This window comes from Burkholderia sp. 10_S31 (assembly GCF_056930375.1).
The window spans coordinates 1,915,005-2,145,690 of the sequence record NZ_JBXOWK010000003.1; the positions used below are offsets into that span (position 1 = coordinate 1,915,005).

The 230,686-nt window shown below is 61.1% G+C and carries 194 protein-coding genes, 1 tRNA gene and 12 pseudogenes (1 of these 207 running past the window's edge); 82 read left to right on the forward strand and 125 right to left on the reverse strand.

The window, feature by feature from the left end:
• The first annotated feature begins 324 nt into the window (after positions 1–324).
• The 9 genes from AC1Z3W_RS29080 (at position 325) to dmpG (ending at position 7,749) form a co-directional block, all read left to right on the forward strand.
• Positions 325–642: a hypothetical protein gene (locus AC1Z3W_RS29080; RefSeq protein ID WP_057925352.1), complete on the forward strand. Its 318-nt coding sequence runs from the start codon at positions 325–327 to the stop codon at positions 640–642.
• 33 nt (positions 643–675) lie between these two features.
• Entirely contained in the window at positions 676–1,008 is a 333-nt protein-coding gene (locus tag AC1Z3W_RS29085; protein ID WP_057925436.1) for a hypothetical protein, read from the forward strand.
• A gap of 60 nt (positions 1,009–1,068) precedes the next feature.
• Complete coding sequence (locus tag AC1Z3W_RS29090) at positions 1,069–2,106, forward strand: TRAP transporter substrate-binding protein (RefSeq protein WP_057925353.1); 1,038 nt, start codon at positions 1,069–1,071, stop codon at positions 2,104–2,106.
• A gap of 88 nt (positions 2,107–2,194) precedes the next feature.
• The gene (locus tag AC1Z3W_RS29095) at positions 2,195–2,716 is read left to right on the forward strand and encodes a PPC domain-containing DNA-binding protein (protein WP_483509021.1); all 522 of its coding nucleotides are present in this window, start codon (positions 2,195–2,197) and stop codon (positions 2,714–2,716) included.
• 12 nt (positions 2,717–2,728) lie between these two features.
• Positions 2,729–4,633, forward strand: a complete 1,905-nt coding sequence (locus AC1Z3W_RS29100) for a TRAP transporter large permease (protein WP_483509022.1) — start codon at positions 2,729–2,731, stop codon at positions 4,631–4,633.
• Positions 4,634–4,640: 7 nt separating this feature from the next.
• Complete coding sequence (locus AC1Z3W_RS29105; protein ID WP_124833151.1) at positions 4,641–4,934, forward strand: YciI family protein; 294 nt, start codon at positions 4,641–4,643, stop codon at positions 4,932–4,934.
• 7 nt (positions 4,935–4,941) lie between these two features.
• Positions 4,942–5,736 (forward strand): fumarylacetoacetate hydrolase family protein, encoded by a 795-nt coding sequence (locus tag AC1Z3W_RS29110; protein WP_124833150.1) that lies wholly within the window; start codon positions 4,942–4,944, stop codon positions 5,734–5,736.
• Positions 5,737–5,749: 13 nt separating this feature from the next.
• Entirely contained in the window at positions 5,750–6,697 is a 948-nt protein-coding gene (locus AC1Z3W_RS29115; protein WP_057925358.1) for an acetaldehyde dehydrogenase (acetylating), read from the forward strand.
• 11 nt (positions 6,698–6,708) lie between these two features.
• Positions 6,709–7,749, forward strand: a complete 1,041-nt coding sequence (dmpG, locus tag AC1Z3W_RS29120) for a 4-hydroxy-2-oxovalerate aldolase (protein ID WP_483509024.1) — start codon at positions 6,709–6,711, stop codon at positions 7,747–7,749.
• A 63-nt stretch (positions 7,750–7,812) separates the two neighbouring features.
• Here the strand turns inward: dmpG and AC1Z3W_RS29125 are convergent, their stop codons facing one another.
• The 3 genes from AC1Z3W_RS29125 to AC1Z3W_RS29135 all read right to left on the reverse strand — a co-directional run bounded on the left by AC1Z3W_RS29125 (position 7,813) and on the right by AC1Z3W_RS29135 (position 10,631).
• Positions 7,813–8,706 (reverse strand): LysR family transcriptional regulator, encoded by an 894-nt coding sequence (locus AC1Z3W_RS29125; protein ID WP_057925359.1) that lies wholly within the window; start codon positions 8,704–8,706, stop codon positions 7,813–7,815.
• A gap of 462 nt (positions 8,707–9,168) precedes the next feature.
• The gene (locus AC1Z3W_RS29130; RefSeq protein WP_483509025.1) at positions 9,169–10,371 is read right to left on the reverse strand and encodes a tyrosine-type recombinase/integrase; all 1,203 of its coding nucleotides are present in this window, start codon (positions 10,369–10,371) and stop codon (positions 9,169–9,171) included.
• A gap of 173 nt (positions 10,372–10,544) precedes the next feature.
• Positions 10,545–10,631, reverse strand: a tRNA-Leu gene (locus tag AC1Z3W_RS29135).
• A gap of 246 nt (positions 10,632–10,877) precedes the next feature.
• On the opposite strand from AC1Z3W_RS29135, the gene hpnD reads away from it, so the two are divergent.
• Positions 10,878–11,711: a presqualene diphosphate synthase HpnD gene (gene hpnD, locus AC1Z3W_RS29140; protein ID WP_057925361.1), complete on the forward strand. Its 834-nt coding sequence runs from the start codon at positions 10,878–10,880 to the stop codon at positions 11,709–11,711.
• 25 nt (positions 11,712–11,736) lie between these two features.
• Here hpnD and AC1Z3W_RS29145 read toward each other — a convergent pair whose 3' ends face one another.
• The 3 genes from AC1Z3W_RS29145 to AC1Z3W_RS29155 form a co-directional block, all read right to left on the reverse strand.
• Entirely contained in the window at positions 11,737–12,957 is a 1,221-nt protein-coding gene (locus tag AC1Z3W_RS29145) for a DUF1501 domain-containing protein (protein WP_483509026.1), read from the reverse strand.
• 67 nt (positions 12,958–13,024) lie between these two features.
• On the reverse strand, positions 13,025–14,542 hold the full coding sequence (locus tag AC1Z3W_RS29150) for a DUF1800 domain-containing protein (protein WP_483509027.1): 1,518 nt from the start codon (positions 14,540–14,542) through the stop codon (positions 13,025–13,027).
• Between the two features lie 120 nt (positions 14,543–14,662).
• Positions 14,663–14,941 carry a hypothetical protein gene (locus AC1Z3W_RS29155; RefSeq protein ID WP_057925364.1) on the reverse strand — a complete coding sequence of 93 codons (279 nt, stop codon included), beginning with the start codon at positions 14,939–14,941 and terminating at the stop codon, positions 14,663–14,665.
• Between the two features lie 258 nt (positions 14,942–15,199).
• Between AC1Z3W_RS29155 and ompR the strand changes: the two genes are divergently transcribed.
• The 4 genes from ompR (at position 15,200) to AC1Z3W_RS29175 (ending at position 18,678) form a co-directional block, all read left to right on the forward strand.
• Positions 15,200–15,934, forward strand: coding sequence for an osmolarity response regulator transcription factor OmpR (gene ompR, locus AC1Z3W_RS29160; RefSeq protein ID WP_004192636.1), 735 nt, complete (start codon positions 15,200–15,202; stop codon positions 15,932–15,934).
• A gap of 40 nt (positions 15,935–15,974) precedes the next feature.
• A complete protein-coding gene (locus AC1Z3W_RS29165) occupies positions 15,975–17,336 on the forward strand; it encodes an ATP-binding protein (protein WP_057925365.1) in 1,362 nt (453 codons plus the stop codon).
• 189 nt (positions 17,337–17,525) lie between these two features.
• On the forward strand, positions 17,526–18,074 hold the full coding sequence (locus tag AC1Z3W_RS29170) for a peroxiredoxin (protein ID WP_031399305.1): 549 nt from the start codon (positions 17,526–17,528) through the stop codon (positions 18,072–18,074).
• Between the two features lie 76 nt (positions 18,075–18,150).
• Positions 18,151–18,678, forward strand: a complete 528-nt coding sequence (locus AC1Z3W_RS29175; RefSeq protein ID WP_057925366.1) for a carboxymuconolactone decarboxylase family protein — start codon at positions 18,151–18,153, stop codon at positions 18,676–18,678.
• Positions 18,679–18,882: 204 nt separating this feature from the next.
• Here AC1Z3W_RS29175 and ispF read toward each other — a convergent pair whose 3' ends face one another.
• Both ispF and ispD read right to left on the reverse strand, forming a co-directional pair.
• Positions 18,883–19,368, reverse strand: coding sequence for a 2-C-methyl-D-erythritol 2,4-cyclodiphosphate synthase (ispF, locus tag AC1Z3W_RS29180; RefSeq protein WP_483509029.1), 486 nt, complete (start codon positions 19,366–19,368; stop codon positions 18,883–18,885).
• A gap of 30 nt (positions 19,369–19,398) precedes the next feature.
• A complete protein-coding gene (gene ispD, locus AC1Z3W_RS29185; RefSeq protein ID WP_057925368.1) occupies positions 19,399–20,109 on the reverse strand; it encodes a 2-C-methyl-D-erythritol 4-phosphate cytidylyltransferase in 711 nt (236 codons plus the stop codon).
• 108 nt (positions 20,110–20,217) lie between these two features.
• On the opposite strand from ispD, the gene mfd reads away from it, so the two are divergent.
• From mfd to AC1Z3W_RS29205, 4 genes are all read left to right on the forward strand, one after another.
• Positions 20,218–23,691: a transcription-repair coupling factor gene (gene mfd, locus AC1Z3W_RS29190; protein ID WP_124833144.1), complete on the forward strand. Its 3,474-nt coding sequence runs from the start codon at positions 20,218–20,220 to the stop codon at positions 23,689–23,691.
• Between the two features lie 96 nt (positions 23,692–23,787).
• Positions 23,788–25,008, forward strand: a complete 1,221-nt coding sequence (argE, locus tag AC1Z3W_RS29195) for an acetylornithine deacetylase (protein ID WP_483509030.1) — start codon at positions 23,788–23,790, stop codon at positions 25,006–25,008.
• A 60-nt stretch (positions 25,009–25,068) separates the two neighbouring features.
• Positions 25,069–26,088, forward strand: coding sequence for a threonine/serine dehydratase family protein (locus AC1Z3W_RS29200; protein WP_483509031.1), 1,020 nt, complete (start codon positions 25,069–25,071; stop codon positions 26,086–26,088).
• Between the two features lie 175 nt (positions 26,089–26,263).
• Positions 26,264–26,692, forward strand: a complete 429-nt coding sequence (locus AC1Z3W_RS29205) for a DUF3574 domain-containing protein (RefSeq protein WP_124833217.1) — start codon at positions 26,264–26,266, stop codon at positions 26,690–26,692.
• Between the two features lie 84 nt (positions 26,693–26,776).
• Here the strand turns inward: AC1Z3W_RS29205 and AC1Z3W_RS29210 are convergent, their stop codons facing one another.
• On the reverse strand, positions 26,777–29,290 hold the full coding sequence (locus AC1Z3W_RS29210) for a penicillin-binding protein 1A (protein ID WP_175824940.1): 2,514 nt from the start codon (positions 29,288–29,290) through the stop codon (positions 26,777–26,779).
• A gap of 439 nt (positions 29,291–29,729) precedes the next feature.
• On the opposite strand from AC1Z3W_RS29210, the gene AC1Z3W_RS29215 reads away from it, so the two are divergent.
• The 4 genes from AC1Z3W_RS29215 (at position 29,730) to AC1Z3W_RS29230 (ending at position 33,133) form a co-directional block, all read left to right on the forward strand.
• Positions 29,730–30,410, forward strand: coding sequence for a PspA/IM30 family protein (locus AC1Z3W_RS29215; RefSeq protein WP_044843730.1), 681 nt, complete (start codon positions 29,730–29,732; stop codon positions 30,408–30,410).
• A gap of 78 nt (positions 30,411–30,488) precedes the next feature.
• Positions 30,489–31,679 (forward strand): tetratricopeptide repeat protein, encoded by a 1,191-nt coding sequence (locus AC1Z3W_RS29220; RefSeq protein WP_483509033.1) that lies wholly within the window; start codon positions 30,489–30,491, stop codon positions 31,677–31,679.
• A 234-nt stretch (positions 31,680–31,913) separates the two neighbouring features.
• Positions 31,914–32,345 (forward strand): large conductance mechanosensitive channel protein MscL, encoded by a 432-nt coding sequence (gene mscL, locus AC1Z3W_RS29225; protein ID WP_057925374.1) that lies wholly within the window; start codon positions 31,914–31,916, stop codon positions 32,343–32,345.
• Between the two features lie 341 nt (positions 32,346–32,686).
• Complete coding sequence (locus tag AC1Z3W_RS29230; protein WP_027784713.1) at positions 32,687–33,133, forward strand: hypothetical protein; 447 nt, start codon at positions 32,687–32,689, stop codon at positions 33,131–33,133.
• 77 nt (positions 33,134–33,210) lie between these two features.
• Here AC1Z3W_RS29230 and AC1Z3W_RS29235 read toward each other — a convergent pair whose 3' ends face one another.
• On the reverse strand, positions 33,211–34,104 hold the full coding sequence (locus AC1Z3W_RS29235) for an NAD(P)-dependent oxidoreductase (protein ID WP_483509034.1): 894 nt from the start codon (positions 34,102–34,104) through the stop codon (positions 33,211–33,213).
• A 135-nt stretch (positions 34,105–34,239) separates the two neighbouring features.
• Here AC1Z3W_RS29235 and AC1Z3W_RS29240 point away from each other — a divergent pair, with 135 nt between their 5' ends.
• Positions 34,240–34,449, forward strand: a complete 210-nt coding sequence (locus AC1Z3W_RS29240; protein ID WP_006755984.1) for a dodecin — start codon at positions 34,240–34,242, stop codon at positions 34,447–34,449.
• Positions 34,450–34,685: 236 nt separating this feature from the next.
• On the forward strand, positions 34,686–35,615 hold the full coding sequence (locus AC1Z3W_RS29245; RefSeq protein ID WP_057925376.1) for a LysR substrate-binding domain-containing protein: 930 nt from the start codon (positions 34,686–34,688) through the stop codon (positions 35,613–35,615).
• Between the two features lie 126 nt (positions 35,616–35,741).
• On the opposite strand, the gene AC1Z3W_RS29250 is transcribed toward AC1Z3W_RS29245, so the two are convergent.
• Positions 35,742–37,154 (reverse strand): 8-oxoguanine deaminase, encoded by a 1,413-nt coding sequence (locus tag AC1Z3W_RS29250; RefSeq protein WP_124833139.1) that lies wholly within the window; start codon positions 37,152–37,154, stop codon positions 35,742–35,744.
• 126 nt (positions 37,155–37,280) lie between these two features.
• On the opposite strand from AC1Z3W_RS29250, the gene AC1Z3W_RS29255 reads away from it, so the two are divergent.
• The 3 genes from AC1Z3W_RS29255 (at position 37,281) to AC1Z3W_RS29265 (ending at position 39,267) form a co-directional block, all read left to right on the forward strand.
• Positions 37,281–37,589, forward strand: coding sequence for a hypothetical protein (locus AC1Z3W_RS29255; protein WP_160327440.1), 309 nt, complete (start codon positions 37,281–37,283; stop codon positions 37,587–37,589).
• Between the two features lie 77 nt (positions 37,590–37,666).
• The gene (gene uraH / locus AC1Z3W_RS29260) at positions 37,667–38,020 is read left to right on the forward strand and encodes a hydroxyisourate hydrolase (RefSeq protein ID WP_057925378.1); all 354 of its coding nucleotides are present in this window, start codon (positions 37,667–37,669) and stop codon (positions 38,018–38,020) included.
• 53 nt (positions 38,021–38,073) lie between these two features.
• The gene (locus AC1Z3W_RS29265; RefSeq protein WP_057925379.1) at positions 38,074–39,267 is read left to right on the forward strand and encodes a urate hydroxylase PuuD; all 1,194 of its coding nucleotides are present in this window, start codon (positions 38,074–38,076) and stop codon (positions 39,265–39,267) included.
• A 97-nt stretch (positions 39,268–39,364) separates the two neighbouring features.
• On the opposite strand, the gene AC1Z3W_RS29270 is transcribed toward AC1Z3W_RS29265, so the two are convergent.
• The 14 genes from AC1Z3W_RS29270 to AC1Z3W_RS29335 form a co-directional block, all read right to left on the reverse strand.
• Entirely contained in the window at positions 39,365–39,775 is a 411-nt protein-coding gene (locus AC1Z3W_RS29270; protein WP_057925380.1) for an ACT domain-containing protein, read from the reverse strand.
• Between the two features lie 588 nt (positions 39,776–40,363).
• Complete coding sequence (locus AC1Z3W_RS29275; protein ID WP_483509011.1) at positions 40,364–41,401, reverse strand: IS110 family RNA-guided transposase; 1,038 nt, start codon at positions 41,399–41,401, stop codon at positions 40,364–40,366.
• A 129-nt stretch (positions 41,402–41,530) separates the two neighbouring features.
• Complete coding sequence (gene ltrA, locus AC1Z3W_RS29280) at positions 41,531–42,922, reverse strand: group II intron reverse transcriptase/maturase (RefSeq protein WP_483509012.1); 1,392 nt, start codon at positions 42,920–42,922, stop codon at positions 41,531–41,533.
• 465 nt (positions 42,923–43,387) lie between these two features.
• Positions 43,388–43,900 (reverse strand): ureidoglycolate lyase, encoded by a 513-nt coding sequence (locus AC1Z3W_RS29285; protein WP_057925381.1) that lies wholly within the window; start codon positions 43,898–43,900, stop codon positions 43,388–43,390.
• Entirely contained in the window at positions 43,897–44,910 is a 1,014-nt protein-coding gene (alc, locus tag AC1Z3W_RS29290; RefSeq protein WP_057925382.1) for an allantoicase, read from the reverse strand. The genes AC1Z3W_RS29285 and alc overlap by 4 nt, the downstream gene beginning before the upstream one ends.
• Positions 44,911–44,972: 62 nt before the next feature.
• Positions 44,973–45,494, reverse strand: coding sequence for a 2-oxo-4-hydroxy-4-carboxy-5-ureidoimidazoline decarboxylase (gene uraD, locus AC1Z3W_RS29295; protein WP_483509036.1), 522 nt, complete (start codon positions 45,492–45,494; stop codon positions 44,973–44,975).
• Positions 45,491–46,444, reverse strand: a complete 954-nt coding sequence (puuE, locus tag AC1Z3W_RS29300; protein WP_057925384.1) for an allantoinase PuuE — start codon at positions 46,442–46,444, stop codon at positions 45,491–45,493. The genes uraD and puuE overlap by 4 nt, the downstream gene beginning before the upstream one ends.
• A gap of 150 nt (positions 46,445–46,594) precedes the next feature.
• The gene (locus tag AC1Z3W_RS29305; RefSeq protein ID WP_124833134.1) at positions 46,595–47,431 is read right to left on the reverse strand and encodes an aspartate/glutamate racemase family protein; all 837 of its coding nucleotides are present in this window, start codon (positions 47,429–47,431) and stop codon (positions 46,595–46,597) included.
• Between the two features lie 10 nt (positions 47,432–47,441).
• Positions 47,442–48,926: an NCS1 family nucleobase:cation symporter-1 gene (locus AC1Z3W_RS29310; RefSeq protein WP_057925386.1), complete on the reverse strand. Its 1,485-nt coding sequence runs from the start codon at positions 48,924–48,926 to the stop codon at positions 47,442–47,444.
• Positions 48,927–49,075: 149 nt separating this feature from the next.
• Entirely contained in the window at positions 49,076–49,780 is a 705-nt protein-coding gene (locus tag AC1Z3W_RS29315; protein ID WP_057925387.1) for a GntR family transcriptional regulator, read from the reverse strand.
• A gap of 307 nt (positions 49,781–50,087) precedes the next feature.
• On the reverse strand, positions 50,088–51,026 hold the full coding sequence (gene ldcA / locus AC1Z3W_RS29320; RefSeq protein ID WP_057925388.1) for a muramoyltetrapeptide carboxypeptidase: 939 nt from the start codon (positions 51,024–51,026) through the stop codon (positions 50,088–50,090).
• A 108-nt stretch (positions 51,027–51,134) separates the two neighbouring features.
• Positions 51,135–51,716: a tRNA adenosine(34) deaminase TadA gene (gene tadA / locus AC1Z3W_RS29325; RefSeq protein WP_124833133.1), complete on the reverse strand. Its 582-nt coding sequence runs from the start codon at positions 51,714–51,716 to the stop codon at positions 51,135–51,137.
• The gene (locus AC1Z3W_RS29330; protein WP_014896765.1) at positions 51,713–52,114 is read right to left on the reverse strand and encodes a DnaJ family domain-containing protein; all 402 of its coding nucleotides are present in this window, start codon (positions 52,112–52,114) and stop codon (positions 51,713–51,715) included. The genes tadA and AC1Z3W_RS29330 overlap by 4 nt, the downstream gene beginning before the upstream one ends.
• A 272-nt stretch (positions 52,115–52,386) precedes the next feature.
• Complete coding sequence (locus AC1Z3W_RS29335; protein ID WP_483509037.1) at positions 52,387–53,598, reverse strand: MFS transporter; 1,212 nt, start codon at positions 53,596–53,598, stop codon at positions 52,387–52,389.
• A gap of 345 nt (positions 53,599–53,943) precedes the next feature.
• Here AC1Z3W_RS29335 and AC1Z3W_RS29340 point away from each other — a divergent pair, with 345 nt between their 5' ends.
• The 8 genes from AC1Z3W_RS29340 to AC1Z3W_RS29375 are packed head-to-tail and all read left to right on the forward strand — an operon-like array spanning position 53,944 to position 61,249.
• Positions 53,944–54,711, forward strand: coding sequence for a GntR family transcriptional regulator (locus tag AC1Z3W_RS29340; protein ID WP_057925392.1), 768 nt, complete (start codon positions 53,944–53,946; stop codon positions 54,709–54,711).
• The gene (locus AC1Z3W_RS29345) at positions 54,711–56,450 is read left to right on the forward strand and encodes a fumarate reductase/succinate dehydrogenase flavoprotein subunit (protein ID WP_057925439.1); all 1,740 of its coding nucleotides are present in this window, start codon (positions 54,711–54,713) and stop codon (positions 56,448–56,450) included. Before AC1Z3W_RS29340 ends, AC1Z3W_RS29345 begins: the two co-directional genes overlap by 1 nt.
• Before the next feature lie 17 nt (positions 56,451–56,467).
• Positions 56,468–56,713 (forward strand): 4Fe-4S dicluster domain-containing protein, encoded by a 246-nt coding sequence (locus tag AC1Z3W_RS29350; protein ID WP_006755644.1) that lies wholly within the window; start codon positions 56,468–56,470, stop codon positions 56,711–56,713.
• Positions 56,714–56,751: 38 nt separating this feature from the next.
• Positions 56,752–58,176: an ABC transporter substrate-binding protein gene (locus tag AC1Z3W_RS29355; protein WP_124833130.1), complete on the forward strand. Its 1,425-nt coding sequence runs from the start codon at positions 56,752–56,754 to the stop codon at positions 58,174–58,176.
• Positions 58,177–58,214: 38 nt separating this feature from the next.
• Positions 58,215–59,090, forward strand: coding sequence for an ABC transporter permease (locus tag AC1Z3W_RS29360; RefSeq protein WP_057925394.1), 876 nt, complete (start codon positions 58,215–58,217; stop codon positions 59,088–59,090).
• Entirely contained in the window at positions 59,087–59,878 is a 792-nt protein-coding gene (locus AC1Z3W_RS29365; RefSeq protein WP_057925395.1) for an ABC transporter ATP-binding protein, read from the forward strand. Before AC1Z3W_RS29360 ends, AC1Z3W_RS29365 begins: the two co-directional genes overlap by 4 nt.
• Positions 59,879–59,912: 34 nt before the next feature.
• Positions 59,913–60,908, forward strand: a complete 996-nt coding sequence (locus AC1Z3W_RS29370) for a HEAT repeat domain-containing protein (RefSeq protein WP_057925440.1) — start codon at positions 59,913–59,915, stop codon at positions 60,906–60,908.
• Positions 60,905–61,249, forward strand: a complete 345-nt coding sequence (locus AC1Z3W_RS29375; RefSeq protein ID WP_124833129.1) for a gamma-butyrobetaine hydroxylase-like domain-containing protein — start codon at positions 60,905–60,907, stop codon at positions 61,247–61,249. The genes AC1Z3W_RS29370 and AC1Z3W_RS29375 overlap by 4 nt, the downstream gene beginning before the upstream one ends.
• Positions 61,250–61,369: 120 nt before the next feature.
• Here the strand turns inward: AC1Z3W_RS29375 and AC1Z3W_RS29380 are convergent, their stop codons facing one another.
• The 11 genes and pseudogenes from AC1Z3W_RS29380 to AC1Z3W_RS29430 form a co-directional block, all read right to left on the reverse strand.
• Entirely contained in the window at positions 61,370–61,978 is a 609-nt protein-coding gene (locus tag AC1Z3W_RS29380) for a 2'-5' RNA ligase family protein (RefSeq protein ID WP_057925397.1), read from the reverse strand.
• A 562-nt stretch (positions 61,979–62,540) separates the two neighbouring features.
• The gene (locus tag AC1Z3W_RS29385) at positions 62,541–63,773 is read right to left on the reverse strand and encodes a Wadjet anti-phage system protein JetD domain-containing protein (RefSeq protein ID WP_057925398.1); all 1,233 of its coding nucleotides are present in this window, start codon (positions 63,771–63,773) and stop codon (positions 62,541–62,543) included.
• On the reverse strand, positions 63,770–67,153 hold the full coding sequence (locus tag AC1Z3W_RS29390; RefSeq protein ID WP_124833128.1) for an ATP-binding protein: 3,384 nt from the start codon (positions 67,151–67,153) through the stop codon (positions 63,770–63,772). The genes AC1Z3W_RS29385 and AC1Z3W_RS29390 overlap by 4 nt, the downstream gene beginning before the upstream one ends.
• On the reverse strand, positions 67,140–67,781 hold the full coding sequence (locus AC1Z3W_RS29395) for a DUF4194 domain-containing protein (RefSeq protein WP_124833127.1): 642 nt from the start codon (positions 67,779–67,781) through the stop codon (positions 67,140–67,142). Before AC1Z3W_RS29395 ends, AC1Z3W_RS29390 begins: the two co-directional genes overlap by 14 nt.
• Positions 67,782–67,783: 2 nt before the next feature.
• Positions 67,784–69,238 carry a DUF3375 domain-containing protein gene (locus AC1Z3W_RS29400; protein WP_057925400.1) on the reverse strand — a complete coding sequence of 485 codons (1,455 nt, stop codon included), beginning with the start codon at positions 69,236–69,238 and terminating at the stop codon, positions 67,784–67,786.
• Positions 69,239–69,248: 10 nt separating this feature from the next.
• Complete coding sequence (locus AC1Z3W_RS29405) at positions 69,249–71,822, reverse strand: DEAD/DEAH box helicase (protein ID WP_483509039.1); 2,574 nt, start codon at positions 71,820–71,822, stop codon at positions 69,249–69,251.
• A gap of 294 nt (positions 71,823–72,116) precedes the next feature.
• Positions 72,117–73,054, reverse strand: a pseudogene (locus AC1Z3W_RS29410) (nucleotidyl transferase AbiEii/AbiGii toxin family protein).
• Positions 73,038–73,859: a type IV toxin-antitoxin system AbiEi family antitoxin domain-containing protein gene (locus tag AC1Z3W_RS29415; RefSeq protein ID WP_057925401.1), complete on the reverse strand. Its 822-nt coding sequence runs from the start codon at positions 73,857–73,859 to the stop codon at positions 73,038–73,040. The pseudogene AC1Z3W_RS29410 and the gene AC1Z3W_RS29415 overlap by 17 nt, the downstream one beginning before the upstream one ends.
• A gap of 172 nt (positions 73,860–74,031) precedes the next feature.
• Positions 74,032–74,849 (reverse strand): IS5 family transposase gene (locus AC1Z3W_RS29420; protein ID WP_301820559.1). Its coding sequence is split into 2 segments (ribosomal slippage): positions 74,032–74,501 and positions 74,501–74,849, totalling 819 coding nucleotides; the frame shifts between segments, so codons are not numbered across the junction.
• A 1,094-nt stretch (positions 74,850–75,943) separates the two neighbouring features.
• A pseudogene (locus AC1Z3W_RS29425) lies at positions 75,944–76,185 on the reverse strand (transposase); the annotation flags it as partial.
• Positions 76,186–76,315: 130 nt separating this feature from the next.
• On the reverse strand, positions 76,316–77,125 hold the full coding sequence (locus tag AC1Z3W_RS29430) for an oxepin-CoA hydrolase, alternative type (protein ID WP_483509041.1): 810 nt from the start codon (positions 77,123–77,125) through the stop codon (positions 76,316–76,318).
• Between the two features lie 155 nt (positions 77,126–77,280).
• Between AC1Z3W_RS29430 and AC1Z3W_RS29435 the strand changes: the two genes are divergently transcribed.
• The gene (locus AC1Z3W_RS29435; protein ID WP_483509042.1) at positions 77,281–77,502 is read left to right on the forward strand and encodes a hypothetical protein; all 222 of its coding nucleotides are present in this window, start codon (positions 77,281–77,283) and stop codon (positions 77,500–77,502) included.
• Between the two features lie 216 nt (positions 77,503–77,718).
• On the opposite strand, the gene sucD is transcribed toward AC1Z3W_RS29435, so the two are convergent.
• The 17 genes and pseudogenes from sucD to AC1Z3W_RS29520 all read right to left on the reverse strand — a co-directional run bounded on the left by sucD (position 77,719) and on the right by AC1Z3W_RS29520 (position 100,307).
• On the reverse strand, positions 77,719–78,600 hold the full coding sequence (gene sucD, locus AC1Z3W_RS29440; protein ID WP_483509043.1) for a succinate--CoA ligase subunit alpha: 882 nt from the start codon (positions 78,598–78,600) through the stop codon (positions 77,719–77,721).
• A gap of 149 nt (positions 78,601–78,749) precedes the next feature.
• The gene (gene sucC / locus AC1Z3W_RS29445; RefSeq protein WP_057926652.1) at positions 78,750–79,916 is read right to left on the reverse strand and encodes an ADP-forming succinate--CoA ligase subunit beta; all 1,167 of its coding nucleotides are present in this window, start codon (positions 79,914–79,916) and stop codon (positions 78,750–78,752) included.
• 182 nt (positions 79,917–80,098) lie between these two features.
• A complete protein-coding gene (locus tag AC1Z3W_RS29450; protein WP_483509045.1) occupies positions 80,099–81,778 on the reverse strand; it encodes an electron transfer flavoprotein-ubiquinone oxidoreductase in 1,680 nt (559 codons plus the stop codon).
• Positions 81,779–82,657: 879 nt separating this feature from the next.
• Positions 82,658–84,172 (reverse strand): 3-hydroxyacyl-CoA dehydrogenase, encoded by a 1,515-nt coding sequence (locus tag AC1Z3W_RS29455; RefSeq protein ID WP_483509046.1) that lies wholly within the window; start codon positions 84,170–84,172, stop codon positions 82,658–82,660.
• A 600-nt stretch (positions 84,173–84,772) separates the two neighbouring features.
• Positions 84,773–85,248: pseudogene (locus AC1Z3W_RS29460) on the reverse strand (adenine nucleotide alpha hydrolase family protein); the annotation flags it as partial.
• Positions 85,249–85,385: 137 nt separating this feature from the next.
• Positions 85,386–86,174 (reverse strand): SDR family NAD(P)-dependent oxidoreductase, encoded by a 789-nt coding sequence (locus AC1Z3W_RS29465; protein ID WP_483509047.1) that lies wholly within the window; start codon positions 86,172–86,174, stop codon positions 85,386–85,388.
• Positions 86,175–86,210: 36 nt separating this feature from the next.
• Positions 86,211–87,255 (reverse strand): annotated as a pseudogene (locus tag AC1Z3W_RS29470) (IS630 family transposase).
• A gap of 75 nt (positions 87,256–87,330) precedes the next feature.
• Positions 87,331–88,989 carry a long-chain-fatty-acid--CoA ligase gene (locus AC1Z3W_RS29475; protein ID WP_483509048.1) on the reverse strand — a complete coding sequence of 553 codons (1,659 nt, stop codon included), beginning with the start codon at positions 88,987–88,989 and terminating at the stop codon, positions 87,331–87,333.
• A gap of 858 nt (positions 88,990–89,847) precedes the next feature.
• Entirely contained in the window at positions 89,848–90,459 is a 612-nt protein-coding gene (locus tag AC1Z3W_RS29480) for a TetR/AcrR family transcriptional regulator (protein ID WP_483509049.1), read from the reverse strand.
• A gap of 968 nt (positions 90,460–91,427) precedes the next feature.
• A complete protein-coding gene (locus tag AC1Z3W_RS29485; RefSeq protein ID WP_483509050.1) occupies positions 91,428–94,859 on the reverse strand; it encodes an adenylate/guanylate cyclase domain-containing protein in 3,432 nt (1,143 codons plus the stop codon).
• Positions 94,860–95,190: 331 nt separating this feature from the next.
• Positions 95,191–95,416: pseudogene (locus AC1Z3W_RS29490) on the reverse strand (FAD-binding protein); the annotation flags it as partial.
• Between the two features lie 35 nt (positions 95,417–95,451).
• Positions 95,452–96,432, reverse strand: a complete 981-nt coding sequence (locus AC1Z3W_RS29495; RefSeq protein ID WP_483509051.1) for an NADPH:quinone oxidoreductase family protein — start codon at positions 96,430–96,432, stop codon at positions 95,452–95,454.
• Between the two features lie 405 nt (positions 96,433–96,837).
• Positions 96,838–98,079: an acyl-CoA dehydrogenase family protein gene (locus AC1Z3W_RS29500; RefSeq protein ID WP_483509053.1), complete on the reverse strand. Its 1,242-nt coding sequence runs from the start codon at positions 98,077–98,079 to the stop codon at positions 96,838–96,840.
• A gap of 24 nt (positions 98,080–98,103) precedes the next feature.
• Entirely contained in the window at positions 98,104–98,331 is a 228-nt protein-coding gene (locus AC1Z3W_RS29505) for an SDR family oxidoreductase (protein WP_483509613.1), read from the reverse strand.
• Positions 98,332–98,346: 15 nt separating this feature from the next.
• Positions 98,347–98,466, reverse strand: a pseudogene (locus AC1Z3W_RS29510) (histidine phosphatase family protein); the annotation flags it as partial.
• Between the two features lie 616 nt (positions 98,467–99,082).
• Entirely contained in the window at positions 99,083–99,292 is a 210-nt protein-coding gene (locus AC1Z3W_RS29515) for a hypothetical protein (RefSeq protein ID WP_483509054.1), read from the reverse strand.
• Between the two features lie 403 nt (positions 99,293–99,695).
• A complete protein-coding gene (locus AC1Z3W_RS29520; RefSeq protein WP_483509055.1) occupies positions 99,696–100,307 on the reverse strand; it encodes a TetR/AcrR family transcriptional regulator in 612 nt (203 codons plus the stop codon).
• A 532-nt stretch (positions 100,308–100,839) separates the two neighbouring features.
• Between AC1Z3W_RS29520 and AC1Z3W_RS29525 the strand changes: the two genes are divergently transcribed.
• Entirely contained in the window at positions 100,840–101,877 is a 1,038-nt protein-coding gene (locus AC1Z3W_RS29525; protein WP_483509615.1) for a porin, read from the forward strand.
• Positions 101,878–101,900: 23 nt separating this feature from the next.
• Complete coding sequence (locus AC1Z3W_RS29530; RefSeq protein WP_483509056.1) at positions 101,901–102,125, forward strand: hypothetical protein; 225 nt, start codon at positions 101,901–101,903, stop codon at positions 102,123–102,125.
• 159 nt (positions 102,126–102,284) lie between these two features.
• On the opposite strand, the pseudogene AC1Z3W_RS29535 reads toward AC1Z3W_RS29530, so the two are convergent.
• Positions 102,285–102,524: pseudogene (locus AC1Z3W_RS29535) on the reverse strand (amino acid ABC transporter ATP-binding protein); the annotation flags it as partial.
• Between the two features lie 68 nt (positions 102,525–102,592).
• Between AC1Z3W_RS29535 and AC1Z3W_RS29540 the strand changes: the two are divergent.
• A pseudogene (locus AC1Z3W_RS29540) lies at positions 102,593–102,929 on the forward strand (helix-turn-helix domain-containing protein); the annotation flags it as partial.
• A 724-nt stretch (positions 102,930–103,653) separates the two neighbouring features.
• Here AC1Z3W_RS29540 and AC1Z3W_RS29545 read toward each other — a convergent pair.
• From AC1Z3W_RS29545 to AC1Z3W_RS29610, 14 genes are all read right to left on the reverse strand, one after another.
• Positions 103,654–105,309: a flavin-containing monooxygenase gene (locus AC1Z3W_RS29545; RefSeq protein ID WP_483509057.1), complete on the reverse strand. Its 1,656-nt coding sequence runs from the start codon at positions 105,307–105,309 to the stop codon at positions 103,654–103,656.
• A gap of 103 nt (positions 105,310–105,412) precedes the next feature.
• Positions 105,413–106,627, reverse strand: a complete 1,215-nt coding sequence (locus AC1Z3W_RS29550; RefSeq protein ID WP_483509058.1) for an ABC transporter substrate-binding protein — start codon at positions 106,625–106,627, stop codon at positions 105,413–105,415.
• A gap of 383 nt (positions 106,628–107,010) precedes the next feature.
• The gene (locus AC1Z3W_RS29555) at positions 107,011–108,021 is read right to left on the reverse strand and encodes a branched-chain amino acid ABC transporter permease (RefSeq protein ID WP_483509059.1); all 1,011 of its coding nucleotides are present in this window, start codon (positions 108,019–108,021) and stop codon (positions 107,011–107,013) included.
• Positions 108,022–108,030: 9 nt separating this feature from the next.
• Positions 108,031–108,912 (reverse strand): branched-chain amino acid ABC transporter permease, encoded by an 882-nt coding sequence (locus AC1Z3W_RS29560; RefSeq protein WP_483509060.1) that lies wholly within the window; start codon positions 108,910–108,912, stop codon positions 108,031–108,033.
• A 96-nt stretch (positions 108,913–109,008) separates the two neighbouring features.
• Entirely contained in the window at positions 109,009–109,725 is a 717-nt protein-coding gene (locus AC1Z3W_RS29565; RefSeq protein WP_483509061.1) for an ABC transporter ATP-binding protein, read from the reverse strand.
• On the reverse strand, positions 109,718–110,473 hold the full coding sequence (locus tag AC1Z3W_RS29570; RefSeq protein ID WP_483509062.1) for an ABC transporter ATP-binding protein: 756 nt from the start codon (positions 110,471–110,473) through the stop codon (positions 109,718–109,720). Before AC1Z3W_RS29570 ends, AC1Z3W_RS29565 begins: the two co-directional genes overlap by 8 nt.
• 31 nt (positions 110,474–110,504) lie before the next feature.
• Positions 110,505–111,257 (reverse strand): SDR family NAD(P)-dependent oxidoreductase, encoded by a 753-nt coding sequence (locus AC1Z3W_RS29575; RefSeq protein ID WP_483509064.1) that lies wholly within the window; start codon positions 111,255–111,257, stop codon positions 110,505–110,507.
• Between the two features lie 20 nt (positions 111,258–111,277).
• Positions 111,278–112,174 carry an SMP-30/gluconolactonase/LRE family protein gene (locus tag AC1Z3W_RS29580; protein ID WP_483509065.1) on the reverse strand — a complete coding sequence of 299 codons (897 nt, stop codon included), beginning with the start codon at positions 112,172–112,174 and terminating at the stop codon, positions 111,278–111,280.
• Between the two features lie 139 nt (positions 112,175–112,313).
• Entirely contained in the window at positions 112,314–112,874 is a 561-nt protein-coding gene (locus AC1Z3W_RS29585) for a nuclear transport factor 2 family protein (RefSeq protein ID WP_483509066.1), read from the reverse strand.
• A 15-nt stretch (positions 112,875–112,889) separates the two neighbouring features.
• Positions 112,890–115,007 (reverse strand): acetate--CoA ligase family protein, encoded by a 2,118-nt coding sequence (locus tag AC1Z3W_RS29590; RefSeq protein WP_483509068.1) that lies wholly within the window; start codon positions 115,005–115,007, stop codon positions 112,890–112,892.
• Between the two features lie 10 nt (positions 115,008–115,017).
• The gene (locus AC1Z3W_RS29595) at positions 115,018–116,127 is read right to left on the reverse strand and encodes an acyl-CoA dehydrogenase family protein (protein ID WP_483509069.1); all 1,110 of its coding nucleotides are present in this window, start codon (positions 116,125–116,127) and stop codon (positions 115,018–115,020) included.
• Between the two features lie 2 nt (positions 116,128–116,129).
• Entirely contained in the window at positions 116,130–117,359 is a 1,230-nt protein-coding gene (locus AC1Z3W_RS29600; protein WP_483509070.1) for an acyl-CoA dehydrogenase family protein, read from the reverse strand.
• 38 nt (positions 117,360–117,397) lie between these two features.
• A complete protein-coding gene (locus AC1Z3W_RS29605; RefSeq protein ID WP_483509072.1) occupies positions 117,398–118,171 on the reverse strand; it encodes an enoyl-CoA hydratase/isomerase family protein in 774 nt (257 codons plus the stop codon).
• A gap of 425 nt (positions 118,172–118,596) precedes the next feature.
• Entirely contained in the window at positions 118,597–119,265 is a 669-nt protein-coding gene (locus AC1Z3W_RS29610; protein ID WP_483509073.1) for an aminoacyl-tRNA deacylase, read from the reverse strand.
• A 1,067-nt stretch (positions 119,266–120,332) separates the two neighbouring features.
• On the opposite strand from AC1Z3W_RS29610, the gene AC1Z3W_RS29615 reads away from it, so the two are divergent.
• The 3 genes from AC1Z3W_RS29615 to AC1Z3W_RS29625 all read left to right on the forward strand — a co-directional run bounded on the left by AC1Z3W_RS29615 (position 120,333) and on the right by AC1Z3W_RS29625 (position 122,012).
• Positions 120,333–121,094 carry an MOSC domain-containing protein gene (locus AC1Z3W_RS29615; protein ID WP_483509075.1) on the forward strand — a complete coding sequence of 254 codons (762 nt, stop codon included), beginning with the start codon at positions 120,333–120,335 and terminating at the stop codon, positions 121,092–121,094.
• 85 nt (positions 121,095–121,179) lie between these two features.
• Positions 121,180–121,608, forward strand: a complete 429-nt coding sequence (locus tag AC1Z3W_RS29620) for a hypothetical protein (protein ID WP_483509077.1) — start codon at positions 121,180–121,182, stop codon at positions 121,606–121,608.
• Entirely contained in the window at positions 121,590–122,012 is a 423-nt protein-coding gene (locus AC1Z3W_RS29625) for a hypothetical protein (protein ID WP_483509079.1), read from the forward strand. The genes AC1Z3W_RS29620 and AC1Z3W_RS29625 overlap by 19 nt, the downstream gene beginning before the upstream one ends.
• A gap of 104 nt (positions 122,013–122,116) precedes the next feature.
• Here AC1Z3W_RS29625 and sodB read toward each other — a convergent pair whose 3' ends face one another.
• Both sodB and AC1Z3W_RS29635 read right to left on the reverse strand, forming a co-directional pair.
• Positions 122,117–122,695, reverse strand: a complete 579-nt coding sequence (sodB, locus tag AC1Z3W_RS29630) for a superoxide dismutase [Fe] (RefSeq protein ID WP_483509080.1) — start codon at positions 122,693–122,695, stop codon at positions 122,117–122,119.
• 434 nt (positions 122,696–123,129) lie between these two features.
• Positions 123,130–124,065, reverse strand: a complete 936-nt coding sequence (locus AC1Z3W_RS29635) for a LysR family transcriptional regulator (RefSeq protein ID WP_483509082.1) — start codon at positions 124,063–124,065, stop codon at positions 123,130–123,132.
• Positions 124,066–124,175: 110 nt separating this feature from the next.
• Between AC1Z3W_RS29635 and AC1Z3W_RS29640 the strand changes: the two genes are divergently transcribed.
• The 4 genes from AC1Z3W_RS29640 to AC1Z3W_RS29655 all read left to right on the forward strand — a co-directional run bounded on the left by AC1Z3W_RS29640 (position 124,176) and on the right by AC1Z3W_RS29655 (position 128,490).
• Positions 124,176–125,696, forward strand: a complete 1,521-nt coding sequence (locus AC1Z3W_RS29640; RefSeq protein WP_483509083.1) for a CoA-acylating methylmalonate-semialdehyde dehydrogenase — start codon at positions 124,176–124,178, stop codon at positions 125,694–125,696.
• 462 nt (positions 125,697–126,158) lie between these two features.
• Positions 126,159–127,559, forward strand: coding sequence for a GntP family permease (locus AC1Z3W_RS29645; protein ID WP_483509084.1), 1,401 nt, complete (start codon positions 126,159–126,161; stop codon positions 127,557–127,559).
• A 22-nt stretch (positions 127,560–127,581) separates the two neighbouring features.
• Positions 127,582–128,004, forward strand: a complete 423-nt coding sequence (locus tag AC1Z3W_RS29650) for a GlcG/HbpS family heme-binding protein (RefSeq protein ID WP_483509085.1) — start codon at positions 127,582–127,584, stop codon at positions 128,002–128,004.
• Between the two features lie 300 nt (positions 128,005–128,304).
• Positions 128,305–128,490, forward strand: coding sequence for a helix-turn-helix domain-containing protein (locus AC1Z3W_RS29655; protein ID WP_483509086.1), 186 nt, complete (start codon positions 128,305–128,307; stop codon positions 128,488–128,490).
• Between the two features lie 906 nt (positions 128,491–129,396).
• On the opposite strand, the gene AC1Z3W_RS29660 is transcribed toward AC1Z3W_RS29655, so the two are convergent.
• Entirely contained in the window at positions 129,397–130,293 is an 897-nt protein-coding gene (locus AC1Z3W_RS29660; RefSeq protein WP_483509087.1) for an alpha/beta hydrolase family protein, read from the reverse strand.
• Positions 130,294–130,845: 552 nt separating this feature from the next.
• Between AC1Z3W_RS29660 and AC1Z3W_RS29665 the strand changes: the two genes are divergently transcribed.
• From AC1Z3W_RS29665 to AC1Z3W_RS29680, 4 genes are read left to right on the forward strand one after another with little or no spacing between them, the layout of a single operon-like run.
• Positions 130,846–131,157 carry a DUF485 domain-containing protein gene (locus tag AC1Z3W_RS29665; protein ID WP_483509088.1) on the forward strand — a complete coding sequence of 104 codons (312 nt, stop codon included), beginning with the start codon at positions 130,846–130,848 and terminating at the stop codon, positions 131,155–131,157.
• A complete protein-coding gene (gene actP, locus AC1Z3W_RS29670) occupies positions 131,154–132,827 on the forward strand; it encodes a cation/acetate symporter ActP (protein WP_483509090.1) in 1,674 nt (557 codons plus the stop codon). Before AC1Z3W_RS29665 ends, actP begins: the two co-directional genes overlap by 4 nt.
• A gap of 39 nt (positions 132,828–132,866) precedes the next feature.
• A complete protein-coding gene (locus AC1Z3W_RS29675) occupies positions 132,867–133,421 on the forward strand; it encodes a cytochrome b (protein ID WP_483509091.1) in 555 nt (184 codons plus the stop codon).
• Between the two features lie 4 nt (positions 133,422–133,425).
• Positions 133,426–134,454, forward strand: coding sequence for an NAD(P)H-dependent flavin oxidoreductase (locus AC1Z3W_RS29680; protein WP_483509093.1), 1,029 nt, complete (start codon positions 133,426–133,428; stop codon positions 134,452–134,454).
• A gap of 42 nt (positions 134,455–134,496) precedes the next feature.
• Here the strand turns inward: AC1Z3W_RS29680 and AC1Z3W_RS29685 are convergent, their stop codons facing one another.
• On the reverse strand, positions 134,497–135,456 hold the full coding sequence (locus AC1Z3W_RS29685; protein WP_483509094.1) for a LysR substrate-binding domain-containing protein: 960 nt from the start codon (positions 135,454–135,456) through the stop codon (positions 134,497–134,499).
• A 113-nt stretch (positions 135,457–135,569) separates the two neighbouring features.
• Here AC1Z3W_RS29685 and AC1Z3W_RS29690 point away from each other — a divergent pair, with 113 nt between their 5' ends.
• Both AC1Z3W_RS29690 and AC1Z3W_RS29695 read left to right on the forward strand, forming a co-directional pair.
• Positions 135,570–136,247: an MOSC domain-containing protein gene (locus tag AC1Z3W_RS29690; protein WP_483509617.1), complete on the forward strand. Its 678-nt coding sequence runs from the start codon at positions 135,570–135,572 to the stop codon at positions 136,245–136,247.
• A gap of 480 nt (positions 136,248–136,727) precedes the next feature.
• Positions 136,728–138,236, forward strand: coding sequence for a tannase/feruloyl esterase family alpha/beta hydrolase (locus AC1Z3W_RS29695; protein ID WP_483509095.1), 1,509 nt, complete (start codon positions 136,728–136,730; stop codon positions 138,234–138,236).
• A 118-nt stretch (positions 138,237–138,354) separates the two neighbouring features.
• Here the strand turns inward: AC1Z3W_RS29695 and AC1Z3W_RS29700 are convergent, their stop codons facing one another.
• Positions 138,355–139,227 (reverse strand): LysR substrate-binding domain-containing protein, encoded by an 873-nt coding sequence (locus AC1Z3W_RS29700; protein WP_483509096.1) that lies wholly within the window; start codon positions 139,225–139,227, stop codon positions 138,355–138,357.
• A 91-nt stretch (positions 139,228–139,318) separates the two neighbouring features.
• Between AC1Z3W_RS29700 and AC1Z3W_RS29705 the strand changes: the two genes are divergently transcribed.
• From AC1Z3W_RS29705 to hmpA, 5 genes and pseudogenes are all read left to right on the forward strand, one after another.
• Entirely contained in the window at positions 139,319–140,389 is a 1,071-nt protein-coding gene (locus AC1Z3W_RS29705) for an NAD(P)H-dependent flavin oxidoreductase (protein ID WP_483509097.1), read from the forward strand.
• Between the two features lie 143 nt (positions 140,390–140,532).
• Positions 140,533–141,218 (forward strand): annotated as a pseudogene (locus AC1Z3W_RS29710) (DDE-type integrase/transposase/recombinase); the annotation flags it as partial.
• 729 nt (positions 141,219–141,947) lie between these two features.
• The gene (locus tag AC1Z3W_RS29715) at positions 141,948–143,174 is read left to right on the forward strand and encodes a YbfB/YjiJ family MFS transporter (RefSeq protein ID WP_483509098.1); all 1,227 of its coding nucleotides are present in this window, start codon (positions 141,948–141,950) and stop codon (positions 143,172–143,174) included.
• 11 nt (positions 143,175–143,185) lie between these two features.
• Positions 143,186–144,394, forward strand: coding sequence for a cyclopropane fatty acyl phospholipid synthase (cfa, locus tag AC1Z3W_RS29720; RefSeq protein WP_483509099.1), 1,209 nt, complete (start codon positions 143,186–143,188; stop codon positions 144,392–144,394).
• Positions 144,395–144,709: 315 nt separating this feature from the next.
• Positions 144,710–145,894, forward strand: coding sequence for an NO-inducible flavohemoprotein (gene hmpA / locus AC1Z3W_RS29725; RefSeq protein WP_483509100.1), 1,185 nt, complete (start codon positions 144,710–144,712; stop codon positions 145,892–145,894).
• Positions 145,895–146,093: 199 nt separating this feature from the next.
• Here hmpA and AC1Z3W_RS29730 read toward each other — a convergent pair whose 3' ends face one another.
• The 5 genes from AC1Z3W_RS29730 to AC1Z3W_RS29750 all read right to left on the reverse strand — a co-directional run bounded on the left by AC1Z3W_RS29730 (position 146,094) and on the right by AC1Z3W_RS29750 (position 149,617).
• The gene (locus AC1Z3W_RS29730; protein ID WP_483509102.1) at positions 146,094–146,513 is read right to left on the reverse strand and encodes a VOC family protein; all 420 of its coding nucleotides are present in this window, start codon (positions 146,511–146,513) and stop codon (positions 146,094–146,096) included.
• 132 nt (positions 146,514–146,645) lie between these two features.
• A complete protein-coding gene (locus tag AC1Z3W_RS29735) occupies positions 146,646–147,488 on the reverse strand; it encodes an alpha/beta fold hydrolase (RefSeq protein ID WP_483509619.1) in 843 nt (280 codons plus the stop codon).
• A 349-nt stretch (positions 147,489–147,837) separates the two neighbouring features.
• Positions 147,838–148,230 carry a tautomerase family protein gene (locus tag AC1Z3W_RS29740; RefSeq protein WP_483509103.1) on the reverse strand — a complete coding sequence of 131 codons (393 nt, stop codon included), beginning with the start codon at positions 148,228–148,230 and terminating at the stop codon, positions 147,838–147,840.
• An 84-nt stretch (positions 148,231–148,314) separates the two neighbouring features.
• The gene (locus tag AC1Z3W_RS29745; RefSeq protein WP_483509104.1) at positions 148,315–148,551 is read right to left on the reverse strand and encodes a hexameric tyrosine-coordinated heme protein; all 237 of its coding nucleotides are present in this window, start codon (positions 148,549–148,551) and stop codon (positions 148,315–148,317) included.
• 61 nt (positions 148,552–148,612) lie between these two features.
• Positions 148,613–149,617, reverse strand: coding sequence for a catalase family peroxidase (locus AC1Z3W_RS29750; RefSeq protein ID WP_483509105.1), 1,005 nt, complete (start codon positions 149,615–149,617; stop codon positions 148,613–148,615).
• A 154-nt stretch (positions 149,618–149,771) separates the two neighbouring features.
• Between AC1Z3W_RS29750 and AC1Z3W_RS29755 the strand changes: the two genes are divergently transcribed.
• The gene (locus tag AC1Z3W_RS29755; protein ID WP_483509106.1) at positions 149,772–150,377 is read left to right on the forward strand and encodes a helix-turn-helix transcriptional regulator; all 606 of its coding nucleotides are present in this window, start codon (positions 149,772–149,774) and stop codon (positions 150,375–150,377) included.
• Positions 150,378–150,472: 95 nt separating this feature from the next.
• Here the strand turns inward: AC1Z3W_RS29755 and AC1Z3W_RS29760 are convergent.
• The 5 genes and pseudogenes from AC1Z3W_RS29760 to AC1Z3W_RS29780 form a co-directional block, all read right to left on the reverse strand.
• Positions 150,473–150,742: pseudogene (locus AC1Z3W_RS29760) on the reverse strand (IS66 family transposase); the annotation flags it as partial.
• 292 nt (positions 150,743–151,034) lie between these two features.
• Entirely contained in the window at positions 151,035–152,711 is a 1,677-nt protein-coding gene (locus AC1Z3W_RS29765; RefSeq protein WP_483509108.1) for an MFS transporter, read from the reverse strand.
• 165 nt (positions 152,712–152,876) lie between these two features.
• A complete protein-coding gene (locus AC1Z3W_RS29770; protein ID WP_483509109.1) occupies positions 152,877–153,923 on the reverse strand; it encodes a phenylacetaldoxime dehydratase family protein in 1,047 nt (348 codons plus the stop codon).
• A gap of 254 nt (positions 153,924–154,177) precedes the next feature.
• Positions 154,178–155,230 (reverse strand): carbon-nitrogen hydrolase family protein, encoded by a 1,053-nt coding sequence (locus tag AC1Z3W_RS29775; protein ID WP_483509110.1) that lies wholly within the window; start codon positions 155,228–155,230, stop codon positions 154,178–154,180.
• A gap of 312 nt (positions 155,231–155,542) precedes the next feature.
• Positions 155,543–156,559, reverse strand: coding sequence for a molybdopterin-dependent oxidoreductase (locus AC1Z3W_RS29780; RefSeq protein ID WP_483509112.1), 1,017 nt, complete (start codon positions 156,557–156,559; stop codon positions 155,543–155,545).
• A 515-nt stretch (positions 156,560–157,074) separates the two neighbouring features.
• On the opposite strand from AC1Z3W_RS29780, the gene AC1Z3W_RS29785 reads away from it, so the two are divergent.
• Positions 157,075–157,995 (forward strand): LysR family transcriptional regulator, encoded by a 921-nt coding sequence (locus AC1Z3W_RS29785; protein ID WP_483509113.1) that lies wholly within the window; start codon positions 157,075–157,077, stop codon positions 157,993–157,995.
• A gap of 289 nt (positions 157,996–158,284) precedes the next feature.
• Positions 158,285–159,044: pseudogene (locus AC1Z3W_RS29790) on the forward strand (ISL3 family transposase); the annotation flags it as partial.
• Between the two features lie 269 nt (positions 159,045–159,313).
• On the opposite strand, the gene metC reads toward AC1Z3W_RS29790, so the two are convergent.
• From metC to AC1Z3W_RS29805, 3 genes are all read right to left on the reverse strand, one after another.
• Entirely contained in the window at positions 159,314–160,498 is a 1,185-nt protein-coding gene (gene metC, locus AC1Z3W_RS29795; RefSeq protein WP_483509114.1) for a cystathionine beta-lyase, read from the reverse strand.
• 87 nt (positions 160,499–160,585) lie between these two features.
• Positions 160,586–161,884, reverse strand: coding sequence for an amino acid permease (locus tag AC1Z3W_RS29800; RefSeq protein ID WP_483509115.1), 1,299 nt, complete (start codon positions 161,882–161,884; stop codon positions 160,586–160,588).
• 272 nt (positions 161,885–162,156) lie between these two features.
• Positions 162,157–162,597, reverse strand: a complete 441-nt coding sequence (locus AC1Z3W_RS29805) for a phenylacetaldoxime dehydratase family protein (protein ID WP_483509116.1) — start codon at positions 162,595–162,597, stop codon at positions 162,157–162,159.
• A gap of 456 nt (positions 162,598–163,053) precedes the next feature.
• On the opposite strand from AC1Z3W_RS29805, the pseudogene AC1Z3W_RS29810 reads away from it, so the two are divergent.
• Positions 163,054–163,251, forward strand: a pseudogene (locus AC1Z3W_RS29810) (integrase core domain-containing protein); the annotation flags it as partial.
• A 200-nt stretch (positions 163,252–163,451) separates the two neighbouring features.
• Here AC1Z3W_RS29810 and AC1Z3W_RS29815 read toward each other — a convergent pair.
• Entirely contained in the window at positions 163,452–164,216 is a 765-nt protein-coding gene (locus tag AC1Z3W_RS29815) for an SDR family NAD(P)-dependent oxidoreductase (RefSeq protein ID WP_483509117.1), read from the reverse strand.
• A gap of 130 nt (positions 164,217–164,346) precedes the next feature.
• Positions 164,347–165,363, reverse strand: a complete 1,017-nt coding sequence (locus AC1Z3W_RS29820; RefSeq protein ID WP_483509118.1) for a zinc-dependent alcohol dehydrogenase family protein — start codon at positions 165,361–165,363, stop codon at positions 164,347–164,349.
• Between the two features lie 545 nt (positions 165,364–165,908).
• Here AC1Z3W_RS29820 and AC1Z3W_RS29825 point away from each other — a divergent pair.
• Positions 165,909–166,703: a carboxymuconolactone decarboxylase family protein gene (locus AC1Z3W_RS29825; protein WP_483509119.1), complete on the forward strand. Its 795-nt coding sequence runs from the start codon at positions 165,909–165,911 to the stop codon at positions 166,701–166,703.
• A gap of 46 nt (positions 166,704–166,749) precedes the next feature.
• Complete coding sequence (locus AC1Z3W_RS29830; RefSeq protein ID WP_483509120.1) at positions 166,750–167,229, forward strand: (R)-mandelonitrile lyase; 480 nt, start codon at positions 166,750–166,752, stop codon at positions 167,227–167,229.
• A 104-nt stretch (positions 167,230–167,333) separates the two neighbouring features.
• Here the strand turns inward: AC1Z3W_RS29830 and AC1Z3W_RS29835 are convergent, their stop codons facing one another.
• Both AC1Z3W_RS29835 and AC1Z3W_RS29840 read right to left on the reverse strand, forming a co-directional pair.
• On the reverse strand, positions 167,334–167,981 hold the full coding sequence (locus AC1Z3W_RS29835; RefSeq protein ID WP_483509122.1) for a carboxymuconolactone decarboxylase family protein: 648 nt from the start codon (positions 167,979–167,981) through the stop codon (positions 167,334–167,336).
• Between the two features lie 106 nt (positions 167,982–168,087).
• Positions 168,088–169,101 (reverse strand): aldo/keto reductase, encoded by a 1,014-nt coding sequence (locus AC1Z3W_RS29840; RefSeq protein ID WP_483509124.1) that lies wholly within the window; start codon positions 169,099–169,101, stop codon positions 168,088–168,090.
• A gap of 760 nt (positions 169,102–169,861) precedes the next feature.
• On the opposite strand from AC1Z3W_RS29840, the gene AC1Z3W_RS29845 reads away from it, so the two are divergent.
• The gene (locus AC1Z3W_RS29845; protein ID WP_483509125.1) at positions 169,862–170,893 is read left to right on the forward strand and encodes an aldo/keto reductase; all 1,032 of its coding nucleotides are present in this window, start codon (positions 169,862–169,864) and stop codon (positions 170,891–170,893) included.
• A 94-nt stretch (positions 170,894–170,987) separates the two neighbouring features.
• On the opposite strand, the gene AC1Z3W_RS29850 is transcribed toward AC1Z3W_RS29845, so the two are convergent.
• Positions 170,988–171,893, reverse strand: coding sequence for a LysR family transcriptional regulator (locus tag AC1Z3W_RS29850; protein WP_483509621.1), 906 nt, complete (start codon positions 171,891–171,893; stop codon positions 170,988–170,990).
• A gap of 183 nt (positions 171,894–172,076) precedes the next feature.
• On the reverse strand, positions 172,077–172,970 hold the full coding sequence (locus tag AC1Z3W_RS29855; protein ID WP_483509126.1) for a LysR family transcriptional regulator: 894 nt from the start codon (positions 172,968–172,970) through the stop codon (positions 172,077–172,079).
• Between the two features lie 438 nt (positions 172,971–173,408).
• Between AC1Z3W_RS29855 and AC1Z3W_RS29860 the strand changes: the two genes are divergently transcribed.
• Positions 173,409–173,729 carry a hypothetical protein gene (locus AC1Z3W_RS29860; RefSeq protein WP_483509127.1) on the forward strand — a complete coding sequence of 107 codons (321 nt, stop codon included), beginning with the start codon at positions 173,409–173,411 and terminating at the stop codon, positions 173,727–173,729.
• A gap of 1 nt (position 173,730) precedes the next feature.
• On the opposite strand, the gene AC1Z3W_RS29865 is transcribed toward AC1Z3W_RS29860, so the two are convergent.
• Both AC1Z3W_RS29865 and AC1Z3W_RS29870 read right to left on the reverse strand, forming a co-directional pair.
• Complete coding sequence (locus AC1Z3W_RS29865) at positions 173,731–174,525, reverse strand: shikimate dehydrogenase family protein (protein WP_483509128.1); 795 nt, start codon at positions 174,523–174,525, stop codon at positions 173,731–173,733.
• A gap of 114 nt (positions 174,526–174,639) precedes the next feature.
• Entirely contained in the window at positions 174,640–176,262 is a 1,623-nt protein-coding gene (locus AC1Z3W_RS29870) for a GMC family oxidoreductase (protein ID WP_483509130.1), read from the reverse strand.
• Between the two features lie 717 nt (positions 176,263–176,979).
• On the opposite strand from AC1Z3W_RS29870, the gene AC1Z3W_RS29875 reads away from it, so the two are divergent.
• Positions 176,980–177,492 carry a DUF2889 domain-containing protein gene (locus AC1Z3W_RS29875; RefSeq protein WP_483509131.1) on the forward strand — a complete coding sequence of 171 codons (513 nt, stop codon included), beginning with the start codon at positions 176,980–176,982 and terminating at the stop codon, positions 177,490–177,492.
• Positions 177,493–177,541: 49 nt separating this feature from the next.
• Here the strand turns inward: AC1Z3W_RS29875 and AC1Z3W_RS29880 are convergent, their stop codons facing one another.
• The 6 genes from AC1Z3W_RS29880 to AC1Z3W_RS29905 form a co-directional block, all read right to left on the reverse strand.
• A complete protein-coding gene (locus AC1Z3W_RS29880) occupies positions 177,542–178,816 on the reverse strand; it encodes a CaiB/BaiF CoA transferase family protein (protein ID WP_483509133.1) in 1,275 nt (424 codons plus the stop codon).
• 51 nt (positions 178,817–178,867) lie between these two features.
• Entirely contained in the window at positions 178,868–179,422 is a 555-nt protein-coding gene (locus AC1Z3W_RS29885; protein WP_483509134.1) for a carboxymuconolactone decarboxylase family protein, read from the reverse strand.
• A gap of 37 nt (positions 179,423–179,459) precedes the next feature.
• A complete protein-coding gene (gene leuD, locus AC1Z3W_RS29890) occupies positions 179,460–180,080 on the reverse strand; it encodes a 3-isopropylmalate dehydratase small subunit (protein WP_483509135.1) in 621 nt (206 codons plus the stop codon).
• A 1-nt stretch (position 180,081) separates the two neighbouring features.
• Positions 180,082–181,497, reverse strand: coding sequence for a 3-isopropylmalate dehydratase large subunit (gene leuC, locus AC1Z3W_RS29895; RefSeq protein ID WP_483509136.1), 1,416 nt, complete (start codon positions 181,495–181,497; stop codon positions 180,082–180,084).
• Positions 181,494–182,828 (reverse strand): MFS transporter, encoded by a 1,335-nt coding sequence (locus AC1Z3W_RS29900; RefSeq protein WP_483509137.1) that lies wholly within the window; start codon positions 182,826–182,828, stop codon positions 181,494–181,496. Before AC1Z3W_RS29900 ends, leuC begins: the two co-directional genes overlap by 4 nt.
• A gap of 446 nt (positions 182,829–183,274) precedes the next feature.
• Positions 183,275–184,801, reverse strand: a complete 1,527-nt coding sequence (locus AC1Z3W_RS29905; protein ID WP_483509138.1) for a 3-hydroxyacyl-CoA dehydrogenase — start codon at positions 184,799–184,801, stop codon at positions 183,275–183,277.
• Between the two features lie 462 nt (positions 184,802–185,263).
• Between AC1Z3W_RS29905 and AC1Z3W_RS29910 the strand changes: the two genes are divergently transcribed.
• Positions 185,264–186,493, forward strand: coding sequence for a CaiB/BaiF CoA transferase family protein (locus AC1Z3W_RS29910; RefSeq protein ID WP_483509140.1), 1,230 nt, complete (start codon positions 185,264–185,266; stop codon positions 186,491–186,493).
• A gap of 97 nt (positions 186,494–186,590) precedes the next feature.
• Here the strand turns inward: AC1Z3W_RS29910 and AC1Z3W_RS29915 are convergent, their stop codons facing one another.
• Positions 186,591–187,370: an SDR family oxidoreductase gene (locus AC1Z3W_RS29915; protein WP_483509142.1), complete on the reverse strand. Its 780-nt coding sequence runs from the start codon at positions 187,368–187,370 to the stop codon at positions 186,591–186,593.
• 319 nt (positions 187,371–187,689) lie between these two features.
• Between AC1Z3W_RS29915 and AC1Z3W_RS29920 the strand changes: the two genes are divergently transcribed.
• Entirely contained in the window at positions 187,690–188,481 is a 792-nt protein-coding gene (locus tag AC1Z3W_RS29920) for an enoyl-CoA hydratase/isomerase family protein (RefSeq protein ID WP_483509143.1), read from the forward strand.
• A gap of 65 nt (positions 188,482–188,546) precedes the next feature.
• Here AC1Z3W_RS29920 and AC1Z3W_RS29925 read toward each other — a convergent pair whose 3' ends face one another.
• Positions 188,547–190,256 (reverse strand): sigma-54 interaction domain-containing protein, encoded by a 1,710-nt coding sequence (locus AC1Z3W_RS29925; RefSeq protein ID WP_483509144.1) that lies wholly within the window; start codon positions 190,254–190,256, stop codon positions 188,547–188,549.
• A gap of 405 nt (positions 190,257–190,661) precedes the next feature.
• Here AC1Z3W_RS29925 and AC1Z3W_RS29930 point away from each other — a divergent pair, with 405 nt between their 5' ends.
• The 3 genes from AC1Z3W_RS29930 to AC1Z3W_RS29940 are packed head-to-tail and all read left to right on the forward strand — an operon-like array spanning position 190,662 to position 193,910.
• A complete protein-coding gene (locus AC1Z3W_RS29930) occupies positions 190,662–191,441 on the forward strand; it encodes an enoyl-CoA hydratase-related protein (RefSeq protein ID WP_483509145.1) in 780 nt (259 codons plus the stop codon).
• Positions 191,442–191,466: 25 nt separating this feature from the next.
• Positions 191,467–193,170: a class I adenylate-forming enzyme family protein gene (locus tag AC1Z3W_RS29935; RefSeq protein ID WP_483509147.1), complete on the forward strand. Its 1,704-nt coding sequence runs from the start codon at positions 191,467–191,469 to the stop codon at positions 193,168–193,170.
• Entirely contained in the window at positions 193,167–193,910 is a 744-nt protein-coding gene (locus AC1Z3W_RS29940) for an SDR family NAD(P)-dependent oxidoreductase (RefSeq protein ID WP_483509149.1), read from the forward strand. The genes AC1Z3W_RS29935 and AC1Z3W_RS29940 overlap by 4 nt, the downstream gene beginning before the upstream one ends.
• 82 nt (positions 193,911–193,992) lie before the next feature.
• Here the strand turns inward: AC1Z3W_RS29940 and AC1Z3W_RS29945 are convergent, their stop codons facing one another.
• The 9 genes from AC1Z3W_RS29945 to AC1Z3W_RS29985 form a co-directional block, all read right to left on the reverse strand.
• On the reverse strand, positions 193,993–194,838 hold the full coding sequence (locus AC1Z3W_RS29945; RefSeq protein ID WP_483509150.1) for an oxidoreductase: 846 nt from the start codon (positions 194,836–194,838) through the stop codon (positions 193,993–193,995).
• Positions 194,839–194,934: 96 nt separating this feature from the next.
• Entirely contained in the window at positions 194,935–195,405 is a 471-nt protein-coding gene (locus AC1Z3W_RS29950) for a MaoC/PaaZ C-terminal domain-containing protein (RefSeq protein ID WP_483509151.1), read from the reverse strand.
• A gap of 42 nt (positions 195,406–195,447) precedes the next feature.
• The gene (locus tag AC1Z3W_RS29955; RefSeq protein WP_483509153.1) at positions 195,448–196,128 is read right to left on the reverse strand and encodes a 3-hydroxyacyl-CoA dehydrogenase family protein; all 681 of its coding nucleotides are present in this window, start codon (positions 196,126–196,128) and stop codon (positions 195,448–195,450) included.
• Between the two features lie 2 nt (positions 196,129–196,130).
• A complete protein-coding gene (locus AC1Z3W_RS29960; protein WP_483509155.1) occupies positions 196,131–197,006 on the reverse strand; it encodes a 3-hydroxyacyl-CoA dehydrogenase family protein in 876 nt (291 codons plus the stop codon).
• 9 nt (positions 197,007–197,015) lie between these two features.
• Positions 197,016–198,182 (reverse strand): acyl-CoA dehydrogenase family protein, encoded by a 1,167-nt coding sequence (locus AC1Z3W_RS29965; RefSeq protein WP_483509157.1) that lies wholly within the window; start codon positions 198,180–198,182, stop codon positions 197,016–197,018.
• A 99-nt stretch (positions 198,183–198,281) separates the two neighbouring features.
• Complete coding sequence (locus AC1Z3W_RS29970) at positions 198,282–199,052, reverse strand: enoyl-CoA hydratase/isomerase family protein (protein ID WP_483509623.1); 771 nt, start codon at positions 199,050–199,052, stop codon at positions 198,282–198,284.
• A 578-nt stretch (positions 199,053–199,630) separates the two neighbouring features.
• Entirely contained in the window at positions 199,631–200,836 is a 1,206-nt protein-coding gene (gene pcaF, locus AC1Z3W_RS29975; RefSeq protein WP_483509158.1) for a 3-oxoadipyl-CoA thiolase, read from the reverse strand.
• Positions 200,837–200,924: 88 nt separating this feature from the next.
• Positions 200,925–202,103: a thiolase C-terminal domain-containing protein gene (locus AC1Z3W_RS29980; RefSeq protein WP_483509159.1), complete on the reverse strand. Its 1,179-nt coding sequence runs from the start codon at positions 202,101–202,103 to the stop codon at positions 200,925–200,927.
• Positions 202,104–202,108: 5 nt separating this feature from the next.
• Positions 202,109–202,540 carry a Zn-ribbon domain-containing OB-fold protein gene (locus tag AC1Z3W_RS29985; protein ID WP_483509160.1) on the reverse strand — a complete coding sequence of 144 codons (432 nt, stop codon included), beginning with the start codon at positions 202,538–202,540 and terminating at the stop codon, positions 202,109–202,111.
• Between the two features lie 482 nt (positions 202,541–203,022).
• Here AC1Z3W_RS29985 and AC1Z3W_RS29990 point away from each other — a divergent pair, with 482 nt between their 5' ends.
• From AC1Z3W_RS29990 to AC1Z3W_RS30020, 7 genes are all read left to right on the forward strand, one after another.
• Positions 203,023–203,889, forward strand: coding sequence for a branched-chain amino acid ABC transporter permease (locus tag AC1Z3W_RS29990; RefSeq protein WP_483509162.1), 867 nt, complete (start codon positions 203,023–203,025; stop codon positions 203,887–203,889).
• Between the two features lie 34 nt (positions 203,890–203,923).
• Positions 203,924–204,916: a branched-chain amino acid ABC transporter permease gene (locus AC1Z3W_RS29995; RefSeq protein WP_483509163.1), complete on the forward strand. Its 993-nt coding sequence runs from the start codon at positions 203,924–203,926 to the stop codon at positions 204,914–204,916.
• Positions 204,913–205,674: an ABC transporter ATP-binding protein gene (locus AC1Z3W_RS30000; protein WP_483509165.1), complete on the forward strand. Its 762-nt coding sequence runs from the start codon at positions 204,913–204,915 to the stop codon at positions 205,672–205,674. The genes AC1Z3W_RS29995 and AC1Z3W_RS30000 overlap by 4 nt, the downstream gene beginning before the upstream one ends.
• A gap of 4 nt (positions 205,675–205,678) precedes the next feature.
• Positions 205,679–206,371 carry an ABC transporter ATP-binding protein gene (locus AC1Z3W_RS30005; RefSeq protein WP_483509167.1) on the forward strand — a complete coding sequence of 231 codons (693 nt, stop codon included), beginning with the start codon at positions 205,679–205,681 and terminating at the stop codon, positions 206,369–206,371.
• A 3-nt stretch (positions 206,372–206,374) separates the two neighbouring features.
• Positions 206,375–207,418 (forward strand): amidohydrolase family protein, encoded by a 1,044-nt coding sequence (locus tag AC1Z3W_RS30010; protein ID WP_483509168.1) that lies wholly within the window; start codon positions 206,375–206,377, stop codon positions 207,416–207,418.
• A gap of 470 nt (positions 207,419–207,888) precedes the next feature.
• A complete protein-coding gene (locus AC1Z3W_RS30015; protein WP_483509170.1) occupies positions 207,889–209,076 on the forward strand; it encodes a porin in 1,188 nt (395 codons plus the stop codon).
• Positions 209,077–209,173: 97 nt separating this feature from the next.
• The gene (locus AC1Z3W_RS30020; protein WP_483509172.1) at positions 209,174–209,734 is read left to right on the forward strand and encodes a hypothetical protein; all 561 of its coding nucleotides are present in this window, start codon (positions 209,174–209,176) and stop codon (positions 209,732–209,734) included.
• A 97-nt stretch (positions 209,735–209,831) separates the two neighbouring features.
• Here AC1Z3W_RS30020 and AC1Z3W_RS30025 read toward each other — a convergent pair whose 3' ends face one another.
• The 5 genes from AC1Z3W_RS30025 to AC1Z3W_RS30045 form a co-directional block, all read right to left on the reverse strand.
• Positions 209,832–211,673 carry an NAD(P)-dependent oxidoreductase gene (locus AC1Z3W_RS30025; protein WP_483509174.1) on the reverse strand — a complete coding sequence of 614 codons (1,842 nt, stop codon included), beginning with the start codon at positions 211,671–211,673 and terminating at the stop codon, positions 209,832–209,834.
• A gap of 10 nt (positions 211,674–211,683) precedes the next feature.
• Complete coding sequence (locus tag AC1Z3W_RS30030) at positions 211,684–212,010, reverse strand: carboxymuconolactone decarboxylase family protein (protein ID WP_483509175.1); 327 nt, start codon at positions 212,008–212,010, stop codon at positions 211,684–211,686.
• 173 nt (positions 212,011–212,183) lie between these two features.
• Entirely contained in the window at positions 212,184–213,389 is a 1,206-nt protein-coding gene (locus AC1Z3W_RS30035; protein WP_483509177.1) for an ABC transporter substrate-binding protein, read from the reverse strand.
• A gap of 209 nt (positions 213,390–213,598) precedes the next feature.
• Positions 213,599–215,107 (reverse strand): aldehyde dehydrogenase family protein, encoded by a 1,509-nt coding sequence (locus tag AC1Z3W_RS30040; protein WP_483509179.1) that lies wholly within the window; start codon positions 215,105–215,107, stop codon positions 213,599–213,601.
• Between the two features lie 555 nt (positions 215,108–215,662).
• Positions 215,663–216,556, reverse strand: coding sequence for a LysR family transcriptional regulator (locus AC1Z3W_RS30045; protein WP_483509181.1), 894 nt, complete (start codon positions 216,554–216,556; stop codon positions 215,663–215,665).
• A gap of 157 nt (positions 216,557–216,713) precedes the next feature.
• On the opposite strand from AC1Z3W_RS30045, the gene AC1Z3W_RS30050 reads away from it, so the two are divergent.
• A complete protein-coding gene (locus AC1Z3W_RS30050) occupies positions 216,714–217,802 on the forward strand; it encodes an aldo/keto reductase (RefSeq protein ID WP_483509183.1) in 1,089 nt (362 codons plus the stop codon).
• A gap of 133 nt (positions 217,803–217,935) precedes the next feature.
• On the forward strand, positions 217,936–218,184 hold the full coding sequence (locus AC1Z3W_RS30055) for a hypothetical protein (protein WP_483509185.1): 249 nt from the start codon (positions 217,936–217,938) through the stop codon (positions 218,182–218,184).
• 396 nt (positions 218,185–218,580) lie between these two features.
• Here AC1Z3W_RS30055 and AC1Z3W_RS30060 read toward each other — a convergent pair whose 3' ends face one another.
• Positions 218,581–220,500: a UvrD-helicase domain-containing protein gene (locus tag AC1Z3W_RS30060; protein ID WP_483509187.1), complete on the reverse strand. Its 1,920-nt coding sequence runs from the start codon at positions 220,498–220,500 to the stop codon at positions 218,581–218,583.
• Entirely contained in the window at positions 220,497–222,851 is a 2,355-nt protein-coding gene (locus AC1Z3W_RS30065) for an AAA family ATPase (RefSeq protein ID WP_483509189.1), read from the reverse strand. Before AC1Z3W_RS30065 ends, AC1Z3W_RS30060 begins: the two co-directional genes overlap by 4 nt.
• A gap of 340 nt (positions 222,852–223,191) precedes the next feature.
• Here AC1Z3W_RS30065 and AC1Z3W_RS30070 point away from each other — a divergent pair, with 340 nt between their 5' ends.
• A complete protein-coding gene (locus tag AC1Z3W_RS30070) occupies positions 223,192–223,374 on the forward strand; it encodes a hypothetical protein (RefSeq protein ID WP_483509191.1) in 183 nt (60 codons plus the stop codon).
• A 194-nt stretch (positions 223,375–223,568) separates the two neighbouring features.
• On the opposite strand, the gene AC1Z3W_RS30075 is transcribed toward AC1Z3W_RS30070, so the two are convergent.
• From AC1Z3W_RS30075 to AC1Z3W_RS30095, 5 genes are all read right to left on the reverse strand, one after another.
• Positions 223,569–224,192 carry a hypothetical protein gene (locus AC1Z3W_RS30075; RefSeq protein WP_483509193.1) on the reverse strand — a complete coding sequence of 208 codons (624 nt, stop codon included), beginning with the start codon at positions 224,190–224,192 and terminating at the stop codon, positions 223,569–223,571.
• A 38-nt stretch (positions 224,193–224,230) separates the two neighbouring features.
• The gene (locus AC1Z3W_RS30080; RefSeq protein ID WP_483509195.1) at positions 224,231–224,536 is read right to left on the reverse strand and encodes a hypothetical protein; all 306 of its coding nucleotides are present in this window, start codon (positions 224,534–224,536) and stop codon (positions 224,231–224,233) included.
• 81 nt (positions 224,537–224,617) lie between these two features.
• Entirely contained in the window at positions 224,618–225,787 is a 1,170-nt protein-coding gene (locus AC1Z3W_RS30085) for a PIN domain-containing protein (RefSeq protein WP_483509197.1), read from the reverse strand.
• Positions 225,788–225,814: 27 nt separating this feature from the next.
• The gene (locus AC1Z3W_RS30090) at positions 225,815–226,012 is read right to left on the reverse strand and encodes a hypothetical protein (protein WP_483509199.1); all 198 of its coding nucleotides are present in this window, start codon (positions 226,010–226,012) and stop codon (positions 225,815–225,817) included.
• Positions 226,013–226,121: 109 nt separating this feature from the next.
• Positions 226,122–226,901: a hypothetical protein gene (locus AC1Z3W_RS30095; protein ID WP_483509201.1), complete on the reverse strand. Its 780-nt coding sequence runs from the start codon at positions 226,899–226,901 to the stop codon at positions 226,122–226,124.
• Between the two features lie 394 nt (positions 226,902–227,295).
• Here AC1Z3W_RS30095 and AC1Z3W_RS30100 point away from each other — a divergent pair, with 394 nt between their 5' ends.
• Positions 227,296–228,357 carry a hypothetical protein gene (locus tag AC1Z3W_RS30100; protein ID WP_483509203.1) on the forward strand — a complete coding sequence of 354 codons (1,062 nt, stop codon included), beginning with the start codon at positions 227,296–227,298 and terminating at the stop codon, positions 228,355–228,357.
• 90 nt (positions 228,358–228,447) lie between these two features.
• Here the strand turns inward: AC1Z3W_RS30100 and AC1Z3W_RS30105 are convergent, their stop codons facing one another.
• Both AC1Z3W_RS30105 and AC1Z3W_RS30110 read right to left on the reverse strand, forming a co-directional pair.
• Positions 228,448–230,244 carry a hypothetical protein gene (locus AC1Z3W_RS30105; RefSeq protein WP_483509204.1) on the reverse strand — a complete coding sequence of 599 codons (1,797 nt, stop codon included), beginning with the start codon at positions 230,242–230,244 and terminating at the stop codon, positions 228,448–228,450.
• A gap of 302 nt (positions 230,245–230,546) precedes the next feature.
• On the reverse strand, positions 230,547–230,686 hold the 3' end of the coding sequence (locus tag AC1Z3W_RS30110; protein WP_483509205.1) for a TIR domain-containing protein. Its footprint extends 922 nt past the window's final position; 140 of the gene's 1,062 nt are visible here — the last part of the coding sequence; the start codon falls outside the window, past its right edge; it ends in the stop codon at positions 230,547–230,549.

The window sequence follows — 230,686 nt, forward strand, 5'->3', positions numbered from 1 at the left end:
ACGGCAGAGATCGTCCCAGGGCATGCCGATCGGCCCTACCCAAGCAATCCAAACGGTCCACATAGTCTCGCAGAGAACGAGACAGCGCACTTCCTCGACGGTCCATTCGTGCCACGTATTCGCTGCCGCATGCGCTCGGCACGCGTGCATTCCTCTAACGAATCACAGCGATCGTGCCGGCAACTTGCGCTCACGTGTCGTTCGCGCACGCCACCCGGGAAAATCTGATATCTCGATTTGTGCATATGACGACGTAGCGCAATTTCGTACGCTTCAGGCGTCGAGTCGCAACACCTGCGACAGAACATTGACCTGGAGACATCAATGCCTTTGTTTCTGAACGAAGTATGGCTTGGCGACATCAAGCCACAAGTCATGGAAGAGGCCGTGACCTTTTTCGGCAACCTGAGCGTGGGTACCAAACCCGACAACCTTCCGCCCGATCTGCGCATGGTCGCGGGCCCCTGGCTCTCGGCCGAGGAGGCGAAGGTGATGTTCGTTTTCGAGATCGACGACCCGTCGACCATGTTCGATGCCTATGCCGAGCGCGTCATGAGTGGCCTGTTTGCTCACCGCAAGCTGACTCTGTTGTCCGGTTGGGACCAGTTGAAAGCCCATACGGATCGCGTGGCGAACGCCTGATCAGTGCACGTAAACGCCGAAGGAGAAAAGAAGATGCCCAAGTTTTTCAATGAAGTGTGGCTGCGCGACATGTCGCCCAAGACGATGCAAGGCGTAGTGGATTTCCTGGGGAAGCTGCGCGAAGGTGTGCGACCGCACAACCTTCCCGCGGACCTCAAGCTGCTGGCCGGCCCGTGGTTGTCCAACGAAGAAGCAAAGGTCTACTTCGTATTCGAGATCAACGACCCGACCGAAACGTTCGAGGCATTTGCGGAACGTGTGGCCGACGGGCTGTTCCTCAAGCGCCGGCTGACACTGATCCAGGATTGGGATGGCGCCCGGAGCTTCGCCACGTACCTGAGCAATCGACAGCCACTGACGACCTGATACCGCCCGCGTCATCCCGCTGAACACAATAAAAAGGCGGGAACCCACAGGAGACAAGTCATGAGCAGCATCAATAGCGGGCGTCGCCTGGCGCTCAAACAGGGGTTAGCCATTGCAGCGGCTTCGGCCGCCTCGGGCGTGATGTTCAGCCCACGGGCACGTGCGGCCGGGCAAACCTATCATTACAAGCTCGGCATCGCACTGGCACCCGGCCACCCGACCACGGCCAACTTGATCGCAGCAGCCGCCGAGATTGCCCGTGTCTCGAATGGTCGGCTGAACATCCAGGTATTTCCCAACAGCCAGCTCGGCAGCGACACTGACATGATTTCACAAGTGCGCTCCGGGGCCATCGACTTTGTCAGCACCGCGGGGCTCATCTGGGGCACGCTGGTGCCGACGGCATCCATCAGCGGGATCGGCTTTGCGTTTCCTAGCTACGACCATGTGTGGCGAGCCATGGATGGCGAGCTAGGGGCGCATATCCGCGCGGCATTCGCCAGGATCAACCTGGTACCTCAAGCTCGAATCTGGGACCACGGGTTCCGCCAGGTCACCAGCAGCAACCGGCAGATTGCCATGCCGCAGGACTTCAATGGATTCAAGATCCGCGTACCGCTGAGCCCCGCCCTCACCTCGTTGTTCAAGGCGTTTGGTGCCGCCCCCGCCGGCATCAATATGGCGGAGACCTATACCGCGCTGCAGACCAAAATCGTGGACGGACAGGAAAACCCGCTGACCATCCTGGAGACGCAGAAGCTGTACGAAGTCCAAAAGTACTGCTCGCTCACCTCTCACGTGTGGGACGGTTTCTGGCTGGTCGGTAACATGCGCACATGGAACGCCCTGCCCGAAGATTTGCGGCAGATTGCGTCCACGACGTTCGACGCCTATGCCGTCAAACAGCGCCAGGCCGTCGATGCTTTGAACGCACGCCTGCGCGAACAACTCAAGGACCGCGGCATGATCTTCAACCAGCCTGACGTGAAGGCCTTCCGCGACTACCTGAGCAAGGCGGGCTTCTACAAGGACTGGAAGAAGAAGTTTCCGGCCGACACGTGGTCGCTGCTCGAGAAGTATTCGGGCCAGCTCGCTTAGCCAAGTCACGTTCTCTCTACAACCGACCATGGCCGGTGGCATTGAGCCACCGCCAGGGTGGCACTCGCCCGCAAATACAGGAAACGTCATGAACTACATCAAGCGCCTGGCCTCGCTGTTCGTACTCGGCATCACGCTCTCTGCCCCGATGATGCACAGCGCGGTCGCAGCAGACCTCAAAGGCAAGTACATGAAGACCTCCACCGGCTATCTGATGGTGCTTCGCCATGGGGACAACGTGCTGGAAAGTCTGGCCCAACTCGCCCAGGCGGAGAAGATTCCGAGCGCCAGCTTCACCGGCATCGGGTTTATGTCCGAAGCCACGTTCGGCTTCTATGACTTCGACCGCAAGCAGTTCGACCCCAAGACGTTTCGCAATGTCGAGATGGCCAACATGACGGGATCGATTGCATGGAAGGAGGGCAAGCCATCCATCCACGCGCACGGCACGGTCACGGATGGCACGTTCAACAGTGTCGGCGGCCATCTTCTCGGCCTGACGGTTGGCACGGGTTCGTGCGAGATCACGATCATCGTCCATCCCGAGCGTCTGGAACGCTTCGTCGATCCGGAAATCCAGGCCAACGTGCTCGGGTTGCCGCAACGGTAATGGAGGCAAGTCATGTCCATCCATACGGTCGAAGTCGACTCGCAGGCCATGGCTCGCCCTGCTGGCACCCCTGAACCGGGAACGCTCGCTCGCGTGCTGTATCTGACAGACAAGGTGTTGGGCGCGGCAACCGAGATCCCGGCCGCGCTGCTGGTGGTGGCGGAAATCGGTGTGCTGTTCAGCGGAGTCTTGAGCCGCTATGCCCTGCACACTCCGTTGATCTGGGTGGACGAGCTCGCCTCACTGCTTTTCATCTGGCTCATCATGCTGGGCTCCGCGGTCGCCTTCCGGCGCGGCGGCCACATGCGTATGACGGCGCTGGTCGATCGCGCCGCGCCCCACTGGCGCGGCGTGTTCGAGCTGGTCGCCACGGTGGCCGCCTTGACGTGGCTAGCGTTGGTCGCCCACCCGGCATACGAATTCGCCAGCGAAGAGGCGCTGGTCACCTTGCCCGCGCTGGATATCTCCAACGCCTGGCGCGCAGCCGCGCTACCCGTCGGCATCGGGATCATCCTGCTGATGAGCGTGGTACGCGTACTGATGACGTCGAGTCTGCGCACGGCACTGGTGGCGATGGTTGCGTGCGTTTGCGTCGTGGGAGCCCTGGTTGCACTGCAACCGCTGCTGCAAGCGCTCGGCAACGCCAACCTGCTGGTATTCTTCGTCGCCATCGTCGGGCTGCTGGTTTTCGCTGGCGTGCCGATCGCCTTCGCGTTCGGACTAGCGACATTCGGCTATCTGTCTCTCACCACCTCGACACCCACTACGGTGATCGTCGGGCGGATGGACGAAGGGATGTCGCACCTGATCCTGCTGGCGGTGCCCCTGTTCGTCTTTCTGGGGGTGCTGATCGAGATGACGTCGATGGCCAAGGCGATGGTGCAGTTCCTGGCCAATCTGCTCGGTCACGTGCGCGGCGGCCTGTCATACGTGCTCATCGGCTCGATGTACCTGGTGTCGGGCATCTCGGGCTCGAAGGCGGCGGATATGGCAGCAATCGCACCGGCCCTGTTCCCGGAAATGAAGAAACGTGGCGCCGAGGACGGCAACATGGTCGCACTACTCGCCGCCACCGGCGCGCAGACCGAAACGGTTCCGCCCAGCCTGGTGCTCATCACCATCGGATCCGTCACCGGTATCTCGATCTCCGATCTCTTCACGGGTGGCCTGTTGCCCGGCATCGTGCTGGCCGCGATGCTCGGCGCAGCGGTGTGGTGGCGCTCGCGCAAATCGAATTGCGCGACCACGGCCAAGGCAAGTTGGACTGCGGTGGGCAAAAGCTTCGTCGTCGCCCTCCCCGCGCTCGCGCTGCCGTTCGTCATTCGCGCTGCCGTCGTGGAAGGCGTCGCCACCGCCACCGAGGTGTCCACCATCGGCATCGTCTACGCGATCGTGGTGGGGCTACTGGTGTACCGTAAGCTCGACGTCCGGAAACTGTGGCCTGCACTCGTGGACACGGCCGCGCTGTCCGGCGCGATCCTGCTCATCATCGGCACTGCAACCGGCATGGCATGGTCGCTCACGCAATCCGGATTCTCCGGCGATCTGGCGGATGCCATGGCGAGGCTGCCGGGCGGCGCTGCCGCGTTCCTCGCAGTCTCCATCATCGCCTTCATGCTGCTCGGCAGCGTGCTGGAAGGGATTCCCGCCATCGTGCTGTTCGGCCCCCTGCTGTTTCCGATCGCCCGCCAGCTCGGCATTCACGACGTGCACTACTCGATGGTGGTCGTACTGGCCATGGGCATCGGCCTCTTCGCGCCTCCGTTCGGCGTCGGCTACTACGCGGCCTGTGCGATCAGTCGCACCCAACCGAGCGAGGGCGTACGCCACATCTGGCGCTACATGATCTCGCTCTTCATCGGCACCGCCCTCGTGGCAGCCGTGCCCTGGATCTCCATCGGCTTTCTCAACCATTGATCTCATCATGAAATTCGCAGCCATCGTCGAGTACGCCAACGAGCCCGAACGTATTGCACAGCTTCGGCCCGCCCATCGCGCCTATCTGCAGGACCTGTTGCAACAGGGGCGGCTGGTGGTCGCCGGCCCCTTTGCAGACGGCAGCGGTGCCCTGTTCGTCTATGAAGTCCCCAATGAGCATGACGCCTCGGAACTCGCCGCCAACGATCCGTTTGCCAAGGCGTCGCTGTTCAAGAGCGTCGTCATGAAGCCCTGGAAACTCGTCTTTTCGTGCCCTGACAACCTGAATCCCTCACTCTAAGGCGCCTATGAACATGGACACCGTAGTACTTGAAAGGCTGGCCACGTCCCTTCGCGAGGCGGCACGGGAGGGTCTTCCCATTCCTCCTGTGCGAGACGAACTGGCCGCGCTCGGCGTGGCCGGCGCCTATGCGGTACAGGAAATCAACACGCGCCACGGCCTCGAAATCGGGCGGCGTCTGACGGGCCGCAAGATCGGCCTCACGTCGCAATCCGTTCAGCAACAGCTGGGCGTGGATTCGCCGGATTTCGGCATGCTGTTCGCCGACATGGAGCTCGCGCCGGATGAGGTGGTCGCCTTGGGGCGCGTGCTCCAGCCGAAGGTGGAAGCGGAAGTGGCCGTGGTACTCGAGCGAGATCTTTGCCAGGAGCATGTGACGCTGTCCGAGTTGATGTCCGCCATTGCGTACGTCGTCCCGGCGGTCGAAATTGTCGGCAGCCGCATCAAGCACTGGGACATCAAGCTCCTGGACACCGTTGCGGACAACGCCTCATCCGGCCTGTACGCGTTGGGAACGCGGCCCAGGAAGCTGTCGGAAGTCGATCTGCGCACGTGCGGAATGCTCATGGAGCGCAAGGGGCAGGTCGTGTCCCTCGGCGTGGGTGCGGCATGCCTTGGACATCCATTAAATGCCGCGCTGTGGCTCGCTCGCAAGATGATCGAAGTGGCGCGTCCCCTCGTCGCGGGCGACGTCATCATGACCGGCGCACTCGGGCCCATGGTCACTATCTCGCCGGGCGACATCATCGAAACCACCATCGCCGGTCTGGGCGTCGTCACAACGGCGTTTGCGGCGACTTGAACGGGAGCACGTCATGTCAAGCAACAAGATCAAGGCCGCCATCATTGGCAGCGGCAATATCGGCACCGACCTCATGATCAAGATCATGCGGCATGCGAAACATGTGGAACTCGCCGCCATGGTCGGCATCGACCCGTGCTCGGAAGGATTGGCGCGTGCTGCACGCCTCGGCATAGCGGTCACGCATGAGGGCGTCGAAGGGCTGACACGCCTGCCTGCCTTCGAAGCCGTCGATCTCGTGTTCGACGCCACCAGCGCCGCCGCCCACATCGTCAATGATCGCTTCCTGCGCGAGCGAAAGCCGACCATACGCATGGTGGACCTGACCCCGGCGGCCATCGGCCCCTATTGCGTGCCGGTAGTCAACGGCGAGTACTGCCTGGACGCGCCCAACGTCAATATGGTCACGTGCGGTGGTCAGGCGACCATTCCCATCGTCGCGGCCGTGTCGCGCGTGGCCAAGGTGCGCTATGCGGAGATCGTGGCGAGTATCGCCAGCCGATCTGCCGGCCCCGGCACTCGCGCCAACATTGACGAATTTACCGAGACCACCACCAGAGCCATCCAGACCGTAGGCGGCGCCGAGCGCGGCAAAGCCATCATCGTGCTCAACCCCGCCGAACCGCCGCTGATGATGCGCGATACCGTCTACACCCTGAGCGAGCAGGTCGACGAGGCACGCGTTGCCCAGTCCGTGCAAGACATGGTGACCGCTGTGCAACGCTACGTCCCTGGGTATCGGCTCAAGCAGGACGTGCAGTTCGACCACGTGCACGATCTGAATGTCCCGGGCCTGGGGCGCATTAGCGGCTTGAAGACCACCGTGCTGCTGGAAGTCGAGGGCGCAGCCCACTATCTGCCGGCCTACGCCGGCAATCTGGACATCATGACTAGCGCCGCCCTGTCGACCGCCGAACGCATTGCCCAGCGCATGGTCGACAGCGACGTCGCCGCTATTTGAAGGAGTTGAACGTGAGCAAGAAAATCTACGTTTCCGACGTCACATTGCGCGACGGCAGCCATGCGATTCGTCACCAATATAGTATCGAGCAGGTCAAGGCGATTGCCGAGGCGCTCGATGCCGCCGGCGTCGATTCGATCGAGGTCGCCCACGGGGATGGGCTCCAGGGGTCGAGCTTCAACTACGGTTTCGGTGCGCACACCGATCTGGAATGGATTGAGGCCGTGGCCGATGTCGTGCGGCAAGCCAAGATCACGACCCTGCTGCTGCCGGGCATCGGCACCGTGCATGATCTCAAAGCCGCATATCGCGCAGGTGCCAGAATCGTGCGAATCGCTACGCACTGCACCGAGGCCGATGTCGCCAAGCAGCACATCGAGACGGCGCGCGCGCTGGGCATGGAGGCGATCGGCTTCCTGATGATGAGCCATATGACGACCCCGGCCAAGCTGGCCGCCCAGGCCAAGCTCATGGAGAGCTATGGAGCGACCTGCTGCTACGTGGTCGACTCCGGTGGCGCGCTCGGCATGGAAGATGTCCGACATCGCATACGCGCGTTCAAGGACACACTCAACACTGAAACGCAGGTGGGCATCCACGCGCACCACAATCTGTCGCTGGGCGTGGCGAACTCCATCGTGGCCGTCGAAGAAGGTTGCGACCGTGTCGACGCCAGCCTGGCCGGCATGGGTGCCGGTGCGGGCAACGCGCCGCTCGAAGTGTTCATCGCCGCCGCCGACCGGCTCGGCTGGAACCATGGCTGCGACCTGTTCCGTCTGATGGACGCGGCGGAAGACCTGGTGCGACCGCTGCAGGATCGGCCCGTGCGCGTGGATCGCGAAACGCTCGCGCTAGGCTACGCCGGTGTTTACTCCAGTTTTCTCCGGCACTCCGAAGCAGCGGCCGCCAAGTACGGCATCAAGGCAGTAGACATCTTGGTCGAACTTGGCAAGCGACGCATGGTGGGCGGCCAGGAAGACATGATCGTCGACGTGGCGCTCGATCTGTTGCAGAAGCGAAAGACCGCCGAACCCTCAATCGCTGTCCCCTGACTCATGGGTTGCGACGGCGGCCACTCCCGAAGGGCCGGCCGCCATCACGCTCGCTGGCGCGGCTCAGGTCTCGCGCTGCGTCAGCTTCCGGATAAGGCCTATGACGGTTCGACTGGCGTGCGTCAGCGGGCGCTGCGTGCTGACCGCAAGCACCAGCGTGCGCGTTAAAACCGGATCGGTGATGCGGCTGACTTGAATCCTCCCCAACTGCATCTCGACGCTCACTGCCTGACGGGTGAGGATAGTGTAGGCGGCACCGTTCGCCACGATCTCGCGCATGGCCGTGAGCGAATCGACTTCTATCTGGGTATTCAGATGCACGCCGGCTTTCTTCGCCTCGTCCAGCAGCATCATGTGAAATCCGTCCGGCGCGCCCGGCAGCACTAGCGGCAAACCGGCCACGTCGGCGAACCTGCAGTTGGGCTTACCCACAACGGGATCCCCGGCGCGGGCAATCAAATAGAGTTCATCCGTCACGAGCGCTTCATCGATCTTGTGGATGCGATCTCCGTATCGAGAAAAGACACCGACGTCTGCGCGCCCGTTGGCCAGCGCCTCTTCAATGTTGCCTGCGAACCCTTCCATCAAGCGCAGGTCGATCTTCGGAAAGTCTGCGCGCACGTGTTGAAATAGCGGACCAACGATCTGCTGGGTGATGGATGACTGCAGCGCGAGCCGCACCGGACCGCTCGGCACGTTCGATTGGTCCCTCACCTCGCTTGCCAGCAGTTCGAACTCACCTAGCAGCGACCTCACACGCGGCATCATGGACTGCCCGAACTCGGTCAAAACGACGCCTCGACCGGTGCGATAGAACAGCTTCGCCCCAATCTCGTTTTCCAAGGCGGCAATGTGCTTGCTGAGTGCAGACTGGGCGATCCCCCGCGATGCACAAACCTTGCTGAGACTACCCGCCTCGACAATGTCGAAAAACAATTGTAGGTGCTTGATGTCCATCCCGAGTCCACAGCCAGAAGATGGCCGGCTCTAGTGAGGAGGCCATGCGCATCTTCCACCACGGAAACCCTACCGGCAATGCGTAGTCAACCTACCCTTCGCCAGACCGCTCATCACGATGAACACGTCCCACAGCAGCCCATCTCCGGGGTCTTCTTTCCGAGCCGTTTCAGCCCTTGATTTCCTTGATGACTGCCGCCAGCTCCGATACCGGCACGACCGTCTCGCCCGTGTCAAAACGAACACCGAACGCTGCGCTCGAAAAACTTGACGCATCAGATCGCCCTGTATTGGCTTGGCGGCAGCTTGGGAAGGGTGAAGCGAGGCCGGACAAACGAGCAGTTTCGCGTTTTCACACAGCCTCGGTCGACAATGGAAGTTGGTCCCTGGACGCCAACGTCAACATTCGGCGCCACGGCTATCGGCTATCGAGGCAGCCGCGAATTGGGCGAGTGCGCATCCCTAAGAAACGGCGGCCACCGGGCCTTGCTTGAGCCGGTCGAGGTAGTCGGCCCACTTCTGCATCATCGCCCGGCGTTCTTTGATGAACCGCGTCCGGTTATATGCGCCGCCGAGCACATCAGGAACCGCGTGCGCGAGTTGATGCTCGATCACTTCCGGCTTCTGCTCAAGTTCCTCATGGAGGATCGTTCTGGCCATCGCGCGAAATCCGTGTCCCGTTATTTCTGTACGTGTGTCGTAGCCGAGTCGACGCAGCGCGGCATTGATAGCGGCATCGCTCATCGGGCGATTCCGATCGCGCGCGCCAGGAAACAAGTAGCGACCGCCTCCGGTCAGCGAGTGCAACTCGCGGAGAATCGCGACCGCCTGAGTCGCAAGCGGTACGAGATGATCGGTCTTCGTCTTCGTGACGAGATAACGCCACTCGGCCTTGTCAAGATCGAGTTGCGACCATTCAGCCTTCCGCAGCTCACCGGGGCGTACGAACAGCAGAGGGGCCAGTTTGAGCGCGCAGAGAACGGGAAAAGTACCGGTGAAGCCATCGAACGCGCGTAGCATTTCACCCACCTTGATCGGCTCGGTGATAGAGGCGAAGTGAATCGTGCGTGTCGATGGAATTGCTCCGAGCAGGTCACGTGCCGGATCGGCCTTACAGTAACCTTCCTTGATGCCATATCGGAACGCCTGACTGAGTTCCGCACGTACTCGATAAGCCGTATAGCGCGCGCCTCGCGAATCAATACGCTTGAGCAGCGTAAGCACCTCCGGCGCATCGATCTCGGCGATTGGCCGCTTGCCGATCCACGGGAACACGTCATTCCTGAACCGCGCCAGCGTCTTTTCGTACTGCGCGAGTTCGACCGAAACGCGGCGCTCCTCCATCCAAGCGAGCGCGACAGCCTCGAATGAATTCGACGCTGCCAGCTTGGCGGCGCGCTTGTCCGCCTTCTTCACCTCTCCCGGATCAGTCCCTGCCGCGAGACGCTCGCGGGCCTCGGCGCGTCGCTTGCGCGCCGTTTGTAGCGAGACATCGGGATAGACCCCAAGAGAAATCCGCTTTTCCTTGCCGCCGAAGCGGTACTTCAATCGCCACCACTTCCCGCCAGCAGGAGAAATTTCCAGGTACAAGCCGCCACCGTCGAACAAGCGCGTAGGCTTCGCGGCAGGCTTGGCATTCTTGATAGCGGTATCGGTCAGCGGCATGGGGGCAACTCCATGACTGGGACGGGACGCACTTCTATGTTATCCCCAATGTTGCCCCAACTTGCCCCCAGCTTCAACCGGTAATGACCGGAACATCGCTGAATGAAAAAACCCGCGAAGCCTTTAGCTATCGCGGGTTTCAAGAGTTCTCGGGAACAAACCGGAACTTGAGTTGGTGCGTGAGGCCGGACTCGAACCGGCACACCCTTGCGGGCGTCAGGACCTAAACCTGGTGCGTCTACCAATTTCGCCACTCACGCGCATTTCTGTCGCCTGACCGCGCGGCACGCAAGATGCGTTCTCCACGCGCCCGGGACTTCCCGGGACTTCATGCCGACCCGAAAACCGGCACGCCCGATCAGGCGAGCGCGAGATTCTACCTGATCTGTACAACATTGTCTCGCCCCGCCCGGCACCTGCCGGACAGCGGTGCTAGAATGCCGCGCTCGACGTGCCGGCCACGCGCCGGCGCGCGCCCCGAACCCGCCTCCGCCACGATCCCACCCGTGAACTTCGACGACTACTGTCAGCAAAAGGCCGCCCCCGCGGGCTCCAGCGTCTACTACGCGCTGCGCCAGGCGCCGCTCGCCGCCGAACCGCGCCTGACCGCCCTGTTCGCGCTGCGCCGTGAACTCGAGGAAACCGTCAAGGAAACCAGCGACCCGACCGTCGGACACACGAAGCTCGCGTGGTGGCACAAGGAACTCGCGGCGCTCGCTGCCGGCGAACCGTCGCACCCGGTCACGAAGGCGCTCGCGCAGCACCACCCGGCGATCGCCGCCGAAGCCGACGCGCTGCGCACGCTCGTCAATGGTTACGGGATGGATCTCGAACAGGCGCGCTACCTGGATTTCGCGAACCTGCAGCGCTACATCGCACAGGTCGGCGGCACCTTCGCGTCGCTGGTCGCACGCGCGAGCGCCACCAACCCGACCGATCCGCAGCCGTGGGCGGCGGATGCCGGCCACGCGCTGATGCTCGCGCAATTCGTGCAGGAACTCGGCAACGATGCGCGCCATGGCCGCATCTATCTGCCGATCGACGAACTGCAACGCTACAACGTGACCGCGGCCGATCTGCTGAACCGCCGCTACAGCCCGGCCTTCACGGAGCTGTTGCAGTTTCAGACGGCCCGCGCGCGCGAAGCGCTCGCCGCCGCCGAAGCAGCGATCCCCGCTTCCGAACGCCGCGCGCAACGCACGCTGCGCGCGCAGATCGCACTGGCCGGCGCGCTGCTCGACGAAATCGAGCGCGACGGTTACCAAGTGCTGCACCAGCGCATCGCGCTGACGCCGATCCGCAAGCTGTGGATCGCGTGGCGCGCCGCTCGCCGCCACTGACCCGCACCGTACCGCGCGTACGACATCACGCCTTCAGCAGCGGCAGCGTGTCGAAGCGCTGCTGCAGCACGCGCGTCGCATCGAGCCCCCACCATGGCCCGAGCACGGTCGCATAAAGCTGGCGAAAATCGACCGCGACCGGCAGGTTGCCGTTGCCGTCGAGCCGCCCGAGCGCGGGCACCGCACCGTACAGCCCGCCAGCCACGCGGCCGCCCATCACGAAGTGCGGCGCGGCGGTCCCGTGATCGGTGCCGTTGCTCTGGTTTTCGCGCACGCGCCGCCCGAATTCCGCATACGTCATCACGAGCGTCTGGTTCCAGCGCCCGAGTTCGATCAGCGCGCCGCGCATCGCGCTCATCCCTTCCGCGAACTGCTTGAGCAGCGCAGCCTGCTGTCCCGGCTGGTTCTGGTGCGTGTCGAATCCGTTGAGCGTGAGCCGCAGCACCGCGACGCCGTCCTGCGCGCCGGGCCCCGACGCTTCGCATGCCGCGAGCACCTGCATCGCGGTCTTCACCGACGTCCCGAACGTACCGGCCGGAAAGGCCGTCCGGAACTCGCGCATCCCGCCACGGGGGCGCAGCCGGTCTGCCGCCTTCACGATGTCGTTCTCGACGTCGATGATGTGCGCGAGCGCAGGGTTCCGCTCGCGCAGCGACGACGGCTCGGCCAGCCGCGCCGCGCGGATGAACTGTGCGGGATTGACAAGCGCAATCGCGCGCGCGCCGTTCGCGAGGGGCCCCATCTCGGCGCTGCCGAGCACGACGCCGTCCGCCGCAAAGCCCGGCGGCACCGGCGCCTGTACGAACGTGCGCGTGAGCCAGCCTTCGTGCAGGTACTGATCCGAGCGCGACGCGGTATCCCAGATCTCGATCGAACGGAAATGCGACAGATTCGGCTGCGGATAGCCGACACCCTGCACGATCGCGACCTGCCCGTCGCGCCACAGCGGCATCAGCGGCGCGAGCGACGGATGCAGCCCCGCATGCGCGTCGAGCTGCAGCACCTGGCCGCGCTTGATGCCGATGCTGCGGCGGAACTGGTAGTAGAGCGGATCCGCATACGGCACCACCGTGTTGAGGCCGTCGTTACCGCCCTTCAGTTCGACGAGGATCAGCACGTTCGCATAGCCAGCCGCGGGCTGCCGCCCCGCCGCGGCCGTCGATGCGGCCCGCGCGGGCGGCTGCCACAACGACACGCCCGCCGCGGCCGCGGCGCCCGTCAGCGTCAGAAAATCACGTCGGTTCATCGCGCATCCTTCGGTTCGCCGTGCGGTATCGCCACCGCTGCAGCGTGCCTGCTCGTCGTCGTTTCAGTCATTTCAGTTGATAGGCCGGATCCATCAGCAACGCCTCGAGATACGCGCTGCCGGTCGAGTCCGTATCGATCGCCGCGACCGGCGACACCGGCAGCACCGCGTGCTGCAGTTGAAGCTCGGTGGACAATCCGGCAATCGCCTGCGGGCGCGCATGATACTGCGCGAGCCAGCGTTCGAGGTCGAATCGCAGGCCGCCGCGCGCGGGCCTGGCCGGCGCGCGGCGCATGCCGGCACCGGGCATGCCGGCACCGGACGCGGCGTCCGCAACCCGCATCGCATGCGCACGCGCATTCGGCAACGGCGCCGCCATCGCGCGCGCGGGTGCCCGCATGCCGGCCGTCTCGGTCGCGCGGAACACCTGCTCGACGAACTGCTTGCGCGCGAGCAGCGTCGTGCTGTTGATCCACATCGCGCCTCCCGGCCAGCCCTTCACGTTCGGCGGATAGAACAGGTTCTGCCCGAGCGTGCGCACGGTGTTCGCGAGCATCTGCGGATCACCGTAAGCGATGTCGAACAGCCGCACCGACCCGACGACGAACTCGGCTGGCGACTTGACGAGCACGCCGCGATTGCGCGGATCCCAGAATTCGTCGGTCGACCATAGCGCGGCAAGCGCCGCGCGTATGTCGTAACCGCTCGCGCGAAACCGTTCGGCCACGACATCGAGCGCCCCGGTGTCGGGCGTATCGGACACGAACTCGCGCCACAGCTTGCCCGCGATGAAGCGCGCGGTGTCGGGCCGCTTCAGCAGGATGTCGAGCAACCCGTCGCCGTCGAACGTGCCGGTCTCGCCGAGAATCGTCTTGTCGCCCGCGTCGTGCCATTCGGGCCGCACCACGAAGCGCAGCGTATCGGGATCGACGCTCCAGCCGGTCATCGCGCGCGCGGCTTCCGTCACGTCGTGCTGGGTGTATTGCCCTTCGCCGAGCGTGAACAGCTCCATCACCTCGCGCGCGAAATTCTCGTTCGGGCGTCCCTTGCGGTTGCTCGCGCCGTCGAGATACTGAAGCATCGCCGGATCCTTCGCGACCGCATGCAGCAGCGTGCCGAAGTTGCCGAGCGCCTCGCGGCGAAACAGCGCGTTCTGCACGGCCATCGTCTGCGGGTACGGAACCTTGTCCTGCCCGGACGTGAAGTGCCCGTGCCAGAACAGCGTCATGCGCTCGGTGAGCGGCGACGACGTCGCGACCATCTCGTTGATCCATGCCGCGCGCAACGCGTCGTAGCGGCGATTGCGCTCGCGCTGCTCGTCGCGCCGCATGTCGGGTGTGAGAGCCTGACGCTGCGCGCGGGTCGGCGGCAGCTCGGCGAGCCAGTCGGGCCAGGTCGTCACGGGGTCGCGGCGCACGTTGCCGAGCGCATCGGCCACGGCTTGCGCACGTGTCATGCCGACGATGCGGACGACCTCGGCCGGAGCGGGAGAAAAGCCGGTACGGCTCAGGAAGAACAGCGCATCGTCGGCGTCGAGCGGCGCCTGCATCGCGGGCGGTGCCGGGGCGGCAGCGTTCGCTTTCATCGTCGTGGACTCCCGGAACGCACCGGCGGTGCGGATGCCGGTTCAACGGCAGCACGCATGCGAAAGTTGACGGAAAAATTGCTACGGAATCTTCCCGCGCCGTGCGAAGGCGCGTGCGTGTCAGCGCTTGTACAGTTCGCGGACGGCGTCCTCGATGTGCTGGCGCAGCAGGTGGCGCTCCTCGGGCGTCATGTGCCCGTCGCGGCGGTGCTGTTCGAGATCGGGAGGCACGGCGGAACGGACCGCCATGTCGGCGGCGCGGTCGGACTGCGGCACTTTGCCGCGCAGCAGCTTGCGCGACGATGCGCCCTGCTCGGGGCGCTGCGCATACGCGAAGTTCGACGCATATGGACCGGCAAGTGCGATCGTCAGCATCAGTGCAATCCGGGCAGATCGCATGACCGTCCTCGCTTCTTTGGTCGATTTGTTCCCTTCGTCACGCGGCAACCGGTTACCTCTGGTACTTGAAAAACCCTGCGGAATTCGGGTGTACAAAGATGAAAGATGGAGTGCAGGGGAGTATCTACCGAATTTCGGCTTCGAGTAAAGGAATCTCTATAGCCTGCCTTTACTCCGCACGGCACTACGGGTAAATTTTGTAACGGACTGTTACGCACGAAAATACGCAACCGTGCGTGATTTCCCATTCGCGATAAGATGCCGCTCATGGAAACGAAAAACCCCTCCAAGATTCTCGTCGTTGACGACGACCCGCGCCTGCGCGATCTGCTGCGCCGCTATCTCGGCGAGCAGGGTTTCAACGTATACGTCGCGGAGAACGCGACCGCGATGAACAAGCTCTGGGTGCGCGAGCGTTTCGACCTGCTCGTGCTCGACCTGATGCTGCCGGGCGAAGACGGCCTGTCGATCTGCCGCCGCCTGCGCGGCAGCAACGACCGCACGCCGATCATCATGCTCACCGCGAAGGGCGAGGATGTCGATCGCATCGTCGGCCTCGAGATGGGCGCCGACGACTACCTGCCGAAGCCGTTCAACCCGCGCGAACTCGTCGCGCGGATTCACGCGGTGCTGCGCCGCCAGGCGCCGGCCGAACTGCCGGGCGCGCCGTCGGAAACGACCGAGGTGTTCGAGTTCGGCGAGTTCTCGCTGAACCTCGCCACGCGCACGCTGACGAAGTCGGGCCAGGAAATTCCTCTGACGACCGGCGAATTCTCGGTGCTGAAGGTGTTCGCGCGCCATCCGCGCCAGCCGCTGTCGCGCGAGAAGCTGATGGAACTCGCGCGCGGCCGTGAATACGAAGTGTTCGACCGCAGCCTCGACGTGCAAATCTCGCGCCTGCGCAAGCTGATCGAACCGGATCCGGGCAGCCCGCGCTTCATCCAGACCGTCTGGGGCCTCGGCTACGTGTTCATCCCGGACGGCGCCGCCTGATCTTTTTCCTTTCCGGTTTCGCCCGTCCACGGCCCGTCCCATGCGTATCGACCGGCGCCTCCTGCAGCTCGCGTTCGGCGGGCTGTTCTGGCGCACCTTCCTGCTGATCGCGCTGCTGATCTCGGTCAGTCTCGCCGCGTGGTTCCAGAGCTTTCGCGTGATCGAGCGCGAGCCGCGCGCGCAGCGCGTCGCGCTGCAGCTCGTCGCGATCGTGAAGCTCACGCGCACCGCCCTGCTCTATTCCGATCCCGATTTGCGGCGCGCGCTGCTGCAGGATCTCGAGAGCAACGAGGGCGTGCGCGTTTACCCGCGCGAGAAAACCGACAAGTTCAAGCTGCAGCCCGACGAATCGCTGAACCGCCTGATCGAACACGACATCCGCAGCCGCCTCGGCGACGATACCGTGATCGCGCAGTCGGTCAACGACATCCCCGGCGTGTGGATCAGCTTCAAGATCGACGACGACGATTACTGGGTCGCGCTCGATCGCGACCAGCTCGACAACGTCACGGGCCTGCAGTGGGCCGGCTGGGGCCTGTTCGCGCTCGCACTGTCGCTGTTCGGCTCCGCGTTCATCACGAGCCTCGTGAACCGGCCGTTCTCGCGGCTCGCGCTCGCCGCCCGCCAGGTCGGTTCCGGCCAGGCGCCGGAGCCGCTGCCCGAGCGCGGGATGGGCGTCGCGGCCGACACCAACCGCAGCTTCAACCAGATGGTGCGCGACCTCGAACAGCTCGAGGCCGATCGCGCGCTGATGCTCGCGGGCATCTCGCACGACCTGCGCACGCCGCTCGCGCGGCTGCGGCTCGAGACCGAGATGAGTCCATCCGACCAGGCGACCAAGGACGCGATGGTCGACGACATCGAACAGATGGACCGCATCATCGCGGCCTTCATCGATTACGCGCGGCCGACCCAGCGCAAGCCGGAGCCGGTCGACCTGTCGTCGATCGCGCAGGAAGTCGCCGCGCGCGTATCGGGCGAGGACGGCGTCGAGATCCGCACGCGGCTCGCGCCGAGCGCGGTGATCGAAGCCGACGAAACCGACATGCGCCGCGTGATCGGCAACCTCGTCGAGAACGCGCGCAAATACGGCCAGAGCCGGCAGGACGGCGTGTCGCGCATCACGCTCGAGACGCGCGTGACGCACGCGCGCGTCGAGCTGTCGGTGAGCGACGAAGGTCCCGGCATTCCCGAGGATCAGTTGCCGCTCGTGATGCGGCCGTTCTACCGCGTCGACACGGCGCGCACCAAGGCGGACGGCACGGGGCTCGGCATGGCGATCGTGCTGCGCCTCGTCGGCCGCTATCGCGGCGCGCTGCGCCTGCGCAACCGCAACCCCGAAGCGGGCCTCGAAGTCACCCTCGAATTCCCCGGCGCCGGCAAGGCGCGTGCGACGGCGTGACGCGTTCGCGCACGCTTCTTGCGGGTCACACTATCGCCGCGGTTGAAAAAAACTATGAGGCTTGTTAGCCAAAATCTATTGAAGCGTCTTGCTAATAGTGTTAAAGTCTGCCCCATGCTGTCACATCAACGTTGCAGCACCGAGGTAGCTTGACTCAGTCTTCTTCCCAACTCATACAGGAGTATCCGCATGAAAACCGTGGGCGATAAACTCGAAGCATTCACCGTCGTAGCCGCGAAGCCGGGCTTCAACAACCACGAGGAAAACGGCCAGTCGGCGTTCGAGACCGTCACCGAAGCGTCGTTCCCGGGCAAGTGGAAGATCATCTACTTCTATCCGAAGGATTTCACGTTCGTGTGCCCGACGGAAATCGTCGAGTTCGCGAAGCTCACGAAGCAGTTCGAAGAGCGCGACGCCGTCCTGCTCGGCGGCAGCTCGGACAACGAATTCGTCAAGCTCGCATGGCGCCGTGAGCACAAGGACCTGAACAAGCTGAACCACTACTCGTTCGGCGACGTCAAGGGCGAGCTGATCGACCAGCTCGGCGTGCGCGACAAGGAAGCCGGCGTGGCCCTGCGCGCGACGTTCATCGTCGACCCGGACAACACGATCCAGCACGTTTCGGTGAACAACCTGAACGTCGGCCGTAGCCCGGAAGAAGTCCTGCGCATTCTGGACGGCCTGCAAACGGACGAACTGTGCCCGTGCAACCGCGCAGTCGGCGGCGCAACGCTGTAAGCGCATCGATGCACGAAGCCCGCGGCGCACGTCCTGCCTGCGGGCTTTTTTAACGGCCAACCCATAGGAGATATCAATGGAATTCATCGACTCGATTAAGGCACGCATCCCCGACTACGCGAAGGATATTCGCCTGAACCTCGACGGCACGATCTCGCGCTCGTCGCTCGAAGGCAACGATGCGGTCGGCGTCGCGCTGGCGGCGGCTGTTGCGGCGAAGAGCACGATCCTCGTGAAGACGATCCGCGAAGCCGGCGTGCTGTCGCCCGAAGAGACGAACGCCGTGCTGACGGCGGCCGCGCTGATGGGGATGAACAACACCTGGTATCCGTATGTCGAGATGGCCGACGACGCCGACCTGAAGACGCAGCGTGCCGAGCTGCGGATGGGCGCGTATGCGTCGCACGGCGGCGTCGACAAGCGCCGGTTCGAGATGTACGCGCTCGCCGCGTCGATCGTCGGCAAGTGCCACTTCTGTGTGAAGTCGCACTACGCGCTGCTGAAGAACGAGCAAGGGATGACAACGACGCAACTGCGCGACGTCGGCCGCATCGCGTCGGTGATCAACGCCGCCGCGCAGGTCATCGCCGCCGAAGGCGAGTAAGCGGCCGCGCGGTGCGGCGGCGTTCGACGCCGCACCGGCAGGCACCACGCCGCGGCCGGGCCGCCCCCGGGCCGCCAAACAAAAATGCCACGCAAACCCGTGGCATTTTTTTCATTCCGGCGGCACGACCTGCGCACCGCGTCCGACACCGGCGTCAAACCGGCGTCAAACCGGTGTCAAACCGGCATCGGCGGCATCAGGCGCTCACGCGCCCTGCTTCACCAGCAGCGCGGCAGCCTGCGCCTCGATGCCCTCGCCGCGGCCGAGGTAGCCGAGCTTCTCGTTGGTCTTCGCCTTCACGTTCACGCGCTTGAGCGGCAGCCCGAGATCGGCCGCGATGTTCGCGCGCATCCCGTCGATATGCGGCGCGAGCTTCGGCGCCTGCGCGATCACGGTGCTGTCGACGTTCTGGATCGTGAAGCCGGCCGCCTTCACGCGAGCGACGCACTCGCGCAGCAGCACGCGGCTGTCCGCGCCCTTGAACGCCGCGTCGGTGTCGGAGAAATGGCGGCCGATGTCGCCGAGCGCCGCCGCGCCGAACAGCGCGTCGGTGATCGCGTGCAGCAGCACGTCCGCGTCCGAGTGGCCGAGCAGGCCGCGCTCGTATGGAATCGTCACGCCGCCGATGATGAGGGGGCGCCCCGGGACGAGCTGGTGCACGTCGTAGCCTTGTCCGATTCTGAAATCCATGCGTATTCCGGTTGAGATGTGAGGAGAAAGTCAGGAAGCGTTCGCGGGGCGCGCGAGGATCGCTTCCGCGAGCGCGAAATCTTCCGGGTATGTGACCTTGAAGTTGCGCAGGCTGCCCTGCACGACGCGTGGCGTATGGCCGGCCCATTCGATCGCGCTGGCCTCGTCGGTCAGGTCGTGCCCTTCGCGCTGCGCGCGCAGGATCGCGTCGCGCAGCATGCCGATGCGGAACATCTGCGGCGTCTGCGCCTGCCACAGCGCGTCGCGCGACTCGGTGCGCGCGATCGCGTCGCCGCCGGCCGGCACGCGCTTGAGCGTATCGGCCACCGGCAGCGCGACGATGCCGCCGACCGGATCGTCCTTCAGCGTCGCGACCAGCGTGCGGATCAGCGCCGGCGTGATGCCGGGGCGTGCGGCGTCGTGCACGAGCACCCAGTCCTGGTCGGTCGCGCCGAATTCGGCCAGCTCCAGCAGCCCGTTCAGCACTGAAGCCTGTCGCGAGCCGCCGCCGCAGCGGCGCACCGCGAAGCGCAGGCCCGCGAAGCGGCGCGCGTCGAAGTGCGTGTCGTCGGGTGCGAGGACGACGAGCGTCTGCGCGAATTCGCTGCACGCATCGAACGCGGCGAGCGTGTAATGCAGGAGCGCGCGGCCGGCCAGCGTGCGGTATTGCTTCGGCACGGCCGAACCGGAGCGGCTGCCCGTGCCGGCGCAAGGAATCAGGGCGAAAAGTCGGGGAGTCACGAAAGGGAAACGCCGGAAAGATGAAATCGAGAAGCGGATTTTATAATAGGTCTTTCGTCTCGACCGGCGCACCGCGCCGCGCCCGTGCCCGCCACCCCTGCCGTCCCTATGCCAGACAACGCTTCCACCCCGTTCGCCTCGCCCGTCGCCCGCGTCAAACCGGGCCAGCGGTTCGCCTTCGACGGCGCGCACGGCTCCGCCGACGCACTCGCCATCGCCCGCTATCTCGCCGACAACCGCGACGCGGTCCCGCTCCTTGCGGTGATCTGCGCGAACGCGGTCGACGCGCAGCGGCTGTCGCAGGAACTCCGCTACTTCTCGCCCGATGCACGCGTGCGCCTGCTGCCGGACTGGGAAACGCTGCCGTACGACACGTTCTCGCCGCACCAGGATCTGGTATCCGAGCGCCTCGCGACGCTGCACGACCTCGGCGAGGGCCGCTGCGACATCCTGCTGGTGCCCGCGACCACCGCGCTGTACCGAATGCCGCCCGCGTCGTTCATGGCCGCGTACACCTTCGCGTTCGCGCAAGGCGAGCGGCTCGACGAGGCGAAGCTGAAGGCGCAGCTCACGCTGGCCGGCTACGAGCACGTGAGCCAGGTCGTGCGGCCCGGCGAATACTGCGTGCGCGGCTCGCTGATCGACCTGTACCCGATGGGCTCGCCGCTGCCGTACCGAATCGACCTGTTCGACGACCAGGTCGACTCGATCCGCGCGTTCGATCCCGATACGCAGCGCAGCCTCTACCCGGTGCGCGACGTGCGCCTCCTGCCCGGCCGCGAGTTTCCGTTCGACGAAGCCGCGCGCACGGCGTTCCGCAGCCGCTGGCGCGAGACCTTCGAAGGCGACCCGAGCCGCGCGCCGATCTACAAGGACATCGGCAACGGCGTGCCGTCGGCCGGCATCGAGTATTACCTGCCGCTGTTCTTCGACGAGACGGCCACGCTGTTCCACTACCTGCCGCAGGACGCGCATCTCGTGTTCGCCGGCGATCTGGAGGCGTCGATCCGCCGCTTCACGGCCGATACGAAGCAGCGCCACGCGTTCCTCGCGCACGACCGCGAGCGGCCGATCCTCGAGCCGCAGCGGCTATTCCTCTCCGACGAGGATTTCTTCGCGTTCGCGAAACCGTTCGCGCGCGTCGTGCTGCCCGCGCAGCCGGCCGGCGGCTGGGCGACGGGCCTGCCCGAACTCACGGTCGATCGCCATGCGGACGATCCGCTCGCCGCGCTGCGCACGTTCGTCGAATCGTCGGGCAAGCGCGTGCTGCTGACGGTCGAATCGGCCGGCCGCCGCGAAACGATCCTGCAACTGCTCGCGGAGCATCACCTGCGCCCCGCGTCGAACGACCACTTCGCGGGCTGGCTCGAAAGCGATGCACCGTTCGCGCTCGGCGTCGCACCGCTCGCGAGCGGCTTCGCGGTGCCGGGCGAAGGCTACGCGATCGTCACCGAAACCGAGCTGTACGGCGCGCTCGGCCGGCGCGCGGGGCGCCGCCGGCAGGAACAGGCGAGCAACGTCGACGCGATGGTGCGCGACCTGTCGGAGCTGAAGGTCGGCGACCCAGTCGTCCATGCGCAGCACGGCATCGGCCGCTACATGGGTCTCGTGTCGATGGATCTCGGCGAAGGCGAGACCGAATTCCTGCACCTCGAATACGCGGGCGACAGCAAGCTCTACGTGCCGGTCGCGCAGTTGCACGTGATCTCGCGCTACAGCGGCGCCGATCCGGACAGCGCGCCGCTGCACGCGCTCGGCTCGGGCCAGTGGGAGCGCGCGAAGCGCAAGGCCGCGCAGCAGATCCGCGACACGGCCGCCGAGCTGCTGAACCTGTACGCGCGCCGCGCGGCCCGCGAAGGCCACGCGTTCTCGCTCGATCCGCGCGACTACGTGAAGTTCGCCGAAAGCTTCGGCTTCGAGGAAACGCCCGACCAGGCGGCCGCCATCGCGGCCGTGATCGGCGACATGACGAGCGGCAAGCCGATGGACCGCCTTGTGTGCGGCGACGTCGGCTTCGGCAAGACCGAGGTCGCGCTGCGCGCCGCGTTCATCGCGGTGCTGGGCGGCAAGCAGGTCGCGCTGCTGTCGCCGACCACGCTGCTCGCCGAGCAGCACACGCAGACCTTCGCCGACCGCTTCGCCGATTGGCCGGTGCGGATCGTCGAGCTGTCGCGCTTCAAGACCGCGAAGGAAGTCAACGCGGCGATCGCGCAGATCAACGAAGGCAGCGTCGACATCGTGATCGGCACGCACAAGCTGCTGTCGTCGGACGTGCAGTTCAAACGCCTCGGCCTCGTGATCATCGACGAGGAACACCGCTTCGGCGTGCGGCAGAAGGAAGCGCTGAAGGCGCTGCGCGCGGAAGTCGACGTGCTGACGCTGACCGCGACGCCGATCCCGCGTACGCTCGGGATGGCGCTCGAGGGGCTGCGCGACTTCTCGGTGATCGCGACCGCGCCGCAGAAACGGCTCGCGATCAAGACCTTCGTGCGCCGCGAGGAAGAAAGCGTGATCCGCGAGGCGATGCTGCGCGAGCTGAAGCGCGGCGGCCAGGTGTACTTCCTGCACAACGAGGTCGAGACGATCGAGAACCGCAAGGCGATGCTCGAGACGCTCGTGCCCGAAGCGCGCATCGTGATCGCGCACGGCCAGATGCACGAGCGCGAGCTTGAACGCGTGATGCGCGATTTCGTCGCGCAGCGCGCGAACGTGCTGCTGTGCACGACCATCATCGAGACCGGCATCGACGTGCCGAGCGCGAACACGATTATCATGCACCGCGCGGACAAGTTCGGCCTCGCGCAGCTTCACCAGTTGCGCGGCCGCGTCGGCCGTTCGCACCACCAGGCGTATGCGTACCTGCTGGTCCACGATCCGCAGTCGCTGACCAAGCAGGCGCAGCGCCGGCTCGAGGCGATCCAGCAGATGGAGGAACTCGGTTCGGGCTTCTATCTCGCGATGCACGACCTCGAGATCCGCGGCACCGGCGAGGTGCTCGGCGACAAGCAGTCGGGCGAGATCCACGAGATCGGCTTCCAGCTGTACACCGACATGCTGAACGACGCGGTGAAGGCGCTGAAGAACGGCAAGGAGCCCGACCTCACCGCCCCGCTCGCCGCGACGACGGAAATCAACCTGCATGCGCCCGCGATCCTGCCGGCCGACTACTGCGTGGACGTGCAGGAGCGGCTGTCGCTGTACAAGCGTCTCGCGAACTGCGAGCACGGCGACGCGATCGACGGCATCCAGGAAGAGCTGATCGACCGCTTCGGCAAGCTGCCGCCGCAGGCGCACGCGCTCGTCGAGACGCACCGGCTGCGGCTGGCCGCGAAGCCGCTCGGCATCGTCAAGATCGACGCGAGCGAGGCCGCGATCGGGCTGCAGTTCGAGCCGAATCCGCCGATCGATCCGATGCGCATCATCGAGATGGTGCAGAAGCATCGGCACATCAAGCTCGCGGGCCAGGACAAGCTGCGCATCGAGACGCGCTCGCCCGATCTCGCGATCCGCGTGTCGACGATCAAGGAAACGCTGCGCGCGCTCGCGCCGCGCGCCGACGCGGCGGCGAGCGCGGCACGCTGACGGCACGGCCGCGATGCTGCACCGCATCGCGGCCGGCGAAGGCGGGCGGACGCGTTTTTGAGTATGATTTTCCCATTCATCAGACGGAGTTTTGCCATGTCCACTCTCGACGCGACGGCGCCGTCCGCCGCCGACCAAGGCGACGCCTCGCTCGTCAGCCTGCCCTGGATCAAGCAGTTGGTGTCGATGGACACGACGAGCCGCGTGCCGAACCTCGGCCTGATCGAAACGGTGCGCGACGCGCTTGCCGCGAAGGGCATCGCGTCGACGCTCACGCACGATCCGCGCGAAGGCTGGGCCAACCTGTTCGCGACCGTGCCCGCATACGACGGCTCGACCGACGGCGGCATCGTGCTGTCGGGGCACACCGACGTCGTGCCGGTCGACGGCCAGCAGTGGGACAGCGACCCGTTCGCGCCCGAGCTGCGCGACGGCCGCCTGTACGGCCGCGGCACGTGCGACATGAAGGGCTTCATCGGCACGGCGCTCGCGCTGTTGCCCGAGATGCAGGCGACCCGGCTCGCGAAGCCGATCCATTTCGCGCTGTCCTATGACGAGGAAATCGGCTGCGCGGGCGCACCGCTCCTGATCGCCGATCTCGTCAAGCGCGGCGTGAAGCCGTCCGGCTGCATCGTCGGCGAGCCCACCAGCATGCGGCCGATCATCGCGCACAAGGGCATCAACGCGTACCGCTGCTGCGTGCGCGGCCATGCGGCGCACTCGTCGCTGACGCCGAAGGGCCTGAACGCGATCGAGTACGCGGCGCGCCTCATCTGCCACATCCGCGACGTCGCCGACCGCTTCCGTGCCGAAGGCCCGTTCGACGAGCTGTACGACGTGCCGTTCACGACCGCGCAGACGAGCACGATCCAGGGCGGCAACGCGATCAATACGGTGCCGGCCGAATGCCGGTTCGACTTCGAGTTCCGCAACCTGCCGACGCTCGATCCCGAGCAGATCTTCACGCGCATCGAAGCGTATGCGCAGGAAGCGCTGCTGCCGCAGATGCGTCGCGAGCATCCGAACGCGGCGATCGAGTTCTCGAAGATCGCCGCGGCGCCGGGGCTCGACGCGACCGAACAGGCCGCGATCACGCAGCTCGTGCGCGCGCTGACGGCCGACCAGGACAAGCGCAAGGTCGCCTACGGCACCGAGGCCGGCCTGTTCGAGCGCGCGGGTATCCCGAGCATCGTCTGCGGGCCCGGCAACATCGAGCAGGCACACAAGCCGAACGAGTATGTCGAGCTCGCGCAGCTCGCCGGCTGCGAGCAGTTCCTGCGCAAGTTCATCCGCAGCATGTCGGTCGACGCACACTGACCGCCCGCCACGCCGGCCTGCGTGTGCGGGCCGGCCCCTACCCCCGCCACCCGCCACGTCATGTCGACTGAACAACAGGGCACTGCCCATACGACGATCGACGGCGAGCCGATTCCGACGCTCGACGAAATCGCCGCGCAGCATTTCGCGTTGTCACCGTGGGTCGCACGCACCCCGGTGTTCGAGCGCGCCGATCTCCCGTCCCTCGAGGGCACGCACGTCAACTTCAAGTTCGAGCTGCTGCAGGCAAGCGGCAGCTTCAAGGCGCGCGGCGCGTTCACGCACCTGCTGGCACTCGACGAAGCGCGCAAGAACGCCGGCGTCACGTGCGTCTCGGCCGGCAATCATGCGGCGGCCGTCGCCTATGCGGCGATGCGGCTCGGCAGCAGCGCGAAGGTCGTGATGTTCCATACCGCGAGCCCGATGCGCATCGCGCAGTGCAAGCAGTACCGCGCGGAAGTCGTGCTCGCCGGCAGCGCGTCGCAGGCATTCGACCTCGTGCGGCGGATCGAGGCCGAGGAAGGCCGCTTCTTCATCCATCCGTTCAACGGCTATCACACGATTCTCGGCACCGCGACGCTGGGCTACGAATGGGCGACGCAGATGCCCGATCTCGACGCGGTGATCGTGCCGATCGGCGGCGGCGGGCTCGCGGCCGGCATGTCGACCGCGCTGCGGCTCGCGAATCCGCGCGTGCACGTGTACGGCGTCGAGCCGGAAGGCGCCGACGCGATGAGCCGCAGCTTCGCCGCCAATCACACGATCAAGATGAGCGCGATGCAGACCATCGCCGATTCGCTGATGGCGCCGCACACCGAGGAATACAGCTACCAGCTGTGCCGGCGCCACATCGACCGCATCGTCACGGTGTCCGACGACGCACTGCGCGCGGCGATGCTGTTCCTGTTCTCGCACCTGAAGCTGTCGGTCGAACCGGCGTGCGCGGCAGCGCTCGCGGCGCTGCTCGGCCCGCTGCGCGAAACGCTGCAGGGCAAGCGGGTCGGCGTGCTGCTGTCGGGCACGAACACCGACCCCGCGACGCTCGGCATGCATCTCGCGCACGCGAAACTGCATCACTGAATCCACGCAGGCTACTCAGGGTTATCCCCAGTTTATGTTGACAGCCCTGTTGATAACCCGCCGGACAAACACGCAAGTCATTGAGCAGGCAGCGTTTTATGCGCGCGAAGGGCGTCGGACGCGAAATAGGCAGATGCCGCCGCCGAGCGCGCGTCCCGCGACGTGGCGGCGTCGCATGCGCTCCATGATCGGCGCCGCCGCCCTTGCACTGTTCGCCGGTTGTGCGGCACCGCCCTCGCCCATCATCGACGCGTCTGCAGCCTGCATGCAGCCGGACGCGCACCGGATGCTGCAAGCCGACCTGCTGTTCGGGCGCGATATCGCGGGACGCGGCCCCGTCACCGATGCGGAGCGCGCGGCCTTCCTCGCCGACGTCGTCACGCCGCGCTTTCCGGACGGCTTCACATACTGGGACACCCGCGGCCAATGGCGCGACCGCGCCACCGGCCGGATCATCCGCGAAGCGAGCTTCGTGGTCCGTATCGTCGCCGACGATACCGCCGACACGCACGCGCGGCTCGCCGCGATCCGGCATGCGTACCGCGAGCGCTTCCGGCAGGAATCGGTCGGCATCACGCTCGTGCCGGCCTGCGCGTCGTTCTGATTCGCCCTACCGGGCCGAGGCCGCGACACGCAAAAAAACGGGCGCCCGAAGGCGCCCGTCGCATGCGAAACATCCGCGTACCGCTTACTTGTTCTCGAACATGTCCATGATCTGCTGCTTCTCCTGCTGCGTGACGGGCGGCGGTGCGAGCCCCTCCGAGCCGGCCGAGCCGAGCGCATCGTTCGCGCTGATCGCGTTCGCGGCCGGGTTGATGTCCACGCTCGCGACGAAGCCGTTGCCCGGCGTGCGATCGGCGTAGTACAGCTCGCCGTCGACCGTCGTCAGGCCGTCCGGCATCGGCATCTGCTGCTCGGGCACACCGTTCAGCGCAGTGCGCATGTAGTTCACCCAGATCGGCAGCGCGAGCTGCGCGCCGAATTCGCGGCTGCCGAGGCTCTTCGGCTGGTCGAAGCCCATCCACGCGACCGCGACGAGCGACTGCTGGTAGCCGGCGAACCAGCCGTCCTTCGCATCGTTCGTCGTACCCGTCTTGCCCTGCAGGTCGCTACGGCCGAGCGCGTTGGTGCCGGCACCCGTGCCGGCCGTCGCGACCGTGTGCAGCAGGCTGTTCATCACGTACGCGTTGCGGCCTTCGATCGTGCGCGGCGCCGTGCCGCCCGCGACCACCGGCTGCGACTTCTGCAGCGGCTGGCCGCGCGCGTCGTCGACTTCGGCGATCAGGTACGGATCGACCTTGTAGCCGCCGTTCGCGAATACCGCATAACCGGTCGCGAGCTGCAGCGGCGTCACGAGGCCCGCACCGAGCGCCATCGGCAGGTACGGCGGCGTCTTCGCCGGATCGAAGCCGAAGCGCTGCGTCACGTACTGCTGCGCATACTGCGTGCCGATCGACGCGAGGATCCGGATCGACACGAGGTTCTTCGAACGCTGCAGGCCGGTACGCATCGTCATCGGGCCGTCCGGCTGGTCGTCGTCCTTCGGCTCCCACGCGGTGCCGCCCGGCACGCTCGGCGGGAAGTACAGCGGCGCATCGTTGATGATCGTCGCCGGCCCGAGCCCCTTGTCGAGCGACGCCGAATAGATGAACGGCTTGAACGACGAACCCGGCTGGCGCCACGCTTGCGTCACGTGGTTGAACTTGCTCTTGTTGAAGTCGAAGCCGCCGACGAGCGAGCGGATCGCACCGTCCTGCGGCGCGATCGCGACGAGCGCGCCTTCGACCTGCGGCAGCTGCACGACCTGCCAGCCCGTCTTGCCGTCCTTCAGCACGCGCACGATCGAGCCCGGCTTGATCCGCAGCGTGGCATTCGCACGCGGATTCAGCGCGGCCGACACGAAGCGCAGCCCGGCCGAGCCGATCGTCGTCGTCGCGCCACCGACGAACTGCACCTCGACCGCGTTCGGCGACGCCGTCAGCACCACCGCCGACTGCAGGTCGCCGTTGTCCGGATGATCGGCGAGCGCGTCGTCGATCGCCTCGTCGCGGTCGTCGCCAGCGGCCGGCAGGTTGATCGAGCCTTCCGGCCCGCGATAGCCGTGGCGGCGCTCGTAATCGAGAATGCCGCGGCGCACGGCCTGGTACGCGGCTTCCTGGTCGGCCGAGTTGATCGTCGTCGTGACGGTCAGCCCGCGCGTATAGGTTTCGTCCTTGTACTGCTGGTACATCATCTGCCGCACCATCTCGGAGACGTATTCACCGTGCACCGCGTACTGGTTGCCCGGCGTGCGCACGTGGATCTCTTCCTTCACCGCCTGGTCGTACTGCGGCTGCGTGATGTAGCCGATCTCGAGCATGCGCTTCAGGATGTATTCCTGGCGAACCTTCGCGCGCTTCGGGTTGACGACCGGGTTATACGCGGACGGCGCCTTCGGCAGCCCCGCGAGCATCGCCGCTTCCGCGAGCGTGATGTCCTTCAGGTCCTTGCCGAAATACACGCGCGCGGCGGCCGCGAAGCCGTACGAGCGCTGACCCAGATAGATCTGGTTCATGTACAGCTCGAGGATCTGGTCCTTCGTCAGCGCCTTCTCGATCTTGTACGCGAGCAGCATCTCGTAGATCTTGCGCGTGTAGGTCTTCTCGCTCGACAGGAAGAAGTTGCGTGCGACCTGCATCGTGATCGTGCTCGCGCCCTGGCGCGCGCCACCGTGCAGCAGGTCGGCCACGCCCGCGCGCAGGATGCCGACGAAGTCGACGCCGCCGTGTTCGTAGAAGCGGTAGTCCTCGATCGCGAGCACCGCCTTCTTCATCACGTCGGGAATGTCCTGGAAGCGCACGAGGCTGCGGCGCTCCTCGCCGAACTCGCCGATCAGCACGTGATCGGCGGTGAACACGCGCAGCGGCACCTTCGGCTGGTAGTTGGTCAGCGCATCGAGCGACGGCAGTTGCGGGGCCATCACGACGAGTGCGTAGCCGACGATCAGCGCGCCGACAATCGCGAGCGTCGCGAACAGCCCGACGAACCACAGTGCGACGCGCGAGCCGAACGAGCGGCGGCCGCCCCCGCCTCCGCTGCGCTGCGCGCGACGGTCGTCGTCGCGGTCGTCGTCGGGGTAATAGGCTCCCGATGGCGAACGGCGTAACGTGTAGTGAGGTTCGTTCCGGTCGGAAGGAGAAGACGGTCGTTTGATAATTGGCATGTCGGAATGGCGGGCGGCGTGGCGCCCTCGGACGCATGCGGAAATGCAAGCGGATGAATCAGAGTGGGTGCATCGCGGCAACTGTCACGTCGACAGACCCCGCCGCGCGGCGATCCGTTCCCGCGACGTGACAGCGCATTTTAATGAAATCGACCGATCGGCTTCGCGATTTTTTGTAAAAATTCCCGCATAACCGTGAATTGCGAAACGTATTGGCGGCATGCTCCGCCTATCATGGACTCGCGGCCCGGCGCGCGCCGCAGCGTTTCTTTCAAACACGAAAGGTTCGAGTTCTGCACGTGCATGCCGCTTGAACTCCGGCGCTTAAGCCGTATTTAAGGGGCCGGCGGTGTAATATCCGCCGGCTCACGCGGGTCGGATCCGATTCGCGACGGGCACTGCCGCGCTCACGCGGCACCTTTCAACCACGGAGGATTTCATGTCGCTTTTCGACTCTGTTTCGCGCACGATCAAAGGCCTGCTGAACGACGCGGCCGACTCGGTACAGGATCCGTCGCGCGACGCACGGCAGATCGTGCGGGAGCTCGACGACAGCATCGGCCGTGCCGAGAATTCGCTGATCGAGATCGAGGCACAGGTCGCGACCCAGCGCAGCAAGCGCGATGCGGCCGACGACAAGGTGAAGAAGTACGAGGACGGCGCGAAGCGCGCGCTGCAGGCCGGCGACGAAGCGCTCGCACGCGAGGCGCTTGCCGCGCAGTCGAACGCGGAAGCCGAGCGCGATGCGCTTGCGGCCGAGCTGACGACGCTCGAACCGTCGGTCGACAAGCTGAAGGGGCAGATCGCCGACATGCGCCAGCGCCGCAACGACCTGAATGCGCGCTCGAACATCCTGCAGGCGAAACAGGAAATCGCGCAGGCGAAGGACGTCGCGGCCAGCGCGCTGGGCGGCATCGGCGGCAAGAACCTGTCCGAGGACTTCCAGAAGCTCGAGGACAAGGTCGCGCTGCAGAACGCGCGCTCGGACGCACGCCTGAATTCGGCCGACACGTCGAGCGGCAAGGCGCTCGACGACAAGCTCGCCGCGCTGAACAAGGGCCCGTCGGTCGAGGATCGCCTCGCCGCGCTGAAGAAGCAGCTCGACACGCCCGCGCAGTAACGGCAACCGCGCCGCGGCCCGCCGGGCCCGCGGCGCGCACCGATCGTCAGGAGACGGGCGCTCGCGCCCGGTTCGACCATGAAGAAATCTCTCACCGCGCTCGGCCTCTCGCTGATGCTGCTGTCGTCCGCCGCATTTGCGGTCCCGTCGCTGCAGCAAGTCGAGCAGTCGATCGCACAACGTGACTGGCAGCGTGCCGACACGCAGCTGTCGCAAGTCATCGATGCCCATCCGAACAACGCGCATGCGCGCTACCTGTACGCGCAGGTGCTTGACCGCGAAGGTCGCGCGTCCGATGCGCTCACGCAGCTGCAGAAGGCAAAGTCGCTCGATCCGCAACTGCGCTTCACCGACGCGTCGCACTTCGCGCAGACGGAATCGCGCATTCGCGCAGACGCCGCGCGCATCAGTGGCAACGCACCGTCGGCCACGCAGAGCGGTTCGTTGCAGTCGTCGCTCGCACCGGCCGTGCCGGTCGCGAAACATGGTCCGTCGACCGGCATGTGGATCGGCCTCGGGCTGATCGTCGCGATCATCGCGCTGGTGCTGCGCTGGACGTTGCGACGTGCACGCTCGGCCGACGACAGCCGCGCCGACGACGAACGCCGCACGCAGTTGAAGCGCGCGACCGACGTGCTGAACGACATTCGTCCGCTGAAACTCGACGCGAAGCTCTCGACCGCGCCCGGCGCGGCCGCGCTCACCGGCGAGCTCGAAGGCATCGAGACCGATGCGCGCACGCTCGTCGAAACGCTGTCGAACGGCAAGAACCCGGTGCCGCCGTATCGCATCGACGAACTCGAGCAGCGGCATGCGAGCGTGAAGGCGCGCGTCGAAGGCCGCCCCGATCCGGGCGCGCAACCCGCCGCGCCGGCGAACGGCAGCGGCTCCGTGTATGCGCAGGAAGCCGATCGCATGACCGGCATGCAAGGCCAGCCGTATCAGCAGCAACCGTATCCGCAGCAGCCGTATCCACCGCAACCGTATCCGCAACAGCAGCCACCCGTCGTGGTCCAGCAAGGCGGCGGTTTCGGCGGCGGGATGGGCGGGCTGCTGACCGGCGTGCTGCTCGGCGAAGCGATGTCGGGCGGCCGCGAGCGCGTGGTCGAGCGCGACGTGATCGTCGACGACCAGCGCCGACGCCAGGAGAACAACGATCCGGGCTTCGACCTGGGTCGCGGCGACAATTCGAACTGGAGCGACGGCAACGGCGGCGGCAGTGTCGATCTCGGCAGCAACGACGACGGCTGGACCGACGACAATACCTGAGCATTCGCACGCGGGCGCCGACGCATCGCGCGACGCCCGCCCCTCACGCCGCGCTTCCTTTCATTTCCACTCGCGCCGGTCCCCTGATTTGTTAATCATTTCAAGATGGGCTACCGGCAATGGGGCACGTTCGCTATCATGCGGCCATCGGCGTGCCTCCGATCCCATCAGACGCTTCGCAGCCCTGCGCGTCGCGGCACGCCTCCCCTCGCCCCAACCAGGAGAAAGCCGCTCATGAGCATAATCAAGGAATTCAAGGAATTCGCCGTCAAGGGCAACGTGATGGATCTCGCCGTCGGCGTGATCATCGGTGGCGCATTCTCGAAGATCGTCGACTCGGTCGTGAAAGACCTCATCATGCCGGTCATCGGCGTGGTAACCGGCGGTCTGGATTTCTCGAACAAGTTCGTTCTGCTCGGCACCATCCCCCCGTCGTTCAAGGGTAATCCCGATTCGTTCAAGGACCTGCAGGCCGCGGGCGTTGCCGCGTTCGGCTACGGCTCGTTCATCACCGTGGCGATCAACTTCGTGATCCTCGCGTTCATCATTTTCATGATGGTGAAATTCATCAACAAGCTGCGCAAGCCGGAAGAAGCCGCGCCGGCCGCAACGCCGGAAGACATCGTGCTGCTGCGCGAGATCCGCGATTCGCTCAAGCAACGCTGAGCACCGCGCCACGCCGCAACTATCGGGCCCGCCATGTGCGGGCCTTTTTGTTGGGCGCGCGCCGCGCACGGCCGCGCGAGGCTTATCTCATTTTTTTGTGACGGGCGAATGCACGCGCGGGAAAAGCAGGTCTATGATGGAGACTAAACGACAGTACGGGCGCCAAGACGCTGGCTGTGTCGATCATCGTGGCAAGCGGGTCGACGGGAGACATTGATCGTCGTACCGCACGAGTGCAGCATTTTCGTGTGCTATAAAGGATCGGCATGCGGCGTACATAGCCGGGAGTGGGTCGCATGAAAATGCCGCATTTCTTGCAATTGTTTTTGAGGCGAGTGTTTATGTCCTTCCCGAAAAAACGTCGACGCGCGCAACAGGATGGCCAGGAGTCGTTCCTCGCGGTATTGCGCCATTCGAAACCTTTCGCGCAGCTCGACACCAAGATTGCCCGCGCCCGTGCGCAGGACGAACCCGTCCTCTATGCGCATGTGCTGCCCGGCCTCGATGTGCTTCTATGCAGCGTGCGCGGCGCACAGCCGCCCTATCCGGCCATTGCCGAACTGCGCAAGCGCTGCATCGAATCGATCGCCAACGCACTCGAACAGCCACTCGACGGTCTCGAGAACGGCGGGTACTGGTACGAGGCGAACGGCTTTGGCTTCCTCGTGTTCGCGAGCCGCGCGCGCGCGCGCATCCTGCCCGAATTTGGTGCAGGCACGAAGGCCAGCCTGCGCGGCGGGCTCGGGCGCCAGAACGCCGGCGACACGACACCGCGCTCCCTCGGCTGAACCGACACCGACACGATGGGCCGCCTCCGGGCGGCCCATCGGCCATTCAGGTTTCCCGCTTTACCGCCGCCGCGCGATCACCGTGCCGTCCCGCGCCCGTTGCCGGGCCGGACGATGTCGATGAACGCGGCGAAATCGGCACCGGCGAGCCCCTGCGCGGCGCCCAGCCGCAGCACCTGCTGCACCGTGGCCGATACGGGCATCACCGCGCCCGTATCGCGCGCGGCATCGGCAATTGCGTCGACGTCCTTCTGGAACGTGGCGAGCGCGCCGATCGACGGATGGCCGCCCGACGTCATGCGCGGCACGAAGGTCTGCAGCAGCACCGAATCGGCCCACCCGCCCGCCAGCGCGTCGGCCAGACGCGCGGCGTCGATGCCGCTCGCCTGCGCCAGGCCGACGGCTTCCGCGATCGCGGTCACCGTCGCGGTGACGATCGCCTGGTTGCACAGCTTCGCGGTCTGGCCCGCACCCGCGTCGCCCATGTGCGTGATGCGCGATGCGTAGGTGTCGATCAGCGGCCGCACCGCATCGAGATCCGCCGCGCCGCCGCCCGCCATCACCGCGAGCGTGCCGGCCTGCGCGCCGGGCACGCCACCCGACACCGGCGCGTCGATCCAGCCGACGCCGAGCGCGGCCGCGCGCGCCGCGTAGTCGCGCGTCGCCGCAGGCGGAATGCTCGAATGATCGACGATGCGCTTCAAACGGCGCGCCTTCGCTTCGCCCGCAAGGAGCCCGTGCTCGCCGAACACGACGTCGCCGATCGCGCGGCCGTCGAGCACGCACACGAACACCGTGTCGACGCGCTCGGCCAGTTCGCGCGGCGTGTCGACCACTTGCGCGCCGTCTTTTTCAAGCGCCTCGGCCTTGCCGCGCGTCCGGTTCCATACGCTGACCCGGTGCCCCGCCGCCAGCAAATGCCGAATCATCGGCGCGCCCATCAATCCCGGTCCGCAAAATCCGACTTCCACGATGTTCCTCGTCTCCAATTGGGGTTGCACTTGCCGCCCATCATACCTATCACTCAAGAAGCCGGACACGCGCGGCGCCGCTTCGGGCCCGCCGCTTGCGCCGGCCGCCCATACCAACCTCCCAGGGAGCGCATCATGAGCGACCACGTCTACAAGCTGATCGAACTGACCGGCTCGTCGCGGCAATCTTGCGACGACGCCATCCGCAACGCGATCTCGAAAGCCGGCAAGACGCTGCACAACCTGCACTGGTTCCAGGTGACCGAAACACGCGGCCACATCGAAGGCGACCAGGTCATCCACTGGCAGGTCACGCTGAAAGTCGGCATGCGCATCGACGACTGACGCACCGCGCTCGTCACGCGCGGCGCCCTGACCACCGGATGCGTGCAATGCGCATCCGCGCGGCGCCGTGCTCGCCCGTATTCCGCCCCGTTCGGACCCCTTGCCGGACCCCTTGCCGGGGCCCGGCCGGCGGGCGTCTGCGGGTATCCATCTCTTGACGCTGCCCGTGGTTCATATTAAAAACCATATATTCCCCCGCCCCCTCGATCAGCCCGGACATATAAAACGGAGATATCATGAGTCAGCAACGCGAGGCGATCGACACGTACCTCTTGCGCGTCTTGCACACCTTGTTGATGGAGCGCAGCGTTACGCGCGCGGCCGTCAAACTGAACCAGTCGCAACCGGCGATCAGCGCCGCGCTGCGGCGCCTGCGCGACATCACCGGCGACCCGCTGCTCGTGCGCGGCAAGTCCGGCATGGTCCCGACCGAATACGGGCTGCGCCTGCTCGAGCCGGTGCAGAACGCACTGCGCGAAATCGAGCGCATCAAGTTCCAGCAGCACAACTTCGACCCGGCCACGTCGATCCGCTGCTACCGGATCGGCTGCCCCGACTACCTGAACGTGCTGTTCGTGCCGACCGTGGTCGAACGCTTCCGCCAGGCCGCGCCGAATGCGACGCTCGAGTTTCACTCGCTCGGCCCCGCGTTCGACTACGAGCTCGCGCTCGAAGACGGCAAGCTCGACATCGTCGTCGGCAACTGGCCCGAGCCGCCCGAACAACTGCACCTGTCGAACCTGTTCGTCGACCAGATCGTCTGCCTGATGAGCAACACGCACCCGTTCGCGAAGCGCGGCGGGCTCACGCTCGACCAGTACCTGAATGCGCCGCATCTCGCACCGACGCCGTACTCGGTCGGCCAGCGCGGCGCGATCGACGTGCACCTCGCGCGCGAGCGGCTCAAGCGCCACGTGGTCGTCACGCTGCCGTACTTCAACCTCGCACCGTACGTGCTGGTGAAGTCCGACCTGATCTTCACGACGACGCGCCTGTTCGCCGATCATTACGCGAAGTTCCTGCCGCTGTCGGTCGTGCCGGCGCCGCTCGACTTCCCGCCGATGCAGTACTACCAGCTGTGGCACGAACGCTGCCACTACTCCGACGAAGTGCGCTGGCTGCGCGGCCTCGTCGCCGAAGCGACCCGCACGCTGATCGAGCCGTAATCGCGCACGATGCGCGCGTCGGTCATGCCGTGACGGCGTGACCCGGTGTGATGTGCCGCGTGCGGCGGCGGCTACAACCGCCGCGCGCCGATCCGCAACGCGCGGCGCGACCACCACGCCCGCGCGTCAGCGCGACGCCTCCACGAGTGCCTGCGCCAGCGCGTTGTGGCGCTCGATGACCGGCGGCAGGTCGAGCGTCGCGAGCCGCCCTTCCCGCACCACCACCTTCCCGTTCACCACCGTGTATGCCGTCTGCGACGGCGCACAGAACACGAGCGCCGCGACCGGATCGTGCAGCGCGCCCGCGAACAGCGGCTGGCGCAGGTCGAACGCGGCGAAGTCGGCGGCCATGCCGGGCTTCAGCGCACCGATGTCGTCGCGGTTCAGCACCTTCGCGCCGCCGAGCGTCGCGATCTCGAGCGCCTCGCGCGCGGTCATTGCATCGGGCCCGAATCCGACCCGCTGCAGCAGCAACGCCTGCCGCACTTCCGCGACCATCTGCGCGCCGTCGTTCGACGCGGAGCCGTCGACGCCGAGGCCGACCGGCACGCCGGCGAGACGCATCTTCTTCACCGGCGCGATGCCCGACGCGAGCCGCATGTTCGAGCACGGACAGTGCGCGACGCCGGTGCCGGTGCGTGCGAACAGGCCGATGCCTGCATCGTCGAGCTGCACGCAGTGCGCATGCCACACGTCGTGGCCGACCCAGCCGAGATCTTCCGCGTATTCGGCGGGCGTCATCCCGAACTTCTCGCGGCTGTATGCGATATCGTTGACGTTCTCGGCCAGGTGCGTGTGCAGCGACACGCCGTAGTCGCGCGCCAGCACGGCTGCGTCACGCATCAGGCCGCGGCTCACCGAGAACGGCGAACACGGTGCGACGACCACGCGCAGCATCGCGTAGCGGCCTTCGTCGTGATAGGTCTCGATCAAGCGCTGCGCGTCGCGCAGGATGTCGGGCTCGCGCTCGACGACCGAATCGGGCGGCAGCCCGCCGTCGCGCTGGCCGACGCTCATCGCGCCACGGCTCGCGTGAAAGCGCATGCCGATGCGCTGCGCGGCGCCGATGCTGTCGTCGAGCCGGCTGCCGTTCGGGTAGATGTACAGGTGGTCGCTCGACGTCGTGCAACCCGACTGCAGCAGCTCGGCCATCGCGGTGAGCGTCGACACCTCGATCATCTCGGGCGTCAGATGCGCCCAGATCCGGTACAGGTTCGTGAGCCAGCCGAACAGCTCGGCGTTCTGCGCGGCCGGCACCGCGCGCGTGAGGCTCTGGTACATGTGATGGTGCGTGTTCACGAGCCCCGGGATCACCAGGTGGCCGCGCAGGTCGAGCACTTCGTCGGCGGTGTCGGGCAGCTCGGCGCTCGGGCCGACCGCGACGATCCGGTTGTCTTCGATATAAAGCCCCGCGTCGCGCAGTTCGCGGCGCGTGTCGTCCATGGTCACGAGCACGTCGGCGTGCTTGACCAGCAGGGTTTTCGGGCGGGATGAGGAAAGGTGCGGCGCGCGTGCGCCGGCGTGCTGCTCGAGGTTCATGCGTTCTCCGCGTCGTTCTGCCCCCGGGAGCCGCTCCCGGAGACGCTCACAAAGCCGTTCGAACGCTGATTCGCGGCACGCCCCGGTGCCTGCGTCCGTTCGAACGCGCTGGCCCGGTTACCCGGCGTGAATGCCGTCTTCGGGGTACGCGCGGGCTGGAAGCCCGACGCGCACGGCGGCAGCATCGCCCAAGCGCGCGCGGCGCACAATGCGCGATCTGCAATACCGCGCTTCACGGTTTCGATATGGTACGCCGCACGGGAGGCCGCCGGGCGCCGGAATCCCGGGCTGCGCGCCGGTGCCGGCGTGCCGTCGACAGCTGTTCATGCGCGGCGCATTATCTTTGATATCGCGCCCGTATTTGCGCGGGGAACCTTTTTACAATGCCTGCACGGCGCTCGCTTCAATCTCGCCGACGGGTATGTAGCCACGTGACGTGGAGCCTCGATCCGCCGCACAGTCAATGGATCGAGTCGCCGCCGAACCTCGCATTCACACAAGGACAATTGCGAATGGGAAAGCTCACTACCCACGTACTCGATACGGCGCACGGTCGTCCCGGCGCTTCCATCAAGGTGGACCTCTACGCGCTGGACGGCGAATCGCGCCGCGCGATCAAGACCGTGCTGACCAATAGCGACGGCCGCTGCGACGAACCGCTGCTCGAAGGCGCGGCGCTCGCCGCCGGCGAATACGAACTCGTATTCCATGCCGGCGACTACTTCGCGTCGCTCGGCGTGAAGGTGCCCGAACCCCGCTTCGTCGACCGCGTCGTACTGCGCTTCGGCATCGCCGACACCGCATCGCACTACCACGTGCCGCTGCTCGTGTCGCCGTGGTCGTACAGCACCTATCGCGGCAGCTGACACACGTATCGGCGCCCGCATCAAAGACAACGATCTGAGTCTGGAGGAGTTTCATGGAAGGCTTCATCACCGACTGGCTGAACCTCGCGCTGCGATGGCTGCACGTCATCGTCGCCATTGCGTGGATCGGCGAGTCCTTCTATTTCGTCGCACTCGACAACAGCCTGAAACCGCCTACCGACGCGAACCAGCGCAAGCGCGGCGTGTTCGGCGAACTGTGGCACGTCCACGGCGGCGGTTTCTACAACATGCAGAAGTACACGGTCGCCCCGCCGGAAATGCCGGATGACCTGCACTGGTCGAAATGGCCGTCGTACACGACCTGGCTGTCGGGCTTCTCGCTGTTCTTCGTGCTGTACCTGCTCGCACCGAACACGTACCTGATCGACAAGAGCGTGCTCGACATGGGCCCGGTGGTCGCCGTCGCATCCGCGCTCGGCTTCCTCGCGGCCGGCTGGATCGTCTACGACTCGCTGTGCCGCATCCTCGGCACCAACGATCGCGTGCTCGGCATCTGCGTCGGCATCTATGTCGTCGTCGCCGCGTACCTCGCATGCCACATCTTCTCGGGCCGTGCGGCATACCTGATCGTCGGCGCGATGCTCGCGACGATCATGTCGGCGAACGTGTTCTTCGTGATCATCCCCGGCCAGCGCAAGATGGTCGACAAGATGCTCAAGGGCGAAGAGCCGAACCCGATCTACGGCAAGCGCGGCAAGCAGCGCTCGGTGCACAACACGTATTTCACGCTGCCGGTCGTGTTCGCGATGCTGTCGAACCACTATGCGATGACGTACACGAACAAGTTCAACTGGGTCGTGCTCGTGCTGATCATGCTGGCCGGCGCGCTGATCCGTCAGTTCTTCGTGATGCGCCACCGCGGCAAGCAGCTGTGGTACCTGCCGATCGGCGGCGTCGCACTGCTGTCGGGCGCACTGGTGTGGACGATGCCCAAGCCGGTCGCACCGGAAGCACAGGCTGCCAACGCACCGAAGGTCGTGATCAACGACATCATGCCGATCCTGCAGCAGCGCTGCATCGAGTGCCACTCGGCCAAGCCGACGCTGATGGGCAGCGCGCCGGCCGGCGTGATGTTCGACACGCCGGACGAAGTGTCGAAGAATGCGCAGCGTATCTACGAACAGGCCGTGCGCCTGAAGGCGATGCCGATCGGCAACGTCACGCACATGACCGACGACGAGCGCGTGAAGCTCGCCGCCTGGTTCGAGGGTGGCGCGGCCAAGTAAGCCGCCCTGCGCCGACTCTCGATCGCCGGCGCAATCCTCTCCGTTCGCGGGCCCGGAAACGGGCCCGTTTTTTTGCGCGTATGGAACGCGTTGCCCGCTAGCCGCGCATGGCGTCGCGCTGCAGCGCGACGAGCGCATCGAGCGCGCGCGGGCCGTCGTCGAACGGCACGAAGATGTGATCGTGATATGCGGCGGCCATCACGTTGCAGCTGATGCCGGCTGCGCCCAACGCCCGCGCGAACGCGGCCGTCAGGCCGACCGCCGCGAGATCCGAATGCACGGTCAGCGTGATCCACGCGGCGCGGAACAGCACGGGCCAGCCGCGGCGTGCGACCGTTTCCTCGCTGGCTACGACCGTCAGTCCTTCCGCTTCGCGGAACGTCGCAATCACTTCGGACAACGACACGTCTGCATCGGCCGGCAAAGACACGAAGGCGAACGCACCCGGATGCAGTTCGGGCTGCATCGTGCGCAGCAGGACCGCGAGGTCGTTTTCAGGTTGGCTCATCTGAGGAACACGTCCGGAACCGGACGTCAGGCGGTTGAGTTGCGGCCACGATAGCATGCGGCCGCACCTGGTGTGCCTCGGCGCGCCTCAACGCAATCTCAGCCTGCTGCCGGCCGACCTGCCTTCGCCGACAGGCGCCGTCGTGATGAGCATCATGGATGCCCGACATCGCCATGCCCCGGTTCGTTGCGGCGACGCTGCCCGATGCGTCGTCGTTCGTCGCGCTGCTGCAGCGTGCGCATGAACAGCAACCGCCGGCCGCGCCGTGATGCGCGCGCGGCGAGATCGGGTAGGGAGAGGGGTTACCCCCTCAGCCCTCCCACATACATGGACGCCCCCGTTTTGCAAGGCCTTCGTGAACGATCGACAGATGGGATTGAGATTGCGGCCATACATCCGGACTGTTGAGGAGGCGACAGCAATGCCTCTGTCCCTGATGGAATCTGCTGATCGGGCTCTAATCACCACCTCGCGCTCGAAGCGCCTGTGGGAGGGCAGAGTATTCCGATCCCGGTCCAACCTATCTTGCCATCACGTCACGATTGCCCAAGCAACCTCCTGGGGGGAGCCTTAACTAAACTGATCGGATTACTCGGTGCCTGCGGACAGCGCGTAATCCGACCGGAACGCAGTGCCTTGTGTGAGCAGAGCCCATGCAATGCGCGCGTTCCTGTTGGCGACTGCCACTACGGCGACATTCTTGTGACGGCGCGTCAGCAGGCGTTGAAGCCAGCCCGAGAACGCATCTTCCTTGTTGGCGCAATATCGGACGACAGCCCGCGCGCCGTGCACCATCAACGTACGCAAGTAGGTATCGCCGCGCTTCGTGATGCCCAGCAGCGTTGGCTTGCCTCCACTCGAATGCTGTCGTGGTACGAGGCCTAGCCAGGCCGCCAGTTGCCGGGCGTTGCTGAAGGATCTGGCGTCGCCGATTGACGCAACAAGGGCACTGGCTGTGATCGGACCGATGCCTGGAATCGCCGCCAGCCTGCGGCTGGCATCATTCGCGTGATGCCAGGCTTTGATCTGCGTCTCGAGCTCTTCGACCTGTCGGTCAAGTTCCTTCAGGTGATCCGTCAGGCGCTGTATCAGCAGGCGGAATGACCCCGGCAATTCGCGCTCAGCGTCTTCGATGAGTTCGGGCACCCTTTGCGCAATGCTGCTGATCCCCGGAGGGATCACGAGACCAAATTCCCCTAGCAGTCCACGGATCTGGTTGGCCTGCGCCGTGCGAGCGCGGACGAATCCCTGGCGGGCGCGGTGCAATGCAAGAACCGCCTGTTGGTCGACGTTCTTGATGGGCACAAACCGCATGTTTGGTCGTGCCACGGCTTCACATATGGCTTCCGCATCGGCAACGTCGTTCTTGTTCGTCTTCACGTAGGGCTTGACGAACTGGGGAGCCATGAGCCGCACCGTGTGGCCGAGCGCCTGCAGCTTACGTGCCCAGAAGTGGGCACTGGCGCAGGCTTCCATGCCGATCATGCAGGGAGGAAGGTTCGCGAAGAACTCCACCATCTGGTGCCGCTTGAGCTGCTTCTTCAACACGGCCTTGCCGTGCTCATTCACGCCGTGGACCTGGAAGATGTTCTTGGCGAGGTCAATGCCGATCGTAGTAACGTTCATGGTGACGCCCTCCTCCTCCGATGAAGGTGGTGTTTCGACAGCCTCACCACTTTGACACGGCGATGCCGTTTCGGACGGGGGCGTCCATTCCATTACCACCGTACGTGCGGTTCCGCATACGGCGGTTCATCAAGAACGCTGGAGGCGCTGCTGAGTGTCCAGCAGCGAGACCAGCCCCAAGGCGTCGAAGTAGCGTTTCGGGAAGGCCGCGTTCATGTGGCTCGCTCCCGCGTTCCACCATGGCCCTCGCCCATTGCGGGACGATTGCCATGCGCGTGCCTCCGTGAGGCCCCTTCGATGCAACATGATCGCGCGGGCTCCCCGGCGTTTCGCCTGCCTCCATAGAAGACTGCGCATTCGCCGTCTGACCCACCCGTCCAGTTCCTCCAACGCGCCTTTGACCTCCGTGTGCCGAAAGTAGCTTATCCAGCCGCGAAGCACCGGGTTCAGCGACTCGATCGTCTGCGATACGCTACGCCCTCGACCCGGACGCATCAGCTCCTTGACCCGCGCCGTCAGCCTCTTCAGGCTCTCCGGCGCGATTCGCAGCCTCGCCTGACGATGCATCGTCACGCTGTAGCCCAGGAACTTGCGCGCCCACGGTCGTGCACACGTGCTCTTCGCCTCGTTGATTCGCAGCCTCAGGCGCTTCTCGAGAAACGCCTTCATCTGTATCAACAGCCGCTCGCCCGCCACCTTGCTTCGAACATAGATGTTGCAGTCGTCTGCATAGCGGCAGAACGCGTGGCCGCGTCGCTCAAGCTCGCGGTCCCAATCCGTCAGCAGGATGTTCGACAGCAGCGGCGAGAGCGGCCCGCCTTGCGGCGTCCCCTCCCGTCGCACCGTCACCATCCCGCCTCGCATCAGGCCCGCCTCCAGATACCGCCGGATCAGCTTGAGCACCCGATCATCCTTCACCTGCCGGGCCACCCGCGACATCAGGATGTCGTGGTTCACACGGTCGAAGAACTTCTCCAGATCGATGTCCACCACCCAGCGAAGGCCTTCCTGCACGTACTGTCGTGCCTTCAGCACCGCCTGCTGCGCGCTGCGTCGCGGCCTGAAGCCGTAGCTCGACTCGGAGAACCCCGGCTCGAAGATCGGTTGGAGTACTTGGTGCAGCGCTTGCTGGATCAGCCGGTCCAGCACCGTCGGGATGCCCAGTGTCCTTACCCCGCCCGCAGGCTTCGGTATATCCACCGCGCGCACCGCCGCCGGTACGTATCGCCCTTCCAGCAGCGCCGCCTTCACGCTCGGCCAATGTACCTTCAGCCAGCCTTTGAACTGCTCCACCGGCAAGTCATCGACTCCCGGTGCGCCACGGTTCTCGACCACCCGTCGATACGCCAGCCACAGGTTGCTGCGTTCAACCACCGCCTCCATCAGCGATGGCCCCTCCGCTTTCGCTTGCCCGGTAGACGCCGCGCCAACCTCCGCACCACGCGCGCCATCCCCAGGGTTCCGCCCCGGCTCCTGCGTCATGGCCCCGTTCTCACGGGCTTGTGCTTCATCGGCTCGCATCGAGTCTCCACCGTCCTAATCGCGGTCCTTCATGTTCGGGCCTTCAGCCTCGCGGCCTACTATGCCCTCTGCTGACTTCTGCATGGCCATCCCGACGCCTCTCGACGCCAGTAGCACTTCGGCAGCCGTGCAGATCTCCCCGGGTATTGCGCACCCACCTTCACGCTTATGCCTGTCGGATATACGCCGCATCGTCCCGTGCAAGTTTCGGGCTTCGGCCTTTATGGCTGCCTTACCCCGATGCGTCGCCTCTTATCCGCTTCCTGTTCGTCAGGCCAGCGCTTTGCCTCGGGCTTCCTTCAGACTCGCAGTCACCCGCGACGCCCTTGCCTCTAGCTAACACTTCCCCTTGCCGGGCGTGTAGAGGACTTTCACCTCCTAGTGAGTGCGCCCTGCCGGGCGCACCATAAAAAAACCCGCGCAAACTGCACGGGTTTCTTCGAACGGCAACGGCTGCGATCCGGCTCAGGCCGTCACTGCATCCAGCGCGTCCTCGGTAAGCCACAGCGATTCCTGCAAGTCCTGCTCGTTCAGGTTCAGCCCGTCACCGCCGCGATCGACGACGATGAAGTCGCTGACGCCGCCCAGCGCGATCAGCGGGTGATGCCACACGCCCTTCGCATAGTTGACGCCCTGCCACCCGCTCGTCACGAACGCGCGGATCTTCGCCGGATCGAGATCGCCCGCGGGCGCCACGACGACGAGATACGGCTGGTCGTTCAGCGGCACAAATGCCTGGCTGCCGAGCGGATGACGCTCGAGCATCTTCACCTCGAACGGCAGCGTACGCGGCTGGCCGCGGAACAAATTGACGAGCGTACGGCCGTCTTCGTCGGTCACGTCGACTTTCGCGAGATCGTGAAAGCGGATCGTCGTGCCGAGGTTGATCGGAATCTGCTTCGCGCCTTCCGTCTCGATCACGTCGCCGAACGGCGCGAACGCTTCCTTGGTCAGCGGTTCGATTGCAAGCGTCTTCATTTGTCGAGCGTCCCCCACAGACGCAGGCGCGATACGCCGCCGTCCGGAATGATGTTCAGGCGCACGTGGGTCACCGGGCCCAGCGAGGCGATTTCGTGTTCGAAGTAATGCTGCTTGTCCATCTGCAGCTTCTGTTCGCCGAGCAGCACCGGCCAGAACATCGACTGCGTGATCAGCGAACTGTCGGTGCCGCCCGACACGTACGCGGCCTGGATCGAGCAGCGGTCCGGGTAGTTGCCCTTGAAGAACGCGGTGTCGACTTCGATCTTGCGGATCACGCCCGGCTGCGCGAGCGCGATGATCGCCCAGTCGTTGCCTGGCTCGCGGCGGCGACGGGTTTCCCAGCCGTCGCCCATGTTCACGCCGCGGCCCGGCAGCAGCAGGTTCGACGCGACGCCGAAGTGCTGGTTGTTCGCGGCCACCACGTAGCCGCCGTTTTCCATCGCCGCGAGATCGAACTGCTCGGTCGCGCTCGCGCCGGCCCAGTCGAGCTGCGGCTGACCGTACACGCGCAGGCGCGCGATGCCGCCGTCCGGATAGATGTTCACGCGCAGATGCGTGAACGCACGGGCGTCGCTCGCTTCGACGTAGTGATGGCTGTTGCCCTGCAGCGTCGTCGACGGCACGATCTCGACCCACTCGGTCGCCTGCGTCGGCGCGCCGTCGGCCACGAACGCGGCCTCGATCGACGCGGCCGGCGGGAAGTTGCCGGTGAAGTGGCTCGTGTCGATGTCGAACCCCTTGATCACGCCCGGGCGCGCCAGCTTGACGATGCACCAGTCATAGCCCGTCGTGCGCTTGCGGCGCGTCTCCCAGCCGTCCATCCACTTGCCGTGGTCGTCGTACTTGCCGGGGATGAATACCGCCGGCTCGGGGTTCAGCATCCGGTCCTTCGGCGCGAAGAAGTCGTCGCTGGCCTCGAGCGCCTGCGCACCGAGACGCGGGTCGGCGAGATTCACGTAGCGCCGCGTGAAATCGGGTGCGTTCGGATCGAGAAGCGGAACAGCCATGATGTTTCCTTGTTTCAGTGAGACGATCAGGCCGCTGCGACGCAGCAGGCCGTGTTGCGGTGTCAGGCGTCGATCAGGTCGTCGAGGCGGAAGCGCGCGATCCGGTAGATCTGGTCGAGGCTCGTGCGCAGTTCCTCGGTGCGCGAATGATTCACGCGCGACTCGAAGTTCGCGATGATGCCGTGCCGGTCATAGCCGCGCACCGCGAGGATGAACGGGAAGCCGAACTTCTCGCGATACGTGCGGTTCAGCGTCAGCAGCTTGTCGAACTCTTCCTGCGTGCACTGGTCGAGACCCGCGCCGCTCTGCTCGCGCGTCGACTCGGCCGTCAGCTCGCCGCGCACGGCGGCCTTGCCGGCCAGCTCCGGGTGAGCGTTGATCAATGCGAACTGGCGCGCTTCGCCGCCCGTCTCCACCGCATTCGACATCGTCTCGTGCAGCGCGTCGATGCTCGCGAACGGCCGCTCGCCCGCGGCAACCTCGGCCACCCACGGCGAATGTTCGAAGATCCCCGACAGCGCCGCGACGAATGCGCTCGGCGCCATCGTGTTCAGTTGATTCAACGTGTAACGCATCGCCTTCATGCTTTCCCTTCGTTTCGATGATTGGGCTGATACGGATGATGTTCACGCCAATGACGCGCGATATCGACACGGCGCGTCACCCATACGCGATCGTGCTTCTCGATGTGATCGAGAAAACGCTGCAGCCCGCGGAAACGTCCCGGACGGCCGAGCAGGCGGCAGTGCATGCCGATCGACAGCATCTTCGGCGCCTCGTCGCCCTCTGCGTACAGCACGTCGAACGCGTCGCGCAGGTAGTCGAAGAAGTGATCGCCGGTGTTGAAGCCCTGCGGCGTCGCGAAGCGCATGTCGTTCGTATCGAGCGTATACGGAACGATCAGTTGCGGCGACGTGCTGCCGCCCGACACCTCGACGTCCATCCAGAACGGCAGGTCGTCGCCATAGTTGTCCGAGTCGTACAGGAAACCGCCGTATTCCGCGACGAGACGGTGCGTGTTCGGGCTGTCGCGGCCGGTGTACCAGCCGAGCGGACGCTCGCCCGTCACGCGCTCGATCGCTTCCATCCCGAGGCGCATGTGCTCGGCCTCGAGCTCGGGCGTCATGCTCTGGTAGTGGATCCAGCGCCAGCCATGGCATGCGATCTCATGGCCGAGCTCGACGAAGGCGCGCGCGAGTTCCGGATGGCGCTCGACCGCCATGCCGACGCCGAAGACGGTCAACGGCAGCCCGCGCTTCTCGAATTCGCGCAGGATGCGCCACACGCCGGCACGCGAACCGTATTCGTAGATCGACTCCATGCTCATGTGGCGGTCCGGATACGCGGCCGCGCCGACGATTTCGGACAGGAACTGCTCGGAGCCCGGATCGCCGTGCAGCACACAGTTCTCGCCGCCCTCCTCGTAGTTCAGGACGAATTGCACGGCGACGCGGGCGCGCCCGGGCCAGTTCGCCTGCACGGGATGGCGGCCGTAGCCGATCAGGTCGCGAGGATAGTTGGGATCGAGTGACATGGGTTCGAAGTGCGGCGAAAGTTCGCTGAAATAATGGGTTCGCATCGACTCGCGCGGGTGCCGGAGGCCGGCCGCACGAGCCGACGCGATGACGGCCCAGTGTAGCGAAAAGGTTCATACGCGCCCATACAGCCGCGCAGATAGTGCATGTCAGACGGAGTGTATGTGCGGTTGCGGCAAATTCGGGACCGGTTCCGATGCGGCGACCCCGCTGCGCGCGGTGGCGGCGGACAACACGGCCGCCGACGCATCCTCCGACGGGCTGAAACGCGCGAATTCGCCGTCGTAGCGCTTCGGCAGCGGCCGCGCATAGTCGCCGCGCTTCGCGGTCGCGAGACGCAGCGCGACGAGCGCCTCGGCCCACTTGACGGCCGCCGTCACGCCCTCGACCACCGGCGCGCCGATCTGCTGCTCGATCTCGTGCGCGAATTCGGCCATCCCCGCGCAGCCGAGCACGATCGCGTCGGCCCCGTCCTCGTCGAGTGCGCGCCGGCATTCGTCGACGATGATCCGCCGCGCGGCCGAGCCGGGCCGGTCGAGCTCGAGCACCGCGACGTCGGTTGCGCGCACGTTGCGGCAGAACCGCTTCATCCCGTAGCGCTCGGCGAGATGCCACGCCATCCCGCAGGTGCGCGCGAGCGTCGTGACGACCGAAAAGCCCGGCGCGAGCACGCTCGCCGCGTGCATCGCCGCCTCGGCGATCCCGATTACCGGCCCGCTCGCGATCTCGCGCGCCGCATACAGGCCCGGGTCGCCGAAACACGCGATCACGTACGCATCGCAGCCGTCGCGCTCGCCCTGCGCGATCTCGGCCAGTAAACCGGGCGTCGCGAGTGCCTCGTCGTAATAGCCTTCGATCGACGGCGGCCCCATCGGCGGGCTCACCGCGATGACCTCGGTGCCCGCTACCGCGACTTCGCGCGCGCAGCGCCCCATCGCATCGGTCATCCGCTGCGTCGTATTCGGATTGATCAGCTTGATCTTCATCGCGCGCTCCTCAGGTCTTCGTGCTCACGAGCAGCCGGTAGAACACGAAGCCGAGCCCCGCGCCGATGAACCACGAGAAGTTCGCGGCGGCCTGCCAGCCCGGCACCATCACGCAGATGACGGCGATCACCGCGGCCGGCAGCAGCGCGGCGAGCGCGCGGCGGTTCACGCCGCCCGTGTACCAGTAGGTGCCGCTCTCCGACATCGTGTACAGGTCGTCGCGTACGAGCCGGCCGCGCTTGACGAGATAGAAGTCGGCGATCAGCACGCCGTACAGCGGGCCGATGAACGCGCCGAGCACGTCGAGCGTGTAGTGGATCACGGCCGGGTTGTTGAACAGGTTCCACGGCGTGATGAAGATCGACGCGACGGCCGCGAGCATCCCGCCCGCGCGCCAGCTGATCAGCCGCGGCGCGACGTTCGAGAAGTCGAACGCGGGCGACACGAAGTTCGCGACGATGTTGATGCCGATCGTCGCGATCGTGAACGTCAGCGCGCCGAGGATCACGGCGGTCGGATGGTCGATGCGGCCGACCGTCTCGACGGGGTCGGTGATGAGTTCGCCGAACACCGGCAGCGTCGCGGCCGTGGTGATCACCGTGACGAGCGAGAACGCGAGGAAGTTGACCGGCAGCCCCCAGAAGTTGCCGCGCTTCACTTCGCCGAACGAGCGGCAATAGCGCGAGAAGTCGCCGAAATTCAGCATCGGCCCGGAGAAGTACGACACGACGAGCGACACCGCCGTGATCATCACCGGAATCACTTCCGCGCCGTGATACTTGACGCCGCCGAGGTTGAGGCCGATGTTGCGCCAGCCCGCGCGCCACACCATGTAGCCGGCCAGGATGAACATCACGACGTAGACGGCCGGGCCCGCGAAGTCGATGAACTTCTTGATCGTCTCCATCCCGTTCCAGAATACGAACGCCTGCAGCACCCACAGGAGCATGAAGCCGGCCCAGCCGATCGCCGACAGCCCGAGGAAGCCGTAGCGATGGACGTCCGCGTACGGCATCCATTGCGGGAAAAACTTCAGCACGACGATCACGAGCGCGCTGGACGCGAGATAGGTCTGGATGCCGTACCACGCGATCGCGATCAACCCGCGGATCACGGCCGGCACGTTCGCACCCAGCACGCCGAATGTCGCGCGGCACGCGACCGGATACGGCACGCCGACCTGCTGGCTCGGCCGCGCGATCAGGTTGCACAACCGGTTCACGAGCGTGATGCCGACGATCAGCGCGATCAGCACCTGCCAGCTCGTCAGCCCGAGCGCGAACAGGCTGCCCGCGAACACGTAGCCGCCGACGCTGTGCACGTCCGACATCCAGAACGCGAAGATGTTGTACGACCCCCATGTCTGATTCTTAAGGGGTGCCAAATCTTCGTTGTACAAACGTGGACTGTAGCCATCCGGCAATGCGGAACCGCCGCCCGCGCCGCCTTCTTCCGCCGGATAGGCGCTGTCGTGCGCCACACTGAACTGAGCCATGACTTCTCCTTGACGCGGCCGAACGGCCGCTCCACCGCCATCGATATCGCTCCGGATCGTTGCCCGGAGTCGGACTGGCGGCCGGCGGCGTGAACCGCCGGCCTGCATTGCTCTCGTCGTGTGGCGCGCGGGCCGGTTCGCGTCGCCGCTCAGGCGCCGCCGAACACTTCGCGCAAATCGACCTGCCCTTGCGCGGGCCGGTCCAGCATCTTCAGTTCAACATGCTGCAGGTGGTGCGCCATCAGCGCCGCCGCCCGCTTCGGATCCCCCGCCTCCAGCGCGGCCAGGATCTCGTCGTGGTCGTCGAACGAGCACGGGCTGCGCCCGTGCGATTCGTACAGTGCCGACATCAGCGTCGAGCGTGCGACGAGCCCGTCGAGGCATTCGCAGAGCGTCGCATTGCCCATCAGCGCGGCAAGCGCCGTATGGAATTCTCCCGACAGGCGGATCCACGCTGCGAAGTCGTGCCGCTCGAACGCCTTGCGCTCCTTGTCGATCAGCGCGGCGACGCCTTTCAGCCGCTTCGCGCCCGGCCCCGTCGCGAGCCGCTCGACGACGGCCAGCTCGATGATCCGGCGCATCTCGAACACCTCGTGCACGTCCTGCAGCGTCGGACTCGCGACGAACGCGCCGCGGTTCGGCTCGAGATCGACCAGCTTGTCGGCCGCGAGCTGCGCGAGCGCCTGCCGGATCGTCCCGCGCTTCACGCCGAACACGTCGCAGAGCTGCGCCTCCGTCAGCTTCGCGCCGGGCGCGAGCCGATGCTCGAGGATCGCGGTGCGAATCCGCTCGGCGATCGCTTCAGGACCGGCGGTGCCGGACGGATGGGAATCAGGCTCGTTCATGATCTGCATCGTGTGATGGTCCTTATCCTAGAACGGACATAAAGATTGTCAACAATTCTTTTCCTTAAATGCGCACAATCCGTGTGCATTTCATCGTGCCAGATTCGTGCGTGGCGCACAGAATCCAGGCACATCAAGGCTCTCTGGCTTATCCAAGGCGGCTCACGGTGTATACCCTCTCGGTCATTTTGTTGACAAAAATGGTGCATGCCACAACTTCATCCCAATTGATGTCGACGAAAATTTTCGACCGTTAGTTGCACACTTACTTAAAGAAAAAGGCGGGAACCCCGCCTTTCGAAGGTACCTGCCCGGCTCAGCCGAGATGCGGGTAGTCCGACAGCGTAAGCCGGAAGCCGTGCGCATTCGCGACGAGCTGCGCCTGCGCGCCGAACGGCAGCGTCAGCAGATCCGGCACGTGACCGAACTGCAGCCCCGTGACGACCGGGATGCCGACCACCGAGCGCACCTGGTCGATCATCGCCTGCATGTCGTAGCCGTTGTCGTACTCGAACGGCCGCGCACCGGTGAACTGTCCGAGCACGAGCGCCTGCTGGCGCGCGAGCAGCCCCGACAGATGCAGCTGGTAGATCATCCGCTCGATCCGGAACGGCTGCTCGTTGACGTCCTCGATGAACAGGATGCCGCCTTCGATATCGGGCATGTACGGCGTGCCGACGAGCGATGTGAGGATTGCGAGGTTGCCGCCCCACAGCGTGCCCGTCACGTTCACGGCCTGCACCTGCGGCGCTTCGGCGATGATCGTCGTGGTCGGCTGCGACAGCGTCTGCCAGAAGTGCCGCATCGTGAAGTCGCTCGGCGTTTCCGCGCCGAAGTCGGCCGACAGCATCGGGCCACCGAAGGTCTTGATGCGCGCCTTCGCGTACAGCGCGAGCTGGACCGCGGTGAAGTCGCTGTGACCGACCAGCGCGATCGGCTGGTCGCGCAGGCGGCGCTCGAGCCCGCGATAGTCGAGCCCGTGCAGGATGCGCGCGGCGCCATAGCCGCCGCGCACCGCGAGCGCGATGTCCGGCAGCGCGCGCTCCGGATCCGCGAGGCGATTCAGGTCGCCGGCCCGCTCGCCGTCGGTGCCGCCGAAACGCTGAAAGCGGCGCTGCGTCGCCTCGATGTTCTCGATGCGATGCTGCGCGCCGCTCAGGCGTTCGAGCGCACGATTGATCGCATCGGGATCATGCGGATAACCGGACGGCGCCAGCAGGCGGATGGTGTAGGACGCGGCGGGCTGGAAGGACATGGCGAAGGGTGTCGAGGTCGTCAAACCTGCTTAGAGGGTCCGAACCGTCTCCGGTTCACGAGGCGTGCACCCGCCCCGCTCCGGGCGATGGGCGCGCGGCGGAGGGGGTCACGACGCGTCGGATTCGGCGTCGCGGGCAAACCGTGCCTCGCGCAGCGCGCGGCGGCGCTCCGCGAAGAACGACTTCAGCGCGGCGCCGCACTCGTCGGCAAGCACGCCGCCGGTCACTTCGGTATGGTGGTTGAGCTGCGGATTCGCGAACGCGTCGATCACGCTGCCGCATGCGCCCGTCTTCGGATCGGCGGCGCCGTAGACGACCCGTGCGATGCGTGCGTGCATGATCGCGCCCGCGCACATCAGGCACGGCTCGAGCGTCACGTACAGCTCACAGCCCGGCATCCGGTAATTCTGCAGATGCTGCGCGGCCATGCGCAGCGCGGCCATTTCCGCATGGGCCGACGGGTCGTGCCCGCCGATCGGATGATTGAAGCCGCGTGCGATCACTTCGTCGCCGCGTACGAGCACGGCACCCACCGGCACTTCACCGGCCGCACGCGCCTCTTCGGCGGCGGCTTGCGCGAGACGCATGAAATGCAGGTCGCGCGCCGATACCGGCGTGGTTTCGGGAACGGGAGAATCGGAAGCGGCAGCGGATCCGGCTGCCGCGTCGTGCAGTGCGTCGGCGCTCACATCGGCCCCGCTTCGGCGGACACGTCGTCGAGCCCACGCTCGCACAGACGCTCCGCGATGCGCCGGCAATAGTCGCGCGGCATCACCATCGGGCCGCCGCGCAGTGATTCGAGCGCCATGTCGAGGGCGAGGATCTTCGCCTGCAGCCGGCAGCGCGCGGCACGGTCGCTGACTGCCTGCAGTTCGTCCTGCAGGTTGCGCAGCGCGCGCAGTTGCTCGACGGCCGGCGGCACGAAGCCCGCATTCTTCAGGATACGGTTGGCCACCCGCACCTCCTCGGGTACGAGCAGGTCGTCATCCAGCGCCTGCGGCGCGCCGGTACCCGGCAAATCGTCGAACTCACCCCGCGCGGCGGCGGCGGCAATTCGTTGTTCGACCAGTGCGTCAAGCAATCTCATCAGTCAATCGGAACAATGCGGCAGCCGAATTCTAGCAGGGTGACGCCCGTATGACAGGCTCTTCGAAGGGTTGCTCGATATTGTGTTTTTAGGGGCCGAATCGACGCGCATGCGCGCCGATCGCCACGATTTACCGCTCTGCTGCGCCGCAGCAGGCTCCGCGCGGGTTTGGCACGGTTTGTACCGGCGATGTCCGGCCCCGTTTTTTGTTTTCGCCCGGGCAGCCCGGCATTCCTCGTCCCGCCGAAAATCGCCGCTTCGTGGCCGCCGGGTCATGCGGCGAGCGTCTGCGACCGCGCCTTGGGAAACGGCCGGAACATCATCGCGACGAGGAACGCGCCGATGCCGATCGCGAACGATCCGAGGTACAGCCAGCCGTAGCTGCCCAGCGCATCGACGATCAGGCCGCCTGCAACCGGCCCCGCCGCCATCCCGAGGCTGCCGGCCATCGCGCAGCCGCCGATCACGGTGCCCATCATCCGCAGCGGGAAGTTCTCGCGCGCGAGCACCGCATAGAGCGGCATCACGCCCGCATAGATGAAGCCGAACAGCATCGCGACCGCGTAGAACCCGTCCAGCGTGCGCACGAAGTAGTAGCCGAGCGCGCCCAGCGCCTGCGCGAGCAACCCCGCCGCCAGCATGCGTTTCGCACCGAGGCGGTCGCCCAGCAGCCCGAACGCGATGCGCCCGCCCATACCGGCGAGCCCCTCGACGCTGTAGATCGATACCGCGGCGATCAGCGGGACCCCGCAGGTCACCGCGTAGCTGACCGTATGGAAGATCGGGCCGGAGTGCGTCGCGCAGCAGAAGAAATTGGTCAGCAGCAGCACGATGAACTGCGGCGAGCGCAGCGCGTCGCCGACCGACAGCGGCGCAGGCGCGCCGGCCGCCGCCGGTTCGGCCGGCGGGTGGTCGAGTGCCGGCGGACGCCGGACGAGCAGCGACGCCGGGATCATCACGGCGCCCGCCAGCGCGGCGATCGTCAGCATCGACGCGCGCCAGTCGTGGCGGGACACGAGCCACGCGGCGAGCGGCGACATCGTCATCGGCGCCATCCCCATCCCGGCCGATACGAGCGACACCGCGAGGCTGCGATGCGTGTCGAACCAGCCCGTCACGCATGCCATCATCGGCGCGAACACCGCGGCGGCGGCGCTGCCGACACCCAGCCCGAAAATCAGCTGGAACGCGAGCAGCGACGGCGCGCGGCTCGCGAGCGCGAGACTGGCCGCCAGCAGCACCGCGCCCGTCGCGACCACCGCGCGCGCGCCGATCCGGTCCGACAGGCTGCCCCACGCGATGCTCGCGAACGCCATCGCGATGAAGCCGAGCGTCATCGCGGCGGAAATGCCGGTCATTGACCACCCCGTGTCGCGCGCGACGGCCCGCAGGAACACCGGCAGCGAAAACATCGCGCCGATCGCGATGCAGCTCAGCAGGCCGCCCGCGGCAACGATCGTCCAGCGGTATCGGGAATCCGGCATCTGGCAGCTCCTTTCTCTGTCTTGCAGGCATCGACGGGAATCGGGCAGCGCTCGCGCATGGGCGCAGTGACACAACCCGGTCGACATCGATACGACGAACGGCACATCGGGAAATCGACAAGCGCGGCACGCCAGGTGCAAATTTCCGATTGTCGGCCGATTTGCGCGGATGACAAGGAGCCAGGGGGACCGATCGAAGTGCCGCCGGGGCGCCGGCTCCCTCATTCGGTCCACGGAGCCCCACCCCGCTTTTCCGGAATCGGAAAGTCGAAATCAGAAATAGTTGGTTTGGACGCGCGGGCCCGCTCACTACACTCGAGCCTTCTTGTCATAACAAGTTGACCGATGACCTCACCCAACGTCGTGCCGCTGTCGATGGCCCCGCTCTACGTGCAGATCAAGGACACGCTGCGCGCGCGCATCCTCGATGGCACCTATGCCCCGCACAGCCGGATGCCGTCCGAGCACGAACTCTGCGCGATGTTTGACGTGAGCCGTATCACGGTGCGCCAGGCGCTCGGCGACCTGCAGAAGGAAGGCCTGCTGTTCAAGCTGCACGGCAAGGGCACGTTCGTGTCGAAGCCGAAGGCTTTCCAGAACGTGACGTCGCTGCAGGGCTTTGCCGAAGCGATGTCGTCGATGGGCTACGAGATCGTCAACCAGCTGCGCAGCTTTCGCACCGTCAAGGCCGATCGCCATCTCGCGACGAAACTGAACGTGCCGGAAGGTGCGCCGCTCGTCGAGATCCGCCGCGTGCGGCTCTTGAACCGCGAGCCCGTGTCGCTCGAACAGACGTGGGTGCCCGAAGCGCTCGGCAAGCGGCTCGCCGGCGCCGATCTCGCGACCCGCGACATCTTCCTGATCCTCGAGAACGACTGCGGCGTGCCGCTCGGTCACGCCGACGTGTCGATCGACGCGATCCTCGCCGACGACGAAATCGTCGATGCGCTGCGCGTCGAGGAAAGCAGCCCGGTGCTGCGCATCGAGCGGCTCACGCACGACGCGTCGGGTACGCCGATCGACTACGAATACCTCTACTTCCGCGGCGACGCCTTTCAGTACCGGTTGCGCATCGACCGGCAGAAGACTCGCCAACCTGCAAGGAACCCGTGATGAATACCCATGTACTCGAATACGACATCGTCGTGGTCGGCGGCGGCACGGCCGGCCCGATGGCGGCGATCAAGGCGAAGGAGCGCGACCCGTCGCTGCGCGTGCTGTTGCTGGAGAAGGCGAACGTGAAGCGCAGCGGCGCGATCTCGATGGGGATGGACGGCCTGAACAACGCGGTGATCCCCGGCCATGCGACGCCCGAACAGTACACACGCGAGATCACGATCGCCAACGACGGGATCGTCGACCAAGAGGCCGTGCATGCATACGCGACGCACAGCTTCGCGACGATCGAACAGCTCGACCGCTGGGGCGTGAAGTTCGAGAAGGACGGCACCGGCGACTACGCGGTGAAAAAGGTCCATCACATGGGCTCGTACGTGCTGCCGATGCCGGAAGGACACGATATCAAGAAGGTGCTGTACCGGCAGTTGAAGCGCGCACGTATCGCGATCACGAACCGGATCGTCGCGACGCGCGTGCTGACCGACGTGCAAGGCCGCGCGAGCGGCGTGCTCGGCTTCGACTGCCGCACGGCGGATTTTCACGTGATCCGCGCGAAGGCCGTGATTCTGTGCTGCGGCGCGGCCGGCCGCCTCGGGCTGCCGGCGTCCGGCTACCTGATGGGCACGTACGAGAACCCGACCAATGCGGGCGACGGCTACGCGATGGCCTACCACGCGGGCGCCGCACTCGCGAACCTCGAGTGCTTCCAGATCAATCCGCTGATCAAGGACTACAACGGCCCCGCCTGCGCTTACGTGACGGGTCCGCTCGGCGGCTTCACCGCGAACGGCAAGGGCGAACGCTTCATCGAGTGCGATTACTGGAGCGGTCAGATGATGTGGGAGTTCTACCAGGAACTGCAAAGCGGCAACGGCCCGGTGTTCCTGAAGCTCGACCACCTCGCGGAAGAAACGATTCAGACCATCGAGCAGATCCTGCACACGAACGAGCGGCCGAGCCGCGGCCGCTTCCATGCGGGGCGCGGCACCGACTACCGGCAGCAGATGGTCGAGATGCACATCTCCGAGATCGGCTTCTGCAGCGGGCACAGCGCGTCCGGCGTGTACGTGAACGCCCGCGCGGAAACGACCGTGCCGGGGCTCTACGCAGCCGGCGACATGGCGGCCGTGCCGCACAACTACATGCTCGGCGCGTTCACGTACGGCTGGTTCGCCGGGCAGAACGCGGCCGACTACGTGGCCGGCCGCGATCACGCGCCGGTGGACGACGCGCAGGTCGCGGCCGAGCGCACCCGCGTGCTCGCGCCGCTTGCGCGCGCACGCGGCCTCGCGCCCGCGCAGGTCGAATACAAGCTGCGGCGCATGGTGAACGATTACCTGCAACCGCCGAAGGTGACCCGCAAGATGGAAATCGGCCTGCAACGTTTTGACGGAATTATTGAGGATATCGAAGAAATAAAGGCGAACCATCCGCACGAACTGATGCGTGCTGCCGAAGTGCGGGCGATCCGAGACTGCGCCGAAATGGCTGCGCGTGCGTCGCTGTTCCGTACCGAGAGCCGCTGGGGACTGTACCACCATCGCGTCGATTTCCCGCATCGCAACGACGCGGAATGGTTCTGCCATACGTGGCTACGCAAAGACGCCGACGGCGCGATGCGCAGCGAAAAGCGTCCGGTCGAACCATACATCGTACCGCTCGCCGACGACGAACGCAGCGCCTACGCGCACCTGCGCATCCGCGAACCGGCCGCACTCGCGGCCGCCCTGTGACTCCGAGGAGCCTTACCGTGCCCCATACCCCGCACGACATCTTCCTGCGCAGCAGCGCACCCGTGACGATCGACGAGGACCGCTGCATCGCCGACAAGGGCTGCACCGTCTGCGTCGACGTCTGCCCGCTCGACCTGCTCGCGATCGACGTGACCAAGGGCAAGGCCTACATGCAGTTCGACGAATGCTGGTACTGCATGCCGTGCGAACGCGACTGCCCGACCGGCGCGGTCAAGGTCGACATCCCGTACCTGCTGCGCTGACCTGGCGCGCCGCTTCCCCACCATCGGACCTAAGACACATGAACCCTACGCTACGGATGTTCCGCCTGCTCACCGCATCGCTCGCGCTGTCGGCCGCCGGCCTCGCGCACGCCGACACGATCCGCGTCGCGATCGGCACGCAGGACACGACGATCAACTGCGCGACCGGCGGCCTGCTGATTCGCGAGCTGCATCTGCTCGACAAATATCTGCCGCACACCGGCAAGTACCAGGACGTGAAGTACGACGTGCAGTGGAAGGACTTCACGTCCGGCGCGCCGCTGACCAACGAGATGGTTGCCGGCAAGCTCGACTTCGGCGCGATGGCCGATTTCCCCGGTGCACTGAACGGTGCGGCGTTCCGCAAGGCCGGCCGCAAGAGCGTGTTCATCACCGTGCTCGACGGCAGCATCGAAGGCAGCGGCAACGGGATCGTCGTGCCGACGGATTCGCCGGTGCGCTCGCTCGCGGACCTCAAGGGCAAGACGATCTCGGTGCCGTTCGCGTCGACCTCGCACGGGATGCTGCTGCGCGCGATCAAGGCGCAGGGCTGGAACCCCGATACCGACGTGAACATCGTCACGCAGGCGCCCGAAGTGGCCGGCAGCGCATTGAAGGCCGGCAAGATCGACGCGCATGCGGACTTCGTGCCGTTTGCCGATCTGTTCCCGTATCGCGGCATCGCGCGCAAGATCTACGACGGTGCGCAAACCCATGCGCCGACTTTCCACGGCGCGCTCGTCGACGCGGACTACGCGCAGCGCTATCCTGAGGTGGTCGTCGCGTACCTGCGCGCCGCGATCGAAGCGAACCGCCTGCTTGCGCAGAATCCCGAGAAATACAGCCTGCTGATCGAAAAGGTCACCGGCATCGAGGCGCCGGTCGACTACCTGTATCACGGGCCGCTCGGCATCCAGACCCGCGACCTCACGTGGAAGCCCGAATACCGTCAGGCCGTCGCGACCGCCATCGACACGCTCAAGCTGCTGAAGAAGACCGACACCGCGCCCGATCCGGCGACCTTCATCGACGACCGCTATATCCGCGCCGCCTTCAAGGCGTCGGGGCTCGACTACGACGCCGCGCTGAAGCATTACGATAAGCAGCCGCTCGTCGCGAACGACGCGACGACGGGCAAGCCGATCCGCGACTTCAACGACGTCGCGCAGGTCTGGCTCGTCGGTGACCACCCCGTGCGCCACTATGCGAGCCCCGCCGCCGCATTCGCTGCGCTCGGCAAGCTCGGCGCGGATGCGAAAGTACGCGCCGTGTTCGTGCACGATCACACGAGCGGACTGAAGCTGTTCGCGGATCAGGCCTGGTACGTGAAGGACGCGCACGGCGTGCTGAGCGCGTTCCTGCTGAAGACGGGCGCCGATGCGTACGCGAAGCAGGTATCGGGTTCAGTGGTCGATTACGCGGCCGCGAAGACCGGGGCCACGCAGGCACTCGCGTCACGCTGAACGTCCCCCTTTTCCCTTCACAGCTACCGGATACTCGCATGGCCGCCACCTTCGAACTTGCCAAACGCCGTCTCTGCGCGTCGCCGCGCGCCGGCGACACCCGCACCGCACACGCCGCCGCGCGCGGCCGGCCGGCGTCGCTGCGCCGCCGCGCATGGCGGATCGCATCGCTCGCCGCCTGCATCGCGCTGTGGCAGGCGGCCGTCCAGTGGCGGCTGTCGCTCGGCATCGTCACGTTCGCGAACGTGCCGGCGCCTGCCGACGTCGGCCCCGCGTTGTGGTCGCTGCTGCATTCGCCGAAATTGCCGATGCACCTGTTCGCGAGCATCACGCGCGTGCTCGCCGGGTTCGTTGCCGCGGCATTCGCCGGCGTCGGCCTCGGGCTCGCAATCGGCCGCTATCGCACGCTCGAGGACACGCTGCTGCCACCGCTCGAAGTGTTGCGGCCGATTCCGGCCGTCGCGTGGATTCCGCTTGCCATCCTGATGTTTCCGTCGTCCGAACTCAGCATGATGTTCATCACGTTCATCGGCGCGCTGTTCCCGATCCTGCTGAACACCGTGCACGGTACGGAGGCCGTCGATCCGCGGCTCGTCGCGACTGCGCGCAGCCTCGGTACGCGCGGTGTCGCGCTCTACGTGGAAGTGATCCTGCCGGGCGCGGCGCCCGCGATCTTCACCGGCCTGTCGATCGGGATGGGCACCGCATGGTTCTGCCTCGTCACCGCCGAGATGATCGCGGGCCAGTACGGCATCGGCTATTTCACGTGGGAGTCCTACACGTTGCAGAACTACCCGGACATCGTCGTCGGGATGGCTGTGATCGGCCTCCTCGGCATGGGCAGCAGCCTGCTCGTCAAGCGGATCGGCACGGCCTTCACGCCGTGGTATGCACCGCGAGGAGGCCAGCAATGAGCGCGGCCGGTATCGCCACGCCGGCCGCGCCGGGCCGTGTCGGCGTCCGCGCGCTGACGATCGAGCTCGGGCCGCCGCATGCGCGTTTCGCGGCGCTCGATGCACTCGACGTCGACATCGCGCCCGGCGAATTCGTCTGCGTGCTCGGGCCGTCCGGATGCGGAAAATCGACGCTGCTCGGCGCGCTGGCCGGCCACGTCGCCGCGACGCACGGCCAGATCGTCGTCGACGGCGAACCGGTCGACCGCCCGCATCCCGATCGAGGGCTCGTGTTCCAGCAGCACACGCTGTTTCCGTGGAAACGCGTGATCGACAACGTCGCGTTCGGCCTCAAGATGAAGGGCGTGCCGGCGCACGAACGCCGTCGCGAGGCAGCCGCGCTGCTCGAACTCGTCGGGCTCGGCGGATACGGCGCGCACTACCCCGCGCAGCTTTCCGGCGGCATGCAGCAGCGCGTCGAGATCGCGCGCGTGCTGATCAACCGGCCGCGCATCCTGCTGATGGACGAACCGTTCGGTGCGCTGGACGCGCAAACGCGCCGCATGATGCAGACGCTGCTGCTCGACATCTGGTCGCGCATCGGCACCACCGTCCTGTTCGTCACGCACGACATCGAGGAAGCGCTGTTTCTCGGCGACCGCATCCTGATGCTGTCGCCGCGGCCGGCGCGCATCGTCGCCGACATTCGCGTGCCGCTCGCGCGGCCGCGCACCGACGACAGCACCACCGAGTCCGCATTCGTCGACATCAAGCGGCGCTGCCTTGCGCTGTTGCGTGATGCCGCGTGACGACGTGCCCTTCTACTGCCCCGACTTTTCGCCCATGACCGCTTCCTCTACTGCTTTTCCGCTGCCCGGCGCGCACGATCCCGATCTCGCCACGCTCGTCGCACGCGTTGCCGCACCCGACGCATCGGTGCGGCGCATCGCACTGCTAGAACTCGCCGATCTCGAGGATCCCGACCTCGTGCCGACCTTCGTTGCCGCACTGCGCGACGATCCGTCCGCCGACGTCCGCGGCGAAGCCGCGCGCGTGCTGGCCGCGTGGGAACAGCACGACGTCGTCGACGCGCTGTGCCATGCGCTACTCGATGCCGACGACGACGTGCGTGCGACCGCCGCGCAAAGCCTGTCCGAGCTGAAGGATGTCGCGTCCGGCGCCGTGCTGTGCCGCTGGGCCGAACGCGCCGAGCCGTTCGTGCTCGGTGCCGTACTGCGCGGCTTGCGCGAACTGCGCGACCCCGACGCGTTTGTACCGGCGCTGCGCGCGCTCGACGCGCCGGCGCCGGCCGTGCGCGCCGAGGCCGTCGCCGTGCTCGGCTGGCTCAAGGACCCTCGCGCGCTGGCGCCGCTCGCTCGCGCCGCCACGGCCGACGCGCATGCGGACGTGCGGCGCATCGCGGTCGGTGCGGTCGGCTTTGCCACATCGAGCGACCCGGCTGTCGCGACCGCATTGCTTGCGGCACTGCGCGACGCCGAATGGCAGGTCCGCGAGGAAGCGGCCGCGACGCTCGGCAAACTGCGCGTCGCGATCGCACGCGATCCGCTCGTCGCTGCGCTCGGCGACAACTACTGGCAGGTGCGCTTGCGCGCGGTGCGCGCACTCGGCCAGTTGCGCGATGCCGCGGCGGCACCGGCCGTCGTCCCGTTGCTCGCGCATACGATCAGCAACCTGCGCAAGGAGGCCGCGCTTTCGCTCGGCGAACTGCGCGACCCTGCGACGCTATCCGCACTGCATGACGCGCTGGACGATCGCGATCCCGAGGTGCGCAAGGCCGTGCGGATCGCGATCACGCAGATCGAGGGAGACGCGCGATGATGGCGCCGACCGAGATCCTGCTCGACCATGCGGCGCATGCGTTGATGCTGCGCTGGCCGGACGGCGACATACAGCGCATCGGCTATGCACGTTTGCGCAGCGATTGCCCGTGCGCGGCGTGCCGGAAAATCCGGCTCGATGGCGGCCGGATCAATGCGCAGGCGGACCTGACGCTGGATGGCGTCGAAGCGGCCGGTTACGGCATTCGTTTGCTGTTCGGCGATGGACATGCGCGCGGGATTTATCCGTGGCCGTACCTGGCCGGACTCGGTGGGAACGACTCGGATGCGGCGGGGATCGGGTCGCGCGATCCACTTACCCCCGTCCATTCTGCGAGCTGAAGGAGGCCGGCGACAAATCGATCCGTATTGCGTCGCGCGTTATGGCGTCGCACCGCGCCACGACGTGGGGCACGCCGCGCGCGTCGCAGCGCTCCCCGCAACGGGAACGGAAGCGAGATATCAGTCCGAGGATCGGCGCGATGAGTCCGCAACCGTCAGCGGCCACCGTCCGATGACATCGTAATGCGTCCTGCCGAGCCAGCTGTGGATCAGCACGAACTCGGACACCGTCCAGGAAATCGGCTCGATCCGGTACTGACCGAGCCTTCGTTCTCCGTACAGCAACGTCACGTGGGGCGTGAAACGCGCACTCGACACGCGCAGCCCCGCTTCGCCGAGCGCACCGCGCAGCCGTTGCCGAAACGCAACCAATGCGTCGAGCCCCGCGCCGCCCGTCAGCACCAGCGGGCAATGCCCGGGACGTCCGTTGAAACTGACAAACTGGTCGAAGGTGACGCGAAACGACCGCACATCGATGCGGCGGGCCGCGGCACACGCGCGTGTGAGCGTGGCGCCCGGCACGCAGGCAAAATCACCGAGCGGATACAGCGTGACGTGCAGCCGCTCGGCGTCCAGCAGCCCGCTCCCGCCGCGGTTCCCGCCATGCAGCCGCCTCGCGATGCCGGCAAGGTGCGCGGCCGTATCCGGGTCCGGCATCGCCGCGAAGAAAAAGCGATGCTCGGCTACCGGGGGACGCACGTCGAATCCGGGGAGGGTCAGCTGGATCACGGCAGCATGGTCGATACGCCGATGGACGAGCGTCCATTATGATTAATCCAACAAATTCGCGCACGGCGCAAAAAAACGCCCGACGGGTTTCCCCTGCCGGGCGTTCGCATCATCCGATGCCGTGATCGGCTACCGGTGCGCGGCTCGGTGCCGGATCACTCCCATTCGATCGTCAATCCGCTCGCTACACCCTTGCGGGGACGGGGTTGCCGCCTGTTCGTGTATCGGAGATACCGTCACCGATACCGAAAAAAGTCGGCACCTATCGGCTTTGGACAGACTGCATCGGAGAATCAACCTGCGCTTTCGGTCAAAGATCACGTATGCCAACCTTCTGGAGACGCCTTCTGCGGGATACCGTCATCGATACCGTCAGGCACTTTCCAGCGAAATCCTCGAAGAGCTGACAGAAGCCGCGACCTTAACGCCGGCCACTCCTTCGGCAAAAAAGCATGAAACGTGTGCGACAACCACAGTAGGCGAAACGCAGCGGCCTGTTCGGCACGGAGATGCGACGAAACGGTCATCGGGGCAGTGAACTCCGGCCGGCAACTCGGAGTAATCACGCCAAAACCGCAAGCGCCGCTTCGACCCACCGGAAACCGATATGCTCTTGCTCGAGCCGCACGTTCCTGCGCAGCCGGTTGTCGCGCAAATCGTCGAACAGCGCTTGCTCGGCGGCGTCGAGTCGCGGCAAGTCGCGACGCACCGGTTCCTGCTCGTCGCGCCAGAACGCGGCATGCGCCATCAACGTCGCCCGGTCCATCAGCAAGGATTTGACGTGGCCGAAGTGGCCGCGCAACTGGTCGAGGATGGCAAAGCCGTGCGTATCGATATCCCCCCAGTAATGGATGTCGCAGCGGGATAGCCATTCTGCTTTCGACAGCGCGTCCCACCCATATCCCGCGCCGAAAACGACGATTGCATCTGCCATGGCCGGGAATGCAAGAAAATTCGTCTCGTTCTCGGTGATGAACACCCGGCGAATCGGCACCGCCAGCGCGGCAAAGCTATCCGCATCGAGGGCAATATCCGGCAGAACAGGGCCGGGAAGCACCGGCAGTCGCGCGTCGAGCAACCGAAACCGGATGCGAACCGGCTTCTCGCGAAAGCCGTAGCGGGCCGCAAATTGCCCGCTCCCGGTTTTCTCCGCTGCGATGGCCTCCGCCGGCAGCACGAGATCGAGCCAATCCGTCAGCACGCCTCGCCGGCTTTCGATGAATTTGCTCGGCACGCCGGCAATATCGACCTGCCTCAGATAAACGCCGGAACGCGGATGCCGTACGATCCAGTCGACCACTGCGAGCAGGCGCTCGCATTCGTCTGCCAACTCGAGTGCTTGCAGCGGGCGCCGGCGAAACCATGCCAGCAACTCGGGCTGCCGTGCACGCACGAGCCGTAGCAATCGGGTAAAACGTGCCGCATCGCCGCGCCTGCCGATCATTGCCAGCGCATGGTCCAGCCCATCGAGCCAGATGGCCTGCGGCACGCGTTGAACGCCCAGAACGCGATGGTTGAGTTCACGCCACTCGATCCTCGTCTCCTGGACGGACACGAGCTCGGCAATCCACTCCCGAACGGCCTGGAAATGGTCCATCAACTCCGTCGAAGTCGGCCCCTTCATCGCCAGCCGCAGCGGAAACGAACAACCGGACTGCGCGACGGCATGCGCCTCTTCGCCATCGACGCGCACTGCGTCGGTACACTCGCCGGCCGCCACGCTGCGCAACAACTCGCCGCGATCCCACAGACGTCGCACTTGCGCCTTCAAATCCGCAGCCGAGGTCCAGCTCACGCGATACCCTCCGCCTTGCGGGCGAGATGCTCCTCGATCGACAGATTACGCAGCTTCGACGCACGCCCCTCGTCGTTATGCACGAAGCCGACGCTGGACACGAACGGCTCGATCACGTGGATCTTCTGAAGCGGCGTCACGATCAGCAGTTGCAGGTTGAGTTGCTGGAACAACCTGAGCCCGTATTGCGCGGACTCGTCCGAGCCGCGCCCGAACGCCTCGTCGATGACCACGAACCGGAACGAGCGCGACCGCACCGCGCCCCATTCGAGGCCGAACTGATATGCGAGGCTCGCCGCGAGAATCGTGTAGGCCAGCTTCTCCTTCTGCCCACCGGATTTACCGCCCGAATCCGAATAATGTTCGTACTCCGTGTCGTCTTCGCGCCAGCGTTCGCTTGCGGCAAACAGGAACCAGTTCCGCACATCGGTGACCTTCGTCGTCCACCGGCGGTCGGCATCCGACAGCCCTTCACGGCCACGAAACCGGTCGACAATCGCCTTGACCTGCAAGAACTTCGCCTCCGAATACTGCGCATCGTCCGATCCGGTCAGCGCACCTTCGGTACAGGTCCGCAACTCGCCCTGGAAATCGCGGATATCCGCGTCAGGGCTCGCCTGCGCTTCCAGCACGATATACCGCCCCGGGTTGTAGTCGATCTGCGCGAGCGATTCATTGATGCGGGAAATGCGATCCCTGATTGTTTCGCGTTCGCGTGCCAGCTGCGCGTTGAAATTGGCGATCTCGTTGATCGTGTTGGTATTCAACAGTTCCTTGAAGCGCGCCTCGAAGCGTGGCAGATCGTCGGCATTCAATCGAGCCAGCAGTTCACGATACTCGAATGCGGCGTCGACGCTGGCGTCGAAATCGGCGGTATCGAGCTTGTACGCGTCCTTGAACGTCGACATGCTCTTAATGATGCGTTCGGTCAGCCGATCCAGACGCTTGGCCTCCGCATCCATGCGCGCCTGCAACGCGTCGCGCAATTCCCGTTCGCGGTGATCGCACGACTCGACCGACAACTGATGCTCACCGAGAACCTCCGTGCGCAGCCCCTCCAGCCGCTCGCGGATGTCGTCCGCCACATCGGCCAGCGAGGCGGACGTTTGCTCCCGCAGTGCATCCGCGGCATCGCGCTTCGCCTTGATGCCGCCCAGATCCATGTTGAGATCCGACAATGCTTTTTCGCTGTCCTTCAACGCAGCCTGTACCGATTCCAATTGCGCGGCCAACGCCAGCAATGCGTTGCTGGCCGCTTCCAGACGCGCCTTCTCGTCCTGCAGACGGGCGATCGCCGCCGCGCAGCTTCGCCAATCGATCTCGCGAAAATCGTTGAATTCATTGAGCGCCGCCAACGCCTCCAGCCGATGCCGCAGTTTCGCCTGCTCCCTCTGTGCGCCGGCGATTTGGGCGCCGATGCCGCCGAGACGCGTCTCGAGTGTGCGCAATTGCCCCTCAAGCGTTGCAATCTTGGCCGCGTTGCTCCAGCCGAGGACATAGCGGCTTCGATCGTCCAGGCGATGCCGGTCGTCTTTCTCGTGTCGTTCGCCGGGCGCCTTGACCTGCCCAGTGCGGGTCAGCGCGCGAGACTCGCGGCGAAACTGCTCCTGCGTCGCACAGCACGCGTAATCGAAGCGCTGCGCGAGCGAACGCTCCAGCCAATCGTAGAACGGCGAATCCGGCTTGATCGCGACGCGGCGCACCAGCGAGTCGCGATGCAACTCGACGGCGCTCTGCTCGCGCGCCGGCCGCACGCGAAAGTAGACGAGCCGCCCGGCCAGATGGGTGCGGTCCACCCAGGCCGCGACATCCGGATAGTCCGCATCCGGCACGAGCAACGACAGACCGAAGTTATGCAACACGCGCTCGATCGCCCCTTCCCACTGATGCGCATCGTCACGTACCTGGATCAGCTCGCCGGTAAACGGCATGCCGTCCTCGTCGAGACCGAGTGCGGCGCACATCGCCGCGCGCATGGCAATCGACTCCTTCGGAATATTGCTGCGACGCGCCTTCAGGCTCGCGATTTCGTCGCTCAGCGTCTGATGCTCGCGCTTTCCGTCGCGCAGCGCCACACCCCACTCGGTGATCCGGTTCTGCAGATCGGCTTCCTGCTGCCCCGCGACTTCGCGGAGAGCGGCCACCTGCTGCCGCAGCGCGATGAAAGCGGGTTCGTCGACCGCGTTCGATTCGCCGATGGCGTTCAGCAACTCGGCATGCCGCTCGGCTCGCCGCTGCCGCCGATCGCGCTCGCGCTCCTCGTCCCGAATCTGCGCGGCAAGCTGCTCGAGCCGATCGCCGCCTTGCTCGGCAATCGCACGCTTGAGGCGATCGGCTTGCGTGCGCTCCTGATCGTGCTGCTCGATGCGCCGCTCCCGCTGCGCCGACACGCGGACGTGGTCTTCGGCGAGCAACTGCAGCCGCCTGTCCAGCAGACCCAGCTTCAACCCGGCGAAGTACGGCTTCAGCGCATCGCGGCACACGCGTGAACGCGCCTGCTCCGCCGACAGTTCGGCATGCTGATCGCAGTCCGACACCAGCGGTTTCAGCAATTCCACCTGGCGCTTAGCCTTGAGCACCGCTTCGTGCGCGCGATTCAAATCGTCGAAATGCGAGATCAGTGCGTCGATGCGCGGCGCGACGTCGAACGGTTCGAGCATATGACTGCGCACGAAGTCGGTCAGATTGCCGACCGACTTCATCGACACCGTCTGATGAAACAGCTCGAGCGCCTGCTCGCTCTCGATACCGAAGCGTCGGCGGAACCACGCGCCGTATTTCGGAAAGGTATCCTCGATTTCCGCACCCAGCGCGCGCAATTTCTTGCGCAGTTGAGCGACGTCCGAGCCGAAGCGCGTGAAATCGGTCGCAATCGACAGGTCTCGTTCGGCGCCCACGTAAAAGCGCGCTGGCTGGCTCTGCGCCTCCTTCATCCAGAAGACCTGCGCGAGCGAGACCGTCTGGTCATACCCCGCGTTGTGAAAAACACCGAGGATCACCGAGTAGCCATTGTGATCCCGCAATGAGACAGGCCGGGCCGTGCCGGTCACTTCATTGCGCTCCGACTTGAAATGCCCGAGCACGTAGGAGCGCAGCGTCCGTTCCTTGCTGTCCGCACCCGCCGCCTTGTTGTACGCGATACGCTGGGCGGGCACCAGCAGCGTCGTGACCGCGTCGACGAGCGTCGACTTGCCCGACCCGATGTCACCCGTGAGCAGGCCATTCCTGCCATCCAGATGAAGCGTCCAGACACGAGCGTCGAAGGTGCCCCAATTGAAAACCTCGAGACGCATAAGACGAAAGCCGGTGAGGGCATCGTCGGCGAGAAAATCCAGCTCGAGCGGCTGCGGAATCGCGTCGTCCGGCTTATTCATCGACATCGCCTCCGTGCTCCATCTCCGCGCCCGCCAACTGCGCGCGATATGCGGCGAGACGCGAGTCGAAATCCGACAGCCATTGCGCGTCGACGAACGCCTTGAGAATGCGCCGCACTTCGAAACTCGACGGCCCGCTCGCGGCCTTCAGCCTCCGCAGGAAGCCGAGCTCGACGACCTTGTTGACGTGCGTATCGATCTGATCGATCAGTTTCGCTTCGTTGCTGCTGTCCGGAAGAAAAACCCTCACGAGCTCGACGATGGCATCGCGCGACAGAATCAATCGTGTATCGCCCCCGCCGGCATCGAATTCGGCAAGTTTCTTGCGCAGCAACGCGAGCAGCAGGCTCACCGGAAAGGAAATCGGCCGCCGCGCGATCAGACGCGGCACCTTCCGTGCCGCATCTGACTCGACCTCTTCCGGACGGCTGCGCAGGAATGCGTAGCCTTCCGCGTCGTCCAGCACCAGTTCCAGGTCCAACACCCGGACGTAATCCCGCACGTGCATCTGCAGATCGAGCAGCGCGCTCCACAAGCGGTCGTCGTCCTCGCGATAGATCACGCCTTTGAGCAGCGTGACCGCCAATGTCGACAGATCGGCATTCGCGGCCGTCTCTTGCCGGTTCTCTTCCATGTTCATCTCACAAAGATCACCCGCGGCATCCGGGCACGTCTCGTCGTCGGGGCTTCGTCGGCACGAGTCGATTGCCATGCGATCAGTTCGATGGTTTCTTCGTCGACGACCGTCCTGAACGCGTCACTGCCCAGTTGCAGGTACGCGACCAGCTCGGCCAGCCCCTGTTGCAGCGGGTAAGACTCGATCAGTTCACGCAGCGTCACCTGCGAGCGATCCTGCAACGCATGCCGGATGCGTCCTGCGAGCCGCGCGCGGTCGATCACCACTTGCGCGTACAGCGCCGAAGCATCCAGTTCGACGTCCCCGGCTTCCAGTTCGACATCGTCGATCACCGGCTTGCGCGTCGGCACGTGCAACGGCCGCTCCATCGGCAACTCGACGTCCGACGACGCATCGGGGAGACTCATGAACGCGCCGGCCGGCGGCGCATCTCGCACGGCCACCGCCTTGGCTTCGATACCTCGCAGAATGTCCATAATGCGGCGATTCTCGAGCCACGCCTGATCGTCGAGGAACCGGCGCAGCTGCTGCGAAAGCTGGGCGACCGTGCGCTGGGTGTGCTCACCCGCCTCCAGCCAATCATAGTGCACGCGCGCGGTGCGGCCGTCGGGCTTCATGTCGGCCACGGCCGGCAGCGCGAGCACGTGCGCGAGCCCCTTCGTGAACTCGTCCTGACGCGTGCCGGACATCAGGAAATCCCAGAATGCACGAAAGCTTTTACCCTGATCCGAATCGCCGATCGCGTCGCGCTCGCCCATGATCTCCTCGAGCAACGCGCCCTTCGAGCCCTCCCACAATGCAATGCGCTCGCGCACGCGGCGGTCGAGCATCCGGAAATTCTGCTCGACCTCGCGAAAGTCGGTCAGCAACTCGCGCGCCAACTGCACGAATTGCTGAAAGCGGTCTCTGACGGCGGTGTCATCCAGCACGACGAGATCCCCGGACAACGCCCTCGAGATTTCCGCATCGATCTCGTCGCGACGCTTGCGCAATTCGGCAATGCGTTTTTCCGGATCGGCTTCACTCCCTTCGCACATCTGCCGGAGCAGTTCGAACAGCGTCAGCAGGCGCGACTCTGTGCCGACGAAGCTGCGCACCGTCAACGCATCCAGCCAGGCGATCGCCTTTTCCATCGCGGGCGTCAGGTCGAAGAGCGGCTCGTCCGAGCCTTGCCGGTAGAACTTGCGCAGCCAGCCCTTCTCAGGGCTCGCCCAGTCGTTGAGGTAGTCGAGCGCGCGTTTCGGGTAAGCGTCCGCGCCCAGACGGTCACGCAGGACGAAAAGCTCGTCTTCCAGCGCTTCCGACAGATCGGCTGCGGGTATCACCCGTACGTTCGGCGCGATGAAGACGCGATGCAGAAAGCTCGCGACTAGCGGCGCATGGTCGGACCGCAGCAGCCGCCACGCCGGATGCTGCATGCGGAGTGCTTCCAGCGTCGCATGGTCGAGTGTCATCGATTGCCACTCATTTCGCGGTATCGACGGCTTCCGCCGTCACGCCGCCGCTGCGCAGGGCCGATGAAATCGCCGACAACGCATCGGCCAGCCGTCTCGCCGTGTCGGGCGGCGGCAGCGGCAACCGGAGACTTCGCGCGCCCGTGGTAGGGTTGCGCTCGACCCATGGATGCGTGCTCGCCGTCCCTTCGGCGGATGCGTTCAATGCCGATACCAGTTCCACGCCGAACTGCAACAGTCCGGACCAGGGATCGGCGCGCACATCGCGCCACACAGGTTCGGCGGCGGCGACGCCGGAATGCGTGTGGTCATCAGCAAGATGCTGCGCGTCCCGGGCTTCTTCGGACCGTCCGCCTGGCGCAGCATCGGCGGAGGCGTCCACATCGGCGGCCGCGGCAGCAGCATCGGCATCGGCAGCAGCGGGTTCGGCATCGATATCAGCCTCGACGCCGGCAACAGCACTCTCCTCCGGATCCGCCAGCGCGTCACCCTCGCCCATCCGGCCCGTGACAGTCTCCACGTCTTTCATGAAGCGCGCGAGGCGCGAGCCTCCGAGCGAGATGTCGCCCGCGCCGCCGTCTAGGATGCCTGCCATCAGCGAGCGCTTGAAAGCCAGCACCGACAGCATGCCCTCCTCGATCGTGCCCTTGGCCACGTAATTGACGATCTGCACGGGCTTTCGCTGCCCCATGCGATAGATGCGCGCGATACGCTGCTCGAGCACGGCAGGGTTCCACGGCAGATCCATGTTCACGAGCGTCGATGCGTGCTGCAGATTGAGCCCCGTGCTGCCTGCGTCCGTCGACAGAAAAACACGGCAGTCCGGATCGTCCCGGAATCGCTCCACCAGTGCCGGGCGGCGTTCCGACGGCACGCCGCCGTGAAAGCTGACATAGCCGACGCCGAGCCGCTCGAGGCGGCGAATGACGATCTCGTGCGTGCGCGTCCATTGACTGAACACCACAGCTTTCGCGCCGGGCTCGGCCAGCAGGGTTTCGAACAGCACCGCCAGTTCGTCGGCCTTGACGCCGTGATCGGTCTCCTGGTCCAGCAAATAGGTACTGTTGCACGACATCCGCATGTTCTGCAGCGCGCACGTGAGTCTTCGCTGGTCGCGATCCGACAAAAATTTCAGTTTGCGCCAGCGATGGACGATCCTGGCCGCGGTCTCCGCGTTCTCCGCATGATAAGCCATCTGCTGCTCGGTCATCGGCACCAGCAGATTCTGGTCGGTACGCTTCGGCAACTGACGCAGCACCTCGGACTTGCGCCGGCGAATCATGATCGGCGCCAGGGTCTGATTGATCATGTCGAGCCCCGTGTACCCCGTCACGCGTCCGGCCTCGTCCTTGACCTGATGCTCATGCAGCAGTTTCCACGTCGGACCGAGGCGATGCTGGTCGACGAACTGGACGATGGAAATGAGTTCCTCCATCTTGTTTTCCAGCGGCGTGCCCGTCAGCACCACGCAATACGGACTGTCGATGCGCTTCAGCGCTTTCGACGCGACGGTGTTCCAGTTCTTGATGCGTTGCGCTTCGTCGACGATCACGAGTTCCGGCGCCCACGCGGCAATCGTGTCGAGGTCGTATTTCAGCTTCTCGTAGTTGGTGATCTTGCAGAAATCTTCCTCCGCATATTCGCTTCGCCGCTGTGCGAGGTTTCCCGCGATCACGCGCGACGCCCGGCCGGAAAAGCGCGCGATCTCGCTCTGCCACTGATACTTGAGCGAAGTCGGGCAGACCACGAGCACTTTCGACACGCCGGCATGCCGCGCCAGAATCTCCGCGGCCGCGATCGCCTGAACGGTCTTGCCCAATCCCATCTCGTCGCCGATCAACGCGCGCCCGGCCCGTACGGCAAACAACGCGCCTTCGGCCTGATACGCATAAAGCGGCACCTTGAGCAGCTTCCTGAGTTGCGGATCGGCGGCGCCACCTGGAAACAGGCCATTGAGCATCGCGGCGCGGCGCAATGCATCGCTGCGCCCCGCGATGAAATCCAGCGCGTCGTCATAGGCGCGCAGTTCGTGTCCGGCCTTCGCCACGTGCGTAAGAAAGCGCCGCAGTTCGTCGAAGCAAGCCTCCGGCAATCGCCATCCGTCAGACACGTCGAACAACGCCGCGGCAGCGTCCGCCACTTTCGCCGGGCAATCGGTACCCGCTCGAAAATGGATCGTTCGCCCACCGTCGTTGCGCAAATACAGCTCCGAGAAAGCCGGCTGATAGCCGCGTGCGAATGCCGCCTTGGCGCCGCGCTTGCTCATCAGTTTCGACAGCGTGAATTCAATGTGCTTGCACGTGCCCAACTCGTTGGTCGCGTAGTCGGGACAGGCGCAGAAGTTGTCGCCCGGCCGCGTACCGCGGATTGCGACACGATAGTGGGTTTTCGACTCCGGATTACCGATGCGGAATTCGGAGAAAAACGCGTCCGTCCCAAGATTCTCCAGGCTGAACGGCTGCTCGCGCCCGAACTGCCGGCGCAGCGCGCGCTGCCAATCGGCAGGGGCCATGTCATCCGGTGCGTGGGTTCTGGACAGCCTCGGGGGTTTGTGCTGCGTTGCAGCGTCGCGCTTGTTCTTCATCAGGTCGGGGGCATCGGCGGGTCATGCTCACGACCTCTCGCACCTTTTGCCGATGCGGGAGGCGGGCGATTTGCGGGAGTGACGACTTTGGCGACACCAACGTCAACCACGGCGAATTATATCGAACCAGCGACCTGATCCCGGCCGCCGGCTGTTTTCGCCCGTTCGGCAACGAGCTGCGTGACCCGATTCAACGTGGCCTTAAACAGACATCGATCCGCGGCATGGCGGGAAGGCAGGACATATCATCCGCTGTGTTTGGAAAAAAGCGTCGACAAGTTCTGCATGCGCGGTTCATGCGGTTCGCGTTGCGATCCGTTCCAGAGTTTGCTCGAGCTCCCGGCGATCGGCCTCACGCTTGGCCGCAGTCCGCTGCGCCAGGTTATGCAACTTGCGCCGCACACCCGGTAGCTCATTCGCATGCGCAAGCCCGATAGAGCCGAAGTCCGGCTTCTCGTCCTCCACTGATCGAAGAAACGCCCGCGAAGGTTCGTCCAACCAGTTCGCCACTCGTGCCAGCAAACGCTCGCGGCTTTCCAGCAACGCTTCGGCGCTGACCGGCTCGGCCGTCATTCCCCTGAAGTGCGCATCGAACGTTGCAGCGAAATCCGCCGGTACTCGAGGCGCCAGCATCTCCCAAGCGGGCTTAGGGCTGCAGGTCAGATACACGAGAAAAGTCCGCCAGAGCACATCGTTCGCTCGTCCTCCAACAGCAGACCGACATCGAACAGGTCGCGCGGATGCTGCCGCAACAAGGCGGCGGCGAGCTTACCGGCATAGAGATCAGCGAAATCCAGCACCTGGACAGAGGCAAAGCCGAAGGCCTCCTCCACCTTCGGCCTGACCACCATGGTGCGTACTGGATGCACCGTGCCACGCATGACCGGCGTCGTCTCGATCTGCACGCGTGCGCGGCCGCGACTGACCACCAGCCGCGTGACCGATCCCGTGCCCTCTCCCGCCGACGACTGCACTTGAAGTTGCAGCGGACGGGCGCGTAGCGTAACGGCCAGTTGCTCCAGTGCCGCCGCGATCAGAGTTGCGTCCTCGGCAAAATCGTGTCCCGGCAGCCAGGCCAGATCAATGTCCACCGACAGCCGTGGAAGTTCGTGCTCGAACAGGTTGATCGCCGTACCGCCTTTAAGCGCGAAGCGCGGCTCCCGCGCAAGCACTGGCAGTATCTCGACCAGCAATTGCACCCGGTCGGTGTAGCGCTTATCCCAGGTGCTCATCCAAGTCTCCAGGCAATGTGATCTGGTAGGTCGGATGCAAGCGCCCGCCGGGGACCAGCGCACGCTTGCCCCGGCCCAGATCAACACCATCAAGGGGTACATGCAACAGCCACGCATGCCGATGGCGTTCGGACAGTGCCAGGAATAGCCGTTTCGCTTTGATACTGCGGCAATGGCGCAACAGCATAGCGACCCGCTGCGGCCGCAGCGTGGTCATTGCCTGCATCAAGGCATCCGCCTCGTAAACCAAGGCCGTATCCGACACTTCGTCGCACAACTCCAGCATGGCCCGCTCGGGCGTTGAGCAAGCCAAGGCACCCGTGCTCGGACTGGTCTCATGCCATACCAGCCCTCGGTCGAGCAGTACCTTCTCGGACACGTCGTGCGTGAACTGCAGCACTGGCCAATCGAATGGCCCCTTGCCATGAAACTCGAAGCGCTCCTTCAACGGCAGCTTGCACACCCATCCCGGCAGCCGGTTTGGTCCATAGAGCGTGATCGTACCGGCTTCGCCGAGACGCAGGTAATGCTCATGCCCCTGCATGGCCAGCGCAAAGCGCCCGCCAACATGCAGCGACAGTCTCTCATCGAATTGAAGGCTACGGACCACACCGTCCCATTGCAGGTGCCCGCCCTTCCTCATGTAGACGCCGCGCGCCGGCGAGACCAGCCAGCCGCTGGCCACGTAGCGTGCGACGAGGCTGCTGGAGTAGCCATGTGCCCGCAGCCACCGACTGGAAATCAGGGCGGCATCGCCGAGTTGTGTCAGCAGATGGTTTAGCTTTCGATGATTTTGATCACTCATAGTGCTCAAAATACACCTTTGGCAAACTCTAGCCAACCTCTATTGGTTTAAAAAATATAAAAATTGGTCACCCTGAGTGAGTTCTAAGTAGCCATGACGAACCGCGTGCAAGCGACACAGGCAGGCCTCCGGCATCAGAACCATAGTTGACCTCCCGCCCTTAGAGACGGTTTCATAAAGACTGCTCGGCGCGCCGGAGTGTATTCCAGCAGATCAGGCAGCAACCGAGTTTGAGGAATGCGCCGTGAATGTCGGCACGGCGTTCGAAGCGAATACGGAGGCGACGGAAGTGATGCAGCCAAGCATGCGTACGTTCAACGACCCAGCGATATTTTCCAAGGCCGCTGCCGTGTTCGGTACGACGCTTGGCGATCACCGGTTCGATACCACGATTGCGCAACGCTTTTCGATGTCGCTCGGAGTCGTATCCGCGATCGGCGTAGACCACACGCGGTCTCTGCAGTGGGTGGCCGCGCAATCCGCGAATCGGCGGAATCGCGTCGATCAGCGGCAGCAATTGCGTGACGTCGTTGACGTTCGCGCCGGTCAGGATCGCGGCAAGCGGCGTGCCGTTGGCATCGGTGACGATGTGGTGCTTGGAACCGGGTCGCGCGCGATCGGTAGGGTTTGGCCCAGTTTTTGGCCTGCCCCAACGGCGCGAATCGATGATGAATCGACAGCGGCTCGCGAGAAGTCGATCTGGTCTGCTGCTCGCAGCTTCGCGAGCAGCAGCTCGTGCAAGCGGTCCCACACACCGGCCGCTTGCCAGTCGCGCAGCCGGCGCCAACATGTCACGCCCGAGCCGCAACCCATCTCGGCAGGCAGGTCGCGCCAGCGTAGTCCGGTCTTGAGAACGAACAAGATGCCGGTCAGCGCGGCGCGATTCGAAACAGGCAGGCGACCCGGGTTCTTCTCGCGCCGCGGCTTGGATGGCGGCAGTAACGGCTCGATCAGTGTCCACAATTCGTCGTCGATGATCGGCTTGCCCATCTCCTCGGTCTCGGTTGTTCCGATGCCTGAGGTTAACAGCTCGCCGCGAAAGTTAACAGCCCCACAGGCTCTTTTTGAAACCGTTTCTTAGGAAGTTGCGGGTACCGCGGTCATCAGGAAGACACCAAGCGTCTAGCTGACGGCATGCAGATACCGTCACTGATACCGTCCACGCCGCTGGTATCAAGCGAGCCCCTACGCATGCTGCTCGCGTATACGTCAGAAATACCGTCAAATTGTGGTTGCTCGGGCTCGCAGCAGGTTCGGATGCACTTTTAGAATTCTCATATTTCTCAAGGGCTTACGAACCTGCACTGGCCAATTTAGAATTGGGCCCACGCCATTTACGACGCACCGCAATGTTTTGATTTTAAAGGGAATTTACAAACCACTTATTCCCACTCGATTGTCAATCGATGGGCTGAACCCTTGCGGAGACGGCGCTTCCACGCGGTCGCGTAGCGACGATACCGTCAAAGATACCGAAGAATCCGGCTGGCTGTTGCCGGCACTGAAGAGACCGCACCGGAAAATCAAGGCATGTTTTCGTTGAAAATCCACGAAGACCGCACATCTCGATGACGGCCTCTGTAGAGATACCGTCATCGATACCGTCGGGTCACGCACGGGATCGCGCGGACTGCTACACGCTCCCGATGACAGTGTTAATTATGTCAAATGAAAGTTGTCTCAGCGCGCATTGCTTCCGGAGTTTCAGCTCGAAAAACGTTTCCTCCGCTGCGCTGCGCTTCGCCGCTCCGCCCGAAAAACGTTCACTTCCTTCGAAATCTTGTCAATTTTTAGCCTATATCAGAGCTTTTTTCGAGAAACATTCACGAGCGCCCACGAGCCGGAAACTCAGGAAGCTGCATTGTCTGTTGGTGGAGGACTGTTAGAGGCAAAGGACTCTCGGACAACTTCCTCAATTCGCGCGATGACTTCGTCAGGCAGATGGAAGTATTGCTTGCGTTTGTTTGCAGAGAGCTTTCCACCGTTGGACTGACCTGCCCCCTTCAATAGGGCCAATGGGCTTCACCATGCGAATTAGCGCCGACAAGTCGGATTGGGGCAGGTCGAACTCTGCGTCCAGTTGCAATCAGCAGCCATTCCTCGTCGCGCGAAGTGGAACGCCAGTAATCGCGATGGGGCGCACGTACGCACTACCGCCGCAAATCGCGAGTGCAGTGCGGCACTGCGTACCTTCTCGCCACGAAACCGTGCGATAGGAGGATGGTTCGAGCGCAAGCGCCAATTCCTTCGCTGAGACGGGACCATGTCCTGGTATCCGGCGCTGCAGGCTTCGTGGCCGGCCGCATTTGCCCTTCATGGGTTCGGCAGCAGTGCGCGCCCCGGCGAACACGCGAGAAAGGTCGAGCACACGCACACCCTTGAGCGGGAAATCGATGACCGCAGGCGGTTCGGAACAGACGGTGGTCTTCCCCTGTAGTATGTCGAGTGGCGTACGTTCAGGCCGGCGTGCCGCGCAATTTGATGTAGTCGGGCTGGCGCTTTTCGAGAAAGGCACCAATGCCCTCGCGCGACTCCTCAGTCACTTGCGACTGCACCATGTACAGCGCCTCCAGTTCCAATTGCTGCTCCAGAGTGTTGCGCAGCGCCTGGCGGCACAGGTTCTTGATTCGGGTCATGGCCTGGAAGGGGCCAGAGGCGATCTGACTGGCCAAGGCCACCGCCTCGGCCAGAGCCTGACCAGACTCAGCGAGGCGATTGACCGCACCCAGCGCGTGCAGGCGCGCGCCATCGATGCGTTCGCCCGTGAGGCAGAGTTCCGTCAGCACTTGACGCGATGTGAACTCGGCCAAGAATGTGGTGGCGCCGGCATCTGGCGTCAGTCCCACCTTGACGTAGGCGACCGAGAACACGGACGTCTTCGCAGCCACCAGCATGTCGCAGGCCAAGGCCAATGACATGCCGGCACCAGCAGCTGCCCCCTCGACAGCCGCGACCACGGGCTTGGGGCAGTCGCGCACGCCGCGGATCAGGTCGTGCAGGTCTTCGAGTTTAGTGCGGCGCTCGTCCACGGACAACTCGCGACGCGTGGCCAACTGGCGCAAGTCGCCACCCGCGCAGAAATGACCGCCTTCACCCGTAAGCACGACGGCGCCCACGGTGGGATCGTGAGCCACCTCGCGCAGCGCAGCGGTGACTCCGGCATAGAACTCTGGCAAAAGCGCGTTGCGCGACGCCACATTATTGTTGGACAGTACCAGCACGCTGCCTTCGCGGCGAGTTAGCAGGGCTTGGGTCGTTTCGTTCATGATTCGTCTCTCCTCGTCAGGATTGGCGGTCCAGCTGTGAACCGACAATAGAATTTGACATGGCGGGTTTACGCGCATCAACGACTTGTGTTTTATGCGCGCAGCAACCACCAAAAATACACTTGCCCCAACAATCGCTGGGCGCCGATGGTTGGGTGAACGGCAAGGTCACGCTTAGCGCGCCGCCAATGTTGGCCAACTATTTCCGGGCCTCGCTGGACACCAAGCCAACGTACACCGCGCCGATGTATGGCACCTCGGTACGTCAACCGCCCAGCTCCCTCTGTACGTATCACGACAATGGCACCGTCAGCAACGGGATCGCCGCGGAGGGAGCGCTCGACATCGCCCAGCTGTTCGAACGCGACGGGCAATAGGATGCCGGCGCCGATGGTGCCCATATAGAACGTCGCGAACGATTGCTCGCATCTGCCCGTGGCCGGCGTGCGATCACAACGAATTGCAAGACCACCCAGTCGCATATGCGCCCGGGTCGCCATGGCTCGTCCCTATCGCTAGGCTGCTCGGTTCCTCAGCGCGAATCAAATTACCGGCAAGGTCGGCATTTTCCGCAGGACATCCCAAACGGAAAATTACAGCGCTGCCTTCAGCAGGCGGCCCATTTCCGACGGGTTGCGCGTGACGGTGATGCCGCACGCTTCCATGATTTCCAGCTTCGCTTCGGCCGTATCCGCACCGCCCGAGATCAGCGCGCCGGCGTGGCCCATGCGTTTGCCCGGGGGCGCCGTGACACCCGCGATGAAGCCGACGACCGGCTTCTTCATGTTGTCCTTGATCCACTGAGCGGCGTTGGCTTCGTCCGGACCGCCGATTTCGCCGATCATCACGACCGCATCCGTATCCGGATCGTCGTTGAACATCTTCATCACGTCGATGTGCTTCAGACCGTTGATCGGGTCGCCACCGATACCGACTGCCGACGACTGGCCGAGGCCAAGCGCGGTCAGCTGAGCAACCGCTTCATACGTCAGCGTGCCCGAACGCGACACGACGCCGATGCGGCCCTTGCGGTGGATGTGACCCGGCATGATGCCGATCTTCAGTTCGTCCGGCGTGATCGTGCCCGGGCAGTTCGGCCCGAGCAGCAGCGTCTTGCGGTCTTCGCGACGCATGCGGTCCTTCACTTCGATCATGTCGCGCACGGGAATGCCTTCCGTGATGCAGATCGCGAGATCGAGGTCGGCTTCGACCGCTTCCCAGATCGCAGCAGCAGCGCCTGCCGGCGGAACGTAGATGACCGACACGGTCGCGCCGGTTTCTGCCTTCGCTTCCTTGACACTCGCGTAGATCGGAATGCCTTCGAAATCTTCGCCGGCCTTCTTCGGGTTCACGCCCGCGACGAATGCTTCGCGGCCGTTTGCGTATTCACGGCAGGCGCGCGTATGGAACTGACCGGTTTTGCCGGTAATACCCTGCGTGATGACCTTCGTGTCCTTGTTGATCAGAATCGACATGTATTTTGACCTCTGTTCGATTGGCGTCGCGAGCTAACCGCGCCGCCATGCGTGTTCGTTGAGCGCGCCAAGAAAACGCCGGGCCGCCCCAAGTTTTCTTGACTCCCCCGAGGGGCCTGGCGCGTAGCGCCAGGTCTGGGGGCGCTTCTTTACTTGCCTTCGGCAGCCGCGACGACCTTCTGCGCAGCTTCTTCCATGCTGTCCGCCGAGATGATCGGCAGGCCCGAATCGGCCAGCATCTTCTTGCCGAGGTCCTCGTTCGTGCCCTTCATGCGCACGACGAGCGGCACGTTCAGGTTCACGGCCTTCGAACCGGCGATCACGCCTTCCGCGATCACGTCGCAGCGCATGATGCCGCCGAAGATGTTCACGAGGATCGCCTTCAGATCCGGGTTCTTCAGCATCAGCTTGAACGCTTCGGTGACCTTCTCGGTCGTCGCGCCGCCGCCGACGTCCAGGAAGTTCGCCGGCTCGCCGCCGAACAGCTTGATCGTGTCCATCGTCGCCATCGCGAGGCCTGCGCCGTTCACGAGACAGCCGATGTTGCCGTCGAGCGAGATGTACGCGAGATCGAACTTCGACGCTTCGATTTCAGCCGGATCTTCTTCGTCCAGATCGCGGTACGCGACGATTTCCGGGTGGCGGAACAGCGCGTTCGAGTCGAAGTTGAACTTCGCGTCGAGTGCGATGACCTTGCCGTCGCCGGAAACGTTCAGCGGGTTGATTTCAGCCAGCGACGCGTCGGTTTCCCAGAATGCCTTGTACAGGCCTTGCAGGATCGCGCGCGCTTGCGGAATCGACGCAGCCGGCACGCCGATCTTCGCGGCGAGGTCGTCGGCCTGGGCGTCGAGCAGGCCCGTCGACGGCTCGACGATGACCTTGTGGATCAGTTCCGGGTGCTTTTCGGCAACTTCTTCGATGTCCATGCCGCCTTCGCTCGAACCCATCAGAACGATCTTTTGCGACACGCGATCGACGACGAGGCTGACATACAGTTCCTGCTTGATGTCGGCGCCTTCTTCGATCATCAGACGGTTGACCTTCTGGCCTTCCGGACCGGTCTGGTGCGTGACGAGCTGCATGCCGAGGATCTGGCTCGCGTATTCGCGAACCTGCTCGATCGACTTCGCCACCTTCACGCCGCCGCCCTTGCCACGGCCACCCGCGTGAATCTGAGCCTTCACGACCCAAACCGGGCCGCCGAGCTCTTCTGCCACCTTGACGGCCTCGTCAACCGAGAACGCCGGCTTGCCGCGCGGTACCGCGACTCCGAATTTCCGCAGGATTTCCTTACCCTGGTACTCGTGAATCTTCATGCGTGATTCCTTCGATCTAGGAGTTGAATAGAGCTTCTTGAACCAGTACAGAAGGCAGGCGAACAGGCAGTTCCCGCTCGCTTGTGGGACGTGACATCCCGATTGACAACGTTGTGAAAATGTCCAGACTTGAAAACCGATCCGGCTTTCAAGTATGGTGCCAACGGCTTTCTTTGGTTGCCTTACATGTTCGGGTAGTTCGGCCCGCCACTGCCTTCCGGCGTGACCCACACGATGTTCTGCGTCGGGTCCTTGATGTCGCAGGTCTTGCAGTGCACGCAGTTCTGCGCATTGATCACCAGGCGGTCGCTGCCGTCGTCGTTCTTCACGAACTCGTACACGGCCGCCGGGCAGAAGCGCCCCTCGGGGCCCGCGTACGTGCTCAGATTCACGTTCACCGGCACGCTCGCATCTTTCAGTGTCAGGTGCGCCGGCTGGTTTTCCTCGTGATTCGTGTTCGAGATGAACACCGACGACAGCCGGTCGAACGTCAGCTTGCCGTCCGGCTTCGGATACTCGATCGGCGTGCATTGCGATGCCGGCTTCAGCATCTCGTGGTCAGCATGCTTGTGGTGCAGCGTCCACGGCACGTTGCCGCCCATCACCTTCTGCTCGAGCCCGACCATCAGCGTGCCGAGGTACAGGCCCTTGGCCATCCACTGCTTGAAGTTGCGCGCGCGGTGCAGCTCCGTGTACAGCCACGATTGCTTGAAGGCATCCGGGTACGCGTTGAGCTCGTCGCTCTGACGGCCGGCCTGCACCGCGTCGAATGCGGCGTCGGCCGCCAGCATGCCGGTCTTGATCGCCGCGTGGCTGCCCTTGATCCGCGATGCGTTCAGGAAGCCCGCGTCGTCGCCGATCAGCGCGCCGCCCGGGAATACCGTCTTCGGCAGCGACAGCAGGCCGCCCGCCGTGATCGCGCGCGCGCCGTACGACACGCGCTTGCCGCCTTCGAGGAACGCGCGGATCGACGGATGCGTCTTGTAGCGCTGGAATTCCTCGAACGGCGACAGGTACGGATTCGTGTAGCCGAGGCCCACCACGAAGCCGACCACGACCTGGTTGTTGTCCATGTGATACAGGAACGAACCGCCGTAGGTGTCCGACTTCAGCGGCCAGCCGGCCGTGTGGATCACGAGGCCCGGCTTGTGCTTGGCCGGATCGATTTCCCACAGTTCCTTGATGCCGATCCCGTACGCTTGCGGATCGGCGTTCGCGTCCAGCTTGAACTTCGAGATCAGCTGACGGCCGAGATGGCCGCGGCAGCCTTCGGCGAACAGCGTGTACTTCGCGTGCAGCTCCATGCCGAGCTGGAAGTTCTCGGTCGGCTCGCCGTCCTTGCCCACGCCCATGTTGCCGGTGGCGACGCCTTTGACCGAGCCGTCGTCGTTGTAGAGAATCTCGGCCGCCGGGAAGCCGGGGAAGATCTCGACGCCCAGGGCTTCAGCCTGTGCCCCAAGCCAGCGCGTGACATTGCCCAGCGAAATCACGTAGTTGCCGTGGTTCTGGAAGTTGGCGGGCAGCGCCCAGTTCGGCGTCGTGATCGCGCTCTTCTCGGACAGGAACAGGAAGCGGTCTTCCGTCACCTCGACATCGAGCGGCGCGCCGCGTTCCTTCCAGTCGGGGAACAGTTCGTTGATCGCGCGCGGGTCCATCACCGCGCCCGACAGGATGTGCGCGCCGATCTCGGAACCCTTCTCGAGCACGCACACGCCGATCTCGGCGCCTTTCTCGGCGGCGAGCTGCTTGAGCCGGATCGCAGATGACAGCCCGGCGGGGCCGCCGCCGACAATCACGACATCGTATTCCATGAATTCCCGCTGCTGGAGCGCTTCACTGCGGTCGTCAGATGGATTCGTCATCCGTTTCCTTCAGAAATCAAGTAAGAGAGATTGTCGCGTTTCGAGCGGACAAAGCACGACTCACGGCTATCGAGTGGCGCGGAACCGATCCGGATATCGATCGTGCTCGGCACCCGATGGACACATCACGCATGCGGTTGCGATCCGGGACGCCACATACGACTCCACTGCGCTCAGCAAGCAGATTCCACAGTGCCTTCTGACGAAAACTGTTCAAGAACACGCAACAGGTCGGCTTCGCTTGGCCGTGTTCCCCACTGGCTCCCGGCGGCGCATGACGCGACGATCATCCACGAGTCGGGCGGAAAGAATTCATGCGAAACTACGCCGCCGGACATAATGCGGAGTCGACCTGTATTCAAGTGAAACTCGGCCGTTAGCGACGAATCACCGAGACGTTTTTCTACGAGCGCTGGTTTGAACATGTTTTCCCCGATCATCTTGACGCACGATCCATGGTGAGTTGGGCGGCGAGCCCTCAAAAATGCGTCGCTGGCACGACACGGTCACATCGGCGACGCGCTTCACTAGCCACGAGGAGCCGGGCTGCCCTTCGATACTCGACCCGCAGAGACAGCTGCCGAAAATGCGTGTCTGTCGCCGCCGCCTTCGCGCCTGTTCCGCGCAGCCAGTCGCAACGGACTTCCCGCCTTTTCGAGTAGACGCTCGAGATGTCGACGATCACCCCGATATTCGCCGGTTCGTCGCCCTCAGCGGCGAACGATGCCGAGGAGGCAAAGCAAAAGCCGACGCAGCTCCGAAATTGGCCAACCGATTCATCTTGCGGCTCCGTGGTTGTCGTGTTGCAACGGCCATCGCATCTGCCCTTGTGGCTCCGCCGCCAATCGGCATGAAGCATTCGTGGTCTCCCCGCGCGGTTTAGCCCGCTCGATCCGCCGTATTCAGCGGCAACCCCAGTTTGGCGCGACGAATCAGCCATGGCGATGGTCGATACCGCTGATCCCCGAAAGTCTCGTGGAGCCCCTGCAGGATTTCTAGCACGCGTTTGGCACCGAGCCGGTCGCCCCATTCGAACGGACCGAGCGGGTAGCCGAGTCCGAGACGCACTGCAGCGTCGATGTCTTCCGGAGACGAAATGCCTTGCTGGGCCATTTCGCATGCCAGATTGACAATGCAGGCCACCACGCGAGTCGCGACGTAGCCGGGCGAATCGGCGATAACGAACGTCGGGATCGATTGCGCGGCGAACACCGCGCGCGCAGCCTCCACGGTCGTGGCGACAGTGCCCGGACAGATCATCACGGTCACGCCGGCAGGGCCGAAGAAGACCGGGTCGACCGCAACCACCTTGCTCGGCTCGAGGCCAAGATCCGCAGCGGTCGATGCCAGATCGGCTCCGAGAGGCGCGAGGATCACTACATCGGCCTTGGTGGCATCGGTCGTCCGGTTACCCTTGGGCAGAAGCCCCGCGACCGATTCGGGCAGCGCAGATGCGCCTTCCGTCGGCCACCACAACGTCACGTCGTCGAATGTCGCCGACGGTTGCGGAATCGGCGTGGTAGCGGCGCCCTTGTCGGCATAGTTGTAAAATCCCTGTCCGGTCTTGCGCCCCAGCAGGCCGGCGAGCAGTCGGGTGCGAGCGAACGCAACCGGACGATAGCGGTCGTCGCCATAGTACTGCGCATGTATCGATTCCATGACGGGAACAGAGACGTCGAGGCCGGTCAGATCCAGCAATTCGAATGGCCCCATTCGGAAACCCGCGCAGTTGCGCAGGATCGCATCCAGAACGTGATGCTCGGCGGCCCGCTCGGCCAGCAGCTTGAGGCCTTCGGTTACAAACGCCCGGCCAGCGTGGTTGACGACGAATCCCGGCGAGTCCGGCACGACGACCGCACGATGACCGATTCGTTGCGAAAGCGCTGACAACGCCTGGACAACTTCTGTCGCCGTGCGCGGCGCCTGTACGACTTCGACCAGCCGCATTCTCTGCACCGGATTGAAGAAGTGCCAACCGGCCACCCTTTCCGGATAAGTGCAACCCGCCGCGATCTCGGTCACGCTCAGCGAAGACGTGTTCGTTGCGAGGATACAATTGGGCTTAACAATTGACTCGAGCTCGCGCAACAGATTTTGCTTGATCTCCAGCCTCTCGACGACGGCTTCGACGACGAGCTCGCAATCTCCCATATTCGTCAGAGCGCCGGCAGGCTGAATCCTTTGCATAGCCGCATCTGCGTCGACCTGTTCGAGCTTACCCCTTGCGACCGCTTGCATCAGGTCCTCGCGCATGAAGTCGATTGCACGCGTCACCGCTCCATCAGCCGCGTCGAATAACTGTACGGTGCAACCGGCTGCCGCGCAAACTTGGGCGATGCCGCGCCCCATTGCACCTGCGCCAACGACCCCCACTCTCGACAAATCCTTTCCCAATCTGGAGTCCTCAAAGTTCAAGTTTTCGCTCACCCGCTACGCGTTGGCGTAGTCAAGATATTTGCATTGTTGTGTCAATGCGGGAGGAACGACCGCCCGGGCTCACTGGCGACATGCGTGTCCAGGAGTCGATCGTCACCTGTTGCGTCGTCAAGCGTGCGTGCCGTCCGCAAGCGATTCCCGCGCGATTGATAGATTGTGATCCAGATATCGTGAGCTACCGATCGCAGGTCGCCTTATCGACGGGGGAAATACGTACCAAGGTCCGTCGTCCAGACGGAAAAACTTGATGGAGAGCGGCCCGGATGGTCAACTGACTTCGATACATACACATCTCCAGCGCCGCTCGATGGACTTACCAATGCGCATGAGACAGATACTCGCCAGCGTGTCCAGTCCCAACCATCTCGATTACACTTCGCATCGATCGTATTCGCAGTCGTTGGAGTTCTCCCGCCAATGAGCTGCTCTCGCCGCACAGACGCATCGTTTGCGCGAACGGATTGCCGTTCCGATCCCGGTGTGCCGTCAGTACGCCTGCGCAACCAACACGGGTGCGCATACAAGAGGAATTACGTCTCTGGAATTTCCACGGGTCAGCACATTCTCGTAAACCGTTCCCTTACTGTCGGCGATCGTCACCTCCGTCGCGAACGTCGTATGCGGCAGACCCGCGAGCGCCGCCTGCATATGGCTAGTTTGGTTCGGATCGTCGTCGATCGCCTGCTTGCCAAGGATGGTCAGCTGCGGCTGCTCGCTGCCAACCAGCGCCTTCATGATCTTCACGACCATGAGCGGATCAACGCCATCGTTCGATTCGACTAGAATCGCGCGATCCGCGCAGATCGCCGGCGCTGGACGCTGCGTTTCCTGCGCCGCGCCACACCAACCGAAATCGCGACCACTTCGGTCCCGACGCCCCCTTCCTTCCGGCGCACCGCCTCTTCCACCGCAATCTCGTCGAACGAGTTTTTCGACATCTTCACTTTCGCGATGTCGATGCCAGTGCCGTTCAACTTCGCTCCCACTTTAGCGTTTGCATCTACGACCCGCTTAACGCCAACCCAATTCTTCACCAGCCGCCTCCCTTTACGCGTTGAATTACTATTGAATCGCGTACCAGCCGATAGCGTGCGTCTAGACTTGATTGCCGCGCCATCGAGCGGCCAAACGACGCTTTGCCTCATCGTCGACTTACCTCTGCTTGCGCCCACTACGTCGCGAGCATTCCGCCATCAACCGGAAGCGTCACGCCGTTCACGTAGCTCGCCATGGAAGAGGCGAGAAAGACCGCGGGCCCAGCCAGTTCGGCGGCGCGCCCCATACGTCCCATGGACGTACGTCGCAATAGCGCGCCGGATCGTGCGGAGTCGGCACGCGTCGCGTCAGTCATCGGGGTTTCAATCGGGCCCGGAGCCAAGCAATTCACTCGAATTCCATCGGCAGCGAGGTCTACAGACATGGTCTGTGTCAACAGCTTTAATGCTGCCTTTGAGCTTGAGTATCCAAGACAATCGGCGTGTGCGACGAACGCAGCCGCGGAGGCGACATTTATGATCGTACCCTTCGTGCGACGCAACGCGGGCAACCAAGCGTGTATGGTATTGAAGCAACCGAACAGATTTACGTCCATTACACGCCGAATTATGCGATGCGCGTCTGGACTGTCTACGCCTTCTCGAATAATGATCCCGGCATTGTTCACCAACACATCAATTTCGCCAATTTCAGAACTGACAAAATCGGCTAACGACTTGACTTCCCCGACATCCGTCACATCCAGAGGAAAAGCCCAGGCTCTTCCACCATTCGCGCGAATTATTTCGGTTTCTTCAACACACGAATCCACTTCTCGATCAACAAGTATTACGGACGCTCCTTCATTTGCATAACCCTGCGCGATTGCAAGTCCGATTCCCCGCCCCGCCCCGGTAACAAGTGCGAGACGCCCATCAAGCAAACCCGATCCCATTTTTCCTCCCATCACAAGAATGAAAGCCATTTAGTCTACTGTCATGGCAGTTTATTTGATCCGGCATCAACGAACTTGAATCAAGCCGCAGTGAATCGGCTCATGTTCAAAGTATTTGCGAATCCGCTGCGGCTGCCGTTGCACGCTACGCAGGTGACTGACGGTAGCCTTGACCAGCTGCTGCTTGGTGCGCGGGTACGACGTTGGTCACGGCCTGCTTCAGGTCCGCATTGGCCATTTCGTCAGGATTGAGTTCCGGGCTATAGCTCGGAAGATAAAAGACCTCAATATGCTGCCGGTTGGCCGCCAACCAGGCCTTCACCGGCGTGGCATGCTGCACTCTCAAGTTGTCCAGGATCAGAAAGATCTTCTTCGGTGCATTGCGAATCACCCGGCGCATAAAGTCGATCAGAATGTCCGCGTTGAGGGCGCCATCGACGACCTTCCAGCGCATCACGCCCTTGTTCGTCACTGTGGAGATCGACGACAGGCCGTGGCGCTTGTTCGCCACCTTCGCCACAGGCGTCTTGCCTTTGGGCGCATAGCTTCGCCCCCAGACATCGTCGCCGCGCAATCCGCTTTCGTCGCCCCAGTGGATCTCGGCGCCGTCAGCCTTGGCACGCGTGGCAATGGTCGGGTAGTCGTGCTCCAGCCATTTCTTTACCGCCGCGGGTGACTGCTTGTAGGCCTTTTTCATCGGCTTTTTCGGCGTGAAGCCCCAGCGCGACAAGTACAGCCCCACGGTCTGTACCGACAGACGAATCCCGAAGCATTGTTCAATCAACTGTCTCACCGCCGCGCGTGTCCATAGCGCGCAGGGCATCTCCAATTGATCCGGCATCTTGTCCACGATCATTTGGCGCACCAGCAACTCCTGCGTCCGGTCGAGCACGCGGCCCTGGCCGGATTGACGTCCGGCCGGCGCCTCGCGCAGTGCCTTCGCTCCGCGCTCTTCATGCCGCTTGCAGATGTTGAACACGCCTGTGCGGCTCAGCCCGGTCAATTGGGCAATTTCGTCGTACGTGCGGCCCGCCTTGCGCAGCCGGATCACCTGAACTCGTCTCTCGTGCCGCGCGTCTGGCGACAGCGATCTCATATCAGTCGTGTTTATCGCTTTCATATCAGGACGCATCCGGGAATTTCAAGTTCGTTTAAACCGAATTAATAGTGTCTCCCTAACGGACAGCTATCTTTCGTCTGCTTGCACAGTGTCGGTTGGGAGTCGATATCCGCTGAATGTCTCGCGCAAGACGACTTTCTGAAGTTTTCCTGTCGCTGTATGAGGCAGGGATTCGACAAAGACCACATCATCCGGAATCCACCATTTTGCAATTTTGTCAAGCATAAAACTTAGGATTTCGTCAGATGTCACACTGGCTCCTTGCTTTTTCACTACAATCAAAAGAGGCCTTTCTTGCCACCGACTATGAGCCACTCCAATGACCGCCGCTTCCTCGACGGCCGGATGGCTGACCGCAACATTTTCGAGATCGATAGAGGAAATCCACTCACCGCCCGATTTGATGACATCCTTCGATCGATCGGTTATTCGCAGGAAACCGTCAGGATCGATCGTCGCGACGTCCCCGGTGGCAAACCACCCGTCCGCGCTCCACGCCGAGTCGTCTTGATTTTTGTAGTAAGCGGAGGCAATCCAAGGCCCCCTGACTTTTAACTGCCCTCCCGTCTTGCCGTCCTGCAGCATCCGTCGACTGTTGTCGTCGAATACGGCGATTTCAACGCCATACATTGCGCGCCCCTGAAGGGTCTGCAAATCAAATCGGCGTTCAATTGGAAGTGATTCGTGCTTCGCCAGCAGTGTACCGACCGTTCCAACCGGACTCGTCTCGCTCATCCCCCACGCTTGAATCACAAATGCCCCGAAGTACCGCTCGAACTTTTCGACGATAACTCGTGGAGCCGCAGATCCACCAACAACTACACGCTTTAGCCGGATGTCCTGTCGACGCTTAATTTCGACTCTCTCTACGTAGTCGAAAAGGGAAAGCCATACGGTTGGTACACCCAACGTAATGGTGCATCGCTCATCCTCAAGCAGCCCATATATATGTTCACCACCTAGCCATGGCCCTGGGAGCACGAGTTTCGCGCCAGACATCGCGGCGGCGTAGGGAATTCCCCATGCGTTGACGTGAAACATCGGTACAACGAGCAGAACGCTATCTCTCGCCGAGACCGCAAATCCGTCCGCTGCGCAAACATTGAACGAGTGCAGGACGCTCGAGCGATGGCTGTACAGAACCCCCTTGGGGTTGCCCGTTGTTCCGGACGTGTAGCACAGAGACGCCGCAGTGTTCTCGTCGAAGTGCGGCCAAACAAAATTCGACTCCGCGCCGTTAATCAGTTCCTCATAACACAACAACGCACGTTCCGTGTTCTCGGGCATCTGGTCGGGCTGACACAGTGCGACAAATTCCTCTACGTTTGGACACTGCGCCGCTATCTCATCGATCAATCCGGAGAAACTCGTGTCAAAGAAAACGTAGCGACTCTCTGAATGATTGAGGATATAGACGACCTGTTCAACGAACAGACGCGGATTGATCGTAGTCAGAACCGCTCCCATGCCCGCGATGCCGAAGTACAGCTCCAGATGGCGATGTGTGTTCCAAGCCAATGATGCAACACGATCTCCAGGCGCGATACCAAGTGCACTGACGACGTTTGCGACGCGCTTCGCACGAACAAGCACATCACGCCACGTGTAACGATGCTCGCTTCCGTCAACGAGGCGTGAAACGATCTCGCGATCCCCATGATGGGTGGCAGCATGCTCAATGAGGGTCGAGATCAGTAGCTGGCTTTGCTGCATGAGTCCATTCATGCATGCTCCTTTTGTTTCATGCTGGTCATTGGTTGTGCGACAGCATTATTTTACCTGCCGCCCGGTAAGGTTAGGTGCCAGCGTACTACGGACAACGCCGGAGGGCAAGGATCGTCGACTACATCGCGACTAGGGATAACACCAACCCGAGAATGCAGGCCGGCGCGCGGGAACTGAAGCAGAGGGTCACAAATAGCAACGCTATCCGGTCATGGCAGGCGATTCTGTGGTGCTATATAGCCGCATGGATGGCCGGCATCAAAGCGGATGCGAGAATTGATAACGCGTAGTCGACTGGGAATAGGCTAAAGCTGGGACAGCCGTTAAGCCCGCGACATCGACGTTCGAGGAAAGATGGTTCGAATGTACTCGTGCCCCGGCTCGCCGATTGCCGGGGCGGCGACGGATCACGCCGCTAACCAGCGGCTATTTCGCGGGTAGATCATGTGCGGGGCGCAGGAAATGAATCGGCTGGGGGCATTGCATAAATCGGCGCGATCAGATAGCCCCATCAAGCGATATCCCCGCCCGCGCCCCACCGTGCGAGTCCGCGTCACCGAAGCGTCTACACCGATCTTTGCACGAGCAGGCATACGGCCTATTGAACTCGCGCACCTGGCGGCACGGGCATGGCTGCTGGTGCTCGCGCCGCATGGGTACCTGCACCCTGGCGTCGAGGCAAACTTGAAGCAGCGAGTCTTGAAATACTGGCGGTGATTAAGGCGATTTCATTGTTCTCATATGCCACTGTCACCAGGCCGATCCGCTATAAATATGTCGGTAATTGCATATGTTGAGTGCTGCATGCTGGAAAGAATTCAGTGAAGGCGCGCCCGACAATCCCACCGTGGCGCGGGATCATGCTTTCCTTTTCCTGCCGCGACCGATCTTCTCTGGCGAAATCACACCGAACAGAACCATATCGACGTATTCTGCGACAATCTCAGGTACCGAGAGTCGGCCGCCAGGTCGGTGCCAGCGAGCCACTTGATTGAGCGCGGCCAACAGCAGTCGTGTGGCGAGCGAAGGATCCACTTGTCGAAAGACTCCTTCCTTGACCCCGTCTTCGATGCAACGACGAAGTAAACCCTCGTACAAATCGCGCTGCGCCAAAGCGGTTGTCCGGTCACCGATGCTGCCCTGCCAAAACGCATTGGATGAGGCCATCCATTCATCGCGCCTTTCCTCGAGAAACTGTGCCGACGCAGCCATGAACGCACGCACGCGCTCTGTCGGCGTGCCAGCACCCGAAACCGCCGCCTCGACCGTTTCGACCAACGAAGCCATTGAAGCAACGACAACCTTCTCGAGCAGGGCATCCTTATTAGGGAAATGATAGTAAAGGGCGGCCTTAGTGATCTGTGCTTCTTCTGCAATATCTCGTAGAGACGTGCCCTCATAGCCCTTGGCCGCGAACAGGCGACGCGCAATGCTTAAGAGTTGTGCAGGTCGGTCGACTTCAGTAGTCATGGCACTCCAAAAATTATAAATCATGGCCCAACTATCGACCGCAACCAATCGGCCGGTCGGTAAGTACCCTGCAGCATATAACGCCCTCCCACCCGGCGCAAGCCCTAGCCCTCGCACAGCCTGCCACCCGGTACATTCCTTTCCCGCAATCAAATTGGATTCCATCGCGAAAGGCCCTTTCTCGCCAACGACGCGCAAAGGTCCACCGCCTCCCCGAGGTACCCACCCCATGCCGCGAGAGACCGCTCTATTGGGCCAACAGGCGATACTTGGCGCGCACAATTCCCCACGAATCCCAGTCCATTTGACTTGGTAAGCATGATCACGTGCAGTCGATTACTATTTCCCGTTTGTAAGTGTTATTAACTCCATATCGAGAGTCGTGACAGTCGCTGGTCTTACGCAATGTGTGGAAGATCCCCGAATTTCCCCAGAACTGTCGAACGAAAATTCCCCATCCTGTTTGGACGGCGAACAGCCGATGATTCGATCGGTATGGCTCCTTCGTGAGCGGTCCGGTTTCCAGCGAACCAGTTCTGCGGGGGCGGGTTTCAGGGAAAACGGGCGATTGCGCAGATGGTCCGGCAGCAAATCGGCGTGCTCGCACACGCGGTACGATACGCCTTCGATTCATATGACGATTGCGTGGTGGTAAGATGCCGGTCGAGCAGCGCCGCGGCAACCACGCAGTCGCCAAACACTTCGCCCAACTCACCAAAGTTGCAACGTGAGGATGATCGCGCAGCGTTCGTGGCGGGCGTTGGCGAGCCGGAACAACAGTTGCCGCCGGCCATGTAAGCGCCAAGCAGCTTGGCCGGTCAAGAGGATTTGTCGCCACTCGCCGTTACCTCGTGACCACCCCAGGTGCCTCCAGTACCAGCCTCCACGACGACATGGGCGAGACGAACGACAGGGGCAGCACGGCTCCTTCAGGCGAATCAACGCACACTGAGAAAGTACAGTGCCGGTCACTTGCTACGCAGTTCCCCGAGCAGCATCTCCGCTTGCCGTAACTCAATGGTCTCAAAGCCCTCCGTGAAAGAGCTATGGACTGCGGCGACAATCTGTCGGGCAGCATTAGCATTGTGCTGCCCTTGCCATAGGCGGGCTAGGCTTAGCGTCGCTCGCAACTCCAATGACTTGGCGCCCAGATCACGCGCGATCGCAATAGCTTTTTGAAAGCAAGCTTCCGATGTTTCACTGCGGGCAGAACCTTTGATGAGGTCGTTCGATTCGTCAACCAATATTTCGCCCTTGAGTCGATGTAGTTCCGGTTCGTAATAGCGTTCGCCGGATTTCTGTGTCACATCCAGCGCCTCATTGAGCAACTCCAGCGCTGCGTCGGCATGACCCGCGCGCGCATGGGTCTCCGCTAGGAGGCCTAGAAAGTAAGACCGCCCCAGTTGAGCCCCCGTGGCCTGATAAGCGGTCAGTCCATCACGTATCTGTGCTATCGCCTCCGCGCCGCAGTGCCGCCGGGACAGTGCCCAACCTTGAAGGATAGTTCCCCAAGCAAAATGGAATGGAAACCCATATTCGGTCGAAAGTGCGATGATGGCGTCGGCACAATCTTTAGTTAATTGCACATCCTGGCGCACCTGATGGAGTTCGGCGAGAATCGCCAAGGTCTGAGCGAGACCAAGAGGTTGCCCCAAAGCTCGAGCCCGATCGAGCGCCTCGTGGCTTCGTTTGATGGCCTGATTCGGGTAGCCCAGGTACCACAGGACCAAGGCCAATGCGCTTCGAGCATGTGTCTGCGGAACCCACCCATAGAGCAACGACTCACTGCCTGCTTGGTCGACATCCCGCGTTGTATCGGATAGCTCCAGATGGGTACGTGCTCTCTCGAGTTCGCCCAAACGGAATAAGGTCGTCCCCAGTAGAACATGAGCTTCCGTCAGGAACCCCGGATTCTGTGCGCTTTCCGCAAGCGTGACTAACCGCTCCCCCAGCTCTTTTGCGGTCTCGTATTCCCCCCGCAATTGATAAAATGTCCGCAGACCAAGATGCACCGGGAAAAGGCGCGGGGTCTCCCCAACATTTCTGCACAGTGTCAGTGTGCGAGTGTAGGTCGCCTCAACCTCCGGCGCGGCATAACCTCTGGTGGCCATCAAGGCCGGGCCCATCACAAGTTGTATCTCGAGCTCCTGGCGATCGCGGTCAGGCGTATCTGGCAGGCGATTGAGCAGTTCGAGCCCCTTGCTGAGCTGGCGGATCGCATCCAGATTCGCGGACCGTTTAAGGGCTTGTTTCCCCGCACGGTGCAGATACTCTACGGCTTTAGGGATGTTACCGCTCAGGCCGTAATGGTGAGCCAACTCGCTCCAATAGTCCTTCAGCCGACTATGGAAAAGTGCCTCGATGGCTTGGGCGGTGCGTTCGTGTAACACGGTGCGCCGCTCCATGAGCACCGAGTTGCCGGCAACCTCCTGTGTCAATGCGTGCTTGAACGCATACTCTACCTCGGGGAACGTCGGCCGCTCGAAAATAAATTCTCCGGCCTCAAGGTGAGAAAGAAGAGCCCGCAATTTGTCCTCAGGCTGCGCGACGACCTGCAGGATTAAACTAAATGGGAATTCCTTGCCAATAATGGCAAGGGTTTGTAGCAGCTCCTTTTCCGCCGCAGGCAGACGGTCCATGCGGGCCGCGAGCACCCCTTGTACCGTGGTGGGGATATGAAGTGCCCCGGGAATTTTTTCGATCCGATAGTGACCTGGTTCACCAAGCAGCGATCGTTCCTCGGCCAATGTCTGGACCACCTCTTCCATAAAAAGCGGGTTGCCCTCTGTCTTCTCGAGGATAAGCGACTTCAGCGTAGCGAGGCAGGGGTCATTGCCGAGCAGTGCGCTCAGCAGTCCTTGAGCCTCGACAGGCCTCAGCGGGTCGAGTCGCAATTGAGTGTAGTAGCTCTTGCGCCCCCAGCCGAGCTGATATTCCGGGCGAAAGTTCACGAGAAGCAGAATCCGGGCGTTCGGCAGACGTTCGATCAAGAACCCGAGAAAAGCCTCCGTTTCGTCGTCCAGCCATTGTAAATCCTCAAATACAAGTTCGAGCGGCTCACCAAGGCTTTCGCGCATGAGCATGCGCGCGATTGCGTCAAACGTGCGCTGGCGTCGAACTTGAGCGTCCATCTGCGCTAGGGTCGAATTAGGATCGCTGATCCCCAGCAGATAGAGCAGGTACGGCACAACGCCTTCCAGACTGCGCTCCAGCATGAGTACCTTGGCCATCACTTTTTCGCCGCACCTTCGTTCATCATCCTGGGGACTGATTTCGAAGTAATTCATCAGTAGCTCGATCAGCGGCAGATACGCGAAGGACTTGCCATGTGAGACCGAAAATGTCTCCACTACCAAACAATCTCGCTGCGAGCGCTCCTTGAACTCGTGGAACAATCGCGATTTCCCGACCCCCGCTTCGCCCACGACGCCGACAATCTGCCCGTGTCCGGCCTTGACCTGTTCGAACGCTCGATGCAGCAGTCCCAACTCCGACTGGCGGCCTACGAACCTTGCCAGGCCGCGCCGCTCGGCCACTTGCAAACGCGTGCGCAAGGGTCCTAGGCCAAGTACCTCAAAGACAGCAAGGGGCTCCGGGACGCCTTTGATCGGCGTCGCCCCCAATGGCTTGAATTCGAAATATCCTTCAGCCAGCTTATGAGTGGACTCGCTTACGAGGATCGACGAGGGCGTAGCAATCGCCTCCATCCGAGAGGCAATATTGATCGTGTGACCTACCGGGTCGTAGTCCGTGCGCAGGTCGTCCTTGCGAATCGAACGCACGACCACCTCCCCGGTGTGGATGCCCACTCGAATCTGCAACGGAATGCCCAGTTCGAGGCGAATGCGATCACTGTGGCGACGCATTGCGTCTTGCATGCGCAGCGCCGCATAAAGCGCGCGCTGGGGATGATCTTCGTTGGCGAGTGGCGCGCCAAACAGGGCCAGAATTCCATCACCCAGGGATTTGGCCACGAAACCTTCGTAGTGGTGTACGGCCTCCATCATCAGTTCGACGACGGGAGCGATCAGTCGATGAGCCTCTTCGGGATCCAGATCATGAATGAGTGCGGTCGAGCCGGCCATGTCGGCGAACAGCGCAGTGATGGTCTTACGTTCACCCGCGGTTTCACCCCTAGCCTCCGCAGCCGCCTGCTCGGCAAGGATGCGTTCCGCGAGGTGTGCAGGGGTGTAATGAATGGGCGCGGGAATCGTAGTTTCACGGAGCACCGGCGCCGCTTTCGATGACTCGCTCCAGGGCGAGCCACACTCGCCGCAGAATTTTGCGGTTGGGCTCAGTTCATTTCCACAGTTTGCACAGATCCTCGGAAATCTGGCTCCGCATTGCTCGCAAAATTTGGTTCCAGCGGGATTCTCGAACCCGCAATTTGTGCATCGCATATAGCCTCGCGACCTTCTCGCCGCCCTTCCGGACAATTAGAGGCTTAATCTCTTGCCGCATCAAGATGCGTTTCTTGGGCCGGCTCTCCTCTCGAGACGACCTACTCCCTGTCTCCTCGAACGTGATTCGAAAGCAGTTGATGGCGATAGTGCCCCGGACAAAAGCTAGTGTGAGCGGAAGCAATTGCGTTCTCAAGTTCGTCGGTAGATGGTATCCGTTCGCAAAACCGGTATTGACTGACCGATATATTGTGGCACTCATTGCATGCCTGACCTGCGAACTCGGCGCTACGATGAAGTCAATCCAGAATTGGTCTGACAAAGCGATGGACAGGCCTTGGACGAGCCCGCAATCCGCCATACTGAAGATCGGCACCTCCGCTTCCTTGTTGGTCGCCACGTTCACCTTCGAATCACTTCATCCCCGCCAGATGTTGGATTGCCCCAGAGAGGCTCACCGCCACGTTCCGCCACAACGCGACGATCTCGCCCGTCTGCCCCACCTGATAGTCGTCCGGCTCGAAGCTCGCGTCCGCCGCCCAGCGCGCGGCTCCCACCGGCCGTCGGCGGCCCGGCCTGACGACTCGGCGGTTCACGCGTCAGGCAAAATCACCACTTTGCCCTTGACCTGCCGATTCGCCATTCGGGTGATCGCGTCGACCGCGTCGGCAAGTGGCACACGCTCCGTGATGACGGGGCGCACCTTGCCCTCAGCAAACCATTCGGCAAGCAGGCGCATATTGGCCGCGTGCTGCGCCGGATCGCGCCGAACCGCGTCGCCCCAGAACACGCCGAGGATGTCTCGCTCCTTGAGGAGCGCCAGATTCAGCGCGATTTTCGGGATCTCGCCAGCGGCGAAGCCCACCACGAGGAACCGGCCGCGCCATGCGGTCGCTCGCAACGCGGCCTCGCTGTTCGAGCCGCCAACCGGGTCGTAGACGACGTCGACACCGCGCCCCCCGGTCAGCTCGTTGACCCGGCGGCGGAGGTCGTCGGTCGCATAGCAGATCGTCTCATCCGCGCCCGCGTCGCGGGCAAGCGCCAGCTTGTCGTCTGTCGACGCTGCAGCGATGACACGCGCGCCGAGCGCCTTCGCGATCTCGATCGCGGCGTACCCGACGCCACCCGCCGCGCCCAGCACGAGCAATGTCTCGCCCGGCTGGAGTCGCGCTCGCTGTTGAAGCGCATGCAACGACGTCCCGTAGGTCAGCGTGAACGCAGCACCCTGATCAAAACTCATCCCGGGCGGCAGCGCGGCGAGTTGGCTTGCGTCGGCGACACACTGTTCCGCGAACGCGCCGTAGCCGGTCCATCCGATCACGGCGTCGCCAGACCGCCATGCCGTCACCCCTTCACCGACTGCGTCGACTACGCCGGCAAGCTCCGCGCCGGGCGAGAACGGCAGCGCCGGCTTCACCTGGTATAGCCCCTGAACGATCAAAGCATCGGGAAAATTGAGTGAAGCGGCCTTCACGCGAATCCGCACCTGACCCTCGGCCGGTTCGGGAATCGCGGTATCCTCGAACCGCAAGCGGTCGATCGGACCGAAGGAGGTACAGAGCAAAGCTTTCATGCGCTTCATTCCTCGTTGTGCGGCATGGAGAGCCGCTTCCTGTTACTGTTATCTCGGCAGGAGCCATGGAATCACGCTATTGCCCGGCTCGTGCAACAAGTCCTCACATTTGACGGCGCGCGGCGCAACGTGCTCGCCGCCCGACGGCCAAGCGCACAAACAAGCGAGGCACGCACACAATGGCCGTCGGCAACCCAATCAGCTCGGGCAGACAAGCAATGTGTCGTCAATCAGCCGAGTCCCGCATCAACTGCTCGCGCAACCCCTGGTTGCCACAATTCCGGTCGACGTTGTGATGCCATTAGCAGTAGCAGTCCAGGTCGGGCACCGCCAAAGCCAGATCGAGAATGCGCGCCAGGTAGCGCCGCGGCGCGGTCTTCGCGATGCCGTGCGGACTCGCGCCCATCAGCCACACGGCAGCGTCAGGTACGGCGCCATCGATCCGGGCGTTGCGTCCTTGATCTCCATTCGCGCGATCGTCTGCAGATGCACCTCGTCCGGACCGTCCACAAAGCGCAGCGCGCGGCCCCAGGTCCAGTGATCGGCGAGCGGTGTGTCGGGGCTGATGCCCATCGCACCGAACACCTGCATCGCGCGGTCGCACACGTTCGTATGCACGGTCGGCACGAGCGCCTTGATCATCGAGACCTCCTTGCGCGCGGCCTTCGCGCCGACCTTGTCGATCATCCACGCGGCCTTAAGCACGAGCAGGCGCGCCTGGTCGATCTCGATGCGCGAGCGCGCGATCCATTCGCCGACCGTGCCGTGCCGGTTCAGCGGCTTGCCGAACGCCTGGCGCGACTGCGCGCGATCGATCATCAGTTCCAGCGCGAGCTCCGCCGCGCCGATCGAACGCATGCAGTGATGGATCCGGCCCGGCCCGAGGCGCGCCTGCGCGAGCGCGAAGCCACTGCCTTCTTCGCCGAGCAGGTTGCTCGCCGGCACGCGCACGTTGTCGAACGTGATCTCGCAGTGCCCTTCCGGCGCGAAGTGGTTGAGCACCGTGATGTTGCGCACGACCGTCACGCCCGGGGTGTCGCGCGGCACGAGGATCATGCTCTGCTGCTGGTGCGACTCCGCATTGGGATCGGTCTTGCCCATCACGACGAAGATCCGGCATTCCGGGTGTGCGGCGTTCGTGATGAACCACTTGCGGCCGTTGATCACGTAGTCGCCGCCGTCACGCTCGATGCGCGTCGTGATATTGGTCGCATCCGACGACGCGACGTCCGGCTCCGTCATCGCGAACGCCGAGCGGATCTCGCCGCGTAGCAGCGGCACCAGCCACTGCTCGCGCTGCTCGGGCGTCGCGAACATGTGCAGCAGTTCCATGTTGCCCGTGTCCGGCGCGTTGCAGTTAAACACCTCCGGCGCCCACGCGACGCGCCCCATGATCTCGGCGAGCGGCGCATATTCGAGGTTCGTGAGGCGCGTGCCCGGCTCGTCGCCCTTCAGGTGCGGCAGAAACAGGTTCCACAACCCTTCCTCCTTCGCGCGCGCCTTCAGGTCTTTTATGAAGGACACCGGGTAGCGGCCCGCATGGACCTCGTCGGGCCATTGACAGATGCGCGGCACGATTAGCTCGTCCATGAATGCACGCACGCGGCGGCGGAGATCTTCCACCTTCGGGGTATAGCCAAAGTCCATGATCGTTTCCTCGATTCCGTTCGATTAGAAGGCCGAGACACCGCCGTCGACGACGACGGCCTGCCCGGTTAGATAAGAATTTTCTTTCGCGCACAGCATCAGCGTCGTCGCGACGACTTCCTCCGGCCGACCGAGGCGCTTCATCGGCGAGCCCCGCGAGAGCATCTGGCGGATCTGGTGCCTCATCTCGAAGAACACGCCTTTCGCATTGACCGCAAACATCTTTGTCATATTGACGGCCGCGGCCTTCATGGTCGAATAGACGTCTTGCCGAGAAAAGTATTCTCTGAGCCAGAATCCTTGCTGCTCCCCCAGCGCGGAAAGTCTGACGTAGTTTTCCGTGCCGAATGATGCATGTCTGTGCCGTACTAGATAGAGTTCGGTCATCGCATGATCGTTAAATCAGGAGCACCCAGCATAGCGATCACGCATTCATTTTTGAACTTTATTTCGTGAATACCACCCCATTCACGAAGATGACTCACCCTGGCGTATTGCTCTGTACTGCGAATCGTCAATTCACTTTCTCTGACGATCCAAATCACTGACTGCCCATCGATCGCAACCGGATTCGACTAGATTGCTTTGACAGCGGTACCCATCGACGGCGCTTGACGTTCCTGCCACCGGACCGACCTTCTATCCATGAGGCTACCCCTTCTTTTGCGTACAGATGTACGCCCCAATGCAATGTTGTTATGCAAACAGGCCGTTTTCAGGACTCGCCTCACACGAGCCCTCAAAGTGGACCGAGCACCTTAAGTAACTAAGCACACACGTCACATCGGACTGATCACACTCGCAAATCGCGAGCTGGTTCTCAGTCTCTTAACGCCCTCAATCGGACGCCCCGCACATGTGCCTTCCTTTGCGAGCATTCCCACTCACATGGCATTTCGCTGAAGAATCAGGAAGTCGAAGCGCTACTTAAGCGAAAGCAATACGTGCTTCTCAAGAAAAGAAGCACGCAGACGGTAGCCACGGGGCTCGTCTTGCTCATTTCTCACGCATGAATCACGAAGACCCCGAAATACCGTTCGAACTTTTTGATGACGATGCGCGATGCGCCCGAACCGTCAACGATCACACATATCATCCGCACATTGGGAATTGCGCCGAGCGAGCGCGTTAGATGCGAAACGACCTCGCGCACGCCGTGATGTGCAGCAGCGTGCCCGATGAGATCCGATATCAATAGCTGGTGCTGCCGCATGAGCCCATTCATATGCGCCTCTTCCGCTCCATGCCAGTCAGTGTGAAGCGACGTCGACACTCGCGGCCGGCCGTGGCAAGAATCCTCCATGCCTTATGGATCGGCGATTGCACCAATGAACTGCGGCGCGGACACGCGTTGCTGCATGACGTCGTGAGAATGTGAACCGGGAACGGTAGGAGACTTCGATTTGACGAAGCACCGCGAGCCCATGGCTCGCGAGGGAAAAGACATGCGAACGTGTGCGGTATTGACGGAATGTCGGTGGTAGCGGGAGGATTGGCGCAATCGCGGCATCGACCGGCGGATAGTTCCAATACTCAACCCGGATTGGGACGTCGCGATGCCTGCGGCACGTCCTGGCAAACCAAAAAGAAGTCTCGGTGAGTGTCCCTCCGCGAACTCACGATTTCTTTTTGGCGATTCCACTGTTCTTCTGGGAAGAAACCAAACCGAACAGCACCAAATTCACGTAGTCGGTGACGACCTCCGCCACCGTGAGGCGGCCGCCTGGTTTTTGCCAGCGGGCCAGCTGGTTGAGCGCGGCCAACAAGAGCTTCGTGGCGAGCGACGCGTCCACCTCGCGAAATTCCCCGTCCTTGACACCCTCCTCAATGCAGCGATGGAGTAGCCTTTCATAGGTGTCTCGCTGCGCCAAAGTCGTGTCGCGATCCCCGATGTTGCCTTGCCAAAAAGCATTGGACGAAGCAACCCATTCGTCGCGCCTATCTTCAAGAAACTGGGCCGACGCCGCCATGAAAGCGCGAACGCGATCGTTCGGTGTGTCGGCGCTCGCCACCGCCGTTTCAACGGTTTCGACCAACGAAGTCATGGAAGCAACGACGACCGTTTCGAGCAAGGCATCCTTATTTGGAAAATGATAATAGAGCGCGGCCTTGGTAATTTGCGCCTCTTCGGCAATGTCACGCAGCGACGTCCCCTCAAAGCCTTTGCTCGCGAACAGGCGCCGCGCAATGCTCAAGAGTTGTGCCGGGCGGTCGACTTCAGAAGTCATGGTGCTCCGCAATGATTAGTTCGGGTCCAACGCTCGCCGTTCACCATCCGGCCGGCAAGTAGGTGCGGTGCAAGTATAACGTCGGTGCGGCCCTCTGCAAATGGGGACATGTATCCCAGTTCCATCACATCACGGTAAACCCCGGGTTGTGGTGCGACACATTACGTTGTAGGCTAGTTTTACCTGTCGACAGGTAAGCTGCTTTGTTCCGATTCTGACCTGATGAATCTCGCACAACTCGTCAGCGGTGCCGAGCGAAGAGCAAACTGCGACACGGGAGTTCACGGACACGTGGCGACTTTCCGAGCCGCCGCACTGTCGACACGTGGACATGTCGATTCGCTGGCCATGACGAGCGCATTCACGTTGTGGACGTGATCATCGTCGGTCAAGCCACACGTCAATCGCGCCCGAGTCGACACACCAGGAACGCATATACGGAGACCATACATCTAACGAAATTACTTTTAACCCAAAAAATACGTATAACTAATTATTATTTTGGAGACGGTCAGTGAAAAAGTTATTTGTTATGGCAGTCGCAGCAGCTGCCCCAGTATTAGCACACGCACAGTCGAGCGTCACCCTCTACGGCGTCCTAGGAGGCGGCGTCCGGTGGACAAATAATATGAACGGCGGAACGGCGGTGAGCTACTCAAACATCCTTGCACCGAATCGATGGGGGTTGCAGGGCATAGAAGACCTGGGCGGCGGTCTAAAGGCGATCTTCGACGTTCAGAGCTACTTCCAGACCAGTACAGGTTCACTCTATTCGCCCAATGTGCTCTTCTATGGCAAAGCCTATGTCGGTCTCGACAGCGACTACGGCAAACTCACGCTTGGTCGGCAATTCAGCTCGCTCGAAGATCTGGCTATCACAATCGATCCGACCCACGTCGGCGGCGCTAGCGCCGCAATTACGCCGACCGGTATGCTAGTCACCAATGTGTTCACACACGACACGCGAGTCAACAATAACATCAAGTACGCGTACAAGACTGGCAACGTAGTTTTGAGCGCGAACTACGCACCAGGTGGTGTAGCCGGCAGCATGCGCGCGAACATGAACTACTCGTTCGAGGTACTGTACCAGAGCCCCACCTTGATGGGCGGTATCGCGTATCAGCGTACTTACAACGCCGACGCTTCACAGGTCGCTCAAAACTACTACGCGGGTGGTGGGTGGCAAGTCGGGACGGTCACGCTCTATCTCAGTTATCTCGTCTTGACGCTTGGACCGACTTCAGGCCAGGGTCCTCAGCGGCGCGATGAAATGCCGGCGGTTGGCATCGCGTGGCGCGTGACGCCGGCGTTCGTGTTTACTGCCGCGTTCTACGACGATATCGCCAAGAACCTCGGCAACGCTCAGGGCGCTAATGGCCACAAGACGACGGCCTACGCGATCGCGCAATACTTCCTGTCGAAACGTACGTCGGTTTACGCCGAATTTGATCGCAACACCTTTACCGGCGCATATCAGAGCGAACCGCTTAACCTCGCGTTGTTCAATCGGAACCCCTCAACCACGTCCGCCATTGGTTTCTCAATTGGCATCAACCACACGTTCTGATGCCCGAACGCGGTTGAATCAGCATGCTTCGTCGCAATCGTCCGTGTACCGAAGCCTGCTGGCCGGTCGCGTACCCGTCCCAACGTCTCGCGCGCCAAGCCGACGCCCGGGACGACGGTCGTTTACGCGACAAGGTCGCTTTACTCCAAGTTGATATCGTCGTGCCCGAAATGCTGGTTTTGGGCACCCAGAGTGACGAGCGCGCCCGCATCGCACGTCTGGTCGATTTCCGCGGAATCGTGATTTAACGAAACCGATCAGTTTCCGAGTTACGTGCCAGCCGGCCAACGTAGCATTCGAGTGCGCCACGACACGTGCGCCAGAGAAGCACTTAATGCAGGCGGGTTGAGGAGATGGTCTGCGGCCGCAAGGCCAATGACTTTAGACGCAATCACGTTCGTGTGCCGTTAATGCGCGTTGATGTCCATTACGAAGCGCCTCGACCTATCATGTTTCGGATTGCTAAAAAAGTATTGTGGTTCAGAACGCTCCAGAATTCTGCCGTTGTCCATGAAAATCATGCGATCAGCAACTTCTCGTGCGAAATTCATTTCATGCGTGACACATACCATGGTCATTCCGCTGCGCGCTAGTCGCTTCATCACTTGCAGGACCTCACCGACCATTTCCGGATCGAGCGCGCTAGTGTAGCTCGTCGTAAATAATGCAACTTAACCGCGATTTGCGGGTCTCTTTGTGGAACGAGGGAGGACCCATGAGAATCGCGGCAAAAGTTGAGCTGAGCGAAGGCCAGCGCGAACAGCTGGAAATGTGGGCGGCAGGCCGGAGGGTCCCGGTTCGACTGGCCGAGCGTGCCAGGATGATATTGCTCGCGGCACATGGCCACACCGACAAGGAGATCGGTGAGCAGCTGGGTATCTGGCGAGGCACGGTGGCGCTGGCGGGCCCGCTTTATCGCCGACGGTGTAGCGGGTATCGAGCACGACAAGACACACCCCGGGCGCAAACCGAAAATCTCGGCGCGCAAGGTCAAGGCCATCGTGACGCTGACCACACAGCAACGCCCGGATAACGCGACGCACTGGAGCACGGGGGCCTTTGATTTTCATGCAAATTTCCGGTTAGGAGCGTTTAGCCCTGGCGCGAGTCCGCCTTGCGGCCCTTTATAAATTGCTTTTGTAATCAAGCACCTGCTGACTACCCGGCGTGGCTCATTTGCAGACACCATCTGCAATATCAATTCAGTGGTCAGGTTAGGCTCGGCGACTCGCGCTCGAGGCGTGCAGATCACTAGCGCGACTTGGGGTGATCGTACCCTTTCGTGCAAAAAGTGGTGGTGATCAACCGAGGAGCCGCCTGCAGCAAGGCTTTGCCGCTTTCCGCCTTTCGCAGGAACAGCGATATTGCAACTTATTCATTCGCAATGGTTTTTGCGCCCAGACCGCCAGATTCCACACGAAAGGTACGATCACCCCGTCAAGCAGTGATGCATCTCGAATCGAGTCGCGACAGCACCTCACGTTATCTCGCCGCGATCCCGGACACATCCAAGAAACCATGGCTTCAACCGAGGGGCGATCCCGCGCCGCAACATCGAATCAGTGGTAGCCGTGCTAACCCACGCGCCGACGACGCCTGGCGCGTAGCATCGCTTCGATACCCAAGTCCAGTAATAGAAAGCCGCCACGCGATAAGACGCACACCGGCGAAAAGGTTGAGGCTGCAGTGAATACGGCTTTCCCCCTCGAAACGAATTCAATCCGGCTGCCAGGTGCTCCCGAACCTAAAGAGCATCCCGGCCATTGCCAATCGGATTCAATCGTCAGCCGAAACCGCCTCCTTCACCGGCTCAAAAGCGAAGTCGCGGTAACCGTCTTTTGCGGCGGCCGCGTGATCGCGGTACCGGTGGAAGCCGCCCGCGAACAATGTGAGCCCTTGCGGCTTATCCTTCACGTTGGCGCCAACGTACCACGTCTTCGCCTTCGAAAGGAGGCTGCGTTGTGCAAGAACCCGGACGAGTTCCATCCAATTGGCCTCCGCCTTCGGGGTGGGCTCGACAGTGGCAAGACCATAGGCCGCCATATGCATGATGACGTCGCCGATCCAGTTCACGTCATGCTCGCTGATCGTGACAATGTTCGCGAGGGCGGCCGGCCCATTCGGCCCTGTCGTCATGAAGAGATTCGGAAAGCCCTCCATCATCAGCCCTAGGTGCGAACAAGCGCCTTCGGCCCACTTCTCCTTCACGGTGCGCCCATAACGCCCCTCGACATCAAAAGCGAGCAGCGCGCCAGTCAGACCGTCATAGCCCGTCGCGAAGATCAGCACATCAAGCTCGATTTCGCCCGATTCCGTGCGAACGCCGTTCTCGGTGATCTCGACGATCGGGTCCGAGAACAGGTCGACAAGGTGAACGTTCGGCTGGTTGTACGTCTCGTAGTAATCGGTATCGAGACAAGGACGGCGTGCGAAAATCGGGTAACCTCGCGGCTTGAGCTTCTCCGCCGTGATCGGATTTTTCACAATCTCGCTTATCTTGTTGCGAACGAAGTCGGCCACCTCATCGTTGGCTTCCTGGTTCGTCAACAGGTCGGAGAAAGAGCCAAGGAAGTGCAAACCGCCGGTCTTCCACGCATCTTCCATGATGACCGTGCGCTGCTCACGCGGCAAGCTGAAGAAAGGCCGAGTGATTTGCGGCCGCACGCCTCCCACCGCACTATTGCGAGCCGCCTCGCGAATACCCGCATAATTCCGCTTGATCTCCGCTACGTGCTCGCACTCTAGCTTCCGATTGCGCATCGGCAGCGAAAAACTCGGCGTACGCTGGAACACATAGAGTTCGCCAACGTCCTTGCCCACCTCCGACACTATCTGAATGCCCGTCGATCCGGTGCCGATCACCCCAACCCGCTTGCCGGCGAAGGCGATTGCCTCATGCGGCCAGCGGCCAGCGCGCAACAGTTGTCCTTTGAAACGAGTGATGCCCGGAATATCCGGGTCCCGGGGAATCGACAACGGACCTGTCGCCATCACGCAATACGTCGCTTCGACGGTCTCGCCGCGATCGGTGGTCACTTGCCACACCTTTTTTTCTTCGTCCCACCTTGCTTTCGTGATGCGCGTATTGAACTGAAAGAGCTTGCGCAGATCCAGCCTGTCCGCCACGAAATTGAAGTATGAAAGGAGCTCGGGCTGGGCAGCGAACTGCTCAGACCAGGTCCACTCCTGCTCAATCTCTGGGGAGAACGAATAGCTGTAGTCGAAGCTCATCAAGTCGACGCGGGCGCCTGGATAGCGATTCCAGTACCACACACCGCCAACGCCACCACCGGCTTCGAATCCCAAGACATTCAGGCCAAGCTGACGGAAGCGGTACGCTGCGTACAAGCCGCCGAAGCCGGCCCCGACGACGACGACGTCCAGTCGCTTCGTTTCCTCATTCCCGCATGGGGTTTCAATGCTAATGCTCATATCTGCTCTTTTCGATCACGTGAATGATTGCTCCTCGGAGCGTCTGATACGCAATGTGCGCATGCGCTTCGAAGGGAGGGGTTGCAGCTGCCTTTCAATCCCGTCACTTCTGGGCGAAATCACATCCGCCCTCTGACAACGGACGATAAACCTGCTGTGGCGTCAACCTGCCCTTGATCTTGTAATAATCGAACGGATATTTCGACTCGGCTTTGGACTTCACCTCGACCATGTAAACAGGCGCCAGAACCTGGCCATCGGCGCGGATTCCGATGTTCTTCATTTCGAAATCGTTGATCGGCATCGCCTTCATCTTGGCCATTACCGCCTTACCTTCGTCGGTGCCGGCAGCCTGCACGGCCTTCAAGTAATGCAGCGTCGCGGTATAGGCGCTCGCCATGAGGTAGGTTGGTGGCACACCCTTATTTCGTGCCATGAAGCGTCTGCCCCAGGCACGCGTTTCGTCGTTCATATCCCAGTAGAAAGGCGCGGTGAACTGCAAGCCGTGAGCCACGTCAAGGCCCATTGCGGACACATTGTTGATGGTCAGACCGAACACAGACACGACATGCCCATCCCTTGCGATGTGGTATTCGCTGGCCTGCTTCAGGGCGTTGTCGGTATCCGATCCGGCGTTGAGCAGCACAACGGCTTGTGCCCCGCTCGCCTGTGCCTGCATCAGATACGACGAAAAGTCAGTGGTCCCCAGCGGATGCTTGACAGATCCGAGTACCCGGCCACCCGCCGCTTCGATCAGTTTGGTCGCGTCCGCCTGCATGACCGAACCGAAGGTGTAATCGACGGTGATGAAATAGAACGTCTTGATGCCTTGCTGCGTCAGGCTCTGCACACCGGCTTTCGCCAATCCGTAGCTGTCGAACAGAAACTCGACGTTCATTGGCGAGCAGGCCTTGCCTGTGAGCTCCGGCGTGCGCGGACCGACAAGCAAATACGGCTTCTCGTGCTTCTTCATCATTGCGCTGATCGACAGCGCGATCGATGACCCCGAGGCGCCCACTATGGTGTCCACCCTGTCGCGCTCGATCCATTCACGCGCGATATTCGTCCCAACGTCAGGCTTGTTCTGGTCGTCTGCGACGACTACCTCGATCGGCTTGCCAAGCACCTTCCCGCCAAAGTCATCGACAGCCATGCGCACTGCGACGGTGGAGCCCGGACCGCTATTACCCGAATAAGGGCCCGCCTGATCAGCCATCACCCCGATGCGAACCACACCATCGGAAATCTGTGCGTGCGCGGCGCCGCAAAGCAGCAAGGTGGCCGCGACGCCCGCGGAAATGTTCTTCGTAGAGCACATCACTCGTCGTCTCCAGTTTTTATGGGTGCATCGTTTTGCATCGAAACCTCGGGCGAGGTGGCGGGTTCAGCACCGGCGACGCCAGCTCCCCATCTCGCAACGCCTGAATCATACCTGCCGGCAGGTAAATTGTTGGGTTAAAAAAATGATAGCAACGGTTCGCCACCACGGCAACGGACACGCGCTAGGGGTTTTCCACTTTCCACCAGCGTGCGCGTCATGCCTTCGCCTGGCATCCGAGAAGCCGAACGACGCAGCGCATACGGCGGTCCGGCGCAAACACCCGCCAACCCCTTACTCCCGGCAAGGCCACGCTTGCAGATCGAATCCTTAGGGATGGCTAGGAATGAGGTGGAATCCGCTCGATTGTCATGCCTACCCGCTCACCGGCGATGCAAGTTGAGCGAGGCGCCACGCTTCGGTTCGTCTCTCGTCTCGGCCAGCACACGCGACTCGGCTCGACGGAAACGCCGTAGTCGGAGCTGCGCCTGAATCTGCCCCACGATGCCCTTGCGGAACAGCATCGCGATCACGACAAACACGAATCCCTGGATAATCGGCACCCATTCGGCCGCAAGCGCGAGGTAATGCTCCAGCGAAACGATGAGGAGCGCGCCAACCACCGGCCCTATCATCGTTTGTAGTCCGCCCACGACGCAGATCAGCAGCGCCTCGCCCGACGTGGCCCAGCTCAGGTCGGTCAAGGTGGCCAACTGGAACGCCAGCACCTTGGTCGCCCCCGCAAGGCCGGCAAGCGCCGCTGAGAGCGTCAAGGCGATCAGCTTGAAGCGGTTCACCTGATAGCCGAGTGATAAGGCACGCTCCTCGTTATCGCGAATCGCCTTGAGTACTTGCCCGAACGGCGAATGCACTGTGCGGTAAATCAGCCAGAAGCCAAAGCCGACCAGCGCCAGCGCGACGTAGTACATGTGCATGTTGTTGCTTGTGTCGATGTGAGCGAACAGCGGCGCGCGCGGCACTTCCTGAAAACCATCCTCACCGCCTAGCGCCGCAATCCGCAGCACGATGAAATAGACCAATTGCGCGAATGCGAGGGTGATCATCGAAAAATAAATGCCCTGGCAGCGGATGGCCAGCAAGCCGGATACGAAGCCGACGGCCGCCGCGGCCGCGACGCCAGCCAGGATACCCACCATGGCGTCGACGCCCCAGAACTTCAACACGTAACCGGTAACATAGCTGGCCACACCATAAAACATCGCCTGACCGAATGACAACAAACCCACGTACCCGATCAGCAGGTTGAGCGACGCTGCAAGAAGCGCGAAACACAGCAGATTGATGAGAAAGAGCGGATAAGCCACCAGAGGTGCGAGGCACATTGCAAGCGCGGCGACCACCAGCAACGCCGTCGTGAACAGGGATCTTTTCATCGGAACTCCTTAGACTCCCCGCCCGAAGAGACCCTTCGGACGTAGCACCAGCATAAGAATCATCACCACGAAAATAACAACGCCGGCACCATCGGGATAGACGAGCTTGGTCAGGCCCTCGACGAGCCCGAATCCGAAGCCCGTCACAATGGATCCGAACAACGAGCCCATGCCGCCCGTCACGATGACGGCGAATACAATGATGATGAGGTTGGCACCCATACTGGGGCTCACCTGATAAATCGGCGCGGCCATCGCACCGCCAAAGGCGGCGAGCGCGACGCCGAGACCGTAAGTTAGCGTCAGGATACGCGAAACGTTGACGCCGAAGGTGCGCAGCAAATCCGGATTTTCGTTGGCCGCCCGTAGGTACGAGCCCAGCTTGGTGCGCTCGATGAAATACCACGTGCCGAAGCAGACGACCAGCGCCACGCCAATCACCCAAAGCCTGTACGCTGGCAGGAAAGTGACGCCCACGTCCAGCCCGCCTCGTATAGGATTGGGATAAGGTTTGCCGCTAATCCCGAAGCGCAATCTGAATGCGCCCTCGACCAGCTGAGCCATGCCAATAGTGAGCAGCAGCGCATAGACATGATCGACGCGATACAGATGTCGAAGGAATGTCCTTTCCATTAGCATCCCGAGCAGGCCGACGACCACGGGTGCAATGATCAACGCCCAGCCATAACTCAGATTCCAATACTCCAGCACCCCCCATGCCACAAATGCGCCCAGCATGTATTGCGCGCCATGTGTGAAATTTACAACCCTCAGGATTCCAAATATGATTGCCAATCCAAGACTCATCAGCGCATAGAACGCCCCGTTCATGAGGCTGATTACCGTCTGCCCGATCAGTGCCGCGGGCGGCATGCCAAAAATCAAGTCCATCGGTAGTGTGTCTCCCATTCTTTTCTGGTACGGACGACGCTGGTCTCGTAGCAGCGATCACCGCACGACGCCGGCCATTGGCCGTGTGGCGCAACCTCAAATGCCAAGCAGCGATTCGATGCGCTGAAGCTTCGAATCGATCTCTTCCCGATTGAACTGGTCGACCACGCGCCCCTCTTCGATGACGTAGAAGCGATCGGCCAGGCGCGACGCGAAACGGAAGTTCTGCTCGACCATCATGATGGTGAAGCCGCGCTCCCTCAAGGCGCGCACGGCTTCGCCGATGCGCTTGACGATCACGGGCGCAAGGCCCTCAGTGCATTCGTCCAGCAGAAGCAGCCTAGAGCCCGTGCGCAGGATGCGCGCCATCGCCAGCATCTGTTGTTCGCCGCCCGACAGCTTCGTGCCCATGCTGTCCAACCGGCGCTGCAGATTCGGAAACAGCGCGTAAATCTCCGACACGGATAGTCCACCAGGTCTCAGTACCGGCGGTAACAGCAGATTTTCCTCGGTAGTCAGACTCGAAAAGATCCCGCGCTCTTCGGGACAGTACGCAACACCCAGCCGCGCGATTGCCTCGGGCGACAGATGCATACTTGGCGTACCGTTGATTTCGATCGAGCCGCTGCGCTTGACCTGGACGCCGACGATCGAGCGTAAGACGCTCGTCTTGCCAGCGCCGTTGCGACCGAGCAGACAAACGATTTCGCCGTCACGCACCTCTAATGAGACGCCGTCGAGTGCCCGCGTTTCTCCATAGTGAGCGACGAGGTTTTCAACCCGCAGACAGACATTGCCACCGCGCTCAGTCATGCTCGCCTCCAACATAAGCCTCTATGACGGCGGTGTTCCTGGACACTTCGTCGTAGGTGCCCTCCGCAAGCACCTCGCCCGATTGCAACACGGTCACACGATCGCAAAGATGCGCGATTACATTCATATTGTGTTCGACCATCAGCACCGTGCGCCCGCGCGCGACGCGCCCAATCAACTGCATGACTGGGGTAATGTCCTCGTGGCCGAGACCAGCCATTGGTTCGTCCAAGAGAATCATTTCCGGGTCGAGCGCAATAGTAGTGACAAGTTCGAGCGCGCGCTTTCGGCCATACGAAAGCGTCCATGCCGGCGAGTCGATCCACTGAGTTAATTCGACCATGTCGATCAGCTCCCGCGCGCGCTGGTCGAGCGCGCCCAGCACGCGCTCGTTGCACCAGAACTTATAGCTCCATCGGGTTTTCCGCTGAAGCGCGACGCGAACGTTTTCGAGCACAGTCATATGACTGAAGATCGCGGAGATCTGGAAGGAGCGAACAAGGCCCTGGTTGGCTAGCGCCGCTGGATTGCTGTTCTCGATCGAACGACCGTTAAAGCGTATGGTGCCCGCCGTAGGCCTCAGAAAAGTGGTCAATAAGTTGAAGCACGTCGTCTTGCCGGCGCCGTTTGGACCGATTAGCGCGTGGACGGAGTGCCGGCGCACACGCAAATCGACATTCTTGACCGCATGGAAGCCGCGGAACTGCTTGCACAGTCCGCTCGCTTCGAGGATATAGTTCCCGCTCATTGTCACAATGCTCCGGGTAGTCTGTTGCGGATTACATGAACGCCTGCGTCGCGCCGCCGTCGACCTTGATGCATTCGCCGTTCACAAAGTCGCTCTCCGGCGAGGCCAGGTAGTAGGCCGCCGCGGCGATGTCCTCGACGGTCCCAAGCCGGGGCATCGGCGTGCGAGCCTGACGCAGTCTGATTTTCTCGGAATCGACGTTGAGCTTGACGCCCTCCGTCGGTACGAAGCCCGGCGCCACCGCGTTCACGCGGATGCCGCGCGGCCCCAGGTCTGTTGCGGCCGAGCGCACGAGGCCCAGAACGCCAGCCTTCACACCGCAATACACGAGACCGTTGGGCAGGCCGATGAAACCTGCGGCCGAGGCGATGTTGACCACTGAACCACCCGCCTCCATGTACTCCGCGGCGACCTGGATACCCCAGACGACCGAATGAAAGCCGGTGCCGACCATGCGTTGTAGCATCTCCGGCGTGATTTCGCAGATTGGTCCATAGCGAACCCACATCGCGTTGTTGACCACGATGTCGAGGCGGCCGTGCTCAGTCTTAAGCGCGGCGGCCGCGCCGAAGAGGGTCTCACGTTGTGCGACGTCGCCCCCGAACGCGCTCGCCCGCCCGCCGGCTGCGCGAATCTCGTCGGCCGCCTGCTGCGCCAGATCCTGGCGCAGATCGATGATGCCGACGGCGGCACCGCCTTTTACCAGACGCTCCACAATCGCGCGGCCGATGCCGCGCGCGCCACCCGTCACAAGCGCCACGCGCCCATCCAGTTGCTTTTCCATCTCTATAGTCCAAGTTATTGTCACGAATGAAGCGGAACATCAGCGAAGCGCGATTCGATTAGGCCGCGCACACCGGTGCCTCGAATGGCCAACAGCGAGCCTGCATCGGGATGATCGCTACGCAGGACGTTTCCGCTATTGCTGATGCTGGTTACGTAAATCGTGTCGAGTTGTGCCCCGCCAAATGTGGGACAGCTCGGGTAGGGAATGGGCAAATCAATTAGGCGATCAAGCGCGCCTTCGGGCGAGAACCGTGCCAGTTGTCCAGAGAGGACAAGCGCGGTCCAGACAAAGCCGTCAGCATCCACTGTCGCCCCGTCCGGGCCGGACTTCAAGGCGCTCGTGTTGACGAAGGATTTTCGCTCACCGATCGACCCCGATGCGGTGTCGTAGCGATACCGCCAGATCTGATGGGCCAAGCTGTCCGCGAAATACATCCACTGCCCATCGGGGCTGAAGCAAGTGGCGTTTGAGACAAAAAAGCCCTTATCGAGTGTGCGCACCTCTCCGCTGGCATGAAGCTGGTAGAGCTCACCTAGAGGTTCGTGCCAGCCGAGCACCATCGATCCCACGCAGAAGCGTCCGGCACGGTCCACGCGTCCGTCGTTCAACCGCATTCCCGGCGCTGGATGACGAACCGATGAGAATGGCTCGAGCGCGCCGGTCTCTGTGTCGAGCAGATAGAACGCGTCGACCAATGCAACGAGCAATCGGCCGCTTTCGCACAACGCGATCGAGCCGACTTCATGGGGCATGGTCCAATGCCGCAACGTCCCCCGGTCCGGCTCCCAGGCATTCACGATCTGGGCCCGAGAATCGATCCAGAATAAGCGCTGGCCACGTTCGTCCCACAACGGACACTCGCCAAGCAGATCACGCGTGGACCCGGCCGATTCGATTGCGAGGGATGTATTCATGTCTTCCCACTGTCTCCATAGAATGACGCGACGTCGGCACAGCACCGTGCCGAGGACCGCGGGCGAAGCACTCGCTGTTGTTCTTGTGTTCTTGTCGTTGTTGAAAAAGACAAATCGCACGATGAACGCACGCCGCGCGTTACGCGGGATTCTCGGATTGCCCCGACGCGACACCCGCAAGCAGCTTATAAAGCGCATCGTCCGGATAGTGCGCTCCGCGCGGCTGTCGCGCGGCGCCGAATGCCTCATCGTCGGACGTGTACTGAATCGGCGTCCGACGCGCCCAGTCGTAAATCACCGTACGCGCCGCAACTCTCCACTCGCCTCCGCGCCGTTCGAAGCGGTCGAGATAACGGCCGCACAAAAATACCTCGAAGGCGCTCCCATTCAGATCCCGCTCTTCCTGAATGGCCTGGAAGTAACTTTCGACCGCTGCTACATTCCCCTTCAAATCGATTAGGACATTGCCGATCATGTGAAACATGCGTCCTGCGTGCTTGAGTCTGTCGACGGCCCAATCACAAAAGCCTGTGGCGCTTCCTTGATACGGCCCATGACGGTCTATCGCATCGGGCCAGTAGGTTGCACGCAATGCGGCCTCATCTCCTCGGTCGATCCCTCGGCAGTAGCGGTAGAGACGTTGCAGGATCTCCTCTCGATCGAGCAGACCTTGCGCAGCATCGGTGTCGGTTCGGATCATTCGAAATCTCCGAGATCACGAAACACGAGAACGCAACGCAATCACGGCATCCAGACACGCTGCGCCCTTCGCGCACACAACAAGCGGATTGATATCCACACTCTCGATCTCCGAGGCGTGCGTTACGGCGAATTGGGAGAGCTTGCACAGCGCGTCGACGAGCGCGGCCTCGTCAAGCAGTGGCCCTCCGCGCCAGCCCCGCATTAGCGCAGTCGAACGCACCTTGTCGACGAGTTGCGTAGCGCGGTCCTTCGACAATGGCGCAGATGCAAACGCGACGTCCCGATACATTTCGACGGCGGTGCCGCCGGAGCCATACATCATGATCGGACCGAACGTAGGATCCATGTGAATGCCGATGATCGTCTCGACGCCCCCCTTGACCATCGGCGCAATCAGTACGCCATCGAGGCGCGCGTCGAATTGAGCGCGGCGTGCGCGATCCATGAGCGTCGCAAACGCATCACGAACTGCATCGACATCAAGAAGATCAAGGATCACACCACCGATCTCGGTCTTGTGTACGATATCAGGCGACGAAATCTTCGCGACGACGGGAAATCCCACTTCTTGCGCGGCACGGACCGCCTCATCCGCGTCACGGCACAAATGCTCCGGCGGCACGGGAAGCCCCGCATTTGCGAGGGCGCGCTTGGCCATTGCCTCGGTGCCCACGTCGCCGAGCGGTGCGGCCACCTCGCTTGGCGGTGCGATCGCAAAGAGCTGCCGGCGGCGCACCACCATCTGGGCCGCACCGGCCACCGCGGCCACCGCGCGGCTCGGATCAGCGAAGACGGGAATGCCGATCGCCTCGAGCTTCCGGTCGGCCTCCTCTACAGATAGCATCACCGTCACCACATCCTTGCCAGGGTGACGCGCACGCAGCTCAGTCAGCGAATTCATATAAGTCGCCTCGAAGCGTGCCGGCGACAAGCCCACATGCGCAAGGTACGCGAACACAGTGCCATACGAGCTGTGCGTCAACATCACGTCAAGTGCTCGCACCACGCCGTCCGGTACCGCGGTCACCTGCGCCGTCATGTCGAGCGGATTCGCCGCGATCGCAAAGGGCAACAAATCGAGAGTCGCGCGCACGCCAGCCTCGGGGAGTGGCGGCATCTTCAATCCGAGCTCACCGGCCTCGTCCGTCATCAGCACGCCAATACCACCCGAGGCAGTCAGTACGCCAACGTCCAAGTTCGCTGGAAGGCGCCCCGTGACGGAGCATAGATAGGCGATGTCGAGCATCTCCTCGATCGAGCTGGGCCGGTACGCACCGCATTCCGCGAAGACCGTATCGTAGATGGCGTCGTTACCTGCAAGCGAGCCGGTGTGCGTGTTTGCCGCAGCCGCGCCGAGTTCGGTGCGGCCAACTTTCATGATGAGCACCGGCTTGCCCGCGGCGGCCGCTTTCAGCAAGGCTGCACGCAGCCGCTGCCCGTCACGGCACGATTCTAGTGCTGCGCAAATGACCCTCGTTTGCGGATCCTCGGCGAGATAGTCGATGCACTCTGCGACGTCGACATCGGCCTCGTTGCCAGTCGCTATGATCTTGCTAAACCCGAGGCCTCGCAGCGTCGCCATGCCATATGCCGCCGAGCCAAATGCGCCGCTCTGTGTCGCGAGGGCGATCGGCCCACCCTTCGGCTGCAAGCCGTAAAGCACGGTAGAGAAGGTGGCAAAATAACGGGTATCGACGTTGAGTAGGCCGAGCGCGTTGGGCCCCAACATGCGCACGCCAGCGTCGCGGCACATTCGAACGAGACGGTCTTGCATCTCGCGTCCGTTCGCTCCGACTTCAGCGAAGCCGGAGGTTAGTACGACAACGCTCTTGACACCTTTTGATATGCTGTCTCCAAGCGCAGACTCGACGCCCGACACGGGCACGACAATTACCGCCTGGTCAATCGCCCCGGGTACCTCGAGAACGCTCGCATAAGCCTTAAGGCCCTGAATTTCGCTTGCGCCACTTCTGTTGACGGGAAAAATTGTGCCTTCGAACCCTGACTCGATCAGGAAGCGAAGCAAGCGACCACCGATGCGGTCAGGATCCGACGAGGCGCCGATAACGGCGACCGATCGCGGTTCGAAAAACGAAGAGAGACTGTGCATATCGAAGTTCGTCGGGTTCAAGAAATATCGCTCACGCTGTCGCTTCGGCCGTGGCGTTCGCCGTCAGCCAGTCCAGGCATTGACCACGGTCGCCAAAGCGCAGACTACCCGCCAACGAATGCATGGCGAGGCGCGCAGCCAGCATTTCGGACGTCATGCCCATGCCGCCGTGCAACTGAATCGCGTACTCGGCGAGGCGACGGCTCACGCCTGCGCAATACAGCTTAGTCAGCGCGGTGTCGCGCACGAAGCCGGTTGATTCTGCCGCCAGTTCGATCTGCCGACGGACCATGCCGCGCGTGCTCTCGAAGGACACGTACATCTCGACCAGACGATGACGTAGCGCTTGGAAGCTCGCAAGCGCGACGCCGAATTGAATTCGCGTATTGAGGTATTCGATGGTTTGCTCGACCATCGCGCCTGCCGCGCCCACTGCCTGAACACAGGCGAGCAGACTGCCGGCCTGCAGCGCCATTGTGACCGCACGTTCGACCGTCCGGCCGCGCTGCACGATGTCGTCTTCGGTAATCGGCAAGCCGTCGAGCACAATGTCGGCCGTCGTGCTGCCGTCAAGGCCGACGAAGTAGCGCAGGCGCCCGGCTAACCGTTCGAACGGCAGCACCACGAGCGTATCGTGGCATCCATCCGCGGCGAGAACGTTAAAGAGAATGTGGCCAGCCGGTTCGCTGAGGTTTGCGCCTCGCAGTACACCGCTCAACATCAGGCCCTCATCGAGTCGCGCGGCATCTTTTGGACCCGGAAGCGCCTTGCCAGGCTGCAGCACCGGGCATGCAGATGCCTCGCCTGCGGCGATGGACTCCAGCAACGCACGTGCCCTCGGATGATCGACGGCCGCCGAAAGGAGGATCGGTGCGACCGCGCAGCGTTCGGCCAGAGGCGCCAGCATCACGTGACGCGCGCCCGCCTCGATCACGCCGGCCAATTCTTCGAGCGTCGCACCCGCACCGCCGTGTTCCTCGGCGACCACCACACCTTGCCATCCCAGCGCAAGCATCTGCAACCATTTACCGCTCGGCTGACCTGCGGCAGGATTGCCGGGCTCGGATTCCGGACTTGCAGCGAGACGCTCACTTGTATCGAACATGTCGCCAGGAAACATCGCACTAGCAAGGAAAGACATGATTAGGCTCCAAAGATGTTGCGCGCGATGACGTTCTTTTGCACCTCACTGGTGCCTCCGGCAATGGTGCGCGAGCGGAAGAAGAGATATGTGTGTACGAGTTGCCGCTCTAGTTCGAGCTCGTCTAAACCGTGAGGGTCCGGCTGGACAGGCAACAAACGTCCTCCAAACTCCGACGCACTTAGGTCGAACGCCAATCCTGCGATTTCTTGCGACAACTCCGAGCAGTGCAGTTTGAGTGCCGACGACTTTGACGACTGCAACGTCCCATGCATTTCTTCCTGTATCGCGCTCAGCAGCATTTCGCGTGCGCCATTCGCGGAAGCCTCTGCTTCGAGGAGACGTCCGAGCGCTTGCACCAAACTCGGCGTCGGACCTTCCATTCGGATACGACCGCGAATCAGTTCGCCGACCTGCTCGAGCTGACGCGCGAGCCGCGGCACCGTTGCCGGCGAAAGACGCTCTCGGTCCAGTAGGAACTTCGCGCACGTCCAACCCTGGCCTTCGTCCCCAATACGATTGAACAGCGGCACGCGTACATCCTTGAGAAAGACCTCGTTGACGTGATGCCATCGATCGATCGTCTCAATCGGACGGATTTCCAATCCCGGCGTATCCAGCGGGACGAGAAGTAGCGTGATGCCTTCCTGCTTGCGGCCCGCACTCGACGTGCGGACGAGCGTGTACATCATGTCGGCCTCGTGCGCATGCGAGGTCCAGATTTTCTGCCCGTTAATCACATAATGATCACCATCGAGCACAGCCTGGGTCTTTAGCGACGCGAGATCTGACCCGGCTCCAGGCTCTGAGTACCCCTGGCACCACCACTCACTGCCATCCACGATGCGCGGTAGGAAGCGCGCTTTCTGCTCCGCGGTACCGAAGTGCATGATGACGGGCCCAATGTGGCCGATTCCGTGGTGATACAACGGCGGGCAATCGAGTTGCGCCGTGATTTCTTCGAAGATATAGCGCTGGCGCAAGTCCCACCCGGTTCCGCCATATTCGAGCGACCAGCTTGGCGCGCCCCACCCACGAGCATGGAGAATCTGTTGCCAACGCGCAAAGTGGGCACGTCCCAGTTTCTGATTACTGCACACGACTTCGCGCAATTGAGCAGGACAATGCGTATCGATGAACTCGAGCAATTCCTGACGAAACGCGCCGTAGAATTCTTCGTCGCGCTCGCCGGTGGCGTCGCTTATCTCCACGCGGGTGTCAACAACGTTCATATGAATCCCTAAACGATCTTACGAAAAATCAACCAGAGTCAGCGACCGACATAAACCGGTGCGCGCTTTTCGAGGAAGGCACGCTGGGCTTCCTTCGCGTCCTCAGTGCGTGACAAGGCGACCGTGTTGCCCTGCTCGTAGCGGTAGGCATCGCGCAATGGCATCACTTCTGTCATTCGTGCGGCCTCTTTCGCGAGGCGCAGTGCGACGGGACTTTTGGAAGCCATTTCCCGTGCGATTTCCATCGCGTAAGGCATCAGTTCCTCTTGTGGCAGACATGCCTCTACCAAACCCAGTCGGTATAACTCCTCTGCACTCACCTTCATGCCGGTGAAGAACATACGGCGCGCGCGCGAGCGGCCGAAATATCGCTGCAGAAAAGACACGCCACCGGCCAGGCCGACGTTGATCTCCGGCATCGACACGTAGGCGTTCTCGGACGCCACCCAAATGTCGGAACCCATAACGAGACCGAACCCCGCACCCATTGCTGGGCCATTGATGGCCGCAACGACAGGCTTACTACATTCGACAAGGGCGTAATAGCACTCTCGCACGAGACGGTTGTGGCGGCCATAAGCGCCCGGAGCGTCTGCGAGATTCGGGCGCTCGCGAATATCCGCACCAGCCGAAAAAACTTTTCCGGATCCGGTCAACACTACGGCAGCCACGTCGTCGCGATCCGAAAGGATGTCGAAGCAGTCCGTAATGTCTGCACGCAGTTCGGCGTTCTGGGCGTTGACCGGTGGTCGGTTCAACGTAACGGTGGCGACCCTGTCTGCCACCTCGATAATCAGTGTTTTGAATTCCATTAGACCAATATCCTTTTTTCAGAGTCGAAGACGGACACGCGGGCTTGTGCGCCCGCCTTGCAAACTGGCGCACTTACCTCTATTTGAATCAACGTTACCTGCCGGCCGGTTAGTTGTCAACCGAGGGTTTTCCTCGACCTAGCGGCGCGGCGCGAAACGTGATTCCCGAGTCGACGGGACGACACGGCAATGCAATATAGGCGGGCGCACTCCCTATAAATGGCCGATATTCCCATCCCTTCCGCGTTGACCGCTACACAGCGCGGCATGCAGTCATCGGGGCGTCGGCCGGGTTCGTTCCAGCCTCATTGCTCCGACACGGATCCCAAAACGCGGCATCTATCGCCGATCGAGGCTGCAGAGCTTCCGCTCGAGAATCGACGGGCTTTCAATCTCACCCGTGCATACGGTATATGTTGTTGCGACTAGGTAATTGCGTGCACCGTCGCCAGGCATAGTCGAACAATGTCCATTGGGCGCAAAAGCATAAAGAGGTCCGCACGACCCGCGGTACAGGCGACTACGGAATAATCCAGGATCGTCGCATCCACGACCACACTAGTGCCCTGGGCAAAGCCGACGGCGGCTACAGTGCCCGGGGCGCATCCAGTTACCCGCCAAACCTCTTCCGGCTTCGCTCTCTGCAGCTTCGCTGCACCGCAAATATTGGCGAGTCGCGCAATGTCGACACGACGTCCACCGGGAGCGATTGAAACCACATAGGACGCCGCGCGTTCGTTACCATCCGAATCTGGACGGTGGGATTTGATTCTGAATACACCGGTCTCCACTACTTGAGAATTTGATATGCCGATTTCAAACGCGGCGCTCTTTGCGCACGGACTGTGCTCTCTGGTACGGACTACTGGCGCATAAATCCCCGTGCGCAAAATGAACCTATAAAGGCGCTTCTCGAGGTTGACAGGAGGCACTTCACGCCCTCTCATGGCGGAGGGTACGATTGACGTACAAATGGCGTTCACTTGACCCATGCGACTCTCTACAATCGTTTGCGAAACTTGCACATTGGCCGCCTCCGCTACACGAAGCCCCGACGACTTTTGTCGAAGCGGCTTGCACGAGAGACTAAGCATTCGTCGAACTCCTGCCGATACACATTGCCAATCGCTGCCGACTTGGTGGGAATACGCTCCACGTACCGTCTGGATAGCGAAAGAAGAACAGCGAGATTGAACCGGCCTGCGTCAATGCCTCAACCTGTACGTAGCATTCTTGCCCTGATCGCCTATGTCTGTTTCTGAACTCAGTGACCCGGACTCCCTTGCTGGTGTCCGGGGAGAGCCAGCGCTCGACCATCTGACGCAGCGAGCTATCCGCGCTAGCCATCGATGTCTCCTTCCGCTTAATCTACTGCAGTCTACCGTCCGCATGCATGACGCAATTTCCTCCGCACGGCCGACGCGAGCTTGGGATAGATGGGGCATCCGAAGCTCTAAGTGGAGTTACCTAGCAAGTGTCGCCCCTGGCTTGCTTACCGGCCGGCAGGTAACCCAAGGATATATCATCCCGCCCGTACCTGCAAGTTGGCAACGGGATACTGAGGCTCCCTCGGCTTTTCGCCTTCCAGAGGCCCGCCCTGAGATATGCGGCTGTATCCCTTGTCTGCGCGCAAACGGCGTAAGCGGCCACCTGTGTTGATGGCGGTCCAGAACCGCGCTTAAACGGCGGCGCAATGTCGAGTAATTCGCTCAAGTACGAAGGGGCCACGAGGGCCCCATTGATGTGATGCGCTCGGTGCCGTGCAGAACGGCGGATCGTGTTTTCGCGTGTGGACGTTTCGTGACGCGCGCAGCTCGCGCAGTTGTTCGTGGAGCTGTTCGATTTGGACAGGTCCGAAAGCCATCGACACCACGACGTCAACGGATTCCATCAATTCTTGCCGCGTCGTAGCCCATTGGCCGCCGCTTTCGATAAAGGACTTACCCGCTTCTGTTCGAATGTCTTGAACGACGGGCGGGAACCCTTTCTGTCGCGATGAATATCACTATCAGTGATATCTTCGCTCACTATTCGTTACTTGTGGCGATTCAGAGAATCACATATCGTCGCGTAGGGATCCGAGCAACTAACACCGCCGCGGTTTTGTTGGCGCAGCCCCGGAAACCCCAAATGTGCTTACTTGCGAAGAAAAGAGGTTTTGATGGAACACAAGCTGCCCACTCTCTCGTACGAAAACATGGAGCAGTGCGCTATTGGGACCGCGGCGAACAGCGAACGGGAAGTGGCCGTGGGGGGCAAGACAACGCCTCAGGGCATTGTGCAGAGGCTACAAATCGGCGAGGCAATGCCCTTTGCCCGAGAGCAGCCAAGCGCCATCAACAAATACGAAGTCGACAAAGTATCTGTTATCGCCTCCGGCTTTATTGGTGACGAACAGGCCGATTCATTCTTCCACGGAGGCTACGGTCAGGCGGTGCACCAGATGCCAGAACACGTATATCCCTTGATACGGAAAGAGTTTCCCAACATGGTGGTTTACGAGGGCATGCTCGGTGAAAACCTGATCGTATCCGGAATGAACGAGAGCAACGTTTGCATCGGCGATATCTACCAAATCGGATCGGTTCGGGTACAGGTTACCCGGCCGCGGCGCCCTTGCTGGAAGATCGACTCCCAGTTCGATCAACGCGGGGTCGCCAAGTTTCTTCAGGAACAGGGTTGCGTCGGCTGGTACTACAGCGTGCTACAAACTGGCGATATACAAAAGGGGGACGCTTGCCATCTGCTGGAAAGACCCCATCCCTTCGCCAGTCTGACCCGTTTATGGCAGATTTATAACGACAATGCTTTTACGGACATGGAGGAGCGAGATCGTTGGCTTGCGATCGATGCTTGGGAGCGACGCTACAAGAATGCGCTTCTCAAGCTACGTCCAACAGCTCCCACGCCGCAAAAGCCTTGAGTTCGTTCAGGTAGTCAACGCGGGCACACAGCCTTATAGGAGATCTCGCGGATATTCGCCGCATACACTCGCGGCGCTGGACCGCGTGCTGGTTCCGTCGGGGTTGGTGGCCGGCACGTATCGTGCGAGCGGCGAGGCCCGCCACGGCGACTGGCACACGAAGCAAATCGACTTCCAGCCGCATCCGTTCCCGAGCCACACCGAGGCACTGGTCCAGCGGCTGAAGCGGACAGTGATCGATGGCGATAGCGCATTCCCCTTCCTCGCGTCGTTCGACCCGGCGTTCGCGGCTCGCGATCTCGTCGACAACCGGTTCGTGTGTAAAAAGCGGCGACGCGATCGGCTGACTATCGGCATCAGGTCAATCGCGCGCGTTCCGGCGGGAGGAGATCATCGTTGTCAGATGCACTTGCCACCTGCCGTTCGTCCGTACGCAACACGCGCCGGACCGGCAGTTCCCGCTACCCAGCACGCGTTTCCTCTGGATGGCCCGGCGTGGCTGAGCTCGTTGTGACTGTCACCGTCTGGGGAGCCGCAATCAACTTGTCGAGCTCGGTTCGCTCGGCCGGCACTTCGCGCCGAACAGCGCACTCACCAACCTGCGGTCACGATCATCTTGTCGAGCGTGCGCTTGTCAGCCTGCGACGTATCGGCGTCTGGCTCGGGGCCGCGCTGCTGGTCGGCGTCCGGCTCGGGCTGTGGTTCGGCAGCGTGCAATGCGTCGCCCGGATGCTGTCGCCGACGCTCCATTTCCTGCGTATGGTGTCGCCGTTGTCGGCGATGCCGCTCGCTGTGATGTCGTTCGGCATCGGCGATCGCACGATCCACCTCCTGCTCGGGTTCGCCGCGTTGTGGCCGGTCCTAATGAGCACAGCCACCGACGTCACGCAGATCGACGAGACACCCATACCGTCATAGAGCATTGCGTAATGTCCGTTGACGGAGGGACATCAAACGACCCGAATGATTTGATGTGCCAAAGATATCCGGAAGTCATTGTCGATTGGCACGCAATCCACCGGCTACGAAAAATTCGCTGTTGCGAAGTCCCAGTTCACGATGTTCCAGAACGCTTCGACGAACTTCGGACGTGCGTTGCGGTAGTCGATGTAGTACGCGTGTTCCCACACGTCGATCGTCAGCAGCGCCTTGTCGGCCGTCGTCAGCGGCGTTGCTGCGTTGCTCGTCGACACGATGCCGAGCGAACCGTCGGCCTTCTTCACGAGCCATGCCCAGCCCGAACCGAATGTGCCGACTGCCGCCTTTGTGAACGCTTCCTTGAACGCGTCGTACGAACTCCACTCCGCGTTGATCGCGTCGCCCAGCGCGCCCGACGGTGCACCGCCGCCGTTCGGCGACAGGCTGTTCCAGAAGAACGTGTGGTTCCAGATTTGGGCGGCGTTGTTGAAGATGCCGCCCGACGACTTCTTGATGATCTCTTCCAGCGGCAGGTTTTCGAATTCCGTACCCGGGATCAGATTGTTCAGGTTCGTCACATAAGCCTGGTGGTGCTTGCCGTAGTGGTACTCGATCGTCTCTTTCGAGATGGTCGGCGCGAGCGCCTCTTCAGCGTACGGGAGCGGCGGGAGCGTAAATGACATGATGTGATCCTTACGTGGGGTGGGACAAAGAGGACTCCACTGACAACGAAAACACACGTTAGACATTGAAGTCCAAACAGTCAGCGATCACACTATTGGATGCTGCAGCTTCCGTAAAATTACTATTAATGATGTGAAAATTCACTCTCGATGATGTCTGGCCGGATAGAGGGACATAGCCGCATTTCGGCTGCGTGCGGGACAAGATCATTCACGTTTGATCCCTAGGTTCGCAATGATGCCATCCCACTTTGCGCTGTCTTTGACGAGACACGAATCGAAGCTTCGAGCGATAGATCGGCTAATTTGACGCGTCGCCGCCGTCTGCGAACAGTCGAATGTACCGACAGCGATGATGCATATCCGTTGGGTTGAAGAGGCTCACCAGCACGACGAACGTTGCAGCATGCACCTCGTATTCGGAGATTCCGCAATCAACCTGCTTTGAAACCTCCGGCAAGCTGCTCGCGTAGGTAGTCGACCAGTACACGTACTGCGCTAGGGACAACAGGACTATATGGCCTGATCGCGAAAATGTTATTGCCGAACGCGCCTGACGGACTCCAGTTGCGGAGAATCGGAACGAGGTTGCCCGCATTCACATCATGCTGCGCGCTGAAATCCGGCAACAACGCAATGCCTAATCCTCCAAGGGCGGCCTCGCGCATCGCCTCACTATTGTTTGCTGCAAAGCATCCGCGCACAGGCACGCTCACGCGCGCACGGCGCCGATCATGTGGTTCGAAGCTCCAAGCGGTGGACTCATTGCCTCTCAAATAACATAGGCAATCGTGATCGCTCAGTTCCTTCGGATGAGTAGGAAGACCCCGCCTAGCGATATAGCTTCGGCTCGCAACCAACAGGGAACGCGTCTCACAAAGGGTCCACGCGACATGCGTCTGCGGGGCGGTCGTCGTATGACGAATAGCGAGATCGAATCCTTCTTGCGATAGCGAAAACAACCTGTCCGACAGTTCTAGCTCAATACGCACGGCCGGATGGCGAGCAATGAACTCAGGAATTCGGGGCACGATTTGCTGACGGCCTAGTGCAACGGGCGCCGTCACCCGAATTAGTCCACGTGGCTCGCCAGTCCAATCGCGCACACGAGCGAAGTTCATCTCGATCGTCTCGTAAGCTTCTCGCGTGCTATCTACCAGCGTCTGGCCGGCTTCAGTGAGCCGCACGCTACGCGTCGTGCGGCGCACGAGCGGAACACCAGCCGCATCCTCCAAGTCCGCTATGCGCTGGCTCATCGCGGCCTTACTGATGCCGAGCCGCTGGGCGGCAGCCGTGAAACTGCCTGCCACTGCCAGCACCGTCAGCGAATGAATATGCGGCCAAAGGGCCTGGACATTTTCCGGGTTCATTTACGGATTATTCAAAATTTTGAACAGTGAATCAAGCAGCGTGATCTTCTCCCGCTCCCTTGCTTTGCCTAGACTAGGCTCAGTCCGTACCCCATCCCCAGGAGACACGAATGACCACGGTTCCCGCGTACACGTCCGACGCCGAAGTCGGCCACTACATCGACGGCGCGCCCGTCGCCGGCCGCAGCGGCCGCTTCCAGGACGTCCTCAATCCGGCGCTCGGCCGTGCGGTGCGCCGCGTCGCACTCGCCGGCAACGACGAAGTGGAACAGGCCGTCGCGTCCGCCCACGCCGCGTTCCCAGCCTGGGCCGCGACGCCACCGATCCGCCGCGCGCGCGTGCTGCATCGTTTCCTGCAGCTGATGAACGAGCACCGCGACACGCTCGCGGCGATCATCACGGCCGAGCACGGCAAGGTGTTCTCCGATGCGCAGGGCGAAGTCGCGCGCGGCATCGACGTCATCGAATTCGCGTGCGGCGTGCCGCAACTGCTGAAGGGCGACTTCACCGACCAGGTCAGCACCGGCATCGACAACTGGACGATGCGCCAGCCGCTCGGCGTCGTCGCGGGCATCACGCCGTTCAACTTCCCGTGCATGGTGCCGTGCTGGATGTTCCCGGTCGCGCTCGCGACGGGCAACACGTTCGTGCTGAAGCCGAGCGAGCGCGACCCGTCGGCGGCGCTGTTCATCGCCGACCTGCTCACGCAGGCAGGCCTCCCCGCCGGCGTGTTCAACGTCGTGCAGGGCGACAAGGGCGCGGTCGATGCGCTCCTCGACCACCCGGACGTGCAGGCCGTCAGCTTCGTCGGCTCGACGCCGATCGCGGCCTACGTGCAGCAGCGCGCGGTGCAGTCGGGCAAGCGCGTACAGGCGCTCGGCGGTGCGAAGAACCACCTCGTCGTGATGCCCGACGCAAATATCGACCAGGCCGTCGATGCGCTGATCGGCGCTGCGTACGGCTCGGCGGGCGAGCGCTGCATGGCAATCAGCGTCGCCGTGCTGGTCGGCGACGTGGCCGACAAGATCGTGCCGGCGGTCGCCGAGCGCGCGCGCAAGCTGGTGATCGGTGACGGGATGTCGCCGGAAGTCGAGATGGGCCCGATCGTCACCGGCGAAGCGCTCAAGCGCATCGAAGGCTATATCGAGCAAGGCGTCACCGAAGGCGCGCAACTGGTGGTCGACGGCCGCGGGCTGCGCGTGTCGGGTCGCGAGGAAGGTTTCTTCACCGGCGGCACCCTGTTCGACCACGTGACGCCCGACATGCGCATCTACAAGGAAGAGATCTTCGGACCGGTGCTCGGCTGCGTGCGCGTGAAGGACTTCGGCGAAGCCGTCAACCTGATCAACGCGCACGAGTTCGGCAACGGCGTCGCATGCTACACGAGCGACGGCGGCATCGCGCGCGAATTCGCGCGGCGCATCCAGGTCGGCATGGTCGGCATCAATGTGCCGATTCCTGTGCCGATGGCCTGGCACGGCTTCGGCGGCTGGAAGAAGAGCCTGTTCGGCGACATGCATGCGTACGGCGAGGAAGGCGTGCGCTTCTATACGCGCCAGAAGTCGGTGATGCAGCGCTGGTCGTCGAGCATCGGCAAGGGCGCCGAGTTCGCAATGCCGACCGCGAAGTAAGCCAAGAGCGAGACGATCGTGAACTGGTGACACTCGTGCGTACTGCCGCGCGCAATATCGGCGCGGCAGTGCGACTGCATTTCTCTTGCCGTTAATTCTGTACCCGTCCTAAGCCGCGATGGTTCCGGCGCTGTTCCACCGTTACGCGAGCACTGTGTTGCTTGCAGAGCGTGCGCAAAATATAGTAACCCAACACTCAATTGCCGCCTGTTCGCCACGAAGGAGCGTGCGACTCGCTGACCATGTCTGATCGCCGCATTGCTCGACGTCCCGTCGAAGCCCTGCCCTTTCCAAACACCCAAACTCTGACCGTCATGAAAAATGGACGCTCACACCGGCGTGCGATTAACAATCGTGCCCATCGGATATTGACGGCCACCCCTCAACATCTATCAGATTTATAAAAAATAGAATCGATACAAGCGGGCGCAAATCGATCTATTGGAACACTATGGAGACTTTATGTTGGAAATCCTAGGAATTACAGCAAGTCTGGCTCTGCTAATATTCTTTGCCTATCGTGGCTACTCAGTAATATTCTTTGCTCCAATCTTCGCCTTACTGGCAGCGCTGACGCAAGGCCTGCCGGTTATGCCGACCTATACAGAAATATTCATGGTCAAAGCGGCGATTTACGTCAAGAATTTCTTCCCCGTTTTCATGCTCGGCGCCGTATTCGGGAAAATCATGGAAGAAAGCGGGATGGCGAAATCGATTGCCCACACCTTGATCCAGTCGTTGGGACCTCGCCGCGCCATACTGTCTGCAGTTCTCTCAGCTGCCATTCTGACGTATGGTGGCGTGAGCATGTTCGTCGTGGTGTTCGCGGTCTATCCATTCGCCGCTGCGTTATTCCGCGAAGCAAACATCCCGAAGAAGTTGGTACCTGCCTCAATTGTTTTGGGAGCCTTCACATTTACAATGGACAGCCTCCCGGGGTCGCCACAAATCCAAAACATCATCCCCACTAAGTTCCTGGGAACAACGATCTATGCGGGTCCCTACTTGGGAATCTTCATTGCTATCGTAATGTTTGCAACCGGCATGCTGTGGCTCACCTATCGAGAAAAAACAGCGCATAGGAAGGGAGAAGGTTACGGCGACCACACATTGAATGAACCCACGGCGCACACATCGAAGCTTCCCTCATGGCAGGTTTCCCTGTTGCCGCTACTGGCCGTTCTGGTCATCAACTATCTCGGCAATAAGGTCGTCGATTGGAATCCGGCGGTTCTTAATCCGATCATCGACATGAAGTTGCCCCTCGCGGCGACTTCAGTCAAGACGGTCATCAGCACTTGGTCACTCATCATTGCGGTTGCGGTTGGCATTGTGATCGCCGGCTCAGTCGGATTTTTCACAATGTCGAAAGGCACTATGAGCAAAGCCATTAGTGCCGGAGCCGTGGGATCGCTATTGGCAATCATGAATGTCGCGTCAGAGGTCGGCTATGGAAATGTGATTTCTGCATTGCCAGGGTTCAAGGCGATTATCGCGAGCATCATGGCGATGAAAATTGGTGGTGACAATCCCCTTGCATCGATGGCCGTCACCATCAATATCATTTGCGGCATCACGGGTTCTGCGTCCGGAGGCGTTTCTATTGCTCTGGACCTGTTTAGTAAGATGTGGCTGGATTGGGCCAACGCCGTACACATGTCGCCGGAAATCCTGCATAGATTCGCCTCGATCGCATCGGGCGGCTTTGACACCGGCCCGCACAATGGAGCCATCATTACGCTGTTGGCCGTATGCGGCTTGACACACAAACAGGCATACCCGGATATATTTGCAATTACGATATTGAAAATTTTTATGGTTGCAATCGCGTTGATCTTTGTAAGTGTGCTTGGTTTTGCCTGATTTAATACAGATGGGAAGCGCGATGACATATGCACTTGATTCGAGCATTGCACAGAGACTCATTACCCGTGCAACGGGCATGGCGGCATCAGAATATGCCCGCCCTATCTGCGTTGCAATTTGTGATGAGAGCGGTTTTTTGGTCGCCTTTTTGCGCGAGCCCAAATCTCCGATACGCAGCATAGCAATTGCGCAGAGCAAGGCTTACACGGCTGCCAGGATGAGCGTGGAGACGGCCGTATTCCACGAACGACTGCTGCGGGAGCGACTACAGCTTGGCGACTTTTGTGATGAGCATTTGACTTCTCTACCGGGAGGTGCCCCAATTCACGACAATGAGGGGCGAGCGATTGGTGCAATCGGCATCAGCGGCCTGACCGCAGATCAGGATCAAACGGTCGCGACTGCGGTGTCTCGCGAATGGAGTCGGAAAATAGTCGGCTGACTGAACGAAGCGGCGAGTGTGTAGAGAGCATTCATGTGCGTGGCCAATAGCTACGGAACAGAATAGCAATTCGATACCATCGTGGCTTACCGGGGAGTGCGGCGCGGTCTCGAGGGAGCAGTATTCCGCGCCGCAGAACTAGAACCGGTCACCTAGCACAACATCCCGTAAATAATTAAACGCCTCAGTTATCATGCCAGGATGAGCCGAGGCCGTCATGCAAGCTCAGTGATGCTGACAAAGAAATAAAAAGAGAAACTCCTGTCGCTGATCGCACGGAGGACGGCCCCGCAGCGGGATGTGACGCGGGCTCGGATTGCGTTGTGGGCGCATGAGAGACACCCGAATACCGTGATTGCGCGAGAGCTCGGTGTATCGGTACAGACGGTCAGCACGTGGCGCAAGCGCATTGCGTGGCAAGGCGCACCGGGCATTCGGGAAGGTGAGCGCAGTGGCCGTCCACCGCGCATTGCGCAGGAAACGTGACTGCAATTGATTGCGTTGGCTTGCGAAGCGCAGGAACCGCAGGGGCGGCTCACGCCGACGCTCGACGAGAGCGTGGCGCGCGCAATCGAGCGCGGCACAGCAATTTACGGGATGTTGTACTAGAGCTCCGCAGCAGTAACTTGCACGCTCTCAATGAACGAGGCCGGTGGGCGCCGACCTTCCGTTTGCCTGCCATCAGGGGAATCTCTAGCAGTCGGCGCACCGGTCCGCTTATTTCGCGGGCGGCATTGCAAACTCAGCCCCCTTTCCCTTCCGACGCTCTACGGCCGGCGCTTCATCGTCGACTTCTGGCCGGCTAGAGAGCCGCTCATCGCCCGCCCGCATGCCGTCGAACCGGCTCTTTTCTTTTAGCCGCAGAAGCCGTGCCATGCCATCGACACCGAAATCGGCGTGTTGCCAATCATCCCAACCTGCATGTGCGTCGCGAATCCCACGATGTCGATACAGTATGTGACCTGACATATGGGCCGGCGAACACTTTGCTGTGCTCGGCCGAGATTATCGCCAGAGCGTGTCGCGTTGCTTTTTCAAACGACTGCACGAAGACGTGCAACCGCGCACCACGGAGCCCGCTGCACTTCCTCATCGCTATGAACACAATGCGGCGCCGCTAAGCGGCGACATGCTGGGTTCAGCACATCCTGAAGTGCCGCCGTCGCGCCGCCGCCATAGTTCTCGACGCAGGCTCTACTGATATCAGGTGCACGAGAACAGACAATATCGGCGGCGACCAATCGACCGCGACAGATACGATCGCCATCGAAGATAGGGCTGCTGAGGTTGGGAAGCCGCCAGACCATTCCCGCAGCCAACGAGTCGACGCCCAAAGGCTTGGGACGACGGTATCAACGGACTACCCAACCACCGAATCCAGCGGCTCTTGTCCTACTTTGAATGCGCCACTACGAAGTCCGACGTCTCTTCGATAAGCGCGTCGACCGTCGCAGCATTCTTCTCGACATCAAATCCGTGGTCAACAGGCTTTGCCCAGAGCGTGTGCGGTCCCGTGTGATACCGAAGAAGTCCTTCGGCCGAGGTTGGTTGCGGAAACACGATCGTATCCTTCGTCCCTACAGCAAGGAGCAGCGGGCCGCGATAGTTCTCGATCTCCGCAGCCGGAACGAACGTATAGAGGCTTTTGAAGAAAGCCGACTTCAACTTGACGGTCTTCCCGCCCCCTTTCATGGTCACCGAAAGCGCCTGGTCACCGCTATTCAATCCGGCCTTCATAACGTCTTCGCCATAGATGGACGTAAATGCAGCCGGCAAATTGATGCCGGGATTCCACAGTACGACCGATTTGAGCGGGTGCGTCGTCCGACCGGCCACTGCGGTGGCCACCGCACCACCGAGACTCATGCCCACAACGGAGATCCGCTGGCCATCGATGTCGTGCCGCGACGACAGAGAATCTAGAGTCGCCAACGCGTCTTTGATTTCGCTGTCCACGGTCATGTCTTCGAACTTGCCCTCGCTCTGGCCGCTGCCACGAAAATCGATTCGCAGACTCGCCACGCCTTTCTTGGATAACACCTTCGCGCATCGCGCAAACAATCCCTCTTTGACTGCAGACGACGCCCACTCGTTACGACTGGCGGTAAAACCATGCAGCATCAGCAGGATGGGGGGACTTTGCACATTGTCGGGAAGTTCGAGAGTCCCGGAAATCTTCTGACCGTCGACCGTGAAACTAACCGATTTCTCGACGGCATAACCCGAGGCAGCGACGCCCAGGCCTGCAACAACCAACGAGCACATCAGCGCTCTTTTCAATGCAAACATCGGTACTCCTCCATCAAGCTGCTGTTTTAATAGGACGTTTTCGCCGACCAATGAATCGGAAGATTACCGAGTAGATGGCCGCACTCCTCTCGCCTGCCACGCTGGTGCCAACGCATCTTCCACATGACGGAGCCTGGAAAGACCAAGCAGCAGCGGTGTTCGCCTCCTGAAAGATGGAGGCGTTTGGGCTCTGCGTCAGCTGAACGATCAGTTGCGTACTTCTAGCAACTTTTTTCGACGATAGGTGCTGCGTCGCCCACTGTAAAACAACGATTGATGATGGATGACTTCACTAATAGTGAATCGTCCCCAGGCCGGTCTGCCCAGTTCGTCTCAACCTCCTCGATTACCCTACTTCAAAAAGGTCATCTCCCGTCTCGATCCCCAATCGGCCGGTACTTCATCAAAAACGATAGCCCGCATCACGAATCGTTATTTGATGCTGAAAAATGACCGACATATCGTCTAAACGACACAGACCTATCGTCGCATGCCAGCCGACACTCACGGGATGTGTGGCGCACCAACACTCACTCAAACGGAGACAGACGAATGGACACAACCGCACATTCCTGGGTCGCAATGGCCCCGCTGTTTGACAATCTCGTCAGACGTCGCAGACGATTCGTCGCCGGCCTCACTGCGCTGACGATCATCCCGTACTACGCGTTCATTCTTGTCGCCACATACGCCCCCCATCTCCTCGCCGTCAAGGTGGCCAGCACGAGCATCGTGAGTATCGGTTGGGTCATCGGCGTAGCACTGATCGTCGGGACTTGGCTTCTCACCGGGTTATACGTCCATCGTGCCAATGGTGAGTTCGATGGAATGACCCAACGGCTTCTGGCAGGAGAACAGGAATGAAGCGCACGCGGCAGCTGCTCCTTACGGCAAGCATCCTTTGCTTGTCTACCACCAGTCATGCAGCACTTGAAACAGTGCACGGTGACAAAGCGCATGAAATCAACATCTCCGCGGTCATCATGTTTCTGCTGTTCGCAGTGGCGACGCTGTGCATTACTTGGTGGGCATCGTCAAAAACGCGGTCGATGGATGACTTCTACACCGCAGGAGGCGGCATAACTGGATTTCAGAATGGTCTCGCGCTGGCGGGCGACTACATGTCCGCTGCGGCCTTGCTCGGCGTGACCAGCATGATCTTCTTCAACGGCTACGACGGCATGATCTACGTGGTCAGCTTTTTCATCGCATGGCCGTTACTACTGTTCCTTTTTGCGGAACGGATCCGGAACCTCGGGCGTGTCACGATTTCGGACATCGCATCCTATCGCCTCGATCAGAATCGAATCCGCTCTCTGACAGCGGTAGGCTCGCTGACCGTCGTTTGCTTCTACCTCGTAGTCCAGATGGTCGGTGCAGGCCAGCTCATCGAATTGTTGTTCGGTTTGCCGTACAACTACGCGGTAATTTGCGTCGGACTGCTGATGGCAGTTTATGTCACCTTCGGCGGCATGGTCGCTACGACATGGGTTCAGATCATCAAGGCGACTTTGATGCTCTTCGGCGGAACGTTCCTGGCAATCCTCGCGCTCAGTCAGTTTGGTTTCTCCTTTAACGCCCTGTTGGAGAGCGCCGTGGCAACGCATGCAAGCGGCGCAAGCATCCTGCTGCCGAGCAAGCATGTGTCGGATCCGATCGCCATGCTCTCCCTCTCGTTTGCGTTGGTATTCGGCACGGCGGGATTGCCTCACATTCTAATGCGATTTTTTACGGTTCGTGATGCACGTGAAGCGCGGAAATCCATCTTTGTCGCGACCGGGCTGATCGGCTTCTTCTTCCTCGTGATTGTGATTCTGGGCCTTGCCGCAATCGTGATCGTAGGCGGAAATCCCGCCTTCTACGAGGCTGGTCGTCTTGGTGGGAAACTGATCGGCGGCAACAATATGCCGGTGATGTATCTGGCCAAGGCACTTGGTGGCGATATCTTTCTGGGCTTCCTGTCAGCAGTCGCTTTCGCGACCATTCTCGCAGTTGTGGCGGGGCTGACGATGGCCGGCACGTCCGCCATTTCACATGACCTTTACGTAACGGTATTCAAAAAGAACCGCGCGTCTCAGGCCGCGGAACGCCGAGTCTCGAAAATCGCAGCGGCTTGTATCGGTGTCGTAGCTGTAGTCTTGGGCATCTTGTTCAAGGGGCAAAACATCGCGTTTCTCGTCGCTCTCGCGTTCACGATCGCCGCTTCCGTGAATTTCCCGATCCTCGCGCTCTCCATGTACTGGAAAGGACTGACTACTCGAGGTGCGCTGGTTGGCGGCCTTGCAGGACTGGCGAGTTCGGTTGCGCTCGTCGTTCTGTCTCCTGCTGTCTGGGTCAAGGTGCTGGGCAACCCGCATGCGATTTTTCCATACGATTATCCAGCCGCAATCTCGATGAGCATCGCGTTCTTCTTCACTTGGTTGGGCTCCGTTACGGACCGCAGTCCTCGTGCAGCCAAGGAGCGCGCCAGCTTCGAGGAGCAGTTCGTTCGGGCACAAACGGGGCTCGGGGCAGCCGGCGCAACGAATCACTAGCGCAGCTTTCCATCCCGGACACCATCCAAGGAGACAAACATGCAATTGCGAGACAACGGCCTCGGCTTCTCACCTCTCACCGTGGTAATACATTGGTTAGTCGCATCGTTGCTTTTTTCAATCATTGCGTTGAGCATCATCGCCTCTTTCCCGGCCGACTCTCCACCGGCAGTGGATTTGATCGGGATTCGCAACCTTCTGGGCGTGCTGCTTTTTCTGGTATCCATTTATCGATTCTGGGCGAGGATAACCTCCTTTCATCCGCTACCTCTGGGCACACCGAATCCAGTCGAAGTAATCATCAGCAGGTCGGTTGCGGTCGCACTCGCGTTAGCAATGGTATTGCTGCCCATCGCCGTTTGGCTGTCGTGGTCGACTGCGGGCACGGCAATGCCTCTCCCCTGGGGACTGTCGCTACCGGCGGTCCTGAGCCCCAATCCACAAGCGCATCGTGTCTTCGAGTTTCTGTTAAGACTCGGTTCGACACTCTTTTTCGCTGGTCTGGCGCTGCATATCTTCGGCGCACTCAAGAATCACTTCGCTATCCGGAACGATGTACTGAAACGCATGCTGGGCAAACACGTGGAGCTTTGAAATCATGCGCAACATTGACAACAGGTTTATCGGAAACAGTGTGACTGACTTGTGCGGTGCGCAATACCCGATCTTTCTTGCAGGCATGGCCGCGATATCGGGCCCAAAGCTGGTCGCAGCGGTGGCCAATGCCGGCGGCATGGGCACGCTCGGCGGACTTCGATTGCCGCCGCGCGTGTTGCGCCAATGGATTCGCGAGACTCGCGAGATGACCGAGCGGCCGTTCGGTGTCAATCTCGTTCCGTCCTTCGGCGGTCCGGACGTATTCGAGGCGCAGTTCAGGGTCATTCTTGAGGAACGACCCAGGTTGCTCTCACTGTTCTACGCCGAGGACTATGCTGCCGATATGATCCCCCGTGCAAAAGATGCAGGCATGGTAGTTATGGTACAGGTAGGGTCGACTCAGCTCGCCCGACTGGCCATTCAGCGCGGAGCGGACATCGTGGTCGCACAAGGCAGCGAGAGTGGTGGTCACCTGAATCGTGGGACCATCGGGCTGCTTTCTCTGCTGCCTTCCATGGTCGAGGTCGCTCAAGGTCGTCCCGTCCTTGCTGCTGGGGGAATCGTGAATCGCGCCGATGTAGCCGCCGCGATGGGCCTTGGGGCTTCCGGAGTGCTTGTCGGTACCGCATTCGTCGCGACAGAGGAGTCGAACGCACATCCGCTCTACAAACAAAAAATCGTCGACTCCACAGTCGACGATACCGAATATCGGACGGGCTACTCGTTCGGATGGAAGTATGGTACGCCGCATCGGGTGATCCCCAATCACGACAAGTGGAACCTGCTTCGCTTCATCGGAGGCGGCGCCCGCGCCATCGACAAGCCACGCATGGCACAGAAACTCTCGCTCTATGCTGGGCAAGGTGTTGGCAAGATCAGCGCTGTCATCCCGGCAGCCGAACGCGTCGCCGAACTCGTCGAAGGGCTTCCGCGCACAGCCGTTGGCCGGGAAAGTGTAAGCGAAGAGATCGGCGACGAGTCGCCGTCCACACTGGTGCGGCAACTTGTCGTCGCAAGCGGAGCCGCGTAATCGGCACCGCCAGCCGTAGGTCGGCTGGCGGTTCATTGAAGGTTAATAGATTCCGGTCTCTATCACGTCGGGGGTCGCACGCGCGGAAGAAATGCATTCGTCAAGACCGGTTTTGACGTCCTCGTCCAGGGGTGTCAGCTGACAGCGAGCTAGGTCGACGAATGCGGCCAATGCTGGCGTCACTACCGTATCGTTTCTACGAATGAAGACTGTCTTGACGATGGCGAACTCGGTCGGCAAGCGGTGGTATTTGATTGCCATCCTTGAGCCGTAGCGCTCAACAATGGTCTTGGGTAACAACGTAACGCCCATGCCCGCGGCCACGCACGAAAGAATGCCATCCAGGGTGCCCAACTCGAGAATCTCCTTAGCCATCAGGCCCGCGTGATAGAACCAGTTCTCGAGCGTTGACCGATAGAAGCAGCCCGTGCGAAAGACAAGCACAGTCTGGGCGGTCATCGTATCGATCAGCATCTCAAGAGAATCGATCGCCGAGCTGCTGACCAGGACGAGTTCTTCCTCGAACACTTCCTGTTGAACCAGCGCGGAATTCAGATGGATGCCACCCACGAATGCACCGTCAAGCTCATGATTCTGGATAGCCTTGATCAACTCGACTGTCGTACCCGTTACGAGCGACAACTGTACCTGCGGATACCTTTCTCGGTATTTGGTCAGCACTTGCGGCAGACGTATCGCAGCCGTCGTTTCCATCGACCCAAGACGAAGCTGGCCAGAGGGCGTCGCGGTGTCCAGCATCGCAGTGCGGCTTTCGTCCGCCAACTGAAGGATACGACGTGCGTACCCTAAAAAAGTGCGTCCGGCGGACGTCAGCAAGACACCACTCTTGTTGCGAACAAATAACTGCTGATTGAGCTCCACCTCGAGCTCCTTCACTCGCATGGTGACATTGGACTGGACCGTGTGCACCTTCATGGCAGCGGCAGTAAAGCTGCCGTACTCGGCAACCGCGCAAAAAATTTTCAAATGACGTAGTTCCATGGGATCACCTAGTCATCATTGCGAGTGATGGATTTCATCTCTTATCATCACTTTACTAGGTCACATAGCTGCGGCACAGTCGCGTAAACACCTAATAGCCTCCCCCCTTGACCATGACACTTGGCGCGACAATCGAAGGCTTGTTTGCTGGAGGACTGGGCGTTCTCGATGTCGAAGGACACGCAAGCGGGATTTTCAAACGGCGAATCGACGACTATGCAGCCATCGAAGTCGACGGCATTGCCGGAGACGAGCATGCTGACTCAAGAGTGCACGGTGGCCCTGAAAAGGCGATCCACCAGTTTGCTGCCGAAAACTACGCACGATTGGCAGAAGCGTTCCCGTCTCGGATGAGCGCGTTGGTTCCCGGCAGTCTGGGAGAGAATATTTCTGCGTCCGGGCTGTCGGAGCAGAACGTCCATATTGGTGACGTCTTCGTTGTCGGTACCGCAGTGTTGCAGGTTTCACAGCCACGCAGCCCCTGCTGGAAGATCAATCACCGGTTCGGCGTCGACGAGATGTCTGCCTTTATAGTCAAGACTCACGTCACTGGTTGGTACTATCGCGTCATTAACCCCGGCATCGTTCGAGCGGGCAATCGAATGACGCTTCTCGAACGCCACACGGACGTGGTCTCCATCAACCGTTTCTGGGAAGTGCAACTGGCTCATCGCCCTTCACTTGAAGACCTTGCGGCGGTAGCCGACGCACCAGGCCTTGCTGCCGACTGGAAACGGCGTCTCAGCGAACGCCTGAGATGGCTCTCGGCACAGCCCAGCGTCGCGCCCTGAACGCATTGATTTCGTTGCAGTCTCGATGTGGCCGACGCACAGTAGCACCGCCCCCCCGCCCTCGCTCTGCGATCCAGACCTTCCGCCCCGTATCGAGTCGCACGGCCACTCGTGATGTCCGCAGTCTGTCGGGTACCAGCCGTGCCACGTCTCTCATAGCGCCCTTTCCGTATCGCGCTGCGTGTCAGCGCGTAGTCATCGCGATCGCTAAATCGCCATCACATGTGCGCTCGTGCGACGTAGCGCACCCGCGCCGCCCAGGCCGCATCCCGCATCAGCGTCCATCACAGGCCGAGATGGAACGAATCTAAACAAAGAATTTCACCTTTTTATTTCGGCTGGCAACCATGAATGCGGACAGTGACAAAGACAATCTAAACGTCATTGCCGCACACCGAATCGCGCCGGCAACCCGACCACGCCCAACGCGCCCTGCGTCTTCCATTAATTGACGAACAGAAGTCTATGGAGGGTTGAAATATGAACTCTAAGGATTACGTATCGTTTTCGCTAGCTTCTGCGGGCGTATTGGCCGCGCTCGTTGTATCGGGATGCGGGGGCGATTCCGCATCTTCGTCGTTCCCGATCACAGCACAGAAGTCGGCCTGCTCGGGATTGGTCGGGGCCTCGTTCGGTCCGGCCACCGTCACTTCCGCGTCTATCGTCGCAGCCAGCGGCGTCACACCGGAATATTGCTCAGTGGTAGCGAACGCAAACGGCAATACAAATGGTTTCCAGATGGAGGCTTATCTGCCGACCGTATGGACCGGCGACCTCATTCACGGCGGTGGGGGCGGCCTCGACGGGAGCCTGCCGAATGGAAACGGATTATGGAATAGCCGCCAGCCGTTGCAAGACGGAGCCGTCTTCATCGCATCCAATGGCGGGCGGACCGACCCGACCGGCACCGGCGCCGGATTGACCGACAATCTGGCTCTCACCGACTATGCTTATGGCGCCATTGGCGACACCTACACATTCGGTAGGGCGCTGGTCAGCAGATATTACAAGAAGGACCCGTCCTACAAGTATTTCGTCGGTTGTTCGCGGGGAGGTGTCGAAGCAGCCGTTGCAGCGGGCACGTATCCGGACAATTACGATGGTGTGATCTCTCAGGCGCCTGCGCTGCCTTTCCTTGGTTTTCTAATCCGCGCGGAGTCCCAGGTCGCGTCAACGGCGATGTCCAATGACGACTGGACGAAGATCAATGCCGCCTACATCTCCCAGTGCGACGCGCTGGACGGGGTGAGCGACGGCATCGTCAGCAACCCGTCGGCGTGCAAGTTCGATCCGACTACCGTCTCCAGTTGGTCGCCGGACCAGTTGAAGGCAATCAAGGCGCTCTACTCGGATATGGTTCTCGCCGATGGCACGACCGTCGCGTGGAAGCTCGATTTCGGGCCCCAGCAACTGGGCTACAACGGCATGAACATGTACCAGGCAATGGCCTCGGTCGGTGCCGCGATCGCCAAGTACGTCGTGTACAAGGGAATCACGTATGATCCTGCCGCATTCAATCTCGACACCGACTGGCAACGGCTCGTGACGGCTGCCACACCGTATCATCTTGAGGTGGACCCGGCCGCAGTAGCTGCGTTCCTCAAGAAAGGGAAAAAAGTGCTCTTCTATCAGGGTACTGACGACGCAGCGCTGTCCGTTGACGCCACAGCCAACTGGTTCAAGAAGATCGCATCATTGGCTGGGTCGGCCGGCGGCAACACGCAGATGCGGCTTTTCCCCGGCGTGGGCCATTGCGGGTACACGGGACCAACGATGAAAGGCCCCGTGCAGGCGGACATGATCGGGCAATTGCGCAATTGGGTGGAAAAAGGCGTGGTTCCTAATGAGCTGACCGCGCACAACGCAGATCCGTCGGGAGACATCACGCTGTCGCGGCCGATCTGTCAGCTTGGAAGCTACCCGAAATACAACGGGACGGGCGATCCCAGCCAAGCTCAAAACTTCACGTGCGTACCGGACGGAAGCTAATCGAGATGGCCCGGCCGAACTTGGCCGGGCCTCTAATTTTGGGCCTATCACTGCTCTACCGGGGGCAGAATGCCCGCGGAAGCCAGATGTCGCGCGGCGAGGATGTTCCGATCGGCTCTCAGATTCTTCGTAACTGACTGACAAGATTCTGGAACGCCGGCACATCGTACTCGCTGCGCCAAATCAGGCAGGTCTCCGCATAGCCTGCAGGCAGCGTCTTGAGAGCCGGGGGCGCCTTGACAAGCTCAAGGACACTCTGGGGCAACAATGCGACACACGCACCGGCAGACACACACGCAATCATTGCGTGATAGGAGCCCATCTCCTGCACGTTCCAGTCGGTCGTGTCGGCGATTCCCAGCCGCTCTTCTGCGATAGCGCGATATGTACAACCCTGCGAGAACGCGGCCAAAGAACGAGTCCGGACGTCCGTTGCGCGACGCACCTGCGACTCACTCGGAGGCAGCAACAACAGCAACTCTTCCCGCCATACGTTTCTGGCCGACAACCCCATCTCCTCGAGCGCGACGTCATCGTCTCCGACGCCAGGGGGTAGTGCAAGGAATGCGCAATCCAAGCGCCCGGTGCGGACCTGCTCCAGCAATTGTCGCGATGGACCGGTCGTAATTTCGAGGCGGGTGGCCGGATAACGAGTGTGATATCCGGCTAGCAGCGTCGGTAAACGACTGGCTGCGGTGCTTTCCATGCATCCGATGCGCAAAGCGCCTCCGTCGAGCCCGCCCGTCACAACGTGACGCGCTTCCTCCTCGAGTGCCAGGAATCGCTGCGCATAGGCGAGAAAGCGCTCACCAGCCGTGGAAAGGCTCATCCGTTTTCCCGTGCGGACAAACAATTCGACGCCTACGTCCGCTTCGAGCTGCTGAATGCGTGTCGTTACATTGGACTGTACCCGCCCCAAACGCGCGGCGGCGCGCGTGATGCTGAGTTCCGCTGCAACAACGCAGAAAATCTTCAGCGACTCTAGATCCATGCTATTCTCTATTAACGAATGAATGACAGATTATATTCTAAATTCAGGATTTCATCACGACCCCCTGCACATACTTCGCAAGGAGATTTACATGAGCTTGTCCAGCGACTTCACCGCTCGGCTCGGCATCGAGCATCCGATCATCCAGGCGCCGATGGCTGGCGTGGCCACCCCTCGACTCGCAGCGGCAGTATCGAATGCCGGCGGGCTAGGCTCGCTCGGCCTCGGTGCGAGCACGACCGCGCAAGCGCGGCAGATGATTGAAGAGACACGGGCGCTGACGAACCGGCCATTCAACGTAAACGTGTTCTGCCACAGGGCCGCCAAGCGCGATGCAACTCGCGAAGCCGCATGGCTGCGGCATCTCGCACCGCTGTTTTCGGAGAGCGGAATCGATGTGCCGCCTTCTCTCGACGAAATCTATAAGACCTTTGTCGGGGATGACGAAACGTTCAATATGCTGCTTGAACAACGCCCGGCCGTCGTCAGCTTTCACTTCGGACTTCCGGCTGCTGAGCATATCGACGCGCTGCGCAACGCAGGCATCTTCACGATCGCAAGCGTCACCAACGAAGCAGAAGCCGCTGATGTTGAGCAGGCCGGCGTCGATGCAATCGTCGCGCAAGGAATTGAAGCTGGCGGTCACCGCGGGACGTTCGATACCGACGCCGTGGACGAGGGCCTGAGCACCGCAGTGCTCGTTCGCATCCTGGCTCACCAGACAAAGCTGCCAGTCATTGCCGCCGGCGGGATCATGGATGGGCAAGGCATCAAGGCCGCTCTGGATCTCGGCGCAGCCGCGGCGCAGCTCGGCACCGCATTCATTCTATGTCCGGAGTCTGCGGCAAACGAAAATTACCGGCAAAACCTGAAAAGCGCGCGGGCCAAGACAACTCGGCTGACGACTGCTCTGTCGGGTCGTCCGGCGCGGGGCATGGTCAACCGTCTGATCGCGCATGGCGAGGCAATCGGCAGCCCCCTGCCCGCCGACTATCCGGTCGCCTATGATGCGGCGAAACGCCTGCATGCGGCCGCGGCCAAACTCGGCAATCACGAATTCGCTGCGCATTGGGCTGGCCAAGGTGCGCCGTTGGCCCGTGAACTGCCTGCCGGTGAATTGGTGAGCACGCTCGTTGCGGAATTGCAGCGCGCCCGCGGCTGACATCACGTTTGGATCAATTACAGTAGTCCGGACTTTTGCAGTCGCGTGAAGGCGGTCCGTACAATTCGCGTGCGGACCGCAAGCTCCCCCGTATCCTGCATGCGGCCGTACCACCAACTTTGTTGCGGTTGCTTCAACGTCGATATCGCCGGGTTTGGGGCATATTGCGCAACGAGCGCGTCGCGGTTGGGCTAGTGCCGTTCAATGCCAAGCGCCTCGATCGCGTCATGCGCACACACGGGTTGCTGATGCAGCGCCGACCGATTCCGCATCGCCCCCAACGTCGACACGACGGCAAGGTGGCAGTCGAGCGCAGCAATCAGCGATGGTGCTCGGACGGCTTCGAGTTCCGCTGCGACAATGGCGAGCCGCTGCGCGTAACGTTCGCGCTGGATTGCTGTGATCGTGAGGCGATGAGCTGGGCGGCCACGACGGCAGGCCACAGCGGCGACATCGTGCGCGACGTGATGCTGGCCGCAGTGGAAAAACGGTTTGGCAGCGAACTGCATACCCCGTCCGAAATCGAGTGACTGAGCGACAACGGTTCGGGCTATACGGCCGACGATACGCGCCGGTTCGCAGCGGCCATTGGCCTGAAGCCATTGACCACGCCGGTGTGCAGCCAGCAAAGTACGGGATGGCCGAGAGCTTCGTGAAGACGATGAAGCGCGACTACGTTGCCTTCATGCCGAAGCCGGACGCAGCAACTGCTGCGCGCAACCTGACCATCGCATTCGAGCGTTGCAACGAAAGGCATCCCCATAGCGCGCTGAAATACCGCTCGCCTCGCGACTTCCGGCGCTCGATGGATTCAGCAACCTTAGTGTGACGCTGTGTCCGGAACTACAGGGTCAACTCCAAACCCTCACCGCTACACCTCAGCGTTTGGCGTTGAGGGCGATGACACAGGCCCCACAAATAAATCAGCCGACCTGAGGCTTGTGTCGGCCGGCCCAGTCTCGCGCCTCGGCCCATGAAACTTGCCGAGATAGATTTCTCGACAGTGCCATTCCGACACCACGCGGTCCCGGCAAGAACAATGGCCGCCCGGTTGCATTGCCGGCCGCTCAGATTGGCTTCACGGGTCGTGCTAAGCATCTTGGCAAAGCACGCACTAAATCAGCGAACGCTCCCTTCCCCCGGGATGGCCAGGGTACAACTGCGAGCGGGTACTGCAGTCAACCTTTCAGCACGTTTGCCAGCGACAACGCTAAATCGTCGGCCGTCGCTAGGCACCGCACCAACCCTGCAGCTCTGCTATCGCCCTAGAACCCGCTTCTTCGTCGTGCTCTCGTGAGCTGGAGTTCGATCTCGCTTGGAAGCAGAGAACGAACTGCGCCTCTGCTATCCCATGCTCTGGCGGCCCATCGCTCAACGAATGTCGTCGGATACGACATTCTCTCACGGAGAATGGTATAGTTACTTCATTCTCAAATTGTGAAGCACTGCTTTTCGGGACTTGACCCGGTGACACGCTCGCTCCAGACGAATTGTTCGATCAGGTGTCGGCGGCTCGCGATCGAGGGCATACCGCAGCGCTCAACATCACCTACGCCAAATGCAAAACGTTAAAAATGGATCCACATCTCGGCTGCATCACGGAAACGATCGAGCGAAAACCCCGTTCGCCCACTGGCGTTATGCCATCGGCCCATCGCTCGCCGCCGCGGCAGTACTGGCCATCGGGATGGGTTTCGGGCGCTTCGCCTTTACCGGCCTTTATCCGCTGATGATCAACGATGGAATCCTGACCGTTCACAGCGGAACCTTGGCGGCTTCCGCAAACTACGCTGGTTATCTGGCGGGTGCACTCCTGGTCGCGCGTGCCAGACCCTCTGACGCGCGCATCCTTTCCATCGTGACTGCGGTTGCCAGCATCATTTGCATGGGTGCGTTGGCGTGGATTCATGCTCCATGGGCTATTGTCTCAATCCGAGGATTAGCCGGTATCGTGAGCGCGATTTCGATGATCGCTGCGTCGCTCTGGTTACTGCAGCACATTGGACATGCCCACGGCGCACCTTTGATGTATGCAGGAGTCGGCGCTGGTATCGCGCTTTCTGCCGAACTGATTGCGGTCGCCCATGCCCTCGGACTGGATAGCTCGATGACATGGGTAGTGCTCGCGGCTAGCAGTTTGATCCTATTGATCGCCGCCATCCCCTCGCTGAAAGCCAAACCAAATCCTGAGCCGCATTTCGGCCGCGGGAGTGACCACGACCACGGCGGCAATAGCTCCATACTGGCCGCAGTGCGGCTCATTGCGATCTACGGCCTTGCCGGATTCGGATACATCATCACCGCAACGTATCTTCCCCTCCTCATCAAAGGGGCACTGGGCTCGGTGAACCCGATCCAGGTATGGGCCGTCTTTGGTTTGGGCGCCGTTCCGTCGTGCTTCCTCTGGCATGCGCTTCACGTCCGATACGGCACCCGTTTGAGTCTTGTAGCCAATCTGGTTGTACAAGCGGTTGGTGTTGCGCTGCCCGCTCTGAATCATTCGGCGCCGTCCTATCTTGCGAGCGCATTGCTCGTAGGAGGCACCTTCATGGGAACGGTGACCATTGCGATGCCGGCGGCGCGGCGCGTAGCGCATGCGGTACGTTTCAATATGCTCGCCGGTATGACAGCCGCTTACGGGATCGGACAAATCATCGGGCCATTGGCTGCCAATGCGTTGTACGCCAGCAGTCATTCGTTTTCTGGGTCACTCCTTACCGCAACCGGCACCCTGATCCTTGCAGCCATTCTCGCCATCGGCGTCGGTCCCTCCCATACTCGTTGATCATTTCATCCATGCAACGCGAAAGTTTTCCCAAGCCCAACGGTCGTCCTGAACACAGTGCACCCTCCATTCTCGTGAGGTTACTCGCAGCTGCCGACATCGAGATCAACGGAAGCAGGCCGTGGGACATTCAGGTATTCGATCGCGAGGTCTACGGCCGCATACTATCCAGTTGGTCGCTGGGGCTGGGGGAGAGCTTCATGGACGGACTGTGGGATTGCGACCAGCTTGATGAGCTGTTCACCAGGCTATTGGAGATGGACATAGACGAGGCAGCCAGCGGCCTGGCCAAGGTGCACGTCATCGCACAACATTTGCGTCATAAGCTGTTCAACCTGCAGTCAGCCAGACGCGCATTCCAGGTCGGAGAACAGCATTATGACGCCGGAAATGAAGTCTTCTCTGCAATGCTAGACAGTCGCATGATCTATTCGTGCGGTTACTGGGGCAATGCCGCTGACCTAGAGGAAGCACAGGTCGACAAGCTCAGGATGATTTGCGACAAACTCGAGCTACAACCCGGTGAAACGTTGCTCGATATTGGTTGTGGTTGGGGAGGTCTTGCCCGTTTCGCCGCCGAGCACTATGGCGTCAAGGTAACCGGCGTTACGGTATCGAAGGAGCAGCTGACACTGGCTCGGGAACGGTGCAAGGGATTTCCAGTCAATTTAGTGCTGCACGACTACAGGGATCTGGACGGACGCTTCGACAAAATCGTCTCGGTCGGCATGTTCGAGCACGTCGGACCGAAGAACTACGATGCGTATTTCGGCACCGTCCATCGGCTTCTCGAGCCGGAAGGCATCTTCCTGCTCCACTCGATCGGCCTGGCTAAAACAAGTGCGGGCACGGATCCGTGGATTGACCGCTACATCTTCCCCAACGGCAAACTGCCGTCTGCGTATCAACTCACCGCCGCCGTCGAGCCGTGGTTCATCATCGAAGACTGGCACAATTTCGGACGAGACTACGACCGCACACTCATGGCTTGGTGGGAACGCTTCGAGCAAGCGTGGCCGACGCTAAAGGATCGTTATGATCGCCGTTTCTATCTGATGTGGAAATATTACCTGCATTGTTGCGCGGGATTTTTCCGTTCACGGCAGGGACAATTGTGGCAGGTGGTGCTGACGCATGCTAAGCGACGCGACACGTACCGATCAATTCGCCCTCTCCAAAAGAAACCGTACAACAAGCACGATGCCACTTGTCTCCGATAAAACCTGCCGCACCTATTTCGGCGGGACGCCCGCTGCTGCATCGACAAGGCCGTCGTAAGCACCGACGCCCCCACGCGAATCCACGCGCACCTCGTCTTCCCGCAATTCGGCGTGGAGGAACCGTGACATCACTGATAGTGAAGCCGCGCATCATCAATTGGAATTTTACGGACGGCCTCCACTCGCCTATCGTTCCAAAGGCTCCACGCACGTTGCCAAGACATGCGCGCCCCCCGTCCGCCCCAACCTTGGCCAACGATTTCAATTGCGCAGAAAATCGCGCTCGAAACTGGCCCCTCGAAGAGCATCTATCTCATGCTGACCAACGCGCAACGCGATATCATCAAATCGACCGTCCCTCTACTTGAAACTGGTGGAGAAGCACTTACTGTTCATTTTTACAAGCTGCTTCTCAGCGAACACCCGGAAGTACGTCCCTTGTTCAATCAAGCGCACCAGGCGAGCGGGGTGCAGCAGCGCGCGTTAGCCAATGGGGTATTGCAGTATGCCCGACACATCGACCAGCTTGAAGCGCTGGGCTCGCTTGCAACACAGATCGTGAACAAGCACGTAACGCTGCAAGTGCAGCCCGAGCACTACCCGATCGTCGGCGCTTGTCTGCTGCGGGCAATTGGTGAAGTACTTGGCCCGGAAATCGCCACGAGCGCCGTGATCGAGGCTTGGGGCGCTGCATATCAGCAACTCGCAGATCTTCTCATCGCTGCGGAGCAGAGTGTCTACGACGGATTCGCGAAAGTACCGGGCGGATGGCGCGGTCCTCGTCAGTTCCGCGTTGTGCGCAAGGTGGTAGAAAGTGTGGAAATCAGTTCGTTTTACTTGGAGCCCGTTGATGGCGAGCCCGTCGCGGCCTTCATTCCCGGGCAGTACATCGGACTACGCCTAATCATCGACGGCGAAGAAGTCCGTCGAAATTACTCGTTGTCCGCTGCGCCGAATGGGCTCGGATACCGCATCAGTGTCAAACGAGAACAGGGCGGAAAAGTGTCGAACTATTTGCACGACCACGTACTGGAAGGCACTATCGTAGATCTGTTCCCGCCCGCGGGTGAGTTCACCCTTCAGGAAGGCAACGGACCCGTGGTCCTGATCAGCGGTGGAGTGGGTATTACACCGACTGTAGCGATTGCCGAGGCGGCTCTGGCATCTGAGCGACCCGTTGTTTTCATTCACTACGCCAGGAATGAACAGGTCCAAGCCTTTGGCGACTTGCTTGACAAGTGGGCCTCGCGTTACCCGAAGTTTCAGTCGTACATCGTCTACGAGCAAGTCGATTCGAACGGTAACCGCGTACCCGACGCAACCGGCCGCCCGACAGCGGATCAGTTGCATCAATGGCTCCCGGTTGACGAAGCGTACGACGCGTATTTTCTCGGCCCGAAACCGTTCATGAGTTTTGTGAAACGAACGCCGCGCGACCTGGGGCAGCCCGACGAACGTTGCCGGTACGAGTTCTTCGGCCCGGCAGAGGCACTGAATTGACCACTAGATAACCGGTCAACTCCTGCGCTCGCAGTGTGGGATCGCAGGAGACTCGTTTCGTCGGCGGTGACTCGCTATCCAGTGCATGGCTCTACAAAACAGAGCAGACCAATCGAGCAATGAAGCCCTTCCCCACGAATGACAGTGTCGGCCCGATCGACGTTGCTCGAGACGAGCAACGTTCGTTCGGACCGGAAATTCACTGGGCCAGACGTGGGTCGTAGTCGAACTCCAATCGAATTCCGCCTGGCTCATACACCATTGCATGGCGCTTCGGCCCAGCTCCAAGCGCTTCGGGTGAAAACTCCACTCTCACACCAGGCCATTCCGATACTTTCGAAAAGAGTTCGTTAAGGCCCTCTTCACTCCCTAGGCGAAGCGCTAGGTGGTGAAGTCCAATATTCGACTTGCGATCGAATTCAACAAGCGATGAGCGGTTTTTGACTTCCCACAGCGTCAGCGTCACGGCGCCGTCCGATACAAAAACGGCGGGATACTCCGGACGCTCACCGACCTGCCGCCAGCCGAGACACTCGATAAAAAAGTCTCGTGTGACCGCAAGATCCTGGACGGTCAATCCGATATGGTCGACACCGATGGTCAAAGGAACTTTACTCATGCATTTCTCTCCTCTCGCGGATGGACACGTTCGTGTTGTTTTCGCCAATCGTCATGATCGGCTATTAGACTCTGCCTCGTTGCGCGACGCGAAAGCATCGCGCTGTCTCAGCCTACGTTGGATTCGAACAATTCAACGCCGCGGAAGGCGCTGCATGAAGTCGTGAACGCGTGCAGCAATCGCGTCCGGCTGCTCGTCCAGCGCGAAGTGACCGGCATCGACCACACGAATCTCGGCCTTCGGAATATCTCGAGCGTAGGCCGTTGCCTCTGCAACCTGGAATGACGGGTCGTAGCGCCCCCAAACGACAAGCGTCGGCGGCTGCGTTTTCCTCATCCACTCCTGCCATGCCGGATACGACGCGACGTTCGTCCGGTAATCGTAGAAGAGGTCCGTCTGGATTTCTTTCTGCCCCGGCCGATTCAGAAACGCGTATTCGTCGGTCCATAGATCCGGGTCGTAACGTTCAGGATTCGGCGTCGACCCCACATGGCGCTGTTTCGTTGCGTCCAGTGAAAAGAAGTTGCTCTGTAGTGCTGCTTCGTTTGCCTTTCGGTCAGCCCAGAACGCCCGGCGCTTCTCCCAAAGCGGGCCGAGCCCGTCCTCGTGCGCGACCGCATTCTGCACTACCAACCCGGCAACCCGCTCTGGATGCGCGATCGCCAGCCGGAAACCGACGGGACCACCGTAGTCCTGCATGTACAGCACATAATGCGTCAGGCCAAGCGCTTCAACGAAGTCATTGGTGACCGAGGCAATGTGATCGAAGGTATAGGCAAAATCCTTCGGCGAAGGTGCGGCGCTATGGCCGAAACCCGGGTAGTCCGGTGCAATGAGGTGATATCGGTCCGACAGCCGTGCGAAGAGCGGCTCGAACATGCGCGACGACGACGGAAAGCCGTGCAGCAACAATATCGTCGGCGCATCGCGCGGCCCCGCTTCTCGATAGAAGATGTCAAGGCCGCCCACCTTCATCGTTCGATATGCGGTCGGATAACGCACCGCATTGCCGTGCGCGGACAAATGCACGTTATCGCTTGCCACCACTGGAAACGATGCGGCCAGCGTCGTCACCAACGTCAAAATATTCTTCATCATCATCGACCTCCATGAAGCTTGCCGCTCGTTGCTGACGCAGCAAACCAAAACGGCAGTCTAGAGGGCTACCGGTTCCTACGGAAGCTGTTGATCGTTCAACAAAGTGTCCTCTTTGATAGGACAATCCAGCGCGGGATGTGCACTGCCCGCAGTATCTGCCGGGCGGTGCACAATACTGCATCGACGTATCCTCAGTCTCCGTCACACAGCGCGCCAAACAAAACACTTAAGTCAGTTCGCCGGTAATGAACTGTGCCCGCCCGTGGCCGAAAGACCAGTCGGCATCGCCGTTTTCGACGATCGAGACGATCACATCGTCGGGCGAGATGCCGCACTTCGTATGCAGATTCTCGACCAGGAGCCGATAAAACTCGATCTTCTGCGCCTCCGTGCGCTTCCGGCTCACCGCCGTCAGCAATACGACGTCTTTGGAGCGCGGATAGCCGAGACCCGTATCTTCGATGACCAACTCGCCGGGGCGATGCTGCGTCACGCTTTGGTATCGGTCGGTTACCGGTACGTCGAACGCTTGGACCATGGCTTGATGCGCTGCGTCTAGAAGAGTTCGTACCTGTTCGTCGGTGCGGCCTTGAATGAGGTCGAATTTAAGCATCGGCATGAGAATTTCTCCTTGGGAAAAGTGGCTTCATAGCGGCACGCCAGCGACGGATCGCCGGCGCACCCGTGTTTCGTTTCGAACCGCTTACTTACGCCAATAATTGTTCGCTGCAGCAATGGTGGCGAATTCGAGCGCCACGATGTTCCCGACCTGAAGCAGCATGCCGGGGTCATTAGCGTAAACGTCTCGCAGCTTTTCGCGGACGGCTTCATCCGGTTGCGTTGCCTTGATGACCAGCCTGGCCATCTTGATTGCCAGTTGCCGCCCCTCTTCTGCCGTGGGCGTAATGAGCGAATTGTTCGGTACGAGTGCGATATCCATGATGAGGTCACCTGTAGACGGGGTGGCGTGACAAGCTCTGGGCGTTACCTCCCTTCCACCTCTACTGCTGGCGGCGCGCAAACGAAATAGGATAAGCCGTGGAACGTGCAGTAATCATAGGATCCTCGACTTCGATACCGGGTGGCAGCGCGTTCGGCAGGAATAGCAGCCGGCGCTCGGCCGCCGCGCTGTCTGTTACCACCTTATCGATCGAGATCGTGCCGAGTTCGACGGTACGGTGGGGTCCCGTCCATGCTACGGACGGATCGTCGAGCTTGTCGCCAGATTGAGCGACCTGCAGCACCAGCCGGAGCCGGATGGGGCCACGCGACACGCGCTCGCGGATTTCTGACTGAAGATAGTTGGGCGCCACCTTAGCTGCTTGCGAGTCGGATAGGTAGTGCTCGCCGTCCACCGGAAGAAATTGATAGCGCCCGTACGTGACGGCACCTTTCGAGTCGATGAAGCGGAACGTGTTTACACCGAAATATGGCAGCGTCGCGTAGCTATTCGGGAACGGTTTCGGTGCAGTGAGAAACGCCTTCGCTACCGGATGATTCCCGAGATAGGAATCCAGAGGCGTGGGTTTCGGCACATTCTCGCCGCTTGTCCCGATCGCAATCAGCAGGTCGCGAAAATCGTCCGCAGTCGCGGACGGGAAGCCGTTGAACGAATGCGCCACGATATCGCTGTCGCTCCCGTCGGGCAACTTGAACTTGATCGCGAATCCACGAGGCGACGCCAATGGGTGATTGTCTGCAATGTCCGGAATGCCGGCGAAGTCCGAAAATCGGACGATTACGGGAACCGCGGTCTGGAAATGTACGGCTTTACTCACCGTGGGTGCCGCGGCGCTCGGTGTGAACCGTCCGTCCAGCACAATACCCTTCGCGTGTACCGCACGCGCACCCGCATGTTTGCCGAAGACGCCGTTCAATGCATCGACCAACTGCGTCGGCGTGGACTTCTGCACGGGGGGTGATTGCGACGTCTGCGCCGTCGCAACGTGCGCCAACGTGAAACCAAGCAGGAGGGCTAACGATGGCCCAAGTACGGATGTTTTCATCGGGGACTCTTTGGGGTGGGTTTGACGGGGACAGCGACCGAAGTCTAGACCATATCTACAATAATGACAATTAGGTGTGTCAATATTGTTAATAGTAGCACTTGCCACGAGGCTATAATCGACAGCTCCCCAAGGTGATCCGCACCCTTTTCCCGTGACTACGAAGAACGAAGTCTTGCGCGCGCTGCAACGAGAACCTCTGACTGTCGAGCAACTTTGTGAACAACTTAGCGTGACGCGAACGGCGATCAACGTGCAGTTGAAGCAACTGGAAGCAGAAGGACTGGTGCGGCGACGCAAACCACTGCAAACCGGAACGCCAGGGAAACCCGCTACCGTCTACGAGGCTGCGCCCGGTAGTGAAGATGTCGCATCGCGTGCCTATCCGGCGTTTCTGCTCAGCCTTCTTGCGACGCTTCGACACCGTCTCAACGACACCCAACTTGAGGAAATTCTTACGGAAACGGGTCGACGGCTCGCCCGCGAGGCCAAGCAGCCCGTATCGGCCGACTTTGATACTAATCTTGCGAACGCGATGGCAATCGTCGATGCGCTCGGTGCACAAACGGAGGTCATAGCAGAAGACGATGCAATCGTTGTTCGTAACTTTAGTTGTCCGGTTGCGAGCGCGGTACGCGAAACGCCGTGTGTATGTCGGGCAATCGCGGCCTACTTCTCCGAAGCGACGGGAAGGCCCACAAGCGAACAATGCTTGCGGGAAGGACGGCTGGTCTGCCAGTATCGGATAACAAACGCTTGATCGCATCGGTTATGCGCCCTATCTGTAGATATCGCGCCCTTGCTAACTCCAAGCAACGCTGTCAAGTGACGAATCTCGGCAACAACCATCTTCAACTTCAGGTTCGTCCCTTCGCTACTCATGATCGCCGAGCCCTCCGCCACGGGTTTGCGCTGCGTCACCAGCCATTCATGGAGTGCGTCGCACACCGGTTTGGTCTGGCGCTGACGGAGCCACTGCCGTTCGTCTGCATTCAATTCCGCGGCCTCGCGTTCGTTGTCGTAGAGCGCGGTAAAGAATGACCGGGCCTGCCCGGCAATCTGGCTGCAGTGATTGGCATGCACCTCAAAGAACTTGCATCCGGCATGGGCCGTGCATCTGGTTTCGGCATGCCGCGCTCGAATCTATGGGCGCGATTAGCAATTCTGAAGGACTTCAACATCCTGCGTGAAGCTGCCATCAGTCAGAGAGCTGGCGCGATCGCGACTCGCCTCACCATCGTTTCCGCGTGGGCCTCGTCATCGCCCTGCTGGGCTCCGTCCAGCAGAGACTCGAGATGATTCACTGCGCAACGATATGTCTATATACACATTCAACCCGGACGACAGATCAATCGCGTCGTCCGGTTTTCCTCGGCTCAATTTCACCGGCTGCGCCTAGACCTCGCACTTTGCTTTATTACGCGGCAGCTCTGGTTGCCTTTGTATCTTTCAGGAAAATGGAGCCAATGATAAGAGTCATGATTGAGCCTGCGATCGGGTAAACAAGACCAGCATAAATATTCCCCTGTTGCGCAACAAGAGCAAATGATATTGTCGGTAACAGCCCGCCAAACCACCCAGCGCCGATGTGGTACGGCAACGACATCGAGGTATAACGAATTCTGGGTGGGAACATTTCTACAAGCAGCGCGGCAAGCGGTCCGTATGTAAGCGCAACGAAGGCCATAAACACAAGCAAGATCAAGACAACCATGGGAGCATTAATTCTGGACGAGTCAGCAGATGTGGGGTAGCCGGCTTGCTTCATCGCCAATTTGACATCGTCTCGGAATTGCTCGATTCGACGCTTACTTTCGTGGTCGAACGTCTGCCCATCGGGAGTTCTGTACCCCTCTACCGACGAAATAACCTGCTTGCCAATTCGAACGCTCACTGTTGCTCCCGCCGGTGCGGGCTCAACAGAATAGCTAGCCGCGCTCTGCGCCAGTACGCGCCTCGCAATGTCACAAGGTGTTCTAAAGTCGACCTCGCGTGCGACTGGGTTTCCCTGGAACGAACATCCTTTCGGATCTGCAGTGAGGACAATCGACGAGTGCGATTGAGCGTACTCGAGCGCAGGATTGGCATAATGTGTCAGGGCCCTGAACAGCGGGTTATAGCTTGCCGCCGCAGCTAGAACTCCAAACATGATCATCCATTTTCTACCTATTTTGTCAGAAAGCGCACCACAAACGATGAACAAAGGCATGCTCAACACAAGCGCGACGGCAAACAACCAGTTAGCCTGCGCAGGATCCACTCGAAGAGTTTGCGTTAGAAAGAACAATGCATAGAACTGACTCGTGTACCAGACGATAGATTGCCCAGCACATAGTCCGAACAGACAGATCAGCACCACGCGAAGATTCTTCCATTCTCCAAATGCTTCACGAACAGGTGCCTTACTAACCGATTCCGTCTTTTTCAGATGCAAAAAGACAGGCGATTCCTTCATCGAGACACGAATATAGATAGAAATAACAAGAAGAAGCACTGAAATCAGAAATGGAACTCTCCACCCCCACATTTCGAACTGTTCGTTTGTCATCATCGAGCGCACACTCAGAATTATAGCCAGCGAGAGCAAAAATCCGAGTGTGGCGGTTGTTTGAATCCATGCAGTGTGAGCCCCGCGCTTGCTTGCAGGAGAATGCTCGGCGACGTAGGTCGCTGCCCCGCCGTATTCCCCACCCAACGCGAGGCCCTGCACCAGTCGCAGCGTGATAAGAATCGCCGGCGCGGTCATTCCGATGGCAGCGAAGTTCGGTAGCAGCCCGGCACCAAAAGTTGCACCACCAATCAGCAACAGCGTGATCATGAACGTATATTTCCTACCGATCATGTCACCCAATCTGCCGAAAAGAATCGCCCCTAGTGGTCTGACGATAAAACCGGCCGCAAATGCAAGGAGAGCAAAAATAAATGCCGACGTCGAGTCCAGACCTGAGAAGAATTGCTTGGCGATGATGTTGGCCAACGATCCGTACAAAAAAAAGTCGTAATATTCTATTATCGCTCCAACGGATGAAGCGATGATAACTTTTCTAGTCTCTGATTTCGTTAGATATCCTGATTGAGCGATCGCAGTCACCATGTTTACCTCAATGAGAAGATGGGATTCCCGCCAAACATGGACGGGTATTAGTCGTTCCTGACGTTAGTCACTTGAACGGGGGCGCCCGTACGCAAATTTTCCGAATTTTCTATGTACCTACGCCCCGACTGCCGCTCTAACGTTCCGTTCTCCGTTCTCGCCTGGTTACAGTACCGTTCCCGTAAACCAAGACAGCAAGCCGGTTTCTTCGTGACAGTTGATGTATTCAAAACGCTGCCCGTGGGCAGGCAGTACGTAAACCTCGTGCCAAGTTCGCAACTGATTCGAGGCCCCATACTTCTTGTACCTAGCTATCGCGGCACCAAATATCGCCATATGAGATGCATGGCTCTCCGCCCACTCTTCCATTTGCTTCAGGCTCAGGAAGTAGCCGTGCGCATGCGTTTCGGGAACAACATCGCCACTGGTATCCAGTGTTTGCTGAAAGCGCAGCATGCAGCATCCCGTTTCTTCCGGGTTGGTCCGAAGGAAATCCATGCCTTTTGCCAACGGCATACGAAGATTCTGATCGTAGTCCGCTTTCTGTTCATCGTCGCAGCGTCCCCAAGAGCTGGCGGATCGGATCATGGCCAGATTGTGAGGAGGATGGATCAGCCATCGTTTTCCCTTTGTCGTTCGCTCTTGGGCCGATCGAGAAAGCGCTGTTGGATCACTGGAAACCAATGGGTCGCACGCGGCGACCGGAATCCGATCCCTCATCGCACCGAAGTACCCGCAGTATGGTGTCGGCTCGATCGGCAACGCCTTACTCAGGGCTGCAGGATAGTCTTGCCAATAGATTGACTCGAATCTTTCAATGGGAACGGTAAGCATCTCGCGCCAGAAACCACAAGCACCGCTCAGACGCGCGTCCGACTCCCACCAACCTCTATGCACTTGCCGTTGGCACCAGGCATCGTACTCAGATGATGTGACCCAGTATGCAACAATGACCTTGTTGAGTTTGCCTGCTACGTCAGTAAACTGAGAATAATCTATTGAGATTGGACCGAACTGCTCAGCCATCGCACTTGATGCCCAATCGAAAAATCCCGACGCTCGAATTTCGCCTTCGCTGTCTCCCTGAACGGCAAAGAACGCGACGTGAATCGCCGAGGAGGTCTCGGGGAATGTTACCGACCAACGCTGAACTGCTGGCACGAATCCCTGCGGTTTGCGGATTTCGAAGATACGTGGGTATTCGACTTTCATGATTTTTCAGAGTCCACTATTCAGATAAATAACGACGCATGAGGCAAATACATAAATCTACTGACGGCGTAGCGGCGGCCGAGCGGACTGAATGATCTTGGTCAGCGACCCATTCAATGGCGCACTACTTACTAGGCATGGCGTCTCTTCGGCACACCAAATCCATGATTCTTTTCTGACGAACCATCACCAGCCAAGGGGCACCTCGAACCTGTTGCATTACCTCTCTTGCCACCGCATCTCGAGAATTCTTCTCAAGCAGTTGAAGAAGGCGTGCCTTCAGTCAGTTTTTCGTCTCCCGCACGCACCGACTCCTTCTCGAAAGAAAACCCATCGCGAAACTTAGCAGGTACAAGACGTCGGCGATCGATAGTCAGGTCGAACACATCGAATCGGTTGTAATAGCCAACGATGTCGTGGAACTGCTTTGGTTCCACACACTGCTCCAGATCGAATGTTGCATATGCAATTCCCTCCTCCGTCTGCAACGTATCGCCGACAACCGCACCTGTCGGGTCGAGAAACTGGGTTGCTGCACGGGGTGTTGTCTCGAGTACTTCTTCAGCCTGCTTGTCGCCACTCGAAAGCAATGCGTCGAGCATAGTCTTGTCCATGAATCCGGCATTCAGGATGCCAAATGCCTTTGCCTCAAACGAATGGCCGCCGGCGCGAATTCGGTTAGCCGCCAGGTTGTCGAAGTTCGCCCCCGAACTGGGTGGCCGCGTTGGCCAGATAGCCGGCCACGCTGAGATATGAATCTGCTCTCCTTGTGCTGCAAGCGAGTAGCGCGCGAGTGGGTTTGTGTTTTCGCCGCAGATAAGCGCGCCGATCTTACCGACACGTGTGTCGCTCACTTTCAAGCCGTGACCATCCCCCGACGCCCAGACCATCTTCTCGTAGAAGGTTGGGACGAGCTTGCGATGATGATTGATAATTTCCCCGCTATCGGAAATAAGGACGATCGAGTTCCACAAGCAGCCTACGCTCACGTCAGTCGATTCGCTGAAGCCAATCGAGACGAACACTCCGCAGCGCTTCGCCGCTGCGCAAATCTCCGCAATTTCCGGGCCTGCGACGTCGATGCTGTTCTGAGCCATTCTCTTGAACCGGTCGTGGTTATAAATCGGCGCCCATAGCGCCGCCCAAACAGGAAACCCCGGAATGAACGACTCGGGAAAGGAAATAAGTTCGGCGCCGTTCCGGCTCGCCTCCTCGATAATCGAAACTGCTTTCTGCACTGTTGCCAGTGCGTTCATATAGACAGATGCGACATGTGCGGCCGCGACTTTGACGCTAGGAAGAATCATATTGACCTCAACAGTTTCTAAATGGATGCAAGTCAGAAATTTGTCGTCTTGCGTATCGGTAATTCCAACTTTCTAAACCACGAAAATTGACACTAAATTCGTAAAACAATAGACACTCCGCCAGAAAGTCCCCATGGATTTGGGAAGCTCCCGCGGTTTAATGTGGCCTCATCTTTTATAGCCGAAAACATGGAGAAAACTGGCGAATTCGCATGGGCCTCTGCATTTTTGCGATGTGTGATTGGGCCACTAACGCGCATAGACGCACACGTATCGTGCATATCGGTGTACGCCAGACGTGAGTGACCGTCACTACTCCAACATCTCAATGTTGATTGAGTGAATTGCGTTACGTGCAAGAGCCTCAGGTTGACCATGCCCGCCCGTGTCAAAGCATCGGCATGACAATCTGCGCACCCCAGCTTCAAGTGATACAAGAATCGAGAACGACTGCCATCCAAATCCCTCGCGCGCTCCGACCGCCGCATCAAGCCAACTCAGCCCGCCGTCGACACTTACCTCGACTCTCGACACCCCATCTTCCGCCCATGCCCATCCCTTGATGCAGAACTCCTCGTTGGCTCGCAGCCGCACGTCGCCGGCTGGCCAAACGATGATGCTTTCAGGCGCAATGCCCCACACCGGCTTCATTCCCGTTGGCGTGGGGTCATTGTAGAATTTTGTCGTGTAAGACCCCGGTGCCCGAGTGCTAGCGACTGAAATCCGGCCAACCCACTTCACCGAGTTCGTTCCATACCAACCCGGAACAACCAGTCGCACGGGACCACCTCGTTGCGGCGTAAGCGGCTCACCATTCATCGACACCGCCAGCAACACCTCAGGCGACAACGCCTTCCATAGCGGAAGGTCCTTGATAAAGGGTTCATCCTTCAGGCCCGCGAACTCACCCCACTCAAGCCCTTGGGTCCAGACATAAGCTGCATCTGCCCCAAGACCACAACTCGTCAGCACGTCCCCGAGTCGCGCGCCACGCCAGACGACGTTACCTACTCGGCGCTTGGGCTCGTTGGGCGTAAGGGGACTACCTGCACACTCGTGAACAGACAAGATCTCATGCTGCCCAAAAGCACGAATGTCCTCAAGCGTGAATGTTCTTTGCGCGTCAGTCAGGCCACCGACATACAATCGCCAACTCTCGGGTCTGATCTCTACTAGAGACATGTGCGTGACGATAAAAAGCGAGTCCTCACTGGTAACGTACGATGTCAACTCCGCCACGCCTCGCTCCGGGTAGCGAAGCATGAAGCCCCTGTGAGTCAGCGTGACATCACCCGACTCGGTCACCCGTGTTTCAAGCATTTTCGTCATTACGGCTCCAACAATTAGCGGTCCGCTTTCCAGTCCCTCGTCCCCAGAAACGTCTGAGCCGCGCTAACAAGCGGAGTTACGGCAATTGGCATCGATCCGGGACCCGCCGTCGATGTCGCCTGGGTCTGTCGTGATCCGGTCCCGAAATCGAACTCGAGCCGCCGAGGTGCTTCATCCCAATGCGGTACGACAGCGAAATGTTCGAGTAGCGCGCGCTGGCCGGTGCTAGCACGAAGAGCACGGGACTCTAAGTCGTTCATCGATCTCCGTCGATCTTTGCTCTCTGGATACTCGCCTCGCGCAGCACCTGCTTTCAGTGTAGTCAGGGCCCCGACGATGACCTTGGGAAGAAGCCTAGCTTGTCGATAAAATCTCGAAAACGAGCGAATTTGCGCGTCGCCTTGCATTTTTGCAACGTGGCAAAGGCCTGATCTATGGCACTCTGCCTGTTTTCAGTGGCCCACAGGGTATTCGTTTAGGGGTTTCCCCTTGCAATCTTGCAGATCGGAGTCGATATGTCCGTGATCAACCCAAACTGGAACGACCTGCGGATTTTTCTGGAAGTCGCGCGGTCCGGAACGCTAGGTGGCGCAGCACGGCGTCTTAAGGTCGACCATTCGACGATCAGCCGCCATATCGCGCGGCTGGAGGAGGCAATTAACTCGCCGGTTTTCGAACGGGACAATCAGGGACTTCACATTACGGCTCGGGGACGAGAAATCGTTCAGTATGTTGAGGCGATGGAAGCCGACGCCGTCGCACTTGCAGACGCGCTCGGCGGATCACATCAAGAACCGTCCGGGACCGTCCGTGTTGGGACGATGGAAGGCATCGCTTCGTTGTATTTGGCCGGTGAGTTCGTCAGACTAAAAGAAACCCACGCGAAAATCTCTGTTGAATTGGTTACCACCACCCAGCAGATGCACGTGAACCAGCGCGAGGCGGACATCTTCCTGAGCTTCTTTCCACCGGAAGGCAAAGCACTTGATGTCATGCCGATTGGCGAGTTTGCGCTGCACTTGTATGCCTCGCCCGCGTACTTGGCTCAGCACGGAACACCGGTCGACGTGGCGAGTCTGCACGATCATCAATTCGCATCCTATGTTGACGACCTGATTCAACTCGATACAGTGCGTTGGCTGGACGAGGCCGTGACAAGTCCTCGACTTTCGTTCCAATCGTCCAGCATGATTGCTCAGCTGTTTGCTGCCGTTAATAGTGCAGGCATCGTAATGCTACCTTCCTTCTCGCGTGCCGAACGATTCGGGTTGGTCCAGATTCTTGCTGGAAAGCTCAAGGTCAAGCGCACCGTATGGATGACGGTGCATAGGGAGTTGCAGTATCTCGCTAGAATCAAGACGGTGACCCGCTTCCTCCAGGACACCATCGCGCGTGACTATCCGCTGCCGCGTAGCGCCCAGTTCATCCGGAGGTAGATTGCACTAGACCCAGACACGCTTTTCCATGAGCGCTCGACGTGGTAAATACCCATCCAATTACGTGGTCGTTGGCCAACGCGCACCACATCTATGACGACGGACGATGGCGGTAGCGGAACAGAAGAAATTTGTATCCTCCTGCGCGCCTGCTCCTACTGTCACCCTGCTCGACTTCCGCAACCATGATGATCAGCGGCATTTTTTTGGTTCATCGTAGGAAACCATGGAACCTTGTAGCGTGATTGCGTAACCTGATGCCTGATTTGATAGGGGTCAGGAGGCGGAATTGCTCGATCGCAAGGCACTTCAGGCGCTGGGCTGCTGGAAAGGCTATCGGTTGGAGCGGGTGGAATGGCCGGAAGGAGAAATCCGTACGCTCTCGCTATATCTGAAGCCGGTAAGCAAGGTCATGTATTGCGAGCAATGCGGTGCATGCATGGTGCCATCAAATCCATGAGACGACGGTTCGCCGGGTGCGCGATTTGCCGCTGTTTGAGTACCGGGCGGTGCTGCACGTCCCGCGCCGCCGAGTCTGGTGCGAACACTGCGGCGGACCGCGGCGGGAGAAACTGGACTGGCTGGGCCGCTACCAACGCGTGACGGAGCGGTTCGCCAAGGCTTGCGAGAAGTTGCTGCAGGCAGCCAGTGTGCAAGCCGTGGCGGCCTTCTACGATCTGGGCTGGCACACGGTCAAATCGATCGACAAGATGCGATTGCGAGAACGAGTCGCCAAGCCGGACTGGTCGACGATCCGCTATCTGGCGATGGACGAGTTTGCACCCCATAAAGGCCATCGGTATGCCACGGTGGTGGTCGATCCGATCGGCCGGCAGGTACTCTGGATTGGATCGGGACGCTCGCGCGAGACGGCCCGCGCCTTCTTCGAGCAGCTTCCTGAGGGTGTCGCCGAGCGCATCGAAGCAGTCGCGATCGACATGACCATGGCCTACGCGCTGGAAATCCAGGCGCAGTGTCCGCAGGCCGAGGTGGTCTACGACCTGTTCCACGTCGTGGCCAAGTACAGGCGCGAGGTGATCGATCGGGTAGGCAACGCATCGGTGCAGATCACCGTGCCCTACCCGTGCTCCATGAAGCTGCCCCGGAAGTGCAAGCACTTCTTTGAGCATGTCGCGTATCTCTATCCATCCCTCTCGCTACGTATCAGGTCGACGAGCTTCAACTGGAGGAAGCATTGACACAAACACGATGTCAATCGATGGTGCGTTCGCACATTCAACGCTCATACCGAGGCGGTCCGATGACGCAATTCATTTCCAGTTTCCAGTCCCCTTTTGCCAGCGGGCCGCGCTCGGCATCACGCCGCCAAGCGCAAGCGCTCGAATCCGCGCGCCAAGTCTCGCTTTAGATCGTCGACATCCTCCAGGCCAACCTGAATTCGCAGTACAAGACCACCCGGAGACCAACTGGTGACAGTGCGGTAGCTCTCACAGTTGCACGGAACGATCAGACTTTCGTACCCGCCCCAAGAAAGCCCCATGCTGAATACCGACATACCGTCCAACATATTCTTCAGGCCAGCATGACTGAAGCGGTCCGCAAGCACTATAGAGAACAGCCCCGTCGCGCCTTTGAAATCTCGCTTCCAAATGTCATGTCCGGGACAATCCTCAAATGCAGGATGAAGCACTCTCGCCACCTCCGTCCGCTCCTTTAGCCAGCCGGCAAGGTCGAGCGCACTTTTTTCTGCCGCCTTGACTCTGAGATGCATAGTCCTCATACCACGCAACGCGAGCAAGCAATCCTCAGCGCCAGGCAACATCGCCATCGCGTCGTAGGTTGCTCGCAGCGCTGGCCAAGTCTCACTGTTTGCAGATGCTAGCCCGAGAAGCAAATCCGAGTGGCCACCGAGATACTTCGTCCCTGCCTCCACAGAAATATCGACTCCATAAGAATGCGCATCAAAGAATAGCGGGGTCGCCCAGGTATTATCGAGAATCGTCTTAATTCCATACTTTTTAGCGACAGTAACAATCGCCGGAACATCCTGAACCTCCATGGTTTGTGACCCTGGAGATTCCATAAAGATCGTTGTCGTGTTAGGTCGAACAAGAGTTTCGACATTTTCCCCAAGCATAGGATCATAATATTCCGCCCGAACTCCGAACCTTTTTAGCAATCCGTCACAAAATGTCCTCGACGGCCGATAAATGGTGTCAGGAATAAGAATATGGTCACCAGCCTTTGTAAGTGTTAGTAGCGCCAGCGTAACCGACCCCAAGCCAGATGGAGACAACACCGTGCCTGCGCCCCCAGTGAGACTAGTCCATGCATCTTCCAGATTCGCGATGGTCGGCGAGCCATAGGTGCCATAATGAAAACGAAGGCGTCTCCCCTCAAAATTCTCAAGAGTTCGATATACAATCGTCGACCCCTTATAAAGAGCAGGATTGACAAAACCATACTGATCATCAGGATTTCTGCCCAACATCGTCAGCTTGGTACTAAGCGCCCAATCCTCCGATTCATTTTCAAGTTTCATCTTCGATTACCTAACCTTAACAAAGACCGCCCCAACAATAGTCGACCATAAAAATGGCCACTGCGCTACGGAGCATCCGACCATTCATTACTCGAACATCTTCAAAAATGGTGAAACGACGAGCAATACACCAAAAAACATTACAAGCCATACCGAATTCGACCTCAATTTTCGAAGTGAAGGGACCTTCCATACAAGATAACATGGAATCAAGCATGACACGATTCCAAATATTGGCGTACCTACCTGAATAAGCGTCATAGCGGTAAATCCGAAAACAACCCACACAACCAGCAGCACCACCGATGCAGTCGCAACGCCAAACGGCAGCATTCGATTGAAAGACGCGCTGCGCACAAAAAACCGATCGACCAAATTTACAACAAGTCCCTTTGCCGCGTCATGAAATCCCAAGTAAACGCCGAAAAACGCTGAGAAAACTGCAGCGACGCTTAACACAATCGATAGAACCTTGATCGCCGCACTCGGCATCACCCTCGCTGCCAATGCCAATGCTGAAATATTGTTTTCCAAGGCATATTTCGCATCACCCCGATCGATCGAAAGAAGAAATGAAAATGCAAAAAATAGAACACAGACAACCAGAATCGAATATGCATATCGCATCACTCGAAGAGATCGGAAATTTGCGACACCCACATCGCCCTCCAATTTCCGGAATGCAATATTCATCGGATTCAAGATTTGCACAAATACTATGGAGAACATCGCAAATGGCAACGTCAGCAGTAAGTCTCTAACAAAAACCCAACCACCAGGAAGCACATTTATTCCGATATTTTTAATTTCCCAATATGGCACCATCGAAATAGATAAGAAGATGATGATCCCCAGCTTCATAACGATCATCGGCCCGGAAATCTTGAAAAGAAGACGCTCTCCGCGTGACGCCAACAGGACCATAACTCCGATCAGCGCAAATGCATAATATCCCGATGTCGAAAATGATTCGCGAACGACGCCGAATGTTTTAAGATAGAATAAACTATCCCGAACGACAGTCGATGCATACGTCAACATCAACTTTAACAGCGTCATGAAGTACATGACGCCCATGGCTGCGCCCCAATTTTTCCCTAAATACTGAGTTATTATGCTTGAATAACTTTCACACACATCGCTGGAAGCAAGAGATAATAGGTATATTTTCGAAACATAATATACCGCCGGATAAGCAATTGCCAACGAGACAATCGATACCCAAATTCCTTTAACCCCCATCTGAATGGGCATGAAAATGATGCTGGACCCGATTGCCATTCCCATGCACATTACCACCCAGCCAGCGTCATACCTGGTGAATGGCACTGCTTTCACCTGGGAATAACAACTCACGCCTTCGCAAGATTCGATCGTTTTGTCCATTCAAATGTCTCCATGTTACTTTAATAACTAAAGATCGCCCCGGCGGATGAGGACCAAAAAGCACCGCCACCAAACCAGATGCGAATCTAAATTTATTTGATATCTACTTATATAGATTGGATTGAATTATTTACAACGAACTTTGACTGATATTAGCTATTCTTGACACTAACCACTCGAACGGGTTGCCCGCACGGATGCCTTCTGCATTTCTTGCCGCGGAGATCTATACTTGAGCCCTTGCCGCCGCGATAACACTCTATTTTCAAATATCATTCTGCTACAGCGCGATCCCAGTAAACCAAGGCAGCAAACCTGTTTTTTTCGTGACAGTTGATGTATTCGAAACGCTGCCCATGGGCAGGCAGCACGTACACTCCGTGCCAAGTTCGCAACTGATTCGACGCTCCATACTTCTTGTACCTGGCAATCGCTGCGCCAAATATCGCCATATGAGATGCGTGGTTCTCCACCCATTCTTCCATTTTCTTCAGGCTTAGGAAGTACCCGTGCGCGTACGTTTCGGGAACGACATCGCCACTGGTATCCAATGTTTGCTGAAAGCGCGGCATGCAGCAGTCGGTTACCGTGACCTCACCCAACTCAGTCACACGTGTTCCAAGCATCTTCGTCAATACGCCCACCTGAAATTGGCAGTCCATATTTTTGTCATACAGCGACAAAAGCATCAGATCCAGGATCACAAACGACATCAAAGCAACTACAATTTGGCGCCGGAGTCAGGCAAAGGTGGCCCCACGCCTTTTGTGTTTCGGCAACGCGACAGAACTAGCACGAGCTATAGCGGGACTGATTGTCGATCCCGACAGCATGCTGCTCCTGTTACTGCACTTCGTGCAGTGCCTTCTTCTCCGCACTCAGCGATGAACGGTGACCCGGGGGTGAAGCCTATCTCCTCAATACAGTGTCGAAAACGAGCGAATCTGCGTGCCCCCTTGCATTTTTGCAACGCTCCGGGGATCCAATCCCAGGCGTTCCTCCGTTTTCCGGATTCGTAGGGTGTTCGCTTAAGGGTTTGCTCTTGCAATCGTGCGGATCGGAGTAGAGATGTCCGTCATCAACCCAAACTGGAACGACCTTCGGATTTTTCTGGAAGTCGCACGAGCCGCAATGCTGGGCGGCACAGCGCGGCGTCTTAAGGTCGATCATTCGACAATGAATGCCTTAACGAGCACTGGTTCACGAGTCTGGCGCATGCGCGTGTCATCATCGCGGCATGGCGCCAGGACTACAACGAGGAACGACCGCACAGCGCACTGAATTACCTTTCGCCAGCAGAGTTCGCAGCGAAACATCGGGCAACAGCGGATGCTCCCGCCTGTCACTTCTCGTTGAGTTTGGCCTGACCGCAAAAATGGCTGCCACAACCTCAAGAGTGTAGAGATGTCACTGCATCCAGTTGGCTAAAGGAGCGAACTGGACGCTGATCGCGGAAGCCGGCTTGTGAGTACAGCCTCGGAAGCGGCCACCGAAGATTCACTAGCACCAGGTACGACGCGTATACTTGGGAGAGTTCGCCGAAGACCCGAGCAAAGCCCCATCGAAGTCAACGCATAACGAACCCGCCGTCGACCGAGATCGATTGGCCGGTCACGTAGCTTGCCATGGCGCTGGATAGCCACAATACGGCGTCGGCAATTTCTTCTGGACGCCCGTGACGCTGCATCGGAATGCTGGCTGTCATTGCCTCGAGCGCCGGCCCCTGCCCGCCCGCGACCATTTGATCGACCATCGGCGTCCAGATCAGCCCAGGGCAGACTGCGTTCACGCGAATCCCGCGCGCAGCGTATTCTAGCGCCGCGCTCTTGGTCAGACCGAGCACTCCGTGCTTCGCCGCGTGATAGGTCCCGCGCTCCGCGCCGCCCACCAGCCCACCAAGCGACGAGCAGTTGACGATCGTGCCGCTGCCCTGTTTGCGCATCTGCTGCAGCTCGAACTTCATGCAGCTCCAGATGCCGCGCAGGTTGATCGCAATAATCCGGTCGAAATCGTCTCGTGGGGAATCGGCTGTCTCTGCGAGTACGTTCTGCACACCGGCATTGTTGTACGCGATATCCAGCCTGCCGAACGCGTCGACCGTCCGCGCAACCATCGCCTCGACCTGAGCGTCATCTGACACGTCGCAACAGATTGCAATCGCACGATGTCCGGATGCTGTCAAAGTATTAGCCGCATTCTGTACTGCGTCCTCGTTGTAATCGGCGAGGGCGACCGTTGCACCGGATGCTGCGAAGGCGCGCACGGTCGCCAGACCCAGACCGGAACCTGCACCCGTCACGAGCGCGACCTGATTTTCGAATGTTATGTTCATTGGATTTCCATGTTGCCAATATTTGTGTATCGACCGAAAAAGCGCGCACCGGAGCCGCCAACGTCGTCGTCTTGCCCAGCCGATCGACACCGGAAGAGCCACAAGTCTCGGTGTTTTTTCCAGTTCCGCGTTACGGCATCAGCAAGGTCTTGACCGCTCGCCGCTCGTCCATCGCACGATAACCTTCGGCCACATTGGCGAGCGGGAGCGTCAGATCGAATACCTTGCCCGGATGTAGCTTGCCTTCTAGCACCAGGCCGATCAGCTTCGGCAGGAACTGCCGCACGGGGGCCGGTCCACCGTGCAGATGGACGTGCTCAACGAACAGTTCCTCGCCCTTCAGCATCACGCCGTGCGGCACGCCGACATAACCGACATGTCCGCCGATACGAGTCGCGTGAATAGCCTGCATCATCGATTCTTGCGTGCCGACACATTCAATCGCGCAATCGGCGCCTAGTCCCGCTGTCATTTCGCGAATCCGCTCGGCACCTTCGTCACCGCGTACGTCGACGATATCGGTAGCACCGAAATCTTGCGCCATAGCCTGGCGAGACTGATGCCGACTCATCGCGATGATGCGTTCGGCGCCCATTTGGCGGGCTGATAGCACCGCCAATAGCCCCACAGCACCGTCACCAACCACTACGACGGTTGCACCGGGATGCACCTGTGCGGCAACAGCCCCGAACCAGCCGGTTCCCATTACATCTGACAACGACAGCAGATCGGGCAACATGCCCTGCGACGGCAGCATTGGTGTTGCGACGAGTGTGCCGTCGGCAAGTGGCACGCGCAGCAGCGGAGCCTGCGCACCGCCAACGAATTCAGCCTGGCGGCACGACGACTGATACCCGAAGGTACAGACAGGGCAGCTATTGTCGGACGCGAAGAACGAGCCAATCACAAACTGACCCGGCCTCACGTGGCGAACCTCGGCACCTACTGCTTCTACGATGCCGCAATATTCGTGGCCCATAGGCATGGGCTCGCCGAACGGCTGGATACCCCGATACGGCCACAAGTCCGAGCCGCATACGCAGGTTGCACTGATGCGTACGATTGCATCAGTAGGATGGAGAATTTCGGGATCGGAGCGCGTTTCGAAACGAATATCGCGCGGTCCGTGGAGCACGGTAGCAAGCATCGGAGTCCTTGGAGGCGATAACGGTACGGCTAACGGCCGGCCGGAGATCCGACTAGCTACAGGTACGGTCGGGATGGCAGATGCTTTCCGGGTAAAACATGCGAGGACGCGGCGCCTATCATCACTGCAACAGCAGCGATCATAGGCGCGCAAACTTGATTGATGAAGACCGCAAACTCGCAAGCCGTCATCAACAATGTTCATGAATGTCAATTGGCATGCGCGTCAGTGCCGATGCCATCGGTCAGCGCATCGCAATCCGAGCCATCACCGGCTCGATGCCAATTCGATGATCAAGACCGGTTGTCCCATGTGGTTACGATACGACGGCGCGCAATTGATGAGCGTTGCTTATCCTGCTTAGCCGATTTCTGTAGCTACCAACACCGCCTCATACCGGTTAAATTTGGCTTATCGCTGCAAGGAAAATGAAAAGCGGTACCACATGATCCTCGCAGAAGTCATGCGCTGGCGACCCGGTCGGTACCCCTGGATCACGCCTATATCGCGGCACTTTTTTGACCGCTCCTGACGGAGACTCCCGCATGAAATGGATCGCATTAGTGGTTGCGCTGATTTCTGTCGATATCGCCGCGTGTGCACCGGTATCGGCAGAATCCGACCTGCCCCTTCACCGACTGCCGACTTCGACGTCGACGAGCCTGGGCTCCGGCTCACCGGTCCTGGATCGCTATACCAGCGACGTCGTATTCGATGATCTGTGGAGACGTCCGCAATTGTCGCGCCGTGATCGCAGCATTGTGACGCTGTCCGTGTTGATCGCAAGGAACCAGACGACGGATCTGCCTGCCTATGTGAACCTTACGCTAGACAGTGGCGTCAGCCCCGTCGAGATGTCAGAGTTGGTTGCGCATCTCGCGTTCTATACCGGCTGGGACAATGCAACAGTGGCGGCAAGATCGATGCAGACGGTGTTTCGCGAGCGAGGTATCACAGTCGAGCAGTTTTCGGCTGCATCCAAAGCTCGACTCCCAATCGACGCTGCCACAGAAGCGCGCCGCGAGTCGGCCGTGCAACACAGCTTTGGTACGGTTGCGCCCGGAGTGGTCAGCTTCACCCGCGACACCTTGTTCAACGACCTCTGGCTACGACCTGGTCTTGCGCCGCGCGACCGCAGTCTCGTGACGGTCAGCGCGCTCGTCGCCACTGGTCAGGTCGCGCAACTCGCCTATCATCTGAATCGTGCGATGGACAATGGGCTGACCCGCCCTGAAGCGTCCGAGGTACTGACGCAGCTGGCGTTCTATGCGGGCTGGCCGAACGTCTTCACAGCGCTTCCGATCGTCCGAGACGTACTCGACAAGCGGCCCAGTCGATGACGCCTACGATTCAGTCCCTCCATCAGCGCTTGTTCCTTTCTTCACCATGAAACCAATTCTGCCGGTCACATTGCTGCTGCTCGCGGTATCGAATTATCCCGTTTGTGCTCAAGAGTTCATGTCGCCCGCCATGACGATCTCGGTCAGCAGCACACGGCCGTCGATCGAAGGCCCCCGCCGCAATTTCACAGGCGCTGTCCGCGTGCAGCAGATGAAACAGGCGGAAGCGCCCTCGAGGGTCTCGGTCGGCAGAGTAACGTTCGAGCCGGGCGCTCGCTCCGCGTGGCACACGCATCCGCTTGGCCAGACGCTAATTGTGACATCCGGTGTGGGCTGGACGCAGGAATGGAACGGCCGAAAGCATGAAATCCATGCCGGCGACGTCGTCTGGTGTCCGCCCGGTGTCAAGCATTGGCATGGCGCCAGCGCGACCGTCGGAATGACGCATCTAGCGATTCAGGAAACTCACGACGGCAACAACGTAGACTGGCTAGAGCAGGTCAGCGACGAACAATACGGCAGCTAGTCAAAACGTAGGTGCCGAAGCGAAACTTCAATCGGTGTCGCAGTCCACGAGTCCGCACGCGACCCACGTATGCTCAGATACGGGAGGGGTATGCGGCGCGAGGCCTATTTCGCAGCGTCGAGGTGCTGGTCGATCGCTGCCTGAACGCGCACGGCGGCGGCCGCGTCGCCGGCTTCGTCGAGAACGTGTACGAGTTCGCGCAACTGCGCGGAACTTAATCCGACATTCAGACTGATCCGGACATGGGCGAGCAATTGCGATTCGACGCCGGAGATCGCGGCAAGCATGCCGACCGTCGCGAGCTCGCGGCTTGCCCAGTCGAGGTTGTCGCGTTCGAAAATGTCGCCGAAAAGATGCGTCTTCAGGAATCGGTCTATCGCCGGCGCGAAATCGAACAGCGGCCCCTTCACTGGGCTGCCCGCCAGTTGCGTCTGATTGGCGGTACCGGCATCGAGCAGCGCCTCGCCCGTCGGGCTATCCGCCGAAGGTGAGCGTCCCGGTGCATCGTCGATGCCGCGCTGCCTTCGCGCATCGAGCGTTTTCATCAACTGACCCAACGCGTTCAATGCCCGGGGGAAACCCGCATAAGCGTAGAGTTGCAGCAGAATCTCACGGGCATCGCTCACGGTCAGCCCGACGTCCAGTCCACGGTTCAGCGCATTATCGAGTGCCACCATCCCGCCGGTGGCAGCGAACGCTGCAATCGGCACGATCGCCTTCTGTTTGTCCGAAAGAGTCGATTTGTCTACCATGGAGGTCTCTTGCTGAATAGTGTTTGCAGGCGGCAGCCGGTATGTCAACGAGGCCTTGATCGAGCGACGACCGGAGCATCCCCGCCGATTCAATCCTTGCCGGCAATCAAGCGATAACGAGCCGGCCTTCGACAGGATAGTTAGGATCGGTGTAGCCCGGCGTCGATGCGTGGCCCGGCGGTACCAAGCTGTCGACAAAGGCTTCGTCATCCGGCCCGAGTTCAAGCGTCAGCGCATCGAGATAGCTGTCCCAGTGCGCTTCCGTACGAGGCCCCGCGATCACCGAGCTAACGATCCGGTTCTTCAGCACCCATGCGATCGCGAATGCGATCGGTGTCGTGCCGCGCTCCGCCGCATATGCAGAAAGCTTCTGCGCGATTGCCAGCGATTCAGGGCGCCATTCGGTTTGCTGAATCCGTTTGTCGCCGCGCCCGGCGCGGGAATCGGCAGGCGGCAAGCCGTCGGTCGCATATTTGCCGGTCAGCACCCCGCGCGCGAGCGGGCTGTATGGCACCGCCCCAATCCCGTAGTGAGACGCAGCGGGCAGCAACTCAACCTCCGCCGTGCGATCGACCATGTTGTAGACCGGTTCGATCGCAACAGGACGGTCGATGCCCATTTGGTCGGCGAAACGCACGACCTCAGCGATACGCCAGCCGCGGAAGTTGGACAGCCCGAAATAACGAACCTTCCCTTGTCTAATCAGATCGCCGATCGCGCGCACCCCCTCCTCCAGCGGCGCGTCGAGCAACGCACGATGGAAATAGAGCACATCGATATAGTCGGTGCCCAAACGCTTCAAACTCGCCTCGACTGTCTTAAAGATCCACTTTCGCGACTGGCCCTGCTCGTTCGGTCGCGCGGTGGCCGACGCCGGGTAGCCAAACTTCGTGGCGATGACCCAATCGTCCCGGCACGCGGCAATCGCGCGACCGACGACTTCCTCTGAGCGGCCCGCGTGATACACATCCGCAGTATCGAGGAAATTCACACCTTGCTCGAACGCCTTGTCGAGGATGCGGCGGGACGTGACTTCGTCCGTCTCGCCGCCGAACATCATTGCGCCGAGACACAGCGGCGAAACCTTGAGAGCGCTGCCGCCCAGATATCGGTAATCCATTCGTTTTCTCCACACGGGCAAAGCCGAGGTTCCTAGTGAGAGAGGTGGGATGTGACAGTGTCGGAAACGTCGAAATGCATCGAAATCCACCCCGTTTCAGTGAACACACCACGATGGGGCGATTTCGTGCTGGTTAGGGCGCGTGATGCGCCGTCACCAACCGGTTTGCAGTATGCGAACTGCTTCGGCCGACGACACGTGTTGCGGCCTTAATCAGGAAGGCCAGTCTCATCGCTATCCGACCAAGGCAATTCGAAACCGGCCTTCAGGCGATGCGCGGCATTTGACCCGACAGCATCGCACCACCCATCGCGAAATCACCGGAGCCGACGATAGCGATTGAATGATAGCGACGACGATGCCTCCGATGAAGGCCGCGAGACCGCATGCCGCTATGAATGACACTCATAAATCGAGGTGCCGTCACCGTCAGGCACGGGCAGAACTCGCCCGCCGCGGACCGACGTCTGTCCGCATCGCAGACGGGCGACGCGCGGAACACGTGCAATGGCATACGTTGACGACATTGATGAGCCATTTAAATGACCGTTTGCCGAATCCGCCAACTAGTCAAGCAGAATCGCGCGCTCTATCGTAATGAATCGTCGCGAATGCCCGGCCCGTTGGTCGGCGTGTTTCGGCCCGACTCACGGCCAGCAGGTGAGACAGAAGCGAAAGCCACCGCGCGGCTGGTGCATCGATAGCCAAAGCGCTGACATCGCGGCATTGACCGAGCGACACGACAAAGGAGACATCACGGATGACCAGCGGAGATCGGGCGCCCTTGGCGGCGCGAATGCAGCAGCGCACACTCGGATCCGGCCACGCCGCCCTGCAGGTTTCGGCTCTCGGCTTCGGATGCATGGGGTTGAATTACCACCGTGGACCGGCACCGGGCCGGAGCGAAATGATCGGGCTCGTCCGCCGAGTGGCAGAACACGGGGTAACGCTGTTCGACACGGCGGAAACGTACGGCCCGTTTACAAACGAAGAACTGGTCGGCGAGGCGCTCGAGCCATTCCGGCATCAGGTTGCAGTCAGCACTAAGTTTGGATTCCGCTACAATGGCACACGGGTCACCGGATTTGACAGCCGTCCGGAGCGCATTCGTGAGGCTGCCGAAGCTTCGCTCAGGCGACTGAGACGCGAAACGATCGATGTTTTTTTTCAGCATCGTTACGATCCCGACGTGCCGATCGAGGATGTGGCCGGTGCAGTGAAGGATTTGATTCGAGTCGGAAAAGTTCGCCATTTCGGACTGTGCGAGGTCGGCTCCGAAATCATTCGCCGCGCGCACAACGTGCAACCGGTAACCGTGATCCAGAGCGAATATTCGCTCATGTGGCGAGAGCCTGAAAGTGCGCTCTTTCCAGTGCTGGAAGAACTCGGAATCGGCTTCATGCCCTATAGCCCGATCAATCGAGGTTTCCTTGGCGGAACGATGAACGAGCATACTCGCTTCGAGGATGCCAACGATAACCGAGCGACCCTTCCCCGCTTTGCGCCGGAGGCGATGAAAGCAAACAGCGAACTAGTCACGCGCCTCGGCGCATTCGCCCGTGCCCGAGACGCCACGCCAACCCAACTGGCGCTTGCCTGGCTATTAGCCCGCAAGCCTTGGATCGTCCCGATTCCCGGTACGACACAGGCCGCGCATCTCGACGAAAATGTCGGCGCGACCGATCTTCAATTGTCGCGTGACGAACTTGCAGAACTCGACGCTATAGTCGCATCGACGAGAATCGTCGGCGATCGCTACCCTCAGGACCAGCAACGACAAATTCAACGTTAAGTGCCGAAACCTGCGGTGATCCAGGTTGATGTACTACGGTGCGAGTTCTTCGGATCACACGTCTTCATCAGGGGCGATGATCGCTCGAATCTCATCACGCCCCCCGTTTGCGCCTATATCGTAAGGTATCCACGATCAGTGACAATGCGGGCGACGGGCTGCTTCGGCTCGCATAGTAGAGATGCAGCCCCGGGAATGTCGGACACCACGTCTGCATCACCGACTGCAATCGCCCGGCCTCGATATGCGGCATTGCGAGTCCCTCGGGCATATATGCGAGCCCTCGGCCAGCCACTGCCGCCTCGACTGCCAGCGTCATGCAGTTGAAGGTCCATGCTCCATTCACGCGGACGTTGACTCTTTCCTTGCCCTTCTTTAGCTCCCAACTGTAGATGCCTCCCCGTGGGGAGAAGCGCATATTGATGCAGTCATGGTCGATCAGATCGTTCGGTAGCGTCGGAACGGAGCGTGTGTCGAGGTATGAGGGCGCGCCGACTATCGCCATCTTGATATCCGGCGAGATCGGTACCGATGTCATGTCTTTTCCGATCTGATCTCCAAAACGCACACCTGCATCGTAGCGTTCGGCAACGATATCTGTCAGGCCGGCATCCACCGCAATCTCGATCTTGAGGTCCGGATAGTCCGGCTGCAAACGGGAAAGCTTGGGCCAGAGCACAGTGTGAGTAGCAAAATCGGAGGCCGTGAGGCGAACCGTTCCGGCAGGTTTGTCCCGAAGGGCCTTGAATGCCTCCAGTTCGGAGCCGATGACGTCGAAACGTGGGCCGACGGTCTGAATAAGGCGCTCACCCGCTTCGGTCGGTGCGACGCTACGCGTTGTCCTTGTCAACAACCGCAGTCCGAGACGGGTTTCAAGCGAGCGAATGGTATGGCTCAGCGCAGACTGCGACACGCCAAGCTGTACGGCTGCGCGAGTGAAACTGCGTTCCCGGGCCACGGCGAGAAACGCGAGGATGTCACGAAAATTTTCGCCCGACATGAACTTGCTCATTTGATCACCAATTTCTGTATCGGGGTATGTCTTCCCGGTAGTAGGTCACCGCGGTCGGCGGCAAGTACGCGAGGACGCTGTTTCCCCCCGCCTTCGAACAAGCCGAATCCGACGCAGGCGAACTTGATTCACGGATGCCAGTGCGACACGTACTTCCTGCCGCTCGGCGCATCAGGAACGATGGCGCAAAGCATCGACCAACAGTGCCATTGCCCGCGACGGCTGGTGACGATTCGGAAAATAAAGGTGGAGCCCGGACCATGTTGGGCACCACGCCTCTAGCAACGAGACGAGTTGTCCGTTCTCGATGCACGGCCGCACCATGTCGTCCGGCAAGTAAGCAAGCCCGAAGCCCGCCTTTGCTGCCTCGAAGATGTCATAGGCGTTGTTGAACACTAGCTGACCATCCACCGCCACGTTCCATGCGCGCTTGCCCTTGACGAATTCCCATTCGTATAGCCCGCCGTACGTCGACGTTCGGAGATTGATGCAAGCATGGTCGGTCAGGTCGTCTGGCGTCCTGGGCGGCTTGCGTCGCGCGAGATAGGCGGGCGATCCGACTACCCGGTTCGTGATGTCCGGCCCAATCCGGACCGAGATCATGTCCTGTGCGAGCTCTTGGCCGAACCGGACACCGGCATCGTAGCCACGCGCAACGATATCGACACTTTCGTACTCGTTCACCAGTTCAACCTTGATATCCGGATATTTGGGCAGAAATGTCACGAGCTTCGGCCAAAGCGCGCTGCGGATCGCATAGTCGATCGCCGTGATCCTGATCGTTCCAGTGGGTTCGTCGCGTAGTTCGCTTAGCGCCTCGATCTCCGCTTCGATACGGTCGAACTCGGGCGCGAGCCGATCGAGGAGCCTCTGGCCGGCTTCAGTGGGCTCGACGTTGCGCGTGCTGCGCATCAGCAGGCGGACCCCAAGCTTTGTTTCGAGCGCTCGGATCGTATAGCTCAGCGCAGGCTGCGACACCCGAAGTCGCGCCGCCGCGCGTGTGAAACTACGGTCCCTCGCCACGGCGATGAACGCAAGCAGGCTGCTGAAATTATCTCGCGGCATTGATGAATCCCTCTTATAGGATTCCCGGCATTCTACCTTCCAGACTCACTGAAATGAAGCTCGCCATCGATCTGATGAAATTCGTCAAATATGCAGCTCAAGCCAGCACATACCCTTCCTCGGCTCGGTCGAATTCATTTATGAATAAATCTTATGCGAGTATTGTGGTAAGTTGATATGACCGTCGCTAGAATGCACAATACACTCACCCTGCGGGCGCGCGCTCTCCACGCCGATTCTGGTCGCCAAAAAACTATCGCGGCATGACCACGACGGATCTCACGGTCCAGCGAGCGACAGATCGGCCGCTTGCGAGCGGCTCCGAGAGCCTGACGGGTTTGCCAACTGACCGCGCTTCCGAGTAATCCCACGACAGCCCGATCGGAATCGTCCGTAAGCAACTCGCATTGCGCTATCGAAATCCGACTCCGTCGCCAGATGTCGATGATCGACACTAACGAGCCAACCATCGCCCGCCGCGCACCATCTCAGACGGCCTTCCTCGTACATCATGCAGAACCACCGCCAGAGATCGGCATCGTCACGATTCGCCAGACTTGCTGCTGCGGCTCTGATTTCTTCGTCATCATCGAGATTCATTCGCACTCCAGAGCGGTACGCGGCGTGGATCGTACTGCCGCTTGCAGCGGCGCTGCCCACGCCGACTTTCATGTTGGAGTCGTCAATGTGCTGCGCACCTCGTGCGCACTCGGCCCCGGTAACAAGCCGGTCCGGCGAACGACGTGCGCGGCACCTTGAATCACTTGCCCATCATGAAATCGAGCATCATTTCCTGAACGGCCTCGACCATCTGCACACCGTTCGCAGTCTTGCAGCCGGCTGACTGCGCCGCTTGCAGGAACGGTGTGATACCGTGCCCTGCAATAACGTCACCGACGAACATCGACGCCGACAGCAGGTGGCCAGCCACTGGCAGAGGATCCCCCTCTGCCATGCCCATCGGCGTCGCGTTGCATACCATGTCGCAACCGGTCGGATCCGGGGGGCCGGCATGTGCCCGTCCCTCGCCCAGCTCTCCAATCGCCTCCAGAAGCTGATCGACACGCGACGCGTCGGCGTCGTGAATGATGAGTTCCCTCACGCCCGCCTCGAGTAGCGCGATCGCGATCGCACTGCCTGCCGCTCCCGCCCCAACCAGCAGTGCCTTCGCACCTTGTGGACGAGCGCCTTGGTCGATCTGCGCCTTCACGAAGGCAAGCCCGTCGAGCATACCGCCATGCCAGGTCCCGTCCGGGTTACGGCGCATCACGCTGACACCGCCAAGCATTCGCGCAGTGGGGGTGCTCGTTGCGCAACGTGCAAACGCCGTAAATTTGTGCGGCATCGTGATCAGCAAGCCGTCTACGTTTGGTGTAGCGGAAAGCCCGCGCATGACCGCATCGAAGGCACCAGCCGTCACCTGCATCGGAAAGCAGATGCCGTTGTAGCCCCGCACCTCGAAGCCGCTCGTCAGGCGCTGCGGCGACTTCACGAACCGGATCGGGTCGCCGATGATCGGAAACAGGCGGGTCTCACCGCTCAGCAATTCAAACATCTCGTAAACTCCTCGTTCATTGCAGGTAATACGTCGACGGCCCCCATGAGCCGCAACGGGCGACACCGGGACGGCAAGCGGTTTCGCTGCTGCGCCCGCCGCCGGATTCGACATTCAGGCTGGCATCCTGCGCATGCCAACCGCATGCTGGAGAATCAAGTCAGCGCCTTTCTCGCCAATCATGATGCTCGGTGCATTCGTGTTACCCGACGTCACGGTCGGCATGATCGATGCATCGACGACCCGCAGACGTTCGACGCCACGCACGCATAGATGCTCATCGACGACGGCCATTTCGTCTCGCCCCATCTTGCAACTGCCGGCCGGATGGAATGCGCACTGTCCCTCGCGCTCCATGTAATCGATCAATTGCTCGTCGGTCGTCACGTTGGCACCTGGCGCGATCTCCGAACGGATTCGCGATGCGAGCGGGTCGGTCGCGAAGATGCGTCGGATCTGACGCAAGCCGGCAAGCATCACGTCAATGTCGGCGGGATTGCCGAGATAATTCGGATTGAACACGGGTGCGTGAAGCGGATCGGCAGACCTAAGCGAGATTTCGCCGGTCGATGCGGGACGCATGTTGTAGACCGATGCACTGACACCGGGGTAACGGTCGACCTCGACGCTACCGGACTCCAGATAGCGGAACGTCATTGGCCGAAAACTGATCTCTAGATCAGCATACGGCACATCCGGACGACTTTTCACGAACGCCGCGGCCATCGACGATCCGAGCGCCAGATAGCCCTCGTGCGTGGTGACATAGCGAAGGCCTTCCCAGTATTTCCGCCAACCGGACAACGCGTGATTGTATGAACTCTCACGTGTGGCGCGCGCCTGCACTCGCACGACGAAATGATCCTGCAGATTCTTCCCGACACCGGGCAAGTGCGCGACGATCGGAATCCCATGCTGCTGCAGCAGCCGGCCATCGCCGATGCCGGACAGCATCAGCACCTGAGGAGAATTCAGTGCCCCTGCGCAGACAATCACCTCGCGCCGCGCGACGATCGTTCTGGCCCCGTCCGCATCGATCACCTCGACACCGGTCGCCTCACGATTCTCGATGACGATGCGGCGCACGTGCGTATTCGCGCGGACGATGAGATTGGGACGCCCTGCCACAGGTTCGATGTATGCCGAATATGTCGTCTGTCGGACGCCCCTCGCGATCGTAGCCTGCAGGAAGCCGGCGCCGTGTTGTTCGACACCGCTAATTTCCTCGATCGTCGGGATGCCATTCTTGCGTGCAGCGGCAATGAACGCGTATGCAGCCGGATGCTTGACAGCAGGATCGCTGATCGCGAGTGGGCCGTCGGTACCCCATAGCGGCGCGCCGATACGCTGATTTGCTTCCGCACGCTTGAAATAGGGCAGCACGTCGTCCCATCCCCACCCGGGATTGCCGAGGCTCGCCCAGTGATCGAAATCCGCACGGTTGCCGCGGACATACACCATGCCGTTGATTACACTGCTACCCCCAAGAGCCTTACCGCGCGGCCAGTAGATGCGTCGATTGCGCAGCGTCGGCACGGGCTCGGTGAAGTACTTCCAGTTGTAGTCGTCGTGCTTGAACAGCTTGCCCATGCCTGCGGGCGTGCGCACCCAGAAGTCGTCGGCAGGCGGCCCGGCTTCCAGTAGCAGCACCCGCAGATCCGGATCCTCCGACAGGCGCCGTGCGACCACGCAGCCTGCCGAACCCGCACCAATCACGATGTAATCATAGGTTTCCAATTTCCACTCTCTCGACAGTTCAGATTCTGTCGATCCACATGCTGCGGATCAACGACGTCGGTTCGAAGGCAAGCAGCCTCCTTGTTTCGGAACGTCGGGACTGCCATCGCACGATGCGTTCAGTGTCCCGCTTGGTGCCGCATGGGTTCCGATACCCGATCGATACTCCCGTGGCCCCGGGCTACAGGTGATGCCATTCGATACCTCCGTGGGCCGGACAGTCCGGAATCATCGATATGGATTAGCAAATGCAATGCCAGTCGAGAAACACGCATTACGTCGATGTGCGCACTATGGCGCATGTCTGCAGATAAATTCGAGTCCGATACTCGTGTATGCGGGGGCCAACGAGATGTCGATGCGAATCCGAGCGAAGCTGCCGGTGACGATCGCCCCCGACCGGCGGACTTCCCATGCATAGGAAAAAGGCAGCGACTGTCTTTGCCGGCGACACCAGGTGTCCGCGCACTCGACGGATTAATCGCGGCACCCGCAAGTCGAAAGTACAGGTAGGCGATCGGTTTCGTGCCGGACGAGATAGCACAGGCCGTTGCACGGTATGGCCCGTTGGCGTGGAAATTGCACCGGGCATCGCATGTTCGGTACCGCGACCGACACGCGGACGCTCCTGCGCCATTAACCATGCATACCGATAACCCGAGGCCCTACAATATGCCGCTGTCGCCCCCCTCATCCCGTCGACCACTGCATCGACGCGTGATCGATATGAATGCATACGCCCGCGACGACGGGCTTTACGACATCGAAGCCCGTCTCGTCGACACGAAGCCGTTTCCGTTTCCGATGGTCGGTTCGCCACGGCCGCTGTCCGCCGGCGATCCTCTCCATGACCTATGGATCCGCATGACGGTCGACGACGCGTATGTGATCCGTCTGATCGAGGCCGCGTCTGACGCGACGCCGTACCCTCTCTGCCGCGAAGCGGCGGCCACACTGGCCGCCATGGTCGGAGAGCGAGTTGGCCCGGGTTGGTCGTCGATCGTCAGGACGAAGCTGCGAGGCGCGACCAGTTGCACACACCTGATGGAGATGTTGATTCCTATGGCCACGACGACCATACAGGCGATCGGCGGCTCACGCCGGATCGGGCAAGAGACCGTCGATCCTCGGGATACCGTCTTCCGCCCAGACAGCTGCTATGCATACTCGACCCGGCGCGAAGTGATTCAGCGCTACTGGCCGGATCACTTCCGGCCCGACTCCACCTAAGAGGCAAAGTAACGCGGGCGGACGCTGTGTCGCACGCCGCCCGCGTTCACTATACGATGCGCGGTGCAGATGCCCCGAACGCCCCCGTCTCGGCCAGTTGGTCGATGCGACTATTGTCGTAACCGAGCCACTCGGCCAGAACATCGCCCGTATGCTGCCCGACACGTGGTGCGGGCACGGGATCGGCCAGCGGTGTCGCCGAATAGCGGATCGGCAGCGCAACGTTTGGTACCCAGCCGAGTTCCGGATGCGGTATACGCGTCACGAGTTCGCGCTCGCGTGCCTCCGGAGCACGGATGGCATCACCAACCGACCGAAGCTCTCCGCACGGCACGTTGGCCGCGCGCATCCGCGTCTGCCAATATGACCATGGGTGCCGTGAGAATGCATCCTGCAGAATCGCGAACAGCGCCTCGCGACGCGCAACGCGATCCTTGTTGGTAGCATAGGCGGGATCGCTCGCGACCTCAGGCAGTTCGACAACCTGATTCATCAGTCGCTGGAAGATCTGCGTGTTGCCGCAATTGATCAGGAACGAACGATCCTGAGATCGGAACACACCCGACGGGCAAGTATCCGGGCTAGTGTTGCCCGGTCGCGTCGGCTCCTTGCCCGTATAGAGTTGCTGCAGAGGCGCGTAGCCCGTCATCAGCACGGCATTGTCGAACAGCGCAACCTCGACCCCCTGCCCCTTGCCCGTCCGCGACCGCGCCACCAAGGCACCGAGAATCGCGTTGCAGGTCATCATCGCTGTACTGATATCCATCACAGGCGACAGAGCTCGTACGCCCTCGCGGTCCGGATAGCCGTTCATCGAAATGAAGCCACTCTCGGCCTGCGCGATCGGATCGAAGCCAAGCCTGTCGGCGAAAGCCCCGTCCCGTCCGTAGGCGGACACCGAACAGAAGATCAACCCTGGGTGGCTGTCCCGGAACGTCTCGTAGCCGAGCCCTAGGCGCTCGATCACCCCCGTCGAGAAATTCTCTACGACGATGTCGGCCTTTCCAATCAAATCTCGCGCAAGCGCAAGTCCTTCAGATGACTTCAGATCTAGCGCGATGCTTCGCTTGTTGCGATTGGTCCATGCATATGGCACACCGCCGCCGAACTCTGGAACCATTGGCGGGTACTGTCGGAAATCGTCGCCGCGCCCTGGTGCCTCGACCTTGATCACTTCGGCGCCCATGTCCGCAAGCATCATCGTTGCGAACGGACCGGCAATGAAATGCGTGAAGTCGACGATCCGTATGCCCTGGAGCGCCGCCTCAGCCCCTGCGGGGCGAGGCCGGTGGATTGGGAAATCTGTTTCGAGCTGGTTGAACATGATGATTTGACGTGTCCGAAGTGGCTGAAGCGAAAAAAGGACGTTGCGGCGTTACTTCGGCCCGCGAAACGCGCTGTAGAGATTGACGTAGCCATGCTCGATACGCTGCATTGCGCGCTTAACCGCGTGTTCGCGCGACATCGGCACGAATCCGAAGCCCTGCACAAGTCGGTGCATGAACGCCGCGCGGGCCGTGATTGCGATCGCATCATGCAGTGCGTGCTCGTCCCAGCCCTGCGCGAACACCGCGTCGGCATCCGCTTGGTTGATGTCACCTGGAGTGACGCTCAGCTTGCGCACGAATGCAAGCAACGACTTCAGTTTGGGAGGTAGAGTCACAGCATCCGGTTCGCGCAGCAGACGTTCGATCAACCCGTTCTCAATGCCGCGCGCATACGCGACCTCCGAGTGTGCGACATAGACGAACTCACATCCGGCAGCACCGGCAGCGTACGCGAGGATCAGCTCGCGCTCTCCCTGGGTCAGGGGCGACGGGCCGTTCATCATCGCTTCACTCATCGTCGACCAGGCACCGTAAATGTCCGGAAACTGCGTAAAGACCGCGGGGGGGCCCGCATCGGCCGGCAACGATTTGAAAAATGGCATGTCAGTGAACCTCGATATGGATGGGAAGAAGCCGGCCTTACCTGCCGGCCGAAAAGAGCCAGTCGAATCGCTCTCGATATGCTCGCTCGAATGCGGTAATCTCTGCGTCGTACTGCAGCGTCAGACCGATTTCATCGAGTCCCTCGAGCAGGCAGCGCCGACGAAACGCGTCGATGTCGAATCGGTACACCACGCCATCGGGTGCGGTGACGGTCTGAACGAGGAGATCGACACGCACCGTCGCACCAGGCGCCGCGTGAAGTTGTTCGCGCAAGCTGATACAGTCAGCAATGTCGAGCGCAATGGGAAGCAGCCCGACCTTCATCGCATTGCGATAAAAGATGTCACCGAAGTCGGCGGCGATCACGCACCGAATTCCGTAGTCGACGAGGCTCCATGGAGCCTGCTCGCGACTCGACCCTCCGCCGAAGTTGCGATCGGCGACGAGAATTCGCGCGTGACGGTACGCATCGATGTTCAGCACAAAATCCTGGCGCTCTCCGCCGTCCTCGTCAAAGCGCAGATCGCGAAACAAGAAATCCTGATAGCCGGCGGCACGCGGCCGGCGCAGGAAGCGCGCCGGCAGAATCTGGTCGGTATCAACGTTCGAGCGGTCGAGCGGCGCGGCGATCGCATCGAGAACGATGAACGGTTCCATGTTAGATCTCCAACCGACGCACATCAGTGATGCGTCCGTACAGTGCCGCGGCGGCGGCCATCACGGGGCTGACGAGATGCGTACGACTGCCCGTGCCCTGGCGACCGACGAAATTGCGATTAGACGTGGACACACAGCGCTGGCCGGGCGCAACCCGGTCGCCATTCATTGCAACGCACATCGAGCAGCCAGCCTCTCCCCATTCGAAGCCCGCGTCGCGAAAAATCCGGTCGAGCCCTTCAGCCTCTGCCGCGAGCCTCACCTGCGTCGAACCGGGAACGACACGTGCCGGGATCTTTGCACGCGCGCCACTAACGACCTGCGCTGCGGCGCGCAAATCCTCGATCCGTGCGTTGGTACACGAACCAATGAACACCTGGTCGACGTTGATGTCGGTCAGCAGCATACCGGGTGTGAGGCCCATGTATGCAAGCGTGCGCAACAAGTATGCGCGTCGCTCGGGATCGTGCTCGTCAGCCGGATCCGGAACTCGCCCATCAACGGGAAGTGCATCCTCGGGGCTGTTGCCCCACGTAACCATCGGTGCGAGCGTCGTGGCATCGAGCGCCAGCTCGCGATCGAACACGGCATCCGCATCCGACGGCAGCGTGCGCCAGTATGCGAGCGCCCGGTCCCATTGCGCGCCGTGCGGAGCAAAGGGCCGCCCAGCTAGATAAGCGTAGGTCGTGTCGTCCGGCGACACCATCCCGGCCCGCGCCCCCGCCTCGATCGACATGTTGCAGATCGTCAGGCGCGCTTCGATTGACATCGCGCGAAGCGTCGATCCAGCGTACTCAATTACGTAGCCGGCCGCGCCGTTCGCGCCGATCTTCGCGATGATCGCGAGAATCACGTCCTTGGCCGTGACGCCACGCGGCAGGACACCATCAACCGAGGCACGCAGCGTCCGTGAGCGGCGCTGCCAGATCGTCTGCGTCGCGAGCACGTGCAGCACGTCGCTCGATCCGAGTCCGAACGCGAGCGCGCCCAGAGCGCCATGCGTCGACGTGTGCGAATCACCGCAAACGAGAGTGAGCCCCGGTTGCGTGATGCCTTGTTCTGGACCGACGACATGCACAATCCCCTGCCGCGAGTCGTCGAGACCGAAATGAATAATGCCGAACGCATGTGCGTTCTCCGACAATGCGCCAACCGCACGCCTCTGGTCAGGGTCGGTAATCGCATCGATCGAGCGGATGCGGGATGACACTCCGTGATCCGGCGTTGCGAACATCTGGTCGGGACAACGTACACGCAACCCCCGGTCGCGCAGTGCCGCAAATGCGTGATTCGATCCGTCCTGCACGAAATGGCGCCCGACGTACAGTAGGGTCTGGCCGTCCTCGCCTTCCAGAATCGCATGGGTAGACCAGATTCGGTCGTACAGCGTCCTGCCAATCCCAGTGTGTCCGGTCATCGGGCCTCTCCGAGCTGATACGACGATCGGTGAGAAAAGAACGGATAGAACAGGAGCGTCGACAGCACGAGCAGTACGCTGCCAACATAGAGACTGGTCGAAAAGCCGCCGGTTGCGCCTTTGATCAGTGCGAGCCCGTAAGGCCCAACGATGCCGGCCGATCCGTGGACGACCGTCAACACGGCAAGACCGGTCGCGGCCACTCGCCCGCTAAAGACTCGTCCGGGGAGCGTCCAGAGCATCGCATAAGCACTTGTGAAGCCCGACCACGTCACGCACAGACACAGCAAGGTCACCACCGGACCTGTCGGGAAGCGCGCTGTCAATAGCAACCCGACGGCGGCTGTAAGCGCGCACGCGACGTAGTGCCAGCAGCGCTCGCCAGTTGCGTCCGAATGTTTCGCGACAATCACGGACATGACGACACCGCAGAGCGACGGCAACACGGACCAGATACCCACCTGCATCACCGTGAGGCCCATTCCCTTCAGCAGGGTGGGCTGCCAAAAAGTCAAGCCGAACTGCGGAATCAGCATCAGGAAGCCTGTGAATGCCAGCACCCAGAGACGTGGATCGCGCGCGACCAATACAAACGCCTGCCGACCATGCGTTCGGCTCTCCACGTCTCCGTCATGAATCAACGTGCGCACCCGCTGGCGCTCATCCGGCGTCAGCCACGTCGCCCGCTCCGGGCGATCGGGCAGCACATATAGCACGAAGAACGCCAGTACGATGCACGGCAGGCCTTCCAGGATGAATAGCCATTGCCAACCCCTGAGGCCCGCGGCGCCATTCAGCCAGGTCATGAAAGAGACAGCGAGCGGGCCAGAAACGATTCCGGCGCAGCTCGGCGCGGTGTAGAAGATCGCGCTGGGTTGTCCCCGTCGCTGACTGGGAAACCAAAGCGTCAGGTAGTACAGCACACCCGGCACGAGGCCCGCCTCGAACATCCCGACGAGGAAGCGCAGCACGTAGAACGCCGTCGGCGTCGTCACGAAACTCATCGCCGCCGTGCATAGTCCCCACAGGATCATGATCCGGAACAGCGTCTTGCGAAGGCCAACGCGTGCCAGCACGAGGTTGCTCGGTATTTCGAACGTAATCAGTCCAAGGAAGATCAGACTCGCACCAAGTCCAAATACCGCGTCGGAAAATCCGAGGTCCTCCTTCATCTGCAGATGCGCGTATGCAATGTTGGTTCGGTCCAGGTAATTGAAGCAGTAGACCAGCCACAGCATCGGCAACAGCCGGAACGTGATCCGACGAAAGAGCCGATCATCCGACGCGCTCAGCGCAATCGCACGGTCAAGCGGCGTGACCTGCCCGTTCATCGCGTCACCTCCAGCATCCGGTGGATCATCCACGGTGTCGCCAGCGATCGACGCGCATACGTACGTATCGAGATTTGCTGCCACGTCGAGTGTTGAATCTGCATCTGGGCCATCAGTGTCTCCTGATCGTTTTCATGAAGCGGACATCACAAGCGTGGACCGTACGACGATCGCCCCTGCTCGCAATCCGGATCCCTTCATCTCGACTGACAATCTGGTATCGCAAAAGAGTCGGACGGAGCCAGGAACACCAGGAGGTCATCGTCGGGCGCGTCATGTCTGCCTTCCATGTCAGCAAGTCGCATACCATGCGGCGCAAGCCCGCCACCGGCAAACGCTCGCCCCGTCGTCGACACGAACTGTCCTCGATACGGACAGTGCATGTGTCCCGCTCCGACACCCGCCGTCCGTAGAGCACGTACGAGCCGCCCGGCGGGCTAGCCCGCTCAGGATGCGCGGTCCGGCGCGGACAGCGAGAGCGCCAGTCGGGCGCGACGGACCAGCCAGGGTGAGGGGCGGTAACGCGGGTCGCCGAAGGTCGCATGCAGCCCCTCGAGAATCGCCAGCACGCGCTGCGGACCGAGTTGGTCGCCCCACTCGAACGGCCCGAGCGGATAGCCCAGCCCGGTTCTTACGGCGGCATCTATGTCGTGCGGCTTTGCGATGCCCTGCTGCGCCATCTCGCACGCAAGATTGACGATGCACGCAACGACCCGCGGTGCGACGAAGCCCGGAGAATCGGCAATCTCAAACACGGGGATCGATTTCGCGGCGAATACCGCACGCGCTGCCCTAATCGTGCCGGGCGCTGTGCCCGGACACGCCATCAGTGTCACCCCTGCCGCCCCCCCGAACAGCGGATCGATTCCGACGACCCGCGCCGGATCTAGTTGCAGGTCTGCTGCCGACGTCGACAGATCTCGCCCGAGCGGCGCGAGCAGAATTACGTCTGCGTCGCTCGCGATATCGACACGCGACCCGCCGGCAACCAACGGCAAGATCGCATCGGGCAGCGCTGCTTCGCCTTGCGACGGCCACCAGACCGCCGGCAGCGGGTCGCCAGCGACACCGTCGGCCTCCGCTGGCGCAGCCGGACATTGTTGGCCACCCGTGTCGCCATATGTGTAGAAGCCCTGCCCGGTCTTACGGCCAAGCATGCCCGCGACAAGACGCGTACGTGCGAGCGCGGCCGGCCGGTACCGATCGTCTCCGTAGTATTGCGCGTGAATCGACTCCATCACTGGCACCGAGACGTCGAGACCGGTCAGGTCGAGCAACTCGAATGGCCCCATCCGAAAGCCGACTGTGGTGCGCAGGATCGCGTCGAGAACAGAATGGTCCGCCGCACATTCGGCGAGAAGCTTCAGGCCCTCGGTCACGAATGCACGACCAGCGTGATTCACGACGAAGCCGGGCGAATCGGACGTGACGATCGGACGATGGCCGACCCGTTCGGACAGGTCTACGAGCGCCTGCACCACAGCTCGATCAGTGCGGGGCGCCTGCACGATCTCGACCACCTTCATCCGCGGCACTGGGTTGAAGAAATGCCACCCAGCTACGCGGCGAGGATCCTCGCATGCCGCCGCAATCGCGGTGACGCTCAGTGACGAAGTATTGGTCGCAAGCAAGCAGTCCGGTGTCACGACGGCCTCTAGTGCACGAAGTACTTCCTGCTTCGCATCGAGTCGTTCGACGATCGCCTCGACCACCAGGTCGCAATTGGCGAAGTCGTCAATCGTGCGTGCCGTCGTGACCCGCTGCAGCGCAGCATCAGCGTCCAATTGTGCGAGCTTTCCCCGTGTCACGGCCGCCATCAGGTCATCGCGGACGGCTGCCAGGGCAACCGCCACGACACCCTCGTTCGAATCGAATATCTGCACGCCGCACCCTGCCAACGCACAGACTTGCGCGATACCACGCCCCATCGCGCCGGCACCGACCACCCCCACCTGCTGTATCACCTCTTTCACCCTTCCGACTCCTGTTTCGGTTCGGAGCCCATCCGATGAATTCCGATGAGCCCGATGGATTCGTCATCGCGACACTGGCGATAGCGCCAGCGGCCGTTCCACAAGGACAGGTTCAAACGCAACATGCGTGCCATACACGAGATACCCAAATGGCAACGTCTCGCGCCACGCACGTCGTTCAGAATTCGCGTTGCCAGACTCGTATTCCAGATGTCCATTTCAGAGACAGATGCATTGCCCGACAACGCAGGTGGAGTTGCGAAGGACACCTTCCGAACAGGGGGACGATTCCTATCCGACCCGGCACGAAACCGCCTTGGCCGAGTGGCATCGAAAAAGGCACGTCAAACTAGTGTCGGTAACGGACAGACACGGATAGAGGCCAGGCGTTGCCGCTCGTCGCAATTCGATGGCACAGGACTTGCCGTGATGTTTGTTCAGTCCGAATCCACACAGAACACCATGACCCATCTCGAATCGCTGCCCTCGCCTCGCCAAGGCGCACAACTGAAACTGCTTGATGGCGTGCGCGTCCTCGACTTGACCACCTCTGTAGCCGGCCCCTATGCGACTCTGCTGCTGGCCGATCTTGGCGCGACGGTCGTCAAGGTCGAGGCGCCTGGCCACGGCGATGACGTGCGTGCATGGGGGCCGCCATTTCTGGACGGCGAATCCCTGTGGTTCCTCAGCGTGAACCGAAACAAGCACAGCCTAACGCTCGACATGCGCAAGCCCGCCGGGCGCGAGGTACTCAGGCGCATGGCTGCAATCGCCGACGTTGTGATCGTCAATCGCACCGCATCCGTCCAGCGCAAACTCGGTATCGATGCCGACAGCCTAATGAGCATTAACCCACGGCTGATCCACGCGTCGATCTCAGGGTTCGGACTCGAGGGCACGCGCAGCGAACTCCCATGCTATGACCTGATCGCAGAGGGCTACAGCGGCGTTATGGACTTGACCGGCGAGGCGGAAGGCGATCCGCAGAAGGTCGGCACACCTGCGGCGGATCTGCTGGCAGGCAGCGATGCCGCGCTTGCGGTGCTGGCCGCGCTTGTTGACCGCGACCGGACTGGCAACGGCCATCGGATCGATGTCTCGATGGTCGAAAGCATGACCCGCTTCATGGCACCTAGGATTGTGCCGTATCTCGGATCGGGCGAGGTACCGGTCCGCTCCGGCGGCCGCGACAGCGTGATTGCCGTATATCAGGTATTTCAGGCGTCGGACGGGCCATTGACGATCGGCCTTGGCAACGACGGCATCTGGTCACGCTTCTGGAGCGCGCTCGGTTCGCCGCAGACGGGGCAGGCCGCCTGCTACGCCAGCAACAGCGATCGCCGGCAGCGGCGCGGCGAAATCGTCGAACGGATTCAGGCGATCATCGGTACCCGGACGCGCGATTACTGGCTCACTGTATTTCGGGAAGCACGGATTCCGGCCGGTCCGATCAACCGAATCGACGAGGTGGTAGCCGATCCGGAGTTGCGTGATCGTGGTTTCTTCTATGCGGCAGAACGTGGCGACGCGCGCATTCCTCAGGTCGGTCTCGGGATTCATGTCGATGGAAATGCACATACCTATCGCAAGGCGCCACCGCGCCTCGGTGAAGACAGCGACAGCGTGTTGAGAAGTTGGCTCGACATGCAACCAGATGAATTCGACCAGTTGCGGGAGGACGGGGTAATCTGATGTGACCGCGACGCGCGAAGCCGTGCGTGTCGCCGCTTGACGCTGCCTGTACTGCATCCGCATGTACAGGCGCGCCGAGTTGCCGATTAGCGAGCGTTCATGCTGCGACGTACTTCAACCACCGACCACCGTCGACGATCAAGTTCTCGCCAGTGACGTACGCACCGAGGTCCGACGCAAGATAGACTGCTGCATTCGCGATGTCCTCCTTCTTGCCGAACCGCCCTAGCGCAGTCTTCTTCATCTCCAGTTCGCCACGCCCACCTTCGATATACATGCGCTGCACCCCTTCGGTGTCGCCGATCGGGCCCGGAGAAATCGTATTCACACGAATTCCATCACCACCCCACTCGACCGCAAGCGTGCGCGAAAGCGACAGTATGCCGCCCTTCGCCGCCGCCGCGTGTGCTGCCTGTGGCCAGCCGGTCACGCCGAGCATCGTGATAATGCTGATGATCGATCCACCGTGGATCGATTTCTTCAGATAGGGATAAGCGGCGTGGCAGCCGTGAAACGTACCGTTTAGATCGATGTCAATCACAGTCTGCCAGCCGCGCGGCGACAGCTCGGCGGTCGCACACACGAAGTTGCCGGCAGCATTGTTGACCAAGATGTCCAAGGACCCAAATTGCGCGACCGTGGCCTCAACGGTGGCTTTCACTTCGTCGTAGTTTCGGACGTCGGTCTTGCGTGCAGCCGCAATCCCCCCCATCTCCGTGATCGCCTGCGCCGCAATCTGGACACGTTCTTCGTTGCGACCGACTAGCATCACCGACGCCCCCAGCTTCGCGTAGGTTGTCGCAATCTCCAGTCCGATGCCACTACCGCCCCCCGTGATCAGCGCCACGCGTCCTTTCAGTGTTTCATTCGCAAACATTGCGTCTTCTCCAATGGTTCCAGGTGTTGCCGGGCAGCGTGCATGCCGTCCCTGGCTGACGTGTGATCAGGCAAGGTTCATGCCGGTCGCGCATGGTGCGGCAACTCGATGCCCCAGTACGGCTTCGCAAGCCTCAACCCCATCGTGAAATGCATGTCGGGTGCGGTCGTTCACCGGCGCAGTGTCCCTCCGGTGGACGGAAATGTACGCAGCAAAGGCAACGGAGGCGAATCGAATGCGTACGGACGGGGTTCGTCGTATTGGCACAGCAGTTGCATTGCCATGAGCCTGTCTACGAACGAAACCTAAGGAGCGGTTGATGACCCAGCAGCTGGTGAAAACACAGACGGAAGGACGGGTACTCGTAATCAGACTTTGCAGCCCGGAGAATCGTAACTCGCTGACAAGCGAGTTGCGCGAGCAACTGGGTGACGCAGTCGAACGAGCAGAGCGCGACCCGGAGATTCGTGCAGTCTATCTGACAGGGGAAGGCCCGACGTTTTGCTCAGGCGGAGACCTGAAGATGTTGAAGACTGCTTGCGATCCCTGGCCCGTACATAAGCGCTTCCGCCACCTGAGCCGCTGGTTGACCCCGCTGATCACGCTCGACAAACCTGTGGTCGTCGGCGTGCGCGGCGCTGCCGTCGGCGGGGGGATGGGTCTTGCGCTAACAGCCGACGTTTTGATCGTGGGCGAGGGAGCGAAGTTCATTACTGGCTTCTTCCGGATCGGCGCATTGCCTGACATCGGAACGATGTACCATTTGCCCCGTCTGATCGGGATGGCGCGCGCCAAGAATCTGCTGTTTTCCGGCGCGACGATTTCCGCTCAGGAAGCGCTCGCGCTCGGACTCGCGGCGAAGGTCGTACCGGACGACGGCGTCGACGCGGCCGGACTCGCGGAAGCTACACGTCTCGCGGAGGGGCCGGCGCAGGTTATGGGCCTCGCGAAGACGTTGATCGCCCGTAGCTTCGAGACGTCGCTGCACGACATGTTTGCGTTCGAAGGGCTCGGTCAGGCACTGGCGATGTCAAACCCGGAGTTCCGCGAGGGACTGGAGGCGGCGCTCGAAGGACGGCGGCCGGATTTCGTCCATGCGACCGAACATTGATATCCTGAGCCTCGCCGAAGGTTGGGGGCCGCGTCACACTAATCGTATCGCGGCGCCCCCGGTCTTCAGGCACCCAGCCCCATCTGCGCGAGCCGCTTATACAGATAGGATCGCGAAATACCTAGGCTCGATGCGACTCGCTTTTTGTTGCCATCAAACTGCGTCATCGCTTTTCGGATCATTTGTTCCTCAACCTGCTCGACCGCACTGCTGACACGCATCGTGTCGGGCACACCGATCGTCACGGTGGGTCGGCTCGCGACGCCATGCGTAGGCAACCGGACGGCCACATCCATGCCGGCAGGTTCCGTCAAACCGAAATCTTCGGCTTCGATAACGTCGGACTCGCTAAAGATAGCGGCTCGCTCGACCACGTGCATCAGCTGCCTGACGTTGCCAGGCCATGATTGCTCCGCGAGGAATGCGAGCGCCGAGTCTGACAATGTCTTCGGCTGTTGACCGTGTCGCTCTGCGAAATTGCGCAGAGCGAGGCCCGCCAATAGCGGAATATCGTCAAGACGCTCCCGCAGTGCCGGCATCCGGATCACCACCGCGCCGATCCGGTAAAACAGATCCAGGCGAAACGTTCCACCCTCTATCATCGATTCGAAATCGCGATTGCTCGCACTGATCAGCCGAAAATTTGAGTGTCGTGGTTCGTTGCCGCCGACACGTTGGAACGATCCGTCCTGCAGCACGCGAAGCAGTTTCACCTGGACGTCTGCCGGCATGTCGCCAACTTCGTCGAAAAACAGACTGCCGCCGTCTGCTTGTTCGATCTGCCCGCGCCGGCCCTTGCGTTCCGCGCCAGTAAACGAACCTGCCTCATATCCGAATAGCTCGCTCTCGACAAGCGTCGACGGCAACGCCGCTGCATTGACCATCACGAGCGTCGCATCGCGCCGTACGCTCAGCTTATGGATAGCATGCGCTGCCAACTCTTTGCCGGTGCCACTCTCGCCTGTCAATAGTACAGGCACGTCGAGCGGTGCGACCTTGATGATCTGTTGCTTGAGGTGTTGCATCGTGAGACTCTCGCCGATAATCTGATCGAGGCCGTAGCCACGAGTCTTGAGATCCTTCAACTCGCGCCGGTAGTAGGCCACCTCGGATTTGAGCTTCGCCAGTTCGTTAGAAAACGCCTGCAGTTGTTCCGGGCCCTTGAACATTACCTGGCCAATCGCGCCGACCGTATCACCGCGCCCATTCAGAATCGGATGCCGTGTGACGACACGCGTGACTCCACGCATCTCCTGCAACGAGCCGATTTCTGCCTTGCCCGTCGCCGCGACCTGATGCAAGTTGGTGTTTTCGATCACCTCAGTGACCGGGCGGCCGATGCCGCTGCCGGCGGACATGCCGAAGAAGCGCTCATGAACGGGACTCATGTAGCGAAGTACTCCTTCGCGATCGACAACGGTAAGTGCCTCAAACGGGTTGGTGAGGAAATGGGCGAGGATGTCGCTAGCAAAATCGACAGAGCCGACAAATTCGAACAGCGCATCGCGCCCCTCACGCACCATAGCGACCAGGATCGTCGCGTCGGGCGCGGGCAGCACAACGACCACCACAGTTGAGGCGTCCGGCCCCTCGACGGAAAACAGCCGGCAGTCACGTCGCCGCGCGTCATGCCAGCCCGCGACGATGCGGGTCGTCATCTCGCGTTGCTCTGCGATGCCGCTCGCAATCAACTGCTTCCCGTCCATGCCGAGAATCAGTACGCCGCGCAACGCGACCGCCGTCTGGCGGTGTCGGATCAAGTCTCGTGTCTCCATCGTATTTCCCATGTCTCCGTCGCGAGCACCGGTGTTTCTGAATTTTTGATATGTACTCGCCGTGGACACGAGCCTACCACCCCATTCTCCTCGCATTACCCGTTATTCCAGCTAGGCGCTATCCATATCGCTCATCAATCGCTCACACATCGCGCATAGTGCCCTGCCACATGGGCTGGGCCGTCCCCCGCCGAATCTGCTGTCTCATTGCTAACGAGGGTAAGCACCGAGCGTCACGGTTTCCGTCACGAAATGGCATACAACTTGCGGAACCCGAGCAAGCACCCCCGCCCATTCCCGGCCACGCGACACTCGTACGGCGATTCGGGGCGGGAAAACAGGGCGCTAGCCCGATACAACGTTAGGTACCCAACTTACCTGACACCCTTACCGGAGGAGAGAACAATGCAGTTCGAGGAAATCATTTATCACGAGGAAGGACCGATCGGGTTCATCACGCTCAATCGTCCTCACGACGGCAACATGTTTACGGTCCGGATGTGTCATGAAATCCGGGACTGTATCAATGAGATTCGCCGCGAAACGCGCACGCGCGTGATCGTTATAACCGGTGCGGGCGACAAATTCTTCTGCACAGGAGGCCGCAAGGACGGAATGGAGGATTCGCTCCTTTACGCGGGTGTGCTCCCGACACTCGAAATGTACGAGAGCATCGACAGGCTCCAAAAGCCGGTGATTGCATCGGTGAACGGTTTCGCGGTCGGTGGCGGCAATGTGCTGCAGATGGTATGCGATGTCACGATCGCCAAAGAGAGCGCAGTATTCCGGCAAGTCGGCCCAATGGTCGGTAGCTTCGATGCAGGCTACGGTACCTGGTATCTCGAGGACCTCGTCGGCAAGAAGCGCGCGAAGGAAATGTGGTATCGCAATCCGAAGCTGAGCGCTCGCGAGGCGATGGACTGGGGCCTGATCAACCGGGTTGTACCGGACGCGGAATTGGCAGACGCGACGCGTCGGTTCGCGCTCGAAATTGCGGATCGCGGCGCGTTTGCTCTCGCTTCGGTCAAGGCCGCATTCAATGCACGACACGGTGGTGTCATGGGCCTTTCGCGAATGGCTCACGACCTTCTGTTGCGTGGGTATCTCGAGACCGACGAGCACGCCGAACTGGCGGATGCATTCGCCGAGCGACGGAGCCCCAACGCCGATCGCTTCGGTCATTGAACCGCCAACCTTCGGAGTTCCAACGATGTCGCACCTACTTACCCTGCACGATCCGGCGGTCGCGAGACGGCACTACCTGAAGGGAATTTGGCAAACCGACACGATGTATTCGCTCGCTCAACGCCATGCCGCAGAGCGGGGCAACGCGTTTGCGGTCCGCGACAGTTCGAGGCGGCTCACGTGGAGCGCACTTTTCGCGTGGACGGATGCGGTGGCCTCTGAGCTGCACGACAGCGGGCTACGCTCAGGCGATCGTGTTTCGGTGTGGCTTGCGAACCGCGTCGAGACAGTAGTGATCATGCTCGCTTGCTCACGCAACGGCTACGTCTGCAATCCGTCTCTCCACCAGAACTACACCGTCGCGGAAGTCGTCGCGATGCTTGACCGCATCGACTGCCGCGCACTATTTGCGCAGCCCGGCTGGGGCGCCGATGCAAATACCGCGAACATCTTCGCGCGTGCGTCCGAACTCCCGCACATGAAGCGCGTGTACGCATTGCCATCGCAACAGGCCGAGGACACTACGCTCCCCGCCGGCATCCATCCGATGCCATTGCCCGGACGCCAGTCCGCTATCCCACTGCCCCCCCCTAGTGCAAACCCGGATCAAGTCGTCTATCTTGCGTTCACGAGCGGCACGACCGGGACTCCAAAGGGCGTGATGCATAGCGACAACACTCTCCTCGCGAACGGGCGTGCGCTCGTCTCCGACTGGGGGCAGGACGCGAACACGGTCTTGCTCACGCTGAGCCCGATGAGTCATCACATCGCGACCGTAGGCCTCGAACAAGCGCTCATTACAGGTTGCGAGCTCGTGATGTACGATCCCACCAATGGAGTGGGGCCGCTCGACTGGATTGAGGCGACCGGTGCGACCTACGTGATGGGCGTGCCCACCCACGCGATGGATCTCTTGCAGGAAGTTGACCGACGCGGTGCCGACCGACTCGGTGTTGTGCGCGTGTTCTACATGGCAGGCAGCCTGATTCCGACCGAAACTGCGCGCAAGCTGTTGTTGCTCGGCGCGAAGCCTCAGAACGTGTACGGGATGACGGAATGCGGATCGCATCAATATACGAAGCCGAGCGCGACGCTCGAAGTGATCACCGGCACGTGCGGAAAATCCTGCGAGGGTTATGAGATCCGGCTGTGGAACCCTGACCATGCAGATCTCGAAGCGGAGCCGGGCGCCGTCGGCGAGATCGGCGGACGCGGCGGTTTGCTAATGCTCGGCTATTTCAACAATCAGTCTGCTACCGAATCGTCGTTCAACAACAGTGGCTGGTTCATGAGCGGCGATCTCGGTCGCTTCGACGACGCCGGAAATCTCGAGATCGTCGGACGCAAGAAGGATCTGATCATCCGGGGCGGCCACAACATCCATCCAGCACATATCGAGGAATACGCACACCGACACCCTGCAATCAAGAAGGCCGCGGCGTTTGCGGTCGCGGATCGCCGTCTCGGAGAGAAGGTATGCCTCGCGATCATTGCGGATGGTGTACCGCCGACCGCAGAGGACGTACTAGCCCACCTCGCGCAGGAGGGATTGTCGAAATTCGACATGCCTGAATACTTTATCTCACTAACCGAATTCCCACTGACTGCGAGTGGGAAGATCCTCAAGCGCGAGCTCATGCAGTGGGTTGCAAGCGGGCAGTTGCAACCGCAGGCTGTTCGCTATCGCGCTACATCCGTGGTCGAAACCCTGTCCGGAGCATCCGAATGAATCGTGAATGTATTGTCGTAACCGGTGCCAGCAAGGGAATCGGCGCCGCCATTGCGCTGGCGCTTGCCGAACAGGGCTGCCAGGTGGCATGCGTATCGCGTTCCGGTGCGTCGCCGACTGTAGCCGGCATGTGCGACGACATCGCATCGCGTCTGATTGTGTGTCAGGCGGACGTGATGCAACCGGAAACACTCGCCGCCGTCCTCCGCAACCTGCGCAGCGACGGATGGCACATCGCCGGGCTGGTCAACAACGCCGGGCTACACGTTGATGCCTCGTCCGCCACGCTGCCCGTCGAGCAATGGCACCAGGTGATGGACATGAACGCGACATCGGTGGTGACCGCCTGCCAGGCCGCGTATCCGCATTTGATTGACGCCGGTGGCGGCCTGATCGTTAATATCGGCTCGTTCTTCGACAAGCTCGGTGTCAAACGCAACCTCGCGTATTGCGCAAGCAAGGCGGCGGTTGGCGCGATCACGCGTTGCCTCGCGGTCGAATGGGGTAACAAGGACATCCGGGTGGTGAACGTCGCACCCGGCTATATTCAGACCGACCTGAACGCTGACTCCATCGTATCAGGCCCCTTGCGCGACTACCTCGAGAAGCGGATTCCGCGCGGCCGGCCAGGAACCGCCGATGAAGTCGGCGCACTGGTCGCCGCGCTGTTCACGCCCGCGTGCCGTTTCCTGTCCGGCGAGACGATCTACGTCGACGGTGGCCAGGGGATTGCTCACTGAGACGGCACCGGGCCGATGCCGTGCACATACGACAAACGGCCCGGACCGCACGGCGCGACCGGGCCCGTTGCTCATTGAACCGCTAGGCATCCACACTCGTCGAGCGCGACAATGCTTCCCAGCGATCGAGTTCGGCACCGATCGTGCGCAGGTCGTCTCGAATGAATTCAAGGCTGTCGTCTCCAAGCGGCAAGCGCAAGGGCGGATCCTCCGCGTCGACCAGGCGACACACCGCAGGGCCGAACTTCGCCGGATCGCTCGGCTGCTTGCCGTGGCGTTGCGCAGCGTAGTTGTTGATCATCGCGCTGATCGACATGTAGTCGTCGTCGTTGATCTGCGCGGAAACGAGTGACGACCCGGCAAAATCGCTGCGGAAGCCACCCGGCTCGATGATCGTCACGCGAATGCCGAGATGGCGCACTTCCATCGCCAGGGCCTCGGAGTAACCTTCAACCGCGAATTTCGACGCGCTGTAGAACGCGAAGCCGGCCGATGCGCCGAACCCAGCCTTCGACGACAAATTGATGATGTGCCCCGACCGCTGGCGGCGCATCACGGGAAGCACCGCACGGGTCATCTCCGCGAGCCCGAAGAAATTAATCTCGAACATCGCCCGGTATTTGTCCGCGGGGGTCGCCTCCGCGACAGCGAGCAGACCATACCCCGCGTTGTTCACCAGCACGTCGATACCCCCAAATACCGCAGCCGCCCTTTCTACGACTTCGTCGAAACGGTGGTGATCGCGCGCGTCCAAATGAAACGCGCGCAACCGATCGGGGTACTCGGCTGCCAGCGCATGGCCGCCGTCGGCGGCGAGCACTGTCACAACGACACGATCACCTTGTTCGAGCGCGGCCTTCGCCGTCGAGTATCCGAGCCCTTTGTCCGCGCCAGTGATTAGCCATGTGCGGGGGGGTTGATTCGCCATTGCCTGTTCTCCTGAAACCATTGGGTAGCCTCGGCCGGACGCCCGCTTGGCCGGGGTCGACGGGGCGACACATCCGCCCCCTTTCTGCTGGCCGGCTTACTCTGCTTGTGCCGGACGGCGCCGATACAGCATCGTCACTTCCATCTGCTGAACGACCGTGCCGTCGTGGCGCACAAAGCGCCGCTCCATCTTCACGGTACCGCGATCCGGCTTGCTCGATGCCTTGCGCTCGAGCACCGTCGACTCGCCGTGCAACGTGTCGCCGTGCTTTACCGGCACGAGCATCCGCCACGCGTCGATCTGCAGCAACGCGAGCAGCGTTCCGTCGTTGATTCCACTCGCATACTGCAGCCCGCCGATCACGCCGTAGACGAGCGGCCCGTGCGCGATTGGTTCACCAAATGGCGTCGTCTTACAGTACTCCCAGTTTGTGTGGACTTCGTTGAAGTCGCCCGTCAGGCAGGCGAAATTGACGATATCGGTCGACGTGATCGTGCGTGCAGGTGTTTCGAAGGTTCTCCCCACTTCGAAATCTTCCCAGTAGAGGCCCCGCCTCGTGGACGCCATGTGACTGCTCCCTTGAAGGATGAAGGTTGTTGAATCTCGGGTTTACTTCCCGTCACTGGCGCGCACATGCGCGATTTGCGCGCGGCGGGCGGGCGCATAGGCGCTGTCGCCGAGCGCTTCGTACAGTGCCCGCGTGACAGTGTAGTGATGCTCTAGACCGGTGCGCTCCAGCAGGGCGATCGGCCCTTCCGGGTAGCCGAGCCCGAGTCTGAGCGTCATATCCATGTCGGTAGCGCTTGCCAGCTTGTCGTCGAGCCGCCGCAGCGCCGCGTTGTAATACGGCCTCACGAGCCGGTCGACGATGCGGCCCGGAACATCGCTACACACCGCCACGGCGAATCCCGCCGCCTCGAACACCTGCTTCACGTGTCGCAACGCAGCGGGATCTGCGATGGCTGGCCTCACAACTTCGATCAGATTTGTCGGTGCATCAGTGCCGAGCCTGAAACGCGCGAACCCGAACACGTTCGGGGTGCCGCCCCCTTCGATATGTGCGGTCGCCGACTCGCCAGTATGGACCGCGAGGCACTCGTTCCCGAGTTCGATCGCAACGAACGGTGCATCCTCGGCGTGCCAGTCTTCACGTTGCGCGGCCACGAACGCTGCGCCCGCACCTGCACCGACGAACACCCGTGCGAGGCCATCACCGGACGCAGCGTCAACGAACGCATGCCCCTCCGGAAACGATCGGCTATCGCCCGCCTGAATGATTCGATAAGTCATTGTCATGCTCCGAACATCTTCGTGTTGTCGTACGTATGGAAGCCGCGGCCCGTCTTCTTGCCAAGCCAGCCGGCCGCGATCATCCGACGGACCAGCGGTGGGCACGCGGCGCGCGGCTCATATGTAAGCCCATGCATGGCATCGCATAACAGTCGTTGCGTATCCATGCCGACTAGATCAAGGAGTTCCATCGGCCCCATCGGATAGCCAAGTGCCGTCTTGATTGCCAGATCGATATCGGCGGGTTCCGCGACGCCCTGCTCGACAAGGCGAATCGCGTCGTTGTTAAACGGGATCAGGAAGTAATTGAGAATGAATCCCGGCGTGTCCTGCGTTCTGACGGGTCGCTGCCCGAGCGCTTCGGCGAACGCCCATGCACGTGCAAACGTCTCGTCGCTCGTATTCAGACCGGGAGACATCTCGATCAGCTTCATCAGTTGTGCAGGCAGGCAAAAGTGCATACCGACGAAGCGATCCGCACGCCCCGAGCCTCCCGCGATTTCCGTGATCGAGATCGTCGACGTGTTGGACGCGAACAGCGTGTGGGATGGACAAATCGTATCGAGCGCGCCGAACAGCCGATGCTTGACGTCGAGATCCTCGAATACCGCTTCAATCACCACGTCGCAATCCGCGAGATCGTCGAGTCTGGTCGTACCGTGCCAGCGCGACATGATTTCAGGCACCGCACCGGCCGGAAGCCTGCCGCGCTCAACGGATTTGTTCAGGAAGCTCTCAGTCTGCTTGCGCGCACGATCCAGCGCGTCCTGGCGGGTGTCGTACACCCGCGTCACGAAGCCGGCGCGGGCAGCAACGATGGCGATCCCGCATCCCATCGTGCCGCTGCCGGCAATGCCGACCGTCTTGATTTGCGTCATATGTGTCTCCTATTTCCGAATGAAGCTTCGTCCGATCAACTGGCGATGAACCTGGTTCGTTCCCTCCCAGATCTGTGTGATCTTCGCGTCGCGCATCAGCCGCTCGACGCGGTAGTCGGCGCAATAACCGTAGCCGCCGAGCAGCTGTACCGCATCGGTCGTGATACGCATCGCCGCATCGGTGGCCCGCATCTTCAGCATCGATGCCTCGATACCGAAATCGGTCTCGCCCGCATCGATCATCCCTGCCACCTGCCACAGCCACGACTCACACAGCGCTAGTTCCGAGGCGAGGTCGGCGAGCATGAACTGGATGCCCTGAAATTCAATGATTCTGCGTCCCGACTGCTTGCGATCGTTGATATAGTCCGTCGCATCCTCGAACGCAGCACGCGCGATACCCAACGCATGCGCTGCGACACTCGGCCGCGAGCGGTTCAGCGAACCAAGCAAGATTCGCAGCCCATCGCCCGGGTCACCGACAAGATTGGCGCGCGGCACTCGGCAGTTGTCGAACGCCAGCGAAGCCGTACCGGAGCCGCGCGTGCCCATTTTGTGCTCGGTCCCGAGCACCGTGAGACCCGGCGTCCCCTTCTCGAGAATCAGCACGGAAATCGCCCGCTTCGGATCGTCGATACCCGCCCATTTGCCGAACAGCAGATACAGGTCTGCAACGTCGCCGTTCGTGATGAACGTCTTGGTTCCATTGATCACAATGTGATCGCCGTCCTCGCGAAAGGTCGTCTGCATGCCGGTCGCGTCCGACCCGGCGCCAGGTTCGGTAATCGCGAGCGACGCAAGCGCACCATCGACAACAGCCGGCAGGAAGCGGGCCTTGCTCGCCTCGTTGCCATATTCGATCAGCGGCTTGATCGCATGGAAATTCGTTGCCCATATGATGCCGGTGGATGCGCACGCCTTCGAAATCTCGCGCACGCAAAGTGCATAACACGTGAACGACATTTTCGCGCCGCCATACACCTCCGGCACGAACATCGAGTTGAGACCCAGCTCGTTGATCGCGTCGATGTTGGCGCGCGGAAACTCGCCGCTGCGGTCACAGTCTGCCGCGCGTGGTGCAATCTGCTCGCGTGCAAGTGCGATCACGCTATCGACAATCATCCGCTCGTCGTCGTCAAGGCGGATGCCTGAATCGATTCTTTCCAGTACGTTCATCGGAACTCCGTAGTCGGCCGGCCCTCACGAGCCAGCACTGCAGTGGGTCGGGCCGTGCGTAGCGTGTGAAATGCTCGGCCTTCGCAAGAAGGGGGCGTATCACTCATCACGAAAGCGTGCCGGACGCTTTTCGACGAAGGCGCGCATGCCTTCGACCGCATCCGCGGTGCGATACGCGAGCGTCGACAGATCGGCCTCGATGCGCAAACCTTCCGCGAGATCGACGTCCGTCGCGCGTCGGACCGCGTCGCGCGCGAACGACGACGCGCACAAACTGAAATGCGTATAGCGCCCAGCGAACTGAGCGCCCAGCGCCTGCGGATCGCCACCTTCGACGATCGCGTTCACCAAGCCAATGCGCTCAGCCTCCTGCGCGTCTATCGTCCGCCCGGACAGGATGAGATCGAGCGCGCGCCCCTGGCCGATGAGGCGCGGCAGCCGTTGCGTACCACCATAGCCCGGAATAAGCCCGAGCTTGATCTCCGGAAGCCCAACCCTGGCTTGAGCGGTCGCGATGCGGAAAGTGCAGGCCAGCGCGAGTTCGAGGCCAGCACCGAACGCATAGCCGTGGATCACCGCGATCGATGGAATGGGCAGTCTGTCGAGCTTCGCAAATACGGCCTGGCCGAACAGCGCGCCGTTGCGTTGCGCGACGAGGTCGCGCTCCATTAGTTCCGGGATATCGGCGCCGGCGCAGAACGCCTTGTCGCCTGCCCCGATGATTACGAGCGCGCGTGCACCGGATGCCGCGACCGAATCGAACGCGTCGGACAGATCCTGCAGCAATGCGAAGCTGAGTGCGTTCAGCGCCTCAGGACGCTTCAGCGTGACGGTCACGATCTCGCCGTCTACGCTTGTTTGAATTGGCATGGATGTCTCCATTGGAATGAAGTGATTGCATTTCCCTGACTTCAAGCAAGTACTGCGCCACCGCTCCGCATCGCTCGTGAACGGGTCGGACAGTCGCTCGTGGCTTTCCCGAGGAGCGAACGTGTCGTCGACAACGACATTTCGTGTTGCCGCGGTCGACATGGAGGGGGTCGCCACGGCGGACGGTCATGCGGTCTTCAGCATGTTCGATGACCTTCTGCGCATTGCAAGCCCCACCATCGTCTCGTCCGTGCAGCACATCCGATGTTGAGCCTTGCGCAACCCGCCTCTATCGAGCGTTTGTCGACGATCACCACGAGCGCCTTGTACGCCTCGATGATTGGCATATTCGCGATCGGCGGATTCGAATCGTTCTCGTGATCGGGGTCACGGCGACACTGGTCTCGACGGGCGCGCTTTATACGCCACGCCAAGGTTCACGACCGCTGAACCTCGAGCAAATGTAGGTCTGGTAAATCGGCAGCAGGCGTGACAGGCGGCTCGGCGCATATGCGATGCAGGCGACTCTGCCGGAGGCGGTACCTCCCCCGGCCCTGATGTCTCCCATACCACTTGAATCAGACGCGCTCGAGCACGACCGCGATGCCTTGTCCAACGCCGATACACATCGTGCAAAGGGCGTAGCGTCCGCCCGACGCATGCAGCTGATTGATCGCCGTCGTTACAAGTCTTGCGCCGGAGGCACCGAGAGGGTGGCCAAGCGCGATCGCACCACCGTTGGGATTCACGCGTGGATCGTCGTCTGCCAGTCCGAGCTGTCTCAGTACGGCAAGACCCTGCGCGGCAAATGCCTCGTTCAGTTCAATCACGTCGATCCGGTCAAGCGAGAGGCCGGTGAGCGCGAGCACCTTTTCCGTCGCCGGCGCGGGCCCGATGCCCATCACGCGCGGCGGCACGCCTGCCGTTGCCATGCCGACCACCCGCGCGCGTGGCGTCAGGCCATGGCGCACGGCCGACGGCTCGTCGGCGAGCAGCAACGCGCATGCGCCATCGTTGACACCACTGGCATTACCGGCGGTGACGCTGCCGTCGGGCCGCACTACGCCCTTCAGCTTCGCCAGCGCCTCCAGCGACGTATCGCGCGGGTGCTCATCACGTATGACGACGAGCGGCTCTCCCTTCTTCTGCGAGATCGTCACCGGCGTCAGTTCCGCGTCGAAGAATCCGCGTCGTTGCGCGGCAAGTGCCTTCTGCTGCGATGCGACTGCCATCCGATCCTGCGCGTCGCGCTCGATTCCATATTCGGTAGCGACGTTTTCGGCCGTTTCGGGCATGGAATCCACACCGTACTGCGCTTTCATCAGGCGATTCACGAAGCGCCAGCCGATCGTCGTGTCGTAGATCGCGTTCGCACGTGCGAAAGCCGAATCGGCCTTCGGCATCACGAACGGCGCCCGGCTCATGCTCTCCACACCGCCCGCGATCATAATGCCGGCTTCGCCGGACCTGATCGCGCGAGCAGCGGTACCCACCGCGTCGAGGCCCGAACCGCACAGCCGGTTAATCGTCGAACCCGGCACGACGTCCGGAAGCCCCGCAAGCAGTGCGGCCATCCGCGCAACGTTGCGATTGTCCTCGCCAGCCTGGTTCGCGCAGCCGTACAGCACATCAGTCACTGCTGACCAATCGACGCCGGGGTTGCGAGCGATCAGCGCGCGCAGAGGTACCGCGCCCAGGTCGTCGGCACGAACTTGAGAAAGGGAGCCGCCGTAACGCCCGAAGGGCGTGCGCACCGCGTCGCAAACAAAGGCATTGCGTGTCATGGGGAGTCAAAAGTCCGTCAGATGAGAATGGAGAAAGGGGAGCGGGAAATTCACAATGTTGGTGGCCACACACGGCGGTCTGCCGTCGTCAGCCTTTCGCGTTCGCGAGGATCACGGTGCAGTGCGACGATAGGATCCCTCCTTCGTTATGGACTAGCGCAACCTCAGCACCCTCGACCTGGCGCGCGCCGAGCCCTCCACGCAATTGCCGGACGGCCTCCACGATGCCGAACAGGCCACCCGCCGCACCTGCGTGCGCATGTGAAAGCATTCCGCCATGCGTATTGACAGGTAACGTCTCGCCGAGTCGCGCATGGCCGTCGGCAAAGAACGCTCCACCCTCACCGCGACCGCAGAAGCCAAGTTCCTCGAGCTCAAGGATCGGTACAATCGTGAAGCAATCGTACAACTCGGCAACATCGATATCGCGCGGAGATAGGCCCGCCATTTCATATGCGATGCGGCCGGATTCCGTAGCGCCGAATTCAGTTAGACTCGGCGCACAGAGCAGATGCTCGTGCGTGTGATACTCGCCGATCCCTTGCAGGTAGATCGGTCTGCACTTCAAATCGGCCGCGCGCTCGGCCGACGTAACGATGAACGCGCCGCCCGCGTCGGAGATCAGGCAGCAATCGAGGAGGCCGAGCGGATCGGCGATCGGCTTCGCAGCCAGCACCTGTTCGGTCGTGAGTGGCGTTTTCATATGCGCGTTCGGATGCAGTAGCGCGTGGGCGCGCGTATTGACCGCAACCGCCGCCATCTGCTCGCGTGTGGTGCCGTACTCATGCATATGCCGTTGCGCGATCATTGCGTAAAACCCGGGGATCGACGTGCCGTACGGCTGCTCGAAATAGGGGTGGCCGACCGCCATCAGCGATGCCACTGCAGCATCGCGGGTCTGGCCGCTCGCTCGGTTCTCGCCCGCGCAGACCAGCACGGTCTCAGCCTGGCCAGACGCAATGGCTTCCGCAGCATGCTTAAGCATTACGGCGGGGCTTGCGCCACCCGCGACGATCGATGCATTAAAGCGCGGCTTCAAGCCGAGGTATTCGCAGATGACCGACCCGAGCATAAAGTACGGCTCGGTAAACGAATAAGCAGTCAGCACGCCGTCTATATCAGACACCTGTAGCCCCGCGTCGTCGAGCGCTCGCTTCGCCGCCTGCGCGTTCAGCCCTAGCCCCGACATGTGCGGCACGCGGCCGATCTCCGATTCCCCGACGCCGACGATGGCGATCCTGTTCTTGAGCGATACCGCTGTCTTCATGAGTTTTACCTTCCGTCGGCATTCTGCGAAATACGATTGAACTGCGGAATCCTCGCGCCATCTCCGCGATCCTCGAACGTGACGCCGACGCGGTCGCCGATGCGCACGGACAATGCGTCGCCACCAATCACGTTGGCCATCATCCGCGGTCCTTCGTCGAGATCAATCAGCGCGATGACGTACGGCACATTGACCGCGAATGCAGCCATCGGCGCTCGGCGCACAATCGTGAAGCTGTGAACGCTACCGGTGCCCTTGCTCTCCACCCATTCGAGTCGATCTGACCAGCAGACCGGGCAGAGATGACGGGGCATGAAATGCAGCGCTTCGCAAGCGATACATCGCCGGATGACAAGTCGGTGTGCCCGGGCAGCCTCCCAGTACGGCAGCGAATCAGCATTCGGGACAGGCAACGGCAGGGGTACGGTGTCTTCCATCTTCATCTCCGTGACAGTCAGCCTTCGATACTGCAATCCATGTGCCAGCCCGACATGGTCACATTCCCGGCACATATCGGGCGCCTAGCGGATGCGCCGAACGGCCGCTGCACAATGAGTTCACGAGATGATGGGGTGCTCTAGTGACCTCTCAAATCTAGTTCGACTGTCTTTTCATTCGACAACCGTGTCTACGTCGCACACATCGGGCGCGCCTTTCTGAAGAACGCACACGGCTGCATACTTGGGAGAGCGATGCGTCGAAGACAGAATGCGACGATCGGCGCCGCGACGGCTAAGCGACGTTCCACGCGGGTCGTCCTCTCCGCACACACCTGTCCGTCTCGACGACAGCGTTTCCAGGAAGCACCGGAAACCGCCACGCGCGGCGGTCGTCTCCGCTTGGCACGACTGTTGCACATCTGCAGGCAGGTACGGGCAACCGACCCGACACGGACAACTTGAAAAATCGGAGACACACCTTGGAAAGCTTCATTGCAGCCGGAGTGAACGGGCTGACCCTCGGCACGCAGTACGCGCTGATCAGCATCGGCTTCACACTCATATTCAGCATCATGGGCGTGGTCAATTTCGCTCATGGCGGCTTCTATATTCTGGGGGGCTACATCGCATATTCGCTATCCGCCCTGCTCGGACTGCCGTTCGTGGCGGCCGTTCTGATCGCGACGCTCGTGACAGGTATCCTCGGCTACGTCGTCCAGCGGTTGTTCGTCGACAAGTACGTGAGCGACCATCTCGCGACGATGCTGATCACCCTGGGCATCTACCAGATCATGACCACCGGAGTCACCTACTTCTACGGCGCCGAACCGGTCGATTTCCATTTCCCGATCACGGGTTCACTGCGCGGCCCTGGTTTCTACATCCCGTATCCAAACATCGTCGTGACCGCCGTCTGCGTCACTGCGATCGTCGGCGTGTATTACCTCGTGTTCCGCACTCGCTACGGCATCGCGCTGCGCGCAATGGCGGACGACGCACCAGTCGCGCGCGCGCAAGGCATCCCGCCTGCTCGGATGTTTCCAATGGCATTCGGAATCGCGACCGCTTTGGCAGGGCTCACGGGTGCGCTCGTGACGCCGATGCTCGCGCTCGAGCCGACCGGTGGTGAGTCGGTGCTCGGCAAGGCGTTCATCGTCGTGATCCTGGGCGGCCTCGGCAGCGTAACCGGCGCGATGATCGCGGCGTTCGTCGTCGGGATCATCGAAGCGTACTCGAGCGTCTATCTCGGCGGCTCGCAAGGTGCGCTGGCACTGTTCGTGCTGGTCGTGCTGATTCTGCTCGTGCGGCCACAGGGTCTGCTCGGCACCGTCGCACGTAAGGCCTGATCCGTAACCTGAATATACTCGCGAGCTCATCCTCATGAACCCGAACCGTCATCGCGACTTCAAGCTCGATATCTGGGGCGTCGTGTTGCTCCTCCCGCTCGCTGTCGTCCCGCTCGTCACGGCCGACACGTTCCTGAACTCCCTCACCTACCAGTGCGCGATCGGTGTGAGTGCCGCGCTCGCCGTCTACATCACCCTAAGGCTGGGCCTCCTGTCTTTCACCGTACCCGCGTTCATGGCTGTCGGAGGCTACGCAGCCGCCATGCTTGCGAAGGCAGGCATGACCGACCTACTGGTACTGATGGGCGTGTCATTCATCATCCCAGCGCTGGTTGCCATTCCGCTCGGTGCGATCGTGCTGCGCCTCAAGGGTGTCTATTTCATCATCATCACGTTCCTGTTCAACGAAATCCTTCAACTCGTGATCTTCGAGACCCCGACGCTGACCGGCGGCGCGGACGGCATTCCCGACGTGCCCAGCGCGACGCTGTTCGGTCACCACCTCGGCTCGTCGTCCATGTTGATATTGGTGACCATTGCCATTTGCCTGGTCGCGACCCTGATCACCCTCTTTGTCACCCAATGGTTCCGTGCGGAATTCACGTCGATAGACGAAAACGAAACCCTTGCGGAAAGCCTTGGCGTCGCCGTGTGGAAATACCGGACGATCGGCTTTGTCGCGTCCGCTGGGGTTTCCGGACTCGCGGGCTTTGCGCTGGTCAATATGCTCGCCACCGCGCATCCGAGTTCGTTCGCATCGTGGTCGATCAATAACTACATCGCCTACGCCTTCGTCGGCGGCCGCGGTTCGATGCTCGGCATCGTTGTAGGCAGTCTGCTGTTGATCGTGATGACAAATATCTTCAGCGGCTACGCGAGCTTTTCGGCCGGGCTTTTCGGTCTGTTGCTCGTGGTCGTGATGATGGCCGCGCCCGGCGGACTCGTTGGAACCTGCATGAAATTGTTCTCACGCCGCAAGGCTCCCGTCGACACGCAGCGCAAGTCGGTGAACTGGAGGAAAGCATGAACACGACACACGATCTTCATTCCCGAGACAGCACCGTTCGACAGGTACTCCGCATCGATGGTGCATCAAAGCGTTTCGGTGGGCTCAAGGTATTCGACAACATTTCATTCTCGGTGCCGCAAGGCGAAGTGGTCGGCGTGATCGGACCAAATGGGGCCGGCAAGACAACGCTGATCAACGTCATCTGCGGCATGCTGCGGCCCACCGCTGGGCGCATCATGCTCGGTGAACGCGACATCACGTCGAAGGCCTTTCATACGGTAAGCCGGCTTGGCGTCGCACGTAGTTTCCAACAGACCAACACGTTCAGCCATGTGAGCGTCGAGGAAAACCTGTTCCGCGCAACCCGTTTCGGTGCCGCGCACAGCGGCCCATCGCTCGGACTCGACGCGCTGCTCGACGAGTTCGGTCTGTCGCCGCATCTGCACGAACCGAGCGGCAAGCTCCCGTATGGTCTGCAGAAAATGCTCGGCCTGATCATGACGCTCGCGACACGCCCGCGCTTCTTGCTGCTGGACGAGCCGGCCGCTGGCCTCGAGCGCAGAGAGCGCACGCAGGTCGATCGCTTCATCTCGCACGCCCGTGCGACGCTCGGATGTGGAGTGCTGATCGTCGAGCACGACATGGATCTCGTGCACCGGCTGTGCCCGCGCATCCTGGTGCTTGAGGCCGGACGCCTGCTCGCGGAAGGGCCGCCCGACGAAGTGCTGGCACGCCAGGATGTAATCGATGCCTATCTCGGCGTCACGGAGGAATGAACCCATGCTGACAATCGACAATCTGCGGGTCCGCTACGGCGGGATCGAGGCGTTGCACGACGTATCGGTCGAAGTGAAACAGGGTGAATCGGTGCTGCTGGTCGGCTCGAACGGCGCCGGCAAGTCGAGCCTGATCAATGCGGTCGTCGGACTGGTACCGACCGTGTCCGGGCGAATTGTGTTCGAAGGCACGGATCTTTCGGACATATCCTGCCCGGCACGTGCCCGTCTCGGAATAGGCTACTCCCCCGAAGGCCGCCGCGTATTCAGTTCACTGAGCGTGACGGAGAACGTAATGGCAGGCACCACCGGCATTCCGGTCGAGCAGGCGCGGGAAAACCTCGAATGGATGCGCAAGACTTTCCCGTTGCTGGCGGAGCGCGGTGATCAACCCGCAAATCAACTGAGCGGCGGCCAGCAGCAGATCGTCGCGATCGCCCGGGCCGCAAGCACGATGCCGAAGCTCCTGCTGCTCGACGAGCCGTTTCTCGGCCTCGCACCGGTATGGATCGGGCACGTGAGCGATGCAATCCGTTCATTGCAACAGCGCGGCACGACGATACTCATGACAGAACAGATGGCGCGCCCGGCGCTGAAGCTCGTTGATCGTGCATACGTAATCCGCAACGGCGAAGTGCGCCGTAGCGGAAGCGTCGACGAGATCCGTGAGCTTGCTCTCGCAGAGGAGTACCTGTAGTCCATGACGAGCCGAACTTTCGACCCATCACGTCATCATCAAATCCTGGCGGGCCGCGACGAGCCTATCCTTGATCCGGAACTCCCGATCATCGATGCGCATCATCACCTGTACGATCGGCCGGCGCTTCGTTACATGCTCGACGATTACCTGGCCGATACACGTGCCGGCCATCGCATCGTCGCATCTGTCTATCTGGAAACGCAGGCTTTCGCACGCCAGACCGGCTCCACGGTGATGCGTCCCATCGGCGAAATCGAGTTTGCGAACGGCATTGGCGCAATTTGCGCGAGCGGCGAATACGGCGACTGTCGTGTCGCTGCCGCGATTGTCGGCTATGCCGATTTGCGGCTGGGGGCATCGGTCGCCGAATTGCTGGATCGTGCGCTGATGAGTGCACCCGAACGCTTTCGCGGCATTCGGCAGGTATCGATCGATGATCCGACCGACGCGCCGTACCGCTTCATCACCCATCGTCCGCCGCGCGGTGTGATGCAGAGCCCTCGCTTTCGCGAAGGCTTCGCCGAGCTGGTGAGACGCGGTTTGAGCTTCGATGCGGCGGTGTTTCATCACCAGTTGCAGGACATCATCGATCTTGCCGACGCCTTCCCGGATGCCATCATCGTGCTCGACCACTGCGGCCATCCGATGGCCATGGACATGACCGACGACGCACGCGCCGAAGTGTATCGTCAGTACCATCATGCCATCGCAGAGGTTGCGCAACGATCGAACGTGCACTGCAAGATCGGCGGTCTCGGGATGCCGTTCTGGGGCTTTCGCTTCGAGGAACGTGAGGACCCAATCGGCTACGAGGAGCTTGCGGCGGCCTGGCGCCCGCACGTCGAGACCTGCATCGAGGCGTTCGGTGCCGAGCGCTGCATGATGGAAAGCAACTACCCTCCCGACGGTCGGTCCGCCGGCTTCGTCCCGATCTGGAACGCGTTGAAACATATAACGCGTTCCGCTACGCCAGCCGAGAAGGCCATGCTATTCCATGGAACCGCAGCCCGCGTCTACGGCATCGATCTGCCTGACCTTACATAACTTCTCGCCTGTCTTTCCGGCGTGCGGGATTCCTCAGCCTGGACGCCGACTCCCCCAATGTGTCCTCTTCTTACGTCGCGCGACCGCGCTGTCACGCATAGAGTTCGTGCGCCGCCCCTCAGGCGAATGCCAAATGCTGTGTGCTTTGCGAGAACGCTCCTGTCGCCATAGAGGACATGGATTTGTTAAAGCCAATAGAAGAACCGTAGATATCGCTTTCAAAACCATTCCAAATTAATCATACAAAAACAGAATGATGACTAGTTAACCCTATTGATTTCGAATTTTGCTCTGTCATCGCAGCGGAATTCATCCCCCATACCACTCCTTGGTTCACCTACCTGCCATTCATTCTTTCTTCTCGCATCTGGCACGGAGGTTGCGTTTTATGCATATCCGATGAATCTTGATATGTTCAAGTATGACAAATCATCTGGATAACTAACTACACACGTCTGGAGACGATCCCTATGAAATCGAAAATGAAGCGCTCACTGCTTTGCTGCGCGGCCCTCGCACTGCCAGCCTCCGCGAGCCATGCACAGAGCACCGTAACGCTGTATGGCGTGATCGACGAGGGTTTGATGTATCTGAGCAATACGGGCGGTGCCAGCGGCGGCAAGAAGATCTACCTCGAGTCGCTGAGCGGGCTGATGGGTAGTCGATGGGGGCTCACTGGAAAGGAGGATCTCGGCGGTGGATGGCGGACGATCTTCACGCTCGAGTCGGGCGTCAACTTGAATAACGGGACGGCTGCGCAGGGCGGTGCTCAGTTCGGCCGACAGGCCTTCGTCGGTGTCGCCAGCGACCAGTTCGGCACGCTGACGCTCGGTCGCCAGTACGACATGATTTTCTACATGCCCGCTCCGCTCACCGGTTCGAACCTGCTCGGCGGCGACTATGCGACGCATCCCGGCGACATCGACAACGCCGGCAACGGCGTGCGCGTCAACAATGCTATCCGCTTCATGAGCCGGGATTACAGCGGATTCACGTTCGGAGGTGAATACAGCGTGGGCGGCATCGCCGGCAATGTCACGTCGAACAGTGGCTATTCTGTCGGCGCGGCCTATGCAACCGGCCCCCTCAAGGTCGCAGCCGGATTCGAGTATTTCAAGACGCCGACATCCGCGACTCCTGGCTCGGGCTTCTTCACCGGTAATGCGAATGGCGCCACGACGCTCTCTCAGTCGCTGAATAGCGGTTATACGGGTGCCCAGGCGTACCAGGTCGCAATGGTTTCGGCAAACTATGCGATTTCCGCATTGACGCTCGCCGCATCGTTTTCGAATGTCCAATATGCACATCTCGGCGCTGCGTTTGCGAACGGCACGGCCCGCTTCAACAGCTACGACGTGGGGGCGAAATACCAGTTTAGTCCCTCCTTGTTCATGGGCGTCGCTTACGACTACGTAACTAGCGCGGGGGTATCGAAGGCCGCCGGCGGCACGGTCGGTAACCAGCACTTCCACCAAGTGTCGTTCCTCGCCGACTACTTCCTTTCGAAGCGCACCGATGTCTACCTCGGTGTCGGTTGGCAGCGTGCATCCGGTACCTCGTCGGTCGGTACGCGAGCGGTCGCGGATATTGATTCGCTCGGCGATTCGTCGAACAACCATCAGTTCCTCGCACGCCTCGCCTTGCGGCATAAATTCTGATGATGCACGGCTCCGCCGCGTTGATGCGGCGGACATCGTGAGAAGTCAACGTACGAGAGGGGATCGGTCGGACCACGCACCGCGTCGCCGGCCGATCATGATAAACAACCCCGACATGCGGAGTTGGCGCACATCGAGCCGCATCGCGTACCGGAGCGTCGCGGGGCACGTGCCGAACTATTCTGCTGGTTCTAGAAAAATCGACCAAATTCCGAATCACTGTGGACGGCGAATCGAAAACGCTACAATCGGCGACGCAGAATATCGGTGCGTCGCCGTCCTTGTTCAGCACGATGGCGATTCTCGAATCCAGATCTGCAAGATGCTTGTTCCCGGCCCAGACGCCGACAACGAGGTACAACTTGCAGCACGACGATCGCCCCGGTCTGCACGATCTGACGGTGATTCGCGCACATCCTCCGTTCATCCCCGCACGAGATGTGCCGACCGCCGCCGCGAGCCGGGCATCAACGCCAGATTGTTCGTGCTGCCGACACCACCACGCGATTTCGCGATGAATAAACGACGCCCTCTCGGCATCAGCCGCTTCGACGAATTTGATGCGTTATATCCGCCTTCGATCGCCACCGGTTCGAACACGATGGATCGCATCGTCAGTACCTTGAAGATGTCTGATGATCGAGGTCACTCATACTGAGCAGCGCCGTCACGTCTCTTATTTGCGTGAGCCAGTTCCGCGGCAATCTGCGGTGCCAGGTTCTTTCCGTACGCGGCCCGAAGGCCGGTGCCAGTGTTCATGCACTGGCGAAGCGAACATTCGCTGTCATTTCGAAAAGCCGCACGATCGCATCGATGTTCTCGGTCTTGCCAAAATTATGCGCACCGGCCTCGTAGAGGCTGCACACCGTCCTCGCGACAAGCATCGGCGCGCCACAGGCGAGCGCCAGTCGGCCTGCTAGTTGCAAATCCTTGACCATCCATTGCAGCTGGAAATCAACGGTCGCCTTACCATCCGACAGCGACGGCAGGATCCTCTCAGAGGCAGCACTCCATCCGGTGCTATGGTTAATCACGGTCGCGACCGTGTCCAATCTGAGCCCGGCCTTCACCGCAATTGACGCTGACTCGTACGTGAGCAAGCAGTTGCAGGCTGATATCGCGTTATTGACGAGTTTCGTGATGTGGCCGTTACCGAGACGCCCGCAACGCACAACATTCTGGCTAATCGATGCGAGGATGGGTTGCACCGCATCGAACGTATCGTCCTGGCCGCCGCACATGATCGAGATCGTTCCAGCAATGGCGTCACGCGCACCGCCCGCTACCGGTGCATCAATCAACGACACCCCGAGCTGCCGCAACTCCGCACCGATGGCAACGGTCATCGAAGGGTCGCCGGTGGTCTGATCGACCACGATTTTGCCGGGCGACAATCCTTCTGCCAGTCCTCCCTCGTCGAAAATCAGCTCCCGAACCGTGGCTGACGTCGGCACGCAGATGAAGATCACATCGCAGTCACGTGCGAGCGAAGGTAGATCCTTTGCGACCATAGCGCCTTCCGACTCTAGCGCAAGCCTAGCTTCCGCCCTCAGATCGAACACGCGCACCGGATGCGACACGAGGAGACGCCGCGCCAGCGCGCCGCCCATCGTGCCAAGACCGACATAGCCGATCCGCAGTGGCGCGTAACTCGCGAATGCAGACGCCTGCGGCGACGCTTCGGGAGAAGCGAGTGTTCCTGCGTCCGCATCCATGATCCGAGTGCCTGCCATCGACTCAACAAGTTCGATGGCCCGTTCGAGCTGCGCAGTCTCGCCCATCGTATTGACGCCAATCTGAAGCAATCCACGCACGATGTTCGTAAGCGGCGTCGGCACATCGTTGTCCATTGCGAGCTGAATTGCCTGGTCCATGTCCTTGAGCATCAGCGCCATCGCAAAGCGGCTGGGCAAGCGCTTCCCTGTGGCCAGCTCCGCCAGCGTCGTACGGGTCGCACGATTGCGTCCAGAGCCCCGGTTCACCGCATCTGTCAAAGCAGCGAGGGGCACTCCCATTTTACGGCCCATCGCCATGACTTCGAGCGTCGACAATCGGCACCCGGCGCTCAGCAAGTTATTGACGAGCTTCATCGCTTGGCCGTCGCCCACCCGCTCGCCGCATCGGAATATATTCGGACTGATTGCCCGAAGCACGGGAAGCGCAGTCTCGCAAGCCAATGCCGGGCCCGACACCATGATGGAGATCGTGCCCGCGTTCGCGCCGACAACCCCGCCCGAGACCGGTGCGTCAATCAACGTAACGCCCGACTCGGTAAGTCGCGCGGCAAGAGCACGGGTCTGCGCAGGAGCGCCGCTCGTCTGGTCGATGATCAACATGCCTGCGCGAAGGCCTCCAGCAAGTCCATCGTTCCCGAAGATCAAGGCATCGACATCCGACGTGCGAGGCAGACACAGCAGGATCAGATCGCATCGGTAGGCGAGTTCAGCGGGCGACGAAGCAACGACTGCGCCGAACCTTTCAAATGTTGCCGACGCAGCCGGATTCAGGTCCCATACAATCAATTGGTATTCTTCGAGCAGCCGTCGAGCGAGCGCGGATCCCATCGACCCCAGGCCGATATATCCGATTGTCTTCACGTTCGTCCTCTTACTTGCTTTCTGCTTCGAACAACTCGAGCGCTGCCTTGCCGGCACTCAGGCCGGCGGGCCAGCCAGCATAGAACGTTACCTGCACAATCAGCCCGCGTAACTCGTCCAGCGTGATGCCCGCCTCGACGCCGCGCGCCATCCATGCCTTCATCTCCTCCACTTTCCCGCCAGCGGCGAGCACACCGAGCGTGACGAGAACACGATCGCGGAAAGCGAGTTCTGGTTGCTTCCAAACATCGCCTAGCAACACGTCGGCACGGATGCGGGCGAGCTGTGGGACATGGTGATAGATGCGGACGGAATCGCCTGTAGCCGTGTAAGTCATAGAGTGCTCCTAAAATAGTACGGTGATGAGAGAAAATTTCCACTTCGTCCATACTCGAGGCGATATCCGTCGGATCGGACATTACCTAGGTATGTCGTAATCCTTATTACATCATCCTGTTTTAACTTCGATGCGTGTGCGCCGGGTGGTCATCCGGCGCACACGTCGACGCATTACTTAGCGGATTCTTGCGGAATTTCGATCTTCTGCTGAGGCTCCCGCTTGCCATTCACGACGAAATTGACTGCGACCGGAAACGAGAGTTCCTGATTGATTCCGTACTGCCCCTTGCCGCGCCAGCCAGCTTTTCCGACGTAGCGAGACTCCGGCGTCATCGTGCGCAGCGCGGCAGCGATCTTTTCGCCATCTTGATCGGTTCCCGCGGCAGAAATAGCCTTCAGCAACATCTCGGCCGCAATCTGTTCGTTGTACCAGAGCGCCATTTCCGGCAATGGGCGCTTCATCGTCGCCTCGAAATCTGCGTCAAGCTTCTTGATGCCTGGAAGATCAGTCGGGATGTGGTCGAACCAGTAGAACGCCTTCTGTTTCGCCATGCCACCGGAGTTGGCGATTACGACATCGCCGCCTGCTCCCATGCGGCCAAACGCGCCGTTGTAGCCCGCTTCTCGCATCTGCTTCACCAGAATCGCCCCCTCGCCCGGCGGCATGCCACCGAGTTCGACCGCGTCGACGTTCATACCCATCAGCCTCACGACGATGGGTGCGAAATTCGAGGTACCGCGCTGGTACCACTCCGTGGTCGTCTTCACACCGGCGTCGTTGTATGTCTTCGCCAGCGCCTTACCCGGGTCGGTTCCGCCTTGGTCGTTCGGGCCGAGCACGACGGCGGTTTTCAGGTTGAACCGATCCCTGGCCGCCTTGACGGCAGCGGGCGCCCATACAACCGGCGACTGGATTTCGTGGAATACGAGCGGAAACTCAGGATTGAGCACGTCGGACGCGAACGATGGCGTGAAGCTGACCACGCCATTGCGTTTCGCCACTGGCCGAAAGCCAGTGATTTCCGGCGAGATAACTGGGCCGACGACCGCATGAACACCCTGGCTGGCGAGGTAATTTGCGGCCGCCGCACCGCCTGCAACCGTCGATTGCGTGTCGACGCTGACCACCGAAACCTTGCACTTGCGGTTACCGACCTGCAGTCCGCCACGCGCGTTGGCCCATGCAGCCTCGAAGTCGGTCGCCGCCTTTTCCGACAGGCCCCAACTCGCGCCACCGCCAGTCATCGGCCCTGCGACACCGAGCTTGATCGTGCACTCCTGCGCCGTCGCTGGCAGGCTGGCAGCGCACGCTGCGACCGCCAGTACCGACATCGCAACCGCTCGCTTGCCGCGCCGGCAAGTAATGATTCTGTTCATATTGACGTCTCCGATTGTTGTTGAGTTGACTATACTTCCAGCCCCGTCTGCGCGTGGCTCATCCAGCGAAAGCGACATTCCATCGTTCGGATTTCGTAGACGGATGCGACACATTCACGGCCGTCCACTGCTGCCCGCACAACGCTCTCCACTACCGACACGCCTGACAACAGCATCCCGGCATGATTTCTCACGACCCCAGGAATGGATTACAGCCGCATGAACACGGATTTGGTCTGGGTGTAGGCGTCGATCGACTCCGAACCCATCTCGCGCCCGAACCCCGATTGCTTGTAGCCTCCCATCGACATGACGGGATCGGCCTCCGCATAAGTGTTAATCCAGACGCGTCCTGCCTTCATCGCGCGCGCGACTCGGTGCGCGCGAGCGATATCGCGCGTCCAGACTGCGGACGCGAGGCCATATTCAGTATCGTTGCCCTTGAAGACGACATCGTCTTCGTCCTTGAATGGAATGATCGACAGCACCGGCCCAAAGATTTCCTCGCGCGCGATCTTCATGTCGTTTGAGACCGCGCTGAACACCGTCGGCTCCACAAAATAGCCGCACGTGCCGACCCGGTCCCCACCGAGGTTCAGCGTTGCGCCGCCGCTCTTCCCCACGTCGACGTATGACAACACGCGCTCCATCTGCTTCGCCGAAATCAGCGGGCCGAGCTTTGTATCCGCATCGAATGGAGAACCGACCTTGTACGTGGCGGCAATCTTCGCGATCCGCTCAGTTGCTTCGTCATGCAGACTCTCGTGAACAAACAGACGCGTGCCGGCTGAACAGATTTGCCCCGAATTCCCGCAGAAGGTCGCCACCGCTGTCTCGAACGCCTTATCGATATCGGCATCGGGGAAGATAATGTTCGGCGACTTGCCGCCGAGTTCCAGCGTGACCTTCTTCATGTTGCTGGCCGATGCTTGCAGAATCTGCTTGCCGATTCCTGTCGACCCCGTGAACGCGACCTTGTCGATATCCGGATGCGCCACCAATGCAGCACCGGCCGTCGCGCCGAACCCGGGTACAATGTTCAGCACGCCCGCGGGCAAGCCGGTGCCTTCGATCAGTTCCGCCAGCCGCAAGGTGCTAAGCGGTGTCTGCTCCGCCGGCTTCAGGATCGCGGTATTGCCACAGGCGAGCGCTGGGGCAATCTTCATCGCTGCCATCGCAAGCGGCACATTCCACGCGTTGATGAGCCCGCATACACCCATCGGCTCACGCAGCATGTAGATGAAGCGCGCGCTATCGGTCGGGTTTGTCGTGCCGTAAATCTTGGTCGGCCATCCGGCGTAATAGCGAAAAATCTCGGCCACTTGGGCCGCACGCGCCCTCGCGGACGAAAGCGGCATCCCGTTGTCGAGGGTCTCTAGAATCGCAAGTTCTTCGCTGTGCAGTTCGACCGCGTCGGCGATATCCAACAGATACCGCGTGCGCGTGTGCGGCGAAATGCCGGTCCACGACGGCGCCTCGAACGCTCGCCGCGCAGCTACGACAGCAGCATCAATATCTGCACTGTCGGCCTCCGCGACGGTCGTGAGCACCGCCTCTGTAGCCGGATTGATCGTTTCGAACGTCTTGCCGGATACCGCGTTGACCCATTTCCCGCCGATGAGCATTTGCTTCGGGCCGGAGCTCAGCCAGTCGAGCACATTTCTATGACTGTTACTGACCGCCGTGGCGGAGTCCGGAGCGAGTGTTGTATTGGGCATGAGTCATCCTCCATTGGGTTGCGTAGTCGCATTCGGTATGAACACCGCGAAGCGGGACCCGCCATCCTCCGCAAGTTCAATGCCAATCCGAATGCGCGCCAGCAACCGGCCCTAGCGGCGAGACAGCATATCCGGAGAACGGATTTCCGTCCCCGCCACGGACATGTGTCTCCGCGCAAGACACTTGGTCGGCGCATACCCCCGATCCCGAACACTTCTCGTTTGCCGTATGCAGACGGTCCGGGGGCGTGCCCCGAGCCTCATCGGCTGAGGCGCCTCAAAGACTGAGGCCGAACGGCTCGGCCAGATGGTTCATCGCCGTTGTCACGTAGTACGGCTTGTCGTAGAAATCGAAGGGCGAGGCCTTGGATTGCCAATCCGCAATTTCAGCTGTATTGCCTGCACATACGCGACCTAACGGAACTCCACCATCTCTGCTCCGCAGTCCTGCGATCCCGATTGCAACGACCCAGCACACCGCTTCGTTGCGCGACAGCGCTATGATTTGCCGCCCCTCTGTGCCACGCGCCCTAATCACGCTTCGTCCTCAAGGGATCATGTGCGGTAACGCAATGCATCTACCAGCAGCGACATCGCTTTCGACGTTCCGCGGCGGCTTGGGTAGTAGAGATGGAAACCCGGGAATACCGGACACCAATCCGGCATGGCTTCGACCAACCGGCCCTGGTTGATGTACGGGCGAACGACGTCCTCCGGGACAAATGCGAGACCGACGCCCGCCAGTGCAGCTGTGATGGTTTGATACAGACCGTTCAATATCATCTGGCCCTGCACCCGGACGCGTACCTCTTTCTTTCCCTTCTTGAATTCCCATGCATACAGCCCCCCGTGTGTCGGCAAGCGAAAGCTGATGCAATTGTGCTTGGCGAGATCCCCTGGTGTTGCAGGCGCGGGATGTGTCGACATATAGGAAGGTGAAGCAACTACAGCGAATCGCTGATCCGGCCCAACGCGCACGGCGATCATGCCATCGGCAACCGTACCACCCAGCCGAATTCCCATGTCATAACGCTCGGCCGCGATATCAGCCATTCCATAGTCGATCGCCACCTCGATCTGGATGTCGGGATAGGTATTGAGAAATTTGGCAAGTCTCGGCCATAGGACCGTATCTGCAGCATGCTCGGTCGCCGTAATCCGGAGCAGTCCGCTGGGTCTGTCCCGCAGTTCGGAAACCGCGTTCATTTCGGCTTGAACCTCTGCTAGCCGTGGGCCTGCCGTTTCGAGCAGACGAGCACCCGCCTCGGTAGTCGATACACTTCGAGTCGTGCGGGTCAGCAACCGGACACCCAGCCTCGCCTCAAGTCCTCGCACAGTCTGGCTTAGCGTCGATTGCGTTACGCCAAGCTTCGCCGCTGCGCGTGTAAAACTCCGCTCCTGCGCGACAGCAATGAAGGCGAGTACACCTGTGAAGTCTTCAATGGCCATTAATAAGTCCGCCCACTAAGTCCATTCGTATTCTAGCGGCTAATCAGATGCGGCGATCCTTTCTAAAATTCCACGAGTCGCCTGCACCTCACTGTCTTGCCATCCTCCCAATACTCGAGCGTGGCCCGCTCGAAATATGTCAACAGGTAATCTCGCAATGAAATACCGCACACTCGGACGCTCGGGCATGGTCGTCTCCACGCTCGGACTTGGCACGATGTACTTCGGAGACGAAACCTCGGAGCCGGACGCATTCGCGATTCTGGACGCTTTTGTCGAAGGCGGCGGCAATCTCATCGATTCGGCCGACGTGTATGTTGGAGGAATCGCTGAGCAGGTCGTCGGACGCTGGTTGAAAGATCGTCCAAACGACATCACGGATCGCGTCGTGCTCGCCACAAAGGGACGCGGAGGCACGGGCCCCGACGTTAACGATGTCGGGCTGTCGCGACGCCACCTGCAGAGGGCCCTCGATGCGTCGTGCCGGCGGCTGGGTCAGGAAACCATAGACCTGTATCAATTGCACGCATGGGACCCGCTCACGCCAGTCGAGGAAACCTTGTCGTTTCTCGACGACGCCGTCAAGGCGGGGCGAATTCTGTACGTCGGTTTATCAAACTTTACCGGCTGGCAACTTCAGTTGATGATCTCCACCGCGCGGGCAATGGGCGTCACGATCCCGTTGAGCCTCCAACAGCAATACAGCCTTCTGTCGCGCGAGAGCGAGTGGGAAGTGATTCCCGCAGCACTTCACAACGAAGTGGGTATCCTGCCCTGGTCGCCACTCGCCGGAGGCTTCCTGACGGGCAAGTATCAGCGCGGAAACACGCCGGCGCCGAATACCCGCGCAGGATCGAGCAAGCCGCTCTATCAATGGGTATCGTCGGAATATGCTGAGAACGACCGCAATTGGTCAACCGTCGATACAGTCGTTCGAATCGCCAACGACCTCGGCACCACACCAGCACGAGTCGCACTGAGTTGGCTGAGCAATCGCCCTGGCGTGACCGCACCAATTTTCGGCGCACGCACGCTTGCTCACCTGAAGGAGGCGCTGGGCGCTTGCGATCTCGTGCTGGACGAGGACGCTACCGCCGCGCTCGAGAAAGTGAGCGCGCCCGCCCCCGGAGGCTATCCGTATGGAGCGTTCGGCGTGGGGCAACGAAGACGCTTTCTTGAATCGTCCGTACATGGGCTGGTCTCTGTTGTCTCCGGTGGTTCCGCTCACCCGCTGGGGCGTTGCTGACCCCGACGAAGTACGGAACTGTCCCGGGGTGTCGTTACAGCTGTTCAGCGCGGATGCAACACCTCGGGTGTCACCGGGTACGTGTTGCAGTCGTACCGTCAATCGCGATCGCGCGGACCACGGAGATGTATCCATGATCAATGTTGCCGATGTCCAGATGCTGTTTGTCGATCTGCGGCCAGAACTAACGAGCGGCTGCAAAACCATTCTCCCTCAGGCACTTGCGGCGAATCCAGCAGTCCTGGCCAACATCGGACAACTCGTTGGCATGCCGATAGCATTCTACGTCGTATCAGTACGAGATGGACCTGGACAACTTATCCCGGAGCCGTTTCGTGAATATCCGCAGACCAAATTAAAGCTGTCACCGTTTGCGAAGTAAAAATGTCATTGGCCCAGGCGTTGTAAAGCCCGCTGTCAACTCCCGCGCGGCACCGTCGCAGCGCCGGCCGCCCTTGCACGCGTTGGGCGAGACCTGAGTTTTGGGCGACAATCGCACTGTAGCGATAAGGTTCCCTATCTCGCTGTTGCGTCGATCCCAACGCCAGGAACTGCACGCGACCGCGAATGGCGGTTCTGGGGCGACGCGAACGGCTCTGAGCGAGCGCAAGAAAACATTCAGCTGCGAACGCCTTACGACCGCTGCGCAGCGACAGCGGGACTTCTCGGCTGCTCCGTCACCGGCTGCTGCCAAACGCATTGCTGCCTTTCGCCGAGCGAGTGCCAAATTTGTGCGAGCGACTTGCAGACCAGTTGCCACTGGATGGGCTGCGTCGATTCAGTTGATCAGTTCGACCTCGTCTTGTTCGAACCATCCGTACTGGAGGATGGCACTGCGAGCCAGTGCTGGATCCGGCGAGTAGTAGACGATGGCCAAGCTCTTCTCGGCCCGGCTGCAGGTCACGTAGAACAAGCGGCGGGTGCGGTCCGAACCGGTCTCTCGGCCGGCGGCTTCATTTTCAAGGTCCGCCTTTGACTTCTCCTTGGTACCGAAGAATTTGTCGTAGGCAAAAAGAAAACCTCGCGCCTCGTCGTCATTGATCACGACCAGCACGCGTGGGAACTCAAGCCCCTTCACGCCCTGATGCGTCCCGAATTGCGATTGTCCTCGTGCGTACAAGTCGTAGCGCTCAATTTGGGTCAATGGTGCCTCAAGCGCTTTGCTCCATGCGCCCAGCTCAGGACTGGTGTCTTCGGCTTCTCCGTCCTCGGTGCGCTCCACCTGAGCGCCCTGCCCTGCGTTGTCCTCGGCCGCCACAGTCTTGGCGTCACCGGAAACGAAGGGAGCCAGCGTATCGGGGATGGAAAACAGGCCCGTCTGCGCGACAAACTCGAGCACAGCCTCAGCATCGATCTCAGGCTGTTCCGTGATCAGCGCCAGAAGCCCGTCGCACGCTGCCTTAGCCTTGCCAAGCTGCGCGACCTGATTCGATCCAGCCTCTTGAAGCGCTGCGCGATCCAGAAGGGGCGACGACGCCTTGATGATCGCAGTAGCTCCGAAGCGGTCGTTGGCACGAAGCGCCTTAATCAGCGGCAACACTTCCCTGATGAAGAATCCAAGACCTGCTCCGGCGCCTTGAAGCAGGCTCGTCCTGAGGTTGTCGACCGCCCAAAGCGGCTCGAAGAATTCCGCGAAACCGAATCGCCTTGCAGACATCAGGTGCTCAAGGGCGAGCGTCTTCACCGTGTCAGAGTTCTGCCAGGCCGGGTCACCAGCGATCGTCGCCATACGCTGGTGTACTGCCGCTTCAATGGCGAAGGGGTCGGCGCCCGCTTGTGGCGCAATGAAGACCCGGACCACACCCTTTTCAGCGTCGCTGCGGGGGACTTGTTCCTCGCCATCGACATCGTGACGGATGCTGTTGATAACCTCGACGACGCGGGACGGGCACCGGTGGTTCATCCGCTTGCGAGGCATGGCCCACCTGGCCGGGATGGCCTTGTCCAGCCGCTCTTTTCCGTCCGAGTAGATGCGCTGCATCATGTCGCCGAAAAGTCCCAGGCAGAAGCGGCTATGGAACTCTTCCTCCAGATGCAGGAAGGCATCCATGAGCACCTTGTTCGTGTCCTGGCTCTCATCGATGAGCAACACCGGACACCTGCTGACCAACATCCGCCGAAGTCCAGGTTTGCTGGTCAGGAAGGCCGCCGTCATGGCGATGACCTCCGAGTGGTTCAGAGAGTCGCGCGTTCGGTTGTCGTTGGTCGGGCTGTAGATGAACTTAACGATGGAATCCAGACGCGTCAGGCGGCGACGTTTGCTCTCCATGGATCGAAGCCGTTCAACGCCCGCTTTCGTGTTGGGGCGACCCTTCTTGTGCTGCTCCTCGAGCTCTGCAATCTCCTCTTCAAGGTTCTTGGCAACCCACTGACGGATGTCGACGTTGAAGCCCCCGATCAGCGACCATGAGAAGGCATGGATCGTCATGACCTCGACACGAGGATCAAATTCAAGGCGTTGCTTGATTTCGTCGCAAGCGGCGTTGGTGTAGGTGATGACGCCGATCTTCCTGCCGGTCAGGGTAAGTTGCCGGCCGTGCTCGCCATCGATCGTCTTTCTGACGGCGCTGACCAATGATCGCGTCTTCCCTGATCCAGCACCTGCGTACAGGAAAAAGCTTCTGGGCTTGCCCAGGTCAAGACACGCGATGATCGTTGCGTCGGCCTCGGCATCGAATTGATCGTCGGCGGCCGTCATGGCTTCGCCCCCGGCCCCGGGCTCGCGGCGGTGGGAATCGAAACGGCCGTGGCCGGCGCCGTCGTCAAGATTTCCACCTGCTTCTTTTTCATCTGTTCCAGCAGCCACTCCAGACCCTCGGCGATGTACTGCGGCACCTTCAGTTTGTTGAAGCCGTCCGCCATCAAGACGTCGAGAGCGAATTCGGCCTTCTTGCCGTCTTTGAGCGCGGTGTACATGCTGGCACCAACCGCGGTTGCACCGCCACCCTTGGCGATGGCGGCTCGGAACTTAGCGTTCAATCCTGGGCCGGCAAACGCAGCGAAGAAGGCCACGTTCTCGAACACCAGAGCGTCCTCAAAGGTGTAGGGGTAGGCGGTCTCCTTGGCGGTGGAGCCTGGCATCGTGACCTCAACGGGTGTTTGGTACGCCGCGCGCACCGCGAACAGAGTGTCACCGGCATCCGTGATCGTCTTGGCCGCCGGCGTCGCGCCGATAAGGGCATCGACGTCGTCCTGGGCTGGCACCCAGCTCTTTAGGGTGGCGTTGTTGGTTTTCTGGCCTGCGCCCAGAGCGGGTTGAACTGATGAGCCCCCCGTCGCTGTCAGGCTGTCCAGGTCAGTGACGATCAGCGTCAGCAAGCCTAGATGATCGATCAGCGGACGCAGACGATGGGCGTGGCTACCGCCAATCTCCAGCAAGGTGACGTAGCTCTGATGCAGCACCTTGTAGTGGGCCCGAATGAAGTTGGGGACGAGCATGCGCTCAGCCGGTCCCTCGACGAGGATCGCTGCGTCGGCGAAGAACAGGTCGGCGTGCTGTGCACGCAAATACCGGGTGACGAAACGCTCGGTCTCCGTGCCTTCCCCGAAGACTTGCGACAGGTTGACCACCGTCGACACCGGCACCTTGGCCACCATGCCAGCCGGCAGTCTCCGGAAATACCGCAGGCTCGCGAAGGGCGTCTCATGCGCAACGTGACTCGAATGCGTGCTGACGATCAGTTGCGTACGCAGTGCGTCGCTTTCCCCCAGCTCTGGACGCCTACGCAGCACCTCGTACGCCTTCTTGATAAAGACTTGCTGCACCTGCGCATGCAAGTGAGCTTCAGGCTCCTCCACGAGAACCAAGTGAAGTGGTTCAATGCTCGCAGCCTCGGAACTCTTGGACGCTTTGCCGACGCGCATCCAGGCATCGCGAAAGCTCATCAGCCGGAAGATCATCGAAATGAGGTTCTGGTAACCCAGCCCGTTGCTACCCTCCGGCAGCAGCAGGATGGGCATAACCGCGCCCGCATCCGAAACCACGTCGACCTCGAAATTGACCGCCGCGCTGTGGTTCAATCCATCGATCGCACGCAAGCGTGTCGATACGCGCGGGCGCGGGTCGCTGACACCCGGATAGCCCAGGCCCGCCACCTCGGTAAAGCATTCATTGAAGCTTTCCATCAGCTTCAGGTCAAATGCATCCTCAGCCGCCTCCATGGCTTGCAGAGCCTCCAGGTCCGTGGGATCAGGCCCCTTTGCTGGATCCAGATGCTTGGCGTAGTAGCTTCGGAGTTGTTCTGAGAGCCGCGTACCGCCCGCCGAGGTTTGAAGCTCGCCTTCATCTTCGCCCCCATTCGGGATCTCGCCAAAGCCGCGTTGCGCAGGGATGTCATGCACCTTGATCAGACCACTGAAAGGATCGCCCTCGATCGGCAATGCCGCTGCCGGAAGCGACTGCGGCAAGGCCCGAAGCTTTTCAGGGTTGGCAAGTAGCGCTGGATCCAGCGGATAGGCCCGGATCATGAACATCGAGGTCAGCCGCTTGGTGAGGAAGTCGACCAAAGTTTCGGGCCAAACCGTCAACGTGGGTGAGGGCCCCGCGCCCGCAGCCTTGGCGGCTGCGGCAGCCGCAGCTGCTGCGCGCATGGCATTGGCTTCGGTGACCGCGGTGACGAACTCCTTGAACAGTGCATTGAGGTCTTTGGGCTCGTAGCGCAGTCGCACTCCCAGCCGCCCGCCGGTCCAGTCCATGAGCGCGACCAAGTCTCGGACCCGGTGAACCTCGTCCTCCTTGACCTGCAGCCACAGATCCAAGGCCGGCAGCGCTTGCACCCAGGGATCCACGGTGAGGTCAGCCACGCCCCCCTCCTGATTCGCCCGAAGCCACGCTTCGCCGATGTCCACGAGCACCGGCAAGTGGCACAACGTGAAGTCGTGGATGTCGAACGGACAGCGGCGAGGCGTTAGGAAGCGCCGTAGGGCCAACATAGCCGACGTCTTGCCGCTGTTGTTCGCACCGACGAACAGCGTCGTCGTGAGCGACAGATCCACGCGGGCCGACAAGAGCTTCCTGAAATTCGCGATCTCGACGAATTCGATGTGCATTTCGCCCCCCTTTTGCATGAAATTTTTTTGTAACGTTAACCGAAGCATGAAGCCACGGATAGCTGGGGTAAGGTCTCGAAATCAGTTGCAGCTCTCGCCACAGTTCAACGTCTTTTATTTGAACACAGCGGACATTCGAAGCCAAGAATCGAGCGACTGCCCCTTGAATGTGCCGTTCGCTTGCTTCTTCACCCAAACCGAAATCATTCCAAAGCCTCCTGTTGTTCCGGTGCCTCGCGTCGCGGCGAATTTTCCCGTCAGAAAAAGACAGGGCAGTTTCAAAGAATCTTTCCTATGCTGATAAAGGCTCATTCGAGCCCTCAAGAACAAGGAGACCAACATGGATCAGCAAATACAGAAACAAACTCAGGACAAGCTTGCAGCGCTGAGCGCGGACGTTCACAAGGCTTTCGTCAACAACGGCGTCATACCGCTCGATGCTGATTGTCACACCGAGTGCAGTGTGACAATCGGCCCCGATGGGAAGCCAGTCTATCAATGCAAGTTGGTCTGCGGCTTCTAAGGTCCCTGTCCGTGGTCGGTCGATACCCAATGCAAGCGGTATCGGCCGATACCGTGCTCCCCGTATTCGTAATCGTGCAAGCGAAGTTTCTTTTGCAAAACATCCAGCACATCCGCCGCGCCTGCAGCAGCGTGGCCTACGCCTTGTCCTGCTAACGACACCCGCAGGAAGTTTATCGCGAGACATCATGTGATTCACACAAAGACCACCTCGAAATGTGCCGCGCGTTCCGCGTCTGCGTCAACATCCAGAACGGTGCCCGACAGCCTTACATATTTCGAATATCGACTCTTGATCCTTACGATGTTCTTAGTCGGATCAACAACTTCGAAATAGAACAACTCGTCGTCTTCGGGAGGGCCTTTCGCCTGACGGTCGTTGTTCCAGAACGTCAACGGATCGCCTGGAACCGCCTGCCATGCCATACTCCCATACCTTATCCAGTAACCTGTCACGTTCGTGCTCCAGTGACCTACCTCGAGCGTGAAAATCGTGCAGCTATCGTTCACAATCGTGTTCCCTGTAACGCCCGATCTTGGGGACAGCCGGAAGTGCCAGTCCGTCGCCCCGATATTTCCCTGCTGTGGATGGTACGCATAGATAAATTCACCATTCAGCTTCAGGCGAATTTTTCCAACATATTTCATGTTGGTCAGAGAATCCAGAGTCGGTTGCGTGAACGTATCAGCCGCTTTTGCGGACACCAGCCCGAGTGTGATGCAACCGGCTAGCACCTGAAAGCCTGATGCGCAAAGCGCCTTAATGGCAGATCGGCGCGAAAAACCGCCAAGTTCTCTGGCAACCGTTATTTTTTGCATTTTCGCCTCCGCTGTTTGTCACCAAGGACCATCTTTTGTTACGGCTGTTGCTCGAAGAGCGACGGACACTTCCCAGCGTAGGAAACATTTCTTTCAAGAGCATCGACAGCGGCGAGACGGCGCGGACCGCAACCGCGAAAAACGGATCGCCATCGCGAGCCCTTCCAGGGTTGCCGCATCACATTATTGCCCGACGCCGGCAGCTGCCCCGCCAACAATAGCTTGGCCAATACCAAGAGAGCGTCGATCACCGCGACGTCGTGCAGCGTCCGGCGCGTCACACGCACGTCGGTGCCCGGCACGCCGTAGTGCGCGTGCAGCGTCGGCTCGTCGAGCCCTTCCAAATACGCGCGATACAGCGCGAAGTGGGCGGGGGGCAGGCAAATTAGCGCGGTAGCCCCCTCACCTCTCGAACAGCGCCAACATCAAGAAAACGCATCGTGCCATCCCTTCAGTTCGCCTGGCTCCTTCCAGGCCGGTTCGATCTCGCCGAGGACAATCGAATGAGAGGTCGGCAGAAATTCAATGTCGCGGAAGACAACCCGATTCGACGTGTCTGCGTCGAGCGTGACCAGGAATTCGCACGGAATCTCTTCGAGCAACGCCATCGTTTTGCTGCCGATCGGGAGCGAGGCGTCACCGGTGCCTGTTCCCGCCGAAAACAGGAATGTCATCACGATCTTTGCCAGAACCTTACTCTTGATTCGCACCACCACCGTGCCGTCGCCGTGATCAACTGCCTCGAATTCCGTAAGGGCTCGATTCAGCGCGGGCCAGCTCATCCCGTCAAGCTGTGCGCGATAGCTCCACGTGAAGCCAAATGCCGAACGGGCATCGACAGACAAGCCGACCTGGTTCAAGAACTTCTGTCCTTCCTCAAACAAGGTGTCGACGAGGTCACCCGCCGTGCCATCGTCGATCGACTCGGCGAGCCGTCGCGCGGCAAACTGCGCACTTTCGTCCTGAAACGCACCAAGGGCGCCGCTCAGATTGGGCGTCCAAATCAACCGCGGATGCACCGCACAGAATCGCTGCCAGTCGGAATCGGTCGACACCACCAGCACGGCGGTCTCGTGCTCGTCGGCCCAGTGCTCGAGCGCCAGCAGCGCGGCCGCATCGGGGAACTCATGCTTCTTCTTGCTCGACTCGGCGAATGGAGCCTGCGCCGCAAAGTACCGATCAAACAAAGCGCGCATGTCGACCCGAGCGGCGACGTCGAGCACCTCGGCACGCGTGCGGGCCAACCAGCCGGACAGTCTCGACTCTGCTGCTCTCGCCGGTTCCTCCATCTGGCGCTGAACGAGCTGACACTGCTTAGCCGCGTCAGTGGAAAGCAGCCGGGCATTGGTCACCAATCGCACCGCGCGCGCCAGTGCCGTCCGTGCGCTTTCAGCATCGCGTGCCAGATGGGCCAGCACCTCGCGCTTCACCACGTCCGGCATCAACACCCGGACACGGTCGCTGCGATGGAACTGCTCGACGCGCCGCAGCAAGCCGCCCTCTAGGTTGCGCTGCTGCGCGTCGAACACCGAGGTGTCGAGTGCAATCGCGCCGACCTGGTTCGCGGCGATCATGGCAGCAATGCGGGTATCCATCATGGGCTCCGGGCAAGACAGGTTGGGTTAGCTCCGCACGCGGCTTGCGAGCGCCGCGCGCAGGTTGGATTGGCCCTGCGCCAGTGCGCGCTGCAGCGCCTCCTTCTGGTCGACGAGCCCGACGAACGCGGACTCGCTGCCCTCGAGCTCGGCCGCGGCGGCGAGCAGCAGCTGCCGCTGCTCAGCCGGCAGGCAATCACCCGCGTCCTGCACGTGGCGCCGCACGCGGTCGGGCGTGGTCGACCGGAACGCAGCGGGGATCCGCTCGGGTGTCGTCGGGTCGTCGGGTCGTCGGTGCTGGTGATGGGCATAGGCGTGTCCTAGAGAACGACCGTCACGCTGGCTCCGGCGGGTTGGTCCGGCCGGCTGACTCGGTAGCCGCAAGCTTCACCGGCGGCAGCGTCGCCAGAAGGTGGTCAAGGAACCCCGGCAGCACACCACACAATCCGATGCGCTGCGCCATGTGGGTCCGATAACCGTCGAGCTTTGCGGCCTCAAAATGCCCGCCAAGGTTCCAAATGCCGGGTTGCTCAAGGGCTGCGCGATGGACGATCGCGACCTGCCCGCAATGGCTGAACGGGTGAAAGAACTGCTGCGCGTCACGCAAGCTCTTGATGCCCTCGGGCCTCACGCCGAGCGCGGCTGCGTTCCAACCCAGCTGCCGAATGGCGTGTTGCCCCTGCACGCGGTTGTCGCCCGCCCACACCTTCTTCCAGTACCGGGCCTGCACCGGTGGCCGATTCTCCTTTTGTTCGATCACTAACAGGGTGTCTGTCGAACACAGCAGGGCCATCGCTACGCCCTCGATCGCCTGGCGCATCACGTTGCCGCCCGCGGGCAACTTGCCCCCCAGCAAAAGCTTGGTGGAGACCATCAGGTCGTCGAGCACACCGAGCGCGAACGCGCCCATCAAGTCGGTACGGATCGTGTTGAACTGGACGAGCCGCTCATTGATGCGCGGCAGGCGCTGGAAGCATGCAGCGACTCCTGCAGCCAGCTGTTCGAGTTCCGTGCCGAGGGCCGCGACGAACTCGTCCCGCACGCGCCGATCATTGTCGAGCAGCTCGTGCAGCACCGCTTTCGGGGCGGTCAGGTCAACAGCGGGTGACGACATAGGGCGGCTCCATGTAGCGAGAGATCGGCAGGCGACGTATGGCGCGATACGGAAACCGTAGCGAACCGCACAGTGCCCGGTCGGCGTCGCGCACAGGCGAGCTCGCCGCGATCGCGCGCCCGGCGCTGCCCGGCCCCGCCGGTCAAGGGTCAGACGAAAGTGTCTCCGAGAACGACCAATCTGACGAGGAAAAGTCGCCCATCTGATAAGACTAGTTTTATCAGACGTGCCCCTTTTACACCCATGCCCTGCTATACGCCGGTGCCGGCCGCGTCCGAGGCGTCGCGAGCGGCAAGGTCTGCCGTGTACCTGCCACCCGCCGTGTTTAAACCCCGCTTAAGCGATCTGGCCGTATATTCTGTCCCCGCCACCACACGTTCCTTCCGGAGTTTTCATGCTCGACGCTACGCTCGACACGAACCCATCGCTCTACTGGCTCCACGTCCCGATCACCGCACCCCGCGGGGACCTGCTGGGCCCCGATCATGCGCGAGTCACCATTCTCGGCAAGCCGGCTCGCCTGCACACCCGAGAAGCGTTCCCACAAAAGCATGCGGCCGTCAGCTCGACGGCCGTGCACCAGTGGTTACTCTTCGACCCAATGACGGAGGCCGAGGCCGAAAACGTGTTCGAGGAATTTTGCGCGCGGTTGCCGGCTTTATCGCTGCGTATGAGCGCTGCCTTCCGGATCGGCCCGTTCAAGAAACTGAACAAGGTCCACGGGGAACTCCACAACGGCCCGATTCCGACGCTGATCCCGGCGAAACACACTCCGAGCGCCACCTGGGCTGAGATGTCAATCAGTAACGAAAAGCAAGGTTGGGCAAACTGGTTGGAGACATGCCCTGCCGTCGAAGACCCCCGGCTGCTTGCTGCCCTCGATCTCTATGTCAGCGCGAAAGACGACGCAATGCTGCGGTCGCAGTTCTTGACCTACCTCACCATCCTCGATTCGCTGGCGCCATCTTGGCGTCGCCCGCCGTCTGTGGCCAAATGGATCGATAGGCGACTCCAAGACCGAGTAGTGCGCGCCGATACGGGCTTGGGCAGTGCACTCCGAAATCTCAAAATGGTGTCGCACGGAAAAGCGGTGCGCGAATTGGTCGAGCGCGCGGCAACTGCCAACGGGCTGGAGGCGCAGGCAGTGACCGCGATGAAAAAGTCCGCAGGCGATCTGTACACGGTTCGCTCCAACCTGTCTCACGCCGGCAATACCGACGTACCTGATGTTAAAGCCGCGCGTGACCTTGTCGAGCTCGTCCTCGACCGGGCCGTTCTCGACCCGACCATTCTTGATGTCAAAGATGAAAAGGACGCGCGCCGACGCGTCGCTCCTCGTCCTGCACGTCAGGCGATCCGGCGCGAGGCCGGATCACTGCCGCGCTCCGAGTATGGGCACAGAACTCGGGCACAACCGCAACGGCGCGAGAAAAAGGAGCTCCGCCGTCGTCCGTAAGCACCGTCTGCGGGATACGAGCTGTCAGGCTGGGCAGCCACCTACTCGCTCCCCCTGACGGCCTGATGACGTCACAACGATCAACTGGAGCTAAGCTGTCTGCTTCAGTTCCTTGAGAAATGCCTTGAGCGGGTCGGCATCATTGCGCCGCAGCCCCTCGCGCGCGATCGCATAGCTATGCTCGGCGCGGATAAAAAACTCCTGCGGACTTCCGAGTGTGGGGATGCGCCCGAAAGCGGCGAGCAATGCGGTCAGCACCGACTTCAGATATGCCTCGAGGTTCGCGCACAACAACGCAATGTTCACCATCCTGCCCGCGCTGTGAACGATGTCGCAGCGGGCGCGCCACACCCGTTGCAGATGCCAGCGCAACCCTTGTTCGGACTTGTCGAGAAAGGCGCTCATCGCCTGCGGTGCGTCAAGAAAGCCGATAAACTGATCGAAACGCATCTGCGCAAACGGCGCGTCCTGTAGGCGATCGCGAATCGTTCTGCGATGGACCGGCTGGGCGAGCACGTCATAGAGCTGCGCAATGCCCAACTCTTTCAGTGGGATCGGTTGGCCGCCGGCCGGATCGATGAGTTCGATCGAATGCTCGAGCAAAACCTCTCGATAGGCACCCAGGTGGTTGGATATTGAGGCTCCCATCAGAACAGGCGTCAGACTTGACTCGACGGCCGCGCCGATCGAGCCGACTCCACCGGCCCCCTTCGCGAGCTGTTCCAAGCCCGTCCACCAGTTGACAAGCTTGTTCTCGAAGTTGGTTGTATCCGCACCGGTCCGATACAGACGGAAGGCTGAAAGTACCCGATCACGGCCTTCCTGCGAAAAACGTTCTCCGGTCACCAAACGGCTGACACTTTCGGCGAACCGATGCAACTCCTCGCGACTGACAGCTGCTCGAGGATTTGGTACCACCTTCGGGATCGGCAGTACGCGCCAAGAACCGCCGCCCGAGCGGCAGACGGCAAAGTCATCGGAGACGTTGATATTTGCGTGGTCGTATTCGAAGCGAACGAGATCGAGCACCCGATTGATCTGCTCGTGTAGCAGTTGACCGGCGGCACGCATGTCGACCGCCTCAATCTCGCTCGTGGCATACAGTCGACGCGGCCTTTCGTTCAGGTTCCGCATCCCAGTCAGCTCGCGACGAAGCTCACGCACAAACCGAATGTCGCCGATCTGATCCGGGAACGCGTCGACGTCGGTAATTCCGTCGATCGCGAAATAGGCTTGCCATGAAGTAATCGGCGACGTGACGATCCTGCGCAATAGATCAAATCGCTGCGCAAATACATATGGCTTAGCAGACGGCTTCACCGGAACCAGGACCTGACGATAGAGCTGGAAGAGACCCTCGAGGCTCTGACCACGGGCGAGTAGGTAACTGAGCAGCGCACCGGTCAGCGAACGAATCTCGTTGAAGCGCTCCACCTCGACGCGGGCATCAGGTGTCAGCAGTACAGCTTGCAGGCCGTCAAACAGCTCGTCGAGATAGTGCGCCTTCAAGAGGGCGGTGTATTCACGCAGATGCGAATCCAGCAATGCAGCGTACTTGTCAGCCCCCCCCTTCTCGGCATTCGGCCCGTACACCTTTCCTAGCAAAATGCAAATTCCCTGCGTCGATGCCTTGAACCGTGCGCGGAGCAATACCGCCTCGGCTTCTAGGATACCAAGCGCCTCCTTCCCGATCATCGCGCGATCCTCGGCCTTCGCGTGAGCGTAGCTGCATACACGCATCAGCTCTTCCAGTATGTTTAGAGCGTGCATCACGCGAACCCGGTGCGAATCGAGCGAATAGGCGTGAGTCATGTTGAACCAGACGGTCACGAACACGTGTTGCTCACGAGTGAGCGGGAAATCGGCGAGTCTGGAATCGTGTTTCATCGCTTTTGAGTGCGTCGTTTTTCGGTGCGGGTTCAGGCACCCCGCTTCTGGCACCCCATTTCGATGCGCATTTCTCGGGGCGGTTTTTTACAACCAATTTTTGTTGACCGGGGAACTTGAGCCGCCTATAGTACGTCCCAGTTGCAGATCATCACACAAGCCCGTCGTTTTTCCGGCGGCAAGATTACTAAAGGGGTCAGAAGTGTGGGTCTGGGCGGTGTCCCGCTGCATTTTCTGTTCCCCCATCTCTTCCGAAGGGCTCGCCATCCGGCGAGCCCTTCGCGCATCGGATCGCCCCTCTATCAGAGGTGATTCAAGTCAACCGGCAGGCCAGCCGCGCGGATTTCTTTTGCGAGCGCGGCTTTCCAGGCACCGCCGGCATCGTAGTCCAGATACTGCACACCACTGAAGTCGGACGGGATTTCGACATTCCCCCGACGCA

Excerpts from the sequence above, each read along its gene's own strand:
- AC1Z3W_RS29080 (WP_057925352.1), top strand. The coding sequence starts at position 325 with ATGCCTTTGTTTCTGAACGAAGTATGGCTTGGCGACATCAAGCCACAA.
- AC1Z3W_RS29085 (WP_057925436.1), top strand. The coding sequence starts at position 676 with ATGCCCAAGTTTTTCAATGAAGTGTGGCTGCGCGACATGTCGCCCAAG.
- AC1Z3W_RS29090 (WP_057925353.1), top strand. The coding sequence starts at position 1,069 with ATGAGCAGCATCAATAGCGGGCGTCGCCTGGCGCTCAAACAGGGGTTA.
- AC1Z3W_RS29095 (WP_483509021.1), top strand. The coding sequence starts at position 2,195 with ATGAACTACATCAAGCGCCTGGCCTCGCTGTTCGTACTCGGCATCACG.
- AC1Z3W_RS29100 (WP_483509022.1), top strand. The coding sequence starts at position 2,729 with ATGTCCATCCATACGGTCGAAGTCGACTCGCAGGCCATGGCTCGCCCT.
- AC1Z3W_RS29105 (WP_124833151.1), top strand. The coding sequence starts at position 4,641 with ATGAAATTCGCAGCCATCGTCGAGTACGCCAACGAGCCCGAACGTATT.
- AC1Z3W_RS29110 (WP_124833150.1), top strand. The coding sequence starts at position 4,942 with ATGAACATGGACACCGTAGTACTTGAAAGGCTGGCCACGTCCCTTCGC.
- AC1Z3W_RS29115 (WP_057925358.1), top strand. The coding sequence starts at position 5,750 with ATGTCAAGCAACAAGATCAAGGCCGCCATCATTGGCAGCGGCAATATC.
- AC1Z3W_RS29125 (WP_057925359.1), bottom strand. The coding sequence starts at position 8,706 with ATGGACATCAAGCACCTACAATTGTTTTTCGACATTGTCGAGGCGGGT.
- AC1Z3W_RS29130 (WP_483509025.1), bottom strand. The coding sequence starts at position 10,371 with ATGCCGCTGACCGATACCGCTATCAAGAATGCCAAGCCTGCCGCGAAG.
- AC1Z3W_RS29145 (WP_483509026.1), bottom strand. The coding sequence starts at position 12,957 with ATGAACCGACGTGATTTTCTGACGCTGACGGGCGCCGCGGCCGCGGCG.
- AC1Z3W_RS29150 (WP_483509027.1), bottom strand. The coding sequence starts at position 14,542 with ATGAAAGCGAACGCTGCCGCCCCGGCACCGCCCGCGATGCAGGCGCCG.
- AC1Z3W_RS29155 (WP_057925364.1), bottom strand. The coding sequence starts at position 14,941 with ATGCGATCTGCCCGGATTGCACTGATGCTGACGATCGCACTTGCCGGT.
- ompR (WP_004192636.1), top strand. The coding sequence starts at position 15,200 with ATGCCGCTCATGGAAACGAAAAACCCCTCCAAGATTCTCGTCGTTGAC.
- AC1Z3W_RS29165 (WP_057925365.1), top strand. The coding sequence starts at position 15,975 with ATGCGTATCGACCGGCGCCTCCTGCAGCTCGCGTTCGGCGGGCTGTTC.
- AC1Z3W_RS29170 (WP_031399305.1), top strand. The coding sequence starts at position 17,526 with ATGAAAACCGTGGGCGATAAACTCGAAGCATTCACCGTCGTAGCCGCG.
- AC1Z3W_RS29175 (WP_057925366.1), top strand. The coding sequence starts at position 18,151 with ATGGAATTCATCGACTCGATTAAGGCACGCATCCCCGACTACGCGAAG.
- ispF (WP_483509029.1), bottom strand. The coding sequence starts at position 19,368 with ATGGATTTCAGAATCGGACAAGGCTACGACGTGCACCAGCTCGTCCCG.
- mfd (WP_124833144.1), top strand. The coding sequence starts at position 20,218 with ATGCCAGACAACGCTTCCACCCCGTTCGCCTCGCCCGTCGCCCGCGTC.
- argE (WP_483509030.1), top strand. The coding sequence starts at position 23,788 with ATGTCCACTCTCGACGCGACGGCGCCGTCCGCCGCCGACCAAGGCGAC.
- AC1Z3W_RS29200 (WP_483509031.1), top strand. The coding sequence starts at position 25,069 with ATGTCGACTGAACAACAGGGCACTGCCCATACGACGATCGACGGCGAG.
- AC1Z3W_RS29205 (WP_124833217.1), top strand. The coding sequence starts at position 26,264 with ATGCGCTCCATGATCGGCGCCGCCGCCCTTGCACTGTTCGCCGGTTGT.
- AC1Z3W_RS29210 (WP_175824940.1), bottom strand. The coding sequence starts at position 29,290 with ATGCCAATTATCAAACGACCGTCTTCTCCTTCCGACCGGAACGAACCT.
- AC1Z3W_RS29215 (WP_044843730.1), top strand. The coding sequence starts at position 29,730 with ATGTCGCTTTTCGACTCTGTTTCGCGCACGATCAAAGGCCTGCTGAAC.
- AC1Z3W_RS29220 (WP_483509033.1), top strand. The coding sequence starts at position 30,489 with ATGAAGAAATCTCTCACCGCGCTCGGCCTCTCGCTGATGCTGCTGTCG.
- mscL (WP_057925374.1), top strand. The coding sequence starts at position 31,914 with ATGAGCATAATCAAGGAATTCAAGGAATTCGCCGTCAAGGGCAACGTG.
- AC1Z3W_RS29230 (WP_027784713.1), top strand. The coding sequence starts at position 32,687 with ATGTCCTTCCCGAAAAAACGTCGACGCGCGCAACAGGATGGCCAGGAG.
- AC1Z3W_RS29240 (WP_006755984.1), top strand. The coding sequence starts at position 34,240 with ATGAGCGACCACGTCTACAAGCTGATCGAACTGACCGGCTCGTCGCGG.
- AC1Z3W_RS29245 (WP_057925376.1), top strand. The coding sequence starts at position 34,686 with ATGAGTCAGCAACGCGAGGCGATCGACACGTACCTCTTGCGCGTCTTG.
- AC1Z3W_RS29250 (WP_124833139.1), bottom strand. The coding sequence starts at position 37,154 with ATGAACCTCGAGCAGCACGCCGGCGCACGCGCGCCGCACCTTTCCTCA.
- uraH (WP_057925378.1), top strand. The coding sequence starts at position 37,667 with ATGGGAAAGCTCACTACCCACGTACTCGATACGGCGCACGGTCGTCCC.
- AC1Z3W_RS29265 (WP_057925379.1), top strand. The coding sequence starts at position 38,074 with ATGGAAGGCTTCATCACCGACTGGCTGAACCTCGCGCTGCGATGGCTG.
- AC1Z3W_RS29270 (WP_057925380.1), bottom strand. The coding sequence starts at position 39,775 with ATGAGCCAACCTGAAAACGACCTCGCGGTCCTGCTGCGCACGATGCAG.
- AC1Z3W_RS29275 (WP_483509011.1), bottom strand. The coding sequence starts at position 41,401 with ATGAACGTTACTACGATCGGCATTGACCTCGCCAAGAACATCTTCCAG.
- ltrA (WP_483509012.1), bottom strand. The coding sequence starts at position 42,922 with ATGCGAGCCGATGAAGCACAAGCCCGTGAGAACGGGGCCATGACGCAG.
- AC1Z3W_RS29285 (WP_057925381.1), bottom strand. The coding sequence starts at position 43,900 with ATGAAGACGCTTGCAATCGAACCGCTGACCAAGGAAGCGTTCGCGCCG.
- alc (WP_057925382.1), bottom strand. The coding sequence starts at position 44,910 with ATGGCTGTTCCGCTTCTCGATCCGAACGCACCCGATTTCACGCGGCGC.
- uraD (WP_483509036.1), bottom strand. The coding sequence starts at position 45,494 with ATGAAGGCGATGCGTTACACGTTGAATCAACTGAACACGATGGCGCCG.
- puuE (WP_057925384.1), bottom strand. The coding sequence starts at position 46,444 with ATGTCACTCGATCCCAACTATCCTCGCGACCTGATCGGCTACGGCCGC.
- AC1Z3W_RS29305 (WP_124833134.1), bottom strand. The coding sequence starts at position 47,431 with ATGAAGATCAAGCTGATCAATCCGAATACGACGCAGCGGATGACCGAT.
- AC1Z3W_RS29310 (WP_057925386.1), bottom strand. The coding sequence starts at position 48,926 with ATGGCTCAGTTCAGTGTGGCGCACGACAGCGCCTATCCGGCGGAAGAA.
- AC1Z3W_RS29315 (WP_057925387.1), bottom strand. The coding sequence starts at position 49,780 with ATGCAGATCATGAACGAGCCTGATTCCCATCCGTCCGGCACCGCCGGT.
- ldcA (WP_057925388.1), bottom strand. The coding sequence starts at position 51,026 with ATGTCCTTCCAGCCCGCCGCGTCCTACACCATCCGCCTGCTGGCGCCG.
- AC1Z3W_RS29330 (WP_014896765.1), bottom strand. The coding sequence starts at position 52,114 with ATGAGATTGCTTGACGCACTGGTCGAACAACGAATTGCCGCCGCCGCC.
- AC1Z3W_RS29335 (WP_483509037.1), bottom strand. The coding sequence starts at position 53,598 with ATGCCGGATTCCCGATACCGCTGGACGATCGTTGCCGCGGGCGGCCTG.
- AC1Z3W_RS29340 (WP_057925392.1), top strand. The coding sequence starts at position 53,944 with ATGACCTCACCCAACGTCGTGCCGCTGTCGATGGCCCCGCTCTACGTG.
- AC1Z3W_RS29345 (WP_057925439.1), top strand. The coding sequence starts at position 54,711 with ATGAATACCCATGTACTCGAATACGACATCGTCGTGGTCGGCGGCGGC.
- AC1Z3W_RS29355 (WP_124833130.1), top strand. The coding sequence starts at position 56,752 with ATGAACCCTACGCTACGGATGTTCCGCCTGCTCACCGCATCGCTCGCG.
- AC1Z3W_RS29360 (WP_057925394.1), top strand. The coding sequence starts at position 58,215 with ATGGCCGCCACCTTCGAACTTGCCAAACGCCGTCTCTGCGCGTCGCCG.
- AC1Z3W_RS29365 (WP_057925395.1), top strand. The coding sequence starts at position 59,087 with ATGAGCGCGGCCGGTATCGCCACGCCGGCCGCGCCGGGCCGTGTCGGC.
- AC1Z3W_RS29370 (WP_057925440.1), top strand. The coding sequence starts at position 59,913 with ATGACCGCTTCCTCTACTGCTTTTCCGCTGCCCGGCGCGCACGATCCC.
- AC1Z3W_RS29375 (WP_124833129.1), top strand. The coding sequence starts at position 60,905 with ATGATGGCGCCGACCGAGATCCTGCTCGACCATGCGGCGCATGCGTTG.
- AC1Z3W_RS29390 (WP_124833128.1), bottom strand. The coding sequence starts at position 67,153 with ATGTCGATGAATAAGCCGGACGACGCGATTCCGCAGCCGCTCGAGCTG.
- AC1Z3W_RS29395 (WP_124833127.1), bottom strand. The coding sequence starts at position 67,781 with ATGGAAGAGAACCGGCAAGAGACGGCCGCGAATGCCGATCTGTCGACA.
- AC1Z3W_RS29400 (WP_057925400.1), bottom strand. The coding sequence starts at position 69,238 with ATGACACTCGACCATGCGACGCTGGAAGCACTCCGCATGCAGCATCCG.
- AC1Z3W_RS29405 (WP_483509039.1), bottom strand. The coding sequence starts at position 71,822 with ATGAAGAACAAGCGCGACGCTGCAACGCAGCACAAACCCCCGAGGCTG.
- AC1Z3W_RS29415 (WP_057925401.1), bottom strand. The coding sequence starts at position 73,859 with ATGAGTGATCAAAATCATCGAAAGCTAAACCATCTGCTGACACAACTC.
- AC1Z3W_RS29430 (WP_483509041.1), bottom strand. The coding sequence starts at position 77,125 with ATGAACGAAACGACCCAAGCCCTGCTAACTCGCCGCGAAGGCAGCGTG.
- sucD (WP_483509043.1), bottom strand. The coding sequence starts at position 78,600 with ATGTCGATTCTGATCAACAAGGACACGAAGGTCATCACGCAGGGTATT.
- sucC (WP_057926652.1), bottom strand. The coding sequence starts at position 79,916 with ATGAAGATTCACGAGTACCAGGGTAAGGAAATCCTGCGGAAATTCGGA.
- AC1Z3W_RS29450 (WP_483509045.1), bottom strand. The coding sequence starts at position 81,778 with ATGACGAATCCATCTGACGACCGCAGTGAAGCGCTCCAGCAGCGGGAA.
- AC1Z3W_RS29465 (WP_483509047.1), bottom strand. The coding sequence starts at position 86,174 with ATGGCTTTCATTCTTGTGATGGGAGGAAAAATGGGATCGGGTTTGCTT.
- AC1Z3W_RS29475 (WP_483509048.1), bottom strand. The coding sequence starts at position 88,989 with ATGAATGGACTCATGCAGCAAAGCCAGCTACTGATCTCGACCCTCATT.
- AC1Z3W_RS29480 (WP_483509049.1), bottom strand. The coding sequence starts at position 90,459 with ATGACTACTGAAGTCGACCGACCTGCACAACTCTTAAGCATTGCGCGT.
- AC1Z3W_RS29485 (WP_483509050.1), bottom strand. The coding sequence starts at position 94,859 with ATGCGATGCACAAATTGCGGGTTCGAGAATCCCGCTGGAACCAAATTT.
- AC1Z3W_RS29495 (WP_483509051.1), bottom strand. The coding sequence starts at position 96,432 with ATGAAAGCTTTGCTCTGTACCTCCTTCGGTCCGATCGACCGCTTGCGG.
- AC1Z3W_RS29500 (WP_483509053.1), bottom strand. The coding sequence starts at position 98,079 with ATGGACTTTGGCTATACCCCGAAGGTGGAAGATCTCCGCCGCCGCGTG.
- AC1Z3W_RS29505 (WP_483509613.1), bottom strand. The coding sequence starts at position 98,331 with ATGAAGGCCGCGGCCGTCAATATGACAAAGATGTTTGCGGTCAATGCG.
- AC1Z3W_RS29515 (WP_483509054.1), bottom strand. The coding sequence starts at position 99,292 with ATGCGGCAGCACCAGCTATTGATATCGGATCTCATCGGGCACGCTGCT.
- AC1Z3W_RS29520 (WP_483509055.1), bottom strand. The coding sequence starts at position 100,307 with ATGACTTCTGAAGTCGACCGCCCGGCACAACTCTTGAGCATTGCGCGG.
- AC1Z3W_RS29525 (WP_483509615.1), top strand. The coding sequence starts at position 100,840 with ATGGCAGTCGCAGCAGCTGCCCCAGTATTAGCACACGCACAGTCGAGC.
- AC1Z3W_RS29530 (WP_483509056.1), top strand. The coding sequence starts at position 101,901 with ATGCTTCGTCGCAATCGTCCGTGTACCGAAGCCTGCTGGCCGGTCGCG.
- AC1Z3W_RS29545 (WP_483509057.1), bottom strand. The coding sequence starts at position 105,309 with ATGAGCATTAGCATTGAAACCCCATGCGGGAATGAGGAAACGAAGCGA.
- AC1Z3W_RS29550 (WP_483509058.1), bottom strand. The coding sequence starts at position 106,627 with ATGTGCTCTACGAAGAACATTTCCGCGGGCGTCGCGGCCACCTTGCTG.
- AC1Z3W_RS29555 (WP_483509059.1), bottom strand. The coding sequence starts at position 108,021 with ATGAAAAGATCCCTGTTCACGACGGCGTTGCTGGTGGTCGCCGCGCTT.
- AC1Z3W_RS29560 (WP_483509060.1), bottom strand. The coding sequence starts at position 108,912 with ATGGACTTGATTTTTGGCATGCCGCCCGCGGCACTGATCGGGCAGACG.
- AC1Z3W_RS29565 (WP_483509061.1), bottom strand. The coding sequence starts at position 109,725 with ATGACTGAGCGCGGTGGCAATGTCTGTCTGCGGGTTGAAAACCTCGTC.
- AC1Z3W_RS29570 (WP_483509062.1), bottom strand. The coding sequence starts at position 110,473 with ATGAGCGGGAACTATATCCTCGAAGCGAGCGGACTGTGCAAGCAGTTC.
- AC1Z3W_RS29575 (WP_483509064.1), bottom strand. The coding sequence starts at position 111,257 with ATGGAAAAGCAACTGGATGGGCGCGTGGCGCTTGTGACGGGTGGCGCG.
- AC1Z3W_RS29580 (WP_483509065.1), bottom strand. The coding sequence starts at position 112,174 with ATGAATACATCCCTCGCAATCGAATCGGCCGGGTCCACGCGTGATCTG.
- AC1Z3W_RS29585 (WP_483509066.1), bottom strand. The coding sequence starts at position 112,874 with ATGATCCGAACCGACACCGATGCTGCGCAAGGTCTGCTCGATCGAGAG.
- AC1Z3W_RS29595 (WP_483509069.1), bottom strand. The coding sequence starts at position 116,127 with ATGTCTTTCCTTGCTAGTGCGATGTTTCCTGGCGACATGTTCGATACA.
- AC1Z3W_RS29600 (WP_483509070.1), bottom strand. The coding sequence starts at position 117,359 with ATGAACGTTGTTGACACCCGCGTGGAGATAAGCGACGCCACCGGCGAG.
- AC1Z3W_RS29605 (WP_483509072.1), bottom strand. The coding sequence starts at position 118,171 with ATGGAATTCAAAACACTGATTATCGAGGTGGCAGACAGGGTCGCCACC.
- AC1Z3W_RS29610 (WP_483509073.1), bottom strand. The coding sequence starts at position 119,265 with ATGCTTAGTCTCTCGTGCAAGCCGCTTCGACAAAAGTCGTCGGGGCTT.
- AC1Z3W_RS29615 (WP_483509075.1), top strand. The coding sequence starts at position 120,333 with ATGGAACACAAGCTGCCCACTCTCTCGTACGAAAACATGGAGCAGTGC.
- sodB (WP_483509080.1), bottom strand. The coding sequence starts at position 122,695 with ATGTCATTTACGCTCCCGCCGCTCCCGTACGCTGAAGAGGCGCTCGCG.
- AC1Z3W_RS29635 (WP_483509082.1), bottom strand. The coding sequence starts at position 124,065 with ATGAACCCGGAAAATGTCCAGGCCCTTTGGCCGCATATTCATTCGCTG.
- AC1Z3W_RS29640 (WP_483509083.1), top strand. The coding sequence starts at position 124,176 with ATGACCACGGTTCCCGCGTACACGTCCGACGCCGAAGTCGGCCACTAC.
- AC1Z3W_RS29645 (WP_483509084.1), top strand. The coding sequence starts at position 126,159 with ATGTTGGAAATCCTAGGAATTACAGCAAGTCTGGCTCTGCTAATATTC.
- AC1Z3W_RS29650 (WP_483509085.1), top strand. The coding sequence starts at position 127,582 with ATGACATATGCACTTGATTCGAGCATTGCACAGAGACTCATTACCCGT.
- AC1Z3W_RS29660 (WP_483509087.1), bottom strand. The coding sequence starts at position 130,293 with ATGTTTGCATTGAAAAGAGCGCTGATGTGCTCGTTGGTTGTTGCAGGC.
- AC1Z3W_RS29665 (WP_483509088.1), top strand. The coding sequence starts at position 130,846 with ATGGACACAACCGCACATTCCTGGGTCGCAATGGCCCCGCTGTTTGAC.
- actP (WP_483509090.1), top strand. The coding sequence starts at position 131,154 with ATGAAGCGCACGCGGCAGCTGCTCCTTACGGCAAGCATCCTTTGCTTG.
- AC1Z3W_RS29675 (WP_483509091.1), top strand. The coding sequence starts at position 132,867 with ATGCAATTGCGAGACAACGGCCTCGGCTTCTCACCTCTCACCGTGGTA.
- AC1Z3W_RS29680 (WP_483509093.1), top strand. The coding sequence starts at position 133,426 with ATGCGCAACATTGACAACAGGTTTATCGGAAACAGTGTGACTGACTTG.
- AC1Z3W_RS29685 (WP_483509094.1), bottom strand. The coding sequence starts at position 135,456 with ATGGAACTACGTCATTTGAAAATTTTTTGCGCGGTTGCCGAGTACGGC.
- AC1Z3W_RS29690 (WP_483509617.1), top strand. The coding sequence starts at position 135,570 with ATGACACTTGGCGCGACAATCGAAGGCTTGTTTGCTGGAGGACTGGGC.
- AC1Z3W_RS29695 (WP_483509095.1), top strand. The coding sequence starts at position 136,728 with ATGAACTCTAAGGATTACGTATCGTTTTCGCTAGCTTCTGCGGGCGTA.
- AC1Z3W_RS29700 (WP_483509096.1), bottom strand. The coding sequence starts at position 139,227 with ATGGATCTAGAGTCGCTGAAGATTTTCTGCGTTGTTGCAGCGGAACTC.
- AC1Z3W_RS29705 (WP_483509097.1), top strand. The coding sequence starts at position 139,319 with ATGAGCTTGTCCAGCGACTTCACCGCTCGGCTCGGCATCGAGCATCCG.
- AC1Z3W_RS29715 (WP_483509098.1), top strand. The coding sequence starts at position 141,948 with ATGCAAAACGTTAAAAATGGATCCACATCTCGGCTGCATCACGGAAAC.
- cfa (WP_483509099.1), top strand. The coding sequence starts at position 143,186 with ATGCAACGCGAAAGTTTTCCCAAGCCCAACGGTCGTCCTGAACACAGT.
- hmpA (WP_483509100.1), top strand. The coding sequence starts at position 144,710 with ATGCTGACCAACGCGCAACGCGATATCATCAAATCGACCGTCCCTCTA.
- AC1Z3W_RS29730 (WP_483509102.1), bottom strand. The coding sequence starts at position 146,513 with ATGAGTAAAGTTCCTTTGACCATCGGTGTCGACCATATCGGATTGACC.
- AC1Z3W_RS29735 (WP_483509619.1), bottom strand. The coding sequence starts at position 147,488 with ATGAAGGTGGGCGGCCTTGACATCTTCTATCGAGAAGCGGGGCCGCGC.
- AC1Z3W_RS29740 (WP_483509103.1), bottom strand. The coding sequence starts at position 148,230 with ATGCCGATGCTTAAATTCGACCTCATTCAAGGCCGCACCGACGAACAG.
- AC1Z3W_RS29745 (WP_483509104.1), bottom strand. The coding sequence starts at position 148,551 with ATGGATATCGCACTCGTACCGAACAATTCGCTCATTACGCCCACGGCA.
- AC1Z3W_RS29750 (WP_483509105.1), bottom strand. The coding sequence starts at position 149,617 with ATGAAAACATCCGTACTTGGGCCATCGTTAGCCCTCCTGCTTGGTTTC.
- AC1Z3W_RS29765 (WP_483509108.1), bottom strand. The coding sequence starts at position 152,711 with ATGGTGACTGCGATCGCTCAATCAGGATATCTAACGAAATCAGAGACT.
- AC1Z3W_RS29770 (WP_483509109.1), bottom strand. The coding sequence starts at position 153,923 with ATGAAAGTCGAATACCCACGTATCTTCGAAATCCGCAAACCGCAGGGA.
- AC1Z3W_RS29775 (WP_483509110.1), bottom strand. The coding sequence starts at position 155,230 with ATGATTCTTCCTAGCGTCAAAGTCGCGGCCGCACATGTCGCATCTGTC.
- AC1Z3W_RS29780 (WP_483509112.1), bottom strand. The coding sequence starts at position 156,559 with ATGACGAAAATGCTTGAAACACGGGTGACCGAGTCGGGTGATGTCACG.
- AC1Z3W_RS29785 (WP_483509113.1), top strand. The coding sequence starts at position 157,075 with ATGTCCGTGATCAACCCAAACTGGAACGACCTGCGGATTTTTCTGGAA.
- metC (WP_483509114.1), bottom strand. The coding sequence starts at position 160,498 with ATGAAACTTGAAAATGAATCGGAGGATTGGGCGCTTAGTACCAAGCTG.
- AC1Z3W_RS29800 (WP_483509115.1), bottom strand. The coding sequence starts at position 161,884 with ATGGACAAAACGATCGAATCTTGCGAAGGCGTGAGTTGTTATTCCCAG.
- AC1Z3W_RS29805 (WP_483509116.1), bottom strand. The coding sequence starts at position 162,597 with ATGTCGTTTGTGATCCTGGATCTGATGCTTTTGTCGCTGTATGACAAA.
- AC1Z3W_RS29815 (WP_483509117.1), bottom strand. The coding sequence starts at position 164,216 with ATGAACATAACATTCGAAAATCAGGTCGCGCTCGTGACGGGTGCAGGT.
- AC1Z3W_RS29820 (WP_483509118.1), bottom strand. The coding sequence starts at position 165,363 with ATGCTTGCTACCGTGCTCCACGGACCGCGCGATATTCGTTTCGAAACG.
- AC1Z3W_RS29825 (WP_483509119.1), top strand. The coding sequence starts at position 165,909 with ATGAAATGGATCGCATTAGTGGTTGCGCTGATTTCTGTCGATATCGCC.
- AC1Z3W_RS29830 (WP_483509120.1), top strand. The coding sequence starts at position 166,750 with ATGAAACCAATTCTGCCGGTCACATTGCTGCTGCTCGCGGTATCGAAT.
- AC1Z3W_RS29835 (WP_483509122.1), bottom strand. The coding sequence starts at position 167,981 with ATGGTAGACAAATCGACTCTTTCGGACAAACAGAAGGCGATCGTGCCG.
- AC1Z3W_RS29840 (WP_483509124.1), bottom strand. The coding sequence starts at position 169,101 with ATGGATTACCGATATCTGGGCGGCAGCGCTCTCAAGGTTTCGCCGCTG.
- AC1Z3W_RS29845 (WP_483509125.1), top strand. The coding sequence starts at position 169,862 with ATGACCAGCGGAGATCGGGCGCCCTTGGCGGCGCGAATGCAGCAGCGC.
- AC1Z3W_RS29850 (WP_483509621.1), bottom strand. The coding sequence starts at position 171,893 with ATGTCGGGCGAAAATTTTCGTGACATCCTCGCGTTTCTCGCCGTGGCC.
- AC1Z3W_RS29855 (WP_483509126.1), bottom strand. The coding sequence starts at position 172,970 with ATGCCGCGAGATAATTTCAGCAGCCTGCTTGCGTTCATCGCCGTGGCG.
- AC1Z3W_RS29860 (WP_483509127.1), top strand. The coding sequence starts at position 173,409 with ATGTCGATGATCGACACTAACGAGCCAACCATCGCCCGCCGCGCACCA.
- AC1Z3W_RS29865 (WP_483509128.1), bottom strand. The coding sequence starts at position 174,525 with ATGTTTGAATTGCTGAGCGGTGAGACCCGCCTGTTTCCGATCATCGGC.
- AC1Z3W_RS29880 (WP_483509133.1), bottom strand. The coding sequence starts at position 178,816 with ATGTTCAACCAGCTCGAAACAGATTTCCCAATCCACCGGCCTCGCCCC.
- AC1Z3W_RS29885 (WP_483509134.1), bottom strand. The coding sequence starts at position 179,422 with ATGCCATTTTTCAAATCGTTGCCGGCCGATGCGGGCCCCCCCGCGGTC.
- leuD (WP_483509135.1), bottom strand. The coding sequence starts at position 180,080 with ATGGAACCGTTCATCGTTCTCGATGCGATCGCCGCGCCGCTCGACCGC.
- leuC (WP_483509136.1), bottom strand. The coding sequence starts at position 181,497 with ATGACCGGACACACTGGGATTGGCAGGACGCTGTACGACCGAATCTGG.
- AC1Z3W_RS29900 (WP_483509137.1), bottom strand. The coding sequence starts at position 182,828 with ATGAACGGGCAGGTCACGCCGCTTGACCGTGCGATTGCGCTGAGCGCG.
- AC1Z3W_RS29910 (WP_483509140.1), top strand. The coding sequence starts at position 185,264 with ATGACCCATCTCGAATCGCTGCCCTCGCCTCGCCAAGGCGCACAACTG.
- AC1Z3W_RS29915 (WP_483509142.1), bottom strand. The coding sequence starts at position 187,370 with ATGTTTGCGAATGAAACACTGAAAGGACGCGTGGCGCTGATCACGGGG.
- AC1Z3W_RS29920 (WP_483509143.1), top strand. The coding sequence starts at position 187,690 with ATGACCCAGCAGCTGGTGAAAACACAGACGGAAGGACGGGTACTCGTA.
- AC1Z3W_RS29925 (WP_483509144.1), bottom strand. The coding sequence starts at position 190,256 with ATGGAGACACGAGACTTGATCCGACACCGCCAGACGGCGGTCGCGTTG.
- AC1Z3W_RS29930 (WP_483509145.1), top strand. The coding sequence starts at position 190,662 with ATGCAGTTCGAGGAAATCATTTATCACGAGGAAGGACCGATCGGGTTC.
- AC1Z3W_RS29935 (WP_483509147.1), top strand. The coding sequence starts at position 191,467 with ATGTCGCACCTACTTACCCTGCACGATCCGGCGGTCGCGAGACGGCAC.
- AC1Z3W_RS29940 (WP_483509149.1), top strand. The coding sequence starts at position 193,167 with ATGAATCGTGAATGTATTGTCGTAACCGGTGCCAGCAAGGGAATCGGC.
- AC1Z3W_RS29945 (WP_483509150.1), bottom strand. The coding sequence starts at position 194,838 with ATGGCGAATCAACCCCCCCGCACATGGCTAATCACTGGCGCGGACAAA.
- AC1Z3W_RS29950 (WP_483509151.1), bottom strand. The coding sequence starts at position 195,405 with ATGGCGTCCACGAGGCGGGGCCTCTACTGGGAAGATTTCGAAGTGGGG.
- AC1Z3W_RS29955 (WP_483509153.1), bottom strand. The coding sequence starts at position 196,128 with ATGACTTATCGAATCATTCAGGCGGGCGATAGCCGATCGTTTCCGGAG.
- AC1Z3W_RS29960 (WP_483509155.1), bottom strand. The coding sequence starts at position 197,006 with ATGACGCAAATCAAGACGGTCGGCATTGCCGGCAGCGGCACGATGGGA.
- AC1Z3W_RS29965 (WP_483509157.1), bottom strand. The coding sequence starts at position 198,182 with ATGAACGTACTGGAAAGAATCGATTCAGGCATCCGCCTTGACGACGAC.
- AC1Z3W_RS29970 (WP_483509623.1), bottom strand. The coding sequence starts at position 199,052 with ATGCCAATTCAAACAAGCGTAGACGGCGAGATCGTGACCGTCACGCTG.
- pcaF (WP_483509158.1), bottom strand. The coding sequence starts at position 200,836 with ATGACACGCAATGCCTTTGTTTGCGACGCGGTGCGCACGCCCTTCGGG.
- AC1Z3W_RS29980 (WP_483509159.1), bottom strand. The coding sequence starts at position 202,103 with ATGAAGACAGCGGTATCGCTCAAGAACAGGATCGCCATCGTCGGCGTC.
- AC1Z3W_RS29985 (WP_483509160.1), bottom strand. The coding sequence starts at position 202,540 with ATGGAAGACACCGTACCCCTGCCGTTGCCTGTCCCGAATGCTGATTCG.
- AC1Z3W_RS29995 (WP_483509163.1), top strand. The coding sequence starts at position 203,924 with ATGAACCCGAACCGTCATCGCGACTTCAAGCTCGATATCTGGGGCGTC.
- AC1Z3W_RS30000 (WP_483509165.1), top strand. The coding sequence starts at position 204,913 with ATGAACACGACACACGATCTTCATTCCCGAGACAGCACCGTTCGACAG.
- AC1Z3W_RS30005 (WP_483509167.1), top strand. The coding sequence starts at position 205,679 with ATGCTGACAATCGACAATCTGCGGGTCCGCTACGGCGGGATCGAGGCG.
- AC1Z3W_RS30010 (WP_483509168.1), top strand. The coding sequence starts at position 206,375 with ATGACGAGCCGAACTTTCGACCCATCACGTCATCATCAAATCCTGGCG.
- AC1Z3W_RS30015 (WP_483509170.1), top strand. The coding sequence starts at position 207,889 with ATGAAATCGAAAATGAAGCGCTCACTGCTTTGCTGCGCGGCCCTCGCA.
- AC1Z3W_RS30020 (WP_483509172.1), top strand. The coding sequence starts at position 209,174 with ATGATAAACAACCCCGACATGCGGAGTTGGCGCACATCGAGCCGCATC.
- AC1Z3W_RS30030 (WP_483509175.1), bottom strand. The coding sequence starts at position 212,010 with ATGACTTACACGGCTACAGGCGATTCCGTCCGCATCTATCACCATGTC.
- AC1Z3W_RS30035 (WP_483509177.1), bottom strand. The coding sequence starts at position 213,389 with ATGAACAGAATCATTACTTGCCGGCGCGGCAAGCGAGCGGTTGCGATG.
- AC1Z3W_RS30040 (WP_483509179.1), bottom strand. The coding sequence starts at position 215,107 with ATGCCCAATACAACACTCGCTCCGGACTCCGCCACGGCGGTCAGTAAC.
- AC1Z3W_RS30045 (WP_483509181.1), bottom strand. The coding sequence starts at position 216,556 with ATGGCCATTGAAGACTTCACAGGTGTACTCGCCTTCATTGCTGTCGCG.
- AC1Z3W_RS30050 (WP_483509183.1), top strand. The coding sequence starts at position 216,714 with ATGAAATACCGCACACTCGGACGCTCGGGCATGGTCGTCTCCACGCTC.
- AC1Z3W_RS30055 (WP_483509185.1), top strand. The coding sequence starts at position 217,936 with ATGATCAATGTTGCCGATGTCCAGATGCTGTTTGTCGATCTGCGGCCA.
- AC1Z3W_RS30060 (WP_483509187.1), bottom strand. The coding sequence starts at position 220,500 with ATGACGGCCGCCGACGATCAATTCGATGCCGAGGCCGACGCAACGATC.
- AC1Z3W_RS30065 (WP_483509189.1), bottom strand. The coding sequence starts at position 222,851 with ATGCACATCGAATTCGTCGAGATCGCGAATTTCAGGAAGCTCTTGTCG.
- AC1Z3W_RS30070 (WP_483509191.1), top strand. The coding sequence starts at position 223,192 with ATGGATCAGCAAATACAGAAACAAACTCAGGACAAGCTTGCAGCGCTG.
- AC1Z3W_RS30075 (WP_483509193.1), bottom strand. The coding sequence starts at position 224,192 with ATGCAAAAAATAACGGTTGCCAGAGAACTTGGCGGTTTTTCGCGCCGA.
- AC1Z3W_RS30085 (WP_483509197.1), bottom strand. The coding sequence starts at position 225,787 with ATGGATACCCGCATTGCTGCCATGATCGCCGCGAACCAGGTCGGCGCG.
- AC1Z3W_RS30095 (WP_483509201.1), bottom strand. The coding sequence starts at position 226,901 with ATGTCGTCACCCGCTGTTGACCTGACCGCCCCGAAAGCGGTGCTGCAC.
- AC1Z3W_RS30100 (WP_483509203.1), top strand. The coding sequence starts at position 227,296 with ATGCTCGACGCTACGCTCGACACGAACCCATCGCTCTACTGGCTCCAC.
- AC1Z3W_RS30105 (WP_483509204.1), bottom strand. The coding sequence starts at position 230,244 with ATGAAACACGATTCCAGACTCGCCGATTTCCCGCTCACTCGTGAGCAA.